We start from the raw sequence: 230686 nt of genomic DNA, 5'->3' as shown, positions 1-230686 counted from the left end.
TCAAAACATAACATCTCAATCATGCCAAAAGGATATTAAAGATTTGCAAGGTTAACTGACGCTATACCACGTCACAATTGGCGCAAGCCCGCTTAATCGGGTAGTAACTTCACTGTGCGAATTCTTGGCCCACGCCTTATGGAGTTTAAAGTCTTGGTTTCCGTCTCGATTGTCATTCCCGTTCGCAACGGTGAGCGTTACATCGTGGAAGCGATCGAAAGCGTGTTGTTTCAGGGCGAAACCGTCTGCGAAGTGCTGGTCGTCGATGACGGCTCCACCGACGCCACGGCGCAGAAGGTGCAAAGTTTTGCCGATCCACGCGTGAAACTGCTTGCGCGGCCGCAGGGCCGGCAGGGCGTTTCCGCCGTGCGCAATTTCGGCCTTTCGCAGGCGCGCGGCGAATGGACAATGTTTCTCGATGCGGACGACCGCCTGAAACCGGGCGCGATCGCGGCCCTTTGCGCCGGCGCCTCCGCGCCGGATGTCGTTGCCGTCTACGGCGACTACGAACGCATTGACGAGAACGGCGCCAAGATTGGCCGGCGCAATCTCATCCGCCGGCGGGAAAAGCCCGGTGGTTTCATTCTGCAGCCGCTTCTGGGTGGGAACTTCATCGTCAATGGCGGCATCATGCTGGTCCGCACCCGCATCTTTCAGGATTTCGGCGGTTTTGACGAAACATTGCGTTATGCGGAAGACTGGTACGGCTGGTGCAGACTGGCCGCCGCCGGCCGCTTCGTCTATCTGCCGGGCCAGCATATTCTGGATTACCGGGTGCACAGGACAAGCGTGATGATGAACCGGCTTTTGACGTTCCGGGATTGTGAACCGGCGATCGAGGCGGTGTTTTCGGACCCCGCCATCGTCGCCGCCATTGCACCGCAGGAGCTGAGGCGGCTCCGTCACAGGTCCGAAAATCACATGAACGCCTATACGGTGGCGCAGGCCTTTCGCGCCCGCCGCTATCGCGAGGCCGTTTCGGCACTTGCCGATACTTTCCTCAACCGCCCGCGCCAAAGCCTGCGCGCCGTCGTTTTTTCTGCCGCAGCGCTTGCCGGTATTTAGGAGTTTCCATGTCCGAGATCATGCCGGAAGCGGTGGTGTGCATTCCAAGTTTTCGCAGGCCGGAAGGCCTGCGCAAGACATTGGCATCGCTCTTGGCCCAGAAGGTCGATTTTCCCTTCGCCATCGTCGTGGTCGATAATGATGGCGCAGGTCAGGCAGGCCTTGCCGTTGCGCGCTCCTTCTTTGCCGAAAATGAAGTGACAGGCCAGGCGCTTGTGGAGCCGACGCAGGGCAATTGTTACGCCATCAACACGGCGTTTCGCACAGCGCGGCAGAGCTACCCTTCCGCTGAGTGGTTCCTGATGATCGATGACGACGAGGCGGCCTCCCCCGTCTGGCTTGCCGAGATGGTCTCGGCTGCACGGTCCTTCGGCGCCGATATCGTCGGCGGTCCGGTCAACCGCGAATTCGACGCGCCCGCATCGAAGGCGGTGCTGTCGCATCCGCTGTTCGGCTCCATCGAGGCGCCGACCGGCCCGGTCGATCAAATTCACGGATCGGGTAACTGCCTGATCTCAAGGCGTGTTTTCGAAACGCTGGCAAAACCGGAATTCGACGTGCAGTTCAATTTCCTCGGCGGCGGCGACATGGATTTCTTCACCCGCTGCCGCAAGGCCGGTTTCAAATTCGCCTGGAACGCTCAAGCCCTCATCATCGAATATGTGCCGGAAAACCGCATGGCGCCGCGCTGGATCATGGAGCGCTCGCTCAGAACCGGCATCATCAATTACAGCATCGACCGCGCCCGTCGCCCCGGCCTGACGGGCGGGCTCACGCTTGCCGCCAAAAACGCCGTCAGCCTCTGCCTGTCGCTGGTCCGCGCCGTCTCCGCATTCTTTAAAACTGGATCGCTGCTGCCCGCCACCCATCCGCCGCTGATGTCCATCGGCCGCGTCATGGCAAGCCTCGGCATCACCCTCACACCTTACAAGGCGCCGGCGAAAAAGGCCTGAACAAAGAGCCGTTCCAGCCGCAGGTCCCGGCTTCTCAGCTCAGGCTTTTTTCCCTGCGCAGAGAATACGGGCTCATGCGTCGTTTCTGGAAACCGAATGACGAAAACACAGCCGCGAGAATGAGAAGCGGCACCAGAACCGGCCAGAAAAAGCAAAGGATGATACCTGTCACCCGATAAAGGTCCCAATCCCTGTCGCGGCGGGCACCTTCGATATAGGTCATGGCAAGAGAGGTAACGGTACCAATTCCATATATGAAAAGAGAAACGGACGTAATAACCATCGCTGTCCTCAAATATCTCTGATTCGAATAAATTTCTAATATCCGCCTAATGTAGCGCCGTTGCGCGCAGTTGCAACGAATTTCGGCACGAGGACGCATTCATCCAATACGTTAGAATGGCCTTATGTAGGGTGCGGGGAGCGGGCTGCGGATACCGGACCTTGCCGTGGCAAGACTTACCGGTTCTGACCGGAAGCCGTATAGCGATGTTTCAGCAGCGAATAGATGGCGATCGGATTGGTCAGCAGATAGCGCTTGCCGAGACGTTTCGGTTCAAGCATGGCCCTGTAGAGCCATTCGAGCCCCATATCCTGCATCCATTGCGGCGCTCTGCTGTTCTTGCCGGCAAGAAAATCGAACAGCCCGCCGCACGTCTTAATGACCGCAATGCCGGAAAGCCTGTCGAGATTGCGCGAAACGAACCGTTGCTCCAGCGGTATGCCAAAGCCGACCCAGAGAATATCGGTCTGTGAGGCGACGATATCGGAAAGAATCGCCTCCTCTTCATCCCGTTTGAAATAGCCGTTGCGCCTGCCCGAGAAGATCAGGCGCGGATAGAGCCTCTGCATTTCCTCAACCGCAGCGCGGTTCACCTCTTCGGAGCCGCCGAGGAAATAAAAACGCGCACCCGTCTCTTCGGCCCTGCGGGCCACCGCATGAACGAGATCCGTGGTCGCGACGCGTTCCCTGAGCGCCTTGCTGCAGAACTTGCGGGAAAAGATCACCAGCGACATGCCGTCGGCGTGAATCTGGTCCGCCTGCCGCAGCATGGCGTCGAATTCCTTGTCCTGATGGCAGAGAGCGATGACCTGGCCATTCGCCGATGTCGAATAAAACGGCCTCGTGCCGGCCACGCGCTCGCCTTCCGCGCGCAGAATGAAATCCTGTGCCGTCTCGTCGATCGTCGCGTCAGTGATGGGTAAAGCCGCAAGCGGAATAACCGGCCAGACTGCGCCAGGTCCTTCCAAATCCGGGATGTCTCTCCCTGTCATATTCTGTCCGGTGTCCAAGATAGGCATCGTTTCATTGTTATATTCACGCAGATGCTAGGCCATAAGGCTTCAAACACTACGAAGAACTATCATTAATATTTTTATAAATCCGTAGCTTGAGGCAAGCAATTTATACGCCTGAAGGTTGAGTGCGCACTCACACATGCCCTCTCCGTCCTATTCCGGTTTTGCTACCGATGGGTTAAGGGACGGCGAAACCAAACCACGCAGAAGGTCCCGACCATGGAAACCATATCGATCGACAACCGCGGCGACTTCGGCCTTTGGGCGATAGAGCGGGCGAAGGAAATCGTCGCAAACGAAGCGTCCGATCTTGCCGTCTCCGTCCGCGACGGCGACGAGGCCGGTATTCGCGACGCGGGCAATGCGCTGGGTGCCGCCATCGCCGCCGCCCTGCTTGAGGTTTATGACGGCCTGATTTCCGAGGAATAAGCGGACCCCGGCCATCGTCCTTGGGCTAGCGCGCCGCGATTTCCTCGTGATCGTTGCGGCGCAGATAAGACAGAAGCCCAAGCGCTATGGCGATGCCAAGGCCAAGGAACAGTCCGCCCGCGCCGCCGGCGATCAGGAAGATCAGCTTGCCCGGCGGCCAGCTCCTGGAATTGGGCGCCACCGGCTGCGAAATCACCCGCACATTGGTGGCATCGATTGTCTGCTGCTCGGCGATCTGGCGCGAACGGTTGAGATAGGTCTCGTAGATCGCCGCGGCCGAGTTGGCGTCACGCTCCAGATCGCGCAGGCGCACCTGCGACTCGTTATCGGTGAAGACGTTGGCGCGTTCCGCCACGGCCTTCAGCCTCAGGGCATCGAGCGAGGAGCGGGCCTCCGCGACATTCGTCTTGGCGGCCTGCAGAATGCGCTGCGCCTCATCCGCGATGCCGCGTTCCAGCATGGCGCGTTCCGCCCCCGCCGTTGCGAGGCGCGGATGGCGCGCGCCATAGGTCAGCGTCATCGCACCGATCTGCTGCTGCAGGGTGCTGTATTGCGCGCGGATGGTGTTCATGGTCTGGCTGTCGAAGATGGCGTCGCTCTGCGTGCGGTTCTGGGCGATCGCCGCCTCCATCTGCTTGAGGCGCGATTCCTCCTGAATGACCCGCTGCTGCGCCGCAAGAACCTGCGCATTCAGCTCGCCGGACGCAAGATTGCTGACCAGCTGGCCGTTATTCTCCTGCAGGCCGTTTTCACGGCGAAAATCCGCAACGCGCTTTTCGGCCTCCGTCACGTTCTCGCGCATTTCCTCAAGCCGCGTCCTCAAATCGTCGACGATGCGCTGGCTGCTGTCGGAGGTCGTCTGAAACAGCTCGCTTTCGAAAGCCTTGACGATGGCCTTGGAGACCAGCACGGATTTTTCGGCGTCATTGGTCCAGACAGAAAGCGTCACCACGAAGGAACGCGGATCGCGCTCGGCGGCCACCCGGTCTCCAAGCGAACGAAGCGCCCCGACCTTGTTATCGCCATCTTCCGGCTTCGATGAAAAAATCGCCTTCAGCCGCGCAAGCGGCGGCGGCGTTATGAATTCCTGGTCCTGATCGAGCTTCAGCTCGTCCACCACCCGCGCCAGCACATTGCGCGACGTGATGGTGCGCAGCTTGCTCTCCACCTCGAGAATCTGGGTGTCACGCTGCTGGTTCGGCGAAAACACCCCGTCACTGACAACGTTGAGGTTGGAGGGGTTGACGACGATATCCGTATAGGCGGTGTAACGCGGCGGTGTCACATAGGCATAGGAGAGTGCGGCGGCGATGCAGAGAATGATCGCAAGCACGATCCAGACAATGCCGTTGCGCAGCCAGGTGAGCACATCATCCAGGCCGATCCTGTCGATATATTTCAGGCCTGGCAGCGCATTCGCGAGGCTCCCGGTCGGCGATGCCGCCCTGACGGGTTTATCAGTCGGGGCTGGCTCGGCAACGGCGGCCGCCGGCTTCGGCTCAAGATGCTCCTTCAGCACCGTGCGCTCAAAAACCTCGTCCTCATCCACCAGATCGTCCAGCAGGGAACCGTGGGGTCTGGCGGCGGGCGCCGCTTTTTCATCCAGCGGACGTGCCTGCTTATGTCCCGCCTTTTGAAGCCTGTACATCAGCCAATCCAACTCGAACGAACCACAAAAAGGCCGGCAACAGATGGTTTTCACCGTCGCCAAGGCCGCCATTAGCGGGCAAGTTTAAATATGACGGGTGAATTTTAGGTTACCTGCGTCATTCCCGCCATCATTGCCTATTCCCGGCCGCCATGAAAGAGACGATTGACTTGGATGGATCGATACGGTTCTTTCAGGCGTTATATTTTTGTATTATCCATTTGAACCTCAAAGATTTTATCGAAACGGAGTTTGGCATGAGCCTGAAATTTGGAACGAGCGGCCTTCGCGGCCTCTCTGTCGATCTGAAAGGAAAAGCCTCCGCCGTCTACGCCACGGCATTTGCAAGGCACCTTCTCGCATCGGGCCAGGCAAAGGCGGGAGACCCCATTCTCGTGGCCCGCGATTTTCGCGATTCGAGCCCGGATGTTTCCGCAACCTGCATCGCCGCGCTGAAAAAGGCCGGCCTGACACCACTTGATTGCGGCACGGTACCGACGCCGGCACTGGCACTTTACGGACTTTCCCTGAAGGCCGGAGCGCTGATGATCACCGGCTCGCATATTCCAGCCGACCGCAACGGCATCAAGTTCTATCGTCCCGACGGCGAAATCGACAAGCAGGACGAAACGGCGATTGCCGCAATCGCAGCCGAGGTCGAGGCTGAAGGCATCAGCGACGAGGCCGCAACGGCAGAGGATCATTCCGCAATCGCAGCCGAACTTTTCTACGAGCGCAATATCGCGCTGCTGCCGGAAAAGGCGCTGTCGGGCCTGAAGATCGGCGTCTACCAGCACAGCACGGTGGCGCGCGATCTCTTCGTCGACGTTCTCGCCCATTATGGCGCAGAGGTCGTGCCGCTCGGCCGTTCAGAGACGTTCATTCCGGTCGATACCGAGGCAGTTTCGCCGGAAACGCTGGAACTTCTTAAGGAGTGGGCGCCGCAACACGGTCTGGACGCCATCGTTTCCGCCGATGGCGACGGCGACCGTCCCCTGCTCGCCGATGAAAACGGCGTGCCGCTGCGCGGCGACCTGATCGGGCTTATTACCGCCAATTTTCTCGACGCCGGCGTGGTCGTCACCCCCGTCACCTCCAATTCCGGCATTGAAGCGAGCGGTTCGTTCGAGGTCGTCCGCACCAGGGTCGGCTCACCTTTCGTGATCGCCGGCATGGGTGAAGCGCTTGCCGAGGGAAAGAACGGCGTCATGGGCTTCGAGGCCAATGGCGGCCTGTTGACCGCCTCTGCATTCACCCTCAACGGCAGGCCGCTTTCGCCGCTGCCGACGCGCGACAGCTTCCTGCCTGTCCTTGCCGTGTTGCTTCTGTCCGCCGAACAGAAAAAACCTTTGTCGCAAATCGCAGCCGCCTACAGGCTGCCGGTTGCCGCCGCCGACCGTCTGGAGAACTTCGCGCAGGAAAAGAGCGCCGCGCTCATGGCACATCTGCGCGCCTCGAAGGATAATCTCGAAACCTTCCTTGCGCCGGTCGGCAAGGTCAAGGCGCTGAGCGACATTGACGGCCTGCGCGTGTCACTCACCGACGGCAGCACCATCCATTTCCGCCCTTCCGGCAACGCTCCGGAAATGCGCTGCTATGTCGAGGCCGCCAATCAGGATGAAGCCGAAATGCTTCTCAACAAGGGGCTCGATCTCATCCGCAATTTCGGATGAGTGGATGGCGCATGCGGGATGATGTAAGTTGAACGCATGAAGAGAACGGACGCGATCAGAAAGCTCAAACAGCACGCCCAAGCAGTGAAAAGCATGGGCGCGACTTCGCTGTATCTCTTTGGATCGACCGCCCGCAATGAAGCCATGGCCTCAAGCGACTTGGACATCTTCATCGACTATGATCCGGGTCGCCGTTTCTCCTTGATTGATCTCGTCGGTATCAAGCAGTTTCTGGAAGAAGAACTGGAAGTGGAAGTGGACGTGACGACACGCAACAGTCTTCACCCGATGCTTCGAACTGACATCGAGCAATCTGCAGTGCGGATATTCTGATGATCCGGCGCAAAGTCAGGCCCGTTCTCACAGAAATTCTGGAAGCCATAGACGGCATAGAGACCCACACCGCAGGTCTATCACTTGCTGATTTCCAGCAAAATTGGCTGCTGAAGCTTGCTGTGCAGCGCGCATTGGAAATCGTTTCGGAGGCATCCCGCCATATACCGGAAGAATTGCTAAACCTCGCACCAGATGTACCGTGGAAGCAGATTCGCGGTATCGGAAATATTCTTCGTCATGAATATCATAAGATCGCCGACGATGTGGTTTGGGCGGTCGTAACCGAGCATGTAGCTCCGCTCAAAATCGCTGTTCAGACTATTCAACGGTCTATCGAATCCGAAAGGTGAAATTTGCCACCGTACTGTCGCAAATGTCGCATCCCGCCTTTACCTGTTGCTCTTCCCGCCCCGGAAAGCGATAAGGGCCGCAGGGTTCAAGGAGGCGGGATGTGAGCGGCGAGACCATTACCCTTTATGAAGCGATCGGCGGCGATGCGACGGTCAAAGCCTTGACGCGGCGCTTCTATGAATTGATGGACACTTTGCCCGAGGCGGCGCATTGCCGCGCCATCCATCCCGCCGATCTCTCCGGCAGCGAAAGCAAGTTCTACGATTATCTGACCGGATATCTTGGCGGACCGCCGGTCTATGTCGAAAAACACGGCCACCCGATGCTGCGCCGGCGTCATTTCGTGGCGCCCATCGGGCCCGCCGAACGGGATGAGTGGCTGCTCTGCTTCCGCCGCGCGATGGAAGAGACCATCGAAAACCCGAAGCTCCGGGACATCATCTGGGCACCGGTGGAGCGACTGGCCTTTCACATGCAGAATCAGGAAGCGGATAAATCATGACCCACGAAAGACTGCGCGCTTTCATTCTGTTGCTGGGCGGCCTTATGGGTGCTGCCGGCGTCATGCTGGCCGCCGCCGCCACCCATACCGGCGAAACCTATATGCTGGGCAATGCCTCCGCGATGGCGCTCGCGCATGCGCCGGTGCTGGTGGCGCTGCATATCGGCGCGGATCGCATCAGAACCGCCATTCCGGCTGGACTGATCCTCGGCCTCGGCACGGCGGTCTTCGTAGGCGACCTCGTCACGCGGCATTTTTCCGGCCACAGCCTGTTTCCCTACGCAGCGCCTCTCGGTGGCCTCGGCATGATTGCCGGATGGCTGGTGCTCTGCGCCGGCGCGTTTTTAAAGCCGAAGGGCTGATCGTGTTTTAGAGCATCTGCGTCGTGACGCATATTGCGCGCGGAGCTTCCCTCACACTCGGCGAGAGGCTTCAACCCTAACCCCGCGTCCAGCGAAACGACAGGATGTTGCGGCCCTTCTCAGCCGCCTCCCCGATATCGAAGGACGGCGTTTCTCCGGGCTGGCGGGTGCGCAGATGGGGAAAGTTCACCACATTGCCGCCACCGGCCGCGGCGCGGTTGCGCCGCTCGCGTTCGCCAAGGATTTCATATATGTCCGTCAGGGCCGGATCGGCAGCCTGTTCGGCGATCTTGTGCAGTTCCACGCGGCAGGCTTCAGCCGCCGCGGGCTCTGCATCCTTAAAATTATTGTGCTCGTCGCTCATCGTTGGAGGTCCGTTCATTCATCGTCTGCAGCGCCCGCTCCAGACTGGATTTGCTGCCATTGCGCAGCGGAATGAACGTCTTGCCGAATTTCTTGCAACCGGACTTCACCCGCAGACACGCATCGTGGCTGATACAGTCGATCGGGCAGAAAACGCAGTCGACGGAGGGAAGAACGGTATCGATGCGCGAGACCGCCTCACGCAACCCGCCATCGTGATGGATGAGTTCGGCACCGAAATTGCTGGCAATCTGGCGAAGATGCGCAACCTGACAGTCACGGCCGCCGACATAAAGAAAGCTCTTCGGGCCGGAAAGCTGCTGTTCGGCCACATCCCTTTCGGTCTGTTGCGCGCCCTTGCCCTGCTTTTCGCCGCGTCCCGCCTTCTTCTTTTCCTTGCGTGCCATTCCCTCACCTGCCGGTTGATTTTTCAATGCCCCGGACGTTCGGGATGTCGGCACCATAATAAAGATGAGTTTTGGAGTAAAGTATAAAGGTGATAATTTTCCTCATGTTTTGACACAAAGAACCGATCACATCATCGCGAGAACCCCACGGCTCAGCCGCTAATCCGCAATCCGCCCATGAAAAGCTGCTCCAGATGCCGGGCCGCATCCTCAAAACGCCCCTCGCCACCGTTCTTGTCGCCCAGCACCGCACGCACCTGAACGTCGAAATCCGCATAGTGCTGGGTGGTCGACCAGATCGAGAAAATCAGGTGGTAGGGATCACATTTGGCCATCCGCCCGGCCTTCACCCAGGCGCGGATCACCTCGGCTTTTTCATCCACCAGTTGCTTCAGCGGCCCCTTCAGCTCGTCCTCGATATGCGGCGCGCCCTGCAGGATTTCATTGGCGAACAGGCGGCTCTCACGCGGAAAGTCCCGCGACATCTCCAGCTTGCGGCGAATATAGGAGCGGATTTCGCTTTCGGGGTTACCCTCAGCATCGAAAGCCCTGAGCGGATCAAGCCATGTGTCCAGCACCCGCTCGATCAGCGCGCGATGCATCGCCTCCTTGGTGCGGAAATAATAAAGCACGTTCGGTTTCGACATGCCGGCCGCCTCGGCAATCTGGTCGATGGTGGAACCGCGAAAGCCGTTGGTGGAGAACACACTGAGCGCCGCCTCGAGGATAGCTTCCTGCTTTTCTTCCTGAATACGCGTCCGCTTCTGTGTTTTCGCTGCTCGCGGTATGGCCATTCTCAGCTCTCTGTTTCTTTTCGATGCAATTGCCGTTACAGTATGCTTAAAAAATAATCGCCGCGTACAGTTTAGGCAAAATTAGTGCGATTCGTCACGAAAATCCCTTGCTGACATCATGGCGAATTTGCAATGTTTACCAGCCGGTCAATTTATCCCCCATCGCCATCACAAGGCAATGGCTGTTATCTTAACCGGCAAAAACGGGAACGGCACAAGCTTTGCTTCGATAAAAACAAAACAGGTGAGGACGACACTTCATGGCGGCGGGTAAGAACTTGACGGTCAATGGCGACCGTCTGTGGGACAGTCTGATGGACATGGCGAAAATCGGCCCCGGCATCGCCGGCGGCAATAATCGCCGCACCCTGACGGATGAGGACGCGCAGGGCCGCAGTCTCTTTCAGCGCTGGTGTGAAGCGGCAGGCCTGACGCTTGGCGTCGACCGCATGGGCACCATGTTCGCCACCCGCCCCGGCGAGGATCCGGACGCGCTTCCCGTTTATATCGGCAGCCACCTCGACACCCAGCCAACCGGCGGCAAGTTCGACGGCGTGCTCGGCGTGCTGGCCGGGCTGGAAGTGGTGCGCAGCTTGAACGACCTGAACATAAAGACGAAACACCCGATCGTCGTCACCAATTGGGCGAACGAGGAAGGCGCACGCTTTGCCCCTGCCATGCTGGCCTCCGGCGTCTTCGCCGGCGTTCACGATCTCGATTACGCCTATGGCCGTACCGATACGGACGGCAAGACCTATGGCGAGGAGCTGAAGCGCATTGGCTGGCTGGGCGAGGAAGAGGTGGGCGCGCGCAAAATGCACGCCTATTTCGAATATCACATCGAACAGGGGCCGATCCTCGAGGCAGAAGGCAAACAGATTGGCGTCGTCACCCATTGCCAGGGCCTGTGGTGGCTGGAGGTGACGCTGACCGGCAAGGAAGCGCATACCGGCTCAACGCCGATGGCGATGCGCGTCAATGCCGGCTTGGCTGCTGCCCGCATCCTCGAAAAGGTGCAGGAAGTGGCGATGGCCCACCAACCGGGCGCGGTCGCCGGCGTCGGCCAGATGATCTTCACGCCCAATTCCCGCAACGTGCTGCCCGGCAAGGTGGTCTTCACCATCGACCTCAGAACTCCCTCACAGGCGAAACTCGACAGCATGCGCGCCATCTTCGAACACGAAGTGCCTGTTATCGCCGAAGAACTCGGCGTCGGCTGCACGATCGAGGCCATCGGCCATTTCGATCCCGTCACCTTCGATCCGGTGCTTGTCGGCCGCGTGCGCTCTGCCGCGGAAAAACTCGGCTACAGCCACATGGACATCATCTCCGGCGCCGGCCATGATGCCTGCTGGACCGCAAGGGTCGCCCCCTCCACCATGATCTTCTGCCCCTGCGTGGACGGGCTTTCCCACAACGAAGCGGAGGAAATTTCGCCGGAATGGGCCGCCGCGGGCTGCGACGTGCTGCTGCATGCGGTGCTTGAGACTGCGGAGATCGTGGAATGAAAAAAATCTCGCCCTTGGAGCAGAAATTCGAGATGGCGATGTTTGAGATTTATCATCGCGCAAAATCTGAAGCAAAATATAACGCGACGATCTTCTACAACATGCTCCTCAATCGTGGAGGCGTAGCGACAGCCAAAACACTCATCAACGCTGAGCAGCAATCGCAAGGATACACCGCGTTGATGCTCGCGAAGCGTCTTGATTTGACCGTCGAGGCGTTGGTGGTCGAGGACGTCAGATGGCTGGATCTGTTTTTACCCGAAGAAATTAACAAAGCTCGTGACCGCCTACAGGCCAACCAATACGCAGTGAAGATGCGTCGTTCAAAGGTTTAACTCTAAATGGAACGTCAATTATGACCACCATCATCAAGAACGGCACCATCGTCACCGCTGACCTCACCTACAAGGCCGACGTAAAGATCGAAGGCGGCAGGATCACCGAGATCGGACCCGACCTGACCGGCGGCACCGTGCTCGATGCGACGGGATGTTACGTCATGCCCGGCGGCATCGATCCGCATGTGCATCTGGAAATGCCCTTCATGGGCACCTATTCCGCCGATGATTTCGAAAGCGGCACGCGGGCGGCCCTTGCTGGCGGCACGACCATGGTGGTGGATTTCTGCCTGCCCGAGCCCGGCCAGTCACTGCTCGATGCCCTGCAAAGATGGGACAACAAGGCGACGCGCGCCAATTGCGATTATTCCTTCCATATGGCCGTTACCTGGTGGGGTGAGCAGGTCTTCAACGAGATGAAGACGGTCGTTCAGGAAAAGGGCATCAACTCGTTCAAGCACTTCATGGCCTATAAGGGCGCGCTGATGGTGAATGACGACGAGATGTTCGCCTCCTTCTCGCGCTGCGCCGAACTTGGCGCCATTCCCTTCGTGCATGCGGAAAACGGCGATATCGTCGCGCAGATGCAGGAAAAGCTGATGGCGGAAGGCAATGTCGGCCCCGAGGCGCATGCCTATTCCCGGCCCCCCTCCGTCGAAGGCGAGGCCACCAACCGCGCCATCATCATCGCCGATATGGCGGGGGCGCCGCTTTATGTCGTCCATACGTCGTGTGAACAGGCGCATGAAGCGATCCGCCGCGCGCGTCAGAACGGCATGCGCGTTTACGGCGAGCCGCTGATCCAGCACCTGATCCTAGACGAGGGCGAATATGCCAATGCCGACTGGGATCATGCTGCCCGTCGGGTCATGTCGCCGCCCTTCCGCAACCGGCAGCATCAGGACAGCCTCTGGGCAGGTCTCGCCTCCGGCTCGCTGCAATGCGTGGCGACCGACCATTGCGCCTTCACCACCGAACAGAAACGCTTCGGCCTCGGTGATTTCCGAAAGATTCCGAACGGCACCGGCGGGCTGGAAGATCGCATGCCACTGCTCTGGACCCATGGCGTGGCGACCGGCCGACTGACGATGAACGAATTCGTCGCCGTGACCTCCACCAATATTGCGAAGATCCTGAACATCTATCCCAAGAAGGGCGCGATCCTCGTTGGCAGCGATGCCGATATCGTCGTCTGGGACCCGCAACTGACGAAGAAAATCAGCGCAACGAGCCAGCAATCGGCCATCGATTACAACGTGTTCGAAGGGCAAAAGGTCAAGGGACTGCCGCGCTTCACCCTGTCGCGCGGTCTCGTCAGCATCGAGGAGGCCACCGTCGAAACACAGGAAGGCCACGGCCGGTTCGTCGCCCGCGCACCCAACCCCGCGGTCAGCCGGGCGCTTTCCACCTGGAAGGAACTCGTCGCGCCGCGCAGGGTGGAGCGCAGCGGCATCCCGGCATCGGGTGTATGACCGTGAGCGCCGGGCCGAAACGCGAAATCGTCATCGCCGCAGCCATTCTCCTCAATGAGCGGCGGCAGATGCTGGTCGTGCGCAAGCGCGGCACCACGCAGTTCATGCAGCCGGGCGGCAAGATCGATCCGGGCGAAACGCCGGAACAGGCGCTTCACCGCGAACTTGCCGAGGAAATCGGCCTGACGCTGCCCGAAAATGCCGCCCGTTATGAAGGCGTTTTTCGCGAGGAGGCCGCCAATGAGACGGGGGCCGACGTCGTCGCCCATACATTCATCGCTAGACTTCAGACAGAGGTCGCCCCGCAGGCGGAAATAGAGGAAGTGCGCTGGCTCGATCTCGACCGCCACCCCGGCGTAACGATCGCAAGGCTTACGGAAACCCAAATGCTGCCGCTGGCGCGCGCGGCCCTGACGGAAAGTGGAAACAAGCCAAGATGAACCAGGCCTCGTCCTATTCCGTCGTTTCCGCCAGAAATCTCGGCCTCACCTTCGAAACGGGCGATGGCCCGGTGCACGCACTCTCCAATGTCGATCTCGAAGTCGGCAAGGGCGATTTCGTCTCCTTCATCGGCCCTTCCGGCTGCGGCAAGACGACGTTCCTTCGGGTCATCGCCGATCTTGAAAAACACACGTCAGGCGACATCACCGTCAACGGCACCACGCCGGAAAACGCCCGCCGGGATCGCTCCTACGGTTATGTCTTTCAGGCCGCAGCCCTTTATCCCTGGCGCAGCATCGAAAAGAACATCGCGCTGCCGCTCGAAATCATGGGCTATACAAAGGCCGAACAGAAGGAGCGCATCGACCGCACGCTCGACCTCGTCAATCTCAGCGGTTTCAGCAAGAAATACCCGTGGCAGCTTTCCGGCGGCATGCAGCAGCGCGCCTCCATCGCCCGCGCACTCGCCTTCGATGCCGATCTGTTACTGATGGACGAGCCCTTCGGCGCGCTGGACGAGATCGTCCGCGATCACCTCAACGAACAGCTGCTGAAACTCTGGGATACGACCGGCAAGACCATCTGCTTCGTCACCCATTCCATTCCCGAAGCGGTCTATCTCTCGACCAAGATCGTCGTCATGTCGCCGCGCCCCGGCCGGGTGACGGATGTGATCACGTCCACGCTGCCACGGGAAAGGCCGCTTGAGATTCGCGAGACGCCGGAATTTCTGGCGATTGCGCATCGGGTACGTGAGGGGCTGAAAGCGGGCATAGCTATGAGGGGTGAGGTCATCGCAAGCTTTACCCCCCTCTGCCCTGCCGGGCATCTCCCCCTCAAGGGGGGAGATCGGCAGGAAGCCCTACCACCGCTCCATTCGCAAACGTTGAGATGGGCGAAACCCAACCACGAGTCGATCTCCCCCCTTGAGGGGGAGATGCCCGGCAGGACAGAGGGGGGTAAACCTCACCCTCGGAGTAAGCGTACGCCCCACCCACCGAGGGCGCCACAATGACCCTCCTCCGCCACCGCATCCTCCCCATCCTCACCGTCCTCCTCGCCATCCTCATCCTCTGGCACCTCGCGGTCGTCTACCTCAACATGCAATTCGCCCGCGACCAGGCCACCCGCGCCGGTCAAACGCCGGGCTTCTTCGAACTCCTGCCGCAAACCTTCGCCCAGGAACGCCCGGTTCTCCCCGCCCCGCACCAGATCGTCGCGGAACTGTGGGACACCACCGCCAACAAGGCGATCACTTCCAAGCGCAGCCTCATCTATCACGCCGGCGTCACGCTCTCGGCCACGCTGCTTGGTTTCGCCATCGGCGCGGTGCTCGGCATCCTCTTGGCCGTCGCCATCATCCACAACCGCGCCATGGACCGCTCGGTCATGCCGTGGATCATCGCCAGCCAGACGATCCCGATCCTTGCCGTCGCGCCGATGATCATCGTTGTGCTGAACTCCATCGGCATCTCCGGGCTGTTGCCGAAGGCGCTGATCTCCACCTATCTCTCCTTCTTCCCCATCGTCGTCGGCATGGTGAAGGGTCTCAGAAGCCCGGAAACCATCCAGCTGGACCTGATGCACACCTATAATGCCTCACCTAGCCAGATCTTCTGGAAGCTGCGCTGGCCCTCGGCCCTGCCCTATCTCTTCACCTCGCTGAAGATCGCCATCGCCATCGCACTGGTCGGCGCCATCGTCGGCGAATTGCCGACAGGCGCCGTCGCCGGTCTCGGCGCGCGCCTGCTCTCCGGTTCCTATTACGGCCAGACGGTGCAGATATGGGCGGCGCTGTTCATGGCCGCCGGAGTCGCCGCCATTCTGGTGTCGATCATCGGCATTGCTCACGCGGCCGTCCTCAAGAGAATGGGAGCCCGGCCATGACCCATCCCGGCTGGTTTTTCGGCGCGATCCTGTTCTGGCTTGCCGCCTGGGCCTTCAACGAATGGCTGGTACGTCGCAAATTCTTCTCGCCAGCGATAAAGCGCATCAGCCGCATGGCCGTGCCGCTCCTCTTCGGGCTGGCCATTCTCGCGCTCTGGGAAGGCGTGGTGCGCGGTTTTTCCGTGCCGCCCATCCTGCTGCCGGCACCGAGCGCCATCCTTACACGCCTTCTCACGTCCCTGCCGATCCTCTGGGCGGATTTCCGCCAGACCTTCCTCAAATCGGTGCTGACGGGTTATGTGCTCGGCTGCGGTCTTGGCTTTATCGTCGCCATCCTCATCGACCGTTCGCCCTTCCTGCAGCGCGGACTGCTGCCCATCGGCAATTTCGTCTCCGCTCTGCCTGTCGTCGGCATCGCGCCCATCATGGTCATGTGGTTCGGCTTCGACTGGCAGTCAAAAGTGGCCGTCGTCGTCATCATGACCTTTTTCCCGATGCTGGTGAACACGGTTCAGGGGCTTGCCGCTTCCAGCCACATGGAGCGCGACCTGATGCGCACCTATGCCGCCGGCTGGTGGCAGACATTGGTGAAACTGCGCCTGCCCGCCGCCTGGCCCTTCATCTTCAACGCACTGAAGATCAACTCAACGCTCGCGCTGATCGGCGCCATCGTCGCCGAATTCTTCGGCACGCCCATCGTCGGCATGGGTTTCCGCATCTCGGCGGAAATGGGCCGCAGCAATGTCGATATGGTCTGGGCCGAAATCGCGGTCGCCGCGCTCGCGGGCTCAGGCTTTTACGGTCTGGTGGCGCTCGCAGAGCGGGCCGTCACCTTCTGGCATCCGTCCGTCCGTGGGGGACGAACGTAAATAACGAAAAAGGGAACAGCGATGAAAATGAAACTTGCATCCATGCTTCTTGCCGGCGCGTCAATCCTGACGGCGGTGAGCGCCGAGGCCGCCGACAAGATCACCCTGCAGCTGAAATGGGTGACGCAGGCGCAGTTCGCCGGTTATTACGTCGCCAAGGATAAAGGCTTCTACGAGGCGGAAGGCCTCGACGTCGACATCAAGCCCGGCGGCCCGGATATCGCGCCTGCACAGGTTCTGGCCGGCGGCGGCGCGGATGTCATCGTCGACTGGATGCCCTCGGCACTCGCCACCCGGGAAAAGGGTGTTCCGCTCGTCAACATCGCCCAGCCTTTCAAGACCTCTGGCATGATGCTGACCTGCCTCAAGGAAACCGGCGTCACCAAGCCCGATGACTTTAAGGGCAAGACACTCGGCGTCTGGTTCTTCGGCAATGAGTATCCGTTCCTCTCGTGGATGGCGCATCTGAAAATCCCGACCACCGGCGGCGCGGATGGCGTCACCGTCCTCAAACAGGGCTTCAACGTCGATCCGCTGCTGCAAAAGCAGGCCGCCTGCATTTCCACCATGACCTATAATGAATATTGGCAGGTCATTGATGCCGGCATCAAGCCGGAGGAACTCGTCACCTTCAAATATGAGGCGGAAGGCGTGGCGACGCTGGAAGACGGTCTCTACGTTCTGGAAGACAAGCTGAAGGACGCCAAGTTCAAGGAAGACATGGTCAAATTCGTCCGCGCTTCCATGAAGGGCTGGAAATGGGCGGAAGAAAACCCTGACGATGCGGCCGACATCGTGCTGGAAAACGACGCCTCCGGCGCACAGACCGAAAAGCACCAGAAGCGCATGATGGGCGAAGTGGCAAAACTGACGGCCGGCTCGAAGGGCGCACTCGACAAGGCGGACTACGAACGGACGGTGAAAACCCTGCTGGGCGGCGGTTCCGATCCGGTCATCACCAAGGAACCCTCCGGCGCTTTCACCACCGAAATCACCGATGCGGCGCTGAAATAGTAAAATCGAACCCGAACGCATGGAACGCGCGGCACCGTCCGCGCGTTTCTTTTTTTGCTGGTGACGTATTTGACGAATTACAATATCCCGACCTATACAAAAATGTATATCAAGCATCGCAGCTATGCGGATTGATTTGTACGACAACAACAATTAGAGTCCCGCCCACAAGACTGCCAGATTTGATCTTGTAAGAAAAGCACAGGGCAAAGTGCTGAAGATTCGCGTTGAGGGGCGTTCGAATCGGGAGGATCGAAAAGGAAGTATTGTGATCCCTTGTTTCACATTCGTTTCAGCATGACCTTCTAATATACGCCGCAAGGCTGCAGGACATGCGATCGAATATTGCGCGAGCCAAGACACATGCAGCATAGATTTACGTTTAACCGCTTTGTTTTCCTTCTTCTTTCCGCAACGGCCCTGCCCCTTTCGGCAGCCGCCGAAGGCGAAGCACAGGCACCGGTCAAACAGCAGAACCTCCCCTCCATCATCGTCGCACATGCCAAGACACGCGATCTCGTCGACCGTATCATCGCCACGGGCACCATCCGCCCCGTGGACGAAATATACGTCCAGCCGCTGGTCGATGGGCTGTCGATCGACGAACTGAACGTCGATATTGGTGACAGGGTCGAGGCCAATGCGGTTCTCGCCGTGCTGTCTTCCGACAGTCTTCTTCTGCAAAAGAGCCAGCTAGAAGCCAACAAGGCCAAGGCCGAGGCCTCTGTCACCCAGTCGAAGGCGCAGGTGCTGGAAGCCCAGGCCAATCTGGCCGACGCCCTTCGCCAGCGCGACCGCGCCGCAAAGCTCGGCCAGAGCGGCTCGGGCTCGGTTTCCGAAACGGAAAAGACGGAGGCCGCCGCCCAGGTTGCGCAGGCCCGTCTCGACGCGGCCAAACAGGCCGTTTCCGCCGGAGAGGCTGACAGCAAGGTCGTCGACGCGCAGATAGACGATGTCAATCTGAAGCTGACGCGCACAGGTGTGAAAACCCCTGTCGCCGGCATCGTATCGGCCAAGAATGCCAAGGTCGGGGCCATTGCCAGCGGCACCGGCAACCCGCTTTTCACCGTCATCAAGGACGGCGCGATCGAACTTGTCGCCGATCTCTCGGAAACCGACATATTGAAGGTCAAGGTCGGCCAGAAAGCCTATTTGACGGTCGCCGGCGGAGCCAAGAAGATAGAGGGCAAGGTGCGCCTCGTTTCGCCCACCGTCGATCCGGCGACGCGCCTCGGTTCCGTGCATGTGGTGCTGCCTGTCGGCAGCCCGGCACGGTCCGGCATGTATGCCAGCGCCGAGATCATCGTTGAAGAAACGAACGCGCTTGCCCTGCCGCTTTCGGCCGTCACCTCCGGGCGTGAAGGCTCGACCACCCGCAAGGTGGAAGACGACGTCGTCAAGCAGGTGAAGATCGAGACCGGCATAGAAGACAGCGGTTTCATCGAGATTGTCAGCGGTCTTGCCGCTGGAGACAAGGTTGTCGAGAAAGCTGGAGCATTCGTGCGTGATGGTGACCGGATAAGACCGGTGGAAGCCCCTGCGGCTGTGTCCAACTGACTGAGGGAATGAAATGAACTTCTCCGCATGGTCAATCCGTAACCCGATTGCGCCGCTGCTCGGCTTCGCGCTTTTGATGTTCCTCGGCATGCAGGCGTTTTATGCGCTGCCGATCACCCGTTTTCCGAATATCGACGTTCCCGTCGTCGCCGTCACCGTGACCCAGAGCGGCGCTTCGCCCTCTGAACTCGAAATGCAGGTGACGAAGGAAATCGAAGACGCCGTCGCCGCCATCAGCGGCGTCGACGAAATCCAGTCTACCGTCGTTGACGGCCAGTCGACGACAACGGTCGTCTTCCGCATCGAAAAGCCGACGGAAGAGGCGGTTCAGGACACCAAGGACGCCATCGACAAGATCCGCAGCGATCTGCCGGCCGATATCGAAGTGCCTGTTGTCAGCAAGATCGACGTCGAAGGCCAGGCGATCCAGACCTTCGCCGTCTCTTCGCCGAACATGACGCTGGAAGAGCTCTCCTGGTTCGTGGATGACACCATCAAGCGCGCGCTGCAGGGCAAATCCGGCATCGGCAAGGTCGACCGTTACGGCGGTGCGGACCGCGAGGTGCGCGTTTCGCTCAGCCCCGAAAAGCTCGACGCCTACGGTATCACCGCCACCGAGGTGAACAGCCAGCTGCGCGGCACCAACATCGATCTCGGCTCCGGCCGCGGCCAGGTGGGCGGCAACGAACAGACGATCCGCACGCTCGGCGATACACGCGACGTCACCCAGCTCGCCAATACCACCATCGCGCTCTCCAATGGCCGCTTCGTGAAGCTTTCCGAACTCGGCACGGTCAGTGACACCTATGAGGAGCAGAAGTCCTTCTCGCGGTTCAATGGCAACCCCGCCGTCACCTTCGCGGTGTTCCGCTCCAAGGGCGCCAGCGAGGTTTCGGTTGCCGAAACCGTGGCGGAAAGCCTCGACCAGGTCCGCAAGGATCATCCCGACGTCTCGATCCAGATGGTCGATGACGCCGTCTATTTTACCTATGGCAACTACAAGGCCGCGCTCGATACGCTGATCGAAGGCGCAATCCTCGCCGTCATCGTGGTTCTGCTCTTCCTCAGGAACTGGCGCGCAACCCTGATTGCCGCCGTCGCCCTGCCCCTTTCCGCGATCCCGACCTTCTGGATCATGGACCTGATGGGCTTCTCGCTCAATCTCGTCAGCTTCCTGGCGCTGACGCTCGCCACGGGTATCCTCGTGGACGACGCCATCGTGGAAATCGAGAACATTGCCCGCCACATCAAGATGGGCAAGACGCCCTATCGTGCGGCACTGGAAGCGGCGGACGAAATCGGCCTCGCCGTCATCGCCACCAGCTTCACCATCATCGCCGTCTTCGTGCCGGTGTCGTTCATGCCCGGCATTCCCGGCCAGTACTTCATCCAGTTCGGCCTGACGGTCGCCTTCTCGGTGTTCTTCTCGCTGGCGGTGGCTCGCCTCATCACGCCGCTGATGGCCGCCTATCTGATGCGCGCCGAAGATGCGATGGACGACCATGCCGACAATGACGGCTGGCTGATGAAATCCTATACGCGCATGGTTTCCGCCACCACCCGCAAGTGGTGGGCGCGTTACCTGACGCTGCTCGGCGCCATCGGCTTTCTGGTCGCATCCGTCTATCTTCTGAGCCAGGTGCCGGGCAGCTTCCTGCCGCCGGATGACGCCTCGCGCGTGACGCTTTCGGTGGAACTGCCGCCTAATGCGACGCTGGACGAAACCGACCGGACAACGACCGCGATCAACCACGCCATCCGCGATATCGACGGTGTGGAAAGTGTCTTCATCCTCGGCGGCGCTTCGCCCAAGGGCGATCTGGAGCTTCGCCGCGCCACGGTCAATGTCATCCTCGAGCATATTGATCACTCGCTGCTGAAAACCCTGGTCAACAAGGGTCTCGGCTCCCTCCCGCTTATCGGCGAGTATCTGCCGAAGGTGGAGGAAAAGGGCCGCCTCCGTCCGCAATGGGATGTGGAGCGGGATATTTTCGCCAAGGTTCGCACCATCCCGGATGTGCGCATCATCAAGCTGAACGACCGTGCGGAACGCGAACTGAGCTTCAACTTCCTCTCGTCAAACGAAAAGGATCTGAACGACGCCGTCGGTGTTCTTGAAAGCCGCCTGCGCGCTTCGCCCATCCTCGCCAATGTCAGCTCGGAAGGCGCCCTGCCCCGACCGGAACTGCAGATCCGCCCGCGCAAGGACGAAATCGCCCGCCTCGGTATCACCCCGCAGCAGATTTCGCAGACGGTGCGTGTCGCGACCATCGGCGATATCGACGCGCAGCTGACGAAGATTTCGCTGGATGACCGGCAGATCCCGATCCGCGTGCAGGCATCGCTCGATACCCGCCGCGACCTCGCCACCATCCGCGCGCTGAAGATCAAGACCGCTTCCGGGTCGCTGGTGCCGCTCTATAGCGTTGCCGATATCGACTATTCGGAAGGTCCAAGCTCGATCAAGCGCAACGACCGCAACCGCGTCGTCTCCATCGGCTCCGACGTTCCCTTCGGCACGGCGCTCGACACCTCGACGGCCGAGTTCAAGCGGATCGTGGCGGAAACCGAGCTGCCGGCAAGCGTTCGCCTTGCCGAAAGCGGCGATGCCAAGGTGCAGGGCGAAATGCAGCAGGGCTTCGTCAACGCCATGCTGCTCGGCCTGATGCTGGTGCTGGTGGTGCTCATCCTCCTGTTCAAGGATGTCATCCAGCCCTTCACCATCCTGTTCTCACTGCCTCTTGCCATTGGCGGCGTGGCGGTCGCGCTCATCATCACGCAGAACGCGCTGTCCATGCCCGTTCTCATCGGCATCCTGATGCTGATGGGTATCGTGACGAAAAACGCCATCCTGCTGGTGGACTTCGCCATCGAAATGCGCCGTCATGGCATGGAACGGGTCCATGCCATGGTCGAGGCCGGCCGCAAGCGCGCCCGCCCGATCATCATGACCTCCATCGCCATGTCGGCGGGCATGCTGCCCTCCGCACTCGGCGTCGGCGAAGGCGGCTCCTTCCGCGCGCCGATGGCAATCGCGGTGATCGGCGGCATCATCGTCTCGACGGTATTGTCGCTGATCGTGGTTCCGGCCTTCTTCCTCATCATGGACGACGTGTCGCGCCTGCTCGCCCACCTCTTCGGCCGCTTCGTCGGCAAGAAGGAAGAGGAGGAAGAGGCTCTCTCCAACGAGAAACTGTCGGAGATCGCCCGCGAAAACAGCCTGGCGCTCTCCTCGCTGGAGGCACGGGTCGCCGGCATGGAAAAGGGCACCGGCGAAAAATCCGGCGACAAGGGCAGCAATATATTGCGGCTGCCGCCGCTCGCTGCGGAGTGAAAGTTAAAGCGCCGGGCCTAGTGCCCGGCGTTTCTTTTTATGGTGAGTTTGCTTATCGCAGGGCGTCGCCGCTGGTTTCTTCTCCCCGCCGGGGAGAAGATGGCCCGAAGGGTCAGATGAGGGGGCACCCTCTCCGCATCCCACCGGCGTTGCCCCTCATCCCGCTGCCGCGACCTTCTCCCCCTCGGGGAGAAGAAAGTTGCCGCACCCGCTCGCTCCGCATTCCCCCTGACCTGAAGCACAGATTCCCAGCCGCACCCCCGACCCAACAACACCAACACCCGTTTGATCGAAATCAATTCCCTTTTCGGCCCAGCTGCTAATCTCCCTCGTATCGGGAATTGCCGGTCGAAGGATAATGCGATGAGCTCTTTTCAGATAAGCGTGAGGGAAAAGGAACATCCCCGGTTTCGTATCGCTTCGGAAAACCCGGCAAAAGGTTTGAGCGGGAGCCGGATGGACGTGAACAAGACCGTGAAGCTGAGCAACAGGGACAGGAACATTCTGCTGCGCGCACCCCTGATCGGGATAGCGGATGACGCGGCTGCATTGAAGCTGATGGAGGCGGCCAGCGTCATCAATGTGAACGCCCGCCACGTACTCTTCAAGGAAGGCGAGACGGCGCAATATTTCTACTGCGTTCTGTCGGGTTATGTCAGGCTCTACAGGCTGGACCGGCACGGGCGCGAGGCGGATGTGCGCGTCAGCGGCCCGGGCGAAACCTTCAACGAATGCCTGATCTTCGGCAGCGACAGCTATCGCTACAGCGCGCAGGCGGCGGAAAACTGCACCGTGGCGCGTTTCGAACTCACAAGAATCCGAAGCCTGATCGATCAGGAACCGGCAATCGCCAAGGCCGTGATGCGCTGCCTTTCCAACAGCCTCCTCGGCACCATGGATTGCATCGCCAACGACCGGCTGCAGACCGCGCCGCAGCGCGTCGCCCATTACCTTATCAATCAGGGCCCGCGCGACGCGACATCCTTTTCACTTCGCTTGCCATTCCAGAAAAGCCTGCTTGCCGGCAAGCTAGGCCTTGCGCCGGAAGCCCTGTCGCGCGCTTTCTCGGCGCTGAAAAAGGCAGGCGTCACCGTGCGCGGACGCATCGTGCAGGTCAATGATGTCGCCGCACTGAAGCAGATCTGAAACATTACCGGGGAGAGGAAGAGGACGGGACACCTGCGGGTATTCCGTCCTCGAATTTTTGTACACCCGGATATTAGACCGGCTGCGGCACGAAGCGGAAGCTATCGCCCTCCCGCTCGACACGGAAAAACCCGCCGAGATGACCGCCTGAAACCAGCCAGCCGTGATCGGCAACCTCGGCCAGCGCTTTCAAACGTGTCGAATAGGCAGTTTCGGGATCGATATCATAGACGAAACCAATGCCCGGATCGTCGGCCTGCAACGCACTCACATGCAGCGCATCGCCCCACAATAACAGCCGGTGATCGCCATGGCCGATGAGATAGCCGGTATGGCCCGGCGTATGGCCCGGCATGGCGATGGCCTCCACATCATCCGCTATCTTTCCCGTCGGGATCGGCCGCAGCATGGCGCCGCAAATGTCGAGCAGCCGCGCGGCAAGATCGAAACCGCCCTGCCGGGCGGGCGGCAGGGTCTTTCGCGCCGCCTCGCTGGTGAAGAAGCCGAGATCGGCCTCGGGAACCCATATCTCCGCATTGGGAAAATAAGGCCGGTCGCCATCGATGAGGCCAAGCGCATGGTCGCCGTGAATATGGGTGAGGATGACGCGGCTGACGGCCGCCGGCTGAATTCCGGCAGCAATCATCGCGGCGCGGGCATGGCCATAGGCAGCGCCCCAGGCCGTGCCGCAGCCGGCATCGATCAGCGTCATCCCGTCAGGTCCGGAGAGCGCAAAACAGTTGACGTCCATGTCCACCGTTTCACCCTCGTGCCGCGCAAGAGCCGCTGCCAGGGCGGCCTCGCCCTGCCGGTGGATGAGATGGCCAACCGGCGCCTTGTAGATACCGTCGACGAAGCGGGAAACCTCATACGGACCGAAACGGAGAGATGTCGCCATGTCTCAGAGACCGCCCTGCTCTTTCAGGAAACCGACGATGCGATCGACACCGTCGCCGCGTTTCATGTCGGTGAAGACGAAGGGCATGGCGTTGCGCATGCGGGTCGCATCACTGTCCATCACCGTCAGATCAGCGCCGACATAAGGAGCCAGATCCTTCTTGTTGATGACCAGCAGATCGGAGCGGGTGATGCCCGGCCCGCCCTTGCGGGGAATTTCCTCGCCCTGGCAGACGGAAATGACATAGATGGTGATATCGGCCAGATCGGGCGAAAAGGTCGCGGCGAGATTGTCGCCGCCCGATTCGATGAAGACCACATCGAGATCGGGAAACCGCGCATTGAGCCCGGCAATCGCCTGCAGATTGATCGTCGCATCCTCACGAATGGCCGTATGTGGACATCCGCCCGTCTCGACCCCGACGATACGGTCGGACGGCAGCGCCTGCATGCGCACCAGCGCCTCGGCATCTTCCTTGGTGTAGATATCATTGGTGACGACCGCGACCGAATAATCGGCGCTCATCGCCTTGCAGAGCTTTTCCGTCAACGCCGTCTTGCCAGAACCGACCGGCCCGCCAATGCCGACGCGCAGCGGCCCATTACCCGATTTCATCACGCTGTTCCCTTCGATATGCTTCGGTCTTGTTTCACCATAGTCCCTCAGCGGGACGCTTCAAGATATGCAAGGATCGTGCCGCGCGTTTCTTCTCCTCGCCGGGGAGAAGGTGGCCCGAAGGGTCGGATGAGGGGGCACCCTCTCCGAGTACTGCTACCCTTGCCCTCTCATCCCGCTGCCGCGACCTTCTCCCCGGCGGGGAGAAGAAACAAGCGGCATACGCTCGTTCAATACGATCGTCATGCAGCGCGATCAGGAGCGGAAAAGCCGCGTGCCCTGCGTTTCGTGGCGCATGGCTGCCGTGTCGGCGATGATCGTCGCGCTGCCGAGATCGTCGAGCGTGGATCGCGCTGCCCGCGCCGCTACCTCCGCAATCACCGCCTCGCTTGCGGCCAGAATGGCGACGCCATCCTTCTGTCCCGCAACCCCGAGGCGGATGCCCGCCGAGACGAGTTGCGAAACCCCGGCATGCAAAAAGGCGGCAATCGTTTCCCTGAGCGGCACCGCATGGCCGGCAGCCACCGCGCCGACGGCGACGGCATAGGGAACATCCTTCGGCAACAACTCGAGAACCGCATGCGGCCAGGCCCCGGCGGCGGCAACGAAGGCATCACCAAGAAGCACCGTCTCGCGATGGCGCTCCGCCGAACCGGCCAGCGCCCGCGCCAGATCGGCCGTTTCGTTTAAGACAGCGGCGTCCTCACCGTTGCGCCAGGCTTCCGCCAGAAATATCGCGTCGTTCCAGAGACTGCCGTGGCACAGAAGCACCTCCACCCAGCCGAGAAGACCGGCGGCACCGCGAACGCGCCCGTCTTCCACCGCCTTTTCAAGCCCGCCGGAATAGGAAAAACCGCCGACGGGAAAGGCCGGCGACAGCCAGGCCATGAGCCGCAGCAGCGCGGCAACGCCGCGATCTTCGCTCACGGCTCAACCGTGATCGTGATGGTGGCCATGGCCATGATCATCTCCGTGGGAGTGGCCGCCATGGGCGTGATAGGCGCCGCGCGCCGGCTGGAAAGGCTCTTCCACATCGCGCACGGTGGCGCCGAGACCTTCCAGCATGGCGCGGATGACGTGGTCGCGAAGGATGAGAATGCGCTCTTCCTCGATCTGCGCCGAAAGGTGGCGGTTGCCCAGATGCCAGGCAAGCTCGATCAGGTGAAGGCAGTCCTTCGCCTTGATTTCGAACAGTTTTTCAGCCGCTGCGCGAACCTCTACGAGATCGCCGTTCTCCACCACCAGAAGATCGCCATGGGCAAACAGCACGGCTTCCTTCAGGTCCAGCATCACCATCTCGTCATTTTGCAGATGCAGCAGCTTGCGCCGCAGATGCCGCTGGTCATGCGCCAGGGTGACATAACCGGAGGCTTCGTCGGCTGGGGTTCCGGCCGGATGATAGGAGGTGACGCGCAGCATGGAATGATCCGTTTCAGAAACTGTCTTGGGGGCCTGATTTTTGCCGGATAGGCGGGGTGATTTCAAGGCGCGATTTCAGGGCACATGGCCACAAGAATGACAAAGCCCGGCATCAAAGCCGGGCCAGGTGCAAACCTTTCTCCACTTTCGAGGTCATCCTCGGGCTTGACCCGAGGATCCACCCGTCAGACGCCTATGGATCCTCGCCTCAAGGGCGAGGATGACGGAGGAGAGGTTTTCGCCTCCTGTCATACCCCGAAGACACGACATCGCTGCCGGGCCTGCGCAAACCCGCAATCAGGCCGCAGCGCGCGCCTTCAGGTTTTCCAGAATGTTCTGCGGCGAGGAAACGCCGTAAGGGTCGGTATCGCAATTGTCCGAATAACCCTCTTCCTCGAACCACTGCTCCACCAGACCGTCGTTGATGACGGCGGCGTAACGCCAGGAGCGCATGCCGAAGCCGAGATTGTCCTTGGCGACCAGCATGCCCATCTTGCGGGTGAACTCGCCCGAACCATCCGGAATAACCTTGACGTTTTCGAGGTTCTGGCCCTTTGCCCAGGCATTCATGACGAAGGCGTCATTGACCGACAGGCAATAGATTTCATCGACGCCGAGCGCGCGGAATTCGCCAGCCAGCTTTTCGAAATCGGGAAGCTGATAGGTCGAGCATGTCGGCGTGAAGGCGCCGGGCAGCGAGAAGAGAACGACTCGTCTGCCCCCAAAATAATCGTCGGAGGTCATGTCCTGCCAACGGAAAGGGTTCGGGCCGCCAACGGCCTCGTCGCGAACGCGCGTGCGGAAGGTTACGGCGGGCACTTTTTTGCCGAGCATGTCTTTTCTCCTGATCTGTCTTCAATTTTCTGGCGTTTTGCGCGGATCGCCTGGGATCGCCCCGCGCGGAATTCTTTTGCGGGTTCCATAGCGCAAGATGCATTGCGGTGCAGCATAAAAATCGGATTACCAGACGTCAAATGAACGAAACGTCGCACCGGCCGAAGATCAATTGTGCAGCGCCACCGACCAGCGCAGCAGTGGCGGCAACGGTGTCCACCAGCCTGTGCGAATTCCGGCCTCACGCAACATCGCGGCAGACCATGTGTTGCAGCCGGCCAACGCATTGAACCAGCCATTCGCCTCGAAGAACGCGTCGTTGAGACCATAGGCGACACCGGGGACAAGCTGAACCTTGCCGTCTTTCCGGACAAAACTTGCCCCGATACCGGCGAGAAGACGCTGATACCCCGCTTCGGAAATGCGAAGTCGTTTCAACCCGGAGAGATCGGCGGGAAAGTCCCCCGTCACATCCACATGCATCACCGAGTGATCCAGCGTCAGCGAGCGCAGGACCGGCATGGGTTTGAGATCCGCCCAGGTGGGCGTCTGGGTATAAAACGACCGGCCGCCCCAGCCGAATACTAGATAGACAGCGGCCGGATGATTGACCGCAATACCGTCCTCCTGCAACTCGGAAAAGACCCGCCGCAGATCCTCATCGACCGGCAGGGCGATATCGGTGTGGATCGGATTGGACAGCAGCAGAATTTCGCGATCCTTCACGCCACCCGTATCGTCAGCGAAAAACGGGCGCGGCACGACGGTACCGAGCACAAGAAGCAGGATGATCAGCAGCAGGCCACCGCCGATCGACCTTGTGATAAATCTCAACACGAAACGCCGTTAAAACAGGAAATAGCGCTGCGCCATCGGCAGCACCGTCGCCGGTTCGCAAGTCAGAAGCTCGCCATCGGCGCGCACTTCGTAGGTTTCGGGATCGACCTCGATATGCGGGGTCAGCGAATTGTGGATCATCGAGGCCTTGGAAATACCGCCGCGTACGTTCTTTACCGCCATCAGCTTCTTGGCAACGCCGAGACGCCCAGCAAGGCCGGCATCGAGCGACGCCTGAGACACGAAGGTCACCGAGGAATTGGTACGCAGCTTGCCATAGGCGGCGAACATCGGCCGATAATGCATCGGCTGCGGCGTGGGAATGGAGGCGTTCGGATCGCCCATCGGCGCTGCGGCAATCGAGCCGCCGAGCAGCACCATTTCGGGCTTCACACCGAAAAAGGCCGGGTTCCACAACACCAGATCGGCGCGCTTGCCGACTTCGATGGAGCCGATCTCGTGGCTGACACCCTGGGCGATGGCCGGGTTGATGGTATATTTGGCGATGTAACGGCGGACGCGGAAATTGTCGTTCTCGCCCACCTCTTCCTTCAGACGGCCGCGCTGGCGCTTCATCTTGTCGGCCGTCTGCCAAGTGCGGATCGCCACCTCGCCGACACGGCCCATGGCCTGGCTGTCGGAGGAAATGATCGAAAACGCGCCGATATCGTGGAGAATATCCTCCGCCGCAATGGTTTCCTTGCGGATACGGCTTTCGGCAAAGGCGATATCTTCCGGAATGGACGGCGACAGGTGGTGGCACACCATCAGCATATCCAGATGTTCGGCAAGCGTATTGACGGTATAGGGCCGCGTCGGGTTGGTGGAAGACGGAATGACGTTGGGATTGCCGCAGACCTTGATGATGTCAGGCGCGTGCCCGCCGCCCGCCCCTTCGGTGTGGAAGGCATGGATGGTGCGGCCCTTGATGGCGGCAACCGTGTCTTCCACAAAACCGCTTTCGTTCAGCGTATCGGTGTGGATCATCACCTGCACGTCATATTCATCGGCCACCGTCAGGCAATTGTCGATGGCGGCCGGTGTCGTACCCCAGTCCTCATGCAATTTCAGCGAGGATGCGCCGGCAAGGATCATCTCTTCCAGAGGTGCCGGCAGCGAGGCGTTGCCCTTGCCGGCCAGCGCCAGATTCATCGGGAAGGCGTCGAAACTCTCGATCATGCGTTCGATGTGCCATGCGCCGGTGCAGGTGGTGGCGAGCGTGCCGTGCGCGGGGCCGGAGCCGCCGCCCAGCATGCAGGTGACGCCGCTCATCAGCGCTTCCTCGATCTGCTGCGGGCAGATGAAGTGAATATGCGCATCCATGCCGCCGGCTGTCAGTATCCTGCCCTCGCCGGCAATTGCCTCCGTCGAAGGGCCGACGATGATCGTCACGCCGGGCTGTGTATCGGGATTGCCCGCCTTGCCGATGGCGTGGATGCGCCCGTTCTTCAGGCCCACATCCGCCTTGTAGATACCGCTATGGTCAACGATCACCACATTGGTAATGACGGTATCGACAGCGCCCTCGGCCCGCGTCGCCTGGCTCTGGCCCATGCCGTCGCGAATGACCTTGCCACCGCCGAATTTCACTTCCTCGCCATAGGTCGTGTAGTCCTTCTCGATCTCGATGAAGAGTTCGGTATCGGCCAGACGAACCTTGTCGCCCACGGTCGGGCCGAACATGCCGGCATAGGCGGCGCGGGAAATCTTGTAAGGCATGGGTTCAGGCTCCTTCGGACGCGGAGAAAATCGATGTGGGAGAAATTCGTGTCAGTCGGCCCTGATGTGTCAGGGCTTCGACCAGTTGTTTTTCGGCGGCAAAAGGATGCCCGTTCCAGCCTTGATGGCCGAAACCGGTAATCGCCACCTCGTCATCATCGCCGCTTAAGCTTTCGAGAACATGGGCGATGGCGAAGAGACCGGTACTCGGGCACACATAGGGCGCAGGCAAATAGGCCTGCAGGGCAGAATCCAGGCGCTCATGCACGCCGCGTGGAATGACAATGTGGCTCTTGCCGGTTGCTTCGGCGATCTCAGCGAAACCGGCGGTGTAATCGGTACAGAAATCGGTGAGTTCCGGCCAGCGCGCGCGGATATCCGGCTCCATTTCGACAAATTTCACGGGATCACGAACCGACCAGATGGCGGAAGCCCGCTGCACCCCGTCATTGTCGCGCCATTCGGCCCCTTCGCTCATCTCGCGGCCGGGTCGCCCGGTATTGCAGACGGCAATCACATCCGTGCGGCTGCCGCCCGCGCCCAGCGAGCGGCAATCGTTGAAGCGGATGACGATGTCGGAAAGGTCGATGAGATCAGCCACGCCCTGCGGCATTTCCCCATTTCCGACAATCATGATCCGCCGCCCCATGCCGTTCAGAAGCCTTCGGAAAGTTCGCGCAATTCGTCGGCGCGCTTGCGGCTCATATCGGCAAGGCAGGAGGAAACCAGCATCGGCTCCATCGTGCCGCCGCGTGCCTGAAAACCGAAGGCATCGCAATTGGCATCGCGAAACGCCACCCAGGCGCGCTGGGCGGCAATCAGTGCCTCGGAGGCGCCCTTGCCGCTCTCATCCGCCGTCTTGTCGCGTTCCGCAAGCTGCTTGCGAACCTTCTGATACTCGGCGTTCAGCTGCTTGTCGGCCTTCTCATAATCCTGTCCGGCACAGATCGTCATATCCGCCTGCGTCTGCGGTTCCTTGCAGTCGGGCGTGTCCTGGGCCAGCGCGGGAAAAGCTGTAAGAGACAGCAGTGCAGCCGCCGCGAAGCGGAGTTTTTGCAGGGTCACCGCCATCATTCAGGCCGCCGCGCCATCGAAAGCCTGCGACTTCAGCGCGCGTGGATCGACACCATCCAGACAATTGGCATTCACCGCCACCATCGGCGTCCCGTCCGGTCCGTCGGCATAGGCAAAACTTTCAATGCCGCAGGTGGAGCAGAAAAGATGATGAATGTGGTGCTTGTTGAACAGATATTCCGTCAGCTTGTCCTCGCCGGAAAGCAGCGTGAACTTGTCTCGCGGCGCAAAGGCAAGGGTCGAGCCGAGGCGCTTGCAGCGCGAACAATTGCAGATGACGGTGTGGTCGAGATCGGCATCGACCTCGAAGCTGACATCGCCGCACTGGCAACTTCCGTGATAATGTTCCGTCGTCATTTCACAACCTCCCCATGATCTGTTGACGAAAACCGTAAACCTCGCGTTTGCCGGAAAGCGGCACGAGCGTCACCTCCCGCTTCTGGCCCGGTTCGAAACGAACCGCTGTTCCGGCCGGAATGTCGAGACGCATGCCGCGCACCTTGTCGCGGTCGAAAACGAGACCCGCATTGGTCTCGAAGAAATGGTAATGGCTGCCCACCTGCACCGGCCGGTCGCCGGTATTGGCCACCTCGATCGTCACGGTCGGTTGGCCGGCATTGAGTTCGATGGTGCCCTCAGCGGCAATGATTTCGCCTGGTTTCATGGTGCTCCCCTTTATCTCTCTCAAGCGGCCGTCACTGTCGCGCAGCCTTCGGCCTTCAGCACCCGCGCCGTTGATGCCGGGTTGTTGACGAGTTTGGCCGCCGGGCGGATGGGCCTGCGAACCAGCTCGCCGCCGCAATTCGGGCAGGCGCCGTGAAGCACATCCGTCACGCAATCGACGCAGAAGGTGCATTCGAACGAGCAGATCATCGCATCCCGGCTGTCGGGGGCAAGATCGCGGTCGCAGCATTCGCAATTGGGCCGAAGTTCCAGCGCCATGTTGGCTCCCTCACCGTATCGGTTCGTGAACGGTCACCAGCTTGGTGCCGTCAGGAAACGTCGCTTCCACTTGCACATCATGGATCATTTCGGCGATGCCTTCCATCACCTGATCGCGGGAAATGACATGCGCTCCCGCTTCCATCAGGTCGGCCACGGCGCGGCCATCGCGCGCACCCTCGACCACGAAATCGGTAATCAGCGCAATCGCTTCCGGGTAATTCAGCTTCACGCCGCGTTCCAGCCGGCGGCGCGCCACCATGGCGGCCATGGAAATCAGGAGCTTGTCTTTTTCTCTTGGGCTAAGGTTCATCGTCGTCCCGCAGCTTTCGCACCTTAGCCCCGCAAATCAAAGCGTTTACGGGGCCAGATCCGACTTGTTTGACAGACCCCGGAAGGTCGCCTGTCGCGGGCGATCCGGAGATTTACAGATTCCAGACTTTCGGCACTGATGCACCATTTCGCAAGAGCGAAATCACCGGAAAAAGTATTTTTCTCAAGGAGAAACCGTCGGCTGCGGAAACGCGCACGACCAGCTTGCCCTGCCATTCACTGGCGCCGCCGTTTTCTCCGGCAATAGCCCGGATTTTAGGCAAAAGCGCCTCGGCCAGAGGCCCTATGTAAAGAAGGGTGGCGAAGGCTACCTGGCCGGCAAGCACCGCCGGTTTGGCGGTCAGTTCAGCCACTTCGCCCGCAAGCAACAGCTCTTCGGCATGCACCAGCTTGCCGCCATGGCGAATGCGCCAGCGATCCCGGAACAGGCCCTGCACCATCGCCTCGCCCATGGCCTGACGCCCGAGCAGCACGGCCTCAACGGCGATGAATTCCGAGGTTGCGTCGAGATCGGCTTCCAGCCTGCGGGTCAGCGACGCCCGGTCGAAAAGAATGGTTTCCTGTGGCAGCCAGTGCAGCCGCGCACCCGGCCCGGCGGAAACGCGGGCGGTCACAGTGGCAGTTCCGGACGACGCCTTGTAGACCTTTTCGCAGGCCTGCGTCGTCACCACCAGCGAGGTGCCGGCAGCCGCAACCGCCTGCCATTCCATCTCGTCTCCGCCGGTCAAACCGCCGGAGGAATTGATGAGAATGGCCTCGATCTCATTGGAAAAAGTATCCGGCAGGCGGATCTTGGCGCAGCCTTCCTGAAACAGTTGCTCCAGCCGGCTGCGCCCTTCAACTGCCTTGGTTACAATGCGTCCTCTGCCACGGGCGCGCTGCTGCCGGGCAGGTTGACCGTCTTCGCAACCGGAAGGGCGGATGACTTGCTGTTCTGGCTGCACGCGGTCTCCGAAGCTGTTGCGGAAGCGGACCCGGCCTTGGCGCCGCAATCCTTTTTGACGACGGCGTCAACGACCATCTGTCCTTCCGTGTTGCGGAAGAAATCCCACATTCTTTCCGCCGCATCAACCGTGCGCGTCACTTCGCCTGTGGGCATCTTGCGCTCCACGGCGGGTTCCGCCTTCGGCGTCTGCTCGCCGCCCGGCTTGCGGGTGACGACCGCGGCCGCTGCCAGCACTTCGGCCTTCATGGTGGCGCGCGGCCAGGCATGGTCCCAATTGTCGATGACATAGGACTGGATACGTGCGCCGCCCTTGCAGACGTCGTATGAATTGACGGTGAAGCTCTCGCCCGGCTTGGTTTTCGCGCCGCCCTTGCAGCCGTCCATCTCGGCCCAGCGCTTCAGCGCCGTTTCGCCGCCATATTGCCAGTAGGACTTGCCGCCGCCCTGATAGGGGTTGGCGGGATCCTTCAGACCTGCAAAGGCGATGATCGACATCGGCCGCGCCGGCTTGCAGCTTGCCGCATCCGGCCCCCATTTGCCTTCGGTCTCCAGCGGATAACCGGCACGCAGCGATGCGACGAAGCCGGCAGCGGTAAAATCCGCGCTGCCGTTGCAGATGAATTGTGACAGCATGCGCCCGCCGCCGGAATAACCGGAACCGTAAAAACGCTCTTCATCGACGCAGAACTTGCCCTTCACCATGGCAATCGCATCGCGAATGAAGCTCACCTCATCCAGCCCGCCGGGACGTGTGGTAACACCCGGAACATTCCAGGCATGGGTGCCCGGCATTTCGCCATTGAGGCTGCCCGCCAGCGCCACAACTATCAGGCCGTCGCGCTCGGCAAGCTTGTCCCAGCCGCTGCGGTTCAGCTGGCCATGCGGATTGCTGTTGGAGCCATGGAAATCGAACACCACCGGCAGCGGCTTTTTTCCGTCATAGGCTGATGGAACAAAATAGACGCCGTCGCGTTTCTCACCACTGGAGAGAATGGAAAAATCATGCCGGCCCGGCTCCATGCCGGTGCCCTGAAACTGACCGCAGGTCGATGCCGACGCTGCGACACCGGCGCTCGCGCACATCGCAAGACCCAGGAAAAGGGTGCGGGCGGAGCGGAACAGCCGGGCAGCCCGGCCAGGGGCAAAGTCTAGATGCATTGACACGCCTTTATTGGGCACGGTTTCCCCGACGATACGTCGGACGCGCGTGGAATGTAAGGGATCAACTGTCGCGGCGTGCGAATAGACTATATCTGTGTCTCGCATGCAGCATTTGCGCTGCCAATATCACAGGCTTTTATTCAATGAAATGCTAAAATTGCGCATGAAAGCCATGCACAGGCGCATAGGCTTTCAAAATATTAATCGGCCGTTTGCACGCCGTGATCGGCGCGCGGCGTTTTTAGTCTCGATCTATACTGTCAGATGACGCCGCGCTTCCGGCGTATCCAGCGTTTCGGCAAGCCCTTCATGCACGATCTCGCCCCGGTCCATGATGTAGACATGGTCGGCAAGCTCGCGGCAGAAATCCAGATATTGCTCCACCAGCAGGATCGCCATGCCGGTGGAATCGCGCAGATATTTGATCGCCCGGCCGATATCCTTGATGATCGACGGCTGGATGCCCTCGGTCGGCTCATCAAGGACCAGGATTTTCGGCCGCGTCACAAGCGCCCGGCCGATTGCGAGCTGCTGCTGCTGTCCGCCGGAAAGATCGCCGCCACGCCGTCCCAGCATGGTTTGCAGCACCGGAAACAGGCTGAAAATATCATCCGGAATGAAACGCTCCCTGCGGGCGAGCGGCGCATAACCGCTTTCAAGGTTCTCCTGCACGCTGAGCAGCGGAAAGATTTCCCGCCCCTGCGGCACATAGCCGACACCGCGCTTGGCCCGGTGGTAAGGCGCCAGCCCATCCAGCGCCGCCCCTTCAAAACTGATCGTCCCGGCACTGATGGCGTGCTGGCCGGTGACCGCGCGCAGCAGCGAGCTTTTGCCCACCCCGTTGCGGCCGAGGACACAGGTGATCTTGCCCATCTCCGCTTTCAGAGACACGCCGCGCAGGGCCTGTGCTGCGCCATAATGGAGGTTGATGTTTTCGACGTTCAGCATGGCGCTACCTGTGATTGCAGGGGAGATTGCGGTGTGGGTCCTCGGGTTAAGCCCGAGGATGACGTGGAGTGAGCTGGACGCAGCGCGACCTTGCCAGATATGAGTTCCGACTTGCTGTTTCGCCCTGCCGGCGGAAAGCCAGGCAGCGAAAATTTTCTCGCAACATTCCCGGAATAATCTCTGGACGTAACCCCACCCACCCGTCATCCTCGGGCCTGACCCGAGGATCCACCCCCGAGAGACCACCTTGACCGGCTTCGTCTACATTGTTGCGAGCGGCAGGCACGGAACGCTCTATATCGGGGTGACGTCGAACCTCGAGCAACGAATTTACGAACATCGCGAAGGACTGACGAAAGGTTTCACGAGCATCTACGGCTGTACACGGCTCGTCTGGTACGAGGAGCATATGAGCATTGGCACCGCCATCCAGCGGGAAAAATCGCTGAAGCGCTGGTATCGCGACTGGAAGATCAAGCTGATCGAGGATTTTAATCCGGAGTGGCGCGATCTTTATGGGGAATTTGGATGAGGGCTTGGGGGTGGATCCTCGGGTCAAGCCCGAGGATGACGTCAGTGGTTTTGTCGATACCAGTGCCACACTCTCCGCCGTCATCTTCGGGCTTGACCCGAGGATCCATAGCGGCAAGCGCCAAATAACCGAAACAATGAGCCGCCCCATCATCGCCCCAGATAATTCTCGATCACCTTCGGATCGCTGGACACAAAATCGATCGAGCCTTCGGCGAGCACCGAGCCCTCGGCAAGACACGTCACCTTCACGCCCAGCTCGCGGATGAAGCCCATGTCGTGCTCCACCACCACCACCGACCGGGTCTTGGCGATTTCCTTCAAAAGCACGGCGGTTTCGGCGGTTTCCGCATCCGTCATGCCGGCCACCGGCTCGTCCACCAACAGCAGCTTCGGCTCCTGCGCCAAGAGCATGCCGATTTCCAGCCACTGTTTCTGGCCGTGCGAGAGGTTGGCGGCGAGATCGCCGCGGCGGTGGCCGAGGCGCACGGTCGCGAGGATTTCCTCGATGCGGGCCTTGTCCTCATCCGTCAGCCGATAGAACAGCGTGGCGAAGACGCCGCGTTTGCGGTTCAGCGCCAGTTCCAGATTGTCCCAGACCGTATGGCTTTCAAACACGGTCGGCTTCTGGAATTTCCGCCCGATGCCGAGCTGGGCAATATCCGCCTCGTCCTTTTTCGTGAGATCGATGCTGTCTTCGAACAATACCGTGCCCGTATCCGGCCGCGTCTTGCCGGTGATGATATCCATCATCGTCGTCTTGCCGGCGCCATTCGGGCCGATGATGGCGCGAAGCTCGCCCGGCTCCACCACGAAGGAGAGCGAATTGAGCGCCTTGAATCCGTCGAAGGAAACGGAGACACCATCCAGATAAAGCAGGCTCTTGGTTCTGTTTTCGGAAACCGTATTCATGGGCTTACTCCGCCGCCTGTTGCGCAACCGCGCTGTCGTTGCCGGGTTGCTGGGCAGCGCCTGCCGCCCGCGCGCCCCGCTTTTCGCGACGCCCGGCAAGATAATGCTGCACGGTGCCGACGATGCCCTTCGGGAAGAACAGCGTCACCGCGATGAAGAGACCCCCCAGCGCAAACAGCCAGAATTCAGGGAAAGCGCCGGTGAAATAGCTCTTGCCGCCATTGACCAGAATAGCGCCGATGATCGGCCCGATCAGCGTGCCGCGCCCGCCCACCGCCGTCCACACCACCACTTCGATGGAATTGGCGGGAGAGAATTCGCCGGGATTGATGATGCCCACCTGCGGCACGAACAGCGCACCGGCAATGCCCGCCATCATGGCCGACACGACGAAGGTGAAGAGCTTGATGTTTTCCACCCGGAAACCGAGGAAACGCACCCGGCTTTCCGCATCGCGCACGCCCACCAGCACCTTGCCGAATTTGGAATTGACGATGCCCGATGCGATCAGCAGCGAGAGCGCCAGCATCACCGCCGTCATGGCAAACAGCACGGCGCGCGTGCCATCCGACTGCACCGAGAAGCCGAGAATATCCTTGAAATCGGTGAGGCCATTATTGCCGCCGAAACCCATGTCGTTGCGGAAGAAGGCAAGCAGCAGCGCATAGGTCATGGCCTGGGTGATGATGGAGAGATAAACGCCGTTGACGCGCGAGCGGAAGGCGAACCAGCCGAACACGAAGGCCAGCAGCCCCGGCACCACCAGCACCATCAGCGCCGCAAACCAGAACATGTCGAAGCCCTGCCAGAACCACGGCAGTTCCTTCCAGTTGAGGAACACCATGAAATCAGGCAGCACCGGATGGCCATAAACCCCGCGCGTGCCGATCTGACGCATCAGATACATGCCCATGGCATAACCGCCGAGCGCGAAGAAGGCGGCATGGCCAAGCGAGAGAATGCCGCAATAACCCCAGACCAGATCAAGCGCGAGCGCCAAAAGCGCATAGGCCAGATATTTGCCCAGCATCGACATGATATAGGTCGGGATGCGGAATGCGCTGTCGGCCGGCAAAAGCAGGTTGGAGGCCGGCACCAGCACGGCAATGGCCAGAATGATGCCGATGGCGATGGAGATGCGGCGGTCGAGCGCGCGCAGGAGGAAGCCGGTAATCATGCTTCGATCGCCCTTCCCTTGAGTGCGAAGAGACCGCGCGGCCGCTTCTGGATGAACAGGATGATGAGAACGAGCACGAGGATCTTGCCGAGCACGGCGCCGACCGTCGGCTCGAGGAACTTGTTGAGCACGCCGAGAGACAGGGCACCAACCAGCGTTCCCCAGAGATTGCCGACGCCGCCGAACACCACCACCATGAAACTGTCGATGATGTAGCTCTGGCCGAGATTGGGCGAGACATTGTCGATCTGCGACAGCGCTACGCCGGCGAGACCGGCAACGCCCGAACCGAGCGCGAAGGTGAAGGCATCCACCCAAGGGGTGCGAATGCCCATGGAAGAGGCCATGCGGCGGTTCTGCGTCACGGCGCGCATCTGCAGGCCGAAGGCGGAGCGTTTCAGGAGAACCAGCAGCGCGAAGAACACCGAAAGCGAGAAGCAGACGATCCACACCCGGTTCCAGGTGAAATTGAGATAACCGACGCTGAAGGAGCCGGACATCCAGCCGGGGCTGCCGACTTCCCGGTTGGTCGGCCCGAAGATGGAGCGCACGCCCTGTTGCAGGATGAGCGAGATGCCCCAGGTGGCTAGAAGCGTTTCGAGCGGCCGCCCGTAAAGAAAGCGAATGACGCCGCGCTCCATGACAAGGCCGACGAAGGCCGTCACCAGAAAGGCGGCGGGCAGAGCGATGGCGAGCGACCAGTCGAACAGGCCGGGGAAGTTCGAACGGATCACCTCCTGCACCATGAAGGTGGAGTAAGCGCCGATCATCACCATCTCGCCATGCGCCATGTTGATGATGCCCATGACGCCGAAGGTGATGGCAAGGCCGATGGCGGCGAGCAGCAACACGGAACCGAGCGACAGGCCGTACCAGACATTCTGCGCATAATCCCAGAAGGCAAGGGAGCTTTCGATGCTCGATATGGCGCTGTCGATATCCGGTTTCAGGCTCTGATCCACCGACGATGAGGCCGCCATCAGAATGCCGATGGCATCGCGCCCGCCCAGCTTCTTGATGGTCGCGATCGCATCCTTCTTCTCAGCGAGCGACCGGTCGGAGGAGAGCAGCGAGACAGCCCGCGCCTCCTCCATCCGGGTCCGCACCTCATTATCGGCCTCCTTGGCGATGGCCGCTTCCAGCAATTCGAGATTTTCGGCGCTTGGCGCTTTCAAGACGGCATCCGCTGCCGAAAGCCGCACGGATTTTTCCGGGCTGAGCAGCGTCAGCCCGCCCATCGCGGCGCGGATGACGCGGCGAAGATTATTGTTGACCCTGATCTTCGAAACGGCCGCCTTCGGCGCTTCGCCCACGGTTTCGCCTGAAAGCGGATCGATCAGCGTGAAGTTGGACCCGGCGGCCCGCGTCATGAACACCAGATTGTCGGCCTTGCGGACGTAAAGCTCGCCCGATGCGAATGCCTCAAGCGCCGGCACCACCCGTGCGTCGCCGGTGGCGGCAATCTGCCCGATCAACGTTTCGGCCTGCTTGAAATCCGCCGTACCGAGCGCATCGATCAGCGCCTTTGGGTCGCTTTGCGCCATGGATTGGGCCGCGATCCCAAGGGTGAGAAAGAAAAAAACAGCTCCGAGAAAAGATCGGATCGTCATGTCGGTTCCTTAGAGCGTTTCCGGTAGAAGTGCCGTCTGCGGGTGCCGCCACCCCCCTCTGCCCTGCCGGGCATCTCCCCCACAAGGAGGGAGATCGGCAAGACGCACTCACGTCGCTCTATCTCGACAGATGAGAAAGGGCGGGGCCTTGCTGCGAGTCGATCTCCCCACCTGTGGGGGAGATGCCCGGCAGGGCAGAGGGGGGCATGCTTGTTCAGTTTCGAACGATAGAAGTTCAAGCCACCGCCCCCAGAGGGGCGGCCCCCCGAACCTCCGCTAATCAGCTACCCTTGCCGCCGCACTTGCCGCTGGCCACATTGAAGTTGCCGCAAGACATCGGCTTCCTCCAGTCCGAGATCAGATCCTTCGAGTCCGGCAGATAATCCGACCACTCGTCACCCACGACCTGCGGCGTCTGCTGCACGATTTCGAACTGGCCGTCAGCCTGGATTTCGCCGATCAGCACCGGCTTGGTGATGTGGTGGTTCGGCATGACGGTGGAGTAACCGCCCGAAAGGTTCGGCACCGAAACGCCGATGATCGAGTCCAGAACCTTGTCCGTATCCGTCGTGCCGGCGGATTCGACGGCCTTTACCCAGGCGTTGAAGCCGATATAGGCGGCTTCCATCGGGTCGTTGGTCACGCGCTTGTCGTTCTTGGTAAAGGCATGCCAGGTCTTGATGAATTCGGCATTGACCGGCGCATCGACGGACTGGAAGTAGTTCCAGGCGGCAAGGTGGCCGACCAGCGGTGCGGTATCGAGACCGGCAAGTTCTTCTTCGCCGACGGAGAAGGCGACGACCGGAATATCCTCGGCCTTGATGCCCTGGTTCGCCAGTTCCTTATAGAAAGGCACGTTGGCATCACCATTGATGGTGGAGACCACGGCGGTCTTCTTGCCGGCCGAGCCGAATTTCTTGATGTCGGACACGATCGTCTGCCAGTCGGAATGACCGAACGGCGTGTAGTTGATCATGATGTCCTCTTCCTTGACGCCCTTCGACATCAGGTAGGCCTTCAGGATCTTGTTGGTGGTCTGCGGATAGACATAGTCCGTGCCGGCCAGAACCCAGCGCTCCACACCTTCGGTGCTGGCGAGATAATCGACGGCCGGAATGGCCTGCTGGTTTGGCGCGGCACCCGTGTAGAAGATGTTGCGCGAAGATTCTTCACCCTCGTACTGAACCGGATAGAACAGGATCGAGTTCAGTTCCTCGAAGACCGGCAGAACGGATTTGCGGGAGGAAGACGTCCAGCAGCCGAAAACGGCGGCGACCTTGTCCTGCGAAATCAGCTGGCGGGCCTTTTCGGCAAAGAGCGGCCAGTCGGAAGCCGGATCGACCACCACGGCTTCAAGTTTCTTGCCAAGCACGCCGCCCTTCTTGTTCTGCTCGTCGATGAGCATCAGCATGGCGTCCTTCAGCGTTGTCTCTGAAATGGCCATGGTGCCGGACAGCGAATGCAGCACGCCGACCTTGATGGTGTCGTCCGCGGCAAAAGCGCCATGGAAGGCGGTGGTGGACAGGATCGCGCCAAGCAGCGCGGCACTAAGCGTCTTGCGGAATATCATCGGAAGAACCCCTCTCCTTGTTGGCCTCTCGTGGAGGCTCAGCGGCATCTGCGGCCGCTGCTGGGAGGGACTATCGATCTCGTGAGAGCGAAACCGTATACGTCAATTGACGTAGGCGGGGTGGCGAAAGATGCAGGGGGGAGGGAATAAGCTGAACCTGAAGGTGCTTGTCTGTGAAGCAGGAGGCCTCAGCTTGTTTCTTCTCCCCGCCGGGGAGAAGTCCGCGGCAGCGGGATGAGGGGGCGAGCGCCGCGATATACGGAGGGTTGCCCCCTCATCCGACCCTTCGGGCCACCTTCTCCCCGCCGGGGAGAAGAAATGCGCGGCACGGTCTCACATCAGGAATGCGGCTTGTCGTTCCGCTCTTCGTCGCGGATCGCATCGTCGTGATACCACGAACCGAAATCGATATGCGGCTCCTGCGCCTGGCGCTCGAGGTCGTTCAGGCTGCTGTTGCGGAACTTGGAAAGACCCGCGCGCCCGCCGACCGGGAATTGATAGATCGTTGCCGTCTCGCGATGAATGCCAGTTGCCATTTCGATCATCTCACTTTGTTTGCATCGAAGCACTTTATGTCTGGAGCTAACCCGCAAAGGCCAGATTCGCTCCGTTTGATTAAAAAAAAATCACCTTGCGAAAAATATAGGCACTAATCGTCCCATCTACAAGAAAAACCATTCCGAAAGCGCCGGTTTTTGGGGCAAATGCCAATCCCTCGCGCGCAACCGAAATCATTGCACCGCAGCAGGGCATTCCGCCGGGAGACGCAGGCTATCTATCAGGATTCAATGATGAAACATGAGCGGTGAATTTGTCTGCCGCAGTGCAGCAGAACCAGCCACGCGTGATATCCAGGCTCCTGCGCAACAGGGCCCCTGAAAGATTTTTCGAAAAAATCGCCCGATATCGCCAATCTGGCACGCGGCATGCATCTAAGGGGGCAGCCCTTGAACGCGAATGCGCTTTCGGTGGCGAAAGCCACGGGAGGCCTCAAGGCTTCGCATTGTTACCTATGAGAGGTTCGTAATGACTAAGTTCAAACTCGAGTACATCTGGCTGGACGGATACAAGCCGGTCCCCAACCTGCGCGGCAAGACCCAGATCAAGGAATTCGACGAATTCCCCACACTCGAGCAGCTGCCGCTTTGGGGCTTTGATGGCTCGTCCACGCAGCAGGCCGAAGGCCACTCGTCGGATTGCGTGCTGAAGCCCGTCGCGATCTATCCCGACCCGGCCCGCTCCAACGGTGCACTCGTCATGTGCGAAGTCATGATGCCCGATGGCGTCACCCCGCATGCTTCGAACAGCCGCGCAACCATCCTCGACGACGAGGACGCATGGTTCGGCTTCGAACAGGAGTATTTCTTCTACCAGGACGGCCGCCCGCTCGGCTTCCCGGAACAGGGTTACCCGGCTCCGCAGGGTCCTTATTACACCGGCGTCGGCTTCAAGAATGTCGGTTCGGTTGCCCGCGAAATCGTTGAAGAGCACCTCGACCTCTGCCTCGAAGCCGGCATCAACCACGAAGGCATCAACGCCGAAGTGGCCAAGGGCCAGTGGGAATTCCAGGTATTCGGCAAGGGCTCCAAGCGCGCCGCCGACCAGATCTGGATCGCCCGTTACCTGCTGCTGCGTCTTTGCGAACAGTACGGCATCGACGTCGAATTCCATTGCAAGCCGCTCGGCGATACCGACTGGAACGGTTCGGGCATGCACTGCAACTTCTCCACCAAGTTCATGCGCGAAGTTGGCGGCAAGGAATATTTCGAAGCCCTCATGGCCGCTTTCGCCAAGAACTGGAAAGAGCACATCGACGTTTACGGTCCGGACAACCACCTGCGCCTGACCGGCAAGCACGAAACCGCTCCGTGGAACAAGTTCTCCTACGGCGTTGCCGACCGTGGCGCCTCGATCCGCGTTCCGCATTCCTTCGTTAACAACGGTTACAAGGGTTACCTCGAAGACCGTCGTCCGAACTCGCAGGGCTGCCCTTACCAGATCGCTTCCGTCGTTCTGAAGACGATTGCAGAAGTGCCGCTCGCAAAGTCGGCTGCTGCCTGATAAGCTAAGACATGGCGTCGCCCGCAACCGGGCGACGCCATTTTTCTGTCCACCGAACGGCCGGGCCGGTCAGGCGACCTTTCGCCGAGCGCCGCACACGGCATAGTCTTCCCATACGCAAGCTCAAACAAGCGGCGTGGCTTTGACCAACAGCCTCGGATTTTCCGAAAACCGCACCGTCGTTTTCGGTCCGACGCTCTAAAGCAAGAAGGTGAGCGATGGGCATTCTCCAGAAATTCTCTCTCGAAAACCGCACGGCCATCATCACCGGCAGCGGCCGCGGCCTCGGTTTTGAAATTGCCAGCGCCTTTGCCGAAGCGGGCGCGCATGTGTGGCTGACCGGCCGCAATGCCGAAACGCTGGAACAGGCGACAGATGTGCTGCGCAAGGCTGGCGGCAAGGCCGATTACGCCGCCTTCGATATTGCCGACACGGCAGCCGGCAGCGCCCTTGTTCGCCGTATGATGGACGAGTTCGGCCACCTCGATATCCTCGTCAACAATGTCGGCGCGCGCGACCGCCGCCCGCTTGCCGAATTCAGCGACGAGGACGTGCTGGAATTGATCCGCACCGATCTTACCTCCTCCGTCTCGCTGTCGCGGGATGCCGCGGAGGCCATGAACGCCAATGGCTACGGCCGCATCATCACCATCACCTCCATTCTCGGCCACATCGTCCGGCCGGGGGATGCGATTTATCCCGTCGCCAAACAGGGGCTGACCGGGCTGATGCGGGCGATTGCCGTGGAATATGGCGCGCGCGGCATCACCAGCAACGCCATCGCGCCCGGCATGTTCGCCACCGAAACCAATGCCGCCCTTGCCGAAAATCCTGAGATGGTGGCCTTCGCCAAGCTGCGGGTGCCGCTGGAGCGCTGGGGCCGGCCGGATGAGATCGCCGGTGCTGCCCTGTTTCTGGCGAGCGACGCGGCCTCCTTCGTCAACGGCCATGTGCTGACGGTGGATGGCGGCATGTCGGTGCGGCTGTGAGAGGCCCGTTGCGGAAAGGCGCTAGATAGGCATGGCCGCACGGCAACGCATCATCCCCGTCAGGCGCGAATATAACCGCTGGGTCGCCAACCAGACGCTGGAAGATTATGCGCTGCGCTTCACCGCCAAGAGCGCCCGGCAATTTTCCTCCAACCGCATTTCCCACACCGCCATCGGCGCGATTTCCTTTCTGGCGCTGGAAGCCATCGGCGGCGCCATCACGCTCTCCTACGGCACCACCAACGCCTTTTACGCCATCCTCGTTGCCGCCATCGCCATGCTCGCCGTCGGCCTGCCGATCAGCCGTTACGCCATCCGTCACGGCGTCGATATCGATCTTCTGACGCGCGGCGCGAGCTTCGGTTATATCGGCTCCACCATCACCTCGCTGATCTATGCCGCCTTCACCTTCATGCTCTTCGCCATCGAAGCGTCGATCATGTCCGGCGCGCTGGAACTGGCGCTCGGCATTCCACTGTGGATCGGCTATATCATCTCCGCCGTCATGGTCATTCCGCTCGTCACCCATGGCGTGCGACTCATCAGCCGTTTCCAGATCATCACCCAGCCCTTCTGGATCATCCTCAACGTCCTGCCTTTCGTGTTCATCGCTTTGATGGACTGGGAAAAATACGATCTCTGGCGCGCCTTTGCCGGCATACACCACGCCTCCGGCCCGCCGGGAACGGTCGCGGATTTCAACCTCGTGGAATTCGGCGCGGCCTCCGCCGTCATTCTGGCGCTGATGTCGCAGATCGGCGAACAGGTGGACTTCCTGCGCTTCCTGCCGGCCGAGGGGCAAAGCCGCCTGCGCCATCGCATCGCGGTCTTTCTGGCGGGTGCCGGCTGGGTCGTTGTCGGCGTGCCGAAGCTTCTGGCCGGCTCCTTCCTCGTGGTCTTGACCTTCAGCTCCGGCGTTTCGGTAGATCGCGCCGCCGATCCGGCGCAGATGTATCTCACCGCCTTCGGCTACATGATCCCCAATGAAACCGCGGCCATGCTGCTGATGGTCGCCTTCGTGGTTGTCTCGCAGCTGAAGATCAACGTCATGAACGCCTATGCGGGCTCGCTCGCCTGGTCCAACTTCTTCTCCCGCCTCACCCACAGCCATCCCGGCCGCGTCGTCTGGCTGGTCTTCAACGTGGCGATCGCGCTGCTGTTGATGGAACTCGGCATCTACCGCCTGCTGGAAGAAACGCTCGGCATCTTCTCCATCATCGCCATGGCGTGGCTGTGCACCATCTCCGCCGATCTCTTCATCAACAAGCCGCTCGGCCTCGCCCCGTCCGGCATCGAGTTCAAGCGCGCCCATCTTTACGACATCAATCCCGTCGGCGTCGGCTCCATGGCGCTTTCAGCGACCATCGCGCTGATGGCGCATTTCGGCACCTTCGGGCCGCTCGCCGCATCGCTCGCGCCCTATCTGACGCTGATCGTCGCCTTCATCACCTCGCCGCTGATCGCATGGGGCACGAAGGGCAAATTCTATCTGGCCCGCAAACCGCGTCAGAAATGGCGAGAAGAGAGCAGCATCACCTGTTCCATCTGCGAACACCCTTTCGAGCCGGAGGACATGGCCTGGTGTCCGGCCTATGCCGCGCCGATCTGTTCGCTCTGCTGCTCGCTGGACAGCCGCTGCCATGATATGTGCAAGCCGAAGGCCAAGCTGAACTATCAGGTCGCGACCGTCGCGAAATCCTTCCTGCCGGATCAGCTAGTGGCCAAACTCGCCACCCGGCTCGGACGCTACGGCATGGCGGCGGCGATTGCCGTCACCGCCATTGGCGGCATATTAGCGCTCATCGCCCATCAGGTCGGCACCGCCTCGCCGGCGACGGCAGATGTGGTCAACCGCACCATCCTCATCGTGTTCTTCGTCTTCGCCGTCATCGCCGGCATCGTCTGCTGGTTTCTGGTTCTCGCCCATGACAGCCGGGTGGTGGCGGAGGAGGAATCCTCACGCCAGAACACATTGCTCCTCAAGGAAATCGCAGCCCACAAAAAGACCGACGCCGCCCTTCAGGACGCCAAGGAAACGGCCGAAGCCGCCAACCGCGCCAAGAGCCGTTACGTGGTGGGCCTCAGCCATGAGCTGCGCACGCCGCTTAATGCCGTTCTGGGTTATGCCCAGATCCTCGAACGCGATGAGACCATTCCCCCGCCCCGGCAATCGGCCATCAAGGTCATCCGCCGTTCCGCCGACCATCTCTCCGGCCTGATCGACGGGCTTCTGGATATTTCCAAGATCGAGGCGGGCCGTCTGCAGGTCTATTCCAACGAGATCAACATTCAGGATTTCTTCGACCAGATCGTCGACATGTTCCGCCCGCAGGCGCAGGCCAAGGGGCTGGAATTCCGGCATGAGCGCGCCCATTCCCTGCCGCAATATGTGCGCACGGATGAAAAGCGTCTGCGCCAGATTCTCGTCAACCTGCTCTCAAATGCCATCAAGTTCACCGACGAGGGCAGCGTCACCTTCGATGTCGCCTATCGCAGCCAGGTCGCGAGCTTCACGGTTTCCGATACCGGGCGCGGCATTGCCGAAAAAGATCTTGCCCGCATCTACGAGCCTTTCCAGCGCGGCGAGGCCGAAAGCGTGCGCCCCATGCCGGGCCTCGGCCTAGGGCTCACCATTACGAGGCTTCTCACCAACACGCTCGGCGGCGAGATTTCCGTCTCCAGCGAAAAAGATGAGGGCTCCACCTTTCGCGTCCGCCTCATGCTCTCTGCCGTGCACCGGCCAAGCACGGCACCTGCGGCAGAAAAGACCATCCGCTCCTATTCCGGCCCGCGCCGCACCATCGTGGTGGTTGATGACAACGAGGATCACCGCGAGTTGATGCGGCAGGTGCTTTCGCCGCTCGATTTCGTGGTGCTGACCGCCCAGAGCGGGCCGGACTGCCTGACACTCATCGAAGGCGTGCAGCCCGATCTCTTTCTCATCGATATTTCCATGCCCGGCATGACCGGCTGGCAGCTTGTGACGAAACTGCGTGAAGCCGGCCAGACCGCCCCGCTCATCATGCTCTCGGCCAATATCGGTGACGGAACCGTGGCGGGTGCTGGAGAAGACAACCACAATGACGCCATCGCCAAGCCTGTCGATATCCGCCAGCTTTGCGACAGGCTTGCCGTGCATCTCGGCCTGAAATGGATCTACGAGGCGGATATGCCGCCCCCGCCATCGCCGCCGCCCGTGGCGCAGATCGTCCATCCCGGCGCAATTCACATTCAGGATTTGCAGCGGCTCGGCGAAATAGGCTACATACGCGGCATCGAGGCGAAACTCGCCGATCTTGCCCGCAACACGGAAAATCTGCCCTTCACGCAGGAGCTCGGCATCTATGTGCAGGCCTTCGATCTGGCCGGTTACGCGCATTTTCTCAAACGGTTTGCAGATAGCGACATGGGAGACGGCAAGGCATGAGCGGTCAGGCGGCGGCCCCGAGAGACATCGTATTGCTGGTGGATGACAGCCCGGAAGCTCTCGGGTTTCTTACCGATGCGCTAGAACAGTCCGGCTTCTCCGCCCTCATCGCCACCTCGGGACAGGCCGCGCTCAACATTGCCGAACGCATCACGCCCGATATCATCCTGCTCGACGCCGTCATGCCGGCCATGGACGGTTTCGAGACCTGCCGCCGCCTGAAGGCCAATGCGGCGGTGGCGCAGGTGCCCGTCATCTTCATGACCGGACTGACGGAAACAGAACATGTAGTGCGGGCGCTCGAATCCGGCGGCGTCGATTATCTGACCAAGCCGATCAATATAGATGAACTGCGCGCCCGCATCCGCGTCCATCTCTCCAATGCCCGCTCGGCGCAAAGCGCCCGCGTCGCGCTCGACGCCGCCGGCCGCCACCTGCTCGCCGTGCGCGCCAACGGCGCCATCCACTGGTCGACACCGCAGGCGACGCGCCTCGTCAACGCCGCCACCGGCCGCGACGACGGCATGGAAATCGTCACCAGCCATATTGGCCGCTGGCTCGCAGAACGGGCGGCGGCGGAAACCGGCCGCGACGTGCCGCTGACGATCACCGAGGCCGGGCGGCCTGCCCTGCAGCTATCCTTCCTCGGCGCCATGGGGCCGGATGAATTCCTCTTCCGCCTCACCGCCGCCAATGAGAAATCCGGCGATCACCTGCTGCGCGAGCATTTTTCCCTCACCGCCCGGGAATCGGAAGTGCTGCTGTGGATCGCGAAGGGCAAATCCAACCGCGATATCGGCGATATCCTCGGCCTTTCCGCCAGAACCGTGAACAAGCATCTGGAGCAGATCTATGTGAAGCTCGGGGTGGAAAACCGGGCATCGGCGGCTGTGAAGGCGGCGCATATATTGCATCAGGGGTGACGAGCACATTTAGTGTGGCAAGGTTCAGAAAACATATATTTTCCGCTTGAACGCTAAGCATTGGCTTCTTCGCGGAGCGGTGGCCGCCTGTTTCTTCTCCCCACCGGGGAGAAGGTGGCCCGAAGGGTCGGATGAGGGGGCTAGCTCTCCGCATATCTCGACCCTCGCCCCCTCATCCCGCTGCCGCGACCTTCTCCCCGGCGGGGAGAAGAAAACATGCGGCGATGCCGTAACTCCCAAGATCACCTTATATCCAGCCCAAACCAAACAACGGAGCTTTCCATGGACCGTTTCATCATCCTTTCCGGCTGTTCCGGCGGCGGCAAGTCCACTCTTCTTGCCGAGCTTGCCCGGCGCGGTTTCGCAACCGTCGAGGAACCGGGAAGGCGCATCGTCATTGAGGAAACGAGAAATAACGGCACTGCCCTGCCCTGGGTCGACATCGAAGCCTTCGCCCGCCGGGCAATCGCCATGGCGCTCGAAGACCGGCAAATGGCACCACGAGAAGGCCTCGTCTTTTTCGACCGCGGCCTGATCGACGCCACCTCGGCGCTGCATCACGTCAGCGGCGACAGCTTCATCGAAACGCTGCGGCACGCGCACCGCTATAACCGGCTGGTTTTCCTCACCCCACCCTGGCCGGAAGTTTACCGGGGAGACAGCGAGCGCAAACACGGTTTGGAGGCGGCGGTGGAGGAATATGAACGCCTGCTGCGTGATTACGCCCGGCTGGACTATGAAACGGTGGTGCTGCCGAAAGCTCCGGTTTCGGAGCGCGCCGATATGGTACTGGAGAGGCTGGCGGCGAAAGTGGGCTGAAGCACAGCAACTCAGGCTGCGTGTGTGTGTGTTCTCACACTCGACGTCATCCTCGGGCGTGACCCGAGGATCCATTCCTCGCGCAGCGATAGATCCTCGGGTCAAGCCCGAGGATGACACCAGAAGAGTTCAGCCGCTCACCATAAAAACAAAAAAAGCCCGGCATCGCTGCCGGGCTTCGATAGGCAATTATCCAGTAAGACTCACGTCCCCTGCTGGAAGTAGCTGAACTTGCCGTCCGGGCCCTTCTTCCACTCGTACATGACGTAGCCGGGAAGCTTCGGGTCGCCCTTCTCGTCGAAGGAGATGTCGCCGAGCGCGGTCGGGAAGGTGCCCTTCTTCAGAGCTTCGGCAACCTTTTCCGGCTCAACCGAACCGGCAGCCTTGGCAGCGCCGGCAATCGCCTGCAGGGCGGCGTAGGAGTAGAGGGTGTAGGCTTCCGGGTTGAAGCCGGCGGCCTTGAACTTCTCTACCAGTTCCTTGTTTTCAGGACGCAGCGTCGGATCGGGACCGAAGGTGTTGAGCGTGCCTTCGACAGCGTCGCCGGCGATGGAGGCGAGTTCGTTCGAGACGATGCCGTCACCCGAGATGAGCTTCGCCTTCAGGCCCTGATCGGCCGCCTGGCGGATGATCAGACCGGCTTCCGTGTGCAGGCCGCCCCAGTAGATAACCGTGACGCCAGCTTCCTTCATCTTGGAAATCAGCGCGGAGAAGTCCTTGTCGCCGACATTGACGCCTTCATACATGGCTTCCGTCAGGCCGGCCGCATTGGCTGCCTTCTTGGTTTCATCGGCAAGCCCCTGACCATAGGGGGTCTTGTCGTGAATGATGGCGATCTTGGCGTCCTTGTAGTGGTCGGCCAGATACTTGCCGGCGATGCCGCCCTGCTGGTCGTCACGACCGCAGGTGCGGAAGGTGTTCCACAGGCCGCGCTCGGTGAAAACGGGGTTGGTCGCAGCAGGCGTTACTTCGAGAATGCCGTTTTCGGCATAAACTTCGGAAGCCGGAATGGAAACGCCGGAGTTGAAGTGGCCGACGACGAATTTCACGCCATCAGCAACGAATTTATTGGCAACCGAGATACCCTGCTTGGGGTCGGAAACGTCATCGCCCAGCACGATCTTGATCTGTTCGCCGTTGATGCCGCCGGCAGCGTTGATGTCTTTCGCAGCCTGCTCGGCACCCTTCTGAAGCTGAGCACCGAAAGCAGCGTTCGGGCCGGTCAGCGGGCCGCCGACAGCGATCAGGACATCGGCCCAGGCCGAACCGCTGAAGGCGACCATGGCGGTCAGCGCAACGGCGGAAAGAAGAGACTTCTTCATTACTTTACTCCCAGTTCCTTTGGATGGGTTGGTTACTAGGGCCTGTTCAGTACCCACCTTCACTGAACAGGAAACTGTTCCACTCTAACGAGCATTGTGCAGTCGGACGAATCCGGCTGTCAATCCTTCTTCTTATAGGAGAATGCCGACGTGCGATCGTAAAGCCAATAGTAGTTATTGACCATCTGGTTCGTCCGGCGCATGCGGAAACCGATGCTGGAAAAGACCAGAAGAAGAACGACGTCAAACACATAGTAAAAACCGTTTATGAACGGTCCGTTGAAGAGCGCGTGATGCAGAAACCGCATGACGAGCCCCAATGCCAGCGTGTAGATGACCACACGCGGGTAACCACCCCAGCCATCGGCGACGGATTTTCCCGCGCGCCAGGCGGTCCAGAAACCCAGAAGAACAACCAGTGCGCGCAGAATATAACGCACGCCGCTATCGGTCTCGAAAAAAAGGCCCTGCATCTCTTTCCCCATCAGTGCCGGGCGCGATGCGCCAGCCCTGCCTTGTCTGTCGTCCCGCCGTTTTCCCGGAGGGCATTTTATTGTTTACATCCCGCCGCTTGCCAGAAGGCCGGCGGGATGCCGTTTGCAATCTTGCGCCGCAAAATTTTCGGCGCAAGTAAAATCTTTCAGTGCCGGCCGCCTTCCAGATAGGCGGCGCGTACCTGCGGATCGGCCAGCAGCTCCCTGCCCGAACCGCTCATCGTCACCTTGCCGTTGACCATCACATAGGCGCGGTCGGAAAGCTTGAGCGCGGCAAAGGCGTTCTGCTCCACGAGGAAGACCGTCAGCCCCTCCTCCTGGTTGAGTTTTTTGATCGCTTCGAAGATGCCCTTGACGATCAGCGGTGCGAGACCCAGCGACGGTTCATCGAGAAGCAGAAGCTTCGGCCTTGCCATCAGCGCGCGGCCAATGGAGAGCATCTGCTGCTCGCCGCCGGAAAGCGTGCCGCCACGCTGGCTCTGGCGCTCTTTCAGCCGCGGGAACATGACGAAGATTTTCTCGACGTCCTCTTTGAAATATTTGAGGTTGTCGAGATTGGCGCCCATCTGCAGGTTTTCCAGCACCGTCATGCGCGGGAAAATCCGGCGGCCTTCAGGCGACTGGGCAATGCGTTTGCGGGCGATCAGATGGGTCGGTAGACGGGTAATATCCTCGCCGTCGAAAGTCACCTGGCCGACACGCGCCTGCGGGCTGCCGCAGATGGTCATCATCAGCGTCGACTTGCCGGCGCCGTTGGCACCGATCAGGCTGACGATCTCACCCTTGTTGACTTCGACATCGACACCCGCCAGAGCGCGGATATTGCCATAATAGGTTTCGACACCCTGAACTTTAAGAAGCGGTTCACCAGACATCAGGCCGCTCCTCCGTCGAGTTCTTCCGCAATCACGTCTTCCACTTCATCATCCTCGACACCCAGATAGGCGGCGATGACCTTGGGTCGTTCTTCACATGGTCCGGCGAACCGTCGGAAATCTTCTGGCCATATTCGAGAACCACGACATGGTCCGAAATCTGCATCACCACCGACATGTCGTGCTCGATCAGAAGCAGAGACGTCCCCTCGTCGCGGATGCCCCGCAGCAGCGCGTTGAGCGCCAGCGATTCCTTGGGGTTGAGACCCGCCGCCGGTTCGTCGAGGCAGAGAAGTTCCGGCCCCGTGCACATGGCGCGGGCGATTTCCAGACGGCGCTGCGCGCCATAGGGCAGGTCGCCGGCCGGATCGTCGGCGCGGTCGGTGAGGTCAGCCTTGTCCAGCCAGTATTTGGCTTTCTCGATCGAACTGTTGACCGCCTTTTTGTAGGCCGGCAGGCCAAGAAGGCCGAGAATGGTGTAACCCGACGCCTTCATCAGCGCATTGTGCTGCGCCACGAGAAGGTTTTCCAGAACCGTCAGACCCGAGAACAGGCGGATGTTCTGGAAGGTACGCGCCACCTTCGCCTTCTTGGTGATCTCGAAATCCGGCAGGCGCTCCAGAAGATGCGCCTCGCCATTTTGCTGACGCATGGTGATCATGCCCATCGTCGGCTTGTAGAAGCCGGTGATGCAGTTGAAAACCGTGGTCTTTCCGGCACCGTTGGGGCCGATAAGCGCCGTGATCTCGCCGCGCTTCGCCTCGAAGGAGAAGTCGTTGATGGCCATCAGGCCGCCGAAGCGCATCGAGAGATGTTCGACCTTGAGGATCGTATCATTTGCCATTGTTGTCGTTCCGGAAGCCATCAACCGTGACCTTCCTTGGTAAAGCTGCCGGAGACGGCCTTGCGTTCTTTCAGGAAGGCCGTGGGTTCACGCGAGCCGACGAAACCGCGCGGCTTGAACAGCATGACGATGACCATGGCGAGACCGAACAGCAGCATGCGATAAAGTTCCGGCGTGAAATCGGGCCCGAAGACATGCTTCAGGAATTCCATTTCACGCAGCGCCTCGGTGCCGCCGACCATGACCAGCGCCGCAATGGCGATGCCGGTAAGCGACCCCATGCCGCCGAGAACGACGATGGCGAGGATGACGGCCGATTCCAGGAAGACGAAGCTTTCCGGTGACACGAAACCCTGACGCGCGGCGAAGAACGAGCCGGCGAAACCGCCGAACATGGCGCCCGTCGCAAAGGCGGTGAGCTTGGTGATGACGGTATCGATGCCGAGCGAACGGCAGGCGATCTCATCCTCACGCAGCGCTTCCCATGCACGGCCGATCGGCATGCGGCGCAGCTTGATGGTGACGTAGGCCGTCAGCATGCACAGAAGCAGGATCACGTAGAACAGGAAGATCTTGTAATAGGCGGACGACATCGACAGGCCGAAGGCCTTGGCGAAATTGTTCGGCGCGCCGACATCGAAGGACCAGATGCCGAAGACGGACGCCTTGGCGATGCCGGAAATGCCGAAGGTGCCCTTGGTCACATCCGTCCAGTTCAGGAGCACGAGACGGATGATCTCACCGAAGGCGAGCGTGACGATCGCCAGATAGTCGCCGCGAAGCCGCAGGACCGGGAAGCCGAGAATGATGCCCCAGAAACCCGCAAGAATGCCGGCAACCGGCAGAAGCACCCAGAAGGACAGGCCGAAATGGCTGGAGAGCAGCGCATAGGAATAGGCGCCGACCGCATAAAAGGCCACGTAACCGAGATCGAGCAGGCCGGCGAGGCCGACGACAATATTGAGGCCCCAGGCCAGCATCACGTAGATCAGGATCTGGATGCCGAAATTGTCGACGAATTTCAGAGAACCCTGAAAGCCGAACAATTGCACGGCGATCACAGGATAAAGCAGCAGCAAAACCAGCGCCAGCTTCAGGAAATGCTTGTGAAAAAAGCCTTTTTCCTCGGAAATTTCCAGAATGCCGCTTTTGGCCTTGGCGAGCTTGCGGCGATCCAGCGACGGCTTGATGAAGCCCACCATCAGGAAACGGCCGACGGCGGCAACACCCACGAAGACCGCCAGCAGGCCCCAGCGGGTGCCCCAGATGAGCTGGTTGTTGATGTCCTGATAGGTGACGATGCCGACGTAGAGAATGAACATGCCGAGCGAGACGATGCCCGCAAAGATGCCTTCCTTCACCGCCGTTGCCATCAGGCTCGGGTTGGAAGTGTCGTGTTCGGAAGCGATATTGGTCATGGTTTCACACCTTCTCGACTTCCGGACGACCGAGAATGCCGGTCGGCTTGAAGATCAGCACGAAAGCCAGGATGCCGAATGCCGCGACGTCCTTGTAGGCGATGGAGAAATAGGCCGACCAGAGCGACTCGATGAGCCCGATCAGCAGACCGCCGAGAACAGCGCCCGGAAGCGAGCCGATACCACCGAGAACGGCCGCCGTGAACGCCTTGACGCCCGGAATGAAGCCGTCATTGAACGAGGCGACGCCGTAATACATCAGATACATCGTGCCTGCGACCGAAGCGAGCGCCGCACCCATGATGAAGGTGATGGAGATCGTCTTGTCGACATCAACGCCCAGAAGCGCCGCCATCTTGCGGTCCTGTTCGGTGGCGCGCTGCGCCCGCCCGAGCGGTGTCTTGTTGACGATGTACCAGAAGGCGAAGAGCAGCACGGATGTCACCACCATGATGATGAGCTGCTTCAGCGAAACGGTGATCGCCCCGAGATGGTAGCTTTCCGTCACCAGCGACGGGATCGGCTTGTTGCGTGGACCCTGCGTGACCTGGATGAAGTTGGACAGCGCGATCGACATGCCGATGGCGGTGATCAGCGGCGCCAGGCGGAACGAGCCGCGCAGAGGCCGGTAGGCGACGCGCTCGATGACCCAGTTCCACAATCCGGTCATCAGCATGGCGATGACCATCATCAAAAGCAGAAGAAGCGCCACCGGAATGCCGGCGACAAAAGATGTCACGACCAGAAAAACAATCAGCGCGGCGAAACCGCCAAGCATGAAAATATCGCCATGGGCGAAGTTGATCATGCCGATGATGCCGTAGACCATCGTATAGCCAATTGCGATGAGGCCGTAGATCGATCCAAGAGTCAGCCCGTTGATGAGCTGCTGGATAAAATACTCCATGTCTTTCCCCTGGGCATGACCTCTGATGAGCCACGCCTCGTTATGTTAATTATAGGGGAGCCCTCGCAAGCTTACCCCCAACACCAAAATGCATATCGTGTTCGTTAAAAATGTGAAGTCAAAAACGGGCGATCCTGCACAAAATTTGGAATTTCCACACCAGTTGCCCTTTTCCCGATCAAAAGAGCCATGATTTCGGCAGGAAGTGCTAAAAAAACGGCGACGGAATGCCTATTTTAGCCTTGTCGGCCGCCATTGTTTGACGGGCGGCGGCCAAAGGAGTAGCCAAGTTGTATCGCAAGATCCCGCCACGGGATGGCGATGGGATGGCAACGGCAAAGAGATGATCGACATATTGACGAAAGCGGCGCTGGACGCCGGACAGGCGATCATGGCGGTCCACCGCGCGGGCCCGAACGTGTCCTACAAGGATGACTGCTCGCCGGTGACCGAGGCCGACCAGCGCGCCGAGACGATCATTCTTCAGGCGCTGGCCGCCAATTTTCCCGAAATTCCCGTTATCGCCGAAGAGGCCGTCTCGAACGGCATCCTGCCGGAGACAGGCAGGGAGTTCTTTCTGGTCGACCCGCTGGATGGAACCAAGGAATTCATTTCCGGCAAGGACGATTTCACCGTCAATATCGCCCTCATCAGGAACGGCGTTCCCGTCGCAGGCGTGGTTTACGCCCCCTGCCGCGGCCAGGCATGGACGGGCAAGGACAACGGTGCCGAAAAGCTCGCCATATCAGGCGAAGGCGCGATCCTGGCGCGCCATCCCATCCGCGCGCGCCAGCGCGGCGCATCGCCCGTGGCGCTGATCAGCCGCTCGCACTGTACGGCAAAAACGGAAGCCTTCGTCGCCGAACACGGGCTGAAAGACTGTATTTCCGTCGGTTCCTCGCTGAAATTCTGCATGCTGGCGGAAGGCGCGGCCGACATCTACCCCCGCTTCAGCCGCACCATGATGTGGGATACGGCGGCAGGCGATGCCGTGCTGCGCGCCGCCGGCGGCAGAACGCTTGATTGCGACGGCCAGCCGCTTGCCTATGAGGTGAGAGGCGACGGTGAGGATGCGCTTGCCAATCCGGATTTCATTGCCGAAGGGGCGATGGCAGTGACGGTGGAAGCGGCGACATAGGCGAGTGGGTAGACCGCTGCGCTTTCGTGGGTAATTAAACTTTCGCTTCGGTGTATGGGGCTTACCCCCCTCTGCCCTGCCGGGCATCTCCCCTCAAGGGGGAGATCGGCAAGAAGCTTTACCACCATTTCAGTCTCAAACGTTGAGATGGGCGAAACCTCGCCTCGGGTCGATCTCCTCCCTTGAGGGGGAGATGCCCGGCAGGGCAGAGGGGAGTGAAGCGGCATACGCCGAAGCCAAGAGGCCGTCTCGCCCATAGACGCCATTCGCCGCAAACACACCCAACCCACCCCCAACAAAAATAATCTCTTCCCCGCTCATCCCCGCACCGCCCCGCCGCATCACAATCGCTGGCGAACGGCAATCCAGCGCGGAAGAGACATCATGACGGAACAGACGGCGAGACTTCGGCTTCCCTATATCCTGCCCTCTCAGGCACAGAAACACGTGACCCACAATGAGGCGCTGCAACGGCTAGATGCGATCGTCCAGCTGGTCGTCAAGGCCGTGGTCGCCGCACCGCCCGAAAACGCGTCGGAGGGCGAGTGTTTCCTTCTCCTCCCGGACGCCACCGGCGATTGGGTCGGCAAGGGCGGAAAGCTTGCCTTCCGGCAGGATGGCGCATGGCTGTCGATAACGCCGCAGCCCGGCTGGACGGCATGGTTTGCAAGCGAAGGGAAATATCGGGTGCTGCGGCAGGGTGCATGGCAGGACATGCCGCTGCCCGCCACCGGCACATTCCAAAGGCTGGGCATCGGCACGGAAGCTGACGGCGCCAACCGTCTGGCGCTCGCCGCTCCCGCCAGTCTTTTCACCCACAGCCAGGAGGATGGCGGCCACCGCATGGCGATCAACAAGGCAGCGAAGACCGATACGGCATCGGTGTTGTTCCAGTCCGGCTGGAGCGGCCGCGCGGAAATGGGCCTTGCCGGCAATGACGGTTTTTCGATCAAGACCAGCGCCGATGGCGCTATTTGGCGCACCGCGCTCCTGTGCAGCGGCGATGGCCGCGTCTCGCTGCCCAACCGGGCCGTGGTGCTGGCAGGCCTGCCGGCGGGCACGACAAAACCGGCCAACGGTTCGGCAGCGGGTTTTTCCCTGCTCTTCATCGATGAGGGCGGTTTTGCGCTCGGCGACCCGGTTGGCACGGGCGGCGGAAGGGAACTCGTCGTTCCTGCCAAGGGTCTTTATCTCGCCATTCTGTCGCTTGCCGTGGTCTCCTCCGCCGGCCACCGGGTTTCGCTGTCGGTGAACGGCGCGGCGGGCGGCTTCGGCATTGCCGGAAACACCTCCAGCGCCGGCACCTCGCAATCGGCCACCTTCATTCTTCCGCTCAATGCCGGAGACCGCCTGCGGCTGCAGCATGAAGGATCGGCGGAATTTACCCAGGGCAGCGGGAAAACGTGCCTTTCGCTTGCGGCCCTATGAGGGAAACAACCGATGGACGATAAAAAATGCAATTTTTGGAAAAATTTTTCCCCTGCAAAATAAGGCGACTCGAACAAATCAGGCGAAACCGTTCAAATTCTTAATAAATTGTCTAGAGCTGCTTAGGCAATTTTTAAAGGTACGGGGCTAAAGTTCCCGTCATATGGTCTTGAGTTTGTATAGAGTGTCCAATGACCGAAATGATACGCCCACGAGTTAAATATGTCATCGGCCCCGATGGCAGCCCTCTGACGATTGCGGATCTTCCGCCTGCCAATACCCGTCGCTGGGTCATTCGCAGAAAGGCGGAGGTGGTTGCAGCGGTTCGCGGAGGACTTTTGAGCCTCGAGGAAGCCTGCGAGCGTTATACGCTTACCGTTGAAGAATTCCTGTCCTGGCAGTCCTCGATTGCCGATCATGGCCTTGCAGGCCTGCGCACCACGCGCATTCAGCAATATCGCCACTGATATTGCGCCCGCGCGGCAACGCGCCAAAGCCGAATTCTCAAAAACGCCCCGCCGGATTATCGACGGGGTTTTCGGTTTGATTTCGGATTTCTCCCCGCAAGGCCTGTCCTGCTTCGGTGAACCCCTCCTTCGGTAAAACCATTGTCGCCGGTTTGTGTCCGCTGCGTTCTCTTTCCCGCTGTTTCAATTCGGGCGCGAGCCGTTAGAGTGGAAACAACGAACGCAACAAGGAGGCGAAAACCATGGACATTCTCAGCACCGAAACCGGATCGCACGGCGAATATTCGGCAACCGTCGAAGGCCACAAGGCCGAGATGACCTATTCCCGCACCTCCCCTTCGCTGATCATTATCGACCATACCGGCGTGCCCGATGCCCTGCGCGGCAAGGGCGTCGGTCAGGCGCTCGCCGCCCATGCGATCGACGAGGCCCGCAAGGGCGGCTGGAAAATCATTCCGCTCTGCCCGTTCTTCAAGGCCCAGACGCTGCGCCATCCTGAATGGGCGGATGTTATTCAGGGGTAAGGGCGCTTAATTCTGTAAAAGGGCAGAATATTCGCAAACGTCGCGGCATATTTCTTCTCCCCGAGGGGAGAAGGTGGCCCGAAGGGTCGGATGAGGGGGCAACGTTGCCGAATCCCTCTACCCTCGCCCCCTCATCCCGCTGCCGCGGACTTCTCCCCGGCGGGGAGAAGAAAAAAGCGGCAGACGCCCGGTCCCTCACAGCCGTTCCAAATATCGCGTCATTCATAAATGCGCGTCGGTCCTCCCGTTACGCCACCTTCAGCGGCGGCGTCCCTGCATGCATGCTCCTGCGGACTTCCTCGCGGAATTCGCGTGTGTCCTCGGCGCCGTGCACTGCCACGGCATGCTGAACGGCCGCTTCCATCAGCTCCTCCGGCGTATCGGCGGAGATGGCGATGGTGCATTTGCTGTCACTGGGGAATTCGCGGCAATCGATATATTGGCGAGCCATTTCTTCCTCCCTGCTGTTATCGCCCGCGCCCCACCCTCGCAGGGGTTATGCAGGACGCGCGCGTAAAACCTCCGGTTCATGATCGGAACCCCGTTAAATTACGCCTTTCCCCCGTTCCGGACAATTGAAAACACCGAAATGCCCGCCTAGGGGCCCCGGCGGAAAGCTGACCGGAAAAACCAGGTGCAGGAAAAACAAAAGGCCGCCTCAAAGGGCGGCCTTTTGTTAAAAAAATGCATGGCGTCCCGTCATTGAAAGCCGCCTCCTGATCCACCGGCAGCCGTCAATGAGGACGATCGTTCATCGAATTTGCGCCGGTCGTCAGGCGCGGGCGCGGATCGCTCCGTCGCGGTTTTCCAGTGCCGCGGCCTTTTCATATTCGGCCTGCACCTCTTCCAGCGAAGCTTCGGCAGCTTCCTGCTGGGCCTTCAGCTCCCGGATCGAGACCTGAAGATTATCCGCCCGCTGGCGCGCGGCCTTGGCGAAGGTCGGATAGGCGAAATGTGTCGGATCGGTAATGCCCGACTTGCTCTCTTCCAGAGATATCTGATGCACCAGTTCCTTTGCCATCCGCTCGAACTCGGACATCATCTGCTGCAGCTGGTTAAGCTGCCGGCGTTTTTCATTAACCTGAAATTCCTTCAGGCGAACCAGGCTGTCACGCGACTTCATACGCAATACTCCATGGATAGCGAGACCCGGATCAAAAAGGCACTATGCCCCCCTGATCGGCCCGTTTAACCCGCCCGTTCAACCGGCCGGGTTAACCCGTTGTGCCGGAATGATTCCCAAAAGTTACCCGGCGTTAATAAAAAACCACCGCCGTTAACCTTTCGTTTACGGGCATCGTTAATGATAAACACGATCATTTAAGGGTCGGTAAATGCCAGGTCCAAAAAAGCGGACCAGACGATGTAAGAGTCGATTGAATCACTTAGCGGGAAATCCTCACGTTAAGATTCAATTATGGCGATGGTGGATTCACGTGCAAAAACAGAGAAATGCCTACTTTGCTTAATAAATTCGATACACCTTGCCAAAGGCAATTAGAATTTGTTAACCATTTGGTGGCAGCCTGCAAATCAGGCAACGTCTGGATCCGCATCGCGCGAGGCAATGATTTACCGGTTCGCGGGCGGCAAAGGGGATAATTATGCGGGTTCTACTTATTGAAGACGACAGCGCAACAGCGCAGAGCATCGAACTGATGCTCAAGTCGGAAAGCTTTAACGTCTACACGACCGACCTCGGCGAGGAAGGCGTGGACCTCGGTAAGCTCTACGATTACGACATTATTCTTCTCGATCTCAACCTGCCCGACATGTCGGGTTACGAAGTCTTGAGAACTTTGCGCCTTTCCAAGGTCAAGACTCCGATCCTCATCCTCTCCGGCATGGCCGGCATCGAGGACAAGGTTCGCGGTCTCGGCTTCGGCGCTGACGATTACATGACAAAGCCCTTCCACAAGGATGAGCTTGTTGCCCGCATTCACGCAATCGTCCGCCGTTCCAAGGGCCATGCGCAGTCGGTCATTTCCACCGGCGAGCTGATCGTCAATCTCGATGCCAAGACGGTTGAAGTGGGTGGCCAGCGCGTTCACCTGACCGGCAAGGAATATCAGATGCTCGAGCTGCTTTCGCTGCGCAAGGGCACGACGCTGACCAAGGAAATGTTCCTGAACCACCTCTATGGCGGCATGGACGAGCCGGAACTGAAGATCATCGACGTCTTCATCTGCAAGCTGCGCAAGAAGCTGGCAAATGCTGCAGGTGGCGCAAACTACATCGAAACCGTCTGGGGCCGCGGCTATGTGCTGCGCGAGCCTGACGGAGCCACGGAATTCCTCGAAACCGCCTGACCCCTCAAGGACAGGACAGTTTTTAAAAGACCCGCTGGCGACAGCGGGTTTTTTGTTGTGATTTCAAGGGAGAAGCGACAACGTCATCGGAATGTAATGACAAGGGCCTAGCTACGCTCCCAAAAAGGACGACGGCACATGAACCACCCTATCCCCACGCTTAAGACTGAACGCCTGACGCTGCGCCCGCTGCTCATCGCGGACTTTCCCGCCTATCAGCACTTCATGGCGTCGCCGCGCTCCATTGGCGTCGGCGGGCCGTATGATCTCTGGAAGACATGGGGCGTGTTCTGCCACGATCTGGCCAACTGGTACTTTTTCGGCCATGGCGCGCTGATGATCGACCTTGGTATGACGGGTGAATGCATCGGCCAGATCGGTATCAATCACGGCCCGCTATTTCCCGAAAAGGAACTCGGCTGGCTGCTTTATGACGGCCACGAAGGGCGCGGTTATGCTGCCGAAGCCGCTGTGGCAATGCGCGACTGGGCCTTCGAGACGCTGAGCTTGCCCACACTTGTCAGCTACGTCTCGCCGGAAAACAGCAAATCCGCTGCCGTTGCCGAGCGCATCGGCGGCACACTCGATCCGTCAGCGCCACGCTCCGACCCGAAGACCTCGTTTATCGCTATCACCCGTCCAACGCGGCGTGAAAAATCGGGACGCCTCAGGACAACCAGGATCCACGAGACGTCCCGAACTGTCCTAACGCATTTCCACTTTCAGGAAGCCGGTGATTGCCTCCGCGATTTGTGCATGGATGGCTGTGCGGTCCCGGCCTCCCCCATCACGGCAGACGAAACCTTCGCCCGGTGAAAGCTCCTCCACGATTTTTTCGCCGTTCGGCTTGCAGATCTGCATGAAGCTGAAATGGCTGGCATCGGGTATTTCCCGATAGACGGTCGTCGCCTTTGGCAGATGCCGGGCGATATAGTCGGAATCGGCCTTGATGGCGGCAATCTCCGGCGTCTCCACACCTGCGGCCAGAACCAGAACCGGCACCTCCACCCTTTGCAGCGTCTCCGGCAGAAAACCGGAAGCAGGCCCAAGATCGAGTGCGATCGCCGCCCGGATGCGAACATCGCTCAAATCCATCGAAAGACGCAGATCAGCCTTGCCGCCACCGACGATCCCGACCTTGGCCAGCAGCCGGGGAGCCTTGCATTGCGGCGACGCTTTTTCCCTATTGCAGTCCTTCAAGGCGAGTTCGGCGCTATAGCGTGCACCCACCAGCTCCATCGCAGTCCAGCCTCCCAGAGAATGGCCGATGACGGCGATACGCTTGCTGTCGATCTGGCCGGCGAGTTGGTCATTCTCGATGAGCGCGGTCAGCGTCCTGCTGATGTCGCGCGGCCGCTCCCACAGGGGAACGATCTCCGTCGCATTCTTTTCGGTGAATGATTCGCCGCCATGAACCGGTGCGGCCACCACATAACCCTGCTGAGCAAGTGCGCCGGCAATCCAGTTCAGATTGCGCCAGCTTCCGCCGAACCCATGCGACAACAGCACGAGGGGACGAGACCCGGTGAGAAAAGAAGCGGCCGGTTGCACCTCAAGACCATAAAAAGCCGCGTTCTCACCCACGACCTCGCTTTTTCCAGAGGGCGCGGCCGGATACCATAATGAGACGGCAAGCGCCCTCGCACCCGCCGCATCCGGCAATTCGATCTGTTTAAAGCCGATGGCGCCTTGCGCCATCGCGGCCTGAGCGGTGGAGAAAACGACGAATGCCGCCAGAAGAAAATTGCGCATGGGATGCTCCAGGAGTTGCGATGGACCAACTCCTCACCCAAACCGCCCCCGCCTGAGACCTGAAACAGGTTTCAGGACGTTCTGAAACGCGATCGAGGCAGCATCTCCATCAGACGATCCATATGAGCGCCGTACTAGATCGCGGATATCCGCTCGAAAAGCCGCACGGGGTTTTTCCGGAACATCGCATCGCGAAACGGCTGAAAGCCGAATCGGGCGGCAATGGCTAAAGACGGGCTGTTCAGAGGATCGATCATACAGACGGTCCGCTGCGAAATTCCGCTACTGTCGAACCACGTCGTCGCGGCCTCCACAGCTTCTGTCGCGACACCTTTGCCGACCAGCTGCCTGTCGATTTTCCACATCGCCTCGGGCACACCATCAAAATCCGCCCCGTTTCCGCGGCGCATATGGGCAAAACCCACCTCGCCCACGATGCGTCCCGTTTCCGCCTCCTCGACGACAAAGGGGCCGAAACCGAAGGCTGACCAATGGCCGATGAAGCGCAGGAGGCGGGCAAAAGCGAGTTCTGCATCCAGCGGTGCAATCGATTTAACCCCCTCGATAGGCAGGACATCCGCTCCCCAGAATGCGCAATAAAGCGTTTCATCCCCGATGGCATGCGGCCGCAGGATGAGGCGGGCGGTTGTCAGGCGTGTCATGAACGTGCTCCCCGAAACAGAAAAAGCCGGCGCGTCCGCAGACGCAGCCCGGCCCTTCTTAAAAAATCACGTCCGCAATCGAACGGTCACTCGGCAACCGTTTTCGCGGTAAAGACGATGCGATCTTCAAGCACCTTGTATTCCACCGCCATATTGGCCTCTTCCGCCAGAAGCAGCGTGTAATAGGGCTGCACGGAATGGGCGTCGACGGCCTCTTCCAGCCTGCCTTCGTAAATCTCCGCAAATTTGGCCGGCACGCGCATCATCCGGCCCTTGACGGTGATTTCGAACTTGGCGTCACCGTCGGGGCTTTCCAGCAGCACATCCACATTGCCGCCGCGCGGGATCGCGCCATAAGCGACGAGGAAAAGGTTGAGCAAGAGTTTGACACGATTCTTCGCGACGATGGCGCGCGGGCCGTTCCAGCTGACTTCGGCCTTCTTTTCGGCGGCGGCGAAATCCTTGGCGGCTTTTTCGGCCTCGCCCGTATCGATCGAAGCGCCGGCGGAACCCGACGCACCGAAAGCAAGGCGGGCGAACTTCAGCCGCACGGATGCGTTAAGAGCGGACGTGCGGATGAGGTCCAGGGCATCGTCGTCGGTGCCGCCCTCGTCCAGCAATTCAAGGCCGTTATTGATGGCGCCAACAGGAGAGATCACGTCATGGCACACACGACTGCACAGAAGAGACGCCAGATCGGGACCGGACAGCGTGATATTGAGTTTGCTCGTCATAAAATTCTCTCCTGCGCAAGGGATGCGCGGACGGTGTGGAAATTGTTAAGCCATAATGACACCATATTTGGTAAACCGATTGTTAATAGGATGGTTTCAAAATGCCAAATGCCTTAACAGGCCACACTGGAGCCCCGTGTATCCGCCAGGATGCACGAAACATGCTGTAGAACTTTGACTCTGCGCATCGACCCTTGCGAAAACCGATTCGGATTTTCAGGCTGATGCGCTAACGAAACAGACGGACGGACATGACGATGCGCCTTACGAAAACCCGCACCATTGCACGCCTCGGACTGGGAAAGATTATTGCGCTCCTTGCGAGCCTCTTGATGTGGGTCGCACCGGCCTCGGCCCAGACCAGCGATCAATATTCTATCCAGGAAGTCGTGGATGCAGGCCACGGATTCTTCGGTGAAACCACCGGCGGCCTCGCCAAGGTGGTGGAGCGCGCCTTCCAGCAATACGGTCTTCCGAACGGTTATATTCTCGGCCAGGAAGGCTCCGGCGCCTTCGTCGCCGGCCTCACCTATGGCGAAGGCACGCTTTATACCAAGAATGCCGGCCAGCATCCGGTCTTCTGGCAGGGCCCCTCCCTCGGTCTCGATTATGGCGGCCAGGGCACCCGCGCCATGATGTTGGTCTATAACCTGCCTTCGGTCGATGCGCTTTACCGCCGTTACGGCGGCGTCAGCGGCTCCGCCTTCATCGTCGCCGGCGTCGGCATGACCTATCTCAAGAGCAGCGATGTCACGCTGGCGCCCATCCGCACCGGCATCGGTGCGCGCCTCGGCATCAATGTCGGTTACCTGAAGCTTACCCAGCAGCCGACGTGGAACCCTTTCTGATTATGCGAGGGTGCCGCGTCTTTCTTCTCCCCGAGGGGAGAAGGTGGCCCGAAGGGTCTGATGAAGGGGCAAGCTCTCCTGATATCTCTACCCTCGCCCCCTCATCCCGCTGCCGCGGACTTCTCCACTAGGGGAGAAGAAACAAGTGGGACAAACACCGCCTCGGCAATTGCCGGAAAGACCCCTCCCCACGGTTGCAATAATAGCGTAACGTGCCTTCGCGCCCCTCTTTCCGAATGCGCGCGTATCTGAGTTTCGGAGACTGTCCCGCGTGATTGAATATGCCATTCTTTTCGGATTGGGTTTTCTCACCGCTACCCTGCTGGCCCTGATGATCGCGCCCGCGATCCATCGCCGCATCGTCGCCTATACGGAAAACCGCCTGCGCGCGACGATGCCCATCAGCCCGCAGGAAGTCCGCGCCCAGAAGGACATGGCGCGTGCGCTTTATGCCGCCGAAAACGCCAAGGTCCGCCAGGAACTGGATACGGAACGGGAAAAAAACACCTCCCTGCGCCTCGCCAACGAAGCCGCTTCCAGCGATGCCTATCGCCTCGGCGAGCAGAACCGCAGCTTTTCGCTGAAAATCGAGGAGCTGACGCTGGAGATTACCGAATTGCGCGCCGCCCTCGATGCCAGCGAGGAACGCGCCGGTGCCATTGGGGCGAACCTCCTGCAGCAGGAACAGGCCGCAAACGAGCGCGCCGCGCAGATGTCTGATCTCACCGCCCGCCTCACCAACCTGACGCGCGAACTGGATGATTCGAAAATCACCGCCGCGACCCGCGACCTTGAGGCGGAACAGGCCAAGCAGAGCGCCACGCGTTTCCGCAAGGAAGGCGAGACCGCGACCCGCGAATTGCAGGATGTGGCGGCACGCAACAAGGAAGCCATGACGGCGGTTGCGCGCGAAAGCCGCAAGGTCACCCGGCTGGAAGAACAGATCGCCACGGTCATGGCGAAAAATGCCGATCTCGACACCATGCTGACGCTGCGCAATCAGGAGGTCGCCCGCCTGAAGGAACAGCTTGCCACAACGGGCGGCCGCAGCGACGACATGATCATTCGCCTGCCGAACCCGGCCGTGCCGGTGGAGAAGGCCGTGAGCCCGCAGCAACCGGCCGTATCTGCGCCTGAAATCGCCCCCGCCGTTGCGGCAGAGACCCCAGAGGTCGAAACGGCCGGGGACGCACCCGCCTTGCCGGTTGCAGAAGAGCCGACGGCAACGCCGCCGGAGGGGCTGGCGCAGGAGATCGAGGATATCCGCAATCAGGGAACGGCGCTCACCGAACGCCTTCTGAATGTGCGCGGCACCGGCAACGACGAACCGATCCGCCGAGAAATCGCCCGCATCGCCGCCCAGATGATTGCGCTCACGGCTGCGCAGGAAGGCGAAAAATCGCCGATCCCGGGGCTGCTTGCCAAGGCTTCCGCTTCATCGGGGCGTGAGAGCCTTGCAGCGCAGGCGAGTGCGTTGGTGGAGAAGCGGAAGGGGTGATTTTAGGGAGTTTGCGTTGCTCGGCGGGTGGGACTTAGCCGGCATCTGCGAATGAGGTCCATTATCCTCGCATGTGCGGCTTACCCCCTCTGCCCTGCCGGGCATCTCCCCCTCAAGGGGGGAGATCGGCAAGAAGCGCTATCACCGCTTTATTCTCAAGCTTCGAGATGGGCGAGATGTCGCCACGAGTCGATCTCCCCCCCTTGAGGGGGAGATGCCCGGCAGGGCAGAGGGGGGTAAGCGTCACGCGCAAAGGATCAACCTTTATCCGCCCTCTAAACCCGCCCTATCGCGCTCGCCATCTGATAAAGCGCCAGCCCCGAAGCCGTCCCCGCATTCAGACTATCCAGCTGCGGCGACTGCGCAATCCGTGCCGTGTGAAAACGCGAGAGCACCGATTGCGGCAATCCCTCGCCTTCCGTGCCGATGACCAGCGCCATGCGTTCGGAACGGGGAATGTCGCGTATCTCGGTCTCGCCATTGGGCGAAAGGCTCCAGATCGCAAAACCGGCCGCAGAGAGCCGCTCCAGCATCTGCACCGCGCCCCCGCCGCGATGATAGGGAACCGAGAGGACCGAACCGACCGAAACACGCAACGCCTTGCGATAGAGCGGATCGCAGCAGGTCTCGTCCAGAAACACCGCATCGGCATAAAACGCCGCGGCGTTGCGGAACATCGCACCCAGATTGTCGTGGTTGGAGATGCCGCAGCCTGCGAGCACCAACGAAGAGGCGGGAAGCGCGTTCGCCAGCCCGTCCAGCGTATTGTCGTGAACCCGGCGGCCGAGCGCCAGAATGCCGCGATGCAGGTGAAAACCGACGATGCCGTCCAGCACCGGTGCTTCCGCCACATAGACCGGAACATCGGCTGGAAAATCAGCAAGAATATCCGCAACGCCCGAAAGCCGGTTCTTGAGGATCAGGATGCTTTCCGCCGCAAAGGCGCCGCCCGCTTTATGGGCGGCGGCGAGCATGCGCAGCACCACCGTGCCTTCGGCGATGAAGCGGCCTTGCCTACCGGTAAGGTCACGCTCGCGAATGTCGCGAAAGGCGGCGATGCGCGGATCGGCCGGGTCGTCGACCGGGATCAGCGCCCGTCCGTCCAAGAGCGTATGATCGCTGCCCTCACTGGGCATCGACCGTCACATCGGCGAGGAACCGGCCGACCGCAACATTGAAGACCAGCGCCTTGCGGGTGCCGTTGGCAAGCCTGCCGTAAAACAGCATGTCACCGCCGGAATAGCTGACATTGTCGATCACGAAGCCCTGCGGCAGGCTGGCGGTGACGGCCAGCGGCCCGTTGCCGGTCGGAACAGCCAGATTTTGCGGTTCGCTCTGCGTCGCAACCGTTTTCGACGGCCCCATCGCCTTGTAGACAACCGCTCCGAAGACGGCCATAAGGCTGATAAACATCACGGAGCCCGACACGATCTGCAAACGGATCATCTTGCGGCGAACTTTTTCCATGGCCGGATCAAGCGGCTTGTCTTCCTGTTCGTCTTGCTCGATCTGCGTCATCGGGTTCCCTGAAATGCTGATGGATCGGAAAAATAAGAATGAACGACCCCTTTAAACAAGGCGGAGACGCAAGGAAAGTCCTGATTGCCGGGGAAGACGCCGAAGGCCGCCTCGATTCCTGGCTGGCGACCGAAGTCGGTGGCGATCTGTCACGCAGCCGTCTGAAGGCGCTGATCGAGCAGGGCGCGGTTTTCCTGAATGGCAAACCGGTGACGGAGCCGAAAAAGAAAGTGCATCCGCAGGACCGCATCGAGATTGTGATGCCGGAACCGGAAGACCCCGAACCCAAGGGCGAGGATATTCCGCTCGATGTGGAATATGAGGATGAAGACCTGATCGTGCTGGTGAAGCCCGCCGGTCTCGTCGTGCATCCGGGCGCCGGCAACTGGACCGGAACGCTGGTCAACGCCCTCATTCACCATTGCGGCGACAGCCTCTCCGGCATTGGCGGCGTGAAGCGCCCGGGCATCGTGCACCGGCTGGACAAGGAAACCTCCGGCGTCATGGTGGTGGCGAAAAACGACAATGCCCACCGCCATCTCGCCGCGCAATTTGCCGACCACGGCCGCACCGGCCCGCTGGAGCGGGCCTACAAGGCCGTCGTCTGGGGCCGCCCGCGCACCCTTCGCGGCACCATCGACGCCGCACTCGGCCGTGGCGCCGATCGCACCAAACGCGCCGTCAAGCATGAGGACAGGGACGACGCCCGCGAGGCGATCACCCATTACGAGGTGATGGAGCGCTTCCATGAAAGGCCGGATGCATCCTGCCTCGCCTCCATGGTGGAATGCCGGCTGGAGACGGGCCGCACCCACCAGATCCGCGTGCATATGGCCCATATCGGCCATCCGCTGATCGGCGACCCCGAATATGGCGCGGCCTTCCGCACCAAGGCGAACCTGCTTGAAGAGCCGGCCAGAAGCACCGTCAACCGCTTTCCGCGACAGGCGCTGCATGCCTATCTGCTCGCCTTCGAACACCCCCGCACCGGCGAGGTGATGGAGTTCGAAACCGACATGCCGGATGACATGGAAGAACTGATCACCGCACTGCGCGGCTGAAAATGCTGTACGGCGCGGTCAAAAAAACCGCGCCGTAAATTCTGCCCGAAGCCCCGGATAATAAAAAAAGATTAGCGGATCGCGATATTCCGCAGTCGGTCCTTTTTATAGACCGCCCCAATTTCGCTTCAATCGTCGCACCTCCTCGACCGCTGCAAGGCTTGACATCACCCCCATTTCGGTGACGCAAACCAAGCCTGCCGAATGACGGACACCGCAGGGGATGCCTTTCGTTCGATCCGCATATCCTGAACGGAACCGGCATGATGACGGGATCTATCGCGCATGAACATCGATGAACGCCGGTTTATATTTCAGGATCTGCGCAGCGTCGAAGGCTATATCGACCCGCCCGACGCGCTCGTCTTCAAGGCGCTGCTGCAGGCCCAGACGAGAAACCACCTTCAAGGCGGCATGGCTGAAATCGGCGTTTATTATGGCCGCTCTTATTTTCTGCTGCGCAGGTTTGCGCAGACGAAGGAAAAGGTGCTGGGCGTCGACCTGTTCGAAATGGACCCGCCCGAGGATGGCAGCCTGGACCAATATGACCGCTTGATGGAAAACGGCCGGCGGCTGGGTTTTGCGATGGATGAGGACCTGATCATCAAGGGTGACAGTACCCGGCTCGCCCCCTCCGACATCACCTCGCGGATCGGCCCCGTGCGCTTCTTCAGCATCGATGGCGGACACCATCTGCATCATGTTCTGGCGGATGCGAAGCTGGCGATGGAGGTGATCGCCCCGCATGGCGTCATCGTCTTTGACGACACTTTCAATCCCGCCTGGCCGGAAGTGACGGTGGGGGTTGCCGATTTTCTGCGCACGCACGGCCACAGCCTCGCCTGCTTCGCCATGACCAAATATAAGACCTATGTCTGCCGCCGCGAATTTCACGCGCTTTACGCAGGCGCGATCGCCGAAGAACCCGACTTGCAGATCCTTGGCCATGTCGAAACGCAGTTTCTTGGCTCCACCGTCGTGCGCCTGCATAATCCCATGCGCAGACGGGTAATGTATGAGCTGATGATACGCTCCGGCCTTGGCGGATTTTCGGAACGAATCTACCGTTCAAAAGTTAAACAGGTGAGAGACAGTGTCGCCGGAACATAACATATGTGTGAACGCAGCGTTCGCTTGAAACGCGGCGGGCGCATACATATTTGTTACATGGGTTCGTGCGGGGTCGGTAACGACCCGCCACTAGCGGTGTGCCTCAGGCGAGTAATCGTCAATCCATGAGGGTGCCGTTCCAGACCATAGATAAGGGGGTGCTTTATGGCCCGCAATAGTTTGCCTACGATTACGGCCGGCGAAGCCGGTCTCAATAGATATCTCGACGAAATCCGTAAATTTCCGATGCTGGAGCCGCAGGAAGAATACATGCTTGGCAAGCGTTACGCCGAGCATGGTGACCGCGACGCTGCCCATAAGCTTGTCACCAGCCACCTGCGCCTCGTCGCCAAGATTGCCATGGGTTACCGCGGTTACGGCCTGCCGATTGGCGAAGTCGTGTCCGAAGGCAATGTCGGCCTGATGCAGGCGGTGAAGAAGTTCGATCCGGAACGCGGCTTCCGTCTTGCCACCTACGCCATGTGGTGGATCAAGGCCTCGATCCAGGAATATATCCTGCGCTCGTGGTCCCTGGTGAAGATGGGCACGACGGCCAACCAGAAGCGCCTGTTCTTCAACCTGCGCCGGCTGAAAGGCCGTATCCAGGCGATCGACGATGGCGATCTGAAGCCGGAACACGTCAAGGAAATCGCCACCAAGCTTCAGGTTTCTGAGGAAGAAGTGATCTCGATGAACCGTCGCCTGCATGGCGACGCATCGCTGAATGCGCCGATCAAGGCCTCCGAAGGCGAATCCGGCCAATGGCAGGATTGGCTGGTGGATGACCATGAAAGCCAGGAAGCCGTGCTGATCGAGCAGGACGAACTGGAAACCCGCCGCCGCATGCTGGCCAAGGCCATGGGCGTGCTGAACGACCGCGAACGCCGCATCTTCGAGGCCCGCCGCCTTGCTGAAGACCCGGTGACGCTGGAAGAACTCTCATCCGAGTTCGACATCAGCCGCGAGCGTGTGCGCCAGATCGAGGTTCGCGCCTTCGAAAAGGTTCAGGAAGCGGTACAGAAGGAAGCCCTCGAAGCCGCCCGCGCGCTGCGCGTGGTGGATGCGTAAAGCATATCCAGCAAAAGTGCGGAGCGGTTTTGCGTCCGTGCCATAGATCATCCTCGGCCCTCGGCCGGGATTTTTTGTTGGTAAAAGGCTGACGACTGGAAATGGCCTGCCATCCGAGACCGGCGATTGCGCTGGAGGAAAACCGGCAGGAAAAATATCCATGCTTCGGGGGATGCCGCTTACCCCCCTCTGCCCTGCCGGGCATCTCCCCCACAAGGAGGGAGATCGGCAAGACGCTCTACCTCCGCTTCATCCTCGTCCGTTGAGTTGGTCGAGACCTCGCGGCATATCGATCTCCCCCCTTGTGGGGGAGATGCCCGGCAGGGTAAAGGGGGTGAGCCACACCCACCGGCACCAACTAACCCACCCATCACCCGACAAACGCAAAGACACCGCCGTAGCCATATAACGAAAAAGGGCGACCCGAGCCGCCCTTTCAATCCTTATTGTCCGCCGGCTGCCGGCGTTGCGGCCGCCCATTCGCTGAGCGCCTTGTCGAAGGCGGCGATGCCGTCATTGCCCTTTTGCAGGGTCAGCAGCGCGCGCCGGCCGTTGCGGTAGGAGACCGGAATATCGATCCAGTTGCGGCTCTTCAGCAGCTCCAGATTGGTCTTCATCGCATCCGGGAAGTCGTTGAGCGCGATCATGTGGAAATCGTCGGTGATCTTGGCCGGAACCGCGATCAGGGCATTACCACGATCCTGCTCCGTGCTCTTCATCGCGATGCGCTGGACGCTGTCGATTGCGCCGCCTTCGAAGCCGGGCGAAACCGAGAAGACGATTTCGATCAGATGGCTTGCGGGCAGAGACGGATCGGTATTGCGCTTGAACGTGATGAGCGCGCTCAAGCCGCGGCCGGGAACCGTGATCTGGCCCTGTACCGTCGGGGACGGGCGGCCATCATTGTCGTTTTCCTGCTGCAACGACCAGGAAACGCCGCCCTGAATGGCGGTCGGAACCGTCTGGCCGAGCACTTCCTCGTAAAGGAACATGCGGTCGCCGGTGGCGGCAGCGGCAGGCTGCTGGGCCGGCGGCGTGCCGGCAGGCGTTCCAGCGGGCGCACCCGCCGTGTTGGCCGGAGCCTCGCCCGCAGGCGGCGGTGCGACGTTCTGTTCGTAGACCGACTGGCCTTCCGCCGTCACCGGCTGGCCATTGGCGCCCGGTGCAGGCCCTTCATCACGCTCGGACCCATCGGCCAGAAGCCGCTGGGTGAATTTCGTGCCGGTGACGGAACCGTCATCGCCATGGGGCTGTGCCTGATGGTTGGTCGGGTTTGTTGCAGGCTGCTGTCCGGCCGCGGGCGGCTGCTGGCCAGCCGGCGGCGTGGATGTCTGCTGCGCCGTATCGGGCGAAGGCGTCTGGGTTTCCCCACCCTTCTGTGCCGATTGTACCAGCCCGCCGACCATGTCGTTCAGCGCATCGCGGTTCTGCCAGAGCGCATATCCGCCCCCGGCGAGAAGCCCGGCGCCAACAAGGGCAAGCACCAGCGACGCATAGTTGCGGCGCGGCTTCTTCTTGACCATGTAGGCCGGCGTTGCAGCGCCTGCGCCCAGAGCGGGCGTTTCATCCGCAGTCGCCCGGTTGGAGGAAGACGCGCCGTCGTAACCGATCAGCTCGTCCAGATCGTCCCAGGGGGTGCGCTCCTTGTTGTCCTTGGACGAGGCCCGGTCACCGAAGGGATCGTTATCGGCGCGTGGCAGCGCCGGAGCGTCCTTCGCGGGAATGGCGATATCCGTGTCCTGGAAATAGGACGAAAAATCCTCGACGACGGCGGCTTTTTTCGGAGCCGTGTCTTCCGTCTGGCGGGGTTCGGAAAAATCACCCTGTCCGCCGAAGATCGGATCGTGATCCGCACCGGCACGGTTGCCGGCATAGTCTTCGTCATCGCGCCTGTCGGGCTCGAAGCTGACATCCGGGGCCTGGTAATGCTGCGCGGCATAACCGGCGACGACAGGACGTCCATCCGTCTCGTTGCGGATTTCGGCATAATCCTCGGCAGCCGGGCGAGCATGCTCGTCCTCGGCCTCGTCCAGTTTGCGCCAGTCATCCTCATCGACCGGCTGCGCCCAATGGGGCGGCACGGAATCATCGGCCTGGGCAGGTGCGGCCACATCGCTGTCGCGCTCGGCTTCCGGCTGATGAGCCGGTTCCTCTTCCGCGCGGGTAAAATAGGTGCCGACCTCTTCATGGGAAACGGCAGCATGAGCCGGCGCCACATGAACGGGTTCCGGCGCGTCGTAAAGCTCTTCCGGCTCGCGTTCCGCGTAACGCTCCTCGTCATGCGAGGCAGCGGCGGAAACGGGCGCTTCGTGGAGCGGCTCTTCCTCGCGGGCAGGCTCTTCGTAAACCGGCTCAGGCTGTGCGGCGACAACCGGGGCAGGCTCTTCCTCGACCGGCTCGTACCGTTCCTCCTGCCGCTCGCTGGCATGGTCCGGCTCGGCGGCATGGGCCGCAGGTTCTTCGGCAACATCCTCTCGATAGTAGGATGTTGCCGTCTCTTCAGCCGCCGGCGTGAAAGCGTCGTCTTCCTCCAGCGCCGGAAGCGCCTCGGCATATTCGCTGTCCACTTCGGCAATGGCGGCGTCCAGCTTGGCGATCTGCCGGCGCAACAATTCTTCCGGCGGACGTGGCTTCATATTCTCGAGCTGGCGCACAACCGCACTGCGCGCCTTGTCGTAAACCTTCGCCCGGTTTTCGGGAGTATTGTTCGCCAAGCCATCCACGGCCTTGCGAATGACTGCTACAAAATCCGCCATAAGCACTTTCTCGTCGTGACCGGCGACGTACCGGCCCGATATGGTTTATGAATCTAGATCGTTGAGGACATTAATCCTCAAACGGATCAGTCACAAGTATGGTGTCGTCACGCTCCGGACTTGTCGACAGAAGCGCGACAGGCGCCCCGATCAATTCCTCGACCTGACGGACATATTTGATTGCCTGAGCAGGCAAATCCGCCCATTTTCGGGCACCGACGGTGGATTCTTTCCAGCCTTCCAGCGTGATGTAGATCGGCTCTACCCGCGCCTGCGCGCCCTGGCTGGCCGGAAGATGGTCGATTTCCTGCCCGTCAAGCTTGTAGCCGACGCAGATTTTCAGCTCGTCGAGGCCATCGAGAACGTCGAGCTTGGTGAGCGCGATGCCGGTAATACCGTTGGTGGCGACCGACTGGCGCACCAGTGCCGCATCGAACCAGCCGCAGCGGCGCTTGCGGCCGGTGACGGTGCCGAATTCATGGCCCTTTTCGCCGAGGAACTGGCCGATCTCGTCATTCAGCTCGGTCGGGAACGGGCCTTCGCCGACGCGCGTCGTATAGGCTTTGGTGATGCCGAGAATGTAACCCAGCGAACCCGGACCCATCCCCGAACCGGCAGCAGCCTGGCCGGCAACCGTGTTGGACGAGGTCACATAGGGATAGGTGCCATGGTCGATATCAAGCAGCGAGCCCTGCGCACCTTCAAACAGGATGCGCGCACCGGCGCGGCGCTTCTTGTCGAGCAGCAGCCAGACGGTTTCGCTGAAGGGCAGGATGCGCTCGGCAATCGAGCCCAGCTCTTCCATGATCGTCTCATGCGAAATTTCGGCGACGCCGAAACCGCGGCGAAGCGCGTTGTGATGCGTGAGGATACGGTCGACCTTGGCGGAAAGAGCTTCCATGTCGGCCAGATCCATCACACGGATGGCGCGACGGCCGACCTTATCCTCGTAAGCCGGGCCGATGCCGCGACGCGTGGTGCCGATCTTGGTGCCGCTGTTGGAGGCAGCGTCTTCACGCATGCCGTCCAGCTCGCGGTGGAGCGAAAGAATGAGCGTGGCATTGTCGGCAATGCGCAGGTTTTCCGGCGTGACCTTGACGCCCTGAACTTCCAGACGGCCGATTTCGGCGATCAGCGCATGCGGATCGACCACGACGCCGTTACCGATGACGGCCAGCTTGCCGGGACGCACGACGCCGGAAGGCAGAAGCGAAAGCTTGTAGCTGATGCCATCGATGACAAGCGTATGGCCGGCATTGTGGCCGCCCTGATACCGCACGACGACATCTGCCCGCTCGGACAGCCAGTCGACAATCTTGCCTTTGCCTTCGTCGCCCCACTGCGAGCCGACCACCACAACATTCGTCATTTCTTGCTTTCCTGCTCATGGCGCTTGCGCGCCCGATAACCCGATGGGAAACCCAAACCCGCGAATGTATACTGTGTTGTTTTACGGAAAGCGACCCTGTTTCTTATGGAGAATTTTGCTTTTTCCGTGACAAGGCGCGGATTTCCCGCATTATCTCGCCCCGTGGGGGCCAAGCGCGGGCGCAAGACCGCCGTTCACCCCTTAGCCGTTATCCCGCCCCGTGAAGAAGCGAAACATCAGCGTGCCCTCCAAAGCCTACATCGCCCTCATCATCGCCACGCTCTGCTGGGGCGGCAACACTGTCGCCGGCAAGCTCGCCGTCGGCCACATCAGCCCCATGGCCTTCACCTTCCTGCGCTGGGTTCTGGCCGTCGCCATCATCTTTGCCATTTCCGTGCCGCAGCTCATCAAGGACTGGCCGGTGGTGAAAAAGCGCCTGCCCTATTTCTTCGTGCTCGGCAGCGTCGGTTACACCGCCTTCAACGTCTTTCTCTACACGGCCCTGCAACACACCTCCGCGATCAATGCCGCCGTCATCCAGGCCGGCATTCCCATGGTCATCTTCGTGCTGAACTTCATCCTGTTCCGCACCCGCGTGCTGTTCGGCCAGATCGCCGGTTTCTGCCTCACCATAGCAGGCGTGGCGCTGCTCGCCTCCCATGGCGATCCGGTCTCGCTGCTGCAGCTAGAGATGAATGCGGGCGACGCCATCATGCTGCTCGCGGTGCTGGTCTATGCCATCTACACCGTCATCCTGCGCTGGAAACCCGCCGTTGACTGGCGCACGCTGATGGCGATACCTGCCTTTTTCGCCCTCCTCACCTCGGTGCCGCTGGTCTTCTGGGAAATCTCGCGCGACAGCGTCGTCTGGCCCGATCAGAAGGGCTGGGTGCTGGTGGTCTATGCCGCCATTTTTGCGTCGCTCATCGCCCAGATCCTCTACATCAAGGGCGTGGAACAGATCGGCGCCAACCGCGCCGGCCTCTTCATCAACCTCGTGCCCGTCTTCGGCACGCTTTTGTCCGTTGTGGTGCTTAGCGAAACCCTGCACACCTACCAGATCGCGGCGCTGGTCATGGCGCTGGCGGGTATTGCCGTCGCAGAACGAAAAAAATCGCCGGCTCCCTGATCCCGAAGGATCAGAAGAAACCGGCGCAGTCTGGCAGGCATGAAAAAGGTGGGCTTAAAGCGCGGTTTCGCGCTCAGCCGGAGAAAAGACGGCGTTACCGAGCACGATATCGCCCTTGTCGGTGGTGACGATCAGCACTTTTTCGAGCGATCCGTCATCATTCAGCGCAAAGGCAAGGCGCAGCGCAGCGGAAGACCAGCCGGCACCGGCAAGGGCCGTGCGCTTGATCGCGGCGCAATCGCCACAATCCTCAGCGCTCAGCGACGGCGTTGCCGGGACACCGGCTCCGAAACCGGAGAAATAATCATCAAGCGCGCCCATGGTGGCGTTCACATCGCGGTTGACGCGCAGCAGTTCTTCACGGCGCTCGCCCGTCAGCGGCGCGGCAATCGTCGAAACACATTGGCCGGCGGACAGAACGCAGCCATCAAAACCGCCCGGAGCCGAAACACCGATCTGGGTCACCGCGCTCTTTTCGACAGCGGCAAAACCACGGGCAAAACCGGCAGCGCCAGCCGCATCGGCATGAGTGGACATGGAAGCAACGGCAATTCCGCAGATGGCGGCAGCAATAATCTTCTTCAGCATTTTCATACCCCGTTTGGCGATCCGCCGGCTTGGGCCGGTCTCGATTTCTGTTTTGTGGAGCCCCTGTCTGCGCAGGATGTCCGCTCCTTGTCTGTGATCCCACAATGGCACAGCACTGTTTTCAGCCGCTTTAAGCCGATTGCTACAATTTTATCGGTTTTCATTTTTGTACAGCGGACGCTTTTTTTCGAATATGCACCGATATCACCGCGCCGAATTCCGGCGCAGCGTTGAGAGGCGATAAATGGGCCGCATCGCTGCGGGGGTATCGAAGGGGGTAGTGCAGGGTTTTGCAGACGATGCGGCCCCGGTTTCAACATATGATCCGCCCGCCAAACCGGTTCCTGTTTGGAGGATGGACATATGCCGGCCGCCTTGACCGTGACATTGGGAAACTCCCCGGTTTTGGCCGCCTGCCCCACCCACCTTGCGCCGCGCGCACGCTCAATGACCGGGATGAAGCGAGTGTAGCGCACCCGGCTGGAACGGGGACGCGCGGGGATAAATGCATCTCAAAAAAGGCATGCTGGAGAGGCGCGGCACACGCTTTCGCCCCATCCCGGACACAGGAATTTTCAGCGGGTTAACAAGCCCTTGATCGGCGGCATTTGAATTAACCTTGTCTTAAAACCCGACGTTAATGGTTAGCAATTTAAGAATGGCGGAACGAAAGGGTTCCGTTATGCGTGGCGTATTTGCCGTTGTTCTTCTGATGACTGTTCTGGCCGGCTGCGCAACGGCGCCGTCGCAGGTCACCAATGCCTGTGCGATTTTCGAGCAGCGGAACGGCATATTCAACAACTGGCGGCGCGATGCGAAAGCGGCCGAGCGCGAGTTCGGCGTGCCCGTGCCTGTCATGATGGCGACGATCTACACCGAATCCGCCTTCCGCCCCTATGCGCGGCCCCGCGCACCAAGCTTCTCGGCTTCATTCCATGGAAACGCCAGTCCACCGCTTACGGTTATGCCCAGGCGCTGGACGGCACATGGGGTGTTTACCAGCGCGAAACCGGCCGCTGGTCGGCAAGCCGCACCGATTTCACCGATGCGATCCATTTCGTCGGCTGGTACCACGCCAAGAGCCGCCGCGAAAACGGCATTTCGCTGAACGACCCCTATAACCTCTATCTCGCTTATTATTCCGGCCATGCCGGTTACGCGAAGGGAAGCTGGCGCAACAGTTCCGCGGTCCAGAAAGCCGCCCGCCGCTCCGCCAACATGGCGCTGCGTTACGAGGCACAGTTGCAGCAATGCGGATATCGCTGAAGTTGGAGTAGCAGGACCATTTTGTCTGCATGCGACGTGGAAAGGCAGATCACCTACCCTCTCCGTCACCCCGGACTTGATCCGGGGTCCAGCGCGATCAAGTCCTTGATCGCAAGAGACTCTTTTCACGGCGCAGACGCGCCGTGGCTGGATGCCGGATCAAGTCCGGCATGACGGTGAAGAATGAGGTCGGGCAGAAAGCTACCCTCCATAATCCGCCAGAAAGCCCCTTACAGCATCGATCTCGCCCGAGCGGATTTCATGCCCGCCCGGATGCCACACCGTTTCCACCGTGCCGCCCTGCGCCTGAAGGCTCGTTTCCAGCGCCTTCGTCAGCGGCACCGGGCAGATCGGATCGCGCTCACCCGCCGTGATAAGCACCCGCCGCGTTGATTTGGCGGGGGAGATCTTCGGCTCGAACGGGATGAGCGGATGCATCAGCACCGCGGCATCGAAAAGCTCGGGCTGTTCGATCAGCACATTGGCGAGAATATTCGCACCATTCGAAAAGCCGAGACCGATGACCGGGCCGGCCTGATAATGCTCCCGGTTCGCCCTGATGAAATCCGCCATCTTGCCGGTTGCCCGCTGAAGATCGGCCATGTCGTAGACGCCCTCGCCGGTGCGCCGGAAAAACCGCGCCGCGCCATGTTCGGAAACATCGCCAACCGGCGAGAGAATGGTGGCCTCAGGCAGCAGGCGGGAGCCGAAATCGAAGAACTGGTTCTCATCGCCGCCGGTGCCGTGCAGCAAAACGAAAAGCGGCGCACCGGCAGAACCGGCGCGGGATTTGTGGAAATAGCTGTCCTTGGTCATGGAAGAATCCTTTCTGGAAGGAAGATGGTCAAAGGCTTCCGCAAGGCCTCTTCGGCCAAGCGGAGCAGTCATATGAAGCGAACGGGCGCGGCTTGTGTCTTCTCCCCGAGGGGGAGAAGAAACGTGTGGCAACGTTCTGCCAAACTCAATGGCCAAGCCCGGATGATCAAACCGCCTTCTCATCCCCAAGCGGCTCCAGCTGCTTTTCCAGCACCGGCCGCAGATGCGCGTGCTGGGTCGGCAGTTTCAGCGCTTCGCCGAGATGGGCGGTGTCCTCGTCCCGGTCGAAACCGGGCTCGTTGGTCGCCACCTCGAACAGCACGCCGCCCGGCGTGCGGAAATAGATCGCCCAGAAATAATCGCGGTCGATCACCGGCGTCACCTGATAGCCCGTATCCATCAGCGCCTTGCGCACTTCGAGCTGCTTTTCACGGTTTTCGACCGCAAAGGCGATGTGGTGTACCGAACCCGCACCAAGGCGCGCGCCGGAGATGTTCGGCATGGTTTCGATATCGATGACATCAGCGCCATTGCCGCCGGCAATGCCGAGGCGCAGCACGCCATCCTGACGGTCCACTTCCTCATAGCCCATGAATTTCAGAAGCTCGGCGGTTGCCCCTTCGTCGCGAAGACGCAAGGAAGCGCCCTGAAAGCCGTGGATCGCCTGATCTTCACCGACGCCATTGCCGGTCCACTGCGGACGGGTGTCATCCTTGACCTCGACCAGCGCGAAACCATCGCCATCCGGGCCGGCAAAATGAAGGCGCTTGTTGCCGAAGGCCTCGTCGGCCTTCAGGCCATCCACCCCGGCCTTCGAAAGACGCTCCTGCCAGTAGCCGAGCGATCCCTCGGGGATGGAAAACAGCGTGGTGCCCACTTCCGCGGTGCCGGGACGGCCACGGGCGATATGCGGGAACGGAAAATAGGTCATGACGGAGCCGGGCGTGCCGAGCTCATCGCCATAATAAAGATGATAGACGTCAGGCGCGTCGAAATTGACGGTCTTCTTCACCCGGCGAAGCCCGAGCGTATCGGTGAAGAAGCCATTGTTCTGCCGTGCGCTCGCCGCCATGGAGGTGACGTGGTGCAGGCCCATGATCTGGTTCAGCATGGTAAACCCCTTTTCGCACTGACAGGCCTCGCAATCGGGCCCGCCCTGTTCATGGCGTAAAGATGGGGTAAGAGGCGCGGCAGGCATAGACCGGCAACAGGAACGGATTGTTCCCGATTGGTGAACGATCAAACCTACTGTTCAACCAAGCCTGACGGCACGTCTCAATGATCGTCGGCGAGGCCCATGGTCCAGTAACCGACGGCGCGCAGCGATGCCTTGGGGAAGGAAATCTCATCGGTGAGGAAGGACTTGGCAGCCCTCGCCTCCGACTTCTCGCAGGCGACGAAAACATGCAGGCCTTCATGCTCCCCCTTAAAGGCATGACCACGCAGCGCCTGTTCGATGAGGCCAGCGGTGCCGGCGGGCTTGCCGCGACGATAAAGCCACGTCCATTCGACATTGGCGGCGCAGACGATCTCCTGCCGTTCCGCCTCGTTGTCGATCTCGGCATAGACGCTGAGCTTTTTGCCGGCCGGCATTTCCGCCGCCATGCGTAGCATCACCGGTAGCGCCGTCTCATCACCGGCAAAGACGTAACGCTCCGCCTCCGGGCAAGTGCCGCTCGGGCCGATGATGCCGAGAACGTCGCCCGGCTTTGCCGTGGCGCCGAAATTCGCGCCCGGCATGTCATCGCCCTCATGCATGACGAAATCGATATCCACCTCGCCGCGCCCGACATCGCCGGAGCGGATGGTATAGACGCGCCGCGTCAGAAGATCGTCGCCCGCCGGCCAGACGATAGCGCCGGTGGGGGCGAGATAAGGCCAGACCGGTGCACGGGCCTGATCCGGCACCAGCAGCAGGCGGACATGCATGCCGCCGGTGACGAGCCGCTCAATGCCGCTTTCGACGGACACCACGAGACGGCGCATATGCGGCGTCAGATTATAGGCGCGGACAACCTTGCCGACGAAGAGATTGGGCAGCTCCCGCTGATAGGCACCGTGGCCGCTCCAGCGGAAATCGAGCCCCGTCTTGCCGGAAAACTCGACAATATGCTCGGCCACCATGGCCTTCACCGACATCAATATATGTTCGGAAACGCAGCTGACCCGGGCGGCGAACCGGCCACCTTCGGCGCTGAAGCTGCCATGGCCGTATTCCGCCTTGAAACGCACCGTCGTCCCTTCCCGCTCCATCTCCATATGTTCGGAGAAATGATCCTCGAAAGCATCGACAATCGACGCGGGATCGGGCAGCGAGACGGAGGTTTCTGCAGACAGGAGAGACACGGGCATAAATCCTTCACTTTATAGTCTAGTATCCTTAAACCGGACACGACCACGCTGTAAAGATATTTGCTGCGCTCCCCGTCATTCCGGCCTTGAGCCGGAATCCAGCCAGCCCAAGTCCTTGGGCTGAAAAGACTCTTCCCGGCGCGCGGACGCTCGCGTCTGGCAACTGTATTGTCAGGTTTTAGCAAAGACGGTTTTATCCCTGAGGATTGCGTTTGCGGCGACGAGGATTTTGCGGGCGATGGCAATGATCATGACCTTGAACGGTTTGCCCTTGGTCTGCATGGTTTGCGCCGTGCGGGCGAAGGCGGTCTTCAGCCTGTAAGCCACCAGCGCCGCCATGTAGAGGGCATCGCGCACGCGCTTTCGTCCGCCGCGAATATGGCGCTGGCCGCGTTTGATGCCGCTGTCGGCATTGAAGGGAGCAAGTCCCGCCAATGCCGCCATGGCTTTGGAAGAGCTGCCGCCCAGTTCCGGCATATGCGCCATCAGCGTGAATGCGGTGACTGGCCCGACGCCCGGAATGGAACGAAGCCTGGTGCTTTGTTCGTTCAGTTCCGCGTTTTCCCGGACATGGGCGTGACAGGCTTTTTCGATCGCCTCGATCTCGCCGTCCAGCCAGATGAGATGGCGCTCCAGACTATCGTGCTCCATGGGTTCTGCGCTGGAAAGGCGAAGCCGCTCCTGCTGGCGCATGGCAACGAGCTGATCGCGCCTTGTATGGAAGCTGGCAAGCGCCTGCCGGGCCGGATCGGGTGGTGTGCTGGTTGCGGGGCCAAGCGTTTCGCCCATGCGTGCCAGCAGGCGGGCATCGATGGCGTCGGTCTTGGCCAGGCGGCCGGTGGCTCTTGCGAAGTCGCGCGCCCGGGCGGGGTTGACCCGGCAATACGGACGCTGTTGCCGATCGAGAGCCGCGCGCAGCTGCCTGTCATAACGCCCGGTCGCCTCCAGAATGACCGTCGCCTCCTGCCCCTCCAGGCTTTGCAGCCATGCATGAATGGCGGCAGCGGTGTTGTCGATGCGGATATGCCGGGATGTCCGGCCGTCGAAAAGATCAAGATGCGCCTTGGCGACGTCGCATCCAATGAAAACAGGGTGTATCATGGCAAGCCTCATCCTGTGCTTCGAGGTCCGCGCTCACGGCCTCAATCAACTGTTCAGGTTGGGATATCAAAGGCGGACGGAGGACCAGAGCCAGCAAGCGGTCTCAAACGACCAGGATCCCGACGGCCTTCCGTCCGCTACCATTCTAGCACAGACGCAATACACAGGATCCCTGTGACGGGCACAGGGATGAGGGGAGGGCTGGTAAAATCGCTTAAGCCATCTCCGGCAATTGCCAGTCGATCGGCTCGCGGCCGTGGGAAACCAGAAAGGCGTTTGCCTTGGAGAAATGGCCATTGCCGAAAAAGCCGTTATGGGCCGAAAGCGGCGAAGGGTGCGGCGAACGCAGCACCAGATGTTTTTTCTGGTCCACGAAGGCTGCCTTCTTCTGGGCGTAGGATCCCCAGAGCAGGAACACCACATGCTCGCACTCGTTATTGACGGCACGGATGACGGCATCGGTGAATTTTTCCCAGCCCTGCCCCTGATGCGAGGCGGCGCGCGATTCTTCCACCGTCAGCACGCTGTTGAGCAAAAGCACGCCCTGTTTCGCCCAGCTTTCCAGAAAGCCGTGATTGACCGGGCGAATGCCGAGATCGCTCTGCAATTCCTTGTAGATATTGACGAGCGAAGGTGGGATGCGCACGCCGGGCTGGACCGAAAAGCACAGGCCATGCGCCTGGCCAATTCCATGATAGGGATCCTGTCCCAGAATGACGACCTTGACCTTGTCGAGCGGCGTCAGATCCAGCGCCCGGAAATATTCGGCGCCTTTGGGAAAGATGTGCTTGCCGGCGGTTTTTTCGGCAAGCAGGAAATCTTTGAGCTTCAGCATGTAGGGGCTGGCGAATTCGGCGGAAAGAACACGTTTCCAGCTGTCTTCGAGTTTGACGCCTGCCTCTGCCATGATGTGCCTCTTCTTACTTAAACCGGTTGCCGCGCTGCAGCACTTCGATCTTGTAACCATCCGGATCGCAAATGAAGAAATATTTCGCGAAAGGCTGGCCCTTGTATTCGGCTTCGATGATCTTGCCCGGAGACAGGCCGATATCGATAAAGCGCTGATGTTCGGCATCCACATTGGCAACACTGACGGCGAGGTGGCCGTAGCCGTCGCCCAGCGCATAAGGCACTTCACGACCCCGATTGACGGTCAGTTCCAGTTCGAAATCGCCTTCGGCATTGCTGAGATAGATCAGCGTGAAATTTTCGAACTCGGCGCGTTCCGCAATCTCGAGCCCGAAAGCCTGTTTGTAAAATTCCACCGAACGCTTTTCGTCCAGCACCCGGACCATCGAGTGGATCAGCTTGGCCATGGTGTTTCCTTCTTCTTCCTGTCGTCGTGGCCCGGTTATGCTCCGGGCATTGCGGACCAACGGGATAAAGACAGTGTGCTTCGCTTTCAACCCTAAAGGCGCTTTGTGACGGGAGGCAAAGCTTCGATCACGGCAAATGTGATGGCGAAACACCCCGGTTTCCCCGCAGGGCGAGGGCCTGCGGCAACACGGCACACAGATTTCAGCGCTCCGCCCTATCATGAGTAGAGAACTCATGATACCGGCATATCCATGCGCCTTCTGTACCTCTGTCTTGGCTGGCTTATGGTCGCGACCGGCATTGTCGGCGCGTTTCTTCCCGTTTTGCCCACCACCCCATTCCTGCTTCTGGCGCTCTGGTGCTTTTCCCGCTCTTCGCCGAAACTGGAGGCATGGCTTCTCGCCCATCCCAGATTTGGCCCCTCGCTTCGCCGCTGGCGCGAGCGCGGCGCAATTGCCCGCAAGGCGAAGATCGCCGCCCTGTCTGCCATGTGTGCGAGTTACGCCGCCTTCTGGTTCCTGAGCGAACCGCCGGCGCTGCGCGCAGCAATCGTTGCCGCCGTCATGCTGGGCTCTGCACTCTTCATCGTCACCCGGCCGGAAAGCTGAAGGTCAGCCGCACTCAGCGGTGCCGCGACTGCGGCAGCACATAAGGAATATGCCGCGCGGGCAGCCGTCCGACGACGCCGCCAATGCCATAGACCCTGGCGATCGTCTCGTCGCTGATCGTTTCCAGCGAAGGACCGCTCGCCGTCACGCGGCCGCCGTGCATGACGATAAGTTGATCGGCAAATTCCGCCGCAAGGTTGAGGTCATGCAGGATGGCAAGCACCAGGCCGCCGCCAGCGGCGAAATCGCGCGCCGTTTCCAGCACCGCGATCTGGTGGCCAATATCGAGACTGGCCGTCGGCTCATCGAGAAACAGCGCCCGCACTTCGCCGTTTTCCACCGGATGTGGCACCTGCGCGAGAGCGCGGGCAAATTGCACACGCTGCTGCTCGCCGCCCGACAGCATATTGTAGGAACGCTGTTCGAACCCGCGAAGCCCGGCCTTGGTGAGCGCCCGGCGGGCCTGCTCTTCCGGCGCGCGCGACCCTTGCGCGACAGCGCCCATGCGCACGATTTCGAGCGCGGTGAAAGGAAAGGCCAGCTGGGTATTCTGCGGCAGGACGGCGCGGATGCGCGCAAGCTGAACCGGTGTGAACAACGGCAGGGCAACATCATTATAGGTTACCGACCCCGCCTCGGCGTGCATCTCGCCCGAGAGAACCTTCATCAGCGTCGATTTTCCGGCGCCGTTCGGACCGATGATGACATTGACCTTGCCCGGCTTCAGATCGACGTTGACCGCGTCGAGCAGGCGGCGGCCGGAACGGATGAGGGTGAGGTTTTCGGCCCGGATCATGGCATGTTCCGCATGGAAAATCCGCCCCGGCCAAGCAGCAGGAACAGGAAGACCGGCGCGCCGATCAAAGCCGTGACCACGCCGATGGGCAATTCCGCCGGTGCTGCGACGGTGCGGGCAAAACTATCGGCGAGAAGCAGAAGTGCGGCCCCGCCAAGTGCCGAGGCCGGCAGCAGGAAACGGTGCGACGGGCCGATGGCGAGCCGCAGCAGATGTGGCACGACGATGCCGACAAAACCGATGGAGCCGGCAGCCGCCACGCTCGCGCCGCAGGCGGCGGCAACGGCCAGAATGACGACCCGCTTCAGTCGCTGCACGGGAATGCCCATGTGGAAAGCCGCCGCATCGCCAAGGATCAGCGCATCCAGCCCCCTGGCGACGAAGGGAATGATGGCGAGCACGATGACGATAAAGGGCAAGGTCGCGAGAACCTTGGCGGGAGTGGCCCCGCCGAGCGAACCGAGCGACCAGAAGGTGATGTCGCGCAGCGCCCGGTCGTCGGCCACGAAGATCATCAGGCCCGTCAGCGCACCGCTGATTGCCGCCACCGCGATACCGGCCAGAATGAGCGTGGTGGTGGAGGTCGCCCCGTCCTTCGTGGCGATGAGATAAAGCACCCAGGTGTTCAAAAGCCCGCCGAAAAACGCCATCAGCGGCAGGAAATGCGGTCCGAAAAACACGGCGACCGTGGCAAGCGCGCCTTCCCCGAGAGAAATGGCCGCAACCGCAAACAGCGCGGCACCCGAAGTGACACCGACAATGCCGGGATCGGCAAGCGGATTGCGGAACAGCCCCTGCATCATCGCGCCCGAGACGCCAAGCCCCGCGCCGATCAACATGCCGAGCGCCGTGCGCGGCAGGCGCACCGCCTCGAGAATGACCCTGTCACGCGCATCGAGTTCCGCAGCACCGCCGGTGAGATAAGCCCAGAGTTCGGAAATGCCGACACCCGTGGGACCGCTGACAAGCGACACACCACAGGCAAACAGCAGAATGCCGACAAGCACCGCGAGGGTGATGGCACCCTGACGGGACCTGTCACCCGGTGCGGCGCCTTCGGTGGAACTCAAGACGGCGAGGCTCACGGCTTCACCGCCTCCGGGTAAAGCTTGTTCGCCAGTTCACGACCGGCGGCCGGGGTGCGTGGGCCGAAACCGATGAGATAAAGCCCGTCCATGCTGATGAGTGCCTTGCTTGCAGCAGCCGGCGTGGACTGGAAGGCGGGAAGCGCAAAAATCTCGGCTGCCTTGGCGGCATGGTCGCCACGCGCCATGGTCAACACCACGTCCGGTGCTGAGGCAATGACTGCCTCATCCGTGAGCGGCTTGTAACCGCTGATTTCCTGCGCGGCATTGATGCCGCCGGCCATCTCGATGATTGCGGCTGCTTCGGTGTCCTTGCCCGCCGCCATGATGCGGCCGCCGGCGCTGGAAAGCACGAAGAGCACACGCTTCCTGTTCTTTTCAGGCACGGCCGACACATCCTTGGCCAGCGCGTCCAGCCCGGCTTTGGTCTCTGCGGCCAGCGCCTTCGCCTTGTCGGAAAGACCGACCGCCGCACCGACATCCTCGATCTTCTTCGCAATAGCCTCGCCGCTCGGCGGGGTATCGACGGTGACGAAAGGCACCGCGCTGGCCTTGAGGATGGCGATGACATCCGCCGGGCCGGAACCGTCTTCCGACAGGATGAGATCGGGCTTCTGCGACAGAATGCCCTCCGACGACAGCGCCCGCATATAGCCAATATCGGGCTTCGAAAGCGCATCCGCCGGATAGCTGCTGGTGCTGTCGCGCGCCACGATGCGGTCTTCAGCGCCCAGCGCATAAAGGATTTCCGTCACCGTGCCGCCCACTGCAACGATGCGTTTCGCTTCCGGATTGCTCTTGTCCGAGGCTTGCGCACCCGGCGCGGCAACGGCGATGAGGGCGGCGAAAACGAACGGACGAAGGCGAAAGTTCAACATGGCGCTATCCTGAAACACAAGCTGGCACGAGCAGATATGGGCCTGCCCTTCTTATTTAACTTGAGTTATTTGCACATGTTTATAGAACGCGCAATCGATAAGTGGAGTAATTTTGTTCGCTTTGTCGTGAGCCTCTTTCCAACTTAACCACGGCTGGATATCCTGACTGAAACTGGAAACTTAAAGGGAGAATTTCATGTTTATCGCAATGAACCGTTTTCGCGTCGTTCCGGGTTACGAAGAAACCTTCGAATCCATCTGGCGCGAGCGTAAATCGCATCTGAGCGAATTGCCGGGCTATATCGAATTCCACATGCTGAAGGGCCCGAAGGCGGACGACCATACGCTTTATGCCTCGCACACCGTCTGGGCCACCAAGGACGATTTCCTCGCCTGGACAAAATCCGAACAGTTCCGCGCCGCCCACGCCAAGGCAGGCGAAAACCGCGGCAAGGTCGAATATCTCTCAGGCCCGCATTTCGAAGGTTTCGACGTCATCATTCATGAAGACAAGAACGGCGAACGCCGCTCGATTGCCGCCTGAGGCCCGTCCGATGAGCATTGCAGCCCAAAAGACCGACGACCGGCAGGCCCGCGCCGCCGCAGCACTCGCCGAAAAGCCTGACGGTATCGTGGAAGCCATCGCCGCCAAGGCCGAGGTGACGCCTGCCGAGATTCTGGCGATCCTGCCCGAGGGTGCGGCCGTTTCCGCGCCCGCCGACCGCTTCGACGCGATCTGGAACGAGATGCGCGGTTGGGGCGAAGTCCTGATGATCGTCCAGACCGGCGATATCGTGCTGGAAGTGCCGGGCGAGTTGCCGGAAGGCAGTGAAAGCCACGGCTGGTTCAACATCCATGGCGACAGTCCCATCGGCGGTCACATCAAGAAGGACAATTGCGCCGGCATTACTTTCGTCGATCGCGGCTTTCATGGCCGCCGCTCCTGTTCCGTCTGGTTCATGAATGCCGCCGGCGGCGCCATGTTCAAGATTTTCGTCCGCCGCGACGAAAACAAGGAACTGCGGGTCGAACAACTGGTGAAGTTCGAAGCGCTGCGGGACGGTTTGCCCGGCTGAGTGAATGGTGACCGCCGCTGCCGGGATATTGCTTCCGCCGGCGGTTTCCCTCCCTCCTCATTCCTGTGCTTGTCACAGGAATCTAGCCAGCCCAAGTCATTGGGCTGAGAAGACCCTTTCCGCCGCACAGACGTGCGTCGGCTGGATTCCTGTGACAAGCACAGGAATGAGGGTGGTGGGGATGCACTGGCATCGGCTCTCGCGATCACACCCGTCATCATCCACCCGGGATGTCTCCGCCTGACTCGTAAGGAAATTTCCACCGGTTCATCGCCCGTTCAGTGCCGTTTTTTATGATCCGCTGAAATTCGACCAGCACCAGCACGGAGCAAGCATCATGAACAACCGCCAGCCACTTCTTTCGCGCCGCAGTTTCGCCGGGCTTGTCGCGCTTGCACCGCTTTTTGCAGCGGGCGGCGCAGCTGCCGCACCGGCAAGCCTGCGTGGCAGCGTATCCTATCGCGAGCGGATCGCCCTGCCCCCGGGCGTGACCGTCACCGTACGCCTTATCGATGTGTCGCTCGCGGATGCGCCTTCGCAGACGATCGCCGAAACGACCATCCGTCCGCGCGGGCAGGTGCCCGTGCCCTTCGTGCTGCGTTATGACGACCGCGATATCCGCGCCCGCCGCACCTATGCGCTGAGCGCCGAAATCCGCGACCGCGACCGGCTGCTTTTCACCACCACCCGCCGTTATTCGGTGCTGACCGGCGGTCGCGACGATACCGACCTCGTGCTTGAGCGCGTTGGGGCAGGCCCGGGCAGGCCGGAGCCGGAAGCCGGTATCGACGGACGCTGGCTGGTGCAGGACATTCGCGGCGAACGGGTTCGCGGCCGCCGTGAGGCGACGCTGGAAATTTCCCGCGAAGGCCGCGTTTCCGGCAATGCCGGCTGCAACGGCATCGGCGGTGAAGTGAAGATCAACCGCAACCGCGTCGATTTCGGCCGGATGATTTCCACACAGATGGCCTGCGCACCCGATATCATGCGCCAGGAACGGCAATTCATCGAAGCGCTGGAAGGCGCCCGTTCCTTCCGGCTGGAGCCGCGCCGGGGCACGCTGGAGTTGATCGACGGCCGCGGCCGTGCGGTCATGCGGCTGCGCCGCGCCTGAAGCGGCTCTCCTTCCACCTTAAATCGTCGTGCTGGCAGTGGAACATTCCATGTCGCTTCCGGCACGGCGCGCACCCATTTCCCGTCCTATGACTTTGGCTGCATTCTTCTTGGCGCTTTGCTCCGCCGCAGAGCTGCGCTATGGAACGCGCCAATTACGCCGGCTCATCCGGTGCAAAGTCTTTGAGGGAAAACGATGACATCCTATGTTCTGACAGTGGCCTGCAAATCGACCCGCGGCATCGTCGCCGCGATTTCCGGTTATCTGGCGGAAAAGGGCTGCAATATCATCGACAGTTCGCAGTTCGACGACCTCGAGACCGGCAAGTTCTTCATGCGCGTCTCCTTCATTTCCGAGGAAGGCGCGACGCTGCAGGCCATCACAGACGGCTTTCAGCCGGTGGCCGAAAAATTCGGCATGGAGGCGCGCATTTACGGCGACGGCCAGCGCATGAAGACAATGTTGATGGTGTCGCGCTTCGGCCATTGCCTCAACGACCTGCTCTACCGCTGGAAGATCGGCGCGCTGCCCATCGATATCGTCGGCGTCGTCTCCAACCATTTCGAATATCAGAAAGTGGTGGTCAACCACGACATTCCCTTCCACCACATCAAGGTGACGAAGGAGAACAAGCCCAGGGCCGAAGCGCAGCTGATGGACCTGATCGAGACGAGCGGCACCGAACTGGTGGTGCTCGCCCGTTACATGCAGGTGCTCTCCGACGACTTGTGCCGCAAGATGTCGGGCCAGATCATCAACATCCACCACTCCTTCCTCCCCTCCTTCAAGGGCGCCAACCCTTACAAGCAGGCCTATGAGCGCGGTGTGAAGCTGATCGGCGCGACGGCCCATTACGTCACCGCCGATCTCGACGAAGGCCCGATCATCGAGCAGGACACGGTGCGCATCACCCACGCCCAGAGCGCCGACGATTATGTCTCGCTCGGTCGCGATGTGGAAAGCCAGGTGCTGGCCCGCGCCATCCACGCCCATATCCACCACCGCACCTTCATCAACGGCAACCGCACCGTCGTCTTCCCGCCAAGCCCGGGAAGTTATGCTTCCGAGCGGATGGGGTAAGCACCGGCGGTCTGGGCAACACTATCCTTAAGCGTCCCCCCTCCCACCGAACACCACCCGCGCCCTCAGCCCACGCCCCTCCGCGCCATCCTCCAGTGTCAGCCGCCCGCCGAACAGCCCGGCGATCTCTTCGATGATGGCAAGGCCGAGGCCGGCGCCAGGGGCGGCGTTGGCTTCGCCGCGGGCGAAGCGCTGGCGCACCATGGCGCGTTTTTCCGGTGGAATGCCGGGGCCGTTATCCTCCACTTCCAGCCAGACGGTGCCCGTCTCCCTGCCGACACGCACGGTGACTTCCGCCCCGCGCCCGGCGTAATTGATGGCGTTGGAAACGAGATTGCCGATCAGCTCGCCGATGAGGAGCGGTTCGGCGAGAATGGTCGCCTCGCCCTCGCCTTCGAAACCGAGATCGATGCCGGCCTCCGCCGCACGCGGCACGAAATCGGCCGTCACATTCTGCGCAACGGCCACGAGATCGATCGCTGAAAAATCATGCTTTTCGCTGGAGCCGGCAGCATCGATATTGGCCATGCGCAGCAGCTGGGCGAGGATATGTTCGGCATGGGCCACGGACGCCCCACCCTTCAGCGCCGCCGCCTGCGCTTCCTCTAAACTTCCCGCACGGGCTGAAAGCGCAAGCTGGGTGCTGATGATGGCAAGCGGCGTGCGCAGCTGGTGGCTGGCATTGCCGGTAAAATGCCGGAGCGCATCAAGCGCCGATTGCAGCCGCACCATGAAGGAATTGACCGTTTCCACCAGGTTTTCCACCTCCACCGGCACGGATTGGCGGATGGGGTGCAGGTCGTTCGGGCTGCGCTCGGCAATCGCTTCGCTGAGCCGGTAAAGCGGGCGCAGCGAAATCGTCACCGCGATCCAGACGATGATCGCCGCCCCGACGATCATCAACAGCAGGCGCAGCGCAGAGCGCAGGATGATCGCCTGCGCCAGCTGGCTGCGGGCAATGGTGGTTTCGGCAACCGTTACGGAAAAGGGTACGGAATTGATGCCGGTGGAGGCAAAACGGCGGATGGCGGCGATGCGGATCGGCTCGTCGCGAAACACCGCATCGCGATAGGCGGGGGTATCACCCGCCGGGTTCTCCACGGTCGGCAGGTTCTGGTAACCGGTGAGGAATTGCCCGTTCGGCCCATCGACACGGTAAAACACCCGGTCCTGCGCGGCGGATGTCAGCATCTCCAGCGCGACATAGGGAATGTCGACTTCCAGCGAACCGTCCTCGGCCACCACCACCCGCTCTGCAATGGCGAGTGCGGAACCGGAGAGCACCCGGTCGGAGACCACATTGGCGGTATTGACCGCCTCGCGCCATGTGTCGGTCAGCGCAACGCAGCCGATGATGGCGGTGGAGATGAGAAGCCAGCCTAAAAGACGCCGCCTGAGCGAATAGGCGGCCTGTATCATTCAGCCATCTCCGGCAGCTTTTCCAGATAATAACCGATGCCGCGCGCCGTCTTCACCGTCAACCCGTGGGGCGCGAGCCGCTTGCGCAGGCGGCTGACATATTGCTCGATGGCATTGGCGGAAATATCGTCGTCGAAGCCGGTCAGCGACTGCACGATGGCTTCCTTGGCAACGACCTTGCCGGCCCGCATGAACAGCACTTCGAGCAGCGCCACCTCGCGCGCCGGAATATCGAGCGGGCGCCCATCCGCCGAAAAGGTACGCGATGTGAGATCGAACAGCACCTTGCCGAAACTCAGCGCCGAGGAGCGCAGACCGGCATTGCGGCGCAGCAGCACCCGCACCCTCGCCTCGAATTCGGTGATGTCGAAAGGCTTGATCATGTAGTCGTCAGCGCCAAGATCGAGCCCCTTGACCTTTTCCTCCGGCGTGCCGCGCGCCGTCAGGATCAGCACCGCCGCCTTGTCCTGGCGCGAGCGCATGGAGCGCAGCACCTCGATACCGTCCATTTCCGGCAGGTTGAGATCGAGAATGACCAGATCGAAGCTTTCCGCCGCAATCGCCGCATCGGCGGAAGCGCCATCGGAAACCACATCCACCGCATAACCGCTGCCGCGCAGAAGCGCCGACAGCCCCTCCGACAGCACCTGATTGTCCTCGACCAGCAAAATACGCAAATCTTCCCTCCCACAGCATTGCCGAGTTTAACCAGACCCTTACCGCTTGTGAATGGCCAGCGCCTGCTGCATGATCTTTTCCATGCGTATCTGCCTTCTCCTCTGTCTCTGTCTTTGCATGGCCTCGCCCGCCCTTGCGCAAGTCGCCATCTTTCCGGCAGCCTCCGGCAAGGCGGATGCCGAGACGCTGGTGGTCTATTCCTCGCTGGATGAGCCGCTGGCAACGCCGATGATCGAAGGTTTCCAGAAGGCCAATCCCGATATCGCCGTCCATTATGAGGATATGCTGACGGGCGAGATTTATGACCGCATCGTGAAGGAAACCGATGCCGGCAAAAAGACCGCCGATTTCGCCTTTTCATCCGCCATGGATCTGCAGGTAAAACTGAGCAATGACGGTTATGCCCAGCGTTCTGACCTCGCCATGAGCGCCCGCTGGCCCGCCTGGGCCAACTGGCGCAATACTGCCTATGCGCTGACCTTCGAACCCGCAGTCTTCGTTTATCACAAGCCGAGCTTCACCACCGAAAAACCGCCCGCCACCCGTGCCGAATTCGTGGACTATCTCGAACGTCATGCAAAGGAAATCCACGGCCGCATCGCCACTTACGACATCGAACGCTCCGGTGTCGGCTTCCTGTTCATGTCACGGGATCAGGAACAGTTCGGCGATATATGGAGCGTCATCAAGGCCATGGGCGCGGCGGGCGTGAAGGTCTATTCCACCTCCTCGGCCATTCTCGAGCGCGTCTCCGACGGGCGCTTCGTGCTGGGCTACAATATTCTCGGTTCTTATGCGGCGGACTGGGCCTCGCGCCACCCCGATGTCGGCATCGTGCTGCCGAAAGACTATACTGTCGTCATGTCGCGCATCGGTCTGGTGCCGGAAGCCGCCGCCAATCCGGCGCTCGGCCGCCGTTATCTGGAATTCTTCATGTCGAAGGAAGGCCAGACGATCATGGCCCGGCAGCTGCAGATTCCCGCCGTCAGCCCGGAAGTGGCGGGCGAAAACACCGCCAACACCATGCAGGCCATCCACGGCGCACAATTGCGCCCCGTGCCCGTCAGCCCCGGGCTGATGGTCTATCTGGACCAGGTCAAGCGCAGCCGGCTGATCGAGCGCTGGAACGAGGCGTTGCGGTCGCAGTAGTTTCCCCCTCATTCCTGTGCTCGTCACAGGAATCTAGCCAGCCAAAGTCCTTGGGCTGAAAGGACTCTTCTCGCCGCGTAGACACGCGTCGGCTGGATTCCTGTGACAAGCACAGGAATGAGGGTGTGGACCAAGCTTCAAAGGCGCAAAACAAAGCCATCCCACACGCCACAGTAGACGCCCGACACAAATTAATAGAGAGTAAATGCGCAAGGACTTGCGTAGCGTCAGTTAGATGACAGCTTTTTGTGATGCTCTGCAATCCTTCTTCATTCCGTGGAGGCGGAAGAAGATGCGGGAGGAAATCTGGGACGATCGCCAAGGCCCCGCGCTGTGATTGCAGCGCTGGATAGATGCGCCCTAAAGCCCCCCGCATAAACGAAAAACGACGCCCCAAAGGGCATCCTGAGGAGGGTTTTCCAAGTGAAGCATTTTCTTATCGGCACATTTCTGGCGGGCGTGATCGCTCTTCCGGCGGTTGCAGCGGATTACACCATCATCGCGCCGGCCAATCCCGGCGGCGGCTGGGACCAGACCGCGCGCTCCCTGCAGAGCGTGCTGCAGGAAGAAGGCATTTCCAAGAGCGTTCAGGTGCAGAACGTACCGGGCGCCGGCGGCACCATCGGTCTTGCACAATTCGCCAGCCAGCAGAAGGGCAACCCGAACGCCCTCATCGTCGGCGGTTACGTCATGGTCGGCGCCATCCTCACCAACAACGCGCCCGTCACGCTTAAGGAAGTAACGCCGATCGCCCGTCTGACCGGCGAATATGAAGCCATCGTCGTTCCCGCATCCTCGCCGCTGAAGACCATCGGCGACCTCGTCGACCAGCTCAAGAAGGATCCGGGCAGCGTTTCCTGGGGCGGCGGCTCTGCTGGCGGCACCGACCACATCGCTGTTGGCCTGATTGCCAAGGCGGCCGGCGTCGATCCGACCAAGATCAACTACATCGCTTATTCCGGCGGCGGCGAAGCACTTGCCTCGATCCTCGGCTCGCAGGTGACTGCCGGTATTTCGAGCTACGGCGAATTCGAAAGCCAGGTAAAGGCCGGCACGCTGCGCCTGCTCGCCGTTTCCAGCGAAGAGAAGCTGGAAGGCGTTGATGCGCCGACGCTGAAGGAAAGCGGCCTTGATGTCGTCGTCCAGAACTGGCGCATGGTCGCCGCTCCTCCCGGCCTGACGCCGGAGCAGGAAAAGGCCGTCAATGCCGACATCGAGAAGCTGGTGAAGTCTGCCAAGTGGCAGGAAACCCTGAAGACCAAGAGCTGGATGGACACCTATCTCGCCGGTGACGAATTCAAGGCGCAGCTCGCCAAGGATACCGACGCCACCGCCGCCATCCTCAAAGACATCGGACTGGTAAAATGAGCCAGGGTTCTAACCCTTCGCAGCATCAAAAGCGCCGCCCTGACTGGGCGGCGCTGGCGATCGCCATCTTCCTCGTCATCATCGCCTCGGTGATCTTCTGGGACAGCGCGCGTCTCGCCAGCGTCACCGGTTATTCGCCGGTCGGCCCGGCGACGGTGCCTTACGCTATCGGCTTCTGTCTTATCGGCCTGGCGCTGTGGACAGCCATCGAAGCCTGGCGCGGTGATTTTCCCGAACGCGACAAACAGGAAATCGCCCCGGTTATCTGGGTCGTCGCCGGCCTTGCCGCACAGATGCTGCTGCTGAACATTGCCGGTTTCTCCATCGCCACCGGCCTGCTCTTCGCCTTTACGGCGCGCGCCTTCGGCAAACGCAAGCTCTGGTATTCGATCCCCATCGGCATCGCCCTGAGCTTCTTCATCTGGTTCATCTTCGCGCGGCTGCTGCAGCTTTCACTGCCCGCCGGGCCTCTGGAACGGCTGCTCTTCTAACAGCCATTCCGACCAAAATTCGAGATCACAGGAACAATTGGCGCGCGATGACGCAAAAGCCAGCCGTTCCGCCCGACAGGGGGACATCTGTCCATGAGTACCTTTGAATTCCTGCTGCACGGTCTTGAGGTTGCCGCCCAACCCATGAACCTGCTCTATGCGCTGATCGGCGTCACGCTCGGCACCGCCGTCGGCGTCCTGCCCGGCATCGGCCCTGCGCTAACCGTGGCGCTGCTTCTGCCCGTCACCTACCGGCTCGATCCCGCCGGTTCGCTCATCATGTTCGCCGGCATCTATTATGGCGGCATGTATGGCGGCTCGACCACCTCGATCCTGCTCAACACGCCGGGCGAAAGCGCCTCGATCGTCACAGCGCTCGAAGGCAACAAGATGGCCCGCAAGGGCAGAGGCGGCCCGGCGCTGGCCACCGCCGCCATCGGCTCCTTCGTCGCCGGCCTCATCGCCACCATCGCGCTGGCCTTCGTTGCGCCCTTTATCGTCAAGCTGGCGCTGGTTTTCGGCCCGCGCGAATATTTCGCGCTGATGGTGCTGGCTTTCGTCACCGTTTCCTCCGCCTTCGGGGATTCGGCGCTGCGCGGTCTCACCTCGCTGTTCATCGGCTTTGCGCTCGCCATCGTCGGCATCGACCAGCTGACCGGCCAGACGCGCATGAGCTTCGGCATTCCCGACCTGCTCGACGGCGTCGAAGTGACGACGCTTGCGGTCGCCATGTTCGCCATCGGCGAAACGCTCTACATTGTCGCGCAGGGCCAGACTGGCGACGACAAGGTCGAGGCCGTCAAGGGTTCGGTCTGGATGAGTGCGCAGGACTGGGCGCGTTCCTGGAAAGCCTGGCTGCGCGGCACCCTGATCGGCTTCCCCATCGGCGCCATGCCGGCGGGCGGCGCTGAAATCGGCACCTTCCTGTCCTATGCCACTGAAAAGAAGCTGACCAAATATCCGGAAGAATTCGGCCATGGCGCCATTGAAGGCGTTGCCGGTCCGGAAGCGGCCAACAATGCGTCCGCCGCCGGTACGCTTGTGCCGCTCCTGACGCTCGGCCTGCCGACCACGGCGACCGCCGCCATCATGCTCGCCGGCTTCCAGCAGTTCGGCCTGCAGCCTGGCCCGCTGCTGTTCGCCACCAATCCGCAGCTCGTCTGGGGCCTGATCGCCAGCCTGTTCATCGCAAACCTCATGCTGCTGGTTCTGAACCTGCCGCTCGTCGGCCTGTGGGTGAAGCTGCTGACCATTCCGAAGCCCTGGCTTTATGCGGGTATTCTGCTGTTCGCGACGCTCGGCACCATTGGCGCCAACCCGTCGGTATTCGAACTCGGCATGCTGCTCGCCTTCGGTATCCTCGGCTACGTCATGCGCATCTTCGGTTATCCGATTGCGCCTGCGGTCGTCGGCCTGATCCTCGGCCCGCTTGCGGAACAGCAGCTTCGCCGCGCACTGGCCATCGGCCAGGGCGATCCGACGGTGCTGTTCACCTCACCGATCGCCGTCGGCCTCTTCGCTGTCGCGGCAGCCGCCTTCATCATTCCGCTCATCATGCGTATCCGCGGCCGTGGCGAGGTGCTGACGCAGCTTGCCGCCAACGAGGACTGAGAAACCAAGAGCCTCCCAAGGCAACTGGCCCCGTATCTTCGGATGCGGGGCCTTTTTTATTCACGCCAACGGGATGTGTGGCGCAGGCGCGGCCGTGATATTATTCACGCCCAAACGCAGGAGAAAAACATGCGCACGATCGCGATCATGATGGTTTTGGCGCTTACCGGCTGCACCACAGCTGCTCCGGATGTGGAACCCGTTCCCGGCAGCATCACCTATGGCGGGCAGCCGCGCACCAAACTGACCAAATCCCCCATCGGCAGCACGCTCAGCAATGAATTCGTCATGGGCGACGGCCGGCTTGCGATTGAAACCTATCGCGTGCAGCCCGACCGGTCGCTGAAACTTGAAAGACGCGAAATCGTCGGCGACTGGCCGCCGGAGTGAGGGGAACCTGCTTACCTGTTGCTGCTATTGAGACCCCGTCATGCCGGATGTCGTGGCTAGGCTGCGTCCTACGTCCGGCGATCACAACGAGTCTTGCTACGCGCGGCTCCCCCTTTCCCGCTCACGGCAATTCAGAACCGTTCTAAAACATATTTTTGATTTCCGCATACCTTGCCAATAAAGCTGATAGCGAACATCAAGTTAACCCGGCGGGAACGCTTCCGCAGGCTCAGAACCATATTGCAAGGGACATATCCGTGGCCATCAACTTCACCTTCCCCGTTCGGCTGCTGGCGGCAGCGGCCTTCAGCCTTGGCGCGATGACAGCGGGCGCTGAGGAAATGACGATCAAGCACGCGCAGGGCGAGACCGTGCTGAAAGCCGCGCCGAAAAAGGTTCTGGTTCTGGATATTCCCTCGCTCGACAATCTCGATGCGCTGGGCGTCGAGCCCGCCGGTGTCGTTGGTTCCAACCTGCCCACCTATCTGCAGAAATATGCCGACGGCAAATATCTGAAGGTCGGCACCCTGTTCGAACCCGATTATGAAGCGATCAATGCGGCGGAAGCCGATCTCGTCATCGTCGGCGGCCGTTCACGCGCGAAATATCCAGACGTTGCGAAGATCACGCCCGCCATCGACATGTCGGTGGATTCCAAGGAATTCATCGGCAGCGTGAAAGCCAACATCACCAAGCTCGGCGATATCTTCGGCAAGCAGGAAGAGGCAAAGAAGCTCGACGCCGTCATCGATGAAAAGGTTGAGAAGCTGAAGGCCATCGCGCCGAATTCCGGCACGGCGATGATCCTCCTCACCAATGCCGGCAAGGTCGGCGTTTATGGCCCGAGCTCGCGCACCGGCTGGCTGCACACCGAAATCGGCTTCAAGCCGGTCGCTGCCGATATCGACGACCGCTTCGACCGTGGCGACGTCGTGTCCTTCGAATATCTGGCCGAGGTCAATCCCGAATGGCTTTTCGTGATCGACCGTGACGCCGGCGTCGGCCGCGCGACGGACCCCGGCAAGGCCGCCGCACAGGTGCTGGACAACGAACTGATCCACCAGACCAACGCCTGGAAGAAGAAGCAGATCGTCTATCTCGACCCGCAGGCGGCCTATATCGTCAGCAGCGGCTATACGGCGCTCACCACCCTGCTCGATCAGGTCTACAAGGCCGTCTCCGAGAAGAAGTCGTAAAGGCTGCAGGGCGTCAGCTTGTGAAAAGCTGCTTACACGCGCTCTCGCAGGCTGCTCCACGCGCGACGTCATCCTCGGGCTTGACCCGAGGATCTATCGCTAGCAACAGGCTGTGGATCCTCGGGCCAAGCCCGAGGATGACAGTGGAAAGTTTGGCGTTCTCTCGGCAAGCTGCAAGATCGCTGAAAATCTCTGCCATTTTCGAAAAACCACCAACGTGAAATCCCTGTCTCTCATCCTTGCCCTTCTTCTGGCTTTGACGCTCGCCATCGTCAGCCTGTTCGTGGGCGTGAGCAACGTTTCGCTCGCTACGCTGTTTTCGCCGGATACGAGTGCGGATGCGCTGCGCGTGCTGCTCGTCAGCCGCATTCCGCGCACTTTGGCGCTCATACTGGCGGGAAGCTCGATGGCGATTGCCGGTCTCATCATGCAGATGCTGGTGCGCAACCGCTTCGTGGAACCTTCGACGGCAGGCACCACCGAATCCGCCGGCCTCGGCCTGCTCACCATCACGCTCCTTGCGCCGGAAACGCCCATCTTCGGCAAGATGCTGGTGGCCGCCGCTTTCGCGCTCGCCGGAACGGCGCTCTTCCTGCGTATCCTGAGGCAGGTGCCGCTGCGCGACGTGCTTCTGGTGCCGTTGATCGGTATCATGCTGGGCGGCGTCATTTCCGCCATCACCACCTTCTTCGCCTATCGTTTCGATCTCTTACAATCGCTGGGCGCATGGATGACGGGGGATTTTTCTGGCGTGCTGCGCGGCCGCTATGAATTGCTGTGGATCGGTTTCGTTTTCGCCATCGCCGCCTATCTTGCCGCCGACCGTTTCACCGTGGCCGGCATGGGACGCGATTTCACCACCAATCTCGGCCTCAACTATCGCCGGGTCATGGCGCTCGGCCTCACCATCGTCTCGCTGGTCAGCGCCGTCGTCGTCGTGACCGTCGGCATGATCCCCTTTCTCGGGCTGATCGTGCCGAATGTCGTCAGCCTGATGATCGGCGACAATATGCGCCGCTCCGTCCCTGGGTGGCGACGCTGGGCGCGGTCTTTGTCCTCTCCTGCGACATCCTCGGCAGAACCGTGCGCGCGCCCTACGAGATACCGATCGGAACCGTAGTCGGCGTCATCGGCAGCGCATTGTTCCTCTATCTCCTGCTGCGGAAACGCCACCATGCATGAGAGACATCCCGAAAGGCGCGCCAAAATCGTGCTGCTGGCGCTTCTGGCGCTGGCGCTCATCTCCATGGCCGCCTTCATGACACTCGGCGCAAAGGGAAGCTGGAGCTTCGTGCTGCCGTTTCGCGGCATCAAGCTTCTGTCGCTTCTGCTGGTGGCCTATGCCATCGCCGTTTCCACGGTGCTGTTCCAGACAGTCACCAACAACCGCATCCTCACCCCGTCGGTCATGGGTTTCGATTCGCTCTACGTGCTGATGCAGACCGGGCTGATTTTCGTCTTCGGCTCCGCAACCGTTGTCATGATCGATCCGCAGCTGAAGTTCCTTGCTGAGACCGCGCTGCTCGTCGGCTTCTCCGCCCTGCTCTACCGCTGGCTTTTCATCGGCGCCGAACGCAGCCTGCATCTTCTGGTGCTGGTCGGCATCGTCTTCGGCGTCTTCTTCCGCAGCCTTTCCGGCTTCATGCAGCGCGTGCTCGACCCCAATGAATATACGGTGCTGCAGGATGTGCTGTTCGCCAGCTTCAATTCCATCGATCCGACACTCCTGACGGTTTCAGTCATCATCATCGGCATGGTGACGGTCATCGGCTTGCGGCTCCTGCACACGCTCGACGTCCTTTCACTCGGCCGGGCAACGGCCATCAGCCTCGGCATCGAATATAAACGCACGGTCACCATCATCCTCGTGCTGGTCTCCGTGCTCATCGCCGTCTCCACCGCACTCGTCGGCCCGGTCATGTTCTTCGGACTGCTGGTTGCGGCCCTTGCCCATTATCTCACCGGCAACAGCAAACACGCCTATGTGCTGCCGGCGGCGATCCTCATCGCCATCATCTGCCTCGTCGGCGGCCAGGTGGTTCTGGAGCGGATATTCGCCTTCGATACGGCGCTATCCATCATCATCGAATTTTTGGGCGGCATCGTCTTTATCGGTCTCATTCTCAAGCGGGGTGCACGATGATCATCGCCAGTCAGATCAGCAAATCCTATGGTGACACGGTTGTTGTCGATGGCGTCTCCGTCTCTATTCCGGCAGGCGGCGTCACCTCCATCATCGGGCCTAATGGCGCAGGAAAATCCACGCTGCTCTCCATCGTGGCGCGGCTGATGTCCATGGATGCGGGAACCGTGACGGTGGATGGGCTGGATGTGACCAAAACCCCTTCGGACACGCTGGCAAAGCGGCTCTCGATCCTCAGGCAAGACAACCACATCTCCTCGCGCCTGACGGTGCGCGATCTCGTCGGTTTCGGCCGTTACCCCTATTCCAAGGGCCGCCCACCATCGAGGACAAGGTCCATATCGACCGGGCGCTGGACTATCTCCATCTCGAAAATCTTGCCGGCCGTTTTCTGGACGAACTTTCCGGCGGCCAGCGCCAGCGCGCCTTCGTGGCCATGGTACTGTGTCAGGATACGGATTACGTGCTGCTCGACGAGCCGCTCAACAATCTGGACATGAAACACGCCTCCGGCATGATGAAGATCATGCGCCGCGCCGCCGACGAATTGAAGAAGACCGTGGTTCTGGTGCTGCACGACATCAACTTCGCCTCCTGGTATTCCGACACCATCATCGCCATGCGTGAGGGCCGTATCTGCCATCAGGGGCCTTCGGAAGAGATCATCCGGCCGGATATCCTCAAGGACATCTACGACATGCCAATCCGCGTCAACGAAATCGACGGCCGACGCATCTGCCTGTTTTATGAATGACATGATGATTGCGCAGGATTTTTGCTGTCGCATTGCCTAACATGGAACAGGGCCACGGACCCGGACGTTAAACGACGGACTTTTCCAAAGCGGCATACCGTCCGCAACTTCAGGAGACATCGATGAAGACGCACAAGACGAAGAACGACCTGCCTTCAAACGCCAAGTCGACCGTAATCGGCATTCTGAACGAATCGCTGGCTTCGGTGATCGACCTTGCGCTGGTGACCAAACAGGCCCACTGGAACCTGAAGGGTCCGCAATTCATTGCCGTCCACGAACTTCTCGACACCTTCCGCGCCCAGCTCGACACTCACGGTGACACCATCGCCGAACGTGTGGTCCAGCTTGGCGGCACGGCGCTCGGCAGCCTGCAATCCGTCTCCTCGACGACGAAGCTCAAGGCCTATCCGACCGATATCTACAAGATCCACGACCATCTCGACGAATTGATCGCTCGCTATGGCGACGTGGCGAACATGATCCGCAAGGCGATCGACGATTCCGACGAGGCCGGCGACCCGACCACGGCTGACATCTTCACCGCCGCCTCGCGCGATCTCGACAAGTCGCTGTGGTTCCTCGAAGCCCATGTTCAGGAAAAGAGCTGAGCCGGAAGCGGCTCCCGCCACAACACACACGAAAGCGCCCGAGATGCTCGGGCGCTTTTTTATTGTAATATGGCGCAATCAGTGCCGACGTAAAACCGCAAGACCGATATCGCGCAACATCTCATGGTCGAGAATGCCGCGCTGGGCGCTGCGGATCAAAACCGCCGCGCACTCATTGGCAACATGGCTGCTGCGGTCTTGAAAGCATTCGAAACATACGCCATCGAAAATAGTCTGCAGATCGGTGATCTGCTCTGGCGACAATTGTGCGCCAACCCGTTCAAAAGCTGCGTACGACAAGGCTCATCCTCCCGATGATGATATGCCAAGTATCGTTCCAAATATCGTTCGATTTTCTTGTGGACAGGCAATTTGTACACCCGAACGAATCACTTGTCGAATCAGATTTTAACCAAATGTAAATAGGTGATTTTTTCCGTTACACAGCGGGCAATCGCCAGCGGCGATCCCGTAAACGTCAATTCTAACAATGGCTTCACGGGCGCTCCCCGCCTCTTCATCAACTGCGGTCACGTCGATTGAAGAAGAGAGAGCGACAAACGAATTTCCGCCGAAACCACAAAGAAACTGTTGCATTCCAAAAACGATTGAGCGATATAGCACCCGTCGCCGCTTCGGCGGCCCGCAGTCCAGCGAACTACCCCGGACCAGCGGTTTTTGAGCGGGTGTAGCTCAGGGGTAGAGCACAACCTTGCCAAGGTTGGGGTCGAGGGTTCAAATCCCTTCGCCCGCTCCAGTTTTCCAGATCAATCAGATCGCCGGCGGCCATCGCCATGGCTGATGCATTGCGATTTGGCGCGTTTCCTGTCCCGGAATGTGCCGCAGTCCCCCCGCGAAAACACCAGACCGGGAGGTTTGCCCTCCCGGCCCGTCATGATCAGGCGGCCTCGTCCCAGACGGGTGCAAGCCCATCCGGCGAAACGATGCGACCGTCCGGCTTTGCAAGAGCGCGGATCGCCGCCATGTCATCGGCCGACAGGGTGAAGTCGAAGATCGCGCGGTTTTCGTCGGCGCGCGCTTCGCTGACTGTCTTCGAAAGCGCGACGACTCCCTGTTGCTGCACCAGCCAGCGCAGCACCACCTGCGCCACCGACTTGCCCCGGCTTGCCGCAATATCCTTCAGCACCGGATCAGCAAAAACCTTGCCGTCGGCCATGCCGTAATAACCCGTGACCGACATGCCGGCGGCCTTGGCCGCAGCGATCACCACGTCCTGGTCGATATAGGGGTGATATTCGATCTGGTTGGTGACGATCGGCGCTTTTGACAGACTGACCGCTTCGGTCATCAGCACCGTATTGAAATTGGAAACGCCGATATGGCGCACCTTGCCCGCGTCGCGGACGTCGTTCAGCGCACCGATCTGTTCGGCAAGCGGAACCGCGTCGCTCGGCCAGTGCAGCAGCAGCAGATCAACATAATCGGTCTTCAGCTTCCTAAGGCTCTCGTCGACAGAAGCGAGAAAGGCATCATGCTTGTAGTTTTCCACCCAGACCTTGGTGGTCAGGAAAATCTCGCCCCGCGCCACGCCGGAACCGACGATGGCTTCGCCGACTTCGGCCTCGTTGCCGTAAATCTGCGCGGTATCGATATGGCGAAAGCCGGCTTTCAACGCATGCGGAACGATCCGCAGAACATCGGGACCGGGAATGCGGAAGGTGCCGAAGCCGAGCGCCGGGATCGAAGCGCCGTTCGCGATGACATCAAACATATATTTTCTCCTGTGAGTTTGCCCCGGCCAGCCTTGGGAATGGCCGGGAATTGGTGTGAAAAGCTTAAGCCGTTTTCAGCGTGAGCGCGGCGCGGCGGTCGAGGGCGCTGCTCCAGAGGGTGAGGAGCAGGGCGACGGCGACGAGGATGGCGCCGACCCACGGAGTTGCGGCAAGGCCCATCGGCGATTCCACCACCAGACCGCCAAGCCATGCGCCAATGGCGATGCCGAGATTGAAGGCGGCAATGTTGAGTGCTGATGCGACATCAACCGCACCGGGGCGGTGTTCCTTGGCCAGCTGCACGACATAGAGCTGCAGGCCGGGAACATTGGCGAAGGACAGGAAACCGAGCGCCACCAGCGTGATCAGGGTCAGCACAGGCGAGACCGCGGTGAAGGAGAAGACGAGCAGCACGATAGCCTGCGCCAGGAAGAGGCCGATCAACGCCCTGACCGGGTTGCTGTTGGCGATCTTGCCGCCACCGATGTTGCCGGCAGCGATGGCGATGCCGTAGAGCACGAGAATCAGGCTGACGCTCTTTTCGGAGAAGCCGGTGACGTCCTGAAGGATCGGCGCGAGGAAGGTGAAGGCGACGAAGGTACCGCCGTAACCGAGCGCAGTCATGGCAAAGACGATCAGCAGGCGACCGGAACCAAGCACGCGGACCTGATCGAGGAGGCTTGCGGGCGGCGCTTTCTTCAGCGTCGAAGGCAACAGGGAAGCGATGCCGGCAAAAGCGACAACACCAAGAGCGGCAACGGCCCAGAAGGTGGCGCGCCAGCCAAAGATCTGACCGATATAGGTGCCGATAGGCACGCCGGTGACGATGGCGACGGTCAACCCCATGAACATCATGGCAATCGCCGAGCCACGGCGGTTTTCCGGCACGAGGTCGGCAGCGATCGTCGCACCGACAGAGAAGAAAACGCCATGAGCGAAGGCGGCAAGCACCCGCGCGACGAGAAGCGTCCCATAGCTCGGCGACAGCGCCGCGGCGGTGTTCCCGACGATAAACAGGGCCATGAGGCCGAGCAGGAGCGGCTTTCGCTCTATCTTGCCGGTAAGCGCTGTCAGGATCGGTGCGCCGAAAGTAACGCCGAGCGCATAAACGCTGACGATGAGGCCGGCAAGCGGCAGGGTGATATGAAGATCGTTGGCGACCGTCGGCAAAAGGCCGACGATGACGAACTCCGTAGTCCCGATCGCGTAAGCCGCGATCGTCAAGGCAAATATGGCCAATGGCATGACGAATACCTCTTCGCCCCGATAGCGATCGCGGGCGTTCTGACAGCAGGCGCTGTTCGGTTGGATCATTTGGACAGCGACGCTGTCCGGTTGGGTCAATTGTATGAGCGCAATATGGGGGACGGGGACTTGCATGATAATCGGCAAGATCGGATAAAGGCCTTTGAATTAGTTTCACAGGTGGTGCGGCAATGGACAATCGGGCCGGAGAAATGGAAGTCTTCGTGGCGGCAGCCGAACTCGGCAGTTTTTCCGCCGCCGGACGCAGGCTGAAGCTCTCCCCTCGGCAGTGAGCAAACTCGTCACCCGCATCGAAGACCGTCTCGGCACCCGCCTTCTCGCTCGCTCCACCCGGCTTGTGACGCTGACACCCGAGGGAGAAATCTATCTTTCCCGAGCACGGCGCATTCTTGCTGACATAGCAGAGACAGAGCAGATCGTGGCGAGCGGCGGCAAGGTGGTGCCGCGCGGCCTGCTGCGCATCAACGCCACGCTCGGTTTCGGCGAACGCTACCTCCTGCCGCTCGCGCCAGAATTCCTGTCACTTTATCCGGAAATCGAGCTGGATATCTCGCTGACCGACGGCGTCATCAGCCTGATCGAGGAGCGCACCGATATCGCCATCCGCTCCGGTAGCATGGGAGATTCGTCCCTTAAGGCGCGAAAGCTGAAGGAAGTCCGCCGGGTCATCGTCGCCTCCCCCGCCTATATCGAAAAACACGGCATGCCGGAAACGCCGCAGGATTTGATGCACCACAACTGCTTCAGCTTCAATTTCAGCCGCAGCCTCAACGAATGGCCCTTCCGCGATCCTGGCTCGACGGAGGTGTACCGCCTCCCCATCACCGGTAACGTCTCGGTCAACAGCGGCATGGCCATGCGAAGGCTATGCCTGACAGGCCTCGGGCTCGGAAGGGTCGGAGAATTTCACATCGAACCGGACATCGAGGCCGGTTTGCTCGTGCCTGTGCTGGAGGATTATAATGCCGAGGAGATGGAGGTGATCCACGCCGTTTATGCCGGCCATGAACATCTTGCAGCGCGCGTTCGCGCCTTCATCGATTTTGTCGCTGCAAGGGTGGGGAGATGACTGGCATAAATGGCGGCCTGCCGGTAAGGGAACCTCAAACCAGGCCATGAACCAGCTTGGCCAGCCAGTCGACAAAAACGCGGACCTTGTTGGTCACATGCCGGGTCTGCGGATAAACGACATAAATAGGCATGGGCTCGCGCCGCCATTCCGGTAGAACCGGCACCAGTTCCCCCTTTGCCAGCGCATCCTTCACCATGAAGACGGGAAGCTGTATGATGCCCATGCCGGCAAGTGCGGCGTTGAGATAGGTGCGGCTGTCATTGACTGACACCACATAGTTCGGGGTCAGTTCGACGCTGCGCACGCCGTTGTCGAAGGAGGCCGGCATGATCTGGCCTGTGGTGGCGTTGAGGTAACCCACGCAATAGTGGCCGTTCTCCAGATCCTCCGGTTTTTCGGGCATGCCGAAGTTTTCGATATAGAAAGGGGCGGCGAAGGTCTCGAATCTCAACTCGCCGACTTTTCGGGCAATCAGCGACTGATCGCGCAGCACGCCGACGCGGAGCGCGCAATCGACATTCTCCGCGATATAATCGACCAGCCGGTCGCCGACGCCCAGATCGAGACGGATTTGTGGATAGCGCTGGTAAAATTCGCAAAGATGTGGGATAACCACGAGGTCCGCGAAGACACCGGCCATTTCCACGCGCAACCGGCCTGACGGCTGCACCTGCGCGCTGGACATGCTGCCATCCAGCTCTTCGATTTCCGACAAAATCTGCGAGGCCCGCTCATAATAGAGAGCGCCGTCCGTTGTCAGCATGACCCGCCGCGTAGTGCGGTTGAGAAGCGTTGTCTGCAAATGCGCCTCAAGCGCCTGCACCATGTTGGTAACGGTGGTTTTGGGCATGTTCAGCGCTGTCGCGGCGCGGCTGAAATTGCCGGTTTCGACGACACGTGTGAAGACCCGCATGGCAGAAAGCTGATCCATGGTGTTATTATCCGTTTATTTGGAATAGTGTTTTCATTTTGACGTACTTGATCGTTTCCTCCCGAACAATAATATGAATTTCAGATTTTGCAAATATGGTGAGCTGCCGATGGCGGTGCACGGGACCGGATCAGATGAAAGCGCACTGGGAAAATATCGAACGCTGTGGGGGCTCCACATCAGAGCTTTCCGTGCGCCGATATGAAAGTGCGGGCCTCTGCAGCCACCCACCCGTGATCCTTTATTTGCGTGGCGGTTCGTTTCTTGAAAAGGGCGGCAATTGCCCGGAGCTTCCGGTAGCAAGAGCCCTGGCGGAGAGCGGCGCGATCGTTGTCGAGGCTGACTATAGCAAGCCGTCCGGCAACGAGTTTCCGATGGCGATGGATTGCGCGTTCGAAGCGCTCGATCATCTGAGCCGGGACCGCAAGCATTATGGCGGCGCGAAATCGCTGCTGTTCGTGGCCGGCGAAGAGGCAGGCGGCAATGTGGCGGCGGGGCTTGCGCTCAAGGCCCGTGACCGCATGCCTGGCAAGCTTGCCGGTCAAATACTTCTGTCGCCCATGATCGACCCGATGATGACGACGGAATCCTTCCGCGACGCGGACAGGATCGGCATGCGCCAGCGCTGGGCGGATGGCTGGAGCCATTACCTTGCCAAGGCCTGCGGGTTTTTCCACCCCTATGCCGCGCCCTGCCAGTGCACGCGGCTGAACCGGGTGGCGCCGGCGCTGATCTTTACCGCCGAGGACGACCCTTTGCGCGACGAAACGGTCGGTTATGCCGACAGGCTCATCGCCTCCGGTGTCAGCGTCCGGCAGCATGTTTTCCCCGCCGGCATCGGCTGGACGGGGCTTTATCAAGGAGAGGGCGGCGGATGGGTCTCATCCGTCTGTTCGGAGTTCAAGACCTTCGTTGACCAGATAAAACACTGAATACAGCATTTATTGAGAAACTGATCGGCTCCTGATCGGAGCCAAGGAGAAACCCATGACGCTGACCACAAAGCGCCGGGCCCTGACGGGCGCCGGTATCGGACTTGCTATGTCCGTTGCAGCCGCAGCACTCATTTTCGACCTCCCCGCCAGCCGCGATGCGACGGCTGCCTCCACGCCTGCCGAAACGCCCGCAATCCCTGTTACCGTCGCCAAGGTGGAAAGCCGCGATGTGATGCGCTGGGAAGAGTTTTCCGGCCGTCTGGAAGCCGTTGACCGGGTGCAGATCCGCTCCCGCGTTGCAGGCCAGATCAAGGCCGTGCATTTCCGCGAAGGCGCGCTGGTGAAGGAAGGCGACGCCCTCTTCACCATCGATCCGGCCCCCTATCAGGCCGCGGTTTTGGGCGCTGAAGCCCAGGTCGCCTCCGCCGAGGCCAAGGTCAGCCTTGCCAAGACGGAACTCGACCGCGGCCGCAGGCTTTCCGACAATCGCACGATCTCCCAGAGCGATCTCGACCAGCGGCAAAGCTCGTTTGCGGATGCCGAAGCCCAGCTTCGCGCCGCCCGCGCCGCACTGACGACGGCCCAGCTCGATCTCGGTTATACCGAGATCATCGCGCCGGTTTCCGGCAAGGTCGGCAGGATCGAGATCACCGCCGGCAACCTTGTTGCCGCCGGCTCGACATCGCCTGCCCTGACGACGCTGGTTTCGGTCAACCCGATCTATGCCAGCTTCAACGCCAGCGAAGGCGTCGTGGCCAAGGCGCTGTCCGAACTGCCGAAGACGACCGACGCCCTGCCCGCTCTGGAACAGATCCCGGTGGAAATCGGCACGCTTTCGGATGAAGGCACGCCGATCAAGGGCACGCTGCATCTCATCGACAACCAGGTGGATTCGGCAAGCGGCACCATCGGCGTGCGCGCCGTCTTCGAGAACCCTGATGGCAGGCTCATTCCGGGTCAGTTCGTGCGGGTGCGCATGGGTGAACCCAAGCCGGAAAACCGCATCGTCATCAGTGATCGCGCCATCGGCACGGATCAGGACAAGCGCTTCGTCTTCGTGGTCGACGCCGAAAACAAGGTGAGCTACCGCCAGATCAAGCCGGGCGCACCAGCCGATGGCCAGCGCATCATCGATAGCGGCCTTGCCGCCGGTGATACGATTGTTGTCAACGGCCTGCAGCGCATTCGTCCCGGTGCGACCATCGCACCACAAGCGGAAGACAAGGTTGCTGCTTCGCAGTAACCCTCCTCTTTGATCAGTAAGCGTCCCGCGCTTTCGCGAGACGCCCCTTCAGACAGAACCGGCCTTCACCGGCGGCAGAAAAGCCGCCGGAACGGCCTTTGCATTCCAAAATATACCCGGAGAGGGACTGGATATGAATATTTCCAGATTTTTTGTCGATAGGCCGGTATTCGCCGGCGTTCTATCGATCCTGATCGTGGTGGCAGGCCTTCTTGGCATGCGCGCCCTGCCGATTTCCGAATATCCGGAAGTCGTTCCGCCATCCGTCGTCGTCCGCGCCACCTATCCCGGCGCGAACCCGGCCGTTATCGCTGAAACCGTCGCCACGCCGCTTGAGGAACAGATCAACGGCGTCGAGGACATGCTCTATATGGGCAGCCAGGCGACGTCCGATGGCGTGCTGACGCTGACCGTCACCTTCAAGCTCGGCACCGACCCCGACAAGGCGCAGCAGCTGGTGCAGAACCGCGTGTCGCAGGCCGAACCGCGCCTGCCGGCGGAAGTCCGCGCACTCGGCATCACCACCGTCAAGAGCTCGCCCGACTTCATCATGGTCGTCAACCTCGTCTCGAAGACAGATGCCTATGACATCACCTATCTGCGCAACTATGCAACGCTGAACGTCAAGGACCGGCTCGCCCGTATCGAAGGCGTAGGCCAGGTTCAGGTCTTCGGCGCGGGTGACTATTCCATGCGCGTCTGGCTCGATCCGCAGAAGGTGGCCGAGCATGATCTCGCCGCCAGCGACGTCTCGGACGCCATCCGCCAGCAGAACGTGCAGGCCGCAGCCGGCGTCATCGGCGCTTCCCCAAGCCCGAACGGCGTCGACCTGCAGCTCAACGTCAATGCCCAGGGCCGTCTGACCACGCCGGAAGAATTCGGCAACATCATCGTCAAGAGCGGCGCCAACGGTGAAATCACCCGCCTTCGCGATGTCGCCCGCATCGAACTCGGCGCTGCCGACTACACGCTGCGCTCGCTGCTCGACGGCGAACCCGCCGTCGCTGTCGCCGTGCTGCAGGCCCGGGCTCCAACGCCATCGAAATCGCCGACAATGTCCGTGCCACCATGGACAATCTGCAGCTGGCGATGCCGGATGGCGTAAAATACGAGATCGTCTACGACACGACAAAATTCGTACGCTCCTCCATCGAGAAGGTCGTTGACACACTCCTCGAGGCCGTTGGCCTCGTGGTGCTTGTCGTCATCCTCTTCCTGCAAACCTGGCGCGCCTCGATCATTCCGCTGATCGCCGTTCCGGTCTCGATCATCGGCACCTTCGCCGTCATGTATGCCTTCGGTTTCTCCATCAACGCGTTGACGCTGTTCGGGCTCGTGCTCGCCATCGGCATCGTGGTGGATGACGCCATCGTGGTCGTCGAAAACGTCGAGCGAAACATCGAAAACGGACTGTCCCCGCGTGACGCCACCTACAAGGCGATGCGTGAAGTCTCCGGCCCGATCATCGCCATTGCGCTGGTTCTGGTCGCCGTCTTCGTGCCGCTCGCCTTCATCTCAGGCCTTTCCGGACAGTTCTACCGGCAGTTTGCGCTGACCATCGCCATCTCCACCGTCATTTCGGCGATCAACTCACTGACGCTGTCGCCCGCTCTTGCAGCCCTGCTGCTGAAGGAACATGGCGCGCCGAAAGACTGGCTGACCCGCGTCATGGACCGGCTGTTCGGCTGGTTCTTCCGTGGCTTCAACCGCGCCTTCGGGGCCGCCTCCAATGGCTACGGCAAAACCGTGGGCGGGCTGGTGACGCGCAAGAGCCTGGTGATGATCGTCTATATGGCGCTGGTCGCAGCCACCTACAGCATGTTCAGCACCGTTCCGAGCGGCTTCGTGCCGGCGCAGGACAAGCAGTATCTGATCGGTTTTGCCCAGCTTCCTGATGGAGCAACACTTGATCGCACGGAAAGCGTCATCAAGCGGATGAGCGACATCGCCCTTGAACAGCCGGGCGTCAGCCATGCTATCGCCTTCCCCGGCCTGTCGATCAACGGCTTCACCATCGGCTCCAACTCGGGCATCGTCTTTGCGGTTCTTGACGACTTCGAAAACCGCAAGACGCCGGAACTGTCGGGCGGCGCCATCGCCATGCAGCTGAACCAGAAATATGCAGGCATTCAGGATGCCTTCATCGCCATGTTCCCGCCGCCGCCGGTCAACGGTCTCGGCCAGACGGGCGGCTTCAAGCTGCAGATCGAGGATCGTGCCGGTTACGGTTACCAGACGCTCGATGAAGCGACAAAGGCAGTGATCGCCAAGGCATACCAGACGCCGGAGCTGGCGGGTATCTTCTCCAGCTTCCAGATCAATGTGCCCCAGCTCTTCGCCGACCTCGACCGCGCCAAGGCCGAGCAGCTGGGCGTTTCCGTCAGCGACGTCTTCCAGACGCTGCAGATCTATCTCGGTTCGCTTTATGTCAACGACTTCAACGCCTTCGGGCGGACATACAGCGTGCGTGTGCAGGCAGACGCGCAGTTCCGCGCCCATGCGGAAGATATCGGCCGCCTGAAGGTACGCTCCGCAACGGGTCAGATGATCCCGCTATCGACGCTGCTGAAGGTGGATGCGACGACGGGACCGGAACGCACCAACCGTTATAACGGCTTCCTTGCGGCCGATATAAACGGCGGTCCGGCACCGGGCTACTCTTCCGGACAGGCACAGGCAGCGATTGAAAAAATCCTTGCCGAAACCCTGCCCGCCGGCATCGACTACGAATGGACGGACCTGACCTACCAGCAGATTCTGGCTGGCAACTCCAGTATCGTCGTGTTCCCGCTGGCGCTGCTGTTGGTCTATCTCGTCCTGGCTGCGCAATATGAAAGCCTCACACTGCCGATCGCGATCATTCTGATCGTGCCACTCGGTGTGCTGGCTGCCCTCACCGGCGTCTGGCTGACGGGAGGGGATAACAACATCTTTACGCAGATCGGCCTTGTCGTCCTTGTCGGCCTCTCGGCGAAAAACGCGATCCTGATCGTGGAATTCGCCCGGGAGCTGGAATTCGAGGGACGAACGCCGCTTCAGGCGGCAGTCGAGGCAAGCCGGCTTCGCCTTCGCCCGATCCTGATGACCTCACTCGCCTTCATCATGGGCGTGGTGCCGCTGGTCGTCTCCACCGGTGCGGGTGCGGAAATGCGCGCCGCCATGGGTGTCGCGGTGTTCTCCGGCATGATCGGCGTGACGTTCTTCGGCATCTTCATGACACCGGTATTCTATGTGCTGGTTCGCAAGCTGGCGGGCAACCGTCCGCTCATCCAGCACAAGCAGGAAGAACCGGCCAATTCGGACTACAAGCTCGAAAAGGCCGGCTGAAACCACACTCCCATCCACCGCAACCTTCGACGCAAGCCCGCCGCGCATCCCCCGATGCGCGGCGTTTTTCATGACACAAAACGTTCATGCGATTTTTCTGAAATAGAATCCGTTTCAAATACTTAAGCGACAACAATCGGGACATTGCATCTCACTAGAAGCTCCGGAAACCTAATATATTCGGCCGCATTGACGAACATCAAAAGAAACAATGCTATTTTATGCTTTGCATTTTGTGGTAATTTCCAAGAACAGGGTGATTCGGACTAAATGATTTAGTTCAGGGGCTACATGATGGAGCAGGATTACGAATCCTGGGCAACAACCGTTGCCTATTCGATAGTGATGCATGAAGGTCTGGACCTTGCGCTTTCCGCACAGAATCTGGACAGGGGCAAGACCAGAAACAACCGCGAGCGGCTGATGGAGGCCATTCGCACATCGTTGCTGGAAGCCCGTTCGCGCAGCCACCTTGCGGCAGCGCACAGGCTCTGAACGCTTTACCTGATATTGCGGGAACTTATTATGCGCCACTCTGGATCGGTCAGGTCTCCACGAGCCAAAGCATCCTCCTAAAAGGAAGTATTGAATCATGCTTCAGGCGATTTTAGAATCGGGTCGGCGATGACGAAAGCCATTTCCGCATCCAAGTCTTCATAAATTTGGCCATTGCGAACTGCGATGTAGCTGGATTTCTGCTGCTCGGCGCAACGATCAAATATGGTCCACTCGGGCTGGCCCTCGGCGGTCATGAACGACGCTACATAAAGGCCACCGGTCAACGCAATCGAGAGTTCCGGAAGTCGCCCGTATATCGAGGCATCTTGAACTTTGCGGCCGATCAGCGACTTGAAGACTGCTTCCCAACCTTCTTCGTCGCTCCAGCTCCCACACAGGATAGCGTCCTCATTTTCAATTCGCCAACTCCACTGGATCATGACGGTGAGGTCGCCCCGTGGATTTCCGGCAGACCCATCGCGCTTCACTCGAGGAGACAAGTGGCCAAACTCCAAGAAAATCGCTGAGCCATGACCTCGCCAGACCGCCGACAACGGTTGCGATATAAGCGCGGATCGGTACTTCTCGAAAACTGCTGAAGACGGTGGCAACGCATCCCTCCGAACGCTTGACGGGCCGGATATTTCTCGACGACGGAGGACTTTGTCAACAGGGCCTAGCACTACTTTGGCAGAATTGAATTTTTGCTTTGAAAGTGCTGTTGACAGTGCGGACATCGGATCTGTGCTGTCGGTATAGCAAGCGCATTGATCACGGCTCGACGGACGGCTGGCAAGGTCGGTTCAGGCGGCCCTCGGCGAACTCTTTGCTTCTTTTTTTTCCCACTTTGCAGTTTGCAATCTCTGGTGCTGGAGAAAAGCATAAGCGATCATCGTCATCAGAGCGTGCCGATGTAGGCCTTGCCACGATCGGCCCTCGAAGTGATCGAGACCGAGCTCCTCTTTCATCTGCTGATGTGCCTGTTCGCAGACCCATCTCGCCTTGATCGCGGCCGCCAGCACTTTCAATGTCGCATCGACGGGCAGGTTGGACAGGTAGTATTTGCGCTCGTCGTTTGATCGCCATTCGCCAACTAGCCAGGCCGCTTCGCCCGGCATGTGCTGCTGTCCCTTGTCATAGATGCGCTGCGGCGTGCCATCGGCGATCCGGATGCGCAATGCTGCAAACCGTGCGGTCAGGCGACCTTTTGTGCCGCGGCGCCAACTGACCTTCTTCCAGCTTGCAGATGCCAACATCGTTTCGGCGGCAACCGAAAGGGTGTCGGGGATCGAATGCTTGCGAGGACGGCCATGACCGGAGACGGGAAAGATCAATCCGACATCATCGGGATAAACCTTCTGATGCTTGGGGATACCGACCGCCCAGGTGAGGCCACGTTCACTCAAGCCCTTTCGGAACGCAGCCGACAGGCCGTAACCTGCGTCAGCCAGCACTGTGCCAAACCGGACACCGGTCACGATCAACCGATCGATCTCGGCAAGAGCAATCTCCGGCTTCGTGCGAGAGGTCCGCATGTCGTCTGGGACCCCAGCCTTCGCCATGCGCTCCTGATCACCGATCCAGCTATCCGGCAGGAACAGACGCAGGCCAACCGGGACCGGCACCTCTTCTCGCGCAAGCGTCACCGACACCAGCGTCTGGCAATTTGCTCTCTTGCCCAGCATCGAGGCGTATTGCGGCGCGACTCCGACCGAATGATCACCCTTCTTCGGCAGGCCGGTGTCATCAATCACCAGAAACGCATCGGATGCGCCAACGATCCTGTCCGCCTGCAGCGCGAGCTCGGCCTCAAGAGGAACAGCATCCCAAAGGCCGTCGGAAATGAAATGGTGGAGGCGGTCATACTGGCCTGGAGCGAACCGTTCCGCCATCGGCTCAATACTTTTGCGGTCTCCGGGGCCGATAAGCCCCGACACATAAAGTGGACACATCTGTCGCCGTTTCTTGTGTCCAAGCTTCTCCAGAAACGGCTGCAAAAATGCTGAAAGCTCCGTATTCCAATCCGCCATATCGCGCCCCAAAAGTGAGAGCGCAAATCATCTCAAACCAGGCTTGCACGAATCTGCCAAAGTAGTGCTAGGCCGGAAGCAGGTCAGTCCGGATTGCGGCCTTCAGCGGCAGGTGGTCCGAGGCGATGCGCGCCAGCGCGCTGTCATGCGCCTCCACCTGCTCGATCAGCCCCTCGCGATTGGCGATGATCCTGTCGAGCGCCAGCACCGGCAGATTGGACGGAAAGCTCGGCACGGCGGGTGGCAGGACGCCGAAAGCGTCCCTGAACGTATTGAGCGACGAACCGTTGCCGAGACGCCATTCATTCAGGTCTCCCATCAGAATGGTCGCACATTCATCGCGCGCGTCCAGAAGACCGATAAGCGCCTTGGCCTGCTGGGCGCGGGAATGTCTCAGAAGACCGAAATGCGCGGCGATGATGCGCAGCGTGCCGCCGCTTTTCAGGTCCAGTTCCACGACAAGCGCACCGCGCGGCTCAAGCCCCGGCAATTTCAGCGTATGAACGTCCCTCACCGCGCCTTCCTTGAACAGCACGACATTGCCGTGCCATCCATGTGCCTTTACCCCGGCCTGCACCGGCACGGGAATGAGCCCGCTTTCCCGCTCCAGTCGGGCGAGATCAAGCAGGCCCGTGCGCTCGCCGAAGCGGCTATCCGCCTCCTGCAGCGCGATGATGTCAGCACCGATCTCCTGAATGACGCGGCTGGTGCGATCCGGATCGAACTTGCGGTCGCGGCCCACGCATTTATGCACATTGTAGGAAGCGATGACGGGAAAGGAATGGTCTGTCTTCGCCTGCTCCGCATTCTGCCGTTGACGGCGGTCGCGCAATGACTGCATGACGAAGGCCGGGAGGCTGCTGGTCTTCGCCAGGGCCGTTTTTTCACTATGGAGCAAACCGTTTTTCTTCACGCTGCAATGTCTCCGCGCAGATAAAAGGGCTTAGAGCGTCCTATATGCGTCCTTTCGGACGCATGGCGCTCTAAAGATAAGGCGAAGCGAGCCACAGGACACGCTCCCCCAGACGGACAACGAATGGCCGCGCATTCAGTTCGCTCAGCCGGACCGGTAAAGCGCTCGCCCGCGCATCCCGGATGCGATTTCCGATCGTCGCGGCAAATTCCTCATCCATGACTTCGAGATCGATTTCGAAGTTCAGCCGCAGGGAACGCGGATCGAGGTTGGAAGAGCCGATATAGGTCCAGCGCTCATCGATCACCAGAAGCTTGGAATGATTGAAAGCCCCCGTTGCCCGCCAGATACGGCAGTAATTCTTCAGCATCTGGTCGAACTGCGCCGTCATCGCCCTGTCCACAAGCACCAGATTGTTGCTCTGCGGCACGATGATATCCACCACGACCCCCCGCCTCGCTGCGGTAATGAGTGCCGAAATAAGCTCCCGATCGGGGAGAAAATAGGGCGACATGATGAGAATGGAGGAGCGGGCGACGGAAAACGCACCCATCAGCATCTTGTGACTGGTCTCGATGCTCCTGTCCGGTCCGGAAGAGGAGACCCGCGCAACGATCTGCGATCCCGGTACGCCATCAGGAATGGCGATGTCCCAGACCGGCTGATCCAGACGCTCCCCCGTCGTGAACCGCCAGTCCTCCGCCGCGATGGAGAAAAAATCAGACACAACCGGGCCGCTGATCTTGAAATGGGTGTCATGCGACTGTTTTTCGCCACCGAATTCGAAGGTGAAACCTTCGCGGATATTCATGCCGCCGCTAAAGGCGATGCGCCCGTCCACCACCAGTATCTTGCGGTGGGTGCGCAAATTCGCATAGGGCAGGCGCAGCCCCATGATGACATTGCCGTTGAAGACATCGGCGACGATGCCCTTTTCCCTGAGCGTCGGCAGAATGCTCGGTACGGAATAACGCGCACCCACGGCATCGATGAGCACCCTGACTTCAACGCCGCGAAACTTCGCCCTTTCCAGCGCCGTCACAAAGCGCGCGCCGATCCTGTCATTGTCGAAAATATATGTTTCGAGAATGATCGACCGCTTCGCCTCCCCGATCGCTTCCAGCATGGCGGCATAAGCGGCATCACCGGTCACAAGCGGCTCGATTGTGTTTCCCGTTGTCAGCGCATGGCGCGTCACCCGGTCACCCAGCGTCTTCATCGCCTCGAAACGGCGTCCGAACCGAGCGGCGATGAGTTCGCCGCTCGCGTCGAGACGCGCCACGCGATCCATGATCTCGTCCAGCATGAAGGATCGCTGCTGCGTGATGTTAGACCGGCGAATGCGGTTAATGCCGGCAATGGCATAGATGACGGCACCGACAATCGGCGACAGCACGATGACGCCCACCCAGCCAAGCGCCGAGCGGACCTCCTCCTTCGTCATGGTTGCGTGCACGGCCGCCACGGTTCCCATCAAAATGGAGAGAACGGCAAGGATATGCGGCCAATAGGCGATGACGAGATCGAGCATAATGCAACTATAGGGCATCGGGCCGAAAAGTGTATCGCGGTTTTCGGAAAACCCGATGCCTAAACAAAAAGGCAGGACAGCCAGCGATCCCGCAATGACAACCCGGCGCTGTAGCCGCGACGGTTGAGCGGACGAAAAGCGTGCCGCCCATCCTTTTGCGGGACAGACCCTTGCGGGATTAACGGTGGAAACCGGCCTTGCGATATGTCATGAGAGCGCATCTTGATCTTTAGGCAGGGGTTCTTGCGGGCTTTCTGCGATGTTTGAAAGCAAGAAGGCCGTGATGCAGGAAAATACCCAAGGCGCCGTCATCGTCATTTCCAGCCACGTCATGCGTGGTTCCGTCGGCAATCGCGCAGCGGTCTTTGCGCTGGAGACCCTGGGGTATCCGGTCTGGGCGGTGCCCACCATCGTCATGCCCTGGCACCCCGGCCACGGCCCCTCTACACGGATGCGCTTTCAGGACGACGACTTTGACAAGGCCATGACCGATCTTGAAAACGCCAAATGGATTGGCGAGGTCAAGGCCGTTCTGACCGGTTATTTCGGAAGCGCCGCACAGGTGCGCGCCGTCGCAAGGCTGATCCGCAATCTGAAGGAAAAGAACCCGGCGCTGATTTATGCCTGCGACCCGGTTATGGGCGATCTGGGCGGCCTTTACATTCCGCTTGAGACCGCCGAAGCGATCCGCGATCACCTCATCCCGCTTGCGACCGTCGCGACACCAAACCGCTACGAACTGGCTTGGATGAGCGGCGCCGAGCTTGAAAGCAACAATGCCATCATGGATGCGGCGCTCTCACTCGGGCCGCCGAAAATGCTGGTCACCTCGGCCGTGCCGATGATGGCGGGCGGCACCGGCAATCTTTATCTCAGCGGCAGGCACGCCCTGCTTGCCGAACACCGCGCCATCGAGAATGCGCCGAACGGGCTTGGCGACCTCATGTCCGCGCTGTTCCTCGCCCGCCTGCTCGAAGGCCTGGATGATGAAAAGGCGCTGCAGCTGGCCACCGCCAGCGTGTTCGAAATTCTGGCCCGCACGAAAAAACGCGAGATGAACGAACTGACGCTTGAGACCGATTCTTCAAGTCTTTCCACACCCATGGCCATGGTGCAGATGCGTCATCTCTTGCATCCTTCACGCAGCAAGCGCAAATAGCGCTTCAGGAATTGGTCTTCAACGCACCAGGTTCGCCCCGTGATCTTGGTCCAAGCACAACGGTACTGCGATAGATGAAAGATTTTCCGGAAAACCTTCTCAACGGCTACAAGAACTTCATGAGCGGCCGCTATGCCGACGAGCGCGAAAGATATCGCGTTCTGGCCGAGACCGGACAGAAACCGCAGACCCTGTTCATTGCCTGTTGTGACTCCCGTTCGGCGCCGGAAACCATTTTCGACTGCGGACCGGGAGAGCTTTTCGTCGTCCGCAACGTCGCCAACATGGTGCCGCCCTTCGAGCCGGACGGGCAATACCACGCCACCTCGGCGGCCATCGAATATGCCGTTCAGGTTCTGAAGGTGAAGGATATCGTTGTCATGGGCCACGGCCGCTGCGGCGGCATTCAGGCAGCGCTCGACCCCAATCTTGAGCCGCTGTCGCCGGGCGACTTCATCGGCAAATGGATGAACATGGTCAAATCAGCGGCCGAGCAGATCCAGAGCAACGATGTCATGACCGCATCCGAGCGCCAGACGGCGCTGGAACGCGTTTCCATCCGCAACTCCATCGCCAATCTGCGCGGCTTCCCCTTCGTCAAGGCACAGGAAACCGCCGGCAAGGTCAAGCTGCATGGCGCTTGGTTCGATATTTCGACCGGCGAATTGTGGGTGATGGACGGCAAGACAGGTGATTTTCGTCGTCCGGATCTGTGATTTAGACGCGTAGTCGCCGCCAATAACATTCAACTTCGTCACCCCGGACTTGATCCGGGGTCCAGCGCGATCAAGTCCTTGATCGCGTAAGACTCTTGCACGGCGCAGACGCGCCGTGGCTGGATGCCGGACCAAGTCCGGCATGACGGAAGAGAGCTTCCACTCCGTGGAAAGCAGCCTTATTGGCCGTCGATAGCCTTGCCGATGAAGGCGATGGCCTGCTGATAGACGCTTGCAGCGTTCCAGCCCTGGATGGCCGCATAATTTGCCTGCCCTGCTGGTACCCGGCACCGCGCTGCCAGCCGTGGCCGACAAGGAAGTTGGCCGTGGAGGCCAGGGCATCGGCACGCGAGCCGACGAGATCGATCCGTCCGTCGCGGTCGAAATCCACGCCGTAGCGCACGACGTTCAACGGCAGGAACTGTGTCTGGCCGATTTCACCATGGGCTGCACCCTTGGCGTTGACGTTCAGCGAGCCGCTGCCAACGAGCTTGAGGGCTGCATAAAGCTGCTCGGTGAAATAATCCGAACGGCGGCAGTCGAAGGAAAGCGTCGCGACGGCGGAAAGCGTGTGCTGGTTGCCCATGAAGCCGCCGAAACCGGTTTCCATGCCCCAGATGGCGAGCAGCGGACCGGCCGGCACGCCGTAGGCTCTTTCGATCGAGGCGAAGAGAGAGGCGTTGTTTTTCTTCATGGTCTTGCCGCGCGAAATGATCGTCTGACCGCCGCGCTTCTGCATGAACTGTTCGAAGGACAGCTTGAAGCTGTGCTGGCCGCGATCGGCGCTGATAGTGGCCCGGTTGTAGGAAACGCCGGCGAAAGCGCGATCAAGCACCGAAGCGCTGACGCCACGGCCCGCCGCTTCCTGCTTGAAGGCGCCGACCCAGGCCTCAAACCCTGCCGAAGTATTGCCGCATTGCGCAGCCAGAACCGGCGTCGCTGCCAAAACCGAGACCATGGCCACACCAGCCAGGATTGCCTTCATTGCCCGCATCAAAATCTGCCTTCGATATCCTTTGGGGAATTCATCCCGAGAACAAAAACGTCACCGCTGTATGAATTCAGGTGCCAAAATTGACTTTTGGCGGCCTAAATTGCCTTTCGGCAGCAAGGCCTGCAAATAAACTGGCCGTGATCGTCACCAATCAGAAAACCCGCCTGCCCCACACAGAACAGACGGGTTATACTTAACGAACCTTAAAAAATGGTATCAGGCAGCCGCCTTGCGGGGCTTGATGAGACCACGATTGACCAGCAGTTCGGCGATCTGGATGGCGTTGAGTGCTGCACCCTTGCGCAGATTGTCCGAAACGACCCAGATGTTGAGGCCGTTTTCGACCGTTGCATCCTCGCGGATACGCGAAATATAGGTCGCGTCCTCACCGGCAGATTCAACCGGCGTGATGTAGCCGCCATCCTCGTGCTTGTCGATGACGAGGCAACCCGGCGCTTCGCGCAGGATATCGCGCGCCTGATCGGCGGTGATCTCGTTTTCGAACTCGATGTTGACCGATTCCGAATGGCCGATGAAGACGGGAACGCGCACGGCCGTGCAGGTCACCTTGATCTTCGGATCGAGCATCTTCTTGGTTTCAGCCAGAACCTTCCACTCTTCCTTGGTATAACCGTCTTCCATGAAGACATCGATATGCGGAATGACGTTGAAGGCGATGCGCTTGGTGAACTTCTTGGTTTCGACCGGATCGGCCACGAAGACGGCGCGGGTCTGCTGGAACAGCTCGTCCATGCCTTCCTTGCCGGCGCCGGAAACAGACTGATAGGTGGAGACAACGACGCGCTTGATCTTGGCGAAGTCATGCAGCGGCTTCAGCGCGACGACGAGCTGGGCCGTGGAGCAATTCGGGTTGGCGATGATGTTCTTGCGGGTAAAGCCCTCGACGGCATCGGCATTGACTTCCGGCACGATCAGCGGAACGTCCTGATCATAGCGCCATGCGGAAGAGTTATCGATGACAACGCAGCCCTGCTGGCCGATCTTCGGCGACCACTTCTTGGAAATCTCGCCGCCGGCCGACATCAGGCAAATATCCGTGTCGGAAAAATCGTAATTTTCGAGGTTGGCAACCTTCAGCGTGCGGTCGCCATAGGAGACTTCCGTGCCCTGCGAGCGGGAGGAGGCAAGCGGCACGACTTCATCTGCGGGAAAACCACGTTCGGCCAGGATATTGAGCATTTCGCGACCGACATTGCCGGTGGCGCCTACAATTGCAACTTTGAAACCCATGATCAAGCTCTCTTTCTGTCTCTCCTCTTTTGGGTGAGGTGGGAACCCGCATCGCATTGCGGCTTCCTCGATCCCCAGCCAAACCGGGGAGAGAGCGGTGGCCAGAGACGTTAGACGGTTTTAATCGTCGTTTTGGCCGTAATTCGGATAGAATAAGAAAGACGCGGATCATCGCCGGCGGATTGTGCCGGTCCTTCCATGACAATCATGTCTGCAACATGCCTGCGCAAGGTGATGCTCCTTCTTCGCGAGAAGCTATTAGAAGGTTTCTCTGTTGTGTCAAGAAAAAAGGCATGTCCAGGGCCACCCGGCGCGAAGATGCAAAAACCGCCCTGCGACATTTTTGCACGTTATACATTAGACTAAAGTCATAATCCGAAAGCATCGCTCTTATTGGGGTTAATTTTCTGTCACTCTGATGTCATGCGCATTGCACCCTCAAGGGGGAGTCCGGAGGAGAGACAGGGCTCCGCAATGCGCTCATTTGACATCTGTGGAGGACAGACAATGGCAAACGTTGCAGCCGTGAGCGGCGCCGCCCGTCCCATGACGGGTGAGGAGAAGAAGGTGATTTTCGCCTCTTCTCTCGGAACAGTCTTCGAATGGTACGATTTCTATCTGTACGGCTCGCTCGCGATCTATATCGGCGCGAACTTCTTCAGCCAGTATCCGGAAACGACACGCAATATCTTCGCGCTTCTGGCATTTGCCGCAGGCTTCCTCGTGCGCCCCTTCGGCGCGCTGGTGTTCGGCCGTCTGGGCGACATTGTCGGCCGTAAATATACCTTCCTGATCACCATTCTCATCATGGGCGTTTCGACCTTCCTCGTCGGCGTCCTGCCCGGTGCATCCCAGATCGGCATTGCAGCTCCGATCATCCTGATCGTCCTGCGCATGCTTCAGGGTCTGGCGCTCGGCGGCGAATATGGCGGTGCCGCAACTTACGTGGCCGAACACGCCCCGAATGGCCGCAGGGGTTATTACACCTCGTGGATCCAGACGACGGCGACGCTCGGCCTGTTCCTGTCGCTGGTGGTCATTCTCGGCGTGCAGTTCGCACTCGGCAAGGAAGCCTTCGCCGCCTGGGGCTGGCGCATTCCCTTCCTCGTTTCGGTTCTGCTGCTCGGCGTATCGGTCTGGATTCGTCTGAAAATGAACGAATCCCCCGCCTTCAAGAAGATGAAGGAAGAGGGCAAGACCTCCAAGGCGCCGCTCAGCGAAGCCTTCGGCCAGTGGAAAAATGCCAAGATCGCCCTGCTTGCCCTCGTCGGCGCCGTCATCGGTCAGGCCGTCGTCTGGTACACAGGCCAGTTCTACGCGCTGTTCTTCCTGCAGAGCATTCTGAAAGTGGACGGCCAGTCCGCCAATATCATGGTCGCGGCAGCGCTCATCCTCGGCACCAGCTTCTTCGTGATCTTCGGCTGGCTTTCCGACAAGATCGGCCGCAAGCCGATCATCATGGCCGGCCTCGTTCTCGCCATGCTGACCTATTTCCCGCTGTTCAAGGCGCTCACCTGGGCGGGTAACCCGGCACTTGCGGAAGCGCAATCCACCGTTCGCGCCACCGTGACCGCTGCCCCCGGCGACTGCAAGTTCCAGTTCAACCCGACAGGCACGGCGAAATTCACCACATCCTGCGACATCGCCACCTCGTTCCTGACACGCAACTCCGTTCCCTATGACGTCGTCGCGGGAACGGCAGGCCAGCCGGCGAGCGTCAAGATCGGCGATGCCACCATTGCCAGCTACGATGCTATCGCAGCCGGTGCCGATGCCGCCGCCAAGGACAAGGCATTCCAGAAGCAGGTCAACATCGCACTGCACGACAGCGGCTATCCGCTGGTGCGCGGCGCGGTGCAGGTGCCGGATGCGAAACTGGACGCCTTCATTGCCGCAAACCCGGAACTCGGCCTCAATGCCGACGCGGTTCGCGCCACCGACAAGAAAATGGTGGCAACCGACAAGCTGGTGGCGGACAAGCTGCTGACACCGGCGGAAACCGCCGGAGCAGCCGAAATGGCCGTATACAGCATTGCCGGCGGCGGCACCTTCGCCATGGTTGCCGATCCGGCCGCCGTGAACTGGGTCGTCATCATTGCGGTTCTGACTGTCCTCGTGATCTATGTGACGATGGTCTACGGCCCGATCGCCGCCCTGCTGGTCGAACTGTTCCCGACCCGCATCCGCTACTCCGGCATGTCGCTGCCCTATCACATCGGCAACGGCTGGTTCGGCGGCCTTCTGCCCGCCACCGCCTTTGCGATGAGCGCTGCGAAGGGCGATATCTACTATGGTCTCTGGTATCCGATCATTTTCGCAGGCATCACGCTGGTCATCGGCCTGCTGTTCCTGCCGGAAACCAAGGATCGCGACATCCACACCATGGAGTGAGCCACGTCCTGACGGACATTTTCGGAACCCGGCGCGCAGGCGCCGGGTTCTTTTATTGCGCGGCGAACCGCAATATCGAACGAACTGTCGCAGGGGCTGTCATTGCGTCGCAGGCAAGACAAAATCAATATGGAGACAAAGCCCCCCTGAATAGGTTATGACCCCCCTGTATTTTCAGGCAGAGGGAGAGCCATTTTGAAGATCGGGACGCCTAAGGAATTATATGAGGGCGAAGCGCGCGTCGGTATGACGCCCGACAGCGCCCAGGCATTGCAGAAACTCGGATATGATTGCATCCTCGAAACCGGAGCAGGCAAGGCGGCGGGATTTTCCGACGACGCCTATCGCGCCGCCGGTGTAACAATCGTCGACAGCGCCGATGCGCTTTACGCCGGTTCCGACATCATCGCCAAGGTTCGTCCGCCGGAAACGTCGGAGATTGATCGCCTGTCTTCGGACAAGACGCTGATCTCGTTCTTCTACCCAGCCCAGAACAAGGACCTTCTGGAACAGGCGAAGGAAAAGGGCGCAAATGTCATCGCCATGGACATGGTGCCGCGCATTTCCCGCGCCCAGAAGATGGACGCGCTGTCCTCCATGGCCAATATCGCCGGTTATCGCGCGGTCATCGAGGCCGGCAATAATTTCGGCCGCTTCTTCACCGGTCAGGTCACCGCCGCCGGCAAGGTGCCGCCCGCCAAGGTGCTGGTCATCGGCGCAGGTGTTGCCGGTCTCGCCGCCATCGGCACGGCCACCTCGCTCGGCGCCATCACCTATGCCTTCGACGTTCGCCCGGAAGTGGCCGAACAGATCGAATCCATGGGCGCTGAATTCGTCTATCTCGATTTCGCCGACCAACAGCAGGACGGCGCCGCCACCGGCGGTTACGCCGCTCCCTCCTCGCCGGAATTCCGCGAGAAGCAGCTCGAAAAATTCCGCGAGCTTGCACCGCAGATCGATATCGTCATCACCACGGCGCTGATCCCGGGCCGCGACGCCCCGAAACTGTGGCTCGCCGACATGGTGGCGATGATGAAGCCGGGTTCGGTTATCATCGACCTCGCCGCCGAGCGCGGCGGCAATTGCGATCTCACGGTTCCCGACCAGCGCGTCGTTTCCGACAATGGCGTCATCGTCATCGGCTACACGGACTTCCCGAGCCGCATGGCCACACAGGCCTCGACGCTCTATTCCACCAACATCCGTCACATGATGACCGATCTGACGCCCGCCAAGGACGGCAAGCCCGTTCACAACATGGAAGACGATGTCATCCGTGGCGCGACGGTCACCTATCAGGGTGAAATTACTTATCCCCGCCGCCGCCGAAGATCCAGGCCATTGCCGCGCAGAAACCAAAGGAAAAAGCTAAGGAGCTGACGCCGGAGGAAAAGCACGCCAAGGAACGCGCCGAGTTCAAAGCCCAGACGAAAAGCCAGGTCGGTCTGCTCGTCGCCGGCACGGCGGTCCTGCTTCTCGTCGGCCTTTATGCGCCGGCAAGTTTCATGAGCCATTTCATCGTCTTCGTGCTCGCCTGCTTTGTCGGCTTCCAGGTCATCTGGAATGTCAGCCACTCGCTGCATACACCGCTGATGGCGGTGACGAACGCGATTTCCGGCATCGTCATCATCGGCGCGCTGCTGCAGATCGGTTCCGGCAACTGGCTGGTGGTGATCCTCGCCTCGCTTTCCGTCCTGATCGCGACGATCAACATCGTCGGCGGTTTCCTCGTGACACGGCGCATGCTCGCCATGTTCCAGAAGTCCTGAGCCGTGTAGGGGACAGTTTATGACCATTGGTATCGTTTCCGCGGCCTATGTTGCCGCAGCCGTTCTTTTCATCCTTTCTCTTGGCGGCCTTTCCGGACAGGAAAGCGCAAAACGCGCCGTCTGGTACGGCATAACAGGCATGGGCCTCGCCATTGTCGCCACCGTCTTCGGCCCTGAAATCAGCAAGGGCGTCGGGCAGTGGCTCGTTGTGCTGCTGATGCTGGCGGGCGGCTCCGTTCTCGGTTATTTCGTCGCAAGCCGCGTGCAGATGACCGAAATGCCGCAGCTTGTTGCAGCCCTTCACTCCTTCGTCGGCCTCGCCGCCGTCTTCATCGGCTTCAACGCCCATATCGAGGAAGCGCATGTCGCCTCGCTCGATGAGACCGCGCGTTCGTTGCTGACCGGCTTTTCCGCCATCCTCGCCCACAAGACGCCAGTTGAACTGGCGATCATGAAGGTCGAGGTCTTCCTCGGCGTCTTCATCGGCGCGGTCACCTTCACCGGCTCCGTCGTCGCCTTCGGCAAGCTTGCCGGCAAGGTGGACGGCAAGGCGAAGAAGCTGCCCGGCGGACATCTGCTCAATGCCGGCGCTGCAATCCTGTCGCTCGTGCTGCTCATCATGTATTGCAACGGCGCGGGCGCTTGGACGCTGGTGCTGATGACACTGGCCGCTTTCTTCATCGGTTATCACCTGATCATGGGTATCGGCGGCGCCGACATGCCTGTCGTCGTTTCGATGCTGAACAGCTATTCCGGCTGGGCCGCCGCCGCCATCGGCTTCACGCTCGGCAACGATCTGCTGATCGTGACAGGCGCGCTGGTCGGCTCCTCGGGTGCGATCCTCTCCTACATCATGTGCAAGGCCATGAACCGCTCCTTCATCTCGGTCATCCTCGGCGGCTTCGGCGGCACGACGGGTCCGGCGATGGAAATCGAGGGCGAGCAAGTGGCGATCGACGCAGAAGGCGTTGCCGCAGCGCTGAATGACGCCGACAGCGTCATCATCGTTCCCGGCTACGGCATGGCGGTGGCGCAGGCGCAGGCGGCGGTCTCCGAACTGACCCGCAAGCTGCGCGCCGACGGCAAGACCGTGCGCTTCGCCATCCACCCGGTGGCAGGCCGTCTTCCCGGCCACATGAACGTGCTGCTGGCTGAAGCCAAGGTGCCCTACGACATCGTGCTGGAAATGGACGAGATCAACGACGACTTCCCCAATACCGACGTCGTCATCGTCATCGGCTCCAACGATATCGTCAATCCGGCGGCCCAGGACGATCCGAACTCGCCGATTGCCGGCATGCCGGTTCTGGAAGTGTGGAAGTCCAAACTGGTCATCGTCTCCAAGCGTGGCCAGGGCACGGGTTATTCCGGTATCGAGAACCCGCTGTTCTACAAGGACAATACCCGCATGTTCTACGGCGACGCCAAGAAGTCGATCAACGACCTTCTGCCGCTGATCAAGTAAATGAAAAGGGCGTTTCCGGGAGGCCGGAAACGCCTTCGAATTTCTGAGAAACGACGATACGTTTCGTCCGTCATGCCGGACTTGATCCGGCATCCAGCCACGGCGCGTCTGCGCCGTGAAAAGAGTCTTACGCGATCAAGGACTTGATCGCGCTGGACCCCGGATCAAGTCCGGGGTGACGGTGTGCGGATGCTATGGCCGCGCCAAACAGAACCGTTCCACGGGACTTTGTCGATAGACTGCCGCCACTTCCAACTTTCAAAAGACCGCGCTCAAAGCACCCGGTAACGCCGGTTGAAATACATCAGCGCCTCATCACCTTCATTGATCTTCATATCCACAACCTCGCAGATCAGAATATCATGCGTACCGCCGTCATGCGCCTCGCGGATGCGGCAATCGAAGGAAACGAGCGCGTCCTCCAGAACCGGGGCACCGGTTTCAAGCACACCCCAACTCCCGGCGGCGAAACGCTCTTCCGCCGGCGTCTTGCCGCCGAAGAGGGTGCTCAGCACCTCGTGTTTTGAAGCAAGCGTATTGATGCAGATGACGCCGTTAGCCTTCACCACCTTGTACGCGGAGGCATTGCGGTTGAGGCAGACGAGAAGCGTGGGCGGATTGTCGGAAACGCTGCAAACCGCCGTCGCGGCAAAGCCCGCCCGGCCTGCCGCACCATCCGTGGTGACGATATTGACCGCCGCACCGAGCCGCGCCATGGCGTTTCTGTATTCGAGGCTGCGCTGCTGTGCAGTCTTCGTCTCCATATCCGCTTCCTTTTCAAGAGACATCATCTGCATCTAAACTATCCTTCCTTAACAGGCCCTCAAGCCAGGACACAGGCCTCTTCAAAGCCAAGGCGCGGCAGGCGACCGAAGAGTTTCGACGGATCGCCATAGCCGAGATTGATCAGGAAATTGGACTTCCACGTCGTGCCTGCGAAAAACGCCGTATCCACCTTGCCTTTGTCGAAACCGGACATTGCCCCGGTATCCAGTCCCAACGACCGGGCTGCTAGGATGAGATAACCCGCCTGCAACGTGGCATTGCGGAAGGCCGTTTCCTCGGCCACATCAGGGCTGGAGGTGAACCACGAACGGGCATCGGCATGCGGAAACAGCATCGGCAGTTTCTCGTAAAATTCGCGGTCGATGGCGGCGATCACGGTGACGGGTGCTGCCATGGTCTTTTCGAGATTGCCCGAAGAAAGCGCCGGCCGCAGTTTTTCTTTCGCTTCCTGGCTGCGCACGAACACGAAACGCCCCGGCGAGCAATTGGCCGAGGTCGGACCCATCTTCGTCAGATCGTAAAGCTCTCTCAGCGTCTCGTCGCCGACCGGCCTGTCAGCCCAGCCATTATGGGTGCGCGCCGCGGTGAAAAGTGCTGCAAGTGCCTTGTCGTCGAGTGCTGTGGTCATTGTCCTAAAAATCCCGTCAGAATGTTCGTGTTGCCGGTAGCAGAAACTGCAAAAGCCGAGCGTTGAAAAGGTCAGCTTCGGTAATATTGACCGCATGCGCCCCGAAATCGAGAAGGCAGAGTTCGCCATGCGGCAAACCCTCAACGAGACGCAGGGAGCGGGTGTAGGGCACCAGAAGATCGTCTTTCGTGCCCACCACCAGAACCGGATTGCCGATCTCGCCGAGGCGGGTATCCACATCGAAGCCCCTCAGCGCCGCGATGCGCCGAAGCACATTCGCCTTGCCCTGAAAATGCGCGACGCCATGGGCATCGTCCCGCGCCAGCCGCTCCTGATGGTCCGACATCCAGGCGGCCGGATAAAGAAACAGCGGTTGGGCTTTCACGAAAGCCTCGACACCGGATTTCTCCAGAAGCTCGATCCGCACATCGAAGCAGCGCCCGGAATGCGGATCCGCCTTGCTCCAGGCATTGATAAGAACGAGCCTGTCGATAAGGCCGGGCTGGCGCAGCGCGATATCGAGGCCGATCAGACCGCCAAGCGCATGACCCATGAAGTGGAATTTCTCGAGGTTAAGCGCCGAAGCGATTTCCAGCACATCATCCGCCATCGCCGATATGCCGCCCTCCAGCGGCACCTCGCCGCCAGTCCTGCCGGTTCCGCGATGGTCGTAAGTGACGATCCGGAAATGATCGGAAAGGGCTTCGATCTGCGGTGCCCAATACGAGCCCGATCCGCCCAGTCCCGATGACAGCAGGATTGTGGGTGCCTCAGGATCAGTCCGGCCATGAACCTCGAAATGCATCATCTGCCGTTTCGCCCTATTTGCCGATATGGGCGACGGTGGCGATTTCCACCAGCGCGTCGGGCTTCACGAGGCCGCACTGGATGCAATAACGCGCCGGCTTGTCGCCGGGGAAATATTCGGCATAGACCGTGTTGACGGCCTGGTAGTTGGCCCAGTCGGTGATGAAGATATGGTTCATCGTCACGTCCTCCATCGTGCCGCCGGCGGTTTCGATGACGGACTTGATGGTCTCCAGAACATGGCGGGTCTGCGCGCTCGCATCGCCCACATGCACGACATTATTGTCCTTGTCGAAAGGCAGCGTGCCGGAAACGTAAACCACGCCATCGGCAAGGGTTCCCGGTGAAAAGGGAGCGATGGGTTTGCTGGTGCCGGCGGGCACGACAATCTTCTTCGGCATTTCGTTCTCCTCTTGTGGTTGGATATCAAGCGCTGACGGGTGCGGCCTGCGAAATGACGCCGCAGAAATCATTGACGGTGGCGACCCAGCCGAAAAATTTCTCGACATTGTAGACCGTCGCCTGCTGGATATAGTCCGGCCCGAGATGATGTGTGGCATCCTCCAGCATCACCCCGAAATATTCGAGATGGAAGGCGTCGCGCAGCGAGCTTTCCACGCAGACATTGGTGGCGATACCGACGAAGACCAGATTGCGGATGCCACGGGCGCGCAGCACGCTGTCCATATTGGTATTGAAGAAACCGCTATAACGCGTCTTCGGCACCAGAATATCGCCGGGCTGCGGCTGCAGCTCGTCGACGATTGCATAGTCCCACGTGCCCTTTGCCAAGAGCTGGCCCTGCAGCTCCGGCCTCTTGCGCATCGTCTTCAGCGCATTGGACTTGTGCCAGTTGGGCGAACCCGGCCCGCCCGCCTCGACATAGTCCTTGTCCCAGCCATTCTGGAAATAAATGACCTGAACGCCCGCCGCCCGTGCCGCATCCAGCGTCTTCTTGATGTTGGCGATGGTGCCCTTGGCCCCGGAAATATCGAAACCGGCCAGATCGACATAACCGCCCTCGGTCGAATAGGCGTTCTGCATGTCGACCACGACAACGGCGGTCTCGCTGGGTTTCAGGGTGATCGGCTCCGGCCGGGCGGGAAGCGTCACGCTTTCCGAACGGCTTTCCGGCCCCTTGTAACCCGCCACGACGGCTTCACTCATTCCGCAGCCTCCAGTGCAGCCTGAACATGCGCGCGGCTCTTCATCAGCGGCTGCACATATTTGCCGAATTTCTCGACGCCTTCGAGGAAGTCGTCGAAGGTCAGCATGACGCCGCCCGTTCCCGGCACTTCGCTCATTTCGTCCAGCATGGCCGCCACTTCCTCATAGGAGCCGATCAGCGTTCCCATGTTGATGTTGACCGCCGAGACGGGATTGGACATGTGCCGGACATTGGTGTCGGAGCCGGATTTGGTATCGACAGCGCTTTGCAGACCGAGCCACTTGATCGCATCCTCATCCGCACCCGCCTTGTAGTGCTCCCATTTCGCCCAGGCATCCTCGGATTTTTCCTCGGCAAGCACCATCGTCAACACGACGGATTTAACCTCGCGGCCGGTCTTTTCCGTTGCCGCCAGCAGCCGCTCATTGGTGGGGGCGAAAGCTTTCGGCGTATTAACGCCGACGCCGAAGCAGAAGCTGTAGTCAGCGAACTTGGCCGAAAACGCCATGCCGGAATTGGAGGAACCGGCGCAAATGAGTTTGACGTCGCCCTGAGGCACCGGCTTCATGCGGCAATCGTCCATCTGGAAGAACTTGCCCTTGTAGTCCGATTGTCCGTCTGTCAGCAGCTCTTTCAAGATGGAAGTATATTCGCCGAGATATTCGTAGCGGTCGCCGAAATAATCGTCACCCGGCCAAAGCCCCATCTGGCTATATTCCGGACGCTGCCAGCCGGTAATCAGGTTGATGCCGAAACGGCCGCCGGAAATGGAATCGATGGTCGTCGCCATGCGGGCAACAATGGCCGGCGGCATGACCAGCGTTGCGGCCGTGCCGAACAGCTTGATCTTGGAGGTGACGGCGGCAAGGCCCGCCATCAGCGTGAAGGATTCCAGATTATAGTCCCAGAACTCGGTCTTGCCGCCAAAACCGCGCAGCTTGATCATCGACAGCGCGAAGTCGAAACCATATTGCTCCGCCTTGAGCGTGATCGCCTTGTTCAGGTCGAAGCTCGGTTTGTATTGCGGCGCGTTTTCGGAAAGAAGCCACCCATTGTTCCCGATCGGGATAAAAACACCAACTTCCATTTTGCTGTTCCCTTTTTAGCGTCAGGTGTCTCCTGACTTGACAAAAGAGTAGCAGGTTCTGTGCCAGACCAAATAAAATAATTTTATCAAATGGATAAAATTTTGAGGCGCATCAAGCCTTGACCAAAAGATAAAATTTTTATCATTTGGTAAAAATATTTGCCTGTTTATTCAGCAAATACCGAACATAATGTGCGGGAAATGGGAGACCCTCTAAACGGTCGCAGAGCGTGGCACGGCATCCGAAATGCTCACCTCCGTCATGCCGGACTTGATCCGGCATCCAGCCACGGCGCGTCTGCGCCGTGAGAGGAGTCTTTCGCGATCAAGGACTTGATCGCACTGGACCCCGGATCAAGTCCGGGGTGACGCCGCAGGGACTTTATGACTCAATCGAACACACCCGCGCAACGGGGCACGTCTGCGCGATGAGGACAACAATCGCAAAGCTATGCCGAAATCTCAGACGAGGCGCTGCTGCGCATAAGCATGCACGGCCCGGAAGGCAGCCTCGGCGCCCGCGACAACCCGCTCTTCCTCTTCAACCGTCAGCGCAATTTCATCAAGCGCGGCGGTGAAAGTGCGCCAGTGCAGGCCACGTCCTTCCGGAGCGCCGGCCAGATGGCGCGCGCCGAATTCTTCGGTGAGGCCAAGCTTGGCTGCATCTTTCAGAAGGAAAGCCGCGCCGAGATTGGAGCCTTCGACCACGTAAAGCCAGCCCATGGCCTCCGGCAGATCGAACGGCGTCTCGCTGGTAAAGCGTGGTGCCACGGTTTCGGGAATTGCGTGGCCGAGATCGGCAAGGTCCTGCTCGATCATCGCCAGACGGCGGCGGCCTTTGAGATCGGGAAGCAGGCCGTCAAGCGTCGCATTGGCGAAGAAGACATCGAGATCGCGATGGAAAAGATACTGCGTTTCCACGAATTTGCCGAAGTTCTCCCGGCTCTCGAACGGCTTCGCTGCCATGATGAAGGCATCGAGACCGCCATGTGCGCCGCGCGTTGCCGCTTTCAGGCGCTTGACGCGGCTCTGCTCGATCTCTGCTACAGGCGCTGACGGCTCCGCAATGGTCATGATGATAGTCCCTTTATCCCTATATTCAGACTGCCTGATAAAAATCTTTACTCCAACAGTCAAATTTTATTTTCGCATTTATCCGCTCCCTCCGCAGAGAGGATAGGCCAACTGTCGTCGTGATGAAACAGCCGCTGCCTTGACCGAGGTAATCGTTCCATTCCGCCCCCGCACAAGGATGATCCTCAGCCTGACTTGGAGGCGAATTCCGTCACCTTCTCCTTCCGAACAGTCATATTGCGATTACCTCTTTACAACTAACATGTCAGTGTGCCATCAATTCGCGGTCACCTTGGAGGAGCATCTTAATTGACCCAGAAATTCGGCCTTTCGGCAGCCCTGACAACCCCTTTCAAAGCGGATGGAACGGTCGATATCGACGCCATGATCGCCCATGCCCGCCGCTGCCTTGAAAATGGCTGCGACAGCGTAACGCTCTTCGGTACCACGGGCGAAGGTTGCTCGGTCGGTAGCCGCGAACGGCAAGTCATTCTCTCCCGCTTCATCGAGGCAGGCATTGCACCCTCCCGTCTGGTCACCGGCGTTCTCGTGGATTCAATCGAGGATGCGGCCGAACAATCCGCCGAGGCCCTGAACGCAGGCGCTCGCAATATTCTTCTCGCCCCGCCCTCCTATTTCAAGAATGTCAGCGATGACGGGCTGTTTGCCTGGTTCTCGGCGGTTTTCGAAAAGATCGGCAAGGGCGCACGCGACATTCTCGTCTACAACATCCCTTCCGTGACCATGGTGACACTGTCGGTCGAACTGGTGGGTCGTCTCAAGAAGGCCTTCCCGGGAATCGTCACCGGTGTGAAGGATTCCTCCGGCAACTGGAGCCATACCGAGCGTCTGCTGAAGGACCACGGCGATCTCGCCATCCTGATCGGCGATGAGCGCGATCTCGCCAAGGGCGTTCGCCTCGGCGGTCAGGGCGCGATATCAGGCGTCGCCAATTTCCTGACGCAGGAAGTCCGTGCCATGGCCGTTGACGGCAAGGACGACCCACGCATCGTCGATCTTGTTGTGGAACTTCTGAAATTCCCGGTTACGCCCGCCGTCAAGGTGCTGGTATCACACACGACAGGGGAAAATATCTGGTCTGACGTGCGCGCGCCGCTCGTTGCTATTTCACCGGAGGACCGGCGGCAGATCGAAGGTGCATTTGATGCGCTGTTTCGCAAACAGGCCGCCTGAACAGACCTTGAAAGGTTGAGCATGGACGATACCGGCGAACAGACATTGCGGGAACGGGCGTATGAAAGCTTTACGCATCACCTTCTCTCGCGCGACGTTCGCCCGGGGCAATTCATCTCGCAACGCCGCCTCGTTGAATTGACGGGTCTGCCGCTGGGCGCGATCCGGGAGGCAATTCCACGGCTGGAGGCGGAAGGTCTGATCAAGACCGTGCCGCAGCGGGGATTGCAGGTTGCCCATATCGACATCAACCTCATCCGCGAGGCGTTCCAGTTCCGTATCTTTCTCGAAAAGGAGGCCGTGGCGCTCTTTACCCGTTCGGCCTCCGACGAAACCATCGCGAAGCTCCTGAAACAGCATCGCGATATTGCCGAAGCGGCTGAAAACGGTGGGGAATCACCGGAACTGGACCAGCATGCGCAGCAGGTGGACTGGGGCATGCACGATGCTTTCATCGATGCGCTCGGCAATTCGATCATCTCGAACGCCTATCGGGTCAATTCCATCAAGATGCGCCTCATCAATCAGGAGCGCTTCCGCATCGCCGGCCATGTGAAATCGGTGATGAAGGAACATCTCGCCATTCTAGAGGCCATCGAGCGGCGATCCGTCGAAGACGCCGTGGAGCGGCTGACCGCCCATATCCGCAACGCAAGGGACAGGGCGCTGGCGGTTTAGGGCAATTCCGGCAGGGACTGAAGAGGGTCCTGCGCCGGGATTGCAGGAAAATAAGCAACAAGCCGGGGTGAGGAGAATTTCCGGCTAATCTGGAGGAGAACTGACATGACGCATTCATTGCTCAACCCCACGCGTCGCGCCTTTCTGGCAGGCACGGCGGCGCTTGGCGGCGGCGCGATGCTCGGCATTCGCCCGGCATCGGCGGCGGTCAACTGGAAAAAACACGCCGGCACCACGCTTGAGGTCAACCTCGTCAAAAGCCCGCGCAGCGAAACGCTGATCAAATATCTCGGCGAATTCGAAGAACTGACCGGCATCAAGGTCAATGCCGAGGCAACCCCGGAACAGCAGCAGCGCCAGAAGGTGGTGATCGAGCTTTCCTCCGGCAAGCCGAGCTTCGATGTGGTGCATCTGAGCTATCACGTCCAGAAGCGTCAGTTCGAAAAGGGCAAATGGCTTGCCGATATCAGCGGCTTCCTGAAGGACCCGTCGCTCACCGATCCGTCGCTGGTTGAAAAGGATTTTGCCGAGGCCGGCATGCTGTTTGCCAAGGATAGTGACGGCGTGCTGCGCTCGCTGCCCTTCTCGGTGGACTACTGGATCGTCTACTGGAACAAGGAACTCTTCGAAGCCAAGGGCCTGAAATACCCTGAAACCTTCGAGGAACTGGTGACCGCGGCGGAAAAGATCACCGATCCCTCCACCAACACCTATGGTTTCGTCGCCCGTGGCCTGAAGAATGCCAATACCCCCGTCTGGACCTCGCTGATGCTGGGTTACGGCGCAAAGCCGATCAGCGCAGATGGAAAGATCGATACCGAATCCAAGGAAGCGGTGGAAGCGGCAGCGCTTTACCAGCGCCTGATGACCAAGGCAGCCCCTCCCGGCGTCTCCGGCTTCAACTGGGCGGAAGCGCAGTCGGCCTTCCTGCAGGGCAAGATCGGCATGTGGTTCGATGGCGTCGGTTTTGCACCGCCGATCGAGAACCCGGAAAAATCCCGCGTCGTCGGCAAAGTCGGTTACGGCGTCATGCCGAAGGGCCCTGCAACGCAGGCCGCCGGCACCTTCGGCGATGGTCTCGGCGTTGTCGAAGCCAGCAGCAAGAAGGAAGCCGCTTACCTCTTCTGCCAATGGGCGATTTCGCATGAAATGGGCGCGCGTCTGTTGCAGGCCGGTGCCGGTGTTCCGTTCCGCCAATCCATCCTCGAAGACCAGAAGGTGCGCGAAGGCGTAAAGATGCCGGCCGCCTGGCTGGATGCGGTCGTCGGTTCCGGCAAGGTCTCGCAGCTTGCCCTGCCCGTCATCATTCCGGTGACGGAGTTCCGCGACATCTACGGCGTCGGCCTCACCAACATGATCGGCGGCGCGGATCCGGCGGCCGAACTCAAGAAGGCGACGGAACAGTTCGCACCCGTTCTGGCGCGTAGCGAGGGATAATGGCCTCCGTGAGCATCGAAAACACCAAAACAGGCGTCAGTCGCAAGGAAGGGAGCAGGCCGGCAAGGCTTGCTCCCAACTACTGGCCCTTTGTCATACCGGCACTTGTCGTCATCTCGGCGGTGATCGTTTTTCCATGGGTCTTTACGCTCTGGATGAGCGCGCATCGCTGGACGCTCGGACAGGAGCAGAGCTTTATCGGTTTCGAGAACTACATCCGGCTCGCAAGTGACGGACGTTTCTGGGAATCGCTTTGGCACACGCTCATCTATACCGTGCTGTCGGTCGTCGCCCCGCTGTTCCTTGGAACATTGGCGGCGCTGGTTTTCGATGCGCAGTTTCCGCTGCGCGGTTTCCTGCGCGGCGTCTTCGTGATGCCGATGATGGCGACCCCGGTCGCCATCGCGCTCGTCTGGACCATGATGTTCCACCCGCAGCTCGGCGTCCTGAACTATCTGCTATCCTTCATCGGCATCGGCCCGCTGGAATGGATCTACAACCAGTCCACCGTCATCCCCTCGCTGGTGCTGGTGGAGACCTGGCAATGGACGCCGCTGGTCATGCTGATCGTGCTTGGTGGTCTCGCTGCCGTGCCGCGCGAGCCCTATGAGAGCGCCGAAATCGACGGCGCCAATGCCTGGCAGAAGTTCCGTTACCTGACCATGCCGATGATTGCGCCGTTCCTGATGATCGCCGTCATCATCCGCTCCATCGACGCCGTCAAAAGCTTCGACATCATCTATGCGATGACGCAGGGCGGACCCGGCACGGCGTCCGAAACCATCAACATCTATCTCTACAACACGGCATTCGCCTATTACGACATCGGTTACGGCTCGGCCATGGCCGTCGTCTTCTTCATCATCATCGTGGCGCTCTCCTTCGTGCTTCTGATGGTGCGCCAGCGCTCGCAATGGAACGAGATGGAGGATCGCTGATGTCTGCAAAAATCCTGAAACGCAAGACGCTTGATCGCATCGGCCTGTTCTTCGTGGCGCTGGTGATGATCTCGCCGGTCATCCTGTTCTTTATGTGGATGATCTCGCTGTCGCTGAAATATGAAATCGACAACGGCGCCTACCCGCCAATCCTCATCCCCGAACGTTTCGCCTGGTCGAACTATGTGAAGGTGTTCGAGGAGAATAATTTCTTCCTCTATTTCTGGAATTCGGTCCTCGTCACGGGTGCCGCCACCATTCTGGCGCTGGTGATCGGCGTGCCCGCCGGTTACGGCATCGCGCGGCTGAAGGCGGAAAAATCGGCCGTCGTGATCATGATCGCCCGCATGACGCCCGGCCTCTCCTTCCTCATCCCGCTGTTCCTGCTGTTCCAATGGCTGAACCTCTTGGGCACGCTCTGGCCGCAGATCATCATCCATCTGGTGGTGACGGTGCCTATCGTGGTCTGGATCATGATCGGTTATTTCGAGACCACGCCGAAGGAGCTGGAAGAGGCGGCAAGCATTGACGGCGCGTCCTCCTGGCAGGTGTTCCGGCTGGTGGCGCTGCCGATCGCCAAGCCCGGTATCGTCGTTTCCTTCATCCTCGCGGTCATCTTCTCGTGGAACAACTTCGTCTTCGGCATCGTGCTGGCCAGCCGTGAAACGCGCACCCTGCCGGTCGCGGTCTACAACATGCTCTCCTTCGAACAGGTGAGCTGGGGACCGCTTGCCGCCGCCGCGCTGATCGTGACGCTGCCGGTGCTGCTGCTCACAATGTTCGCGCAGAAACAGATCGTGGCGGGCCTGACCGCCGGCGCCGTCAAGGGCGGCTGAACCAACCAATTAAAAATACGGGAACATCCACATGGCACCGGTCAATATTCTAAACGTCCAGAAGCGCTTCGGCGCAGTCAACATCATCCACGGCATCGATATCGACATCAAAGATGGCGAATTCGTCGTGCTCGTTGGCCCTTCCGGCTGCGGCAAGTCCACCCTGCTGCGCATGATCGCCGGGCTGGAGGAACTGAGCGACGGCGAAATCCACATCGGCGCGCGCGAGGTCAGCCACCTGCCTGCCCGCGACCGCGATATCGCCATGGTGTTCCAGAACTACGCGCTTTATCCGCACATGACGGTGAAGGACAATATGGGCTTCGCGCTGAAACTGAAGAAGGTGAGCGCCGACGAAACCAAGGCCAAGGTGGACAGGGCCGCCGCCATTCTGGGACTGGAAAAGCTGCTGGACCGTTATCCACGCCAGCTTTCCGGCGGTCAGCGCCAGCGTGTCGCCATGGGCCGCGCGCTGGTGCGCGATCCGCAGGTCTTCCTGTTCGATGAGCCGCTCTCCAACCTTGACGCCAAGCTGCGCGTGCAGATGCGCGGCGAGATCAAGGCCATGCACCAGCGCATTGGCACCACCACCATCTATGTCACCCACGACCAGGTGGAAGCCATGACCATGGCCGACAAGATCGTTGTCCTGCATGATGGCGTCATCGAGCAGATCGGCGCGCCGCTGGAGCTCTACGATCGCCCAGCCAACCTCTTCGTCGCCGGTTTCATCGGTTCACCGGCCATGAACTTCATTCGCGGACGCGTTGAAGAAGGCGTGTTCCGCACGGTGAAGGGCCTGAGCCTGCCCCTGCCCGCCAACACCGACATTGCCGCACTGGGTGGCCGCGACCTCGTCTACGGCGTGCGCCCGGAACATATCCGCGCGGCAAGCGGTGGTATCGAGGGCCGTGTCGAACTGGTCGAAGGCACCGGCTCGGAAATCTATGCCAAACTGAACTGCAAGGGCGACGAGATCGCCTGCCTGTTCCGCGAGCGGCTGGACGTTCGGTTCGGCGATACGATCCATATCGCCATCGACCCGGAAATGGTGCATCTCTTCGACAAGGCAAGCGGTAAGCGAATCTGAGAACTGAGAAGGGTGACGGGCATGGAGAGCCAACACGAGAGCCGCAGGCATGTGCTGTGCGTGGGCGCTGCCGTGCTCGACACGCTGTTTCGCGTCCATGACATGCCGAAGGGCGAAGGCAAGGTCCTGCCCTATGAGATGCTGCAGATTGCCGAGGGCATGGCATCCAGCGCGGCCTATGCGGTGCACCGCATGGGCGGCCACGCCAGCCTGTGGGGTGCAGTCGGCGACGACGAGACCGGCACCCGTATCCTGCGCGACCTCGCCGAAAGCGGCATCGACACATCAGGCATGACGGTCGCCGCCGGTGCTCGTTCCGCACTCTCGACAATCATAATCGATGATCGTGGCGAACGGCTGATCGTGCCTTTCTACGATCACCGGCTGCACGAGAAGAAGCGCTCCTGCACGCCGGCAGACCTCGCCACTTTCGACGCCGTTCTGGTGGATGTGCGCTGGCCGGAACTGGCGCTCGATGTTTTGACGGTGGCACGCGCCCTCGGCAAACCCGCCATTCTGGATGGTGATGTCGCGCCCGTCGAAACCCTTGAAAAGCTCGCGCCTGCCGCAACCCACATCGTTTTTTCCGAACCCGCCGCCGCCCGGCTGACGGGGCTTGAGGTCGTGGAAGCCATGCTGCCGGTGCTGCATGCCCGCTACCCGCAGACCTTCATCGCCGTCACCGCCGGACCAGCAGGTTGCTACTGGACGGAAGCTGGCGATCCGACCGTGCATTTTCAGGAAACGATGCAGGTCGAGGCGGTAGATACGCTGGCGGCGGGCGACATCTTCCACGGCACCTTTGCGCTTGCGATGGCTGAGGGCATGGAAAGCCGCGCGGCCATCCGGCTCTCCTCCGTTGCCGCCGCACTCAAATGCACCGTCTTCGGCGGCCGCGTCGGCGCGCCCACGCGCGAAGAGACCGAGGAAGCCATGTGGCAATGGCTGGAGCGTGGAGGCGAAACCGCGCAACGCGCCTCCTGAGCGCATCCATTGCCCGCATAAAACTATTCCATTTTTGCGATGCCGTTTCGCGGAGAACTAGGCTAACGTTCGGACAGGCAAAGCTTTTCGCAAGCCGCGCCCGCTCCAATTTCAGCCTGCATTCCGCAAAAGTGATCGCCCGATGCATCAGACGACCCGCCAGAGACTGCGCGATATCGGTTTCCGGCCCGGCCATTTCGAGACCGGCCCGCTCAACGCCATCACCGATGTCGAAGGCGTGACCATCGGCCACTCGACCGTCATCGAAGGCGACACGATCCGCACCGGCGCAACCGCGATCCTTCCGCATGGCGGTAATCTCTTTCAGGACAAGGTGCCCGCCGCCTTCGCCGTCTATAACGGCTTCGGCAAATTCGCCGGCTCCACCCAGATCGAGGAACTCGGCGAGCTCGAAACACCTGTCATCCTCACCAATACGCTGGCGACAGGCCGGGCCATCGAGGCAATCAACCGCCATACGCTGGCGCAGCCGGGCAATGAGAAAGTCGTCTCGATCAATGCCGTCGTCGGCGAAACCAACGATTCCCGCCTGAACGACATCCGTGCCGGCCGGCCGACGGTCGATGAGATATCAGCCGCGCTGCAAAACGCGGCCACAGGCCCGGTGGCCGAGGGCGGCGTGGGTGCCGGAACCGGTACGGTCGCTTTCGGCATGAAAGGCGGTATCGGCACCGCCTCGCGCATCGTCACCATCGCCGGAGAGACCTATACGCTCGGCGTTCTCGTACAGTCCAACTATGGCGGCCATCTCCTCGTCTGCGGCAAGCCCTATGTGAGCCCGGAGCACAAGGACAAGGACGGCTCGATCGTCATCATCATCGCAACCGATGCGCCGCTTTCCTCCCGCAATCTGAAGCGTCTGGCCGCCAGAAGCTTCGGCGGGCTGGCCCGCACGGGCGCCGCACTCAGCAATGGTTCCGGCGACTATGCACTGGCATTTTCGACCGACGAGCGGCTTCGCAAAACACCTGCGCGCCGCAAGGCCGTCGCCGATTTCCCTGAACTCTCCAACGATGCGATTTCGCCGCTGTTCGAGGCCGCCATAGAGGCGAGCGAAGAGGCGATCCTCAATTCGCTCTGCACGGCAACGACGACAATAGGCTTCAATGCCGCAACCGGCAAAGTCTCAACTGTCGAGGCCATTTCCATCGATACCCTCAAAACCCTTCTTTCAGCCTGACCTTTCCAGACGGAGTTTTCATGACTAGCCAACCCGGTCGCATCGTTTACCTCAACGGCGAATTCCTGCCTGAGGCGGACGCCCGCCTTTCCATCTTCGACCGCGGTTTCCTGTTCGGCGACGGCATTTATGAAGTCACCTCCGTTCTGGAAGGCAAGCTGATTGACAGCGACCTGCATATGGCCCGGCTTGAACGCAGCGCCCGTGAAATCGACGTGCCGCTGCCGGTCACGACGAAGGAAATCGTCGAGGCCGAACGCCGCCTGATCGCCGACAACAACCTCGTCGAAGGCATGATCTACCTGCAGCTGACGCGTGGTGCGGAAGACCGCAACTTCCTGTTCTCCGCTGATTTGAAGCCGACGCTGGTGATGTTCACCCAAGCCAAGAAACTCATCGGCACCCCTGTCGAAGAGGCGGGCCTTGCGGTCAAATCCGTTCCCGACCAGCGCTGGGAGCGCCGCGACATCAAGACCGTCTGCCTTCTGCCGCAGGTGATGGCAAAACGCATCGCCAAGGCCGAAGGCTGCGACGAGGCGTGGATGATCGAGGACGGTTTTGTCACCGAAGGCGCATCCTCCACCGCCTATATCATCACCGGCGACAGGAAGATCATCACCCGCGGCAACAGCAACAAGACCCTGCCCGGCTGCACCCGCCTTGCCGCCCTGCAACTGGCCAAGGAAGCCGGCTTCACGCTGGAAGAGCGGCCTTTCACGCTGGAAGAGGCGCTGAATGCCGATGAGGCGTGCCTCACCAGCGCCTCCAACTTCGTGGTTTCAGTGACGAAGATCGACGGCAAGCCGGTTGGCAATGGCAAGCCCGGCCCGCTGGTGAGCCGCCTGCGCGCGCTTTATCTCGAAAACGCCCGCCGCACGGCGATCTGACCACGATCAATCTTCGAGAACCGCCCATATGCGCTCGACAACGGGGCGGCGGTTCTCCTTGGAACGATAAAGCCTGATATCGACGGCAATATCGAAACTGTGATCCGCGGCACGCACCAGCGTGCCGCTGTCCAGCTCGTGCCGCATCAGGCTTTCCGGCACCCAGGCGACACCCCAGCCAGCCATTGCCATGGCTTTCAGCCCCACCGACATGCTACCCTCATGCACCCGCTCGAACTGCGGCAGGCGCGCGCTCAAGAGATCGCGCAGCAGCGGCCCGAAGAACGACGCCTTTTCGTAATCCAGATATGCAAAGGGTTTCTTCGCGTTTTCCACGAGTTCATGCAGCGGTGAACCATCTTTCGCCGGCGCGGAAACGGGAATGATATTTTCTGCACCCAGCACGCGGAACTCGAAGGTCTGCGCATCGAGCAGCATCGGCACTTCGGGATGGGCATAGGTCAAAAGGAAATCGCTCTGCCCATCCACCAGCGAATTAAGGTTTTCCTCCATGCTGCCGGAATCGGGCCTCAAAACTGAAAACAGCGGCCCCGCCGTCTCGTTTACCCTTTTCAGCCAGTCTGGAAAGAAGGTGAAAGACAGCGTGTGCAGCGCCGTCAGTCGCACGGTCTTCGCATCCGCCCCCTCCTCCTGAAGCAGAGTGCGCCGGGCGTGGTAAAGCTGTTTCAGCGTTTCCTGCGCCACCGGCACGAATTTCACCCCCGCTTCGGTCAGCCGGGAGGGATAAGAGGCGCGGTCGACCAGCGTGGCGCCCACCCAGGCTTCCAACTGCTTGATCCTTCGGCTGAAAGCGGATTGCGTCACATGCCGCTCATCCGCCGCCTTCGAAAAATTGAGCGTTCCGGCCAGCGCCAGGAAATCCTCGAGCCATTTGACTTCCAAGGGCCTGTTCTCCCACAAAGATGTCGTCCCGGCCTTCAACCGGAACATGGGGTCTTTATTAGGAGCAATAAGGGCTGATTGAAACCCTTTTAGAAAGCCCGAAACTACGGATAGACGGTGCCAAACCTCTCTCTCCGTCATCCTCGGGCTTGACCCGAGGATCCACGATCCACGCGCGACAATGGATCCTCGGGTCAAGCCCGAGGATGACGTCGAGTTTGCGGGACGCGATGGGATCGGTTTCAGACCGTTAGCGGCTTCGCGAATATTCGATCATCCGTGCGCGGCTGGAAACCAGCTCGATCCGGTCATCGCCCAAACGATTGAGGCAGACACGCTTCGTCCATGGCCCATCAATCAGCGTGAAGAGGAAACGGCCATTGCCGAGTGCCTTCAGAGGCATGCTGCGTCGCGTTGGGCCGATGCCCATCGTCAGCGAGGAGCCGCTGATCGCAAATTCCGCTCCCTCATCGGAGCGCCACGACCCCGAAAGATCATCGGGCACAGCATGATCGCCTACCGGCAGGAAGCGGCGGGCGGCGTGGCCTGCCTCCCCAATAATCGCATCACCCTCGAGCTTCAGGTGCATGGGCGACGATGCCGAACGCGATGACACCCAGCCATCGGCATCTTCATAAAGCGTGTCGTCGCCATCGATGAAAGTGGATGTGCTGCCCTTGATCTCCAGCCACCACGGTCCGCTTTCAGTAACATAAAGGCCTTCCGGCAGGCTGGCGGCGGGTTTGGGCAAAGGCAGACCTGTCAGGGCCGCCATGCTTTCCAGCGCGATCTTGAAGCCGTTGGTATCCTCGCGGTTAGACACCACGACGAAACCCGTGCCGTTTTCCGGATCGAGCAGGAAATAGGTCTTGTATCCCGGATGCGAACCGCCGTGACCGACGAAGCGCCTGTCGCCAAGGTGCGACCAGCGCAGGCCGAGGCCATATTCGCTCATCCGTCCATCGGCGAGCGGCCGCTCGGTGGAAAGCCCGTCCAGAACGCCCGCCAAGCTGCCCTCACCCCGCATCAGGCCCTGCAGCCAGCGGGTCAGCGCTTCGGCACTGCCGGCAAGACTGCCCGAAGCGGAAATATGCAGGCCGGCTGCCGAGAGCTGCCAGTTGCTTTCCGCCTTCCAGTAGCCGGGTACCAATCCATCGACCGGATCGTTCCAGACATCCGGCGCCTTCAGGAAAACGCCGAACGGGCCGGCAATTTGCGCCTGCACGAAATCATCGAAACGGAAACCATGGCGCTCCAGCGCCGCTTCCACCAGACGATAGCCGGTATTCGAATAGGAAACCTCACTGCCGGCATCGAAGTTCAGTCGGGTCAACCGCGAGATATAGTCGAGAAGCGGACCGGCCTTCGTTTCGGTGTAGACGGAAAGACCAAGCAGCGAGAGGCATTCGCGCGTGTCCGGCAACCCGCCGCTCATATCCAGCGCCTGCCCGACCGTGACGTCGCGGAGCGGCAATTGCAGCTCCGGCAGATGCTTGCCCAGCGGATCGTCAAGCCCGATCAGATCAGAATGGGCAAGCACCATGGCGCAGAAGGCGTGTTTGGTGACGGAGGCATAACGCACCACGCTTTTCGGCGTGAAGGGTGTGAAGGTGGAAAGGCTTTCCACGCCACCCGCATGGGCGAAACGGATGCCGTCGAGATCGAAACCGATGACTGCCCCGCCCGGCTCGTTGCCCGCCCATTGCGAGACGAAGCTCTCGGCAAGCGTTGAAGCGGCGTTCCAGTCGAATTGCTGTGACATTGTTCGGTCTCTTGTGTCTTCATTGAAAACCGGACGGACGAGGAACCGACGCGGCATATTCGACGTCATCCTCGGGCTTGACCCGAGGACCTACCTCTCACGGGTGCATGGATCCTCGCCTCAGGAGCGAGGATGACGGAGGAAAGCTTGTGCTCCCTCTCCGTCATCCCAAACCAACTTCAGGCCGGCTCTTCCAGCCTGATGCTCAGGCTGCGCAACTCTTCCGTATGTGGGTGCTTGATACGGCCCTCGCGCAGATCGCCCGCGCTCAGCTGCTCGACCATTTCACCGTTCAGCATCACGCCCACCTGCGGGCAAAGATGCGCGATAACAGCCAGATTGTGGCTGACGAGGATATAGGTGAGGTTGCGCGCCGCACGCAGGTCCTGCAACAGGTTCAGGATTTCCGCCTGAACCGAAACGTCGAGCGCCGAAGTCGGCTCATCGAGCAGCAGCACCTGCGGGTCGGCAATCAACGCACGCGCAATCGCCACACGCTGGCGCTGGCCGCCGGAAAGCTGGTGCGGGTAACGGAAGCGCACCGCCTGCGGCAGGGCCACATCCGACAAGGCCTGCTGGATGCGTTTTTCGATATTGTCCATGCCGTGAACCAGCGGCAATTCGCTGAGGATACGGTCGATGGTCTGGCGCGGATGCAACGACCCGTAAGGATCCTGAAACACCATCTGCACCTGCCGGAAGAATTCCGGCGTGCGCTTCAGCGGCGCGTCCTTGCCGGCAAAGGCGATGCGGCCTTCCCAGCTTTCGTTGAGACCGGCCATGGCGCGCAGGATGGTGGACTTGCCCGAGCCGCTTTCGCCGACAATGCCGAAGCTGCCGCCCTTTTCGACCGAAAAGGACACGCCCTTCACCACTTCACGGTCGCCGAACTTGATACGGAGATTATCGACGTCGATCATTGGCTGGACCACGCTGCATCACGGTTGAGAACGGGAAGACGCTCGCGCGGATGCGTCAGCGAGGGAATGCAGTTCAGAAGTCCCTTTGTATAGGGATGTTCGGCCTTCAGGAGTTCGGACGCCTTCAGCTCCTCCATCACCCGGCCGGAATACATGACGGCGACGCGGTCGCAGAAATGCGAGACGAGCGGCAGGTCGTGGCTGATGAGGATGAGGCCCATGCCGCGTTCAGATACCAGCTCCTCGATCAGCCGCAGGATTTCCGCCTGTACCGTGGCGTCGAGCGCACTGGTCGGTTCGTCGGCGATCAGGAGTTCCGGATCGGGCGCCAGCATCATGGCGATCATCACGCGCTGGCCCATGCCGCCGGAAACCTCATGCGCATAGGACGACGCAACCTGACGCGGATTGCGGATTTTCACCTGATCGAGCAGGGCGATGGCCGCTTCCATGGCCGCGCGCTTGCTGCCGCCCTTGTGGGCGCGCCATGCTTCCGCGATCTGTGCGCCCATGGTCTTGACCGGATTCAGCGAATATTTCGGGTCCTGAAGGATGAAACCCGCCCGTTTCCCCCGGATCTGGCGCATCTGCTTTTCGCTGGCGGAAAGCACGTCGATACCGTCGAAGGAGAGCTTGTCGGCCCTGATATCGGCATTGGAGGGCAGAAGCTTCATCAGCGCACGCGCCGTGAGGCTCTTGCCCGAACCGGATTCACCGACGATGCCGAGCTTTTCGGTTCCAAGCTTCATGGAAACACCGCGCACCGCCTCGAAACGGCTGGTACGGGTCTGGAAAGCGATCTTCAGATTTTCGATTTCGACCAGCATGGCTCAATGTCCCTTCGGGTCGAGCACGTCGCGCAGACCATCACCAAGGAAGTTGAAGGCGAGCGAAACGAGGAATATGGCAATGCCCGGAATGGTGGCGACCCACCATTGTTCGAAGATGAAGCGCTTGGCGGTTGCGATCATCGCGCCCCACTCCGGCGAAGGCGGCTGGGCACCCATGCCGAGGAAGCCGAGGCTGGCGGCGGTGATGATGATCGAGCTCATGTCGAGCGTGATGCGCACGATAAGGCTCGGCACGCAGAGCGGCGCGATGTGACGGGCGATGATGCGCCAGGCGGAAGCGCCGGTCAGCCGGTAGGCCGCGACGAAGTCGCTGCCGCGCACCGTCATGGTTTCGGCGCGCGCAAGACGCGCATAAGGCGGCCATGCGGTGAGCGCGATGGCGAGAATGGCGCTTTCGACGCCGGGCTTCAGCGCCGCGACGAAGGCGAGCGCGAGGATAAGGCGCGGGAAGGCCAGGAACACGTCCGTCACCCGCATCAGCACCGTATCGACGATGCCGCCGAAATAACCGGCGATGCAGCCGATGGCGAGCCCGATCGGCGCGACGAGAACGACGACGGCGATGACCATGCCGAGTGTGACACGGCCGCCGTAAAGGATGCGCGAAAGGATATCACGGCCCAGCTCATCCGTGCCGAACCAGTGCGCGGCATTCGGGAAGGCAAGGCGGTTGCCGAGGTTCTGCGCGGCCGGATCGTAAGGCGCGATGAGCGGCGCCAGCAAAGACAGCGCAATGAAGACGACGATGATGGTCAGACCGATCACCGCCAGCGGGTTGGACTTGAGGTTCAGCCAGATGCGGTACCGGTTTCCCCAGGCAGCCTGGCTGCGGGAATGCGGAGTCTCATCCAGAGCCCAGTTTCTGAAATTAGCTAACATCATCGAACGCGAGGATCCATTACTCGGTAAAGCACGTCTGCGAGCAGGTTGAGGCCGACATAGATCAGGCCGATCAACAGGGTTGCTCCGACGACGGGGTTCATGTCCGCGTTCATGAGCGAGACGGTGAGGTATTGGCCAAGGCCCGGCCAGCTGAAGACGGTTTCCGTCACCACGGCGCCTTCGAGAAGGCCGGCATAGGTGAGTGCGAGAACCGTGACGAGCTGCACGGCAACCGTCGGGAAGGCGTGTCCCCAGATGACGGTCATGGCGGACAGGCCCTTGGCGCGGGCGGTGATGACATATTCACCCTTCAACGCGTCGATCATGAAGGCGCGCGTCATGCGGGTGATATAGGCCATGCTGAAATAGGCGAGAATGCAGACCGGCTGCACCATATGGGCAAGTGCGTCGTAAAACGCGCCCCAGTCGCCGGCAAGCAGCGTGTCGACAGTCATCAGGCCGGTGACCGGCGAGATCATGCCGTCATAGATGATGTCCTGCCTGCCCGGTCCGGGCGCGACGCCGAGCGTGGCGTAAAATACCAGCAGCGAAATCAGCGCCAGCATGAAGACGGGCACGGAATGGCCGGCAAGGCAGACGATGCGGATGATCTGGTCGGTCGTCTTGCCCTGCCTGACGGCGGCCCAGACGCCGAGCGGAATGCCGATCAGGGCTGCGAGAATGAGGGCTGCCGTGGCAAGTTCGAACGTGGCGGGAAGACGCGGGTAATATCCACCCAGACCGGATTGCGGGTCAGGATGGAGTTACCGAAATCGCCGTGCAGAACCTGCGAGACATAATGGAAGAACTGCACGACCAGCGGCTGGTCGAGGCCCATTTCCGCACGCACGCGCACGATGACGTCTTCAGGCGCGTTGTCGCCGACCGCTGCAATGACGGGATCGACGGGCATGACGCGCCCGATCATGAAGGTGATGACCATCAAACCGAACAGCGTCAGAATGACGCTGCTCAGTATCGACGATATGCTTTTGACGCGCTTGTTCAATGTCACGCTTTCTTCGCATCGTGGTAGGAATTGCCCTCGGAGAGAACGCCGAGTTCGAAACCGGAAACGCCCTTGCGGAAGGCAGCCGTCTTTGTCGTCTGGAACATGAAGACGAACGGGCTGTTCTGCATGTGCTCGCGCTGCAGGGCTTCATAAAGCTCCACGCGCTTTGCCGGGTCCTTCTCGTCGCGGGCGGCTTCCGCCTTGGCAGCGAAATCGTCGTTCTTGAAACGCGAACGCCACAGGAACGGCTTCGACTTGGCGTCGTCGCCATTGTCCTTGTTGATGTTGAAGACATCCGCGTTGGAATGCGGATCGAAATAATCCGTACCCCATGCAGAAAGCGCCATCTGGTGCTCGCGGGCGCGCATCTTGGTCAGGACCTGACGGTTTTCAGCCGACTGCAGACGTACCTTGATGCCGATATCAGCAAGGTTTGCCTGGATGGCCTGCGCCAGGTCCGGATAGGGCTGCGCGGAATAGTGGTCCATGCTGATTTCGAAACCGTCGGCAAGGCCGGCCTCCGCCATCAGTGCCTTGGCCTTTTCGACGTCCCGCTGGAACGGGATGTCGTTGACGGCGCCGGGGAAACCTTCCGGCTCGAAGCTCTGGTGAACCTTGTGGGACAGCGGAACGATGTTTTCCTGCATGCCCTTGTAGTCCAGCGCCCATTTGATGGCCTGCCAGACCTGTGGCTTGGCAAGGTTCTCATTGCCCTGGTTGAGCGAGATCAGCACCAGCGAGGCAATGCTCTTGCGATCCAGCTCGATATTCGCGTCATTCTGCGCGCTGCGCAGCTGTTCCGAAGTGAGGTCGCGGGCAATGTCGATATCGCCCTTCTGCAGCATCAGAAGCTGGGAAGACGGATCGGTGACGTGGCGCAGGATGATGCGCTTGATGTTACCCTTGTAAGGGCCGTTCGGGTTGACCGTGAGTGCGACGCTTTCGCTCGGCTTCCAGGCCTGAAGCATGAAATCGCCGGAACCGGCGCTGTTCTTCTGCAGCCAGCCATTGCCGAGATCTTCGCCGGAAGCATTGGCGAGAACCGCCTTCTTTTCGACGATCGCGCCGATATTGGCGGAGAGGCAATAAAGCAGGAAGGAGATGGCGGTCGGCTTCGCCGTCGTCAGCTTCACCGTCTTGTCATCGGCGGCAACGATGGTCGTCTCGGCATTCTCAGCAGTGAAGCCGAACTGGCTGATGATGAAGGCCGGGCTCTTGTTCATCTTGATGGCGCGCTGCAGCGAGAAGGCAACATCTTCCGCCGTGACTTTCGCGCCGCTGGAGAAGGTCGCTTCGTCACCGATGACAAAGGTGAAGACCTTGCTGTCAGCATCGGCTTCCCAGGATTTCGCGATGACCGGATCGACCTTGGTGGAATCTTCGCGATTGGCGCGCACGAGCTTCTGGTACATGTTGGACATGATTTCACCGCCGACGGCTTCGAAGCCTTCATGCGGATCAAGGCTCGTCATGTTGTCCAGCTGCTGCGCAACGACCAGAATATCCTTGGGCGTTGCGGCGAATGCCGGAATGCGCGCATAGGACAGGAACGGTACGGCTGCGCCAGCAATCAGCAGGTTGCGTCTTGAAATCATCGAAAATCCCCTTTCGGACCTTATTTTTCGGAAAACGGTATGGGTCTGCCCCAATCCAGTCATTTTTTTTATGTTTCCCCGCGATTACCATGAGCAAACGAGGCGCGACCAATTCCAAATTTGGCAGAGCCTATGCACGGATTGCATTTGCTCCCGCCTTGACCTTTCCTCTACCAATTCCCACAAAGTCTGACGGACGCGCGCCCGCGCGGCTCCGCATATCCAAAGGTGAATGACCATGACCGATGAAAAAACCGTACCCGTCTTTGACGGCCACAACGACGTGCTTCTGCGGTTATGGCGATCGGGCAATGCTTCTCCCGAAACGCTTCTCATCGAAGGGGATACGGTCGGCCACATCGACCTGCCGCGTGCGAAGAAGGGCGGCCTGGCCGGCGGTCTCTGCGCCGCCTACGTGCCCTCGCTCAGCATGGAAAAGGACGCAAACGGCGATTATTCGACACCGACCGAGGCGGACGCGCTGAAGGCGACGCTTGCGATGGCGGGGCTGCTGTTCCGCGCCGAGAAGCAATCCGCAGGCGCACTCAAGATCTGCCGCACGGCCGCCGATATTCGCAGCGCCATGGCTGAAGGCGCCTTCGCCTCCGTGTTCCATATCGAGGGCGCAGAAGCGATCGGCGCCGATCTGGATGCATTATACGTGCTGCATGAGGCAGGCCTCCGCACGCTCGGACCGGTCTGGAGCCGCCCGAACATATTCGCTTACGGTGTTCCCTTCCGTTTCCCGTCGACGCCGGATATTGGCCCCGGCCTCACCGATGCCGGCAAGCGACTGGTGAAGACCTGCAACGAACTGAAGATCATGGTCGACCTGTCGCACATGAACGAGCAGGGTTTCTGGGATATCGCCAAGATTTCCGATGCGCCGCTGGTGGCATCGCATTCCAACGCCTATGCGCTGTGCAATCACAGCCGCAACCTGACGGACCGCCAGCTGGACGCCATCCGCGACACGGGCGGCCTTGCCGGCATCAATTTCGGCGTTCTGTTCCTGCGTCAGGATGGCGTGAAGAACCCGAACACGGACCTGAACGAACTGGTCCGCCACGTGGACTATATCGTCAACCGCATCGGCATCGATCACGTCGCCCTCGGTTCGGACTTCGACGGCACCACCATTCCCGCCGCCATGAAGGATGCAGCCGACCTGCAATTGCTGGTCGAGGCTCTGCGCAAGGGCGGTTATGACGACGACGCACTCGCCAAGATCTGCCATGGCAACTGGGTGCGCGTGCTGGAGAAAAGCTGGGGCGCGTAAAGCGCCCCGTTTTCATCCTTCGTCCGGCGCGCAACCGCGCCGGAGAGAGAAGAGCGGCGGGCCCTCAGGCCTTTGCCGCTTTCTTTTTGCCCGTGGCGCGAAACGCCAGAAGACCGGCAACCACGGCAATCATCGCCCATTTGACCGGCAGCGCATCCGCCGTTTCGCTGCGGATCGGCAGAACCGTTACCGTTCCCGGACGCTCTTCATATCCGGCCTGTCCGCTCGCCTTGGCATCGGCGATCTGCTGCGGCGAAACGACCCATTCGGCGCCCCGCATCTTGTCAACGGTCATGTAACCGCCGCCCGCCACGATGGCGACGATGAGCGAAATCACTATTCTTGTGGGCATGTTCATTTGCATTCTCCTTCAATTGAAAGGAGCGTGTAGTCGCATCAAACCCCGTCACCAAGCAACCGCAACGGTCAATTGACTGCCTTTCGGAACAATCCCGCAAATCATGCATTCCATAGTTGCAATTTAGCCTTTAGACTTGGCGAAATTCATGGGATGAACAGTCACAAACTCCACATCGACACTTCATGCTTTTCTGCTAATCACATTTCCTCAACCGAAACGAATTAGCGACACATTCCTGTGGTTCGCCAACCTTGGGAAATGGGCGCTGGATAAAGCACATGGCAGACAAGAGCGAAATCACACAGACCGACGTCGCAGAATCCGCGGTTGAAAGCTTCTTTGCCAGAAACCGGCCCTATCTGACGGCGATCGCCATCACGCTGGTCTTCGTGATGATGACCTTCGCCATCTATCACCTGACGTCGGAAGTCCGCTATGACGATGTCATCGACGCGCTGACGCAGACCTCGGTTTCGGCCGTGCTCCTCGCCATCCTCTTTACCGCGCTCAGCTTTCTGGCGCTGATATTCTACGACGCCAATGCGATCGAATATATCGGCCGCAAGCTGCCGTTCCCGCCCATGGCGGCGACGGCCTTTGCCGCCTATGCCATCGGCAACACCGCCGGTTTCGGTCCTTTGAGCGGCGGCGCGATCCGCTTCCGTGCCTATTCGCGCCTTGGGCTTTCGCCCGGCGAAATCGCCCGCGTCATCGCCTTCGTCACGCTTTCCTTCGGGCTGGGCCTGCTTTCGGTCAGCGCCGTCTCCACCTTCATCGTCGCGCCGCGCATCGCCGCCATCATCGGGGTTGATGCTGTCATCCTCAGAGGCGCAGCACTCGCCGTCATCGCGGTGCTCGTCGTCGCGGCCTATGTCGGGCGCAACGGCCATACGATCCGGCTCGGCGCATGGCGTCTTCGCCTTCCCGACAGCCGCACATCCTCGCGCCAATTCCTTGTCTCGGCCTTCGATATCGCCGCCTCAGCCTCCGTACTTTACGTGCTCTTGCCCGACACCCATCTCGGATGGCCGACATTCTTCGCGATCTACGCCACCGCCGTCGGCCTCGGCGTCCTCAGCCACGTGCCGGCCGGTCTCGGTGTCTTCGAGACCGTGATGGTTGCGGGCCTCGGCAATGCCATCAGCGTTGACCAGCTGCTTGGAAGCCTCGTTCTTTACCGCGTGATCTATCACGTCCTGCCGCTGGTGGTCGCCATTCTGGTGATGCTCGTCTCGGAAATGAAGCAGTTCGCGGCAAAACCCGTAGTCTCCGATATCAGCCAGCTTGCCGTCAGGCTCGCGCCGCCGCTGCTGTCAACCTTCGCGATGATCCTCGGCACCATGCTGATCTTCTCGAGCGTGACGCCGACGCCGGACAGCAATCTGGACTTCCTGTCCAATTTCGTGCCGTTGCCGATCATCGAGGCCGCGCATTTTCTCACCAGCATTCTCGGCCTCGTGCTCGTCGTCGCCTCGCGCGGCCTCGGCCAACGGCTTGACGGCGCCTGGTGGATTGCGCTGGTCGCCGCGTCGCTGGCGCTGGTTCTCTCCCTTCTCAAGGCCATCGCGGTCTTCGAGGCCGCCATCCTCGGCGTCTTCATCGCGGCCCTTGCCGCCAATATGCGCAGCTTCAACCGCCATGCCTCGCTGGTAAAGCAGGCGCTGGGCCCAAGCTGGCTCGCCGCCATGGCCGTCATCGTCGCGGGCGCGGCAACCATCCTGCTCTTCGTCTACCGCGATACGGATTACAGCCAGACATTGTGGTGGCAGTTCGAATTCTCCGAAGAAGCGCCGCGCGGATTGCGCGCTCTTCTCGGCCTCGTACTCGCCTCTTCCACCATCGCCATCTTCAGCCTCATGCGGCCGGTCGCCTATAGACCGGACGCGATCGAGGCCGACGACGTCGTGCGCGCGACTGACATCGTGATGACGCAGGATGCGGCTGACGCCAATCTGGTGCGCATGGGCGACAAGCACGTGATGTTCTCGGAAAGCGGCAATGCCTTCATCATGTACGGCATTCAGGGCCGCTCCTGGATCGCCTTTGCCGACCCGGTCGGCGACGAGGAGGATTTCCCCGATCTCGTCTGGCAATTTGTCGAGGCCGCCCGCTCGGCAGGCGCACGCGCCGCCTTCTACCAGATATCGCCCTTCCTTCTCTCCCATTGTGCCGATGCCGGCCTGCGCGCCTTCAAGCTCGGCGAACTGGCCCTGGTCGATCTCACCGCCTTCGAGCTGAAGGGCGGCAAGCTCGCGAACCTGCGCCAGTCGCTCAGCCGCGGCGCGCGTGATGGGCTGACCTTCGAAGTCATCGAACGGGCGCAGGTGCCGGCCATTCTGGATGAGCTGAAACAGGTCTCCGACAGCTGGCTTGCGCATCACAACACGCGGGAAAAACGCTTTTCGCTTGGCGCTTTCGAGCCGGATTACATCCTGTCCCAGCCCGTCGCCATTCTGCGCAAGGACGGCAAGATCACCGCTTTCGCCAATCTGATGGTGACGCACACGAAAAAGGAAGCCACCGTCGATCTCATGCGCTTTTCACCGGATGCGCCGCGCGGCTCGATGGATTTTCTCTTCGTCAGCATCATGCAGCATCTGCGCGAGGCGGGATATGAAAGCTTCAACCTCGGCATGGCGCCCATGTCCGGCATGTCGAAGCGCGATGCAGCACCCGTCTGGGACCGCATCGGCAGCACGCTGTTCGAACACGGCGAACGTTTCTACAACTTCAAGGGCCTTCGCGCCTTCAAGGCGAAGTTCCACCCGAAATGGGAACCGCGTTACCTCGCCGTGCAGAACGGCGCAGATGCCGCTCTGGCGCTGATGGACGCGACGGTTCTGATCAGCGGCGGCGTCAGAGGAGTGATCGGAAAATGAGAAAATCCAGCATGCTGAAGGCGGCGCTTGCCGCTTCCGCCCTGTTGACCTCCCCGCTGTTTACGTCCAGCGCCGCTTTTTCGCAGGACAAGCCGGCCTATGAGACCGGCATGATCCCCGCCGAGCATATCATTCTGCCGGATGGCGAAATCCTCGCCAGCGTCTTTCTGATTTCCGATGCGGATGGATGGACGAATGCCGATGAAGAACGCGCCAAGGCGCTGGTGGAAAAGGGTGCCGCCGTGGTCGGCATCGATTTCAAGGAATATATGAAGGCGCTCGAGGCCGATGAGGACGAGTGCATCTATATGATCTCGGACATCGAGTCGCTCTCGCAGCAAATCCAGCGCACCGCCGGCACCAGCAGCTACCGCCAGCCCATCCTCACCGGCATCGGCAAGGGCGGAACGCTGGCGCTGGCCATGATCGCGCAAAGCCCGGTCTCGACCGTCCGCGACGCCGTCGCCGTCGACCCGAAAGCAGGTCTGCCGCTTCAAAAGATACTCTGCACCCCCGCCACCAAGGACAAGGTCGATGGCGAAACGGTCTATGGTCTGACCGATGGTCCGCTGCCCGCACCCGTCAGCGTGCTGTTTACGCCCGCTGCGGATCAGAAGGGCCGCGACCACGTCAACGCGCTCGTCAAGCTGCATCCCGATATCGACGTGACGGATGTGGATGACAAGGCGGACGAAATCCTGACGCAGACGCTTTCCGACCAGATCGACGCCGCCGGTGACACCGACAGCCCGCTCGGCCTGCCCATCAAGGTTCTGGAAACGAGCCCTGTCATGGACACCATGGCGGTGATCTATTCCGGCGACGGCGGCTGGCGCGACCTCGATGAAGAAGTGGGTGGCGCGCTGCAGAAACAGGGCATTCCCGTGATTGGCGTCGATGCCCTGCGTTATTTCTGGAAAGAAAAACAGCCGCAGGAAGTGGCGGGCGACCTTGCACGCATCATCGACACCTATCGCAAGCAATGGAAAGTTCGCAATGTCGTGCTGATCGGCTATTCCTTCGGTGCCGACATCATTCCTGCAACCTATAATCTTCTGCCGGAACGCGCGAAATCCCACGTCGTGCAGCTCTCCCTGCTGGGCTTGTCGACGGAAGTGGACTTCGAAATTTCCGTTCAGGGCTGGCTTGGCGTGGCTGGCGAAGGCAAGGGCGGCAAGACGGTGGATGACATCGCCAAGATCGATCCGAAGCTGATACAGTGCGTATACGGCACGGAGGAAGAGGATGAAGACCCCTGCCCCGGTTTGAAGGCGAAGGGTGTCGAGACGATCGCCATTGAAGGTGGTCACCATTTCGACGAAGACTATGAGGCGCTTGCAAAGCGGATTGTGACATCGCTGAAGACCCGGCTGCCTAAATAGAACATTTTAACCTGAGGGGCTTCGGGAGAATTTCCGAAGCTCCGACCATGAATTTGCATGTTCCCTCCCCAGAAACATCACCTCCCGCAGCCTTCAAACTCCCCTGAATGACCAGCGGCAGTTCGAAACCCGTCTTCGATCGCCACCCACGCTTGCGGAATCGATTAAATTATTATTCAAAAGAACCCGGCCGGCGGCGAATGTTCATGGCGTTTCCTCAACCATGCCTCTGTTGATTGCCAACCATGGATTTTATATTTTCGGACCGGTTCAGGGAGCCGCCGCATGCCCGCCTTAAAGCGAAAGACAAAAACACCCGTCCTCGTGGAACGCATCGACCAGTTCGTCGCTGGCGTCAGAGAGGCGATGAAAAGCAGCGATGCATTGCGAAACAAGAAAATCCGCGACCTCTGGGACGCCGAGGTTCGCTACCATTTCGACAATGGCCGCACGGAAAAGACGCTTGAACTTTACATCATGAAATATCGCTACGCCCTGAAGGCCGAATTCGGCCCGAAGAGCACGCCGCTTGCCATCTGCAACATGAAAAAGCTGCGGGAGCGTCTGAACACCTATATCGAGCGGGCGGACTATCCGAAAACCGGGGTGGCGGCATCGATTGTCGAAAAAATCGAACGGGCGGAATTCAACACCGCCGGCCGGAAGCCAACCGTTCTTCTGCGTATTGCCGATTTCATTTCGGCGATGAACGGCATGGGTACGAAGGAAGAGATGCAGGCCTTGTGGGACGCTGAAATCAGCATCATGAAGGGCAGAGCCCAGACGACGATCATTTCCTACATCACGAAATACCGCAACGCCATCCGCGAAGCCTTCGGCGACGACCATCCAATGCTGAAGATCGCCACTGGCGACGCCGCGATGTATGACGATGCGCGGCGGGTCAAGATGGAGAAGATCGCCAACAAGCATGGCGCACTGATTACATTCGAGAATTATAAACAGGTGCTGAAGATCTGCGCCGACAATCTCCAGTCCGACGATCCCCTGATGATCGGCATCGGCCTGATCGGCATGACGGGACGACGCCCCTATGAGATCTTCACACAGGCTGAGTTTTCGCCCGCCCCCTATGGCAAGGGCGTTTCCAAATGGAGCATCCTGTTCAACGGCCAGGCCAAGACCAAGCAGGGCGAAGGAACGAAGTACGGGATTACCTACGAAATTCCGGTTCTTGCCCGCTCCGCGGCCATTCTCTCCGCCTATCAGCGCCTGCGCGCAAGCGGGCAGGGAAAACTGTGGCACGGCATGTCGATCGATGATTTTTCATCGGAAACCCGCCTGCTGCTCAGGGACACGGTTTTTAATCTGTTTGAGGATCTCTGGCCGAAGGAAGAACTTCCCAAGCCCTATGGCCTGCGGCACCTTTACGCGGAAGTCGCATATCACAATTTCGCCCCGCCCCACGTCACCAAGAACAGCTATTTCGCCGCCATTCTCGGTCACAACAACAACGACCTCGAAACCTCGCTCTCCTATATGACCTATACCCTGCCGGAAGATCGCGACGATGCGCTGGCACGGGCCAAACGTGTCAACGAACGGACATTGCAGCAGATGGCGACCATCGCGCCCGTTTCCCGCAAAGCATAAAGCCAGCCGCGGATGTCAATCCGCAGCTGGCAACGCCATTCGTCAAACCCGCCCGTCGCCTGAGGTGCGGTAAAGCAGTGTCAACACGGTCAGCGCCAGTCCGACCAGTGCGACCGAGCCGAAAATGTAGAAGTTCCACTCCGGCGCCAGCCCGCGCTGCAGCACGAGGCCGCCGATCATGGGGCCGGCAATGCCGCCCAATCGGCCGACCGCAAGCGAAAAGCCAAGGCCCGTGCCGCGGATATGGACGGGGTAAAGCCGCCCGACCAGAACATTGGCAAGAATCTGGGTTCCAATCGTTCCGGCACCGGCAAGGGCGACGAAGAGATAGAGAAGCGGCCCCTTGTTCACCGTGAGAGCCCAGATCGAGGCGGCACCGATGGCAAAGAGAACCGCCACCACCACCTTGACGTTGCCCTTGTCGGCAAAACGCCCACCCACAAGGATGCCGATCGCGGCCCCGACATTGAGCATGATCGAGAAGCTGAGCGCCGAGCTGATATCGTAACCCATCTTGTTCATGATGGTGGGCAGCCAGTTGACCATGCCGAAGGTGAGGAGCAGCGAGCAAAAGTGAATGCCCCAGGCATTCAGCGTCGAAAGCAGCCGGCCTTCCGAGAACAGTGCGCCCACGCCGCCCTTTTGAATCTTGGCATGCGGCACGATGCGTTGCAGGCCGTAGGTGTCGCAAATTCCGTCAGCTTCCGCCTGCCGGCCCTTGCTCGCCAGCCATTCCGGCGATTCCGGCAGGAACCGCATGAACAGCGGCAGAAGAATGAGCGGCAGGCCGCCGATCAGCATCAGCGGACGCCAGCCATAGCTCTCCAGAAGAAGGATGCCCATGAGGCCGGAAATGATGCCGCCGATAAGGTAACCGAGGAAGGACAGGGAATTTGCCTGCGCCCTGCGTTGGGGCGGCGAGAATTCCAGCACCAGCGCCGTCACCGTCGGCAAAAGCGCGCCAAGGCCGAGACCAGCCAGGAAGCGGGTGATTTCGAAGGCGAGGAAGTTCGGCGTCATGGCCGAGGCGATCATCATCGCTGAAAATCCCGCAAGGCTGATGAGCACGACCTTCCGGCGGCCGATGCGATCCGCCATGGTACCGGCAAACAATGCGCCGAGCAGCATGCCGAACAGCGTCAGCGCCGCGGCCCGCCCAACCATGGCCGGATTAAGCGCCCAGGCCCCTTCTTTCAGCAGCGCCGGTGCAACCGCGCCGTATACGACCAGATCGTACCCGTCGAACATGATCATCAGGCCGCATGTCGCGATGACGCCGGCCGGGTTTTTCGTCCGCACTGAAGCGGCGCTCATGTAATTCGTGGACATATTCCTCCCTTTCACGCATGAACGCGCCATCCGGAATGGATCGACGTCTTCCCGTTCTTGCGATTGCTCCGTGGGTACCCGGCTTGCTCCACCCTGATATGTGTCCCGCTCCTGTCAAGACACCTATCGCCGATATCACCCGCCTTCGATTAAATGTTGCATTTGCAAAAATTGCAATTGAAATATTAATGGTGATCAACCGCCATCGCTGACGTGGATTTCAAACGCGTTACAGCCCGGAAACCCTCGACAGCGTCGGTATCCAGTTCAAAATACGAATGCGACTATAGACGCCATGAATGACAAATGGATCGGCGTCGCTGAAAGCGATGACATCCTCGATGCAACGGGCCTCAGCGATGATGAGAGCGGCGGCAGAACCGCCGCGCTCCGCCTGCATCGGCCCGGATGCGAGAATTCTGAACCCTTCCGGCAAACCATCTTCATTGCGCAAATGAGCCTTGTGAGCATCCATCTGCGCCGCCCGTTGCTCAACGGCAGCGGGATCACTTTCGGCAAAGCGCACGTAAAGCCCTGGACGATCACCTGCGCCTGTCATCGGGCGAGCACGAAATCGTGGTTCACCGACCAGAACCAGCCGCCAGTGAAACCCAGATCCCCGGCCTTTTCCGCATCCTCCACCCGCTGGAAGTCGGCCAGCAGGCTTTCCTTCACGCCAAAAACCGCGTCCGAACGGATGTAGGGATCATCAGGATCGAAAATATGCGTGACCAGCGTGGTAAACCCCCGCGCTGAAACAATATAGTGCAGGTGCGCCGGCCTGTAGGGATGCCGCCCCATGGCCCGCAGCAGCTGCCCGACCGGGCCATCATCCGGTATGGGGTAATATTTCGGCTTCGCCGCCCGGAACCAGTAGCGCCCGTCATCACCGGTGATGAAGACGCCGCGCAGGTTGAAATCGGGCTGAATACCCTTCTGCTGCACGTCGTAGAAACCTTCGTCATTGGCCTGCCAGACATCGATGCGGGCGCCTGCGACCGGCACTCCATCGGTATCGAGGATGCGGCCGGTCACCAGCATGTCCTCGCCCTTGCCGTCCAGGCAGATATTGGCGCCCATCGGCATTTCCGGCGCATCGGCCACATGAAAAGGCCCAAGAACGGTGGATTCCGACGCGCCGCTCGGTTTGCGATGGTTGATCGCATCGACCAGCATGGAGACGCCGAGAATATCCGAAAACAGGATCCACTCCTGCCGCCATTCATTGCAGATCTGGCCGACCTCAGTAAGAAAATGGATTGCCTTCATCCATTCTTCCTCGGTCGGTTCGATCTCTTTCACCGCCTCATGAAGTTTGCGGGTAACGACCGCCATGATCTCCTTGAGGCGCGGATCGTCGCAATCGCGCATACGGGCGATCACGGTTTCGGCCGAACGTTCCTCGACAAAATAGCCGTCGTCACCGGTCGTGTTCATGTCCGTCATGTCTTCCTCCCATCACTCCGGCCGTGCGCCCTCGAAGGCGCGTTGCAACAGGGCGCGGATCGCGGTTTTTTCGATTGGCCGCGGGCACCAGTAAGGATTGGCCGTCGCAAGCTCGGCCATAGGATCGAGATTTTCCGGCCGCACGCCGAGCGCGGCAAGACTAACCGGCGCACCAAGCCGGGCGGCAAAGTCGTAAAGTCCTGCCCCGGCCCTGCCGCCAACCAGTGCCGCAAGCGGCGCCAACAGATCCGGCACCGCCTCTTCCACATAGGCGACGGTATGCGGCAGAAGCACCGCATGGGTTTCCGCATGCGGCAGGTCCAGACTACCGCCCAGCGTATGGCAAAGCTTGTGATGCAGCGACATGCCGACGGCACCCAGCACCGTGCCGCATAGCCATGCGCCGTAAAGCGCCGTTTCCCGCGCCTTGATATCCTGCGGCTGCACACTCACGCCGGGAAGCGCCTCGACCATCGCCCGCAATCCCTCCATCGCCATCAGGCTGACGATCGGATTACGGTCCTGCGCATAAAGCGCTTCCGCCGCATGCGCCATGGCGTTCAGCCCGCTCGTCATGCTGATGGCGACAGGCAGTCCGAGTGTCAGCTCCGCATCGTAAATCACCACTTCCGGCAGGATTTCAGGCCCGCGCATGGTGGTCTTCACACCATTTTCCGTCTGGCCGAGAATGGGTGTCACCTCGGAGCCGGCATAGGTCGTCGGAATGACGATCTGCGTCGCATCAGTGCGCAAGGCGATTGCTTTGCCGAGACCGGTGGTGGAACCACCGCCCAGCGACACCACGCAATCCGCACCGGCCGCACGATAAACATCGACCGCCCTTTTCGTCACCTCGACTGGTGTGTGCATGGTCGCATCGGAAAAGACACCCGCAGCCAGTGGGCCGAGCCGAGCGGCCAAGGCTTCCGCATCACCCTTCTGTTGGTGGGTGGAAAGCACCAGCGCCCGAGATAAGCCGAGGCGGCGGATTTCCCCCGCCACGCCCACTGAACTGTCCGCGCCGAAGACGATGCGGGCCGGGGCGGCCGTGTAGACGAACGCCTGCATGGCTCAGGCTCCGTCGAGCTTGAACAGGCGGCGCGCATTGGTGCGGCCAATCTTCACCCGGTCGGCCTCGGCGATGCTCGTCGCGTTGAACCAGTCCGAAGCGTGGTCGATGTTCTCGAACGGCCAGTCGGTGGAGAACAGGATGCGGTCGGCGCTGATTTCGAGAATGGCGTCGATAAGGGTCTGGGTGCGGAAATTGCCCGAGGTGGTGATATGGAAATTCTCGTTGAAATAATCCATGAAACGGCGCTTGGCCGGATAGCGCGGCGGCAGCTTAACCCAGGCATTGCGGTGGTCTATGCGCCACATCATGTAGGGCAGGCCCTCGCCCATATGGCCGAGAATGATGTTGAGGCGCGGATGCTCGTCGAACAGACCTGATGCCATGAGACGCAGCGCATGGACAGCCGTTTCCTGCGCGAATGCCCAGGTGGGGCCAAGCAGCCAGGGGTGACCATCATAGATACGCGAATCCTGCGGCAGCGGATTGCGCGGATGCAGGTAGAAAGGCACATCGAGCTTTTCCACCTCACCCCAGAACGGGCGATATTGCGGCAGATCGTAGTAAAGCGGCGTCTGGCCGTCACCTTCCTGGCTGAAACCGTTGACGAGCGCGCCGACGAAACCGAGATCGTTGATACAACGCTGCAATTCCTCGGTCGCCGCATCCGGGTCCTGCAAAGGTAGGGCTGCGAAGGCGAGGAAACGGTCCGGCCGCTTGGCGCATTCTTCAGCCAGAACGTCATTGGCGCGCCGCGCAATCTCGATCGCCTTCTTCGTGTCGGGAATGGCCTGCACCGCCGGTGCATTCAGCGACAGGATCATGGTCTCGATGCCATGCGCATCCATCAGCTTCAGGCGCGTATCCTGAATGTCGAGCAGGCGATGCTGCAGTTCCTTCCAGTAGTCACCGGGCACGAACCCGGCCGAATCCTGAAGTGTTTCCGGGATTGCGAAATGCTCTTCGAGAGCGACCTTGCCTTGCATGTTGTTTCCTCCGAAATCGCTGTTCATTTGCCGCCAGATGAGCGGTCAATATTGGCCCTTGGGTTCGAGACCCAGCATGCTCTGTCCGATCATGGTGCCCACGGCATCCCAGTTCATGCTGATATGGCGACCGACCGCATTGGCATCCCGCCAGGCCCGCTGGACGGGATTGGAAAGATCAAGCCCGACACCGCCGGTGGAATCGTTGAGCGACTGCACGGCGCGCAGCGCCAGAGAGACGGAAAAGGACTGGCCGCGACGGCTGACAAGGCGGTCATCCACCGTAAATTCCGCCCTGCCTTCGACCCTGGCCTGCGAAAGCGCCTGTGCCCGGGCAACATCGCGCAGCAGGATTTCGCAAGCCGCATCGACGCTCGCCGCCGCTTCCGCGACACGCAGCTGGATGGTCGGAAATTCGGCCATGCGGTTGTTGCCGCCCGCTACCGCGCCACGCGTCACCCGGCCGCCGACATGATCGACATAGGCGGCAAGCGCGCCCTTGGCCGCGCCGACGCCCGTTGAGGCGAGACAGGAAGGAATGCCGGTCAAAAGCGGCATGTTGAAGAGGCCTTCCTCCTCATAATAGCGTCCGCCGGGCGTGTTGCCGCTGGTGGCGTCGGGAAAGGTCAGAACACGGTGTTTGGGAACGAAGACGTCATCGAGAACGAGCGTCTTGGAGCCCGTGCCGGCCAGACCCACCACATGCCAGGTATCTTCAACGACATATTCGCTTGCGGGCACGAGAAGGAAGGCGGGAACCGGCTTGCCCTCGCCCTGCGGCGGCAGGATGGCTGCGCAGAGAGACCATTGCGCATTCTCGCAGCCCGAGGCGAAGGCCCATTTGCCGCTCAGGCGATAACCGCCATCGGCCGCCTCCGCCATCTTCACCGGCGCATAGGAACCGCACAGAAGTGCGTCGGGGTTTTCACCCCAGACATCGGCCTGCGCCTCTTCGGGAAACATCGCCAGCAGCCACTGATGGGCGGAAAGCAGGCCGGCAACCCACCCGGTCGACGCGCAGGCGGCCGAAAGCTCTATATTGGCTTCGACAAGTTCGGCGAATTCGCCACCCTTGCCGCCGAAAGCCCGGGGCTTGACGATATCGAAATAACCGATGCCGCGCAGCGCCTTGATATGGGCAGCGGGAACGCGCCGGGCTTCCTCGGTCTGTCTGGCGCTCGACCGGAAAAGATCGGCTATGCCGGCAACGCGGCTGGCGAGGCGGACATGCGGGTTCGTTTGCGCCGACTGCGGCGCATGGCTCATATCGTTCATGATTGTCTCCTTCCGGAAATGACTTGGCCGGTAATAATATGGCCGGGAAATATCAGGCGGGCACGCCTGCCGGGCTTGCGGCGCAATATTGGGCGTTTTCATAAAGCAGCGGCCGCGTCGTCTCGCTGACATCGGCCGAAACCACCTGCCCGATAAACACCGTATGCGTTCCATATGGCATTGCCGCGACACGGCGGCAGGCGATGGCGGCATGGGCCTGGGGCAGATAGAGAACGCCGTTTTCGTGGCGCTGCCAGTCGCCGTTACGGAAACGCTCTTCCGGCGACACCTTGCCGCTGAAAGCATCGGACAGGGCGATCTGATCCTGCGTCAGCACATTGACGATGAAATCGGGCCGGCAGAGCAGCAATTCGTGCAGCAGCGTGCGATTGTTCAGGCAAACCAGAAGAGAGGGCGGCTCCATCGAGACCGATGTAACGGCCGTGACCGTCATGCCGTGGTCGCGCTGATCACCCGAGGCACAGGCGGTGATGACCGTCACGGTCGCCGGAAAACGGCGCATCGTCGTACGGAAATTCTGGCCGACACCTTCAGGCGCAAGATTGTTCAGGCCAAACAATGCTGATGTCATGAGATCCTCCCAAATCCTGCATTCTTAGTTATTTTCATTTGCAACATTTGTCAATGCAAATGTTTTTCCACTGCTAAATGCCGCGATTTTGCCTCGCATTCCCCCATCTTCCGGAGTGAAGCTATTGAAACAGATGGATTATGCCGGTACAGCCGATGGGTGCGTCGCATCCTCTGCGCACGTTGTTCTCAAACGGGGTTTTGCTTGTGTCCTATCAGTTCACTGACTCTGTACCCTATCTGCTCAACTGGGTGGGCGTTCGGCTTGGAGAGCGCTTCTCCGTAAGGCTGGCATCCTACGATATGACCCTGCCAATGTACCGCGTGCTGGCGGCGTTGAGACAAGATGAGAGCAAGACGCTGACAGAGCTTTCCGACATGGTATCGGTGGAGATTTCCACGCTCTCCCGGCTCGTTGGCCAGCTCGTCAGGCGCAATCTCGTCAGCCGTGTCAGGCCGGCCGACAACGCGCGCATCGTGCGCATCACGCTGACAGCAAAGGGCGAGGAACTAGCCGACGAACTCATGCCCATCGCGGCCATGTTCGAAAAAACCGCAATCGAGGGCCTCGACCCTGCGGAAGTGAAACTTTTCAAAAGCATCCTGCGCCATATCGGCCGCAACATCGCCAGTCTCTGATCACCCGGAAACTCACTGCCCGCATCACGGTCTTCACGTGCAATGTACTTGTAATGGCTGGTTCCTATCCCTGTGGAAACTTACCGCATCGGAGGAGAATTACCCATGTCCGACAGATCGTCACCCGCCTTCCCGGCGGCGATCGCCCTTGTCACCGCGTCGATCATGCTTTCGGCCTGTGCCTCGACAGTGATGAAAAGCTACATCGGCGCGCCCATCAGCAGCGTGATGCTGGACTACGGGCCGCCGGACAATATTTACAGCCTCGGCGCAGGACAGCAGGCCTATCAGTGGCGAAAAAACAAGACGCAGGCGGTCGCGGGGTCGTCGAGTGGTGAAGTACGGACAACACGGCGTGGCGAGCGTTACGAAGTGTCCGAGACGCCGGGTTATGTGGAGCGCATAGAGTGCTTCTACACGTTCTTCACACGCAATTCCGGTGGAGAATGGTATGTCACGAGTTTCCGGCAGCCTTCGCTAGAATGCGAATGACCGTTTCGGGATTTCAAATTCCAGCCTGTTTGACCGCCGCTTTGATGCTTAAAGCGGCGGCGTTCTTTTGAACATTCTCCCTGAAATCTGTCATCGGATGAACCGGTCAGAAGCGATAGTTCAGGCCGGCCTTGATGACATGATCACTCACATCGGTCTTCGACCTGCCGCTGGCTGTCGTTGTCGACACATTTCCGGTGCTGACATAATTATATTCAAACTTGGCCGACAGGCCGCCGCCGAAGCTCTGCTCGACACCCGCGCCAACCAGATAGCCCTGCTTCCAGCCATCGGGACCCGTGACGCCGTTTCCATCCTTGAACTTCGTGGTGGTCAGGCCGGCGGTGCCGTAAACAAGCGTGCGGTCAAGCGCCACGCCGGCCTTCATCTTGGCCGCACCACGGAAACGCTCCCTCAACCGGCCGTTCGGCACGCGCGCGTCGTTCCCGAGGTAAGAACCTTCGATTTCAGCGCCGACAACGCCGGAGCCGAACTGGAAATTATAACCGGCCTGCACGCCCCCTGTCAGTCCACGGCCGCTGGCCAATGGGTTCAACCTTGGGGAGGCGACGCCGCCATGCGCACCGACATAGGCGCCGCCCCATGAGAAGGCCGGTTGATTGCCGTAATCAAAGGATTGCTGCGTATTGTAATTCGTAAGATCGGCGGAATAGGCGCCTGTTGCAGCCGCAATGGCGATGGTCACGGCGACAAGCGATTTTTTGATGATCGACATGAATGACTCCAGGGGAAACCGATGCGCCATAGGCGCTTGCAGGGTTTCAGTTCGCGTTGAAGAACCGGAAACCGGCTCCCGTTAGCCTGCTTGCGCAAATCAGCACGAGATGCGGATGAGCTCAGCAGATAAGGGCATTTTCCCCGCGAGAGTTACGCCTGCATTGCACGCCGTAAATTTTCTTCAAAATAAGTGATTTATTTAATATACTTAGAAGAATTTCCTAAACTAAATCGTAAGGAATTTCATTGTCACGGACGCGATTCATCGCGCCATCCGCAGCCTATTCGCTTCCAACTGCAACATTTTTCGATGAGACGGATCGAATTTCCAGACGCACACAAAAACCGGGATCGAGATCGACAAACAGCACACGTCCGCCATGAAGCTCGGCCGCCTTCTGGACCAGGTTCAAGCCGAGGCCGGCTCCCGGCGAATTCGTGTTGATGCGGTGAAACGGCTCGAACACCTGCTCGCGCTCGGAGACGGGAATGCCCGGGGCTTCATCGCAAACATCAATGAAACCCGCAGCACCGACCCGGATCATGATAGCGCCCTTGCCGCCGCCATGATCGATGGCGTTGCGGACAAGATTGACGACCGCCATCTCGACAATCGACGTCTGCATCGTCAACACCACATGGCTTTCGCTCGGTTCGAAATCGAACTCGTAACCGGCATCCATCGCGATCGGGGCAAGATCGGTCGCGATGCGCTCGACAAGTGCGTTCAGATCCTGCTGCACGGCAGGCAATTCCACCGCGCCGACCGCCTGCATCTCCAGCAGCTGATGGGCGACGCGTGTGAGACGATCAATATCGGCCCGGAGCTGCCGGCTCAGCGCGTCATCGGGCAAAAGGTCGGCCCGGACACGCGCAATTGCAATCGGCGTTCGCAACTCATGCGCGGCATCGGCAAGAAAGCGGTTACGACGATTATATCCCTCATCGAGCTTGGAGAGCGCGACATTGAAGGCATCCACCAGCGGAATGATTTCACTGGGCACCTTGGAACGGTCGATACGGGCGGAACGGTTTTCGAAATTGATCGACTTCGCCTGTTTGACCGTTTCAATCAGACCACTCAATGAACGGCCGACCGCTCTCGGGGTCACGAGCAACGTCGCGATGCCGGTCAGGATCAGCATGGGCACGACGACGATAAGGATGATGAAGCCTACACCCGGCAGCACGGTAAGCCAGCGTATGTCGCCATTGGCATCTTTTTCCAGATCCAGCTGAATGTTGATCCAGAGACTGAGGCCGTCATTCGGGAAGCCTTTCTCCGTCCCGGCAATGAATTGCAGCCGCCCGGCCGGCGTATCGCGGTTTTCCATCGTGGCCCGGACTGTTTCCCCGGCGTCCAGGCGCGCTCTTTCGATGCTTCGGGGAAAATCCGCCGCCAAGGCGGGTGTGGGGATTTCTCCATATTGCAGCACGATGTCATCGGCATTCCGCACCACGAACCAAAGATTGGGATAGCGCTGTTTCAGCTCTACCAAGCCGGGCGTGGGCAACACTTGCGCGCGCCCCTGCGCATCCCTTGTCACGCTTTCCGCAACAATCCGAACAGCCTCTTCATTGGCGCCCTCCAGCCGTGGATCGATGATCCAGATCCAGCCGACGAGAAGGATGACAAACAGGACGAGCAGGAATGCCTGCAGGGCGAAAAGGCGCTTCATCAGCGCCCATCGCAGGGATCCGTTTCGTTTTTCCTTCATGTATTCAACCGGATGAGATAGCCGATGTTGCGCACGGCCCTTATCTCGACCGTGGCTTCGGCCTGCGCAAGCTTCTTCCTGATCCGGGAGATATGGGCATCGAGAGCATTCGACTCGATCTCGTCGTCCAGGGTGTAAACCGCCTCGATCAGATTGGATCGTGTGACGATGCGGTTCGGCCGGCGCATCAAGGCTTCAAGCACCAGATACTCCCGGCGCCGAAACTCGATTATGGAACCGGCAATACTGATTTCGTTGCTTTTCGGATCGATGCTCAGATTTCCAAAACTCACATATTTGTCGGAAAGCGAAGGGCCGCGCCTGTGCAGTGCGCGAAGGCGAGCCAGCAACTCCTCGATCGCGAAGGGCTTGGCGAGATAATCATCCGCCCCGGCATCGAGCCCGTCAACGCGGTGATCGACACTTCCAAGCGCCGTCAGCACAAGGATCGGCACGGAATGTTTGCGTCGACGAAGCGACGACACGAGGTTCAGCCCCTCACCATCAGGAAGGCGGCGATCCAGAACGAGCACATCATAGGCCCCGTCGCGGGCAAGAGCATCGGCATCGCTGATGGTGCTGACGTGATCCGCGAGCACGTCGCGCCGTCGCAAGGCCTCGAGCAGCGCTCGCGCCATTTCGGGTTCATCCTCAAGAAGCAGGATTCGCAACGACTTTTCCTCAAAGGTGAATTCTGGCAGCCCACCACTGGTCGGTGAATATTGCAGTTACATTGCAGGCGAGGAGCCGGACTCGTCTTCTTTAGCAGTTTGCAAGAGACAAACCGACCGGCATCGCGCGACTTTCACAGCCAGCCGGAATATGCGTTAGGTATTTGGTCCGGGCCTGTATCCATGCCTTGCATAAAATCGGTCAAGTTCACGCTGTTGCGGCACCTCGCCGGTATAGATCGCAATGTAGTCCGGGATCCTTGTCATCCGCACGGACGCATCCTCCTGCGATTGCATGGAGATATAGCCTATCTGGACAAGATAGGTGGTCCGGGCGCGCACATCCGCCATGGTTTCGGAATGGCCAAAACGCATGAACATGCGCGAAAGCGCATCCATCCTCGTCTGATCGGCTTTGCGCACCTCGGCAAGAATATCATCCGACTGAAGCGCCCAGCTGCGAACCGCGAATTCGAACTTGCTGTCGAAAAGGCCGGGATCCAGCCAGCAATCGAAAACATTCAGCATCGCTTCCGCCAATGTTTCCGCATAGGCCTCCGACTGCCTGACGATGCTTCCGGTATTCTTCTCGCGCCAGCGGGAGACAAGTGCTGCCAGCAATTCCTCCCGGTCCTTGAAGAACCAGTAGAAACTCGTGCGTGACAGATTGAGCTTTTTTGCCAATGGCAGGATTTTGACGGAGTCCACACCGGACTCGAGCAGAGCCTGATAGGCAGCCTCCAGCCACCCCTCCTGCGATCCGCGCCAACCGGTCTCGTTCAATGTCGCTTCCATGGTGATTTCTATCAAATCCGCCTGGTTGCGACAAGCCGAATGTCCACCCCTGTCGAAAGTATAAACACACGTGTTTTATTAATTGACACATATGTACATTTCCACCTAGCCTTCTCCCATCAGCACCATCCGGAGAACGGCAATGTCGAATGATCCCCTTCTTCAGCCCTACCGGCTCAAGCATCTCACCCTGCGCAACCGCATCATCGTCACCTCACATGAACCCGCCTATCCGGAAGACGGCATGCCGAAGGAGCGTTACCGCGCCTATACGGTCGAGCGGGCGAAAGGCGGGGTGGCGATGACGATGACGGCCGGTTCCGCCGCCGTCTCGAAGGACAGCCCGCCCGTTTTCAACAACCTGCTGGCCTATAAGGATGAAATCGTTCCGTGGATCAGGGAAATGACCGACGCCGTGCATGAAGAAGGCGCGGCAATCATGATCCAGCTGACCCACCTTGGCCGCCGCACCCGCTGGGACAAGGGTGACTGGCTGCCTATCCTCGCGCCCTCCCATCACCGCGAAGCTGCCCACCGCGCTTTTCCAAAAAAGATCGAGGACTGGGATATCGAGCGCATCATCAAGGATTTTGCCGATGCCGCAGAACGCATGAAAGCAGGCGGCATGGACGGCATCGAGCTGGAGGCCTATGGCCATCTCATCGACCAGTTCGTCTCACCACTGACAAACGAGCTGGACGGTCCCTATGGCGGCTCGCTGGAAAACCGCATGCGCTTCTGTCTCGACGTGTTCAATGCGATGCGCGAACGCGTCGGCGACGATTTCATCCTCGGCGTGCGCTATACAGCCGATGAATGTCTCGAGGGCGGCACCGGAAAGGCAGAGGGCCTAGAAATCTCAAGACGGCTGAAGGAGAGCGGCCTGATCGACTATCTGAACGTCATTCGCGGCCATATCGACACCGATCCCGGTCTGACCGACGTCATTCCCATTCAGGGCATGGCCAATGCCCCGCATCTGGACTTTGCCGGTGAAATCCGCGCCGCGACCAGCTTCCCGACCTTTCACGCCGCCAAGATCCAGGATGTCGCCACCGCCCGATATGCGATCGCCTCCGGCAAGGTCGATATGGTGGGCATGACGCGCGCCCACATGACCGACCCGCATATCGTGCGAAAGATCATGGAAAAGCGGGAGGACGACATTCGCCCCTGCGTGGGCGCCAATTACTGTCTCGACCGCATCTACCAAGGCGGCCTTGCCTTCTGCATTCACAATGCGGCCACCGGCCGCGAGGAAACCATGCCGCACGAAATCGCCAGAGCCGCGGAAAGCCGGAAGGTGGTCATCGTCGGCGCCGGTCCGGCAGGTCTTGAGGCCGCACGTGTCTGTGCAGAACGCGGCCATGAGGTCATCGTCTTCGAGGCCGCAAACAATCCCGGTGGCCAGATCCGCCTTACCGCGCAAAGCGAACGCCGCCGCGAAATGATTGGCATCATCGACTGGCGCATGAGCCAGTGCGAAAGGCTCGGCGTCACCTTCCATTTCAACACATGGGCGGAAGCGGACACGGTTCTTTCGGAAAATCCCGACGTGGTGATCATCGCCACCGGCGGACTGCCGCATACAGACGTGCTGTCAAAGGGAAACGATCTCATCGTCTCGGCATGGGATATCATTTCCGGCGACGTCAAACCGGGCACCAATGTGCTGGTTTTCGACGATGCCGGCGACCATGCGGGCCTGCAGGCCGCCGAATGTCTCGCGAAGGCGGGGGCGAAAGTCGAGATCATGACGCCGGACCGCGCCTTTGCCCCTGAGGTCATGGCGATGAACCTCGTTCCCTACATGCGCTCGCTGCAAAAACGCGACGTCACCTTCACCGTCACCTACCGTCTGGAGGCCGCGGAAAGAAGCGGTAACCAGCTCATTGCCCACATCGGCAGCGATTATGGCGGCGTGACGAAATCGAGAACCGTGGACCAGATCGTCGTCAATCACGGCACGATCCCGCTGGATGATCTCTATTTCGAACTCAAGCCGGGCTCGAAGAACCTCGGCGAAATATCCTATGACGCCCTGCTTGCGGGCACTGCCCAGACCGTCGAGCGCAATCCTGCCGGAACCTATCGGTTGTTCCGCATCGGCGATGCGGTTGCGGCACGCAACACCCATGCGGCGATCTACGATGCGTTGCGTCTCGCAAAGGACCTTTGAGACAAACGGGAGCCGCAGCATTGCGGCCCTCGTTTCAAACCTCCAGAGACACCGCAAACCGTTGATCGAATCTCAAGAACTGCAATCGCCCTCCCAGACGGTCGACGGCCATCTTGACGATCGCAAGCCCGAGGCCGCTTCCGCCCGGTTCCGATCGCGGCGAACGGTAGAAACGCTGCAGCACACGCTCCTGCTCCTCCACGGCGATCCCCGCCCCTTCATCGATGACAACGACGTTCACCTTGCCGCCGATCAGTTCGGCGCGGCATTCGACTGTCGAGCCCTTCGGCGAGTGCTGCACGGCATTCTCCATGACATTCCTGATGGCAAGCCGAAGGAGCGAGCGGTCCGCCTCGACGAGGATCGTATCCGCCTCTTCCGGGAGCTGGCAGGCAATATCCACCTCCCGTAATCGTCTGAGCGGCTCAAGTTCCTGAATGACATCCAGAATGAGCCGGGGAACATCCACGCCGGTTTTCGCCGTCCGCGTTTCGGTGGCGTCGACGGCGGCCAGATCGATAAGCTGCTTCGCCATCCGGCTTGTCCGGTCGACGCTCTGCTCGATGCGCCTGAGCGCCTGTTGCTGAACCTCCGGATCGGTCGAGCGCATCGCCACCTGCGCCTGCGTCTTCAGGCCGGCAAGCGGTGTCTTCAACTCATGGGCGGCATAGGTCGTGAATTCACGCTCCCTTTCCCGCGTCGCCTGAACACGCGCCAGAAGACTGTTCAACGCCTGGATCATCGGCCGAAGCTCCGATGGCGTTCCCCTGTCGGCAAAGGCATGCAACTCGGTCGCATCGCGTGCTTTCAGGCCATTTGCAAGCTTCTGAAGAGGAGCAAGCCCGCGGGAGACACAGAACCAGATGAGACCGGCCATCAACGGCATGATGAAAAGCGCCGGATAGAGAAGTCCCTTGATCACGTCATCGACAAGACGGTCGCGGACCTGAATGCTGTCTCCCACCAGAACCCTGACGCCGAGATCGGGCTTGACCACGGCATAAACCCGCCATTCGACACCATTGATGACCGTGTTTTGATAACCCGAGGCATGTTCAGACAGGGAAGCGGTGGGCGCACTGTCCGATTTACTCAGGAGACGACCGCTGACGGACCAGATCTGGCAGGCAAGCTGGCGTTCATAGGAAGGTATCGACGCGGCCGCATCATCTTCTGCGTGACCACCCGCTGCGGGCATGTGGCCGACAACGCCAATATCGGCCGGACGGTCGCCGACAAGGGAAGCGACCATGCTTGCCGATTCCATCAGACGCGCATCCAGAACATGCTCCAGCCGCGCCTTGGTGCTGGTATAGATCCACACGCAGCCGGACAGCCAAACGACGCCCGTCATCAACAACAGCACGGTGAACAATCTTGCCCGGATTGACATTACGCAGCCCTCCCAACGCGGTAGCCCACGCCCCGCACCGTTTCGATGAAGCCGGCACCCAGCTTCGAGCGAAGCTTGTGGATGTGAACCTCAATGGTGTTGCTTTCCACATCCTCCTGCCAGCCATAGAGCTTTTCCTCCAGAACCGGTTTGGAAAAGATCATGCCGGGGTTTTGCATGAGCGCATGGATAATCGCGAATTCACGGCGCGACAGGGGAATGATGCTGTCGGCCCTCTTCGCCACCATCTTCGCCGGATCGAGCGTCACGCCCAATGCGGACAGCGTCCCCTCCGAACGGCCTTCGCCCCGGCGGATGATGGCCCGCAGGCGGGCGGCGACTTCGTCCAGATCGAACGGCTTGCCCAGATAATCGTCGGCACCGGCATCGAGGCCGGAAATCTTGTCCGTGGTCGCGTCCTTCGCCGTCAGCAGCAGGATCGGCACCCGGTTCCGCTCATTGCGGGTGTGACGCAGAAGATCGAGGCCGGAACCGTCTGGCAGCATCAGGTCGAGAACGACGGCGTCGAAACGGCAGCTGTCGATAGCCGTTTTCGCATCTTCAAGGGTCGTGACGGCATCGACGGTGAAGCCGGCAAGCTGCAGCCCGACACGAAGACCATCCAGCAGGACATCATCGTCCTCGACCACTAACAGACGCATAAACTACTCCATCATTCCGGTGCACGGATGTTTTGACGTGCGGGAACCTGAAAAACGAACCTTAAGGCTGGCTTAAGCTTGCCACCGGAAGCCTGCGCCACTCATGGACTATCCCATAGGCCTCTCCTAAAAGGCCTATCCCATAAGGAAAAAGAATGCGTCTCAATTTTTCGTTCGTGCTCCTCGTCATCTTCACCGTCTGCGGACCCGCCTTCGCGCTCAATCCCCCGATGGACATGGCAGATGCGTTCAAGTTCTCGATCGACCGCACGGGAACAGCCGCCACCTTCCGCTGGCAAATAGCAGAGGGATATTATCTCTATCGAGACGCCCTCAACGCCACGGACAACGACGGAAAACAACTCGATCTTCAGACATCGCCCGGCGAGATGAAGGACGATCCCGGCTTCGGCAATACGGAGGTTTATTTCGGGCAAACGACCGCCACGCTCGCCAATGCGCCCCAAACGATGAAAGTGACGTTTCAGGGATGTCAGGATGGCGGCATCTGCTATCCGGTGCGAACGGTCACCATCACTGGTTCGCGGATCGAGGTGGATGCGCCGTTCGCAATGAGCCCGTCACCGCCGCCGGCATTCCAGTCCTTCATCCCGATGTCCCCGGCCGCACAGTCGGAAAAAATAGATCGGCCTGCGCCCGCCGCCGAACCGGGAATGGTGGAGGGAATGCTCGATCAGGGCGGCATCGCGCTTCTGCTCGCCTCCTTCATGGGCCTCGGCGTGCTGCTCGCATTCACGCCCTGCGTCTTTCCCATGTACCCGATCCTTGCGGCCACACTCGGTCGTCAGGGAGCCTCCCTGTCGCCGGGGCGCAGCTTCCTCCTCTCCTCCACCTATGTCGTCGCCCTTGCCGCCGCTTTCAGCCTGTTCGGCATACTTGCCGCATGGTTCGGCCAGAGCTTCCAGATTGCCCTTCAATCGCCGGTGGCTATCCTCATCACCGCCGCTGTCTTCATCCTCCTCGCCATCGCCAGCTTTGGCGTGGTCGAGGTGCAGCTTCCATCGGGGCTACGGGATCGGCTGGCGCGGTCGCAACGCTCACTCGGCGGATCCTTCGGCTCAACCGCCATCCTCGGTTTCAGTTCGGCACTGCTGATCGGCCCCTGCGTGACCGCGCCGCTCGCAGGCGCGCTACTCTACATCGCCAAATCCGGAGACGTGCTTCTCGGCGCTGCCGCGCTCTTTGCACTGGGTATCGGCAAAGGCATTCCGCTCATCCTCATCGGCACCTCCGGGGCAACGCTCCTGCCGCGCGCGGGCGCCTGGATGGCGCAGGTCCGCTGGCTGTTCGGCTTCATCTTCCTCGGCACCGCCATCTGGTATCTGGACCGGCTCATTCCCGCACCCGCAACACTCGCGCTTTCCGCAGCATTGCTCGTGACCCTTGGTGTCTTCTTCGGTGCCTTCGATACGCTGTCACCACAGGCGGGTGTCGGTCGCCGGCTCATGAAATCCGCTAGCCTTCTTTCCGTTCTCTACGGCGCGTTTCTCGCCTTCGGTGCGGCAAGCGGCAGCACGAGCATGCTCCAGCCGCTTCAGGGTTCCGGCAGTTCCGTCGTTGCATCCTCCTTGCCCGGCCTGACAAAGGCGAGTTTCACCACAGTCGCATCCGGCGATGAACTGAGAGAAGCGGTAAGCGGTGCGAAAAAGCCGAGCCTCGTCTATTTCACCGCGGACTGGTGCGTTTCCTGCCGCGTCATAGAGCGCTCGGTCCTCGCCGATCCGCAGGTTGCTCAAAGCCTTGCGAATACTAATCTCGTCTCCGTCGATCTTTCAGACCTCACGCCTGCGAAACAACAACTGATGAAGGACAAAAACGTCGTCGGCCCACCGACCATGCTGTTCTTCGACAGAAGCGGTGCCGAACTCTCCTCCGCCCGCATGGTGGGCGAGATTTCGGTGCGGTCCGTCATCGACGCGGTGACGCAGACACAGCAAGCCCTCATGAAACCTGCAATCACAAACACCTCAGGAACCCTTCAATGATCCTCACTCGCCGAAACCTCGTCGCAATGGCCGGCCTTGCGGCCATCGCGCCGTCATTTGCTGCCGCCAAAAGCGACCCGACCAGCCGGGAGATGGTGCTGAACGACCCGGACGCACCGGTCCTCGGCAATCCGAAAGGCGATGTGACGGTCGTGGAATATTTCGATTACCAGTGCCCCTACTGCAAGACGTCCTACGAGATGGTCCGCGAGGTAGTAGAGCAGGACGGCAAGGTCAGGCTTGTGCTGAAGGACTGGCCGGTCTTCGGCGGTGCGTCGGTCATGGCGGCGCAGGCGGTGCTTGCAAGCGCCAAGCTCGGCAAATACGACAAGACGCTCGATGCGATGTTTCATACGCCGAACAAGTTGCAACAGGATGATGTCGAAAAAGCCCTTGCGAAAGCCGGCCTCACCTTCGAAGGCGTGGGCAAGGCCGTTGTTCAGCATCAGGCGTGGATTTCCGGCCTGCTGGACCGGAACTGGGTGCAGGCCGCCGCCTTCAAATTTATCGGCACACCCTCATTTGTCGTCGGGTCGACAAGCTTTGCCGGCGTCCTCGACCGCAAGGGTCTGAAGGACGCAATCGCAAAAGCGCGAGGCTAGCGAGAAACGCAGGTGCATTGCTCACCATCGCTCTTAAATAGACAGAATGGTGGCTTCCTGTCCGACCGGACCTGAAACCACCATTATTCGGCAAAACTAAACCTGCTCGCGTGCCTTTTCGAAAAGGCTGGTGAATTCCTCCGCGCTCCGAATAGCACCGGGAACGAGAAACTTGCCGATGATGAAGGCCGGTGTTCCGGTCAGCTGCAGCGACATTGCCTGTTCGTGATTGCGCTCAATCAGCGCATTGATCTCCGCCGCCCTTAATTTGAGATCACTCTCAAGGCGCGCGAAATCAATGGCTGTCGCGCGCACGGCAGCGCGCATCTCGTCCGCTTCCGCCCTGCGGGCTTTGATCGCCATCAGCGCATGATGCACGATCTCGTAACCGCCCTGGTAGTTCGCCGCTAGCGCCAGACGGGCGCCTTCGACGGAATCTTTCGTAATGATCGGCCAGTCCTTGTAGACCACCCTGACATCGCCGTCCTTCAAGACCGCATCGCGCATGGGAATGGCCGTCTTCTTGCACCACGGGCAATTATAATCGAGGAAGGTGACCATGTTGAGTTTACCGGCTGGGTTGCCGGAAACAGGTGCCGCGGGATCGCGCAGGATCATCTCAAGCCTGAGACTGTTTGCGGATGCGCCGGCCGGAAAAGCGGCGGCGGAAACTGCCGAAAGCGAGCCAAGGAGAAAGGCGCGGCGTCTGAGCCCGGCAAAGCCTGCCTCATCCGCGCGGTTTCGAATGTCGTTCATGGTGATAGGTCTCTCGTTCATATGCCGGCAGTCAGACGCCGAGTTGCGAGCGCTTCGAGGGATCGGGGATAACCACGATGGGACTGCCATCCCTGACATTGTTGAAGAGATCGATGACGTCCTGATTCAGCAGACGAATGCAGCCCGAGGATACCGCCTTGCCGATGGAGAAGGCCTCCGGCGTTCCATGCAGGCGATAAAGCGTGTCCCTGCCGCCCTGATGAATATAAAGCGCACGCGCGCCCAGAGGGTTTTTAAGACCGGGGGCATGCCGCCATTCGCGATACTATAGGGCTGGAGTGCGGGTTGCCGCGCCACCATCTCGTCCGGCGGCGTCCATTTCGGCCATGCACGCTTATAGGCGACCGTCGCTCGACCGGACCATGAAAAGCCGTCACGCCCGACGCCGATCCCGTAACGCCTCGCCTTCCCGTCGGGAAGCACGTGGTAGAGAAATTTGTTCGGCGTATCGACGATCAGCGTGCCGGGCTTCTCTTCGGTCGGATAATCGACGACCTGCCGCCAGTATTTCGGGTCCACCTGCTTGATGTTCACCGCCGGGATCGGAAAGGCCTCGTCCGGCATCGCCGCATACATCGCCGGGGTCACTGGCGTTACGGCTGGCAAAGGTTCGTCGCTCTTTACCGGCGTTGCCGTCATCGGCGGCTGGCCGGATGTGGCGCAGCTTGCCAGAAGACTTGCGGCTCCCAGGGCAAGAAGGTTTCGGCGGCTGATGAATATTGGTCTGTCGTGCATTCTGCGGCATGTCTCCTGTTTGGCGACACACAGTCAGCCGGCACCTTAAGCCAGTCTTAAGGCGACCCGGTGAGACGTTTATTTGACATGACCGGACGGAAAAATGCCGGGGGCAGAACCACGTCTGCCCCTCCCTGGGTGAGATCGGTGAAAAACTCAGGCCTGAATCAAGGCAATGCCACGGTTCCTGAAACCGAGCGTGACATCGCTTGCCGGCGGCAGACTGGTCTCAACCGCATGGTCGACGATGAAGAGCGTGCCGATATCGGTCTCGACTTCATACTCGACATGACCGCCGAGATAGGCGCTGTGCAGCACCCGCCCCGCAAGCCCCTGCCCGCCCGGCTGGCCGATGGAAATAGAGCCGGGGCGAACCGCAAGCTTTGCCGGGCCGGGCCGGGCGTTGCGTGCTGCAACCCTGTGATCCACACCGCCGACCCGGATCAGCGCATCTGGCCCCTCAAGGCTCAACACTTCACAGCCGACGACATTCGCCTCGCCCATGAAATCGGCGATGAAGGCGGAGGCCGGTGCTTCATAAAGGTCGCGTGGCGCACCCGACTGGGCGATCTCACCTTCCTTCATCACGATGATCCGGTCGGAAACAGCCAGCGCCTCATCCTGATCATGTGTCACGTAAACGGCGGTAAAACCCAGCCGCTGCTGCAATTCGCGGATTTCGGTGCGGACCCGGCGGCGGAGGCGGGCATCGAGGTTGGAAAGCGGCTCATCGAGCAGCAGCACCTGCGGCTCGAGAACAAGGGCACGGGCAACCGCAACACGCTGCTGCTGGCCGCCGGAGAGTTCGGCAGGCAGGCGGTGGCCCATGCCGGCGAGGCCGACGAGCTTCAGCCCCTCTTCCGCCTTTTCCCGCGCTTCCGCCTTGCGCAATCCCGAGGATTGCAGGCCGTAGGCGACATTGTCGAGCGCGGTCATGTGCGGGAAAAGCGCATAGGACTGGAAGACCATCGAGACATCGCGCTCATTGGCCGGCAGGATGGTGACATCCTTGTCACCGATGAGGATGCGGCCGGAGGTGGGGTGTTCAAGACCCGCCAGCATGCGCAGCGTCGTCGTCTTGCCGCAGCCGGAGGGGCCAAGCAGGGTCACCAGCGTGCCGGGCTCGATGGTGAGCGAGAGGTCGGGAATGGCGGTGAAGGCCCCGAAAGTCTTGCGGACATTCTGAAAGGTGACGGAACCGGGCTTTACGGAAATCATGCGATTTTCTCCTGAGCGAGAGGAACGGAGGAAGCGGACGGCAGACCGGCGACACGGTTTTCGCGACGCAGACGGCGCTCGCCCACAAGAAGCTGGAAGCCGGTAATGACCGTGATCATCACAACGATCAGCATGGAGGAATAGGCAATGGCCACACCGTACTCGCCGTTTTCTACGAGGCCGACGATATAAGACGTCGCCATGTTGTACTGGGCGCTGACAAGGAAGATGACGGCGCTGATGGAGGTGATGGCGCGCACGAAGGAATAGACCAGTGCGGCCGTGATTGCGGGCCTCAAGAGCGGCAGGATGACCTTGCGGATGGTGCGGAAACTATTGGCCCGCAGCGTCAGCGAGGCCTCATCGAGGCTTTTGTCCAGCTGGCTCATCGCCGCAATGCCGCCGCGCACGCCGACCGGCATGTTGCGGAATACGAAGCAGGCGATGAGGATGAGTGCCGAACCCGTCATTTCCACCGGCGGCAGGTTGAAGGCCATGATGTAGCTGACGCCAATGACCGTGCCGGGAATGGCAAAGCTCATCATCAGCGCGAATTCGAACAGGTTCCGACCGGCGAACTTCTGCCGCACGATGATATAGGCCGTCAGAAGACCGACGGCAGCGGTGAGCGGCGCCGAAACCAGCGCGATCTCCATGGTCGTCCAGAACGAGTTCCAAGCAACGCCGGTCCAGGCAATCGAGCCATTCGAGAAGCTGACGGAAAAGGCGCGGATGTAATGATCAAGCGTCAGTGAATTATCGAGACCCCAGGTCTTCACGAAACCGCCGACAAGGATCATGCCATAAACGACGATGGTGAAGATCATCCACGGCACGACGACCGCATGGACGCCGATGGACAGGCCGCGCGGCAGGGCAATATGCGCGCCGCTGTCGCCCTTGCCCGTCACCGTGGCGAAATTCTTGCCCGCCAGCCAGAAGCGCTGCGCAAGAAAGGCCGAAAGCGTGAAGCATAGGAGGATGATCGCCAGAACCGCCGCACGCGAGGGATCGTTCTGCGAGCCGACGACAGCGAAGAAGATTTCCGTCGACAGCACGCCATGGGTGCCGCCAAGCACCAGCGGATTGCCGAAATCCGCCATGCTCTCGATAAAGCCGATCAGGAACGCATTGGCGAGACCGGGTTTCATCAGCGGCAGCGACACTCGCCAGAAGGTGCGCCAGCGGTCGGCGCGCAGCGTCTGCGACGCCTCTTCCATCGACGGGCTAACGCCTTCGACCACGCCGATCAGCACCAGAAACGAGATGGGCGTGAAGGAAAGGACCTGCGCGATCCAGATGCCGGTCATGCCATAAAGCCAGCGACCCGGCTCAATGCCGAAGAGATAGGAAAGCCACTCGGTGACGACACCGGCGCGACCGAAAAGCAGCGTCAGGGCAAGACCGATGACGAAAGGCGGCGTGATGATCGGCAGAACGGTGAGAAGCCGCAGGCCCTTCTTGAAAGGAAAGCGCGTGCGGGTGGCGATCAGCGCAAAGCCGAGACCGAGCACGGTCGAGCCGAAGGCGGTCATCAGGGCGAGGAACAGCGTGCGCCAGGCAACACCGCAGCGCTCTTCACCTGTGACACAGCCAAGGCTCCAGATGCCGGGATCCTGAATATTACGAATGAAGCCATCGGCATTGAAGGAGCCGTCGAAATCCTGAACGGAAGCGACCAGCATGCTGCCGATCGGATAGAAGACAAAAACCGTGACGAGGAAAACCAGAACGGAAATGGCGCCGACGACAAAGGCGTCGCCTTTCATGACGCCACGTTCGGCAAGTCCGAAGGCAAAAAGCAGCACGAAGACGAATGACATGACGACGGCCCCCGCCCCCATGGAGGGCTGGCCATCGGCAAGCATGCCGAAGAGGTTTTCGCTCACCGCCCAGCTCCAGCCGGTAAAGCCGATGGCCAGCCCCTGCAAGGCGAGGAAAATGAGGCCGATAGCACCGATAATGGCAAGCAGCCTGCCGCGCCGCATCGGATCGCCGATAGGCCGGACAAGACACGCGGCGAGGAAAAAGACAACGATGCCGACCAGCCATGGTTTTCCATAGGATAGAATCTGCAGCACACCGGGCGCATTGCTGGCCGACGAGAAAAATCCGGAAAGCCAGCGGAAGCTGAAAAAGCCGCCTTCGATGCGATACCAGGGAAGAAGAATAAGGGCAAAAGCCCCGAACGCCAGGACGATGTCCAGCCTGCGATTGCCACGTGTCATGGCCGACCTCGCTTGTTTCATGCCGATGAAAGAGTGGCGGACACCCCGGCTTAAAAAGCCGGGATGCCTGTCGCCGGAATTAAGATCAGTGGTCCAGATCAGTTCGCGACCGCACCGACCTCGCGGTCCCAGCGTTCCAGCAGCGCCTTACGCTTGGCCGGATCGCCATAGGTCTTGAAGTCGTAGTCAATGAGCTTGATGTCCTCGAACTTCGGCGCTTCCTTCGGCACTTCCGCCGTCTTGTTGGAGGGAAGCTGGAAGGACTTGGCGTCCTTCATGCGCGACTGCACTTCCGGCTTCAGCGCCCAGTCGTACCAGGTCTTGGCATTGTCGAGGTTGCGCGCACCCTTGATGATCGACATGGAGCCGATTTCGTAACCCGTGCCTTCGCAAGGCGCGATCGACTTGACCGGGAAGCCTTCCGCCGTCTGCGCCACCGCATCATGCATGAAGACGATGCCGAGCGCCGTCTCGCCACGCGCCGCCGCCTTGACCGGTGCCGAGCCGGATTTGGTATATTGCGAGATATTGGCGTTGAGCTTCTTCAAATAGTCGATCGCCTGATCTTCGCCCATGATCTGCACGAGCGACGCGAGCGCCGTATAGGCGGTGCCGGAGGAATTCGGATTGGCGATCTGGATTTCGCCCTTCAGTTCCGGCGCCAGCAGGTCGGCCCAGCACTTCGGCTCCTTATAACCCTTGGACTTGAAGATTTCCGTGTTGTAGCCCCAGCCCAGCGCGCCGGCATAAACGCCGACAGTCCTGTAACCGGTGCTTTCCGCCTGTTTGACGGCCCAGTCCTGCAACTGATCCAGCATCGGCGACTTGTATTCCAGCGTCAGGTTTTCGGATGCCGCCTGCATGTGCGGATCGCCGGTGCCGGCCCACCAGATATCGGTCTTCGGGTTGCGGGCTTCCGCACGAACCTTGGCATAGGTTTCGCCGGAAGACAGGCGCACCATATTGACCTTGATGTCATGCGACTTTTCGAAATCGCCCTTCATCTGCTCGCAGATGACGACATCGGCCGAGCAGATCAGGTTCAGTTCGCCCGCCGCCTGCGCGGAAACGGCGCTCAGTGCCGTGCCGGCAAAAAGCAGGGTGGAAAGTATCGTCAGTCGCATGGTTATCCTCCTGTAGCTTGCGTCTGAATTCTTGGGCCATGCGCGAACATGGCGCTGCCGGTCGCGGCGCCCTGCGGCGCGCGCGCTGCCTTTTTGAGGTGTTGGTTTTTTGGCCCTACTGGGTCTGGCTCGGGTGGATTTCGCTATCGAAGCGGCTCAATAACCGACTTCGCTCTTCCGGCTGTCCGAAGGTGGCAAAGTCGTAATCCACCATCTTGATCATCGATATGTCAGGCGCCGTCAGCGGCAATGTCGCCCGGGCGTTTGATGGCACCTGATTTTGCCCGGCCTTGGCCCCGGTCGCCTGCCCCTCGGGGCTCAGCGCGAATTCAACGAAGGCCTGTGCCAGCGCATCATTGTGGTTGCCCTTGACGATGCTGACCGCACCGATCTCATAGCCCGTCCCCTCGCAGGGCGCGACGATCACCAGCGGGAAGCCTTCTATCTTCTGGGTCACGGCATCATGCATGAAAGAAATGCCGATCACGATCTCGCCCCGCGCCGCCGCCTTGACCGGCGCTGCACCAACCTTGGTATAGCTCACGACGTTCTGATTGAGCTTCGCCATGAAACCAAAAGCCTCCTCCTCGCCGAAGAGCTGAACGAGGGTGGCCAGCATGGTGAAGGCCGTGCCGGAATAGTTCGGATTTCCGGTCAGGATGTGGCCGCGATAGATATCCTTTGCCAGATCCTTCCAGCAGGTGGGTGCGGGCAGGTTGTTCTTCGCGAGCAGTTCCGAATTATAGGCAAAGCCCAGTGCACCGGCATAGATGCCAGCCGATTTCGAGCCGGACATCGCATAGAAATTCTGCGCCCAGGGCAGCAGATCCCGCTGATGCACGGGCGTGTACTCTTCCAGCAGGCCTTCCGAGCCGGCCTGCAAATGGGTATCGCCAGTACCGCCCCACCAGACGTCGACGGTGGGATGGGATCGTTCGGCACGAATCTGGTCGAGAATTTCGCCGGTGCTCTTCCTCACCATCGAAATCTCGAGACCTGCCTTGGCCTCAAAAGCCCGCTGCATGGTCAAACACCAAGCCTCGTCGACGCCACAAAGGACGTTCAACTTCGGCTCGGCCATGCCATGCCCTGCGCCGCACAGCCATAGGGCCATGCTCGCCGCAAGTGCGGTCAATGCTTTCAATTAAGCCTCCCTGCCTGGAACCTCCCCGTTCCAGTCTCCACCAACAGCATGTCACATCCTGCCCGCGCCGCAATCGAAGAATGGTTACCAATCTTTCACCGCACCGCCGAACAAGATTACAGATATTACAATTATGACAGGAGAGATAACCAGCGAGCCTTTGAAGATCGTCGGCGCCGTGCCTATGATGATGGTGGGAGGAATACAAAGTGCTTAATCAGAAGGTTCGCATTCTGATCGTCGAGGACGATCCGGATATGGCAGAGCTCATCTCGGACCTCGTGGAGGCCGAGGGCTGGCTGCCCACCTGCGCGCGCTCCGCCGAGGAAGCTGACGAGATATTGGCGAAGGACAGGATGCAGCTTGTACTCGTCGACCACAATCTGCCCGGCACGTCAGGCCGGACCTTTGCCCAGCGACTGCGCAGCCAGATCGACATCGGCATCGTCATGGTAACAGCTGCCGGCAGCGCCGCCGACCGGGTCCTGGGCCTCGAGACGGCTGCCGACGATTACGTGGTCAAACCCTTCGAACCCATCGAACTCACGGCCCGGATCAAGGCCGTTCTGCGCCGGACGATCCCCTCGCTGAAACAGGAAAAGGATAGCGAGCGCGATCATGGCCGCGCGACACTCAACCTCGGCGACTGGGCGATTGATCTTGATGCGCGGCGGGCGGTCTGCCTCAGCGATCGCAGCAAGACGCTGACGAGCGCCGAATTCGCGCTTCTGGAGATTCTGGCCGAAACGCCCAATCAGCCCGTCAGCCGCTCGCAGATACTCGACCGGCTGGGTTCTGAAAGCGACCGCTACATCGACAGAAATGTCGATGTGCTGGTGCTGCGGCTGAGGCGCAAGATCGAGCGTAATCCGGACCTGCCGCGTCACATCAAGACGCGGCGCGGCAAGGGTTATGTGCTGCATACCGACGAGGGCGAGCTTTCCCCGTGATCAGCCGCTCCTTCCTTTCCTCCATCGCCTTTCGCCTGCCCTTTGCGATCGTCTTCATCTGCATCCTCGTTTTCAGCCTCTCGGCCATCGCCATTTACGGCCTGCAGCGCGCCCGTGATGAAATGGCGGCCTATGGGTTGCAGGCCTTTTCCAGCCTCGCCAAGGCGTCCCTGGTCTCGCGACAGGTGTCGGACCTCGTCTCAAGCGCCCCCTTCCTGATGAACGCCGCCTCTCCCTATCGCGTTTCCAGCGAAAGCCGATCCGTCGTTCAGCAGGTTGATATTCTGCTGGAAATGACAGGGCCGGGCAGCGACGATCGGGTCACACGCGGCTTTTCCAACGACCGCATTGTCGAACTTCTCCAGCTTATCAGGGTGCAGACGCTGGATCTGGCAAAGGATGCCGATGCGGCGCAGGGCCACAAGGCGGACGCGGCAGCGGCACTCGGCGAAATCGCCACCGGCCGGGGCATCGTCGATCCTGAACTGCGCCGGCGGATGAACGGCATCGTGCAGGCCGCATCCGCGTCCGACAGCCTCTTCCAGCTGGGCGAACTACGCCGCCGCTACGTCGCCGAAACGACGGCACGTCAGGAAGGTTATCCCGGCGAGCGTCTTCCGCTGGCGGAAATGCAGCCCTATGAGCGGGTCTTCGAGGCCCAGAGCCGCTATCTTCTGGAAATGTTTGCGATCCGCGCCTCGGTATCGCGGCTTCACACCGTGTCGCGGGATCTCTCCCACGTTACGGAAACCCAGGGCGATGCCGTTGCCCGCAGCCTGAACGAGGACCTGATCTCGACCTCCGATGCCCTTAGCCGGCTGCTGGTCATCGTCGCCGTCGCATCGCTTCTGGTTCTGGTGGTGGCGATCTTTTCGATCCGTTCGGTGATGCGCGTCTCGCGCGGCATCGCCTCTCTCTCCAACGGCATGAATGCGCTTGCCAAGGGAGAGAAGGATGTCGGCCCACCATCCTACACCGGGTCTGAGACGGAGCTGATCCGCCTGCTTGACGCCTTCCGTGCTTTCCATGAAAGCGTCGATCGTGTCTCCCGCCTCCGGCGCACGGCGGAAGCGGCGGCCCGCACCATCCGCTCGACCTTCCGCAACATGAATGAGGGAATAGCACTGTTTGATCCGGCGGGCCGGCCAATCACCATGAACCGCCGCATCATCGAGCTTGTCGGACGCTCCGGCTCATCGCGAAAGCTGCCGCTTCGCCGTTTTGTCGAACCGATCCCGGAAATCGACCCCGCATTATTGCCGTTTGAAAGCGGGCACGGCGAGTTGATGGACCGCGCCGTCGTGCGCCATCGCACCGCAGATCAGCTGGTGATCGAAGTCTCGATGTCACGCCAGCCAGATGGCGGCATCGTCCTGCTCGCCCGCGATGTGACGGCTCTCGATCGCCAGGAAGCGGAAGCCGTAAAGGCCCAGCGACTGGACGGCATCATGCGCATGACCCACCAAGTCAGCCATGAGGTGGGCAACATGATCGGCATCATCACCGGCAGCCTCGGCCTGCTGGAACGCGAAGCGGGTTTCAACGACCGTCAGAAACGGCATATCGCCCGTATCCGCAAGGCGGCAGACCGCGGCCGGTCTCTCGCCAGCAGCATGCTGACCATCGGCAGCCAGCAGCCGATCCATGCCAGCCACATCAACGTCGCAAACCTGCTGCGCGGCATGGCCGATATCCTCGAGATCGCGGTCGGCCCGAAATGCCGGATCGCGCTTGATCTCGATGACGACCTCCCGTCGATCCCGCTCGATCCCGCCCTCTTCGAGCAGTCCATTCTCAATCTCTGCCTGAATGCCGCAGCCGCCATGCCGGATGGCGGCCTGATCTTGATCGAGGCCACGACCGAGAAAGATGCGCTGATAATTGCCGTCACCGACGAGGGCACCGGCATGACGCCCGAGGCCGTGGACAAGGCATTCGAACCCTATTTCACCACACGCGAAGAATATGGCGGCGCCGGCCTCGGCCTCGCCATGGTCTACGGCTTCGTCCGCCAGAGCGGCGGCGAAGCGCATATCAGTTCAAAGCCCGGGGATGGCGCAAGGGTGCAGCTGACTTTTCCGGCAGGGACCGACCACATGAAATAGGGTGCCGGCCCAATATTGCCTAGCTGGCTGCCGTGCTCTGGGGTACTGGCCGATCATCGCCAGGATGACGCAGGAGATTGGCGTGCTTCGATGGCGGCATTCCGAAAACCCGAACATATTCGCGCGAAAACTGCGACGGGCTTGAATAGCCAACCTGAAACCCCGCGGTTGCTGCATCCAGCCCTTCGCTGAGCATCAGGCGTCTCGCCTCCTGCAATCGCAGTTCCGCCCGGAATTCCAACGGGCTCATCAAGGTGATCGCCTTGAAATGAGCGTGAAAGGTGGAGCGGCTCATTCCGGCTATTTCGGCCGCTGTCTCGATGGGGCAGGCTTCGCGGAAATGGCTTCTGATCCAGACGATTGCCCGGGCAATCTGATGGAGATGGGTGCCCGCCTGCGCCATGTGCCGGACAACGTCACCGCCCGGCCCGGTCAGCAGCCGGTAAAGTATTTCCCGCAGCGCCAGCGGCGCAATCGCGTCAATATCGTCAGGCGTATCCAGAAGGCCCAACAGGCGTGCCGCCGCATCGAGCACCCCGGCATTGGTCTCATTCAGCAACAGGCCGGCAGGCGGCCGGGATTTTCCGGGAGATTTCGACGGATAGCGGATCGCCAGTTCCGCCAGCTCGACCGTATCAAGGTCGAGCTGCATGCACAGATATGGCTCTTCCGCACTCGCCTCGATGACGGAGCCCATGACGGGAAGATCGACGGAAGCGATCAGATAACGCGATTTGTCATAGATGAAGGCCGATTGCCCCAGCATAGCCTGCTTGCAGCCCTGTGCCACAAGACAAAGCGTCGGCTCATAGATCACCGGCATGGGGAGGGTCGGGTGGGAACAGCGGATGAGCTTCACCCCCGGCAACCGGCATTCAAAAGTGCCGTCTCGGGGTGCGTGACGGGTGATGGTATCGACGATATGGCGGTCCGGGGTCATCCGCCATTTATCTCATATGCGTCCGCGTGACGAAAGTCTGAACCGCACTTCTCGGACAATCGTGCAAGAATCACGGACAATATTTCGGTCGAGCAAGGCAGTCCTGCCCTACCCACTTGAGACAATCGTGCAAGAATTCCGGAAATCCGGTCTACCGCCCTCACAGGTCTTTCGCGGAAAAAGGTGTCACCCACCCGGCGCATCCCGGCGCATCAACGAAGACCAATGGAGTATACCAACATGGCTGAAGTGAAATCACTCGATCAATACAGACTGCTCGGCCGATCCGGGCTGCGTGTCTCGCCGCTCTCGCTTGGCACGATGACCTTCGGGTCGGACTGGGGTTGGGGAGCCGACGCTGAAGAAGCCAAGCGCATTTTCGATGCATATGTCGACCGAGGCGGCAACTTCATCGATACCGCCGTCAACTACACCAACGGAGCCTCGGAACGCCTTCTTGGCAGCTTCATCAAAGAAAAGCGCGATAATATCGTGCTTGCGACCAAATTTACGATGGCCCGTGATCCCGCAAATATCAATTCCGGCGGCAACCATCGCTTCAACCTCGTGCGTTCGGTGGAGACGAGCCTGCGCCAGCTCGACACGGACCGGATCGATCTCCTCTACCTGCATGCCTGGGATTTCACGACATCGCCGGAGGAAGCCATGCGCTCGCTCGATGACCTCGTGAGAGCCGGCAAGATCCTGTACGTCGGAATCTGCAACACGCCCGCATGGCGCGTGGCACAGATGCAGACCCTAGCCGATCTCCGCGGCTGGTCACCCTTCGTGGCGCTTCAGATCGAATACAGCCTGGTCGAGCGGACTGTCGAGCATGAGCTTATGCCGATGGCCAGGGCGCTGGGCCTCGGTGTTCTTCCATGGTCCCCGCTCGGCGGCGGCATCCTCACGGGCAAATACAGCCGCGCGGATCTGACCGACGAAAATGAGGCGAATGTCGCGGCAACCCGCAAGGGCGTGATCGCATCGACCGGCCACCTCAATGAGCGCTCGCTCGCTGTCGCCGATGTCGTCGGCGCAGTCGCGGAGGAACTCGGCACTTCGCGCTCGCAGGTCGCCCTTGCCTGGACGCTGATCAATCCCGCAGTCGTTTCTCCGGTCATGGGCGCACGCACCCTTGAACAGGCCGAGGATAATTTCGGCGCCTTGAGCATTTCCTTCACGCAGGATCAGCTTGAGCGGCTGAACAGGGCCAGCGCCCCACAGCCGATCTTCCCGGAGCGCTTCATCGGCCGGCCGATGGCGCAGCAGCTCATCTTCGGAACGAACACCGTCAGCAAACGGGCATAATCTACGTAACCCTGCCTCTCGCCGGCGTTTGCAGACAACGGCGAGAGGCAAATCACGACTGCGGCGAACCTAACCGGCCTTCTGCGCCGCTTCAATCGACGCCGCCAATATATCCAGTCCAAGATCGATCTCGGCATCCGAGACGGTCAAGGCCGGTGCAATGCGGAAGACGCCGCCCATGCCGGGCAACTTGACGATATTCATGCTCATGCCCCGCAGCATCGCTTCCTGCATGATACGGGCGCCAAGCTCGAAACCGGGGCTTTCGTGTGCCGGTCGGCGACGACTTCCAGTCCGAGCAGAAGCCCGCGCCCGCGCACATCGCCGACACATTCGAACCGCTGTTGCAGCGACAGGAGACCTTCTTTCAGACGGTTTCCACGGACGATCGCCTGCTCGACCAGGCCATCGCGCGCCACGACATCGAGAACCGTTACACCGACAGCCGCCGGCAGCGGATCGGAAACATGGGTGGTATAGAACAGAAAGCCCCTCTCGAATGCCTTCTGCTCGACCTCTGCGCTGGTCATGACGGCAGCAAGCGGCAGGCCGGCGCCGAGCGTCTTCGACAGTGTCATGATATCAGGCGTCACGCCGTCGCGCTGAAAGGCGAACATGTGCCCGGTGCGGCCGACGCCGGTCTGGGCTTCATCGAGGATCAGCAACATGCCGCGCTCCTCGCATTTCTTCTTCAGGGCGGCGAGATACCCGAGTGGGAGTTCGAGGATGCCGCCGCTCGACAGGATGGGTTCGGCGATGAAGGCAGCCAGGTTGCCGGTCGACTGACGGTCGATCAGCTCGAAAGCATCGTCCAGCTCCGCCTGCCAGTCGTTTGATCCATCGGGGTTCTTGAAGCGCGGGCGATAGGCATTCGGGGCTGGTATGACCAGCGAGCCGGCCGTGGCCGGGCCATAACCCCGCCGGCCGGCGCTATAGGTGGCCGAAGCCGCAGCGCCCGTCATCCCATGCCAGCTCTGCGCGAAAGCGACGATCTCGTGACCGCCGGTGACGAGCTTTGCCATGCGGATCGCCGCTTCGTTGGATTCCGCCCCGGTCGTCAGCAATTGCACGCGGTCCAGCCCCGGCGCCAGAGCCGCCAGCCGCGTTGCAAGCTCGACCACCGGGCGCGACAGCATGCCGGAAAAGAGATGCGCGACCGAAGCCATCTGCCGGTTGACGGTAGTGACGATATCCGGGTGGGTATGTCCGAGCAAAGCGCTCATCTGGCCCGAAGTGAAATCGAGAATGGCGCGGTCATCCGCATCATAGACAAAACTGCCCTCGGCGCGCTCGACAATGATATCCTCGAAGGCGGGTCCGTAACGGGTCAGATGTTTGTTGGCGGCCGCCCAGAAGGCCGGGTCGTCATTGAGCGAGGCAAAGCTTTTTGCGAGATTGTCCATGATGCATTCCCCAATTTTATCTTCCCGGAGAATAACAAGCGCTTGCCGTCCCAGTCTAATTGATAGTATTTTACTCAGATATTGATAATTTTGATATCGCCATGCTCGATCTGACACTCCTGAAGAACTTTGTCATCGTTGCCCGTGCCGGCTCCATCAGCCTGGCTGCGATGCAGGTTGGGCGCACGCAATCGGCGCTGAGCACGCAGATGCAGCGGCTTGAAGAACTGGTAGGCCACACCCTGCTTCAGCGAACGGGCTCCGGCGTGCGGGTGACTGCTGCCGGCGAGAAACTTCTCGCCCATGCCAGCGCGCTGCTTGCCCGGCATGACGAAATCCTTGCCGACATGAGCGGGGAGACATTGCAGGGCACCGTAAGCCTTGGGTGCCCTGAAGATTATTCGATTGCCTTCCTGCCGGAACTGTTGCGCGGCTTCTGTGCCGCCCACCCCAAAGTCGAGCTGCGCATGGTTTGCGCGCCGACAATAGAATTGCGCCCACTCCTGCAGCGGCGGCAAATCGACATCGCGCTGGTCTCGCAATCCGATCCGGACCATGACGGCGTCCTGCGCAGGGAGAGCTTCGTCTGGGTTGCGGATAAGCCGGAACCGGATCTGCTCACCAAGGACATTCTGCCGCTTGCTCTTTCGGCACCGGCGACACTTGACCACCGTGCGGCCTGTGATGCCATGGAAGCTGCCAATCGCCGTTACCGTGTTGCCTTTGCCAGCAACAGCCTTGCCGGCCTCATCGCAATCGCGCGCTCCGGCCATGCGATCAGTGTCCTGACGAGGACAGCCGTTCCGCCCGATCTTCATATCGTGGAAATGGGGCTTCCGCCCCTGCCAACCATCGGTATTGCGATGGAATTTGCCGATCCGCAGACATCCTCGACCGCCAGAGTTCTGGGCGAGCACATCCGCACAGTCCTGCCGGGGTTGAGCAATGCTGATCTCTCGAGTGATCAGTCGCAGGATCGTGGCTAGGTCAGTGCCGACGGACGATTTCCCGACGGCAGTCCGTCGCTCCAATGTGCCCAGACTTGGCCAGCCTTGAGCAAGATATTCATGCCATATCCAGAGGCAGGAACCAGTGGATGCGAAGGCCTCCTTTCAGGTCCCTGTGACGCTCTGGAGGCTTTTGATGAACCGTGTCGTACTTGCCCGCTATCGCGAACCGCTGGACTGGATCAAGCTGATCCCCGATGACTTTGAGGTCATCATCTACAACAAGGGTGACAAAATCGAAACGCCCGGCGTATTGCAGCGCGCGGCGCGGATCATCGACCGTCCCAATGAAGGACGGGAATCGGAAACCTACCTCCATCACATGCTGACCGACGTGCGGGACGATGACGGTTTTACCGTCTATGCCCAGGGCGGTCCCTTCGAGCATAGCCCGGACTTCATCAGCCTACTGCACACCTGGAAAAACTAGGCTGATCTGCAGCCGATGTCGTGGCAATGGCTCTCCGAGAAGAATGTACCGCCGCCGCTGCTTCTTTCCGAGTATGAGCGCGGCCTTTTCGGGCGTCCACGCGTGCGCCTCGAACGGTTCTCGCTGCTGACCTGGGGACCGATCGACTTCATCGATCAGGGCGCCTGGGGCATGGGAAGCGTGTACCGGGCCATCCACGGGGACCTGCCTGACGGGACCAACATTGCCAGCCACTTCCTCAACCTAGCCGGGCTAGAGAATCTGGCATCGGAAGCAGAGCGGCATATGGTGGGTGTGTTCTCTTACGGTGCCATCTTCGCCGTGCGCAACCAGAGATTCCAATATGTGGGTCCATCTGCTGCGCTGGATGCTCGGCCTATCTCCCCACAATCTCGCCGTGCACTATCTCCCTTCGTCACGAGACCTTTTCCTTGCCGAAAGCTCGGCCTATGCTGCCTATTTCTCGCGGCTGCGAGGTCAGCGCACGATAATTGCAGACGTCTCAGGCACAGGCCGCAGCCCCGCGCATTTCATCGCCAGCATGGAGGCGCAGGAAGACACCAGTGTCTTCATCGCCCTGAAATCCAACCGCATCGATCCTCCCATGGAAGCACGCGCGCCCGCACGGGACGATGTGCTCCTCGACGCCGGCATCACGATCGATCTGGAGCGTTTCCTTTTCGAACGGTTCAACACCACCATGGGCGAGGACCGCGCTATCGGAATGGAGTTTCTTGGCACGCAGTTCAATATTCTACGCGAGCATCTGCCGCTCGATGTGGCAAGTGAGGCCCTCATCGCGAAAATGCAGGAAGCCTTCGCCCAGATCCTATTGCTCCTACGACAGTCGCCGATCACGATGCTGCCAGAGGCTACCAGCGACGACGACTTGCAGGAAGCCCTGCACAAGCTGGTGCAGGTGGGCGCCCAGTATTTAGATGTGGCTAAGCGCCTGCCGGAGTGAGTGCCGAGACAACTTCATCTCTTCCAACGCGAGTGGAAACAATCGATACATGGGATGCCAAGAGGGAGGCAAAAGCCATTGAAGGCCGATGTTCAGCCTGTTTCTATAGTCCGAGGTCCGGGCGTATTTCCATTTGGATTGTTGTATTGGAAACGTAAAAGCCGCCCACTTAGGACGGCCAGATCATTGTTTATTTGGTTGCGGAGAACCAACTCAAATTGCGGTTTTCAACGGCAAGGGGCAATCTGCTGAACCATAATCGATGCGGTCATTTGCTATTTTCCTCGAATAGCTGTCGCCCTCGTGCGAATCTGCTTCCGCTTTAAGCTGGTCTGGAAATGACGTTGATGACTCCAACCACCGCTTGAACGGCAACACACCATCTTCATTATCGCCTGCCTGCAATCTCGGCCGCGAGTTTTTGGTCTGATTCTCAAGCTGCTGGAAACGCGCACAATACAACCGGCGCCCAATTAGCGACGTCATCGAAAAAATCAAATATTAAATTATCCATATTGCGCGCATCCAGGAAACTCAATAGTAATTCTTCAACGTCAATAATTAATTAGAATATTACTTAAAGCATATAAATAAATAATATTACCGGCAACAGACTTAAAAATCGCCCAGCGCTTTGCGTGGCGGCCTGTTTAAACAAGGAAGAGCCAGCATTCGAGCTTCGTAGAAAGATACTACAAAACACTCGGAAGGAGTTTGTGTGACGACATTCGTGCAGGAAGCCGGCCCGCAACGTTCCGAAAGTGAAAATGCCGCAACCAGTTTGCACATTCGGCTGCTTGAGGAACGTGATACGATCCAGGTGCGTGAAATTATGAGGCAACTTCATGCCTCAACTGTTTTTCGCGATCAGGAATTTTCGGACTGGAAGCTCAACGAGCATTTCAAGCTCATTCTTTTGCGGCCTCCGCGCATGATCGCTCCGGTTGCGATATGGAAAGGCAGGCCAGTCGGCGGGGCATGGGCGATTGCGGACAGGTATATGCTTAGCGACGGTCCACTGTTCGTGACCGTTCATGTTATTGCAGTTGATCTGACGCTTGCGCCGATAAGACGGGCAAAGGTTTTTTTGTCATTGGTGGCGGCAATCCGGAGGTGGGCGGAAACGCTAAACGCCAGCCATTCCTTCATTCATGTTATAACAGGCTCAAGCATTGCGGCTACGGATCGGCTTATGAGTGCGGCGGGAGCAAGGTTTGTTGGTGGAGCGTATGTGGTTTAGCTTCGTTCAAAAAAGATTGCAGACATTTTTGCGCCACAAAAAGTGCCAGACACAATAATATAAGTTATTTTTTATTATAATATTCTTGAATGCATCAATAACGAGGTTTTGTTGATGGAGCAGAGTGTTTTGGGCGCGTTCTATCTGGCTGTCACCGGATTTATATTGGTTCAGCTTTTAATATCAGAACTTCGAGAACTTATCTTTTACTGGAAGAACGGTTGGGATTTTAATTGTGACAGTCAGACAAAATGGAGATCATATAAGGGGGATTCTGACGAGAAGCGCAATGAAATTTCTAACAAGTCGAGAGTAACTATTGATAAGCCATTTGGAATTTTGATTTTATTTATTCAAATGTTGATTTTGATTTTTGTATTTTTAAGAGAGACAAATGAACAAATTTAATAATGGAAGTATTTATATTACAATAAATATTGTTTTAGTATAAATGTTAGTCATACTACAGGTGTAAATGGTTTTTACGCCGAATCTAGTTGGACGACGTCATATAGCCAGAGCGGAGTGACACAGCAGATAGCTTTTGGTCGAATTGGAATATTATTATTTTTCGTCGAAAGCAGATATCTAACTGGGGCAGGGATTGGTTTAGTAAAACTCTACGCAGTTGATCTGAGGCTTGTACCGATAAAACGGGCAAAGATTTTTTTGTCGTTGGTGGCGGCGATCCGCAGGTGGGCGGAAACGCTAAACGCCAGCCAATCCTTCATTCATGTCATAACAGGTTCAAACATTGCGGCGACGGATCGGCTTGTGAATGCGGTGGGAGCAATGTTTGTTGGCGGAGCGTATGTGGTTATTTTATTTGAGTAATATACAAATTTGAGATTTTTATATTAAGTATTAATACATGCGGCTAGAGGAGTATCTTGTTGGAGCAGAGAGTTTTCAGGGTGCTTTTTGTCGCGATTGCTGGTTTTTTTTTGATAAAACTATTGGTATCCGAGTTTCGAGAGATCATTTTCTATAAGAATAATAATTGGGATTTTAGTAAAGACAGTCAAACAGATGTCAAAATATACAAAGGAGATTCTTACGAAGCCAAAAATGAATATTCGAATAGATCAAGAGTTATATATATAAAACCTACAAGTATAATTATTTGGTTATTTTTTATTTTTGTATTCATTTTTTGAGGGTGTAAAATGAGCAGTGCTAGATTGTGGGAATATAATGATCGTGGTTTTTCTTCATTTGTAAGCCCATCCATTGCTTTCAATTTTTCTTATGCGGGTTATGGATGGACAACATCCTACAGTCATGGCGAAATGACAGTGCAGGCAACTGCTGGAAATATTGGTGTCCTGCTGTTTTTTGATAATGGGGGTGCGCTCAGTGGGATGGGTATTGGAGTCAGCCGAACCGAAAGATATGGAAACAGCTTTGGTACAGCTTTCCTTGGGCCGGTAATAAATCGGGATGGACTATTTTTAACTGCGCGTGCTACCGGCGGTGCGGAGCGCAATGTTGGAAGCACCAATCTTAGACCGGCCGCGATTTCGGGGTCTACCAGTTTGAAGATTATGTCTACCGATCTGGTCAACACTCCTTTTCTATACGGGAGTGGCTCTCCAACAAATGTTTGGGCACCTGAACGACACACATATTTAAATAGAACATTTAATTACACTGGCGTAGAACAAGTTGATTCCACTCGTGCGTGGAAGGGTTTTGATACGCCATCCGAGCGTTTGGCGGGTGAGCGCTTGAGAGATGCCCAGCTAGCCAGCTTGGATAGGCGCCCCTCACTTTCTCTTGAAGCACGCGACGAGCGAGCAAGAGTTGCCCAGCTGGCCAGCTTGGATAGGCGCCCCTCACTTTCTGTTGAAGCACGCGATGAGCGGGCAAGAGTTGCTGCTGCGGCTCGAGTGAGCAGTATCGGCCCTGCGCGCCGCGACAACCAAAACCCGGCGACCTATGGCCCGTGGATGAGCTCCTCTTCGGACAGTTTTCCCACCTTGCCTGAAATCGGGCCTGTCCCGATGCCGCGTCCGACAGACATTGCCAGTACGAGTTTTGCGCGCCGCGATAACCAAAATCCGGCGACCTATGGCCAGTGGATGAGCTCTTCTTCGGACAGTTTTCCCACCTTGCCTGAAATCGGGCCTGTCCCGATGCCGCGGCCGACGGACATTGTCAGCACGGGTTACGCCCGCCGTGACAACCAGAGCCCGTCGACCTATGGCGACTGGGGGAGTTCTTCTTCCGGCAATTATCCATCATTGCCTGAGATCGGACCGGTTCCCAGCCCCCGGCCTGATACGTCTTCGACGGGTTCATCCGGTAAGCCCGTCTTGCTGGATCTGAATGGAAAAGGATTGAACATCAACAAGCTGGGTGAATCGTCTCAGTTCGTTGATCTAGACGGAGACGGGTTTCTGCGTCGTACTGCCTGGGCTGGAAATGGCACGGGCGTGCTCATTTTGGACGCCAACGGCGATGGCGTCATTACCAGATCCAGCGAATTTGTGTTTACGGATTGGGATCCGTCGGCCTCCGGTGATCTGGAAGCCGTCAAAAATGCTTTCGATACCAATGGCAATGGTAAGCTCGATGCCGGCGACAAGCGCTGGAACGAGTTCAAGGTGTCGATCAATGGTCAGCTCAAATCGCTGAAGGACCTGGGTATCGCGTCCATCGATCTGACGCCGACGGGCAGCGGGCAAAGTTTTTCCGATGGTTCGGCGATAATTGGCACGACCACTTTCACGAGGATCGATGGAACCAAGGGCCTGGTCGGAGATGCGATCCTCGCAAACGACCAAAACGACTACAAAATTGCCCGCTCAACCGCGAAGAATGCCGATGGCACATCGAGTGAGCTGATTGTCGGTTACGACAAAGACGGCAGTGTCGCCTTGCGCAATCTGGTTACCAAAAACACGGACGGTTCGACCGTCACGACGAAATTCGACGATGATGGCGACAGCGTTTTCGACCGCAGCCAGAGCAAGACTTTTTCCATCGAGGTATCTGGAAACCGCAGCGAGACGGTCAGGAATTTCAATGCCGACGGCTCGTTGTCTGGCAGTGAAAAAATCGACAGAAGTTCTGACGGGCTGAAAATCACTACGGCACTCGACAAGAATGGGGACGGCTCGGCGGACGAAAGGCAGCTTTTCGAAAAATTTGCAGACGGTTCTTCCCGTACAACCACGCAGCAATTGCATCTGGATGGCACCACCTCGAAGACGGTGATCATAAATGTCTCCGCAGACGGCTTGCGCAAAACCACGTCCACCGATCTCAACGGCGATGGCATTACTGACCACTCTGTTTCGGATATCAAGACGCCGGGCAAGCTGACGCAGGAACGGCTGGTCACCGAAAATGCGCGCAGCAACGCGACCCTCTCCCGAAAAACCATCACGACGACCAGAGAGGCTGGCATCGTAACGACTTTCACCGACAACGATTTTAACGGCGACGGCAAGCGCGATCGCGGCATTGAAGAGAAAACGTTCACGAATAATGTCGGTGAAGTCGTTACGGAGCGTGCGACTTACAGCGGCGACAAGGCACTGCTGAAGAAGGAGATTTTCCGGATCACGGCCGACGGACGCTCCAAATTCAGCTCCACCGATGTCGACGGCGATGGCAAAAACGACGTTTCGACCTCCGACATTATAGCTGCGGATGCTGCCGGAGTATGGATACATACCAAGAGGGAGAGAAGCGTCGGCGGCGTGCTTCTTTCGCAGTGGGCTGTCAGAATACAGCCGGATCGCAAAAACATGACGGAGACACTCGATAAAAATGGCGATGATGCCGTTGATAAAAGTCTGATCACCACTGTTGCGCCCGATGGCGCAACCACTGAGACCGAAACACATTTCAACACCGATCGCTCGATCGTCTCCCGCTCGTCAAAGGTCACATCATCGAATGGTTATGCCACGACCGTAACCAACGACGCCAATGGCGACGGCGTGGTTGATGGCAAGGTTCTCACCACAAAAACCGTGGCCGCCGACAAGAGTTCGACGGTGTTGACCCGGACGCTTGCGGGCAACGACAAGCTTGTCTCGCAAACAATATCGACGACAAGCGCCGATGCGATGAACCGGAATGTTGCGGAAGATCTGGACGGTGATGGCGTTGCCGATCGCCGGACATCGGACACAGTCGTGCTCAGCAGCGACGGTAGTCGTCGGAAAACGGTTACGCTTCAAAGCCGGAATTCAACGCTTCTCGGGCGCACAACAACCGACATTGTGGCGGACAGGAGAATGACAACCGTTGCAATCGACTCAAATGGCGACGGCATAGTCGACAAAACCACGGCGGAAAGTTCACTTCTCGTTGGTCAAACCGTCGTCGAGGAAAAACTCTTCACGCGAAGCGGCCAAGCCTATCAATCGTCCAGAAAGACAACAAGCGCGAACGGCCTGAAGACCATTATCGCCACTGACGCTAATGGAAATGGCGTCACGGATTTCACCACCATCACGGAGACCCTTATCAATGATAACGGCAGCCGCAGCGAGACGATAAAAAATTCGAGCGGCGATGGCAGGGTTTTCACCAGTTCCGCAACAATCACCAGCGGCGACGGGCTTACCACCATTTCCGAACAGGACCTGAACGGAAACGGGAAGGTGGATATTCGTGCGGTAACATCGACCAGCTACGATGTGAAAGGGGCCGTGTCGAAATCAGAGTCCAATTATCGCGGCAACAAGCTAGTCAGCAAACAGGAGACTGTGACCAGCGGCAACGGCCTGAGTACCGTCGTTTCCCGAGATATTGATGGTGATGGTGACATGGACCGGGTTTTGACTTCGGTTCGAATTATCGACGCCAATGGTTCCACGTCCAATCAGGAGCAAGTCAAGGCCGGTGATGGGCAGCTGCTGTCGAAAACGGCAACGACTGTCAGCGCTGACCAAAAAACCAAGCGAACCGAGGCAGACACAGATGGTGACGGTATCGTTGATAGCCGAACGATAACGGCCATCGGTGCAAATGGCGTGGAAACCCAGACGAACGAAAGGCTCTCACGGACTGGAACTCTCACCAGCCGCCATGTATCCGAAGTCTCGGCCAACGGTTTTTCCTCATCATGGCGTACCGATACTGATGGTGACGGAACCGTTGATTTGAGCGGAACCGAGATCACCACGATTTCCGCGGACGGCAGCCGGACAAAAACCGTTTCCCAGACACGCAGTTTAGACCGTCTGTCGGTTGGGGAAACGACATCCACCAGTGCCAACGGCTTGACCAAAAGCATCGTCTGGTCGGAGGGCGCTTCTGCCAAAAAAACGCAGCTGGATGTTAAAGTGCTTGAGAGTGATGGCACAGCAACGGAAACAACTTCGATCACCAAAGCCGATGGTACTTTGGCGAGCCGTGAGGTGAGGAAGGAAAGCACACACGGTCTTGTTTCTACCCTGTCCCGGGACGTCAACGGTGACAGCAAGATCGATCAAGAGATCACGCGTGAGTTGAAAGCCAATGGTAATATCGAACAGAAATACAGAGATTTCGCCAACGATGGCAGTGTGACGGCCACGAAAACCGTCAATAGCCGCATGGATGGCACGCGTGAAGTTATCGAATATGATTTCAACGGCGACGGCGTCTTTGACAGAGCAATCCATTCTGACACCATCATCGGAAATGATGGTAAAAAGAGTATCTGGACGGTCGATTATGTCATGAGTGAAAGCGGTTGGCAGCGAACCAACAGATGGGTCACTTACAAGGATGCGGATGGTCTCTACACTCTAAAGGACTTTGATATTGGCGGTGATTTTTCCAAGGACTATTTCACCACCGATTTAACAAAACTCGAAGGGAACGGGGATAGCCTGCAAACGATCGAGGTTCGCCGTGCCGGCATGCTGGACAGCAGGCGCGTTAGGAGAACCAGTGCGGATGGTCTATCGATCACCACGTTGTTGGATTTGACCGGAAGCGGAAAGGCTGAACAGACGTCGATAGACATCACCGCGCGCACTCCGAGTGGAACCGTTCATCGAAAGCTTCTTAGTACGAAATCCGATGGAACCGTATTATCTGACATTTTTACGATCACATCGGCGGATGGTCTAACGAAGGAAATACGTGAGCAGCGGACCGGATTGGCCGATCGCAAGGTTCGGACTTCCAGTCATCTGATGGCAGATGGCTCAATCTTTGAGGAAAGCACGAAATTTAATTCAAACAACCAACTTTCGAGCAAAAATACGGTCGTTACAAGTAGTGACAAACGCCGAAAAACCTTGACCATCGACGCCGATGGCGATGGCATCGTCGATCAAAAGCGAGAAGAAACCGTAGCCTGGGAGAGAAAACGTCGGATACGACGAATTTCGGACCGAACGGAGCCGTGCTACAGCGTATCGTTTCTGTCACGGCATCGGACGACCTTTCTTCAGTCACCACATGGGACTTGAACGGGGACGGAACGCTTGATCAGAAACGGATCGAGACAAAGAAGCTGAATGCCGACGGCAGCCGTTTCAGTATCCAGACCGACACCGATCTTATCACCGGAAAAACCAAATCCGTTTCTACTGACACAATGAGGGCTGACGGAAGCCTTCGCACGATCTCGAAGGATCTCAACGGCGACGGTGTTTTCGATCAAATCGAAACCATGGAAACCCTGATAACGGGCCAGACCAAATCGACGATCTCGAACAATGACATTGCCCGCGACACCAAATATCTGCCTTCCGGTGGCGTAACCTGGAAAAATACCATCGCGTATTCCGTGGAAAGCGGAAATTCTGTCGACGGCAACACGCGGACTTCACGATATGACTATGACGGAGATGGCAGGTTCGAAACCAAGGTGATCTCCCGGTCAAACATCGACGGTTCCGTTAGCAGTGACGTTTTCGAAACAGCGGCCAATGGCTCTGTTGTTGCGAAAGGTTCGATTTTTACCACGGCGGATGGGCAAACAACTATCCTGACCAGGAATTTGGATAATGATGGGGATATCGACGAACGGCACATCTCCGTCACCAGAGATGATGGTTCGATTTCTCTGAGAAAAGACACTTTGCGAGAAGATGGGACCGTCTCGGCTTCAGTTCTGGACACGGTCAATTCCGTTGGAACCCTCACATTCCGTACAACGCTTGACGACGTCGGACGTAAGATTCAGCAATTCGTGCCGGAATTTGACGGCAGCTCTCAAACGACGACCTTCGACGCTGCCAGCGGCAGCATAACAAGCGTCAGCAAGGCCTCATCATTAGGCGTTTTAGTCTCCGCGACCTTATACGACCCCGCAAACAGCAAGGAATGGGTACGTGTCGAACAGGCTTATGACGCGGAAGGACGGAAAACCACTGAAAAACAGTTTTTTGACAATGGGACATCCGCGACGATTGTGTTCGTCGCCGAGACGAGCGCGCCAAAAAGATCAGACTATTTTGACGCATCCGGTATGAGGACAAAATCAATCGAATTCGATGTCCTCAGTAATCAGCCTTGGCGGGAGATTCATCGATCTTACGATGCGCAAGGCAATACCCTGACATTGATTGATCTGCAGGATGCCGGCAGCAAGTTTGAATACACCTACGACGTTGCAAATACACAAGGATGGTCGAGATATATCAACCAGACCGATAGTGCCGGACGTCATATTTATGCGCATCAACTGAATGATGACGGCACAGCATACGCAATGACATTGGATCCAGCAAATGCGCACCCGTGGTCGAAAGTGGACCAGTCATTCGACGCTGCAGGGCGGATGACCCTCCACCTCGAGTATAAGGATAACGGAGATCGGGCTGAATATACATACGATGCTTCCAACAGCCAGCCTTGGCAACGCTACGCGAACTTCCTCGACGACGCGGGTCGGCACTATTACGCCCACCAGTTGAACGATGACGGAAGCTCTTTCGGGGTGGATTTCGATGTCCACAACTCCCAATCTTGGTGGCGACATGAGCAGACTTGGGATGCTGCTGGTCGAAGAACCTCGGTCACATTGGTGCAGGACAACGGTACAAGAAATACCACACTTTATGATGTTGCCGGAAATCGCGAATGGAGCCGGATCGAACAAAATTTCAACGGTGGCGGGCAGCCTACACAACAGTTCCAATATAATGACGATGGTTCTACAGACCGGACAGATTTTGATGTCAACAACCGGTACGACTGGTATGCAACGACTGCATACGGAAGCAGGTCATATTCACGAATCCGCCGTATTGACTATGACAACGGTAGTTATAAAGAGTTTTTTGGGCCAAGTGGCGCGTTCGTGAGCCTTGGTTGGAACTACTATGATCAACATGGTAACTTGATCGAACGAGTGGAGCCATATAACCGCCGCCCGGTGACGCTCGATCTCAATGAGGACGATCATTTAGATTTACGACCGATTGATCTAAGCGGCTCCGATGCCGATAACAATGCGCCACGCTTCGATTGGAATAGCGATGGTCTTGGCGATGTGACAGCTTGGGTGGGTCCCGAGGACGGTTTCCTAGCTATTGACATCGGTGCTGATGGTTCTACCGGCCCTGACGACCAGATTAATCAAGCAAAGGAATTGGCATTTACGCTGTGGCCCACGGAAGAGCAGGGTTCAACCGACTCCGATCTCGAAGCTGTCCGGCTTGTCTTCGACACGAGCAAGGACGGCTTGCTGAGTGCAGAAGACGCCCGCTGGAGCGAGTTCCGGGTCTGGCAGGATATCAATCAAAACGGCGTCAGTGAGGCCGGAGAACTTTCCACACTCGATCAGCTTGGCATCAAATATATCAACCTGATACCGACGCCCGATGGCGCACGAGAGTTTATGGATGGTTCGGCTATAACCGGGACGAGTTTCCTCGAAAAGTTTGACGGCAAAACGCAACTCGTCGGAGACGTCAGGTTGGCCTATCGACCGTCTCCGGCGTTTGCCTGATCATTTATTTAATGTCTACACAAGGCATTTCCGGCCGGAACGGGTTCCGGAAATGCCCCACCTCTTTGTTTTTCTCGCATTCGCACGCAAACCGCGACACCATTTTTGCTGGAACTGCTCCCGCTGCGAATTGCGCAGACTGAGCAAATCCGCCCATAATTTGATTGATCAATGGATATAGGCATACCGAACTCATCTTCCCCGGCAACCAATCCCGATTCCGGATTGGCGTCGCTGGCAGCGGTTGCGGCGTTTTTCAGAATTTCCTGCGACCCCGCCGATTTATCGCGAGAGCTGGCTCTGGCAACGTCCGCGACCCGCGACGATATTTTAAGGGCTGCCAAGCGCGTGGGCCTGAAGGCGAAGTCCGTCAACGAGAACCGTTTTTCTGCCGGCAAGGTTCTCCCGACACCCTGTATCGCCGCGCTCTCTGACGGCAGCTTCGCCGTCTTTGCAGGTAAGACGGATGAGAACAGCTATCGGCTGGTCGATCCGGTGAGCTTTACCAGTCGATCCATAGACCTTGATGAATTGCTGTCCCTGACGAAGGGAAACTTCATCCTTCTGCAACGAGGTTTCTCGGACACATCCGCATTCCAGCGCCGCTTCGGGTTTGTCTGGTTCCTGCCGTCGCTCTGGCGTTACCGAAGTGCGCTGGTCCACGTCTTTATTGCGTCGCTGTTCCTGCAATTCTTCGCGCTTATCACCCCTCTATTTTTTCAGGTTGTGGTCGACAAGGTGTTGGCACATCGAAGTTATTCGACATTGACGGTACTGATCGTCGGGCTTGCCGCGATCGGTCTTTTTGATGTCGTTCTGCAATATTTGCGCACCTACGCGCTCACTCATACGACCAACCGGATCGATGTCGAACTCGGGCGCAGACTTGTGCGACATTTGCTGAGTTTGCCACTGAACTATTTTGAAACCAGAGCCGCCGGCCAAACCGTCGCCCGTGTTCGCGAGCTTGAGACGATCCGCGACTTTCTGACGGGGCAGGCGCTTTTTTCGGTTCTTGACCTTGTTTTTACGGTCGTTTTCATCGCGGTCTTGTTTGCCTATTCCAGCCTGCTGGCCTGGATTGTGGTCGCCTCCATCCCGTTCTTCGTCTTCATTGGATTTATCATCCGCCCTTCCCTAAAACAGCGCATCGATGAGAAATTCGACCGCGGCGCGCTCAGCCAGCAATTGCTCGTTGAATCCGTTATCGGCATGCAGACCCTGAAGGCTGCCGCTATCGAACCGGTTGTCGCGGCACAATGGGAAGAGCGTCTCGCGGCCTACGTACAATCGTCCTTTGCCGCAACGATGTTGGCCACCAAGGGCCAGACGGCCATCCAATATGTCAACAAGATAACCTCCGCGGCTCTTCTTCTGTTCGGTGCGCAGGCCGTCATCGACAACGAGCTGACGGTGGGCGGACTCGTGGCGTTCAACATGATCGCCGGTCAGGTATTTCAGCCGGTTCTGCGCCTCTCGCAGCTTTGGCAGGATTTTCAGCAGGTGCAGGTTTCCGTTGAGCGCCTTTCGGATGTTTTGAATGCGGCAGCGGAACCGAAACCGGCGATGCCGGTCAGCCTTCCTGTTCCCAAAGGCGCTATCAGTTTCAAGGCGGTGAACTTCCGTTACGCGAGCGATGGCCCAGATATCCTAAAAAACATATCGCTTTCGTTTCGGTCCGGAGAAGTCATCGGCATCGTCGGACCATCCGGCTCCGGAAAATCGACGCTTACGAAACTTCTCCAGCGCTTCTATCTGCCTTCGAGTGGGCAGATTATGGTCGACGGACAGGATATCGCCCACGTCAACCCTGCGTGGTTGCGTTCCAACATCGGTGTCGTGCTGCAGGAAAACATGCTTTTCAATCGCACGATCCATGAAAACATCAGCATCGCCAATCCTGCCATGTCACGTGCAGCCGTCATAAATCTGGCCCGCCTGTCGGGTGCGGATGAATTTGTCGCCAAACTGCCGAAGGGTTATGATACCGTCATCGAAGAACGGGGGGCAAACCTCTCGGGTGGCCAGCGGCAAAGACTGGCGATTGCCCGGGCGCTATCCGTCAATCCACCCATCCTCATTTTGGACGAGGCCACCAGTGCTCTCGATTATGAGAGCGAACGATTGGTACTCGCCAATATGCGCCATATTGTTCAGGGTCGAACAGTCCTGATTATTGCGCATCGGCTCGCGACTATTCGGATGTGTGACCGCATCATCGGCATGGCAGATGGCAGGATCGTCGAAGAAGGCAGCCACGATGATTTGCTTGCCCGCGAGGGTGGATTGTACCGGCACCTTTGGGAACTGCAGATAGGATCGAGCCGATGACGGAAGCTCGGCTGCGGCCCCGGAAATCTGTCAATAACAAAGTCAGTGCCAACTATAGCGATTTTCTCCCAGCCGCTCTGGAAATCGTCGAAAAACCCGCCTCGCCACTTCGATACATCCTCATCTGGTTCATATGCATTCTCTTTGCCACGGCATTTGTCTGGAGTTATCTCGGAAGGATCGACATCGTCGCAACCACGCAAGGAAAGGTGCAGCCATCCGGTCGGGTAAAAATCGTGCAATCGACCATCTCCGGGCGCGTTGTTTCCGCCATGTTCGCGAACGGCATGGAGGTCAAGGCCGGGGATTTGCTCGTGAAACTCGATGATGTGGAAGTGAAAGCCGAGGAAGCCCGTTTGGTCGCCACATTTCAAGCATTGATGGCCGAACAGGCTCGGCGGAAAGCGGAACTCGCCGCCCTCGAAACGCATAATTCAAACCGCACATCGGAGATTGCCACCGATATCGTGTTGCAATTCTCAGAGGATACGCCCCACGAAGTTCGCCATCGTGAAAAAGCAATTTTGACGGCGAATCTCCGGCAATTGAGAGAAACATTGGGCAATCTCATCGCGCAGATGCGATTGCAATCGGCGACGATAGAGCGTCTGCAAGATATGATGCGGACGCAGAAAAGCCTGATAGCCACTTTGGGTGAGCGGGTCGCGATGCGATCCGGACTGGCTGAGCGATCGGCGGGAAGAAAATCCGACGTGCTGGATGCAACACAGGCTTTGCAGGAAGAAGAAGCGAACCTGTCCGCGAACAAGGGACAATTGTTGGAGGCGCAAGCAGGCCTCGTTGTTGCGGAAACCGAGAAGAAGAAGGCGATCTCGGCATTTATCGCCGAGAATGTTCAGAAGATTGGCGATCTCGCTCGGCAGGCCGACGAAACACGGCAGGAACTGGTGAAGGCGCAGAAGCAACGCGACGCAACCGCGATCCATGCGCCTTCAGATGGTATCATCCAAGCATCAGCAATCACCACGACCGGTCAGGTAATTTCGGCAGAGACGGAGATCATGCGCATCATACCTGGGAATTTACCCTTGGAGATCGAGGTGTTTCTCGCAAACCAGGACGTGGGGTTCGTGCGGCAGGATCAACCTGCAGTCATCAAGATTGAGACGTTCCCTTTCACCCGCTATGGAATCCTGACCGGGCGGGTGAAATCGGTTGCAAAAGACGCTATACCAAATCCCGATGCCCAAGCCATGGAAGAACAGGCCGCTCCGCAATTCAGGAGCATTGTACCGAGTGGGAATGTTCAAAGGTTGCAAAATCTCGTTTACCCCGCAACGATTACTCTCGATGTCATTGAAATAAACGTCGACGGCGTAAATCGCCAGCTTGCTCCCGGTATGGCTGTATCCGTCGAAATAAAAACCGGAACCCGAAGGATTATCGATTATTTCTGGTCACCGGTTGCGCAAATCGCATCGGAAGCGTTGCAAGAAAGATGATGAAGGCGTTATCCGAGTATTTCTCAAAAGGGCGTTTATTGTAATTCGGGACAACGCTGGGTGTTTCGCGCAGATAGTCCAGAAAGGGCTTTTGACGAATCTGCATCGCTTTTGCCAAAAAATAAGCGAGCCCTGTTTGCGTTCTCGGCAAATGAGAAACCCACTGCACTCCGAAAGCAAAACCAAGCACAGGCTGTCGGTTTCCGACATTCGTGAGCCGTCACGTCAAGCCAGAAGCGTTGGTGCGGGTGACTCGGGTGCTGATGTTCCTCTAATGACGGACTTCGCTCTGATGCGCGCAGCCTTTCGGTAGGCCCGAGGAGCAAGCCCCGTCTCCATGCGGAAGTAGCGATTGAAATTAGACAGGTTGTTGAAGCCAGCCTCGAAACAGATATCAGTGATTGATGTCTCCGTCTCTGCAAGCAGGGTTCTTGCCCGCCAGACGCGAACCGACCGGCTGTAGTCGGAAAAGTTCATGCCGGTCAGACGCCGAAAGGCGCGGGAGAAGGCGGAGGGCTCGAAGCCAACAAGCCCAGCCACTTCCTGCATCTGCGCGCCGGGATTAGATTGCAGGATCTGGATCGCCTGGTCGATCCGGCGGTGCCTGCGGTCCGACACCTGATTATAGACCGACATGAAGTGTTCGCTGGCGAGCAACCGCTTTTCGGAGGCTGCTTCGATAGCCTCCAGTATCTCCAGAAACAGCCCAAGTCCGCTCGGGTGTCCCAACGCATGAAGCTCAAGGATTCTGGCGCCGATCGCAAGGGCTTCCGGGCCCAGAACTTCAATCCCTCGCTGTGCCAGAGGCTTCAGCCGGTGGAGTACGTCAAACTCTGGGCAAACCGCGCGGACACCGATCAGGCCATCGGCATCAAATTGCAGAACCACGTCGCGGCCGGGCAGAGCCGGTGCACCGGGCGTGATCCAGTTGTGCGGCAGATTCGTGCCGGTGAGCATCAGGTGCCCCGGCCGAAACGAGCCGATATAGTCGCCGACGTAAGCAAAGCCACTGGCATCCGGGATGAAATGGATCTCCCATTCGGGATGGTAGTTCCAGATGCAGATCGGATTTGGATAATCGTCCCGCCGGATCAGATAGGAAGCGCCTCGGGGCAGCACGATCTGCTCGCGCGTGGCGGTGAAGGTCTCGGAGACCGACTGCGGAAAATCTGATGCAATAGGCATTTATAGACTCATATTGCGGCGACCAAATATCAAGATAGTACCAGTTCTGCGACGAAAGCAAACTAGTACGCGCTGATGGCTTGCGCAAAAGTGTGCTCATTGATGGCAAGGGAGTTGCCATTCAGGGAGGAAAACATGACACTCAATTCTCTCCGCGCTGGTTGCGCGGTCATCGCCATGCTTGCCGCATCAAACGCTTTTGCCGCCGCACATTGCACCAGCGACGTCCGTGTCCTGGCGCAGCCGCGCGACGGACTGTCTCTTCTCGAAGAATATGTCGACGAGTTCGAGGAGCTCTCGGGCGCCGGCTTCGAGATTAGCTATCTCAACGAAAACGATCGTCGCGCCAAGTCCCAGGCCGACGCCTCGACTGTCGGAAGCTTTAACGTCTATTACGTCGATGAAGCCAACCTTGCGCTTTTTGCCTCGTCTGGCTGGATCGTTCCGCTTGAGGGCTTCTACCCGGCCGAATACGACTACAACGACTTCGATGCCGGTATGCGCGCAGCTGCGACCTATGAAGGCAAACAGTGGTTTGCGCCAGTTCAGGGCGGCGGCGATCTGATGGTCTATCGCACCGATCTCCTGGAGAAGGCCAATATCGCACCGCCAAAGACCTGGGACGAATATTTTGCCGCGGTGCAGAAGCTGCATGATCCGGCCAACGGTATCTATGGCACCGCCCTGCGCGGCCAGCGCGGCTCAGGCGCCAATGTCTGGCGCTGGATGCCGTTCTTCAAAGCGAATGGTGGCGAATGGTTCAAGGACGGCAAGCCGGCATTCAACTCGGATGCCGCGGTAAAGGCGACTGAGACCTATCTCGAGCTCTTCAAGTATTCGGCACCGGGCACGCAGACCGGCTCGTGGGACGAATCCACCGGTGCCTTCCGCTCCGGCAAGGTGGCGATCATCATCGAATCCGCACCGCTTGGCGGCATGTCCGTCGACAAGGCGCAGAGCCAAGTCGCCGACAAGGTCGCCTTTTCCGTTCCACCGTCGCCGCTGCCGGGTGGCGGTTACGCTCATGGCTTTGCAATAGCGTCCAAGGCCAACAAAACGGATGAGGAAAAGGCCTGTGCTGGTCTCTTTGTTGCCTGGGCGACGTCCAAGGAGCAGGAGGCCCGTCGCCTTGCCGCCGGTCAACCGGGCGAGTTAACGCGCACCAGCACCTATCAGAGCCCCGAATACGCCAAAACCTTCGGCCAGAACCTCGCCGACGCCATGGCGGCAACCGGTGAAAAGACCACCGTCACCTTCTGGCAGGATTCCCGCTGGCAGGAACTGGGCAACCAATGGGGCATCATGCTGGAAGAGCTGATCACCGGTAGCCGCACCGATATCAAGGCGACGCTGACCGAACTCGAAGCCTTCGCAGCCAAACTCTGACGCCTCTCAAGCCGTATAGCGGGCGCGTGTGACAACGCGCCCCATTTTCCCTTAGTCGAGGATCTCCCATGCGCCGCGGCCGCTCGCTGCCCTACGTCTTTCTTGGGCCTACTCTAGGCATCCTGATCATTCTGGCGCTTGTGCCGACGATCTACGCTGTCAACATCTCTCTGCAGAACCGGACTCTTTCGGCGCCCGAGGCGGACTATGTCTGGTTTGCCAATTATCTGGCGCTGTTTTCGGACGCCCGTTTCCTGAACGCGCTCTGGGTGTCTTTCAAGTGGGAGATCATCAGCGTCACCGCGACCATGGCGACCGGGCTCGCACTCGGGATCGCCATGTTCGAGGCAGCAAGCCCTCGCATGCGCAATGTTCTCTGCGTGCTCTTCATCATTCCCGTCCTTTTACCACGTGTCTGCGCCGCATTTGTCTGGAAGTTCGCCTTTCATCCGCTCTACGGCGCTTTGACCTGGCCGGTCAGGGAGCTCACCGGCATCACACCCGACATTTTGTCGACGCCGCTTGGCGCCCTCCTTGCGGTTGCCTTCGTCGATGTCTGGCAATGGGGCTTGTTCTTTGCGGTGATCATCTTGAAGCTTCTTGAATCTCTGCCGCCTCAGCCGCTGGAAGCCGCACGCATCGATCGGGCGACTCGCTTCGAAATCCATCGTTTCGTGACGCTGCCGATGCTGAAGGCACCCTTGGTCAGCCTGCTGCTTGTGAAGGCTATCGAGAGCCTACGCTCCTTCGACCTGGTTTACGTCATGACGCGCGGCGGTCCCGGCATTTCCACCGAAACGCTTGACATGTACGCCTATTCCCAAGGCTTCATCGAAGCCGGCAAGATCTCCTATGCCTCTTCCATGGCCGTCATCATGATGGTCCTGACAATCGTCACCTTTACCTTCACCTGGAAGAGGCTGAATCGATGAAGCTCTCCACCATTCTGCTGAAGTTTATGTTGATTCTTGCCGCCGCACTCGTCGTGCTGCCGCTCCTATGGACCCTGCTCAACGCCTTCAAGACCAATGCAGACCTTCTGGTATCGACGCCGAAGCTTATCTTTCAGCCCGTTTTCGAGAATATGAGTTATGTGCTGAACCGTCGGTCGGTAGCGCGCGCACTTACCAATTCGTTGATCATCTGCTCGAGTGCGGTTGTGCTCGGTGCTGTCCTCGGTATACCGGCCGCCTATGTGATTGCCCGGTTCAGGAACCGGATCACGGCGGAGGCGCAGTTCTTCGTCCTGTCGCTTCGCTTCCTGCCACCCGTCGCAATTGCCATTCCCATGCTGGTCATCTGGCTCGGCCTCGATCTCTACGACACTCGTCTGTCATTGATCGTAACCTATCTCATCGTGACCGCCTCGATCACAATCTGGCTCTCCGTTCCGGCTTTCGAGCGAGTCAGCCTGCATGTTGAAGAGGCTGCCCGGGTCGATGGGCTTGGCCCTTATGCGACCTTCTTCCGCATCGCCCTGCCGATCGCCCGTTTCCAGGTCTTCGGCGCCATCGCTTTTTCGTTCGTGCTTGTCTGGAACGAGTTCCTGCTCGCCATGATGCTCACGACTTCGAAGGCAAAGACCCTGCCGATCATCGCGTCCGAGATGTCGCAGCTCGGCATGAACGTGCCTTGGGGCATTCTGAACGCTGCCGTTGTCCTGTTGTCGTTGCCACCGCTGATCCTGCTCGGAGTGCTAGCCGGTGGCCTCAATGCTGCATTTTCCAAGAAAACTGATCAAGGTTGAATAACCCATGAAAGCACTTGTCCTCGAACGTGTTGGTGAGCTTTCCCTGCGCGACATCGAAATACCTCAGGAGTTGGGGCCGGATGACGTTCGCATCCGTATCCACACTGTCGGCGTCTGCGGCAGCGACATGCACTATTACACCCATGGTCGCATCGGTGACTTCGTCGTTAACGAGCCCATGGTTCTCGGCCACGAGGCAGCCGGAACCGTCACCGAGACCGGCGCCAACGTTACCCATCTGAAGCCCGGCGACCGCGTCTGCATGGAACCAGGCATCCCCGATCCGAAATCGCGCGCTTCGCGGCTCGGCCTCTACAACGTTGACCCTGCCGTCACCTTCTGGGCAACCCCGCCGGTGCACGGCGTCTTGTGCCCTGAAGCAGTTCATCCGGCAGGTTTCACATACAAGCTACCTGACAATGTCTCCTTTGCCGAAGGCGCGATGGTTGAACCATTTGCCGTGGGCATGCAGGCGGCTGCCCGGGCGAAGATCACGCCCGGCGATACGGCGGTTGTTACCGGCTGCGGAACCATCGGCATCATGGTGGCACTGGCTGCCCTTGCCGGCGGCTGCTCCCGAGTGCTGATCTCGGACGTTTCCGAAACGAAGCTTAAACTTGCCGAAAGCTATGGCGGCATCACAGGCGTCGACCTCAAGCAGGTCGATCTCATTGATGCTGTCAACAAAGCGACAGAAGGCTGGGGAGCCGATATCGTCTTTGAATGTTCCGGCGCATCGGCCGCGGTCCGCGATCTCTTCAAAGTCGTGCGCCCGGGCGGAACGGTCGTTATCGTCGGCCTGCCGCCAGAACCCGTCGCAGTAGACCTTGCGGCGGCCTGCTTCCGCGAATGCCGTATTGAAACGGTTTTCCGCTACGCAAATGTGTTCGACCGTGCACTAGCGCTGATCGCCGCAGGCAAGGTCGACCTCAAGCCATTGGTTTCCGGTACCTATTCCTTTGATCAATCGATAGGCGCCTTTGAAAGGGCGGCAGAAGGCCGGCCGGGGGACGTGAAGCTGCAGATCATCGTGGACGGGGAGACGAATTGATGGCCACTGTTGAGTGCCGGGGTATCCGGAAAGTCTATGGCTCGCTTGAGGTCATGCGGGATTTTGACCTGAAGATCGACAACCACGAATTCGTCGTCTTTCTCGGACCGTCAGGCTGCGGAAAATCCACCATGCTGCGCATGATTGCCGGTCTTGAAGAGATTTCGGGCGGGGACCTGCTCATTGGTAGCGAGCGGATGAACGACCGCGATCCTGGTGACCGGGGCATCGCCATGGTGTTCCAGAACTATGCGCTCTACCCGCACATGAGTGTGCGCGAGAACATTACCTTCGGCCTAGAGAGGGCAGGCATAGGCAAAGCCGCGATTGACCAGCGCCTGGCACCTGTGGTCGACGCGCTTGGCCTTGGCGTCTATCTCGCACGCAAGCCAACGGAGCTGTCGGGCGGCCAGCAGCAGCGTGTGGCCATCGCCCGCGCCATGATCAAGACGCCGGAGGTATTCCTCTTCGACGAACCGCTCTCCAACCTCGATGCCAAGCTGCGCGGCAGCCTCCGGGTCGAGATCGCACGGCTCCATCGTGACCTGAAGACGACAAGCATTTATGTCACCCATGACCAGCTCGAAGCCATGACGCTTGCCGACCGCATTGTCTTGATGAAGGATGGCCGTATTGAGCAAATGGGCACGCCCGAAGAAATCTACCAGGTGCCTCGAACAGTGTTCGCCGCAGGGTTCATCGGCACGCCGAACATGAATTTTCTGCGACTGCAGATGACGCAGGGGTGGCTCGGCGACAATCTTGTCAGATTTGCAGCTCCCGCAGATATTCGCTCCGGCGAGGTCACCGTTGGAATTCGACCCGGTTCATTTCGCGTAAACCACGATGCTCAGGCCTTTCGTGGCACCGTCGAGCGGAACGAGTTCCATGGTGAAACACGCCTTATCTGCCTGAAAAACGAGCGTCACGAGATCAATATCTCCGTTCCTGCGGAGATCAGACCCGCGATCGGCGAAGTGCTTGGTGTCGAAGTGGCTCCATCGGACATTCACATATTTGATCCCGGCACTGGCCTGAGGTTAAATTAGGCCCAGCCAGGCGGGACATGATGGCGTCGCGCCAACAGGCGGGACGTCGACATTCCATGTCGCGGACGAATTTCTCACCGAACTCGAGAACGGAGGTTGCGTACGTCAGAATGCTTCCCGATAAAGCGCCAACGCATCGTCTTCGCAAACCTCGACAGGGTTGTTGACAAGCAGGCGCGTCTGCATCATCGCGTCCGCAGCAAGCATGGCAAGACTGCTGTCCGTGACGCCGACGTCCCGCAGACGACGTGGCGCACCGCTCGCCACCATGAGCTTGTCCATGTGCTCGACGAAGGCATTCGAGCGGCTCGTTGCATCCCCGTTTCCCGGGACCCTGAGGACATCGGCCAGCTCGGCGTAAAGCGGTGCTGCCGCAGCAGCATTGAACCGGAGCACAGGGCCGAGCATCAATGCGTTCGAAAGCCCGTGCGGGACGTGATAATGACTCCCCAGAGGATAGGCTAGCGCATGAACGGCTGCCACTGGCGAATTGGCAAAGGCCTGCCCCGCCAGGGTCGCTCCCAGCAGCATGGCCTCCCGGGCAGGCCTGTTATTTCCCTCGTTGCAGGCGGTCACCAGATTGTCTCCGAGAAGCCGAAGTGCTTCGCGTGCGAGCGAGTCCGAAAGTGGGTTTTTCTTATGCTTGCTTGTATAGGCCTCGATGGCATGGACCATCGCATCGATGCCGGTGGCCGCAGTATGAGTCCGGGGCAGGCCGACCGTCAGCTCCGCGTCGAGCAAAACGAAGTCGGCATACAACTGAGGCGACACCACCCCCATTTTCGTGGTTTGGCCAGTGGTAATAATCGAAATGTTAGTAACTTCCGAGCCGGTTCCGGCTGTCGTCGGCACCAGAACAAGTGGCAGACGCATGCCCCTCACATTTCCGATGCCATACATATCGGCAAGAGCCTGATCCGAAACCAGAAGGATGGCGACCAGCTTGGCGATATCGAGGGATGAGCCGCCGCCGAGGCCAATGACGATATCGGTACCGGACTCCTTTGCTGAGGCGACGCATTCTGTAACGATCTGTTCCGGCGGATCGGCAACCACCCTGTCAAAGATCGTGACCGAAAACCCACTGCGGGAAAGCGCCTCGGCGACAGGGGCAACGAGCCCGGCTTTCATAAGTCCGCTATCCGTAATCAGCTGCGCTCTTCGCTCGGGGAACCGGACGGAGAGAAGTTCTCCGAGCCTTCTCGCGCCGCCCCAGGCAACCTGGATGGAGGGAACAGTTCGAAATTCGAAGGGGTTGATAATCATCTGATCCTCCCGGTCCCGCATTAGCGACCGGCCAATCGGGAGATGTCTATGCCGCGACATATATCGATACCGCGTTGGCATCCTCGTGGCCAATACCTTTTACCGGAGCTCGCCGACGCGACGCCTTGGTTAGGAGTGTACCTCCTGCAATAGTATCGAGACTGACGGCGGCAGGCCGGGCACGGAAACGAATTCCAGACGACCGCATTCTCGAAGTGCCCCGACGCGATGTTGGCCGACGTCGCCCCATCCGACAATTGCCCATCCGACAATTGAATGTCTACAAATGCGAATTGTGGCGACGTCTTTTCGATCAGCAGGAAAGCTTGCTTGCCGCCCGCAGCGATCCCCATAATCTCATGTCCGGCTGGCCACCTAATAGCCACCGGTAAGAAAGATTGTCTCACCAGTCATGAAGCTACATGCCTGAGACGCGAGGAACACTGCTGCTCCCACCATTTCTTCCGGCCGCCCCGCACGCCCCATCCAGTTAAGTGTCCTTACATATTCTTCCCAGCCCTCCGGGTCCTCGATGCGGCGGTGCGCGTTGCGGTCCGTGTCGACAAGGCCGGGAGCAAGTGTGTTGAGCAAAACGTTGTCACGAGCATAGTCTCGCGCCTGGCTTTGAATCAGATTATGCTGCGCAGCCTTGGTTGCCGCGTAAGCGGTAACGACGCTTTTTGGCCTCAGCTGATTGACTGAGCCAATGGAAACAACCCTCCCCCATTTGCGTGCCGCCATTTTTGGCAGTGCCGATTGCAGCATATCGATGGTCGAGCCCAGATTGACCGCCAATTGAAACGCCAGGTCGTTTGGCGTCAACGCAGAAAGCGTGGCATTGATCTGAGCGCTTGCGTTGATGACGAGAATATCGACCGGTGCGATCGCCTCTGCGCGCTCGATGAGAGCCCGGCCAGCGCCGGCTTCGGAGAGATCGCCAGCGAGCTCGTCAGCTGTAGCGCCGCTCGCGACGATCCGCTGCTGCACGGCCGCTGTCGCACCCGGCTTCGCGCCATGCAGGATGACATGCGCACCAGCACCCGCCAACCCCTCGGCAATCGCCGCACCGATGCCGCGGCTGGAGCCAGTGACCAGAGCCGTACGACCCTTCAAACCAAAGACGCTTTCGAGAAGCATTTCTATCCTTCGAACAATGAGATGCGCGCACCGGCAATACCCGGGCGGCAGGAAAACAGACCGCCGGATAGCGGCGCATCGGCAAGCGTGGATGCCGGCAGGCGCGTACGGGCGCTGGTGATGAACAGCGTCGACAGGTCCGGCCCGCCAAAGGCGATGCTGGTTGGACGCGGCACCGGCATTTCGATGACCTGGTCCAGCTTGCCGTTCGGCAGGTAGCGGCGCACGCACCAGCCATCCCAGATCGCGCACCAGACGCCTCCTTCCGCATCCACGGCGAGACCGTCCGGCCGGCCATCGGCCACGGGGATGCGGGCAAATTTGCGCCGCTCCGAAAGCGTGCCCGTCGCCGGATCGCAATCATAGGCATGTATGAGCCCCGGCACCGTGTCGACGAAATAGAAGGTTCTGCCGTCCGGGCTCCAGCCGAGACCATTGGAGACAATGATGCCGCCTTCCTTGCGCTCGAATGCGCCGTCGGCATTGATCCGATAGAGAGCACCGGTTGGCTTGGAAGCGTCGATACGCATCGATCCGACCCAGATCGCGCCATCCGGCCCGCATTTGGCATCATTCAGCCGGTTGTCGGCAATGCCTGCCTCCGGGCTGACGAAAGGCGTCAGGCGGCCAGACGCAAAATCGAGCCATTCGACCCCGTCCTGGGAGGCCACCAGCAACCTTCCGGCCGTAACCGGGATGACCGCGCTGACGAGCTTGCCGGTTTCACACGTCTCGTTACGGCCGGTGGCCGGATCGTAACGGTGGACAGCCGGATGGAGAATATCGACCCAGTAAAGCGCGTTTTCGGCCTCGTGCCAGACCGGGCTTTCACCCAGTTGCGCACCCCATGGCAGAATGCAGCTGAGTTCGGCTATCGGTCGGCCTGTCGCCGAGCGCGGACGGGGCCGGGAACTGATGGCGACGGCACCGGCCGCACCGGTGATGCGGCGGGCAGCGGCAATCAGCTCGCGTCCGGCAGGGTGGATATTGGAAGCGTCGAGACGCGACGACGGCCCAAGCGCGACAAGCACACCCATAGGCGTATTGTCCCGGCCCATCACCGGCGCTGCGACAGAATTCACGCCCGGCAGGTGTTCCTCGTAAGAAATCGAATAACCCCGCGCCCGCGTCAGTGTCAGATCGGCCTGCAATGCATCAAGAGCGGTGATGGTCTTGGGTGTCTGCGGATCGAGCGTGAGGCGATCCAGCAGAGAACGGCCAACGGCGGGATCCTGAAAGGCGAGCAGCGCCTTGCCCGGTGCCGTGCAATGCAACGGCACACGCCGCCCCACTTCGACGCGGACGGAAAGACCATTGGGCGAGCGCTCGGCCAGATATTGCGTCATGATGCCGTCGAGCCGGCAAAGCGCGACGGTCTCACCAAGTTCAGCCGCCAGCCGTTCCAATTCCGGGGTCGCGGCCGAGACGAGATCGAAGCTCTCCCAAACCTTATGGGACATTTCGAGAAAACGTTGTCCCAGAACATAGGTGCCACGCGCCTCATCCTGCCGCACAAGGCCATAGGCGATAAGTGTGCGCAGGATGCGGGCGAAAGTCGGCTTGGGCAGACCGGAGGCACGCAAAAGCTCGGCAAAGCGCGGCGGCTCGGGCGCATCGGCGACCATATCGAGAAGCGTCAGCCCCTTGGAAAGAGCCGCCGTTCCCCCCGGTGTTTCGGGCTTCATCGCGTCTGCTCCTTCGCGAGGCGCTGTCGCCTTGCGGTGGCCGCTTCGTCCAGCATCCGGTCCATCGTCCATTGCGCTTCAAACCCCAGGGTGTTTCTAATCCGCTCGTTTGAAGTATGGTAATAAACGCCGGCGCCGGGAAAATCGACTGTCACGATTGGCAGGCCGGTCAATGCCGCCATGCGCGGCAGAAGTTCGGCGAAATCGGCTGGTTCATCCGCTCCGAGATTGAAGATGCCACCCGCCGCTTTCGGGTGGTCCAGGGCAAGCAGAATGCCGGCAACCATATCGCGGGTGTCCGTTATATGCATGCGGAAAGGCCGTCCCTCCTCGTTGCGTGCCAGAACATGCGATGCTTCGCCGATATCCCGTGACTGGAGAAGCTCGGCGACCACCACGTTTCCGAAGTTCTGCTGCTGGCGAATGCGCGGCCGCAGGAAAAACCGGGGGCCGGAAAAGAAACTGTCTTCATCCAGCAGTTCGGCCGCATCCTGCGTATGCGAGAAACGCAGGATGACCGTTTCCATTGTCCCGGCTCGTTGGTGGAAACTTACAAGCTCCTCACCCAGCAGCTTGGTCAGACCATAGGGTGAGTTGGGATTGAGAGGATGTTCCTCCGTTACCGGCAGAAATTCCGGGCGATTTTCGGGATAGACCTCGCCTGAGGAAGCGAACACGAACCGCCGCACGCCGGCCGCCGCAGCCGCATCGAGAAGGCGGCGCGTGCCCTCGACATTGACGGCAAACATGCGATCGCGATCTCCCGGTACCCAGGACATGAATGCGCCGAGATGCAGAACGCCGGTGACGCCTTCAATGGCGCCAGCCAATGCCTCTGTGTCTTCCAGCGACCCCACGACCTCCTCACAGCCCGTGCCGGACGGCCGCAGATCAAAGCCGCGAACGGCACGGCCTTCTGCACGCAACGCGGCAACGACGGCGCGGCCGACTCGACCCGCCGATCCGGTAACGAGGATCATAGCCGTTCTCCGCTCTTCGCGTCGAAGAGATAAAGCTGGGCCGGATCGAAACCAAGCCGCAGCTCTTCATTCCCCGGCAGGTTGCCGGTGTGCGAAACGCGGGCAATCAGCCCCTTGGACTTGCCCTCTTCGCCATCGGCGATTCTGGCACCCTCAGCATCGAAATAGACGTATTTTTCCGATCCGAGGCTTTCCACCAGCGTCGGGCGAACGCCGAATGTGACGGGTGCATCGCCGAGCACGAGATGTTCCGGCCGCAAACCGACGACAACGCTTCCCTGATGGCGCGCCGCACCCGGCAGCGAGACCTTTTGCCCAAAAAGGGTGAGCGTACCGTCGCGTATATCCGTATTGAGGAAGTTCATGCCCGGAGAGCCGATGAAGCCGGCAACGAAAAGATTGGCCGGGTTGTTGAACAGCTCGTCCGGTGCCGCGATCTGCTGGATGATGCCGCCCTGCATGATGACGACACGATCCGCCATCGTCATCGCCTCGACCTGGTCATGCGTCACATAAACGGTGGTGACGCCGATCCGCTTGTGCAGCGCGCCGATTTCGGCACGCATGTGGACACGCAGCTTGGCATCGAGGTTGGACAGCGGCTCGTCCATGAGGAACGCCTGCGGCTGGCGAACGATCGCTCGTCCCAGAGCCACGCGCTGACGCTGACCACCCGACAGATCCTTCGGCTTGCGATCGAGATAGGGCGTCACCTCGAGGATACGCGCCGCATCGTCGACACGCCTGTCGATCTCCTGCCTGTCCGTGCCACGCATCTTCAGCCCGAAACCGATATTCTGGCGGACCGTCAGATGCGGATAAAGCGCGTAATTCTGGAAAACCATCGCGATGTCGCGGTCGCCCGGCGCAAGGTCGGTCACTTCGCGGTCGCCGATGAAAATCTGCCCTTCGCTTGCCGGCTCGAGACCGGCGAGGATCTTCAGCATCGTCGACTTGCCGCAGCCGGAAGGACCGACCAGCACCACGAACTCGCCATTCTCGATTTCAAGCGAGAAGGGTCTGAGCACGTTGAGCGCGCCATAGGACTTGCTGACGTTGCGAATGGAAATATTGGCCATGCTTATTTCTCCGCGCCAGCGGTCAAACCGCCGACCAAATAACGTTCAAGGAACAGATAGATTGCGATGATCGGCAACGCGATGAACACCGATGCGGCAGAGATGTCGTTCCAGTAGGTGACATATTCGCCCTGCATCGTGGTGATGCCGAGATTGGCCGTCCAGTTGTCCGGCGAGTTGACCAGAAAGGTGCGCGCATAGGCATAGTCTGCCCAGCTGAGCACAAACGCGTAAAGCGCGGTGGCGGCAAGCCCGGGTGTTGCGATGGGAAGCACGACACGCACCATTGCGCCGATCGGCGAGCAGCCATCGACCATGGCCGCCTGCTCGAGTTCCTTCGGGATCGTGTCGAAATAGCCCTTTAGCATCCAGGTTGCGAAGGGAATGATCATGGTCGAATGCGCAAGCACCAGCGTCCATAGGCTGCCGATCAGACCGAAGCTCGAAAAGATCGAAAACAGCGGGATGACGAGTAGCGTGGCGGGCAACATCTTGGCTGTGAGAACGAACATTCCCATGGTAGCGCCGCCCCGCATCGAATAGCGGGACAGGGCGTAACCGGCACTGACCGAAACCAGCATCGACAGCGCAACCGAGCCGACAGCGGCAAGCATCGAATTCCACAGCCACAGAAGGATCGGCTTTGCCGCCCAGACACGGGCAAAAATGTCCCATTGCGGATCGTCCGGCCAGAAAGTCGGTGGCAGGCGGTAGAGTTCGTCGGTGGTGGAAAGGGCGGTAACCAGCAGCCAGTAGACCGGGAACAGGATCATCACCAGCGTGAAGATCACCGTCGCGTAGAGGGCAAGGCTCTGTGCAAAGCTACGTTTCATCAAAGCCTCCTCAGTAGATTGATTTCGAGCGCCGGCCGAGCATCAGCAGGCTGGCAATGATGCAGATCACCAGCGTCAGCACGCCGACGGCGGCAGCGCGACCGAAGTTGTGATACTGGAAGGCCTGATCGTAGGTCATGATCGACAGCGTCTGCGTCGAGCGCAGCGGGCCGCCGCCGGTCAGAACCTTGATGATGGAAAAGTCGCGGAACACCCAAAGCAGGGTCAGCACCAGCGTGACGCCGAGGACCGGCATCAGCAGAGGCATGGTGATCCAGCGAAAACGCTGCCAGACGCTGGCGCCATCCACCTTGGCGGCGGCGTAATAATCGGCGGGAATGGACTGCAGGCCGGCGAGGCACATGATCGACACGAAAGGAAAGCCCTTCCACACCATGGTGATCGACACCGCCCAGAAGGCGGCTGTGGAACTGCTGACCCAGGGGATCATCTGGTCGGTGAAACCGAGCTTTATCGCCAGCCATCCGAACAGGCCGAAAGACGTGTCAAACATCCATGCGAAGATGACGACCGCGATGATTTCCGGCACCGCCCAGGGCAGCGCCATTCCCAGCCGCGCGACGGTCCGACCTTTGAAGCGGTTGTTGGCGAGAAGCGCCGTGCTGAGGCCGACCGCGACGCTGCCGGCGGTCACGACGATAACCAGCTTCAGCGTCACCCAGCAGGCCAGCCAGAATTCCGGCGAGGAGAACAGCCAGGTGTAGTTGCTGACCGAAAACGGCCGGCTTGCGCCGCCAAGCCGGGGTATCTTGACCTGCTGAAACGACAGGTCGATTGCAAGGATCAGCGGCCAGACGATGATGGCGGCAACCATCAGGACCGCGGGCGCGATCAGAATATAGCCGAGGAGATGTTGCCGGCTCGGACGCGCAAGATCGAAAAACTTGCGGCGTCCAGCCTGAACGGTTTCGGTCATGGATGGTCCTCCTGCCGGATGCGATGATGCACATGGCCCGCAGCACGGGGCCATGTGATGACGACGGGTTAACCCTTGATGGATTCGGCCTTTGCCTGCATGGTCTTCGCCACCTCCGCCGGATCGAGGTCCTGGATGATCATCCGCTGGCTCTCTTCCATCACCATCTTGCTGAACTCGTTGTAAAAGAGTTCAAGCCCGGTCGGGATGCGGTCGATCCCGGCCTCGGAGGCGGCCTTCATCGTCTCGATCAGCACCGGGAAATGCGGAATGGTCTTTTCGACGCCGGAGACATCGGCGGTCGGGCTCGGTGGCGTATTGCCGCCCAGCGTCGCATAGCTGCGCTGGAATTCCGGTGTCATGGTCAGCTTGATGAAGTCCCAGACCAGAGCCTTCTGATCGTCGGGAATATCCGCCGGCATGGCGAGCACGTTCGACGATCCGCCGAGCGGCGGATGAAGCGGCGGGGCGGCGTAGACGATATCGCTCTTGGCCGAACCCTTCTCGGTGGTGCCATAAAGCCAGGGGCCGTCCAGCCGCATGGCCATCTTGCCATCGGCAAACAGCTTGCGCACGTCGCTGGCGCTCATGTCCACCGGGCTGACACCGCTTTTCATGACGGTTTTCCAGCGCGTCAGACCCTCGACCATTTCAGGCGTATCGATGGTGATATTGCCGTCCTTGTCGGTCCAGTAAGCACCGGCATCGATGATGTAGTTCAGCATTTCCGTCAGATACTGACCCGGACCGCCCTTTGTTTCGTGGCCGGTGCCGAACTGGTCGATGATGCCGTCGCCGTTGAGATCCTTGGTGGTTGCCTTCGCGGCGGCCAGAAACTCGTCATAGGTCTTCGGCACGGCAACGCCGGCCGCGTCGAGGATTTTCTTGTTGTAAGCCATGACGAAACCGAAATAGTTCGTCATGATGCAGACAGTCTCGCCATTCCATTCGCATTTCTGCTGACCGGCCCAGCCGGTCATGTCGATCCCGTCCTTCTTCAGCCACGGGTCCAGCGGCTCCAGCCATCCGCTATCGGCGAACATCTGGAACTCGAAGGATGCGAGATGGACGATCTGCGGCGGCTGGTTGGCCGCAAAAAGCGTGGTCATCGTATCCGCATAGGAACTGCGTTCCGCCTTGGTAAATTCGATCTTCACGCCCGGATGCTGTTTTTCGAATGCGGCAATCGCCGAATGCCACCATTCGCCGGTACCGGCATCATCCGTCTGCCAGGAAATGAATTTCAGGACGGTATCGGCCCTGGCCGGGGCAAGGCTGCCCATTGTCATCAAAACGGCGGTTGCGGTGCCGAGCGCCAGCCGGCTTATTGTCTTGTTCATGGCTTCCTCCTCCAAAAAACCAGTTCAGATACGTTCAATCAGACCGAGCGCCGCCTCCGACGGCCTTACCCCAAGTCCGGGTCCGGACGGCAGGTGATATGTGCCCTCCCGGCAATCCATGTCGCCTTCCAGCAGGTGACGGTTCGGCTCGAAGATCGAATGCTGGAATTCGTGACCTTTAAGCATTGGCAATGTCGACGACGCCTGCAGGCTGGCAGCAAGAAATATGCCTGCGCCAACGGTGGCGTGCGGGATCACATCGATGCCGTGCTCGGAAGCAAGAGCACCGATACGGATGAAATTGGTGATGCCCTTGTGGCCCATTTCCGGCTGCACGATTGCGATACGGCAGCGCTCGATGCGGGCGCGCATGTCCCAGTGGGTGCGCCATTCCTCACCAACGGCAATTGGAACTTCGGTGTTCTTGGAAACCTTCTCCAGACCGGCAATGTCTTCCGTCCAGACCGGTGCTTCGGCAAACCAGGGATCGAAGGGCTCCATCTCGGCAATGAGTTCCAGCGCCCGTTCGGGCGTCTGGTTCCAGTGCATGTCAGCGGCGATCTTTGCATCCGGTCCGAGAACGTGCCGGAGATTCTCCATTTCGGCAGCCGGGCCATCGTCCGCCACGGGTGTTGCGAACTTGAACGCATTGAAGCCGCGATCCTGCCAGTATTTTGCCAGTTCACCACGCGCCCTGAGCGTCTTTTCCGGCAGGCCTGAAACATAGGCCGGAAAAACATCAACGCCGCCACCCAGCATATCGCGAACGGACTTGCCGGCTTCCTGTCCGGCAATATCCCATAGCGCGATATCGAGAGCGGCGAGCGCATCCACATAGAAGCCGCCGGTATAACCGCGCACCCTCATCATGTCGTAAAGATCGTCGTAGATCGCCGAAGGGTCCGAAGCATCGCGCCCAACGACGAAACCGGCGAGAAGATCGTTGATCAGCGCGGCAACCGCGCCGGGCGCCACGATACCGTAGGTTTCCCCCAGCCGACCGTACCGGCCGATGTCGTCATCCGCACCAGCACGCTGCGATCGAAGGTCGGATAGACCGTGCGGTTTCCCTTGCGCACGATATAGCCGTTGGGATTGACCACCTCCCCCTCACGCAGGGCGCCGAGATACGGAACCTTGCGCGGCTGCGTCAGCGTAAAAACCTCGATGGTTGCGATGGGGCTGTTCATGCGGCCTCCGGAGCAAGGAGGCCAAGCTCGACCAGATTGGCATCGATATCGGCAATGGCCGCCGAATCGAGATCCGGCGTGGGCGCACGCACACCGACACCTTCGATGACGCCGCGACGCACCAGCACATGCTTGGTCAAACGCATGCGGTACACCGCCTGCAGGACCAGAAGCGGCAGGGTGCGGACATAGATCTTGCGGGCTTCATCATGCTTTCCTGCATTGATCGCCCGATCAATCGCCACATGTTCCTCGACAATTTCCAGAGCCGGCATGGCGGCAGTCGCGCCGCGGGCATATTCGTCGAGAATGTAACGGGCGCCGCCGCCGCCGATGATACCCTTCAGGGTGTCGGGCGCATTGGCGATGATATGGCTGATGGCAGGGCCCGCCGGCAGCGTCTCTTCCTTCACATAGGCGACCTGAGGCAGAGCACGCACGATCTCGACGATCGCCTGCGGCGAAAGGTCTGAACCCCGCGGCGCCGGCGCATTCTGCAGGATAATCTCCACCTCCGGCAGCGCCTCGACGACCTTGCCGAGAAACGCGATCAGGGCAGGCGCATCTGTGCCCACCGATTTTGGCGGCTGAACCATCAGATGGCGAATGCCAAGATCCGCCGCAGCGCGACCGTGCTCGACAACCTCGCGCCAGTCGGCAGCGCTGGCACCTGCGACGACCGGCACCCGGCCGGCAACGGCCGCAACGACGATCTTCAGCAGCGCCGCCCGCTCCCCTGCGCTGAGGGTCTCGACCTCACTGGCGAAACCGGGAAACACGACACCGTCCACACCCTTCTCAAGCGCAAACTTCACCAGCCGCTCCATACCCGCTTCGTCAACGCCGCCACTCGCCAGAAAAGGCGTCGGCAAGACAGGCAAAATCCCCTTAAGGCCAACCACTCTCTTACTCCTCCTCACTAAGTATCATATATTGATACCTTGAATTCACTAATTGACACTACATAGACTTGCGCCCTATGACAAGCCCCCAGATGAAATGAGCGAGGAGGTTCACGGAATGGCAGGACAAGCGACATCCATCATCGTCGATTGGGGAACGACATCGTTGCGGGCAACGCTCGTCAGCCAAAACGGCAAGGAACTGGATCATCTTGAAACGGCGCAGGGTATCTCGAGCCTGAGCAAGGGGGAGCACGAAGCTGTCCTGATGGCGGCACTTGCTTCCTGGTTTTCCACGCACGGGGCATTGCCCGTCGCGGCACTGGGCATGATCACCAGCCGTAACGGCTGGATCGAAGTTCCCTATGTGCCATGCCCGGCAGGCCCGGCCGAACTTGCCGCCGGGACGGTGCGCCGCACGCTGCCGAACGGATCGGATCTGGTATTCCTGCCGGGCCTGAACGACCCTGCACGCCGACCTTTTCCGGACGTCATGCGAGGGGAAGAAACCCAGATCGTCGGCCATGGGCTCGATAGAAACATTACGGTCATCATCCCTGGAACACACAGCAAATGGGCGCGCATCAAAGCGGGGAAAATCGACAGCTTTCAGACGTTCGTCACGGGTGAAATCTTCAATCTGCTCATCAATCACTCTTTCATCGCCCGCGGCTCCACCCAGCCCCCGGTAGATGACGGTGATGCTTTTCTTTGGGGGCTCAAAGAGGCAAAGCAATCCGTCGCCATGTCGTCCCTGTTATTTTCAGCGCGGACAGGCACCCTTGCGGGCAAGCTGTCAGCCGATCAATTGCGATCATTCGTCCGCGGACTGGTGATTGGCCAGGAGTTTCAGCAGGCGCGGGATGCCGGCTGGTTCGTGGAAAAGGGTGAAGCGACAATTGTCGGTAATGACGGTCTCAATGACCTCTACGCACAGGCGGCGGAGATCTTTGACTTAAGGACGTCCATTGGTACCGAGGATGATTTGACCAAAGGTGCGCTGGCGGTCCTGCATCAGACGCTTTCGTGACGAGCCTTGGGTGAAATCAGTTCAGGATCAGAGGAGATAATATGTACCACTTTCCGGCCAGCATCGGCACGAACCGCTATGATAGCGATATTGTTGCCATCCTCACCCGCCTGCAGCGCCTTGGGTTACCCACCGATCCCATTGCATTTTACGGCTCCTCCTCGTTTCGCATGTGGAATTCACTCACCGAAGATATGAACTCGCTTGATGCCGTCAATCTGGGTTTTGGTGGCGCCACCTTCCTGTCTGCAGTCCACTACATGGACCAGCTTCTGGTGCCCCTGAAACCCCAACAAACGCTCATCTATTTTGGTGAGAACGATATCGCCAGCGACGGTCAGACGGCTGAAACGGCGTTTCGGCATTTCCTGACATTGACGGATCACATTTCGGAAACCTTGCCACAAACGCAGTTGTACATTCTTGCGATCAAACCCAGTCCGGCACGCTGGATATATCGCGACGAGTTCGAGCGCTTCAACCGATTAACGCGGGACTGGTGTGAGAAGGGGACGATGGTAGTCTGGCTGGATCCTAACGAGGGCCTCCTGGGTGAGAACGGGTTGCCGCGGTTCGGCTTTTATCAACCCGACCTCGTTCACCTCAACCCCGCAGGCTATGCAATCTGGGCGCAGAACCTCAAGGCCGGTTTAAAAAAAGCCTGCTAGGCCAATAGCTACAGGGGGTGACGACAACGAGGTTCCAGGGCGTTCGACTTTCAATATCCTGTCATTCAAGATCGCCTCTTCCCATAGGTCCGACTAAATTCCGCCGGACCTTTCCGGCATGGTGTCAAGGTCGCCATGCATGTTCGCCCACGGGCTAGGTGTAACCTTGCACCTCGTTGGCGCGGCGTGCCGCCGGGTAAAAGGTTTTCCCGCAATGCGAGTGCTATCCGTCACGAGATGGTTCATCAGATAGTGCCGCTCGTGCTGCTTCATACGCGCGAAGATATGGATACGGAGACGATGCAGCCGTTCATCGGCAGCACCTGGCACCTAATCCAGAACGTCGTAATTGCCAAGACGCCCGGCCATCAACCGGCCTCGCTGGAGGTCCGTGGCCAGATCGCATCGATCTTGGCGGCGATGGACGCAGCAACGATCATGAAGAAGCGTTTCGAGGCGCTTGCGCGGCCCGATTCCTTGGAACGGCTTCGAGCCGGCGAGTTGGACACGGATGCCAAACGCAAAAAGCTCCTCGACGCGTACGCGGAGGAGCTTGATGTTAAAGAGACAGAATGGTCGAATTCACAAGTGTCGGTGGTTGCGGGGGCAGGATTTGAACCTGCGGCCTTCAGGTTATGAGCCTGACGAGCTACCGGGCTGCTCCACCCCGCGTTACCGGCGTAAATCCCTATTGGATTTATCGCGACTGCATCACAGCTTCGCTGTGATGTATACTGCCGGATCAAATTGCCGAAGGCGATTTGTCTCCTGTGAGGGACGCACGAGGCGTTTGCCTTATGGTTTTATGTCCCGGAATGCAAAAAGGCCGCTTGATGCGGCCCTTGGTATCGGCTGGGCCGAAGTGTGATTGAGAAGATGTTTGTTGCGTTTTGCAGACCTGGCAGCGACCTACTCTCCCGCGTCTTGAGACGAAGTACCATTGGCGCTGGGGCGTTTCACGGCCGTGTTCGGAAAGGGAACGGGTGCAGCCGCCCCGCGATAACCACCAGGTCGGCAAAACGCAACAGAGTTCATGTTTTCACATGAGTGTTGTTTCGAGAAGCTGGGAAGCTTGCGCTTCGTTTTAATTTACACGTCTTTCTGTGACCTGTCCGTATGTTTCCCATACAGACCAGAGGTCGTCGCGCCCTGTGGCGCGGCCCGTCCGGAGCCCTTCGGGCGTCAGGACAGAACAGATGATGCTCATCTTCGATGAGCATGAACAATGGGAACGAAGAAGTCGATCGAGCTATTAGTAACGGTAAGCTTCACATGTTGCCATGCTTCCACACCCGTCCTATCAACGTGGTCGTCTTCCACGGCTCTGATAGGGAACACTCGTTTTCAGGTTGGTTTCCCGCTTAGATGCCTTCAGCGGTTATCCATTCCGTATATAGCTACTCTGCTATGCCCTTGGCAGGACAACAGATCCACCAGAGATACGTCCATCCCGGTCCTCTCGTACTAGGGACAGATCCTGTCAATATTCCTACACCCACGGCAGATAGGGACCGAACTGTCTCACGACGTTCTGAACCCAACTCACGTACCGCTTTAAATGGCGAACAGCCATACCCTTGGGACCTGCTCCAGCCCCAGGATGCGATGAGTCGACATCGAGGTGCCAAACAACCCCGTCGATATGGACTCTTGGGGGTCATCAGCCTGTTATCCCCGGCGTACCTTTTATCCGTTGAGCGATGGCCCTTCCACACGGGACCACCGGATCACTATGACCGACTTTCGTCTCTGCTCGACTTGTCAGTCTCGCAGTCAGGCGGGCTTATGCCATTGCACTCGACGACCGATTTCCGACCGGTCTGAGCCCACCATCGCGCGCCTCCGTTACTCTTTCGGAGGCGACCGCCCCAGTCAAACTACCCACCATACACTGTCCCGGATCCGGATAACGGACCGCGGTTAGACATCCACGAAGATAAGGGTGGTATTTCAAGGATGGCTCCACAGGAACTGGCGTCCCTGCTTCAAAGCCTACCACCTATCCTACACATGCCTTGGCGAATGCCAGTGTAAAGCTATAGTAAAGGTGCACGGGGTCTTTCCGTCTGACCGCAGGAACCCCGCATCTTCACGGGGAATTCAATTTCACTGAGTCTATGTTGGAGACAGCGGGGAAGTCGTTACGCCATTCGTGCAGGTCGGAACTTACCCGACAAGGAATTTCGCTACCTTAGGACCGTTATAGTTACGGCCGCCGTTTACTGGGGCTTCAGTTCAGAGCTTGCACCCCTCCCTTTAACCTTCCAGCACCGGGCAGGCGTCAGACCCTATACGTCGTATTGCTACTTCGCAGAGCCCTGTGTTTTTGATAAACAGTCGCTACCCCCTGGTCTGTGCCACCCCATCATAGTTGCCTAAAATGGGGTCACGCTTCTTCCGAAGTTACGCGTGCAATTTGCCGAGTTCCTTCAACATAGTTCTCTCAAGCGCCTTGGTATACTCTACCTGACCACCTGTGTCGGTTTCGGGTACGGTCTATACGGTGGAGCTATTTCCTGGAACCTCTTCGCCGCACATTCAATCCAGTAAGAATGTACAACACACGAGATCCGTCACTACCACCAGGCCCACGAATATTAACGTGGTTCCCATCGACTACGCGTGTCCGCCTCGTCTTAGGGGCCGGCTAACCCTGCTCAGATTAACTTTAAGCAGGAACCCTTGGTCTTTCGGCGAGGGAGTCTCTCACTCCCTTTATCGTTACTCATGTCAACATTCGCACTTCCGATATCTCCAGCAGCCCTCACGGGTCCGCCTTCACAGACTTACGGAACGCTCCGCTACCACATGCCTTACGGCATATCCTCAGCTTCGGTGCATGGCTTTAGCCCCGTTACATTTTCGGCGCAAAGACCCTTATTTAGACCAGTGAGCTGTTACGCTTTCTTTAAATGATGGCTGCTTCTAAGCCAACATCCTGGTTGTTTTGGGATCCTCACATCCTTTCCCACTTAGCCATGACTTGGGGACCTTAGCTGGAGGTCAGGGTTGTTGCCCTTTTCACGACGGACGTTAGCACCCGCCGTGTGTCTGCCGACTAGTACTCCTCGGTATTCGGAGTTTGGTTAGGATCAGTAAGACGGTGAGTCCCCATAGCCCATCCAGTGCTCTACCCCCGAGGGTATTCGGTCGACGCTCTACCTAAATAGATTTCGCGGAGAACCAGCTATTTCCGAGTTTGATTGGCCTTTCACCCCTAGCCACAAGTCATCCCAATCTATTGCAACAGATACGGGTTCGGCCCTCCAGTTGGTGTTACCCAACCTTCAGCCTGCTCATGGCTAGATCACTCGGTTTCGGGTCTAATGCAACTAACTCAATCGCCCTATTCAGACTCGCTTTCGCTGCGCCTACACCTACCGGCTTAAGCTTGCTAGTTACACTAAGTCGTTGACCCATTATACAAAAGGTACGCCGTCACCCTTGCGGGCTCCGACTGTTTGTAGGCATCCGGTTTCAGGTTCTATTTCACTCCCCTCGTCGGGGTGCTTTTCACCTTTCCCTCACGGTACTTGTTCGCTATCGGTCATGCACGAGTACTTAGGCTTGGAGAGTGGTCTCCCCATGTTCAGACAGGATTTCACGTGTCCCGCCCTACTCAAGGACAATGACTGTTCTACGCGTAAGGGGCTATCACCCTCTATGGCCGACTTTTCCAAATCGTTCCGCTTTATTCATCATTGCCACTGGCCTGGTCCGCGTTCGCTCGCCACTACTTGCGGAGTCTCGGTTGATGTCCTTTCCTGCAGGTACTTAGATGTTTCAGTTCCCTGCGTTCGCTTCTTACCCCTATGTATTCGAAAGTAAGATACCTTATCACAATGCTTGGAAACCCAAGCCGTCGAAGACGGTTTGGATTTTCCAAGCATTTAAGGTGGGTTGCCCCATTCGGAGATCCATGGATCAAAGCTTATTCGCAGCTCCCCACGGCTTTTCGCAGCGTATCACGTCCTTCTTCGCCTGTGCATGCCAAGGCATCCACCAAATGCCCTTAATTCACTTCTTCGTTCTCATTGTCTATGCTCATCCATAGCCGTTCACTTGGGAACGGCAACCTGATTACCTTTTACAATCAGGTCATTTCCTGATGACATCGACGTGTCGGTACGGTCTTCTTTGAGGGCACGCCGGTGCACCTCGAAGCCATACCATTAAGACCAGCTTCTCGAGATATCATCCGGTGATGCGCGGTCAGGCAACATCAATCCAGCATGTCCATCAGATGAAGGCCTAAACCTTCAAACAACATACATGC

The 230686-nt window shown here is 59.6% G+C and carries 197 protein-coding genes, 2 tRNA genes, 2 rRNA genes and 15 pseudogenes; 101 read left to right on the top strand and 115 right to left on the bottom strand.

What is annotated here, in order from left to right; genetic code table 11:
• Positions 1-153 precede the first annotated feature (153 nt).
• Positions 154-1065: a polysaccharide biosynthesis endo-1,4-beta-xylanase UppH gene (gene uppH / locus G3A56_RS14120; protein ID WP_246231005.1), complete on the top strand. Its 912-nt coding sequence runs from the start codon at positions 154-156 to the stop codon at positions 1063-1065.
• Between the two features lie 8 nt (positions 1066-1073).
• The gene (uppJ, locus tag G3A56_RS14115; RefSeq protein WP_082182800.1) at positions 1074-2018 is read left to right on the top strand and encodes a polysaccharide biosynthesis UDP-hexose transferase UppJ; all 945 of its coding nucleotides are present in this window, start codon (positions 1074-1076) and stop codon (positions 2016-2018) included.
• A 459-nt stretch (positions 2019-2477) separates the two neighbouring features.
• Here the strand turns inward: uppJ and uppL are convergent, their stop codons facing one another.
• Positions 2478-3278, bottom strand: a complete 801-nt coding sequence (uppL, locus tag G3A56_RS14105) for a polysaccharide biosynthesis UDP-hexose transferase UppL (RefSeq protein ID WP_082184498.1) — start codon at positions 3276-3278, stop codon at positions 2478-2480.
• A gap of 258 nt (positions 3279-3536) precedes the next feature.
• Here uppL and G3A56_RS14100 point away from each other — a divergent pair, with 258 nt between their 5' ends.
• The gene (locus G3A56_RS14100) at positions 3537-3746 is read left to right on the top strand and encodes a hypothetical protein (protein ID WP_003491679.1); all 210 of its coding nucleotides are present in this window, start codon (positions 3537-3539) and stop codon (positions 3744-3746) included.
• A 25-nt stretch (positions 3747-3771) separates the two neighbouring features.
• Here G3A56_RS14100 and uppM read toward each other — a convergent pair whose 3' ends face one another.
• Positions 3772-5394, bottom strand: coding sequence for a polysaccharide biosynthesis protein UppM (uppM, locus tag G3A56_RS14095; protein WP_145980558.1), 1623 nt, complete (start codon positions 5392-5394; stop codon positions 3772-3774).
• 257 nt (positions 5395-5651) lie between these two features.
• On the opposite strand from uppM, the gene uppO reads away from it, so the two are divergent.
• The 5 genes from uppO (at position 5652) to G3A56_RS14070 (ending at position 8618) form a co-directional block, all read left to right on the top strand.
• Positions 5652-7067, top strand: coding sequence for a polysaccharide biosynthesis phosphomannomutase UppO (gene uppO / locus G3A56_RS14090; protein WP_082184500.1), 1416 nt, complete (start codon positions 5652-5654; stop codon positions 7065-7067).
• Between the two features lie 36 nt (positions 7068-7103).
• Positions 7104-7400, top strand: coding sequence for a nucleotidyltransferase family protein (locus G3A56_RS14085; protein WP_035240971.1), 297 nt, complete (start codon positions 7104-7106; stop codon positions 7398-7400).
• Complete coding sequence (locus G3A56_RS14080; RefSeq protein WP_082182802.1) at positions 7400-7753, top strand: HepT-like ribonuclease domain-containing protein; 354 nt, start codon at positions 7400-7402, stop codon at positions 7751-7753. The genes G3A56_RS14085 and G3A56_RS14080 overlap by 1 nt, the downstream gene beginning before the upstream one ends.
• A 101-nt stretch (positions 7754-7854) precedes the next feature.
• Positions 7855-8256, top strand: a complete 402-nt coding sequence (locus G3A56_RS14075) for a group II truncated hemoglobin (protein WP_003491689.1) — start codon at positions 7855-7857, stop codon at positions 8254-8256.
• Complete coding sequence (locus G3A56_RS14070) at positions 8253-8618, top strand: DUF423 domain-containing protein (RefSeq protein WP_003491691.1); 366 nt, start codon at positions 8253-8255, stop codon at positions 8616-8618. Before G3A56_RS14075 ends, G3A56_RS14070 begins: the two co-directional genes overlap by 4 nt.
• A gap of 76 nt (positions 8619-8694) precedes the next feature.
• Here the strand turns inward: G3A56_RS14070 and G3A56_RS14065 are convergent, their stop codons facing one another.
• The 3 genes and pseudogenes from G3A56_RS14065 to rutR form a co-directional block, all read right to left on the bottom strand.
• On the bottom strand, positions 8695-8982 hold the full coding sequence (locus G3A56_RS14065; RefSeq protein WP_035240976.1) for a hypothetical protein: 288 nt from the start codon (positions 8980-8982) through the stop codon (positions 8695-8697).
• A pseudogene (locus G3A56_RS14060) lies at positions 8963-9286 on the bottom strand (DUF2325 domain-containing protein); the annotation flags it as partial. The pseudogene G3A56_RS14060 and the gene G3A56_RS14065, both read right to left, overlap by 20 nt.
• A 254-nt stretch (positions 9287-9540) precedes the next feature.
• Positions 9541-10182 carry an HTH-type transcriptional regulator RutR gene (gene rutR / locus G3A56_RS14055; protein WP_082182803.1) on the bottom strand — a complete coding sequence of 214 codons (642 nt, stop codon included), beginning with the start codon at positions 10180-10182 and terminating at the stop codon, positions 9541-9543.
• Between the two features lie 260 nt (positions 10183-10442).
• On the opposite strand from rutR, the gene G3A56_RS14050 reads away from it, so the two are divergent.
• The 11 genes and pseudogenes from G3A56_RS14050 (at position 10443) to G3A56_RS14000 (ending at position 23748) form a co-directional block, all read left to right on the top strand.
• Positions 10443-11690, top strand: coding sequence for a Zn-dependent hydrolase (locus G3A56_RS14050; protein WP_164056468.1), 1248 nt, complete (start codon positions 10443-10445; stop codon positions 11688-11690).
• Positions 11687-12025, top strand: coding sequence for a hypothetical protein (locus tag G3A56_RS14045; RefSeq protein WP_082182804.1), 339 nt, complete (start codon positions 11687-11689; stop codon positions 12023-12025). Before G3A56_RS14050 ends, G3A56_RS14045 begins: the two co-directional genes overlap by 4 nt.
• Before the next feature lie 20 nt (positions 12026-12045).
• Positions 12046-13500 (top strand): dihydropyrimidinase, encoded by a 1455-nt coding sequence (gene hydA / locus G3A56_RS14040; protein WP_082182805.1) that lies wholly within the window; start codon positions 12046-12048, stop codon positions 13498-13500.
• Entirely contained in the window at positions 13497-13940 is a 444-nt protein-coding gene (locus G3A56_RS14035) for an NUDIX hydrolase (protein WP_164056466.1), read from the top strand. The genes hydA and G3A56_RS14035 overlap by 4 nt, the downstream gene beginning before the upstream one ends.
• Positions 13937-14713, top strand: a pseudogene (locus G3A56_RS14030) (ABC transporter ATP-binding protein); the annotation flags it as partial. The gene G3A56_RS14035 and the pseudogene G3A56_RS14030, both read left to right, overlap by 4 nt.
• Positions 14714-14952: 239 nt before the next feature.
• A complete protein-coding gene (locus tag G3A56_RS14025; RefSeq protein WP_082182807.1) occupies positions 14953-15828 on the top strand; it encodes an ABC transporter permease in 876 nt (291 codons plus the stop codon).
• Positions 15825-16697, top strand: coding sequence for an ABC transporter permease (locus G3A56_RS14020; protein WP_082182808.1), 873 nt, complete (start codon positions 15825-15827; stop codon positions 16695-16697). Before G3A56_RS14025 ends, G3A56_RS14020 begins: the two co-directional genes overlap by 4 nt.
• A 21-nt stretch (positions 16698-16718) precedes the next feature.
• Positions 16719-17711, top strand: coding sequence for an ABC transporter substrate-binding protein (locus G3A56_RS14015; RefSeq protein ID WP_082182809.1), 993 nt, complete (start codon positions 16719-16721; stop codon positions 17709-17711).
• 363 nt (positions 17712-18074) lie between these two features.
• A complete protein-coding gene (locus G3A56_RS14010; RefSeq protein ID WP_035240979.1) occupies positions 18075-19268 on the top strand; it encodes an efflux RND transporter periplasmic adaptor subunit in 1194 nt (397 codons plus the stop codon).
• A 13-nt stretch (positions 19269-19281) separates the two neighbouring features.
• A complete protein-coding gene (locus G3A56_RS14005; RefSeq protein WP_082182810.1) occupies positions 19282-22602 on the top strand; it encodes an efflux RND transporter permease subunit in 3321 nt (1106 codons plus the stop codon).
• A gap of 456 nt (positions 22603-23058) precedes the next feature.
• Entirely contained in the window at positions 23059-23748 is a 690-nt protein-coding gene (locus tag G3A56_RS14000) for a Crp/Fnr family transcriptional regulator (protein WP_035240981.1), read from the top strand.
• A 73-nt stretch (positions 23749-23821) separates the two neighbouring features.
• Here G3A56_RS14000 and aidB read toward each other — a convergent pair whose 3' ends face one another.
• From aidB to urtE, 16 genes are all read right to left on the bottom strand, one after another.
• A complete protein-coding gene (gene aidB, locus G3A56_RS13995; RefSeq protein ID WP_082182811.1) occupies positions 23822-24646 on the bottom strand; it encodes an AidB family quorum-quenching N-acyl homoserine lactonase in 825 nt (274 codons plus the stop codon).
• Positions 24647-24649: 3 nt separating this feature from the next.
• On the bottom strand, positions 24650-25261 hold the full coding sequence (gene ureG / locus G3A56_RS13990; protein WP_082182812.1) for an urease accessory protein UreG: 612 nt from the start codon (positions 25259-25261) through the stop codon (positions 24650-24652).
• Between the two features lie 255 nt (positions 25262-25516).
• Positions 25517-26188, bottom strand: coding sequence for an urease accessory protein UreF (locus G3A56_RS13985; protein ID WP_164056464.1), 672 nt, complete (start codon positions 26186-26188; stop codon positions 25517-25519).
• A gap of 3 nt (positions 26189-26191) precedes the next feature.
• Entirely contained in the window at positions 26192-26680 is a 489-nt protein-coding gene (ureE, locus tag G3A56_RS13980; RefSeq protein WP_164056463.1) for an urease accessory protein UreE, read from the bottom strand.
• A gap of 297 nt (positions 26681-26977) precedes the next feature.
• Positions 26978-27514, bottom strand: coding sequence for a peroxiredoxin (locus G3A56_RS13975; protein ID WP_082182814.1), 537 nt, complete (start codon positions 27512-27514; stop codon positions 26978-26980).
• 168 nt (positions 27515-27682) lie between these two features.
• Complete coding sequence (locus tag G3A56_RS13970; RefSeq protein WP_164056461.1) at positions 27683-28351, bottom strand: TIGR02117 family protein; 669 nt, start codon at positions 28349-28351, stop codon at positions 27683-27685.
• Positions 28352-28360: 9 nt separating this feature from the next.
• The gene (ureC, locus tag G3A56_RS13965; protein ID WP_003491727.1) at positions 28361-30070 is read right to left on the bottom strand and encodes an urease subunit alpha; all 1710 of its coding nucleotides are present in this window, start codon (positions 30068-30070) and stop codon (positions 28361-28363) included.
• 4 nt (positions 30071-30074) lie between these two features.
• Positions 30075-30719: a Urease operon accessory protein gene (locus G3A56_RS13960; protein WP_164056459.1), complete on the bottom strand. Its 645-nt coding sequence runs from the start codon at positions 30717-30719 to the stop codon at positions 30075-30077.
• 5 nt (positions 30720-30724) lie between these two features.
• Positions 30725-31144: a lysozyme inhibitor LprI family protein gene (locus tag G3A56_RS13955; protein ID WP_425503354.1), complete on the bottom strand. Its 420-nt coding sequence runs from the start codon at positions 31142-31144 to the stop codon at positions 30725-30727.
• Positions 31145-31501 (bottom strand): GFA family protein, encoded by a 357-nt coding sequence (locus G3A56_RS13950; RefSeq protein ID WP_003491730.1) that lies wholly within the window; start codon positions 31499-31501, stop codon positions 31145-31147.
• Position 31502: 1 nt separating this feature from the next.
• Positions 31503-31808: an urease subunit beta gene (locus tag G3A56_RS13945; protein WP_003491734.1), complete on the bottom strand. Its 306-nt coding sequence runs from the start codon at positions 31806-31808 to the stop codon at positions 31503-31505.
• A gap of 20 nt (positions 31809-31828) precedes the next feature.
• Entirely contained in the window at positions 31829-32086 is a 258-nt protein-coding gene (locus G3A56_RS13940; RefSeq protein ID WP_082182816.1) for a DUF1272 domain-containing protein, read from the bottom strand.
• Between the two features lie 10 nt (positions 32087-32096).
• A complete protein-coding gene (locus G3A56_RS13935; RefSeq protein ID WP_003491738.1) occupies positions 32097-32399 on the bottom strand; it encodes an urease subunit gamma in 303 nt (100 codons plus the stop codon).
• Between the two features lie 112 nt (positions 32400-32511).
• On the bottom strand, positions 32512-33363 hold the full coding sequence (locus G3A56_RS13930; protein ID WP_164056458.1) for an urease accessory protein UreD: 852 nt from the start codon (positions 33361-33363) through the stop codon (positions 32512-32514).
• Complete coding sequence (locus G3A56_RS13925; protein ID WP_082182817.1) at positions 33270-34523, bottom strand: CE1 family esterase; 1254 nt, start codon at positions 34521-34523, stop codon at positions 33270-33272. The genes G3A56_RS13930 and G3A56_RS13925 overlap by 94 nt, the downstream gene beginning before the upstream one ends.
• A gap of 255 nt (positions 34524-34778) precedes the next feature.
• Positions 34779-35474: an urea ABC transporter ATP-binding subunit UrtE gene (urtE, locus tag G3A56_RS13920; RefSeq protein WP_082182818.1), complete on the bottom strand. Its 696-nt coding sequence runs from the start codon at positions 35472-35474 to the stop codon at positions 34779-34781.
• 247 nt (positions 35475-35721) lie between these two features.
• Between urtE and G3A56_RS13915 the strand changes: the two genes are divergently transcribed.
• Positions 35722-36006, top strand: a complete 285-nt coding sequence (locus G3A56_RS13915) for a GIY-YIG nuclease family protein (protein WP_082182819.1) — start codon at positions 35722-35724, stop codon at positions 36004-36006.
• Positions 36007-36155: 149 nt separating this feature from the next.
• Here the strand turns inward: G3A56_RS13915 and urtD are convergent, their stop codons facing one another.
• From urtD to G3A56_RS13890, 5 genes are all read right to left on the bottom strand, one after another.
• Positions 36156-36917 carry an urea ABC transporter ATP-binding protein UrtD gene (gene urtD / locus G3A56_RS13910; RefSeq protein ID WP_003491748.1) on the bottom strand — a complete coding sequence of 254 codons (762 nt, stop codon included), beginning with the start codon at positions 36915-36917 and terminating at the stop codon, positions 36156-36158.
• 4 nt (positions 36918-36921) lie between these two features.
• Positions 36922-38094 (bottom strand): urea ABC transporter permease subunit UrtC, encoded by a 1173-nt coding sequence (gene urtC / locus G3A56_RS13905; RefSeq protein WP_082182820.1) that lies wholly within the window; start codon positions 38092-38094, stop codon positions 36922-36924.
• Entirely contained in the window at positions 38091-39704 is a 1614-nt protein-coding gene (gene urtB, locus G3A56_RS13900) for an urea ABC transporter permease subunit UrtB (RefSeq protein WP_082182821.1), read from the bottom strand. Before urtB ends, urtC begins: the two co-directional genes overlap by 4 nt.
• A gap of 280 nt (positions 39705-39984) precedes the next feature.
• On the bottom strand, positions 39985-41274 hold the full coding sequence (gene urtA / locus G3A56_RS13895; RefSeq protein ID WP_003520618.1) for an urea ABC transporter substrate-binding protein: 1290 nt from the start codon (positions 41272-41274) through the stop codon (positions 39985-39987).
• Between the two features lie 338 nt (positions 41275-41612).
• Positions 41613-41819 (bottom strand): DUF2735 domain-containing protein, encoded by a 207-nt coding sequence (locus G3A56_RS13890; protein ID WP_003491755.1) that lies wholly within the window; start codon positions 41817-41819, stop codon positions 41613-41615.
• 481 nt (positions 41820-42300) lie between these two features.
• Here G3A56_RS13890 and G3A56_RS13885 point away from each other — a divergent pair, with 481 nt between their 5' ends.
• From G3A56_RS13885 to G3A56_RS13865, 5 genes are all read left to right on the top strand, one after another.
• Positions 42301-43335: a glutamine synthetase beta-grasp domain-containing protein gene (locus G3A56_RS13885; RefSeq protein WP_035260390.1), complete on the top strand. Its 1035-nt coding sequence runs from the start codon at positions 42301-42303 to the stop codon at positions 43333-43335.
• Between the two features lie 218 nt (positions 43336-43553).
• Positions 43554-44324, top strand: a complete 771-nt coding sequence (locus G3A56_RS13880; protein ID WP_082182822.1) for an SDR family oxidoreductase — start codon at positions 43554-43556, stop codon at positions 44322-44324.
• A 31-nt stretch (positions 44325-44355) separates the two neighbouring features.
• Positions 44356-47751, top strand: coding sequence for a hybrid sensor histidine kinase/response regulator (locus G3A56_RS13875; protein ID WP_082182823.1), 3396 nt, complete (start codon positions 44356-44358; stop codon positions 47749-47751).
• Positions 47748-48674, top strand: coding sequence for a response regulator (locus tag G3A56_RS13870; protein ID WP_082182824.1), 927 nt, complete (start codon positions 47748-47750; stop codon positions 48672-48674). The genes G3A56_RS13875 and G3A56_RS13870 overlap by 4 nt, the downstream gene beginning before the upstream one ends.
• A 282-nt stretch (positions 48675-48956) precedes the next feature.
• Positions 48957-49493 (top strand): AAA family ATPase, encoded by a 537-nt coding sequence (locus G3A56_RS13865; protein WP_082182825.1) that lies wholly within the window; start codon positions 48957-48959, stop codon positions 49491-49493.
• Positions 49494-49696: 203 nt separating this feature from the next.
• Here G3A56_RS13865 and G3A56_RS13860 read toward each other — a convergent pair whose 3' ends face one another.
• The 6 genes and pseudogenes from G3A56_RS13860 to G3A56_RS13835 all read right to left on the bottom strand — a co-directional run bounded on the left by G3A56_RS13860 (position 49697) and on the right by G3A56_RS13835 (position 55353).
• Positions 49697-50815 carry a branched-chain amino acid ABC transporter substrate-binding protein gene (locus G3A56_RS13860; protein ID WP_003491769.1) on the bottom strand — a complete coding sequence of 373 codons (1119 nt, stop codon included), beginning with the start codon at positions 50813-50815 and terminating at the stop codon, positions 49697-49699.
• Positions 50816-50934: 119 nt separating this feature from the next.
• The gene (locus G3A56_RS13855) at positions 50935-51288 is read right to left on the bottom strand and encodes a DUF6867 family protein (RefSeq protein ID WP_003491771.1); all 354 of its coding nucleotides are present in this window, start codon (positions 51286-51288) and stop codon (positions 50935-50937) included.
• Between the two features lie 167 nt (positions 51289-51455).
• Positions 51456-52184, bottom strand: a complete 729-nt coding sequence (locus tag G3A56_RS13850; RefSeq protein WP_003491772.1) for an ABC transporter ATP-binding protein — start codon at positions 52182-52184, stop codon at positions 51456-51458.
• Positions 52184-53049: pseudogene (locus G3A56_RS13845) on the bottom strand (ABC transporter ATP-binding protein). Before G3A56_RS13845 ends, G3A56_RS13850 begins: the two are co-directional and overlap by 1 nt.
• Positions 53049-54446, bottom strand: a complete 1398-nt coding sequence (gene livM, locus G3A56_RS13840) for a high-affinity branched-chain amino acid ABC transporter permease LivM (protein ID WP_082182826.1) — start codon at positions 54444-54446, stop codon at positions 53049-53051. The pseudogene G3A56_RS13845 and the gene livM overlap by 1 nt, the downstream one beginning before the upstream one ends.
• Before the next feature lie 4 nt (positions 54447-54450).
• On the bottom strand, positions 54451-55353 hold the full coding sequence (locus tag G3A56_RS13835) for a branched-chain amino acid ABC transporter permease (protein WP_035219954.1): 903 nt from the start codon (positions 55351-55353) through the stop codon (positions 54451-54453).
• Between the two features lie 343 nt (positions 55354-55696).
• On the opposite strand from G3A56_RS13835, the gene cysQ reads away from it, so the two are divergent.
• The 4 genes from cysQ (at position 55697) to G3A56_RS13815 (ending at position 58910) form a co-directional block, all read left to right on the top strand.
• A complete protein-coding gene (gene cysQ, locus G3A56_RS13830) occupies positions 55697-56491 on the top strand; it encodes a 3'(2'),5'-bisphosphate nucleotidase CysQ (protein ID WP_082182827.1) in 795 nt (264 codons plus the stop codon).
• A gap of 384 nt (positions 56492-56875) precedes the next feature.
• Positions 56876-57919, top strand: coding sequence for a DUF2793 domain-containing protein (locus G3A56_RS13825; protein ID WP_082182829.1), 1044 nt, complete (start codon positions 56876-56878; stop codon positions 57917-57919).
• 191 nt (positions 57920-58110) lie between these two features.
• Positions 58111-58386 carry a CtrA inhibitor SciP gene (sciP, locus tag G3A56_RS13820; protein WP_003491799.1) on the top strand — a complete coding sequence of 92 codons (276 nt, stop codon included), beginning with the start codon at positions 58111-58113 and terminating at the stop codon, positions 58384-58386.
• Between the two features lie 242 nt (positions 58387-58628).
• Positions 58629-58910: a GNAT family N-acetyltransferase gene (locus G3A56_RS13815; RefSeq protein ID WP_082182830.1), complete on the top strand. Its 282-nt coding sequence runs from the start codon at positions 58629-58631 to the stop codon at positions 58908-58910.
• 247 nt (positions 58911-59157) lie between these two features.
• On the opposite strand, the gene G3A56_RS13810 is transcribed toward G3A56_RS13815, so the two are convergent.
• Together G3A56_RS13810 and G3A56_RS13805 are read right to left on the bottom strand one after the other, a co-directional pair.
• On the bottom strand, positions 59158-59361 hold the full coding sequence (locus G3A56_RS13810) for a DUF1059 domain-containing protein (protein ID WP_164056456.1): 204 nt from the start codon (positions 59359-59361) through the stop codon (positions 59158-59160).
• A 321-nt stretch (positions 59362-59682) separates the two neighbouring features.
• A complete protein-coding gene (locus G3A56_RS13805) occupies positions 59683-60033 on the bottom strand; it encodes a flagellar export protein FliJ (protein WP_003491821.1) in 351 nt (116 codons plus the stop codon).
• A gap of 481 nt (positions 60034-60514) precedes the next feature.
• Between G3A56_RS13805 and ctrA the strand changes: the two genes are divergently transcribed.
• Both ctrA and G3A56_RS13795 read left to right on the top strand, forming a co-directional pair.
• A complete protein-coding gene (gene ctrA, locus G3A56_RS13800; protein ID WP_003491823.1) occupies positions 60515-61219 on the top strand; it encodes a response regulator transcription factor CtrA in 705 nt (234 codons plus the stop codon).
• 138 nt (positions 61220-61357) lie between these two features.
• A pseudogene (locus G3A56_RS13795) lies at positions 61358-61872 on the top strand (GNAT family N-acetyltransferase).
• 52 nt (positions 61873-61924) lie between these two features.
• Here G3A56_RS13795 and G3A56_RS13790 read toward each other — a convergent pair.
• The 3 genes from G3A56_RS13790 to chpT form a co-directional block, all read right to left on the bottom strand.
• On the bottom strand, positions 61925-62971 hold the full coding sequence (locus G3A56_RS13790) for an alpha/beta hydrolase family protein (protein WP_164056454.1): 1047 nt from the start codon (positions 62969-62971) through the stop codon (positions 61925-61927).
• A gap of 134 nt (positions 62972-63105) precedes the next feature.
• Complete coding sequence (locus G3A56_RS13785) at positions 63106-63633, bottom strand: GNAT family N-acetyltransferase (protein ID WP_082182833.1); 528 nt, start codon at positions 63631-63633, stop codon at positions 63106-63108.
• A gap of 86 nt (positions 63634-63719) precedes the next feature.
• On the bottom strand, positions 63720-64367 hold the full coding sequence (gene chpT / locus G3A56_RS13780) for a histidine phosphotransferase ChpT (protein ID WP_082182834.1): 648 nt from the start codon (positions 64365-64367) through the stop codon (positions 63720-63722).
• A gap of 251 nt (positions 64368-64618) precedes the next feature.
• Between chpT and G3A56_RS13775 the strand changes: the two genes are divergently transcribed.
• Together G3A56_RS13775 and G3A56_RS13770 are read left to right on the top strand one after the other, a co-directional pair.
• A complete protein-coding gene (locus tag G3A56_RS13775) occupies positions 64619-65215 on the top strand; it encodes a DUF1134 domain-containing protein (RefSeq protein WP_003491833.1) in 597 nt (198 codons plus the stop codon).
• Positions 65216-65486: 271 nt separating this feature from the next.
• On the top strand, positions 65487-66713 hold the full coding sequence (locus G3A56_RS13770) for a coiled-coil domain-containing protein (RefSeq protein WP_082182835.1): 1227 nt from the start codon (positions 65487-65489) through the stop codon (positions 66711-66713).
• Between the two features lie 275 nt (positions 66714-66988).
• Here G3A56_RS13770 and G3A56_RS13765 read toward each other — a convergent pair whose 3' ends face one another.
• Positions 66989-67849: a TrmH family RNA methyltransferase gene (locus G3A56_RS13765; RefSeq protein WP_137067556.1), complete on the bottom strand. Its 861-nt coding sequence runs from the start codon at positions 67847-67849 to the stop codon at positions 66989-66991.
• On the bottom strand, positions 67839-68231 hold the full coding sequence (locus G3A56_RS13760; RefSeq protein ID WP_082182836.1) for a hypothetical protein: 393 nt from the start codon (positions 68229-68231) through the stop codon (positions 67839-67841). Before G3A56_RS13760 ends, G3A56_RS13765 begins: the two co-directional genes overlap by 11 nt.
• 38 nt (positions 68232-68269) lie before the next feature.
• Here G3A56_RS13760 and G3A56_RS13755 point away from each other — a divergent pair, with 38 nt between their 5' ends.
• The 3 genes from G3A56_RS13755 (at position 68270) to rpoH (ending at position 71470) form a co-directional block, all read left to right on the top strand.
• Positions 68270-69292 carry an RluA family pseudouridine synthase gene (locus G3A56_RS13755; RefSeq protein ID WP_003491838.1) on the top strand — a complete coding sequence of 341 codons (1023 nt, stop codon included), beginning with the start codon at positions 68270-68272 and terminating at the stop codon, positions 69290-69292.
• Between the two features lie 285 nt (positions 69293-69577).
• The gene (locus tag G3A56_RS13750; protein WP_082182837.1) at positions 69578-70402 is read left to right on the top strand and encodes a class I SAM-dependent methyltransferase; all 825 of its coding nucleotides are present in this window, start codon (positions 69578-69580) and stop codon (positions 70400-70402) included.
• Positions 70403-70567: 165 nt separating this feature from the next.
• The gene (rpoH, locus tag G3A56_RS13745) at positions 70568-71470 is read left to right on the top strand and encodes an RNA polymerase sigma factor RpoH (RefSeq protein ID WP_003491840.1); all 903 of its coding nucleotides are present in this window, start codon (positions 70568-70570) and stop codon (positions 71468-71470) included.
• Positions 71471-71913: 443 nt separating this feature from the next.
• On the opposite strand, the gene G3A56_RS13740 is transcribed toward rpoH, so the two are convergent.
• Both G3A56_RS13740 and G3A56_RS13735 read right to left on the bottom strand, forming a co-directional pair.
• Entirely contained in the window at positions 71914-74226 is a 2313-nt protein-coding gene (locus G3A56_RS13740) for a chromosomal replication initiator protein DnaA (protein ID WP_164056453.1), read from the bottom strand.
• Positions 74227-74296: 70 nt separating this feature from the next.
• On the bottom strand, positions 74297-75595 hold the full coding sequence (locus tag G3A56_RS13735; RefSeq protein WP_003491846.1) for an adenylosuccinate synthase: 1299 nt from the start codon (positions 75593-75595) through the stop codon (positions 74297-74299).
• A gap of 241 nt (positions 75596-75836) precedes the next feature.
• Here G3A56_RS13735 and G3A56_RS13730 point away from each other — a divergent pair, with 241 nt between their 5' ends.
• Entirely contained in the window at positions 75837-76724 is an 888-nt protein-coding gene (locus tag G3A56_RS13730; protein WP_164056450.1) for a DMT family transporter, read from the top strand.
• A gap of 54 nt (positions 76725-76778) precedes the next feature.
• Here G3A56_RS13730 and G3A56_RS13725 read toward each other — a convergent pair whose 3' ends face one another.
• Positions 76779-77312: a transglutaminase-like cysteine peptidase gene (locus tag G3A56_RS13725; RefSeq protein ID WP_082184508.1), complete on the bottom strand. Its 534-nt coding sequence runs from the start codon at positions 77310-77312 to the stop codon at positions 76779-76781.
• A 682-nt stretch (positions 77313-77994) separates the two neighbouring features.
• Between G3A56_RS13725 and G3A56_RS13720 the strand changes: the two are divergent.
• A pseudogene (locus G3A56_RS13720) lies at positions 77995-78578 on the top strand (transglycosylase SLT domain-containing protein).
• A gap of 201 nt (positions 78579-78779) precedes the next feature.
• Here the strand turns inward: G3A56_RS13720 and G3A56_RS13715 are convergent.
• The 6 genes from G3A56_RS13715 to G3A56_RS13690 all read right to left on the bottom strand — a co-directional run bounded on the left by G3A56_RS13715 (position 78780) and on the right by G3A56_RS13690 (position 84163).
• A complete protein-coding gene (locus tag G3A56_RS13715) occupies positions 78780-79394 on the bottom strand; it encodes an alpha/beta hydrolase (protein ID WP_082184509.1) in 615 nt (204 codons plus the stop codon).
• A gap of 166 nt (positions 79395-79560) precedes the next feature.
• Positions 79561-80505, bottom strand: a complete 945-nt coding sequence (locus G3A56_RS13710) for a VOC family protein (protein ID WP_082182841.1) — start codon at positions 80503-80505, stop codon at positions 79561-79563.
• 164 nt (positions 80506-80669) lie between these two features.
• Positions 80670-81746, bottom strand: a complete 1077-nt coding sequence (locus G3A56_RS13705) for a siderophore-interacting protein (RefSeq protein ID WP_082182842.1) — start codon at positions 81744-81746, stop codon at positions 80670-80672.
• A 171-nt stretch (positions 81747-81917) separates the two neighbouring features.
• Complete coding sequence (locus G3A56_RS13700; protein ID WP_082182843.1) at positions 81918-82847, bottom strand: IS110 family RNA-guided transposase; 930 nt, start codon at positions 82845-82847, stop codon at positions 81918-81920.
• A gap of 214 nt (positions 82848-83061) precedes the next feature.
• Entirely contained in the window at positions 83062-83754 is a 693-nt protein-coding gene (gene ung / locus G3A56_RS13695; RefSeq protein ID WP_082182845.1) for a uracil-DNA glycosylase, read from the bottom strand.
• Between the two features lie 13 nt (positions 83755-83767).
• Positions 83768-84163, bottom strand: a complete 396-nt coding sequence (locus G3A56_RS13690) for a VOC family protein (RefSeq protein WP_082182846.1) — start codon at positions 84161-84163, stop codon at positions 83768-83770.
• Positions 84164-84415: 252 nt separating this feature from the next.
• Here G3A56_RS13690 and G3A56_RS13685 point away from each other — a divergent pair, with 252 nt between their 5' ends.
• Positions 84416-84772 carry a YbaN family protein gene (locus tag G3A56_RS13685; protein WP_082182847.1) on the top strand — a complete coding sequence of 119 codons (357 nt, stop codon included), beginning with the start codon at positions 84416-84418 and terminating at the stop codon, positions 84770-84772.
• Between the two features lie 13 nt (positions 84773-84785).
• Here G3A56_RS13685 and G3A56_RS13680 read toward each other — a convergent pair whose 3' ends face one another.
• Genes G3A56_RS13680 through G3A56_RS13670 form a run of 3 tightly spaced genes read right to left on the bottom strand, consistent with a single transcriptional unit; the run spans position 84786 to position 87531 of the window.
• Complete coding sequence (locus G3A56_RS13680; RefSeq protein WP_082182848.1) at positions 84786-85568, bottom strand: heme ABC transporter ATP-binding protein; 783 nt, start codon at positions 85566-85568, stop codon at positions 84786-84788.
• Positions 85565-86653, bottom strand: a complete 1089-nt coding sequence (locus G3A56_RS13675; RefSeq protein WP_082182849.1) for a FecCD family ABC transporter permease — start codon at positions 86651-86653, stop codon at positions 85565-85567. The genes G3A56_RS13680 and G3A56_RS13675 overlap by 4 nt, the downstream gene beginning before the upstream one ends.
• On the bottom strand, positions 86650-87531 hold the full coding sequence (locus G3A56_RS13670) for a heme/hemin ABC transporter substrate-binding protein (protein ID WP_082182850.1): 882 nt from the start codon (positions 87529-87531) through the stop codon (positions 86650-86652). Before G3A56_RS13670 ends, G3A56_RS13675 begins: the two co-directional genes overlap by 4 nt.
• Positions 87532-87727: 196 nt before the next feature.
• On the opposite strand from G3A56_RS13670, the gene hmuQ reads away from it, so the two are divergent.
• The 4 genes from hmuQ (at position 87728) to purU (ending at position 90801) form a co-directional block, all read left to right on the top strand.
• Positions 87728-88075: a heme-degrading protein HmuQ gene (gene hmuQ / locus G3A56_RS13665; RefSeq protein ID WP_003522597.1), complete on the top strand. Its 348-nt coding sequence runs from the start codon at positions 87728-87730 to the stop codon at positions 88073-88075.
• Between the two features lie 10 nt (positions 88076-88085).
• Positions 88086-88607 (top strand): heme utilization cystosolic carrier protein HutX, encoded by a 522-nt coding sequence (hutX, locus tag G3A56_RS13660; RefSeq protein WP_082182851.1) that lies wholly within the window; start codon positions 88086-88088, stop codon positions 88605-88607.
• A 337-nt stretch (positions 88608-88944) separates the two neighbouring features.
• Complete coding sequence (locus G3A56_RS13655; protein ID WP_082182852.1) at positions 88945-89721, top strand: YbaY family lipoprotein; 777 nt, start codon at positions 88945-88947, stop codon at positions 89719-89721.
• A 195-nt stretch (positions 89722-89916) separates the two neighbouring features.
• Positions 89917-90801, top strand: a complete 885-nt coding sequence (gene purU / locus G3A56_RS13650; protein ID WP_082182853.1) for a formyltetrahydrofolate deformylase — start codon at positions 89917-89919, stop codon at positions 90799-90801.
• A 27-nt stretch (positions 90802-90828) separates the two neighbouring features.
• Here the strand turns inward: purU and G3A56_RS13645 are convergent, their stop codons facing one another.
• Together G3A56_RS13645 and G3A56_RS13640 are read right to left on the bottom strand one after the other, a co-directional pair.
• Complete coding sequence (locus G3A56_RS13645) at positions 90829-92220, bottom strand: sensor histidine kinase (RefSeq protein WP_082182854.1); 1392 nt, start codon at positions 92218-92220, stop codon at positions 90829-90831.
• On the bottom strand, positions 92217-92897 hold the full coding sequence (locus tag G3A56_RS13640; protein ID WP_010972345.1) for a response regulator: 681 nt from the start codon (positions 92895-92897) through the stop codon (positions 92217-92219). Before G3A56_RS13640 ends, G3A56_RS13645 begins: the two co-directional genes overlap by 4 nt.
• A gap of 52 nt (positions 92898-92949) precedes the next feature.
• Between G3A56_RS13640 and G3A56_RS13635 the strand changes: the two genes are divergently transcribed.
• The 10 genes and pseudogenes from G3A56_RS13635 (at position 92950) to dps (ending at position 102611) form a co-directional block, all read left to right on the top strand.
• On the top strand, positions 92950-94047 hold the full coding sequence (locus G3A56_RS13635) for an ABC transporter substrate-binding protein (protein ID WP_425503353.1): 1098 nt from the start codon (positions 92950-92952) through the stop codon (positions 94045-94047).
• 423 nt (positions 94048-94470) lie between these two features.
• Positions 94471-95415 carry a Bug family tripartite tricarboxylate transporter substrate binding protein gene (locus G3A56_RS13630; protein WP_035228016.1) on the top strand — a complete coding sequence of 315 codons (945 nt, stop codon included), beginning with the start codon at positions 94471-94473 and terminating at the stop codon, positions 95413-95415.
• Entirely contained in the window at positions 95412-95906 is a 495-nt protein-coding gene (locus G3A56_RS13625) for a tripartite tricarboxylate transporter TctB family protein (RefSeq protein WP_003491894.1), read from the top strand. The genes G3A56_RS13630 and G3A56_RS13625 overlap by 4 nt, the downstream gene beginning before the upstream one ends.
• A 93-nt stretch (positions 95907-95999) precedes the next feature.
• Positions 96000-97517 (top strand): tripartite tricarboxylate transporter permease, encoded by a 1518-nt coding sequence (locus G3A56_RS13620; RefSeq protein WP_082182855.1) that lies wholly within the window; start codon positions 96000-96002, stop codon positions 97515-97517.
• Positions 97518-97646: 129 nt separating this feature from the next.
• On the top strand, positions 97647-97907 hold the full coding sequence (locus tag G3A56_RS13615) for a hypothetical protein (RefSeq protein ID WP_082182856.1): 261 nt from the start codon (positions 97647-97649) through the stop codon (positions 97905-97907).
• Between the two features lie 257 nt (positions 97908-98164).
• Positions 98165-99103 carry a siderophore ABC transporter substrate-binding protein gene (locus tag G3A56_RS13610; protein WP_082184512.1) on the top strand — a complete coding sequence of 313 codons (939 nt, stop codon included), beginning with the start codon at positions 98165-98167 and terminating at the stop codon, positions 99101-99103.
• A gap of 217 nt (positions 99104-99320) precedes the next feature.
• Positions 99321-100285, top strand: a pseudogene (locus G3A56_RS13605) (ABC transporter permease).
• The gene (locus tag G3A56_RS13600) at positions 100278-101246 is read left to right on the top strand and encodes an iron chelate uptake ABC transporter family permease subunit (RefSeq protein WP_082182857.1); all 969 of its coding nucleotides are present in this window, start codon (positions 100278-100280) and stop codon (positions 101244-101246) included. The pseudogene G3A56_RS13605 and the gene G3A56_RS13600 overlap by 8 nt, the downstream one beginning before the upstream one ends.
• Positions 101243-102000, top strand: a pseudogene (locus G3A56_RS13595) (iron ABC transporter ATP-binding protein). Before G3A56_RS13600 ends, G3A56_RS13595 begins: the two are co-directional and overlap by 4 nt.
• Before the next feature lie 122 nt (positions 102001-102122).
• Positions 102123-102611 (top strand): DNA starvation/stationary phase protection protein Dps, encoded by a 489-nt coding sequence (dps, locus tag G3A56_RS13590; RefSeq protein WP_082182859.1) that lies wholly within the window; start codon positions 102123-102125, stop codon positions 102609-102611.
• A 78-nt stretch (positions 102612-102689) separates the two neighbouring features.
• Here dps and G3A56_RS13585 read toward each other — a convergent pair whose 3' ends face one another.
• A complete protein-coding gene (locus G3A56_RS13585; protein ID WP_003522612.1) occupies positions 102690-102911 on the bottom strand; it encodes a hypothetical protein in 222 nt (73 codons plus the stop codon).
• A gap of 382 nt (positions 102912-103293) precedes the next feature.
• On the opposite strand from G3A56_RS13585, the gene G3A56_RS13580 reads away from it, so the two are divergent.
• Positions 103294-103368: transfer RNA gene (locus G3A56_RS13580), tRNA-Gly, on the top strand.
• 141 nt (positions 103369-103509) lie between these two features.
• On the opposite strand, the gene G3A56_RS13575 is transcribed toward G3A56_RS13580, so the two are convergent.
• Together G3A56_RS13575 and G3A56_RS13570 are read right to left on the bottom strand one after the other, a co-directional pair.
• Positions 103510-104343 carry an aldo/keto reductase gene (locus G3A56_RS13575; protein WP_082182860.1) on the bottom strand — a complete coding sequence of 278 codons (834 nt, stop codon included), beginning with the start codon at positions 104341-104343 and terminating at the stop codon, positions 103510-103512.
• Between the two features lie 64 nt (positions 104344-104407).
• Positions 104408-105589, bottom strand: a complete 1182-nt coding sequence (locus tag G3A56_RS13570) for an MFS transporter (RefSeq protein WP_082184514.1) — start codon at positions 105587-105589, stop codon at positions 104408-104410.
• Between the two features lie 191 nt (positions 105590-105780).
• On the opposite strand from G3A56_RS13570, the pseudogene G3A56_RS13565 reads away from it, so the two are divergent.
• Positions 105781-106679: pseudogene (locus G3A56_RS13565) on the top strand (LysR family transcriptional regulator).
• A 34-nt stretch (positions 106680-106713) separates the two neighbouring features.
• Here the strand turns inward: G3A56_RS13565 and G3A56_RS13560 are convergent.
• On the bottom strand, positions 106714-107613 hold the full coding sequence (locus G3A56_RS13560; protein WP_003491921.1) for a LysR family transcriptional regulator: 900 nt from the start codon (positions 107611-107613) through the stop codon (positions 106714-106716).
• A 134-nt stretch (positions 107614-107747) separates the two neighbouring features.
• Here G3A56_RS13560 and G3A56_RS13555 point away from each other — a divergent pair, with 134 nt between their 5' ends.
• The 4 genes and pseudogenes from G3A56_RS13555 (at position 107748) to G3A56_RS13540 (ending at position 113613) form a co-directional block, all read left to right on the top strand.
• Positions 107748-108545 (top strand): alpha/beta hydrolase fold domain-containing protein, encoded by a 798-nt coding sequence (locus tag G3A56_RS13555; protein WP_035241821.1) that lies wholly within the window; start codon positions 107748-107750, stop codon positions 108543-108545.
• A 55-nt stretch (positions 108546-108600) separates the two neighbouring features.
• Positions 108601-109791: an efflux RND transporter periplasmic adaptor subunit gene (locus G3A56_RS13550; RefSeq protein ID WP_082182862.1), complete on the top strand. Its 1191-nt coding sequence runs from the start codon at positions 108601-108603 to the stop codon at positions 109789-109791.
• A 133-nt stretch (positions 109792-109924) separates the two neighbouring features.
• Positions 109925-113118: pseudogene (locus G3A56_RS13545) on the top strand (efflux RND transporter permease subunit).
• Positions 113119-113409: 291 nt separating this feature from the next.
• A complete protein-coding gene (locus G3A56_RS13540; RefSeq protein ID WP_164056449.1) occupies positions 113410-113613 on the top strand; it encodes a hypothetical protein in 204 nt (67 codons plus the stop codon).
• A 95-nt stretch (positions 113614-113708) separates the two neighbouring features.
• Here G3A56_RS13540 and G3A56_RS13535 read toward each other — a convergent pair whose 3' ends face one another.
• From G3A56_RS13535 to G3A56_RS13520, 4 genes are all read right to left on the bottom strand, one after another.
• A complete protein-coding gene (locus G3A56_RS13535) occupies positions 113709-114056 on the bottom strand; it encodes a hypothetical protein (protein WP_035241001.1) in 348 nt (115 codons plus the stop codon).
• 363 nt (positions 114057-114419) lie between these two features.
• Complete coding sequence (locus tag G3A56_RS13530; RefSeq protein WP_142174431.1) at positions 114420-115646, bottom strand: IS701 family transposase; 1227 nt, start codon at positions 115644-115646, stop codon at positions 114420-114422.
• A gap of 67 nt (positions 115647-115713) precedes the next feature.
• The gene (locus G3A56_RS13525) at positions 115714-116559 is read right to left on the bottom strand and encodes an endonuclease/exonuclease/phosphatase family protein (RefSeq protein WP_003491934.1); all 846 of its coding nucleotides are present in this window, start codon (positions 116557-116559) and stop codon (positions 115714-115716) included.
• 70 nt (positions 116560-116629) lie between these two features.
• Positions 116630-118090 (bottom strand): phospholipase D-like domain-containing protein, encoded by a 1461-nt coding sequence (locus G3A56_RS13520; RefSeq protein ID WP_082184516.1) that lies wholly within the window; start codon positions 118088-118090, stop codon positions 116630-116632.
• A gap of 283 nt (positions 118091-118373) precedes the next feature.
• On the opposite strand from G3A56_RS13520, the gene pdxY reads away from it, so the two are divergent.
• Together pdxY and G3A56_RS13510 are read left to right on the top strand one after the other, a co-directional pair.
• Positions 118374-119249 carry a pyridoxal kinase PdxY gene (gene pdxY / locus G3A56_RS13515; protein WP_082184517.1) on the top strand — a complete coding sequence of 292 codons (876 nt, stop codon included), beginning with the start codon at positions 118374-118376 and terminating at the stop codon, positions 119247-119249.
• Positions 119250-119323: 74 nt separating this feature from the next.
• Entirely contained in the window at positions 119324-119965 is a 642-nt protein-coding gene (locus tag G3A56_RS13510; protein WP_003491940.1) for a carbonic anhydrase, read from the top strand.
• Positions 119966-120144: 179 nt separating this feature from the next.
• Here the strand turns inward: G3A56_RS13510 and G3A56_RS13505 are convergent.
• Positions 120145-120950 (bottom strand): annotated as a pseudogene (locus G3A56_RS13505) (lytic murein transglycosylase).
• A gap of 225 nt (positions 120951-121175) precedes the next feature.
• The gene (locus G3A56_RS13500; protein WP_035241030.1) at positions 121176-122210 is read right to left on the bottom strand and encodes an aspartate-semialdehyde dehydrogenase; all 1035 of its coding nucleotides are present in this window, start codon (positions 122208-122210) and stop codon (positions 121176-121178) included.
• A 507-nt stretch (positions 122211-122717) separates the two neighbouring features.
• Here G3A56_RS13500 and G3A56_RS13490 point away from each other — a divergent pair.
• The 3 genes and pseudogenes from G3A56_RS13490 (at position 122718) to G3A56_RS13480 (ending at position 127835) form a co-directional block, all read left to right on the top strand.
• Entirely contained in the window at positions 122718-124601 is a 1884-nt protein-coding gene (locus tag G3A56_RS13490) for an MFS transporter (protein WP_003492052.1), read from the top strand.
• A 195-nt stretch (positions 124602-124796) separates the two neighbouring features.
• Positions 124797-126370 (top strand): annotated as a pseudogene (locus G3A56_RS13485) (Re/Si-specific NAD(P)(+) transhydrogenase subunit alpha).
• Positions 126371-126389: 19 nt separating this feature from the next.
• The gene (locus G3A56_RS13480) at positions 126390-127835 is read left to right on the top strand and encodes an NAD(P)(+) transhydrogenase (Re/Si-specific) subunit beta (protein ID WP_080835866.1); all 1446 of its coding nucleotides are present in this window, start codon (positions 126390-126392) and stop codon (positions 127833-127835) included.
• A 272-nt stretch (positions 127836-128107) separates the two neighbouring features.
• Here G3A56_RS13480 and rutF read toward each other — a convergent pair whose 3' ends face one another.
• From rutF to G3A56_RS13445, 7 genes are all read right to left on the bottom strand, one after another.
• Positions 128108-128632 carry an NADH-dependent FMN reductase RutF gene (rutF, locus tag G3A56_RS13475; protein ID WP_080835870.1) on the bottom strand — a complete coding sequence of 175 codons (525 nt, stop codon included), beginning with the start codon at positions 128630-128632 and terminating at the stop codon, positions 128108-128110.
• A gap of 26 nt (positions 128633-128658) precedes the next feature.
• Positions 128659-129249: a malonic semialdehyde reductase gene (locus tag G3A56_RS13470; protein WP_080835874.1), complete on the bottom strand. Its 591-nt coding sequence runs from the start codon at positions 129247-129249 to the stop codon at positions 128659-128661.
• Positions 129250-129265: 16 nt separating this feature from the next.
• Positions 129266-130057 carry a pyrimidine utilization protein D gene (gene rutD, locus G3A56_RS13465; RefSeq protein WP_164056447.1) on the bottom strand — a complete coding sequence of 264 codons (792 nt, stop codon included), beginning with the start codon at positions 130055-130057 and terminating at the stop codon, positions 129266-129268.
• A 13-nt stretch (positions 130058-130070) separates the two neighbouring features.
• A complete protein-coding gene (rutC, locus tag G3A56_RS13460; protein ID WP_003492069.1) occupies positions 130071-130457 on the bottom strand; it encodes a pyrimidine utilization protein C in 387 nt (128 codons plus the stop codon).
• Between the two features lie 25 nt (positions 130458-130482).
• Positions 130483-131223, bottom strand: coding sequence for a pyrimidine utilization protein B (gene rutB / locus G3A56_RS13455; protein ID WP_003492071.1), 741 nt, complete (start codon positions 131221-131223; stop codon positions 130483-130485).
• On the bottom strand, positions 131220-132311 hold the full coding sequence (gene rutA, locus G3A56_RS13450) for a pyrimidine utilization protein A (protein ID WP_080835877.1): 1092 nt from the start codon (positions 132309-132311) through the stop codon (positions 131220-131222). The genes rutB and rutA overlap by 4 nt, the downstream gene beginning before the upstream one ends.
• 462 nt (positions 132312-132773) lie before the next feature.
• A complete protein-coding gene (locus tag G3A56_RS13445; RefSeq protein WP_082182864.1) occupies positions 132774-133385 on the bottom strand; it encodes a biliverdin-producing heme oxygenase in 612 nt (203 codons plus the stop codon).
• A 309-nt stretch (positions 133386-133694) separates the two neighbouring features.
• On the opposite strand from G3A56_RS13445, the gene G3A56_RS13440 reads away from it, so the two are divergent.
• The 9 genes from G3A56_RS13440 (at position 133695) to G3A56_RS13400 (ending at position 142630) form a co-directional block, all read left to right on the top strand.
• A complete protein-coding gene (locus G3A56_RS13440) occupies positions 133695-134579 on the top strand; it encodes a dihydrodipicolinate synthase family protein (RefSeq protein WP_082182865.1) in 885 nt (294 codons plus the stop codon).
• 21 nt (positions 134580-134600) lie between these two features.
• Complete coding sequence (locus G3A56_RS13435; protein WP_082182866.1) at positions 134601-135257, top strand: GntR family transcriptional regulator; 657 nt, start codon at positions 134601-134603, stop codon at positions 135255-135257.
• Positions 135258-135362: 105 nt separating this feature from the next.
• Positions 135363-136694 (top strand): ABC transporter substrate-binding protein, encoded by a 1332-nt coding sequence (locus tag G3A56_RS13430; RefSeq protein WP_082182867.1) that lies wholly within the window; start codon positions 135363-135365, stop codon positions 136692-136694.
• The gene (locus tag G3A56_RS13425) at positions 136694-137632 is read left to right on the top strand and encodes a carbohydrate ABC transporter permease (RefSeq protein WP_020011696.1); all 939 of its coding nucleotides are present in this window, start codon (positions 136694-136696) and stop codon (positions 137630-137632) included. The genes G3A56_RS13430 and G3A56_RS13425 overlap by 1 nt, the downstream gene beginning before the upstream one ends.
• 14 nt (positions 137633-137646) lie before the next feature.
• On the top strand, positions 137647-138468 hold the full coding sequence (locus tag G3A56_RS13420; RefSeq protein WP_026363927.1) for a carbohydrate ABC transporter permease: 822 nt from the start codon (positions 137647-137649) through the stop codon (positions 138466-138468).
• Positions 138469-138499: 31 nt separating this feature from the next.
• Entirely contained in the window at positions 138500-139558 is a 1059-nt protein-coding gene (locus G3A56_RS13415) for an ABC transporter ATP-binding protein (RefSeq protein ID WP_082182868.1), read from the top strand.
• A 21-nt stretch (positions 139559-139579) separates the two neighbouring features.
• A complete protein-coding gene (locus G3A56_RS13410) occupies positions 139580-140542 on the top strand; it encodes a sugar kinase (protein ID WP_082182869.1) in 963 nt (320 codons plus the stop codon).
• A gap of 142 nt (positions 140543-140684) precedes the next feature.
• Positions 140685-141743, top strand: coding sequence for a P1 family peptidase (locus G3A56_RS13405; RefSeq protein WP_082182870.1), 1059 nt, complete (start codon positions 140685-140687; stop codon positions 141741-141743).
• 20 nt (positions 141744-141763) lie between these two features.
• A complete protein-coding gene (locus G3A56_RS13400; protein WP_003492094.1) occupies positions 141764-142630 on the top strand; it encodes a D-amino-acid transaminase in 867 nt (288 codons plus the stop codon).
• 6 nt (positions 142631-142636) lie between these two features.
• Here the strand turns inward: G3A56_RS13400 and G3A56_RS13395 are convergent, their stop codons facing one another.
• From G3A56_RS13395 to G3A56_RS13365, 7 genes and pseudogenes are all read right to left on the bottom strand, one after another.
• Entirely contained in the window at positions 142637-143533 is an 897-nt protein-coding gene (locus tag G3A56_RS13395) for a LysR substrate-binding domain-containing protein (RefSeq protein ID WP_164056445.1), read from the bottom strand.
• Between the two features lie 250 nt (positions 143534-143783).
• A complete protein-coding gene (locus G3A56_RS13390) occupies positions 143784-145295 on the bottom strand; it encodes a serine hydrolase domain-containing protein (protein ID WP_082182872.1) in 1512 nt (503 codons plus the stop codon).
• Between the two features lie 179 nt (positions 145296-145474).
• Entirely contained in the window at positions 145475-146215 is a 741-nt protein-coding gene (locus tag G3A56_RS13385) for an ABC transporter ATP-binding protein (protein WP_082182873.1), read from the bottom strand.
• Entirely contained in the window at positions 146212-147042 is an 831-nt protein-coding gene (locus G3A56_RS13380) for an ABC transporter ATP-binding protein (protein ID WP_082182874.1), read from the bottom strand. Before G3A56_RS13380 ends, G3A56_RS13385 begins: the two co-directional genes overlap by 4 nt.
• A 3-nt stretch (positions 147043-147045) precedes the next feature.
• The gene (gene nikC / locus G3A56_RS13375) at positions 147046-147948 is read right to left on the bottom strand and encodes a nickel transporter permease (RefSeq protein ID WP_003492104.1); all 903 of its coding nucleotides are present in this window, start codon (positions 147946-147948) and stop codon (positions 147046-147048) included.
• A pseudogene (locus G3A56_RS13370) lies at positions 147945-148957 on the bottom strand (ABC transporter permease). The gene nikC and the pseudogene G3A56_RS13370 overlap by 4 nt, the downstream one beginning before the upstream one ends.
• A gap of 2 nt (positions 148958-148959) precedes the next feature.
• Positions 148960-150555 carry an ABC transporter substrate-binding protein gene (locus tag G3A56_RS13365; protein ID WP_003492106.1) on the bottom strand — a complete coding sequence of 532 codons (1596 nt, stop codon included), beginning with the start codon at positions 150553-150555 and terminating at the stop codon, positions 148960-148962.
• A gap of 238 nt (positions 150556-150793) precedes the next feature.
• Between G3A56_RS13365 and G3A56_RS13360 the strand changes: the two genes are divergently transcribed.
• Positions 150794-151834: a dipeptidase gene (locus tag G3A56_RS13360; protein ID WP_082184519.1), complete on the top strand. Its 1041-nt coding sequence runs from the start codon at positions 150794-150796 to the stop codon at positions 151832-151834.
• Positions 151835-151898: 64 nt separating this feature from the next.
• Here the strand turns inward: G3A56_RS13360 and G3A56_RS13355 are convergent, their stop codons facing one another.
• Positions 151899-152192: a hypothetical protein gene (locus tag G3A56_RS13355; protein WP_035241042.1), complete on the bottom strand. Its 294-nt coding sequence runs from the start codon at positions 152190-152192 to the stop codon at positions 151899-151901.
• A 281-nt stretch (positions 152193-152473) separates the two neighbouring features.
• On the opposite strand from G3A56_RS13355, the gene mprF reads away from it, so the two are divergent.
• From mprF to telA, 3 genes are all read left to right on the top strand, one after another.
• Positions 152474-155074, top strand: a complete 2601-nt coding sequence (gene mprF, locus G3A56_RS13350; RefSeq protein WP_082182876.1) for a bifunctional lysylphosphatidylglycerol flippase/synthetase MprF — start codon at positions 152474-152476, stop codon at positions 155072-155074.
• Positions 155071-156456 carry a virulence factor gene (locus G3A56_RS13345; protein WP_082182877.1) on the top strand — a complete coding sequence of 462 codons (1386 nt, stop codon included), beginning with the start codon at positions 155071-155073 and terminating at the stop codon, positions 156454-156456. Before mprF ends, G3A56_RS13345 begins: the two co-directional genes overlap by 4 nt.
• A 285-nt stretch (positions 156457-156741) precedes the next feature.
• Entirely contained in the window at positions 156742-158070 is a 1329-nt protein-coding gene (gene telA / locus G3A56_RS13340; protein ID WP_082182878.1) for a telomere resolvase TelA, read from the top strand.
• A 42-nt stretch (positions 158071-158112) separates the two neighbouring features.
• Here the strand turns inward: telA and G3A56_RS13335 are convergent, their stop codons facing one another.
• The 7 genes from G3A56_RS13335 to graD all read right to left on the bottom strand — a co-directional run bounded on the left by G3A56_RS13335 (position 158113) and on the right by graD (position 164767).
• The gene (locus tag G3A56_RS13335) at positions 158113-159399 is read right to left on the bottom strand and encodes an MFS transporter (RefSeq protein WP_003492112.1); all 1287 of its coding nucleotides are present in this window, start codon (positions 159397-159399) and stop codon (positions 158113-158115) included.
• A gap of 229 nt (positions 159400-159628) precedes the next feature.
• A complete protein-coding gene (locus G3A56_RS13330; RefSeq protein ID WP_082182879.1) occupies positions 159629-159958 on the bottom strand; it encodes a YciI family protein in 330 nt (109 codons plus the stop codon).
• Complete coding sequence (gene graB, locus G3A56_RS13325) at positions 159955-160845, bottom strand: hydroxyquinol 1,2-dioxygenase (protein ID WP_082182880.1); 891 nt, start codon at positions 160843-160845, stop codon at positions 159955-159957. Before graB ends, G3A56_RS13330 begins: the two co-directional genes overlap by 4 nt.
• A gap of 12 nt (positions 160846-160857) precedes the next feature.
• Positions 160858-161913: a maleylacetate reductase gene (graC, locus tag G3A56_RS13320; protein WP_082182881.1), complete on the bottom strand. Its 1056-nt coding sequence runs from the start codon at positions 161911-161913 to the stop codon at positions 160858-160860.
• 3 nt (positions 161914-161916) lie between these two features.
• Positions 161917-162900 (bottom strand): gamma-resorcylate decarboxylase, encoded by a 984-nt coding sequence (gene tsdA, locus G3A56_RS13315; protein WP_082182882.1) that lies wholly within the window; start codon positions 162898-162900, stop codon positions 161917-161919.
• Positions 162901-162945: 45 nt separating this feature from the next.
• Positions 162946-164175, bottom strand: coding sequence for an FADH(2)-dependent resorcinol hydroxylase oxygenase component (gene graA, locus G3A56_RS13310; protein ID WP_082182883.1), 1230 nt, complete (start codon positions 164173-164175; stop codon positions 162946-162948).
• 52 nt (positions 164176-164227) lie between these two features.
• Positions 164228-164767: an FADH(2)-dependent resorcinol hydroxylase reductase component gene (gene graD / locus G3A56_RS13305; protein WP_003492118.1), complete on the bottom strand. Its 540-nt coding sequence runs from the start codon at positions 164765-164767 to the stop codon at positions 164228-164230.
• Between the two features lie 206 nt (positions 164768-164973).
• Between graD and G3A56_RS13300 the strand changes: the two genes are divergently transcribed.
• Both G3A56_RS13300 and G3A56_RS13295 read left to right on the top strand, forming a co-directional pair.
• Complete coding sequence (locus G3A56_RS13300) at positions 164974-165405, top strand: MarR family winged helix-turn-helix transcriptional regulator (RefSeq protein WP_082184520.1); 432 nt, start codon at positions 164974-164976, stop codon at positions 165403-165405.
• A gap of 105 nt (positions 165406-165510) precedes the next feature.
• Positions 165511-165897, top strand: a complete 387-nt coding sequence (locus G3A56_RS13295) for a hypothetical protein (RefSeq protein WP_082182884.1) — start codon at positions 165511-165513, stop codon at positions 165895-165897.
• A gap of 106 nt (positions 165898-166003) precedes the next feature.
• Here the strand turns inward: G3A56_RS13295 and G3A56_RS13290 are convergent, their stop codons facing one another.
• The 4 genes from G3A56_RS13290 to G3A56_RS13275 form a co-directional block, all read right to left on the bottom strand.
• A complete protein-coding gene (locus tag G3A56_RS13290) occupies positions 166004-166633 on the bottom strand; it encodes an outer membrane protein (protein WP_080835946.1) in 630 nt (209 codons plus the stop codon).
• Positions 166634-166916: 283 nt separating this feature from the next.
• On the bottom strand, positions 166917-168314 hold the full coding sequence (locus G3A56_RS13285; protein ID WP_425503361.1) for a sensor histidine kinase: 1398 nt from the start codon (positions 168312-168314) through the stop codon (positions 166917-166919).
• A 35-nt stretch (positions 168315-168349) separates the two neighbouring features.
• Complete coding sequence (locus G3A56_RS13280) at positions 168350-169024, bottom strand: response regulator transcription factor (RefSeq protein ID WP_003492125.1); 675 nt, start codon at positions 169022-169024, stop codon at positions 168350-168352.
• Between the two features lie 156 nt (positions 169025-169180).
• On the bottom strand, positions 169181-169819 hold the full coding sequence (locus tag G3A56_RS13275; protein ID WP_164056442.1) for a TetR/AcrR family transcriptional regulator: 639 nt from the start codon (positions 169817-169819) through the stop codon (positions 169181-169183).
• Between the two features lie 142 nt (positions 169820-169961).
• Between G3A56_RS13275 and G3A56_RS13270 the strand changes: the two genes are divergently transcribed.
• The gene (locus tag G3A56_RS13270) at positions 169962-171998 is read left to right on the top strand and encodes an NADH:flavin oxidoreductase (RefSeq protein WP_082182886.1); all 2037 of its coding nucleotides are present in this window, start codon (positions 169962-169964) and stop codon (positions 171996-171998) included.
• A 34-nt stretch (positions 171999-172032) separates the two neighbouring features.
• On the opposite strand, the gene G3A56_RS13265 is transcribed toward G3A56_RS13270, so the two are convergent.
• Positions 172033-173391, bottom strand: coding sequence for an ATP-binding protein (locus G3A56_RS13265; protein ID WP_082182887.1), 1359 nt, complete (start codon positions 173389-173391; stop codon positions 172033-172035).
• Positions 173391-174053 (bottom strand): response regulator transcription factor, encoded by a 663-nt coding sequence (locus G3A56_RS13260; RefSeq protein ID WP_082182888.1) that lies wholly within the window; start codon positions 174051-174053, stop codon positions 173391-173393. Before G3A56_RS13260 ends, G3A56_RS13265 begins: the two co-directional genes overlap by 1 nt.
• A 155-nt stretch (positions 174054-174208) precedes the next feature.
• Between G3A56_RS13260 and dsbD the strand changes: the two genes are divergently transcribed.
• Entirely contained in the window at positions 174209-176059 is a 1851-nt protein-coding gene (gene dsbD / locus G3A56_RS13255) for a protein-disulfide reductase DsbD (RefSeq protein ID WP_164056440.1), read from the top strand.
• Positions 176056-176661, top strand: a complete 606-nt coding sequence (locus G3A56_RS13250) for a DsbA family protein (protein WP_210255064.1) — start codon at positions 176056-176058, stop codon at positions 176659-176661. The genes dsbD and G3A56_RS13250 overlap by 4 nt, the downstream gene beginning before the upstream one ends.
• Before the next feature lie 96 nt (positions 176662-176757).
• Here the strand turns inward: G3A56_RS13250 and G3A56_RS13245 are convergent, their stop codons facing one another.
• From G3A56_RS13245 to G3A56_RS13220, 6 genes and pseudogenes are all read right to left on the bottom strand, one after another.
• A complete protein-coding gene (locus G3A56_RS13245; RefSeq protein ID WP_246230999.1) occupies positions 176758-177417 on the bottom strand; it encodes a DsbA family protein in 660 nt (219 codons plus the stop codon).
• Between the two features lie 31 nt (positions 177418-177448).
• A pseudogene (locus G3A56_RS13240) lies at positions 177449-178173 on the bottom strand (L,D-transpeptidase).
• A 156-nt stretch (positions 178174-178329) separates the two neighbouring features.
• Positions 178330-179391, bottom strand: a complete 1062-nt coding sequence (locus tag G3A56_RS13235) for an ABC transporter ATP-binding protein (protein WP_164056436.1) — start codon at positions 179389-179391, stop codon at positions 178330-178332.
• Positions 179388-181619, bottom strand: a complete 2232-nt coding sequence (locus G3A56_RS13230; RefSeq protein ID WP_164056434.1) for an ABC transporter permease — start codon at positions 181617-181619, stop codon at positions 179388-179390. The genes G3A56_RS13235 and G3A56_RS13230 overlap by 4 nt, the downstream gene beginning before the upstream one ends.
• A 98-nt stretch (positions 181620-181717) precedes the next feature.
• Positions 181718-182743: an ABC transporter substrate-binding protein gene (locus tag G3A56_RS13225; protein ID WP_003503939.1), complete on the bottom strand. Its 1026-nt coding sequence runs from the start codon at positions 182741-182743 to the stop codon at positions 181718-181720.
• Between the two features lie 115 nt (positions 182744-182858).
• On the bottom strand, positions 182859-183857 hold the full coding sequence (locus G3A56_RS13220) for an ABC transporter substrate-binding protein (protein WP_170311458.1): 999 nt from the start codon (positions 183855-183857) through the stop codon (positions 182859-182861).
• Between the two features lie 239 nt (positions 183858-184096).
• On the opposite strand from G3A56_RS13220, the gene G3A56_RS13215 reads away from it, so the two are divergent.
• Both G3A56_RS13215 and G3A56_RS13210 read left to right on the top strand, forming a co-directional pair.
• Positions 184097-184837, top strand: coding sequence for a response regulator transcription factor (locus tag G3A56_RS13215; RefSeq protein ID WP_164056433.1), 741 nt, complete (start codon positions 184097-184099; stop codon positions 184835-184837).
• Complete coding sequence (locus G3A56_RS13210; RefSeq protein WP_164056431.1) at positions 184834-186942, top strand: sensor histidine kinase; 2109 nt, start codon at positions 184834-184836, stop codon at positions 186940-186942. The genes G3A56_RS13215 and G3A56_RS13210 overlap by 4 nt, the downstream gene beginning before the upstream one ends.
• A 19-nt stretch (positions 186943-186961) precedes the next feature.
• On the opposite strand, the gene G3A56_RS13205 is transcribed toward G3A56_RS13210, so the two are convergent.
• Positions 186962-187882, bottom strand: a complete 921-nt coding sequence (locus G3A56_RS13205) for an AraC family transcriptional regulator (RefSeq protein ID WP_164056429.1) — start codon at positions 187880-187882, stop codon at positions 186962-186964.
• Between the two features lie 240 nt (positions 187883-188122).
• Here G3A56_RS13205 and G3A56_RS13200 point away from each other — a divergent pair, with 240 nt between their 5' ends.
• Positions 188123-189193 carry an aldo/keto reductase gene (locus G3A56_RS13200; protein WP_164056427.1) on the top strand — a complete coding sequence of 357 codons (1071 nt, stop codon included), beginning with the start codon at positions 188123-188125 and terminating at the stop codon, positions 189191-189193.
• A 69-nt stretch (positions 189194-189262) separates the two neighbouring features.
• Here G3A56_RS13200 and G3A56_RS13195 read toward each other — a convergent pair.
• A pseudogene (locus G3A56_RS13195) lies at positions 189263-190596 on the bottom strand (aspartate aminotransferase family protein).
• Positions 190597-190697: 101 nt separating this feature from the next.
• Here G3A56_RS13195 and G3A56_RS13190 point away from each other — a divergent pair.
• The 3 genes from G3A56_RS13190 to G3A56_RS13180 all read left to right on the top strand — a co-directional run bounded on the left by G3A56_RS13190 (position 190698) and on the right by G3A56_RS13180 (position 192997).
• Positions 190698-191582, top strand: coding sequence for a LysR family transcriptional regulator (locus G3A56_RS13190; RefSeq protein ID WP_164056425.1), 885 nt, complete (start codon positions 190698-190700; stop codon positions 191580-191582).
• Between the two features lie 157 nt (positions 191583-191739).
• Positions 191740-192033 carry a hypothetical protein gene (locus G3A56_RS13185; protein WP_164056424.1) on the top strand — a complete coding sequence of 98 codons (294 nt, stop codon included), beginning with the start codon at positions 191740-191742 and terminating at the stop codon, positions 192031-192033.
• 343 nt (positions 192034-192376) lie between these two features.
• Entirely contained in the window at positions 192377-192997 is a 621-nt protein-coding gene (locus G3A56_RS13180) for a hypothetical protein (protein WP_003492148.1), read from the top strand.
• Positions 192998-193210: 213 nt separating this feature from the next.
• Here the strand turns inward: G3A56_RS13180 and G3A56_RS13175 are convergent, their stop codons facing one another.
• Complete coding sequence (locus G3A56_RS13175) at positions 193211-193495, bottom strand: hypothetical protein (protein ID WP_164056422.1); 285 nt, start codon at positions 193493-193495, stop codon at positions 193211-193213.
• 220 nt (positions 193496-193715) lie between these two features.
• On the opposite strand from G3A56_RS13175, the gene G3A56_RS13170 reads away from it, so the two are divergent.
• The 6 genes from G3A56_RS13170 (at position 193716) to G3A56_RS13145 (ending at position 206942) form a co-directional block, all read left to right on the top strand.
• Positions 193716-194237, top strand: coding sequence for a hypothetical protein (locus tag G3A56_RS13170; RefSeq protein ID WP_199777843.1), 522 nt, complete (start codon positions 193716-193718; stop codon positions 194235-194237).
• 525 nt (positions 194238-194762) lie between these two features.
• A complete protein-coding gene (locus tag G3A56_RS13165; protein ID WP_137038244.1) occupies positions 194763-195071 on the top strand; it encodes a hypothetical protein in 309 nt (102 codons plus the stop codon).
• A 332-nt stretch (positions 195072-195403) separates the two neighbouring features.
• Positions 195404-200659 carry a hypothetical protein gene (locus tag G3A56_RS13160; RefSeq protein ID WP_164056420.1) on the top strand — a complete coding sequence of 1752 codons (5256 nt, stop codon included), beginning with the start codon at positions 195404-195406 and terminating at the stop codon, positions 200657-200659.
• Positions 200593-203148: a hypothetical protein gene (locus tag G3A56_RS13155; RefSeq protein ID WP_164056418.1), complete on the top strand. Its 2556-nt coding sequence runs from the start codon at positions 200593-200595 to the stop codon at positions 203146-203148. The genes G3A56_RS13160 and G3A56_RS13155 overlap by 67 nt, the downstream gene beginning before the upstream one ends.
• Before the next feature lie 171 nt (positions 203149-203319).
• On the top strand, positions 203320-205479 hold the full coding sequence (locus tag G3A56_RS13150; RefSeq protein WP_164056416.1) for a type I secretion system permease/ATPase: 2160 nt from the start codon (positions 203320-203322) through the stop codon (positions 205477-205479).
• Positions 205476-206942 (top strand): HlyD family type I secretion periplasmic adaptor subunit, encoded by a 1467-nt coding sequence (locus G3A56_RS13145; protein ID WP_246230997.1) that lies wholly within the window; start codon positions 205476-205478, stop codon positions 206940-206942. Before G3A56_RS13150 ends, G3A56_RS13145 begins: the two co-directional genes overlap by 4 nt.
• Positions 206943-207167: 225 nt before the next feature.
• On the opposite strand, the gene G3A56_RS13140 is transcribed toward G3A56_RS13145, so the two are convergent.
• On the bottom strand, positions 207168-208127 hold the full coding sequence (locus tag G3A56_RS13140) for an AraC family transcriptional regulator (RefSeq protein ID WP_082182891.1): 960 nt from the start codon (positions 208125-208127) through the stop codon (positions 207168-207170).
• A 135-nt stretch (positions 208128-208262) separates the two neighbouring features.
• Between G3A56_RS13140 and G3A56_RS13135 the strand changes: the two genes are divergently transcribed.
• The 5 genes from G3A56_RS13135 (at position 208263) to G3A56_RS13115 (ending at position 213363) form a co-directional block, all read left to right on the top strand.
• Entirely contained in the window at positions 208263-209513 is a 1251-nt protein-coding gene (locus G3A56_RS13135; RefSeq protein WP_082182892.1) for an ABC transporter substrate-binding protein, read from the top strand.
• Positions 209514-209581: 68 nt separating this feature from the next.
• Entirely contained in the window at positions 209582-210445 is an 864-nt protein-coding gene (locus G3A56_RS13130) for a carbohydrate ABC transporter permease (RefSeq protein ID WP_082182893.1), read from the top strand.
• Entirely contained in the window at positions 210442-211260 is an 819-nt protein-coding gene (locus G3A56_RS13125) for a carbohydrate ABC transporter permease (RefSeq protein WP_082182894.1), read from the top strand. The genes G3A56_RS13130 and G3A56_RS13125 overlap by 4 nt, the downstream gene beginning before the upstream one ends.
• 7 nt (positions 211261-211267) lie before the next feature.
• Positions 211268-212314 carry an NAD(P)-dependent alcohol dehydrogenase gene (locus G3A56_RS13120; protein ID WP_082182895.1) on the top strand — a complete coding sequence of 349 codons (1047 nt, stop codon included), beginning with the start codon at positions 211268-211270 and terminating at the stop codon, positions 212312-212314.
• Entirely contained in the window at positions 212314-213363 is a 1050-nt protein-coding gene (locus tag G3A56_RS13115; RefSeq protein WP_082182896.1) for an ABC transporter ATP-binding protein, read from the top strand. Before G3A56_RS13120 ends, G3A56_RS13115 begins: the two co-directional genes overlap by 1 nt.
• A gap of 105 nt (positions 213364-213468) precedes the next feature.
• Here the strand turns inward: G3A56_RS13115 and G3A56_RS13110 are convergent, their stop codons facing one another.
• The 10 genes and pseudogenes from G3A56_RS13110 to G3A56_RS13065 all read right to left on the bottom strand — a co-directional run bounded on the left by G3A56_RS13110 (position 213469) and on the right by G3A56_RS13065 (position 224712).
• Entirely contained in the window at positions 213469-214629 is a 1161-nt protein-coding gene (locus G3A56_RS13110; protein ID WP_082182897.1) for an iron-containing alcohol dehydrogenase, read from the bottom strand.
• Positions 214630-215004: 375 nt separating this feature from the next.
• Positions 215005-215766, bottom strand: coding sequence for an SDR family NAD(P)-dependent oxidoreductase (locus G3A56_RS13105; RefSeq protein ID WP_082182898.1), 762 nt, complete (start codon positions 215764-215766; stop codon positions 215005-215007).
• Between the two features lie 2 nt (positions 215767-215768).
• Positions 215769-217451 (bottom strand): SMP-30/gluconolactonase/LRE family protein, encoded by a 1683-nt coding sequence (locus tag G3A56_RS13100; protein ID WP_164056415.1) that lies wholly within the window; start codon positions 217449-217451, stop codon positions 215769-215771.
• Entirely contained in the window at positions 217448-218431 is a 984-nt protein-coding gene (locus G3A56_RS13095; protein ID WP_082182900.1) for an NAD-dependent epimerase/dehydratase family protein, read from the bottom strand. Before G3A56_RS13095 ends, G3A56_RS13100 begins: the two co-directional genes overlap by 4 nt.
• A complete protein-coding gene (locus tag G3A56_RS13090; protein ID WP_082182901.1) occupies positions 218428-219510 on the bottom strand; it encodes an ABC transporter ATP-binding protein in 1083 nt (360 codons plus the stop codon). Before G3A56_RS13090 ends, G3A56_RS13095 begins: the two co-directional genes overlap by 4 nt.
• Positions 219511-219512: 2 nt before the next feature.
• Complete coding sequence (locus G3A56_RS13085; RefSeq protein ID WP_003492168.1) at positions 219513-220343, bottom strand: carbohydrate ABC transporter permease; 831 nt, start codon at positions 220341-220343, stop codon at positions 219513-219515.
• Between the two features lie 10 nt (positions 220344-220353).
• Positions 220354-221280 carry a carbohydrate ABC transporter permease gene (locus G3A56_RS13080; RefSeq protein ID WP_003492170.1) on the bottom strand — a complete coding sequence of 309 codons (927 nt, stop codon included), beginning with the start codon at positions 221278-221280 and terminating at the stop codon, positions 220354-220356.
• Between the two features lie 68 nt (positions 221281-221348).
• Positions 221349-222620 (bottom strand): ABC transporter substrate-binding protein, encoded by a 1272-nt coding sequence (locus G3A56_RS13075; protein WP_082182902.1) that lies wholly within the window; start codon positions 222618-222620, stop codon positions 221349-221351.
• A 24-nt stretch (positions 222621-222644) separates the two neighbouring features.
• A pseudogene (locus G3A56_RS13070) lies at positions 222645-223810 on the bottom strand (mandelate racemase/muconate lactonizing enzyme family protein).
• Positions 223807-224712 carry a dihydrodipicolinate synthase family protein gene (locus G3A56_RS13065; RefSeq protein WP_082182905.1) on the bottom strand — a complete coding sequence of 302 codons (906 nt, stop codon included), beginning with the start codon at positions 224710-224712 and terminating at the stop codon, positions 223807-223809. Before G3A56_RS13065 ends, G3A56_RS13070 begins: the two are co-directional and overlap by 4 nt.
• A 118-nt stretch (positions 224713-224830) precedes the next feature.
• Between G3A56_RS13065 and G3A56_RS13060 the strand changes: the two genes are divergently transcribed.
• Together G3A56_RS13060 and G3A56_RS13055 are read left to right on the top strand one after the other, a co-directional pair.
• Complete coding sequence (locus G3A56_RS13060) at positions 224831-225742, top strand: 2-dehydro-3-deoxygalactonokinase (protein ID WP_082182907.1); 912 nt, start codon at positions 224831-224833, stop codon at positions 225740-225742.
• Between the two features lie 41 nt (positions 225743-225783).
• Entirely contained in the window at positions 225784-226410 is a 627-nt protein-coding gene (locus G3A56_RS13055; protein ID WP_082182909.1) for an SGNH/GDSL hydrolase family protein, read from the top strand.
• A 368-nt stretch (positions 226411-226778) separates the two neighbouring features.
• Here G3A56_RS13055 and G3A56_RS13050 read toward each other — a convergent pair whose 3' ends face one another.
• The 4 genes from G3A56_RS13050 to G3A56_RS13035 all read right to left on the bottom strand — a co-directional run bounded on the left by G3A56_RS13050 (position 226779) and on the right by G3A56_RS13035 (position 230437).
• Positions 226779-226928, bottom strand: a complete 150-nt coding sequence (locus G3A56_RS13050) for a hypothetical protein (protein WP_164056413.1) — start codon at positions 226926-226928, stop codon at positions 226779-226781.
• 77 nt (positions 226929-227005) lie between these two features.
• A tRNA-Met gene (locus tag G3A56_RS13045) sits at positions 227006-227082 on the bottom strand.
• 224 nt (positions 227083-227306) lie between these two features.
• Positions 227307-227421: ribosomal RNA gene (gene rrf, locus G3A56_RS13040) — 5S ribosomal RNA — on the bottom strand.
• A 220-nt stretch (positions 227422-227641) separates the two neighbouring features.
• Positions 227642-230437 (bottom strand): 23S ribosomal RNA (locus tag G3A56_RS13035).
• Positions 230438-230686: the final 249 nt, after the last annotated feature.

It is taken from the genome of Rhizobium oryzihabitans (genome assembly GCF_010669145.1).
GTDB classification, from domain to species: Bacteria; Pseudomonadota; Alphaproteobacteria; order Rhizobiales; family Rhizobiaceae; genus Agrobacterium; species Agrobacterium oryzihabitans.
This window is presented reverse-complemented; position numbering and strand designations above follow the sequence as displayed.

Coding starts and splice junctions, on each gene's coding strand:
- G3A56_RS13355 (WP_035241042.1), bottom strand. CDS start 152,192: ATGAACATGCCCACAAGAATAGTGATTTCGCTCATCGTCGCCATCGTG.
- G3A56_RS14035 (WP_164056466.1), top strand. CDS start 13,497: ATGACCGTGAGCGCCGGGCCGAAACGCGAAATCGTCATCGCCGCAGCC.
- G3A56_RS13870 (WP_082182824.1), top strand. CDS start 47,748: ATGAGCGGTCAGGCGGCGGCCCCGAGAGACATCGTATTGCTGGTGGAT.
- G3A56_RS13765 (WP_137067556.1), bottom strand. CDS start 67,849: ATGCCCAGTGAGGGCAGCGATCATACGCTCTTGGACGGACGGGCGCTG.
- G3A56_RS13415 (WP_082182868.1), top strand. CDS start 138,500: ATGGCACCGGTCAATATTCTAAACGTCCAGAAGCGCTTCGGCGCAGTC.
- G3A56_RS13725 (WP_082184508.1), bottom strand. CDS start 77,312: ATGCTGAAGAAGATTATTGCTGCCGCCATCTGCGGAATTGCCGTTGCT.
- G3A56_RS14010 (WP_035240979.1), top strand. CDS start 18,075: ATGCAGCATAGATTTACGTTTAACCGCTTTGTTTTCCTTCTTCTTTCC.
- G3A56_RS13330 (WP_082182879.1), bottom strand. CDS start 159,958: ATGACAGGCGCAGGTGATCGTCCAGGGCTTTACGTGCGCTTTGCCGAA.
- mprF (WP_082182876.1), top strand. CDS start 152,474: ATGGCAGACAAGAGCGAAATCACACAGACCGACGTCGCAGAATCCGCG.
- nikC (WP_003492104.1), bottom strand. CDS start 147,948: ATGATGTTAGCTAATTTCAGAAACTGGGCTCTGGATGAGACTCCGCAT.
- G3A56_RS13430 (WP_082182867.1), top strand. CDS start 135,363: ATGACGCATTCATTGCTCAACCCCACGCGTCGCGCCTTTCTGGCAGGC.
- G3A56_RS13855 (WP_003491771.1), bottom strand. CDS start 51,288: ATGCAGGGCCTTTTTTTCGAGACCGATAGCGGCGTGCGTTATATTCTG.
- uppJ (WP_082182800.1), top strand. CDS start 1,074: ATGTCCGAGATCATGCCGGAAGCGGTGGTGTGCATTCCAAGTTTTCGC.
- G3A56_RS13290 (WP_080835946.1), bottom strand. CDS start 166,633: ATGTCGATCATCAAAAAATCGCTTGTCGCCGTGACCATCGCCATTGCG.
- G3A56_RS13880 (WP_082182822.1), top strand. CDS start 43,554: ATGGGCATTCTCCAGAAATTCTCTCTCGAAAACCGCACGGCCATCATC.
- G3A56_RS14085 (WP_035240971.1), top strand. CDS start 7,104: ATGAAGAGAACGGACGCGATCAGAAAGCTCAAACAGCACGCCCAAGCA.
- uppO (WP_082184500.1), top strand. CDS start 5,652: ATGAGCCTGAAATTTGGAACGAGCGGCCTTCGCGGCCTCTCTGTCGAT.
- G3A56_RS13860 (WP_003491769.1), bottom strand. CDS start 50,815: ATGAAGAAGTCTCTTCTTTCCGCCGTTGCGCTGACCGCCATGGTCGCC.
- G3A56_RS13100 (WP_164056415.1), bottom strand. CDS start 217,451: ATGAAGCCCGAAACACCGGGGGGAACGGCGGCTCTTTCCAAGGGGCTG.
- G3A56_RS14000 (WP_035240981.1), top strand. CDS start 23,059: ATGGACGTGAACAAGACCGTGAAGCTGAGCAACAGGGACAGGAACATT.
- G3A56_RS13655 (WP_082182852.1), top strand. CDS start 88,945: ATGAACAACCGCCAGCCACTTCTTTCGCGCCGCAGTTTCGCCGGGCTT.
- G3A56_RS13620 (WP_082182855.1), top strand. CDS start 96,000: ATGAGTACCTTTGAATTCCTGCTGCACGGTCTTGAGGTTGCCGCCCAA.
- G3A56_RS13960 (WP_164056459.1), bottom strand. CDS start 30,719: ATGGGGCGGCGGATCATGATTGTCGGAAATGGGGAAATGCCGCAGGGC.
- G3A56_RS13955 (WP_425503354.1), bottom strand. CDS start 31,144: ATGATGGCGGTGACCCTGCAAAAACTCCGCTTCGCGGCGGCTGCACTG.
- G3A56_RS13490 (WP_003492052.1), top strand. CDS start 122,718: ATGGCAAACGTTGCAGCCGTGAGCGGCGCCGCCCGTCCCATGACGGGT.
- G3A56_RS13390 (WP_082182872.1), bottom strand. CDS start 145,295: ATGTCACAGCAATTCGACTGGAACGCCGCTTCAACGCTTGCCGAGAGC.
- urtA (WP_003520618.1), bottom strand. CDS start 41,274: ATGATATTCCGCAAGACGCTTAGTGCCGCGCTGCTTGGCGCGATCCTG.
- G3A56_RS14080 (WP_082182802.1), top strand. CDS start 7,400: ATGATCCGGCGCAAAGTCAGGCCCGTTCTCACAGAAATTCTGGAAGCC.
- G3A56_RS13690 (WP_082182846.1), bottom strand. CDS start 84,163: ATGGCCAAGCTGATCCACTCGATGGTCCGGGTGCTGGACGAAAAGCGT.
- G3A56_RS14070 (WP_003491691.1), top strand. CDS start 8,253: ATGACCCACGAAAGACTGCGCGCTTTCATTCTGTTGCTGGGCGGCCTT.
- G3A56_RS14050 (WP_164056468.1), top strand. CDS start 10,443: ATGGCGGCGGGTAAGAACTTGACGGTCAATGGCGACCGTCTGTGGGAC.
- G3A56_RS13530 (WP_142174431.1), bottom strand. CDS start 115,646: ATGGCGGATTGGAATACGGAGCTTTCAGCATTTTTGCAGCCGTTTCTG.
- G3A56_RS13190 (WP_164056425.1), top strand. CDS start 190,698: ATGCTCGATCTGACACTCCTGAAGAACTTTGTCATCGTTGCCCGTGCC.
- G3A56_RS13335 (WP_003492112.1), bottom strand. CDS start 159,399: ATGTCCACGAATTACATGAGCGCCGCTTCAGTGCGGACGAAAAACCCG.
- G3A56_RS13125 (WP_082182894.1), top strand. CDS start 210,442: ATGAAGCTCTCCACCATTCTGCTGAAGTTTATGTTGATTCTTGCCGCC.
- rpoH (WP_003491840.1), top strand. CDS start 70,568: ATGGCCCGCAATAGTTTGCCTACGATTACGGCCGGCGAAGCCGGTCTC.
- G3A56_RS14005 (WP_082182810.1), top strand. CDS start 19,282: ATGAACTTCTCCGCATGGTCAATCCGTAACCCGATTGCGCCGCTGCTC.
- G3A56_RS13380 (WP_082182874.1), bottom strand. CDS start 147,042: ATGCTGGTCGAAATCGAAAATCTGAAGATCGCTTTCCAGACCCGTACC.
- G3A56_RS13400 (WP_003492094.1), top strand. CDS start 141,764: ATGACTAGCCAACCCGGTCGCATCGTTTACCTCAACGGCGAATTCCTG.
- G3A56_RS13945 (WP_003491734.1), bottom strand. CDS start 31,808: ATGAAACCAGGCGAAATCATTGCCGCTGAGGGCACCATCGAACTCAAT.
- G3A56_RS13975 (WP_082182814.1), bottom strand. CDS start 27,514: ATGCTCGGCAAAAAAGTGCCCGCCGTAACCTTCCGCACGCGCGTTCGC.
- G3A56_RS13570 (WP_082184514.1), bottom strand. CDS start 105,589: ATGCCATTGGCCATATTTGCCTTGACGATCGCGGCTTACGCGATCGGG.
- G3A56_RS13500 (WP_035241030.1), bottom strand. CDS start 122,210: ATGGGTTTCAAAGTTGCAATTGTAGGCGCCACCGGCAATGTCGGTCGC.
- dps (WP_082182859.1), top strand. CDS start 102,123: ATGAAGACGCACAAGACGAAGAACGACCTGCCTTCAAACGCCAAGTCG.
- G3A56_RS13470 (WP_080835874.1), bottom strand. CDS start 129,249: ATGACCACAGCACTCGACGACAAGGCACTTGCAGCACTTTTCACCGCG.
- graD (WP_003492118.1), bottom strand. CDS start 164,767: ATGACATCAGCATTGTTTGGCCTGAACAATCTTGCGCCTGAAGGTGTC.
- urtC (WP_082182820.1), bottom strand. CDS start 38,094: ATGATTACCGGCTTCCTCCTGCGCGCGCTCGACCGCCGCATCTCCATC.
- G3A56_RS13510 (WP_003491940.1), top strand. CDS start 119,324: ATGAAAGATTTTCCGGAAAACCTTCTCAACGGCTACAAGAACTTCATG.
- G3A56_RS14045 (WP_082182804.1), top strand. CDS start 11,687: ATGAAAAAAATCTCGCCCTTGGAGCAGAAATTCGAGATGGCGATGTTT.
- graC (WP_082182881.1), bottom strand. CDS start 161,913: ATGCAGGCGTTCGTCTACACGGCCGCCCCGGCCCGCATCGTCTTCGGC.
- G3A56_RS13360 (WP_082184519.1), top strand. CDS start 150,794: ATGACCGATGAAAAAACCGTACCCGTCTTTGACGGCCACAACGACGTG.
- ung (WP_082182845.1), bottom strand. CDS start 83,754: ATGGCAGAGGCAGGCGTCAAACTCGAAGACAGCTGGAAACGTGTTCTT.
- G3A56_RS13265 (WP_082182887.1), bottom strand. CDS start 173,391: ATGTCAATCCGGGCAAGATTGTTCACCGTGCTGTTGTTGATGACGGGC.
- G3A56_RS13950 (WP_003491730.1), bottom strand. CDS start 31,501: ATGACGACGGAACATTATCACGGAAGTTGCCAGTGCGGCGATGTCAGC.
- ureG (WP_082182812.1), bottom strand. CDS start 25,261: ATGAAATCGGGTAATGGGCCGCTGCGCGTCGGCATTGGCGGGCCGGTC.
- G3A56_RS13075 (WP_082182902.1), bottom strand. CDS start 222,620: ATGAACAAGACAATAAGCCGGCTGGCGCTCGGCACCGCAACCGCCGTT.
- G3A56_RS13080 (WP_003492170.1), bottom strand. CDS start 221,280: ATGACCGAAACCGTTCAGGCTGGACGCCGCAAGTTTTTCGATCTTGCG.
- G3A56_RS13710 (WP_082182841.1), bottom strand. CDS start 80,505: ATGCTGAACCAGATCATGGGCCTGCACCACGTCACCTCCATGGCGGCG.
- G3A56_RS13385 (WP_082182873.1), bottom strand. CDS start 146,215: ATGATCGACGTCGATAATCTCCGTATCAAGTTCGGCGACCGTGAAGTG.
- G3A56_RS13835 (WP_035219954.1), bottom strand. CDS start 55,353: ATGGAGTATTTTATCCAGCAGCTCATCAACGGGCTGACTCTTGGATCG.
- rutF (WP_080835870.1), bottom strand. CDS start 128,632: ATGCAGATGATGTCTCTTGAAAAGGAAGCGGATATGGAGACGAAGACT.
- G3A56_RS13935 (WP_003491738.1), bottom strand. CDS start 32,399: ATGAACCTTAGCCCAAGAGAAAAAGACAAGCTCCTGATTTCCATGGCC.
- G3A56_RS13185 (WP_164056424.1), top strand. CDS start 191,740: ATGAACCGTGTCGTACTTGCCCGCTATCGCGAACCGCTGGACTGGATC.
- G3A56_RS13890 (WP_003491755.1), bottom strand. CDS start 41,819: ATGATCGAAATGGCAACTGGCATTCATCGCGAGACGGCAACGATCTAT.
- hutX (WP_082182851.1), top strand. CDS start 88,086: ATGAGCATTGCAGCCCAAAAGACCGACGACCGGCAGGCCCGCGCCGCC.
- G3A56_RS13405 (WP_082182870.1), top strand. CDS start 140,685: ATGCATCAGACGACCCGCCAGAGACTGCGCGATATCGGTTTCCGGCCC.
- G3A56_RS13740 (WP_164056453.1), bottom strand. CDS start 74,226: ATGGCGGATTTTGTAGCAGTCATTCGCAAGGCCGTGGATGGCTTGGCG.
- G3A56_RS13755 (WP_003491838.1), top strand. CDS start 68,270: ATGAACGACCCCTTTAAACAAGGCGGAGACGCAAGGAAAGTCCTGATT.
- G3A56_RS13940 (WP_082182816.1), bottom strand. CDS start 32,086: ATGGCGCTGGAACTTCGGCCCAATTGCGAATGCTGCGACCGCGATCTT.
- hmuQ (WP_003522597.1), top strand. CDS start 87,728: ATGTTTATCGCAATGAACCGTTTTCGCGTCGTTCCGGGTTACGAAGAA.
- G3A56_RS13705 (WP_082182842.1), bottom strand. CDS start 81,746: ATGCCCGTGTCTCTCCTGTCTGCAGAAACCTCCGTCTCGCTGCCCGAT.
- G3A56_RS13160 (WP_164056420.1), top strand. CDS start 195,404: ATGAGCAGTGCTAGATTGTGGGAATATAATGATCGTGGTTTTTCTTCA.
- G3A56_RS13645 (WP_082182854.1), bottom strand. CDS start 92,220: ATGATACAGGCCGCCTATTCGCTCAGGCGGCGTCTTTTAGGCTGGCTT.
- G3A56_RS13850 (WP_003491772.1), bottom strand. CDS start 52,184: ATGTCTGGTGAACCGCTTCTTAAAGTTCAGGGTGTCGAAACCTATTAT.
- G3A56_RS13205 (WP_164056429.1), bottom strand. CDS start 187,882: ATGACCCCGGACCGCCATATCGTCGATACCATCACCCGTCACGCACCC.
- ctrA (WP_003491823.1), top strand. CDS start 60,515: ATGCGGGTTCTACTTATTGAAGACGACAGCGCAACAGCGCAGAGCATC.
- G3A56_RS13760 (WP_082182836.1), bottom strand. CDS start 68,231: ATGACGCAGATCGAGCAAGACGAACAGGAAGACAAGCCGCTTGATCCG.
- G3A56_RS13055 (WP_082182909.1), top strand. CDS start 225,784: ATGTACCACTTTCCGGCCAGCATCGGCACGAACCGCTATGATAGCGAT.
- livM (WP_082182826.1), bottom strand. CDS start 54,446: ATGACCAATATCGCTTCCGAACACGACACTTCCAACCCGAGCCTGATG.
- urtD (WP_003491748.1), bottom strand. CDS start 36,917: ATGAATACGGTTTCCGAAAACAGAACCAAGAGCCTGCTTTATCTGGAT.
- G3A56_RS13235 (WP_164056436.1), bottom strand. CDS start 179,391: ATGATTTCCGTAAAGCCCGGTTCCGTCACCTTTCAGAATGTCCGCAAG.
- G3A56_RS13625 (WP_003491894.1), top strand. CDS start 95,412: ATGAGCCAGGGTTCTAACCCTTCGCAGCATCAAAAGCGCCGCCCTGAC.
- G3A56_RS13225 (WP_003503939.1), bottom strand. CDS start 182,743: ATGCGACTGACGATACTTTCCACCCTGCTTTTTGCCGGCACGGCACTG.
- G3A56_RS13775 (WP_003491833.1), top strand. CDS start 64,619: ATGACGATGCGCCTTACGAAAACCCGCACCATTGCACGCCTCGGACTG.
- purU (WP_082182853.1), top strand. CDS start 89,917: ATGACATCCTATGTTCTGACAGTGGCCTGCAAATCGACCCGCGGCATC.
- dsbD (WP_164056440.1), top strand. CDS start 174,209: ATGCGTCTCAATTTTTCGTTCGTGCTCCTCGTCATCTTCACCGTCTGC.
- sciP (WP_003491799.1), top strand. CDS start 58,111: ATGACCGAAATGATACGCCCACGAGTTAAATATGTCATCGGCCCCGAT.
- uppM (WP_145980558.1), bottom strand. CDS start 5,394: ATGTACAGGCTTCAAAAGGCGGGACATAAGCAGGCACGTCCGCTGGAT.
- hydA (WP_082182805.1), top strand. CDS start 12,046: ATGACCACCATCATCAAGAACGGCACCATCGTCACCGCTGACCTCACC.
- chpT (WP_082182834.1), bottom strand. CDS start 64,367: ATGACGAGCAAACTCAATATCACGCTGTCCGGTCCCGATCTGGCGTCT.
- G3A56_RS13345 (WP_082182877.1), top strand. CDS start 155,071: ATGAGAAAATCCAGCATGCTGAAGGCGGCGCTTGCCGCTTCCGCCCTG.
- rutC (WP_003492069.1), bottom strand. CDS start 130,457: ATGCCGAAGAAGATTGTCGTGCCCGCCGGCACCAGCAAACCCATCGCT.
- ureC (WP_003491727.1), bottom strand. CDS start 30,070: ATGCCTTACAAGATTTCCCGCGCCGCCTATGCCGGCATGTTCGGCCCG.
- graA (WP_082182883.1), bottom strand. CDS start 164,175: ATGAACGATATGAGCCATGCGCCGCAGTCGGCGCAAACGAACCCGCAT.
- G3A56_RS13275 (WP_164056442.1), bottom strand. CDS start 169,819: ATGGAAGCGACATTGAACGAGACCGGTTGGCGCGGATCGCAGGAGGGG.
- cysQ (WP_082182827.1), top strand. CDS start 55,697: ATGATCGACATATTGACGAAAGCGGCGCTGGACGCCGGACAGGCGATC.
- G3A56_RS13540 (WP_164056449.1), top strand. CDS start 113,410: ATGATGGAGCAGGATTACGAATCCTGGGCAACAACCGTTGCCTATTCG.
- G3A56_RS13715 (WP_082184509.1), bottom strand. CDS start 79,394: ATGACCAAGGACAGCTATTTCCACAAATCCCGCGCCGGTTCTGCCGGT.
- G3A56_RS13885 (WP_035260390.1), top strand. CDS start 42,301: ATGACTAAGTTCAAACTCGAGTACATCTGGCTGGACGGATACAAGCCG.
- G3A56_RS13410 (WP_082182869.1), top strand. CDS start 139,580: ATGGAGAGCCAACACGAGAGCCGCAGGCATGTGCTGTGCGTGGGCGCT.
- G3A56_RS13805 (WP_003491821.1), bottom strand. CDS start 60,033: ATGAAGTCGCGTGACAGCCTGGTTCGCCTGAAGGAATTTCAGGTTAAT.
- G3A56_RS13575 (WP_082182860.1), bottom strand. CDS start 104,343: ATGTTTGATGTCATCGCGAACGGCGCTTCGATCCCGGCGCTCGGCTTC.
- G3A56_RS13825 (WP_082182829.1), top strand. CDS start 56,876: ATGACGGAACAGACGGCGAGACTTCGGCTTCCCTATATCCTGCCCTCT.
- G3A56_RS13135 (WP_082182892.1), top strand. CDS start 208,263: ATGACACTCAATTCTCTCCGCGCTGGTTGCGCGGTCATCGCCATGCTT.
- G3A56_RS14100 (WP_003491679.1), top strand. CDS start 3,537: ATGGAAACCATATCGATCGACAACCGCGGCGACTTCGGCCTTTGGGCG.
- G3A56_RS13925 (WP_082182817.1), bottom strand. CDS start 34,523: ATGCATCTAGACTTTGCCCCTGGCCGGGCTGCCCGGCTGTTCCGCTCC.
- G3A56_RS14015 (WP_082182809.1), top strand. CDS start 16,719: ATGAAAATGAAACTTGCATCCATGCTTCTTGCCGGCGCGTCAATCCTG.
- G3A56_RS13635 (WP_425503353.1), top strand. CDS start 92,950: ATGGCCAGCGCCTGCTGCATGATCTTTTCCATGCGTATCTGCCTTCTC.
- G3A56_RS13445 (WP_082182864.1), bottom strand. CDS start 133,385: ATGACCATTGCGGAGCCGTCAGCGCCTGTAGCAGAGATCGAGCAGAGC.
- G3A56_RS13085 (WP_003492168.1), bottom strand. CDS start 220,343: ATGAAACGTAGCTTTGCACAGAGCCTTGCCCTCTACGCGACGGTGATC.
- G3A56_RS13115 (WP_082182896.1), top strand. CDS start 212,314: ATGGCCACTGTTGAGTGCCGGGGTATCCGGAAAGTCTATGGCTCGCTT.
- G3A56_RS13230 (WP_164056434.1), bottom strand. CDS start 181,619: ATGACACGTGGCAATCGCAGGCTGGACATCGTCCTGGCGTTCGGGGCT.
- G3A56_RS13750 (WP_082182837.1), top strand. CDS start 69,578: ATGAACATCGATGAACGCCGGTTTATATTTCAGGATCTGCGCAGCGTC.
- G3A56_RS13295 (WP_082182884.1), top strand. CDS start 165,511: ATGTCCGACAGATCGTCACCCGCCTTCCCGGCGGCGATCGCCCTTGTC.
- rutA (WP_080835877.1), bottom strand. CDS start 132,311: ATGGAAGTTGGTGTTTTTATCCCGATCGGGAACAATGGGTGGCTTCTT.
- G3A56_RS13700 (WP_082182843.1), bottom strand. CDS start 82,847: ATGATACACCCTGTTTTCATTGGATGCGACGTCGCCAAGGCGCATCTT.
- G3A56_RS13105 (WP_082182898.1), bottom strand. CDS start 215,766: ATGCTTCTCGAAAGCGTCTTTGGTTTGAAGGGTCGTACGGCTCTGGTC.
- G3A56_RS13560 (WP_003491921.1), bottom strand. CDS start 107,613: ATGGATCAGCTTTCTGCCATGCGGGTCTTCACACGTGTCGTCGAAACC.
- G3A56_RS13670 (WP_082182850.1), bottom strand. CDS start 87,531: ATGTTGAACTTTCGCCTTCGTCCGTTCGTTTTCGCCGCCCTCATCGCC.
- G3A56_RS13200 (WP_164056427.1), top strand. CDS start 188,123: ATGGCTGAAGTGAAATCACTCGATCAATACAGACTGCTCGGCCGATCC.
- G3A56_RS13130 (WP_082182893.1), top strand. CDS start 209,582: ATGCGCCGCGGCCGCTCGCTGCCCTACGTCTTTCTTGGGCCTACTCTA.
- G3A56_RS13365 (WP_003492106.1), bottom strand. CDS start 150,555: ATGATTTCAAGACGCAACCTGCTGATTGCTGGCGCAGCCGTACCGTTC.
- G3A56_RS13685 (WP_082182847.1), top strand. CDS start 84,416: ATGCGCCTTCTGTACCTCTGTCTTGGCTGGCTTATGGTCGCGACCGGC.
- G3A56_RS13095 (WP_082182900.1), bottom strand. CDS start 218,431: ATGATCCTCGTTACCGGATCGGCGGGTCGAGTCGGCCGCGCCGTCGTT.
- G3A56_RS13680 (WP_082182848.1), bottom strand. CDS start 85,568: ATGATCCGGGCCGAAAACCTCACCCTCATCCGTTCCGGCCGCCGCCTG.
- G3A56_RS13535 (WP_035241001.1), bottom strand. CDS start 114,056: ATGATCCAGTGGAGTTGGCGAATTGAAAATGAGGACGCTATCCTGTGT.
- G3A56_RS13785 (WP_082182833.1), bottom strand. CDS start 63,633: ATGACACGCCTGACAACCGCCCGCCTCATCCTGCGGCCGCATGCCATC.
- ureE (WP_164056463.1), bottom strand. CDS start 26,680: ATGCTGCGCGTCACCTCCTATCATCCGGCCGGAACCCCAGCCGACGAA.
- urtE (WP_082182818.1), bottom strand. CDS start 35,474: ATGCTGAACGTCGAAAACATCAACCTCCATTATGGCGCAGCACAGGCC.
- G3A56_RS13110 (WP_082182897.1), bottom strand. CDS start 214,629: ATGATTATCAACCCCTTCGAATTTCGAACTGTTCCCTCCATCCAGGTT.
- G3A56_RS13090 (WP_082182901.1), bottom strand. CDS start 219,510: ATGGCCAATATTTCCATTCGCAACGTCAGCAAGTCCTATGGCGCGCTC.
- G3A56_RS14020 (WP_082182808.1), top strand. CDS start 15,825: ATGACCCATCCCGGCTGGTTTTTCGGCGCGATCCTGTTCTGGCTTGCC.
- G3A56_RS13615 (WP_082182856.1), top strand. CDS start 97,647: ATGCGCACGATCGCGATCATGATGGTTTTGGCGCTTACCGGCTGCACC.
- G3A56_RS13220 (WP_170311458.1), bottom strand. CDS start 183,857: ATGGCCCTATGGCTGTGCGGCGCAGGGCATGGCATGGCCGAGCCGAAG.
- aidB (WP_082182811.1), bottom strand. CDS start 24,646: ATGGCGACATCTCTCCGTTTCGGTCCGTATGAGGTTTCCCGCTTCGTC.
- G3A56_RS13555 (WP_035241821.1), top strand. CDS start 107,748: ATGAAAGCGCACTGGGAAAATATCGAACGCTGTGGGGGCTCCACATCA.
- G3A56_RS13150 (WP_164056416.1), top strand. CDS start 203,320: ATGGATATAGGCATACCGAACTCATCTTCCCCGGCAACCAATCCCGAT.
- G3A56_RS13600 (WP_082182857.1), top strand. CDS start 100,278: ATGCATGAGAGACATCCCGAAAGGCGCGCCAAAATCGTGCTGCTGGCG.
- G3A56_RS13435 (WP_082182866.1), top strand. CDS start 134,601: ATGGACGATACCGGCGAACAGACATTGCGGGAACGGGCGTATGAAAGC.
- G3A56_RS13250 (WP_210255064.1), top strand. CDS start 176,056: ATGATCCTCACTCGCCGAAACCTCGTCGCAATGGCCGGCCTTGCGGCC.
- G3A56_RS13480 (WP_080835866.1), top strand. CDS start 126,390: ATGACCATTGGTATCGTTTCCGCGGCCTATGTTGCCGCAGCCGTTCTT.
- rutD (WP_164056447.1), bottom strand. CDS start 130,057: ATGATGCATTTCGAGGTTCATGGCCGGACTGATCCTGAGGCACCCACA.
- G3A56_RS13245 (WP_246230999.1), bottom strand. CDS start 177,417: ATGAACGACATTCGAAACCGCGCGGATGAGGCAGGCTTTGCCGGGCTC.
- G3A56_RS13120 (WP_082182895.1), top strand. CDS start 211,268: ATGAAAGCACTTGTCCTCGAACGTGTTGGTGAGCTTTCCCTGCGCGAC.
- G3A56_RS14025 (WP_082182807.1), top strand. CDS start 14,953: ATGACCCTCCTCCGCCACCGCATCCTCCCCATCCTCACCGTCCTCCTC.
- G3A56_RS13815 (WP_082182830.1), top strand. CDS start 58,629: ATGGACATTCTCAGCACCGAAACCGGATCGCACGGCGAATATTCGGCA.
- G3A56_RS13060 (WP_082182907.1), top strand. CDS start 224,831: ATGGCAGGACAAGCGACATCCATCATCGTCGATTGGGGAACGACATCG.
- G3A56_RS13865 (WP_082182825.1), top strand. CDS start 48,957: ATGGACCGTTTCATCATCCTTTCCGGCTGTTCCGGCGGCGGCAAGTCC.
- rutB (WP_003492071.1), bottom strand. CDS start 131,223: ATGAGTGAAGCCGTCGTGGCGGGTTACAAGGGGCCGGAAAGCCGTTCG.
- G3A56_RS13425 (WP_020011696.1), top strand. CDS start 136,694: ATGGCCTCCGTGAGCATCGAAAACACCAAAACAGGCGTCAGTCGCAAG.
- pdxY (WP_082184517.1), top strand. CDS start 118,374: ATGCAGGAAAATACCCAAGGCGCCGTCATCGTCATTTCCAGCCACGTC.
- G3A56_RS13875 (WP_082182823.1), top strand. CDS start 44,356: ATGGCCGCACGGCAACGCATCATCCCCGTCAGGCGCGAATATAACCGC.
- G3A56_RS13520 (WP_082184516.1), bottom strand. CDS start 118,090: ATGCTCGATCTCGTCATCGCCTATTGGCCGCATATCCTTGCCGTTCTC.
- G3A56_RS13735 (WP_003491846.1), bottom strand. CDS start 75,595: ATGACGAATGTTGTGGTGGTCGGCTCGCAGTGGGGCGACGAAGGCAAA.
- G3A56_RS13285 (WP_425503361.1), bottom strand. CDS start 168,314: ATGAAGCGCCTTTTCGCCCTGCAGGCATTCCTGCTCGTCCTGTTTGTC.
- tsdA (WP_082182882.1), bottom strand. CDS start 162,900: ATGCAAGGCAAGGTCGCTCTCGAAGAGCATTTCGCAATCCCGGAAACA.
- G3A56_RS13145 (WP_246230997.1), top strand. CDS start 205,476: ATGACGGAAGCTCGGCTGCGGCCCCGGAAATCTGTCAATAACAAAGTC.
- G3A56_RS13550 (WP_082182862.1), top strand. CDS start 108,601: ATGACGCTGACCACAAAGCGCCGGGCCCTGACGGGCGCCGGTATCGGA.
- G3A56_RS13260 (WP_082182888.1), bottom strand. CDS start 174,053: ATGCGTCTGTTAGTGGTCGAGGACGATGATGTCCTGCTGGATGGTCTT.
- graB (WP_082182880.1), bottom strand. CDS start 160,845: ATGACGGACATGAACACGACCGGTGACGACGGCTATTTTGTCGAGGAA.
- rutR (WP_082182803.1), bottom strand. CDS start 10,182: ATGGCCATACCGCGAGCAGCGAAAACACAGAAGCGGACGCGTATTCAG.
- G3A56_RS13140 (WP_082182891.1), bottom strand. CDS start 208,127: ATGCCTATTGCATCAGATTTTCCGCAGTCGGTCTCCGAGACCTTCACC.
- G3A56_RS13270 (WP_082182886.1), top strand. CDS start 169,962: ATGTCGAATGATCCCCTTCTTCAGCCCTACCGGCTCAAGCATCTCACC.
- urtB (WP_082182821.1), bottom strand. CDS start 39,704: ATGACGATCCGATCTTTTCTCGGAGCTGTTTTTTTCTTTCTCACCCTT.
- G3A56_RS14065 (WP_035240976.1), bottom strand. CDS start 8,982: ATGAGCGACGAGCACAATAATTTTAAGGATGCAGAGCCCGCGGCGGCT.
- G3A56_RS13180 (WP_003492148.1), top strand. CDS start 192,377: ATGTGGGTCCATCTGCTGCGCTGGATGCTCGGCCTATCTCCCCACAAT.
- G3A56_RS13810 (WP_164056456.1), bottom strand. CDS start 59,361: ATGGCTCGCCAATATATCGATTGCCGCGAATTCCCCAGTGACAGCAAA.
- G3A56_RS13790 (WP_164056454.1), bottom strand. CDS start 62,971: ATGCGCAATTTTCTTCTGGCGGCATTCGTCGTTTTCTCCACCGCTCAG.
- telA (WP_082182878.1), top strand. CDS start 156,742: ATGCCCGCCTTAAAGCGAAAGACAAAAACACCCGTCCTCGTGGAACGC.